Origin of the sequence: Paenisporosarcina macmurdoensis (assembly GCF_042658845.1) — a bacterium.
Lineage (GTDB): Bacteria > Bacillota > Bacilli > Bacillales_A > Planococcaceae > Paenisporosarcina > Paenisporosarcina macmurdoensis.
Window position 1 is genome coordinate 519,045 of the sequence record NZ_JBHSRI010000002.1, and the last position, 230,686, is coordinate 749,730.

The 230,686-nt window shown below is 37.9% G+C and carries 248 protein-coding genes, 1 pseudogene and 1 riboswitch (2 of these 250 only partly in view); of the genes and pseudogenes, 229 read left to right on the forward strand and 20 right to left on the reverse strand.

Annotated elements, in window-relative coordinates; all coding sequences use genetic code 11:
• The 75 genes from rnc to ACFPYN_RS02780 all read left to right on the forward strand — a co-directional run.
• Positions 1 to 361, forward strand: partial view of a ribonuclease III gene (gene rnc / locus ACFPYN_RS02410; protein ID WP_377732314.1) — the end only. The gene continues 407 nt to the left of window position 1, outside the view; 361 of the gene's 768 nt are visible here — the last part of the coding sequence; the start codon falls outside the window, past its left edge; it ends in the stop codon at positions 359 to 361.
• Between the two features lie 2 nt (positions 362 to 363).
• Positions 364 to 3,948, forward strand: a complete 3,585-nt coding sequence (smc, locus tag ACFPYN_RS02415) for a chromosome segregation protein SMC (RefSeq protein ID WP_377732315.1) — start codon at positions 364 to 366, stop codon at positions 3,946 to 3,948.
• Entirely contained in the window at positions 3,945 to 4,952 is a 1,008-nt protein-coding gene (gene ftsY / locus ACFPYN_RS02420) for a signal recognition particle-docking protein FtsY (protein ID WP_377732316.1), read from the forward strand. The genes smc and ftsY overlap by 4 nt, the downstream gene beginning before the upstream one ends.
• A gap of 76 nt (positions 4,953 to 5,028) precedes the next feature.
• Positions 5,029 to 5,364 (forward strand): putative DNA-binding protein, encoded by a 336-nt coding sequence (locus ACFPYN_RS02425; RefSeq protein WP_377732631.1) that lies wholly within the window; start codon positions 5,029 to 5,031, stop codon positions 5,362 to 5,364.
• Positions 5,365 to 5,376: 12 nt separating this feature from the next.
• Positions 5,377 to 6,732, forward strand: a complete 1,356-nt coding sequence (ffh, locus tag ACFPYN_RS02430) for a signal recognition particle protein (protein ID WP_377732317.1) — start codon at positions 5,377 to 5,379, stop codon at positions 6,730 to 6,732.
• 104 nt (positions 6,733 to 6,836) lie between these two features.
• Positions 6,837 to 7,109, forward strand: a complete 273-nt coding sequence (gene rpsP, locus ACFPYN_RS02435) for a 30S ribosomal protein S16 (RefSeq protein WP_377732318.1) — start codon at positions 6,837 to 6,839, stop codon at positions 7,107 to 7,109.
• Between the two features lie 14 nt (positions 7,110 to 7,123).
• Complete coding sequence (locus ACFPYN_RS02440; RefSeq protein WP_024535022.1) at positions 7,124 to 7,357, forward strand: KH domain-containing protein; 234 nt, start codon at positions 7,124 to 7,126, stop codon at positions 7,355 to 7,357.
• Positions 7,358 to 7,991: 634 nt separating this feature from the next.
• The gene (gene rimM / locus ACFPYN_RS02445; RefSeq protein WP_377732319.1) at positions 7,992 to 8,507 is read left to right on the forward strand and encodes a ribosome maturation factor RimM; all 516 of its coding nucleotides are present in this window, start codon (positions 7,992 to 7,994) and stop codon (positions 8,505 to 8,507) included.
• Positions 8,504 to 9,244: a tRNA (guanosine(37)-N1)-methyltransferase TrmD gene (trmD, locus tag ACFPYN_RS02450; protein WP_377732320.1), complete on the forward strand. Its 741-nt coding sequence runs from the start codon at positions 8,504 to 8,506 to the stop codon at positions 9,242 to 9,244. The genes rimM and trmD overlap by 4 nt, the downstream gene beginning before the upstream one ends.
• Positions 9,245 to 9,370: 126 nt before the next feature.
• Positions 9,371 to 9,718, forward strand: coding sequence for a 50S ribosomal protein L19 (gene rplS / locus ACFPYN_RS02455; protein ID WP_024535019.1), 348 nt, complete (start codon positions 9,371 to 9,373; stop codon positions 9,716 to 9,718).
• A 105-nt stretch (positions 9,719 to 9,823) separates the two neighbouring features.
• A complete protein-coding gene (gene lepB, locus ACFPYN_RS02460) occupies positions 9,824 to 10,384 on the forward strand; it encodes a signal peptidase I (RefSeq protein WP_377732321.1) in 561 nt (186 codons plus the stop codon).
• A 19-nt stretch (positions 10,385 to 10,403) separates the two neighbouring features.
• Positions 10,404 to 11,273, forward strand: a complete 870-nt coding sequence (gene ylqF, locus ACFPYN_RS02465) for a ribosome biogenesis GTPase YlqF (protein ID WP_377732322.1) — start codon at positions 10,404 to 10,406, stop codon at positions 11,271 to 11,273.
• A 57-nt stretch (positions 11,274 to 11,330) separates the two neighbouring features.
• Positions 11,331 to 12,095 (forward strand): ribonuclease HII, encoded by a 765-nt coding sequence (locus ACFPYN_RS02470; protein WP_377732323.1) that lies wholly within the window; start codon positions 11,331 to 11,333, stop codon positions 12,093 to 12,095.
• A gap of 121 nt (positions 12,096 to 12,216) precedes the next feature.
• Complete coding sequence (gene sucC, locus ACFPYN_RS02475) at positions 12,217 to 13,377, forward strand: ADP-forming succinate--CoA ligase subunit beta (protein WP_377732324.1); 1,161 nt, start codon at positions 12,217 to 12,219, stop codon at positions 13,375 to 13,377.
• 18 nt (positions 13,378 to 13,395) lie between these two features.
• A complete protein-coding gene (gene sucD / locus ACFPYN_RS02480) occupies positions 13,396 to 14,298 on the forward strand; it encodes a succinate--CoA ligase subunit alpha (RefSeq protein WP_377732325.1) in 903 nt (300 codons plus the stop codon).
• A gap of 126 nt (positions 14,299 to 14,424) precedes the next feature.
• The gene (gene dprA, locus ACFPYN_RS02485) at positions 14,425 to 15,321 is read left to right on the forward strand and encodes a DNA-processing protein DprA (RefSeq protein ID WP_377732326.1); all 897 of its coding nucleotides are present in this window, start codon (positions 14,425 to 14,427) and stop codon (positions 15,319 to 15,321) included.
• Between the two features lie 104 nt (positions 15,322 to 15,425).
• Positions 15,426 to 17,501: a type I DNA topoisomerase gene (topA, locus tag ACFPYN_RS02490; protein ID WP_377732327.1), complete on the forward strand. Its 2,076-nt coding sequence runs from the start codon at positions 15,426 to 15,428 to the stop codon at positions 17,499 to 17,501.
• 111 nt (positions 17,502 to 17,612) lie between these two features.
• Positions 17,613 to 18,920 (forward strand): FADH(2)-oxidizing methylenetetrahydrofolate--tRNA-(uracil(54)-C(5))-methyltransferase TrmFO, encoded by a 1,308-nt coding sequence (gene trmFO / locus ACFPYN_RS02495; protein WP_377732632.1) that lies wholly within the window; start codon positions 17,613 to 17,615, stop codon positions 18,918 to 18,920.
• Between the two features lie 173 nt (positions 18,921 to 19,093).
• Complete coding sequence (xerC, locus tag ACFPYN_RS02500; protein ID WP_377732328.1) at positions 19,094 to 19,987, forward strand: tyrosine recombinase XerC; 894 nt, start codon at positions 19,094 to 19,096, stop codon at positions 19,985 to 19,987.
• Positions 19,988 to 20,019: 32 nt separating this feature from the next.
• On the forward strand, positions 20,020 to 20,568 hold the full coding sequence (gene hslV, locus ACFPYN_RS02505; RefSeq protein ID WP_377732329.1) for an ATP-dependent protease subunit HslV: 549 nt from the start codon (positions 20,020 to 20,022) through the stop codon (positions 20,566 to 20,568).
• The gene (gene hslU, locus ACFPYN_RS02510; protein WP_377732330.1) at positions 20,565 to 21,959 is read left to right on the forward strand and encodes an HslU--HslV peptidase ATPase subunit; all 1,395 of its coding nucleotides are present in this window, start codon (positions 20,565 to 20,567) and stop codon (positions 21,957 to 21,959) included. Before hslV ends, hslU begins: the two co-directional genes overlap by 4 nt.
• An 84-nt stretch (positions 21,960 to 22,043) precedes the next feature.
• On the forward strand, positions 22,044 to 22,823 hold the full coding sequence (gene codY / locus ACFPYN_RS02515) for a GTP-sensing pleiotropic transcriptional regulator CodY (RefSeq protein ID WP_377732331.1): 780 nt from the start codon (positions 22,044 to 22,046) through the stop codon (positions 22,821 to 22,823).
• Positions 22,824 to 24,810: 1,987 nt separating this feature from the next.
• Positions 24,811 to 25,521 carry a 30S ribosomal protein S2 gene (gene rpsB / locus ACFPYN_RS02520; RefSeq protein WP_377732332.1) on the forward strand — a complete coding sequence of 237 codons (711 nt, stop codon included), beginning with the start codon at positions 24,811 to 24,813 and terminating at the stop codon, positions 25,519 to 25,521.
• 96 nt (positions 25,522 to 25,617) lie between these two features.
• On the forward strand, positions 25,618 to 26,502 hold the full coding sequence (gene tsf, locus ACFPYN_RS02525; protein ID WP_377732333.1) for a translation elongation factor Ts: 885 nt from the start codon (positions 25,618 to 25,620) through the stop codon (positions 26,500 to 26,502).
• 115 nt (positions 26,503 to 26,617) lie between these two features.
• A complete protein-coding gene (pyrH, locus tag ACFPYN_RS02530; protein WP_377732334.1) occupies positions 26,618 to 27,343 on the forward strand; it encodes a UMP kinase in 726 nt (241 codons plus the stop codon).
• Entirely contained in the window at positions 27,343 to 27,900 is a 558-nt protein-coding gene (frr, locus tag ACFPYN_RS02535; RefSeq protein WP_377732335.1) for a ribosome recycling factor, read from the forward strand. Before pyrH ends, frr begins: the two co-directional genes overlap by 1 nt.
• Positions 27,901 to 28,039: 139 nt before the next feature.
• Positions 28,040 to 28,834 (forward strand): isoprenyl transferase, encoded by a 795-nt coding sequence (locus ACFPYN_RS02540; protein ID WP_377732336.1) that lies wholly within the window; start codon positions 28,040 to 28,042, stop codon positions 28,832 to 28,834.
• The gene (locus tag ACFPYN_RS02545) at positions 28,831 to 29,625 is read left to right on the forward strand and encodes a phosphatidate cytidylyltransferase (protein ID WP_377732337.1); all 795 of its coding nucleotides are present in this window, start codon (positions 28,831 to 28,833) and stop codon (positions 29,623 to 29,625) included. The genes ACFPYN_RS02540 and ACFPYN_RS02545 overlap by 4 nt, the downstream gene beginning before the upstream one ends.
• Before the next feature lie 15 nt (positions 29,626 to 29,640).
• Positions 29,641 to 30,789 carry a 1-deoxy-D-xylulose-5-phosphate reductoisomerase gene (dxr, locus tag ACFPYN_RS02550; protein ID WP_377732338.1) on the forward strand — a complete coding sequence of 383 codons (1,149 nt, stop codon included), beginning with the start codon at positions 29,641 to 29,643 and terminating at the stop codon, positions 30,787 to 30,789.
• Between the two features lie 44 nt (positions 30,790 to 30,833).
• Positions 30,834 to 32,093: an RIP metalloprotease RseP gene (gene rseP / locus ACFPYN_RS02555; protein ID WP_377732339.1), complete on the forward strand. Its 1,260-nt coding sequence runs from the start codon at positions 30,834 to 30,836 to the stop codon at positions 32,091 to 32,093.
• A gap of 38 nt (positions 32,094 to 32,131) precedes the next feature.
• Positions 32,132 to 33,844 (forward strand): proline--tRNA ligase, encoded by a 1,713-nt coding sequence (locus ACFPYN_RS02560; RefSeq protein ID WP_377732340.1) that lies wholly within the window; start codon positions 32,132 to 32,134, stop codon positions 33,842 to 33,844.
• 66 nt (positions 33,845 to 33,910) lie between these two features.
• Positions 33,911 to 38,239 (forward strand): PolC-type DNA polymerase III, encoded by a 4,329-nt coding sequence (locus ACFPYN_RS02565; RefSeq protein ID WP_377732341.1) that lies wholly within the window; start codon positions 33,911 to 33,913, stop codon positions 38,237 to 38,239.
• A gap of 134 nt (positions 38,240 to 38,373) precedes the next feature.
• Complete coding sequence (rimP, locus tag ACFPYN_RS02570; protein ID WP_377732342.1) at positions 38,374 to 38,850, forward strand: ribosome maturation factor RimP; 477 nt, start codon at positions 38,374 to 38,376, stop codon at positions 38,848 to 38,850.
• A 23-nt stretch (positions 38,851 to 38,873) separates the two neighbouring features.
• On the forward strand, positions 38,874 to 40,055 hold the full coding sequence (gene nusA / locus ACFPYN_RS02575) for a transcription termination factor NusA (protein WP_377732343.1): 1,182 nt from the start codon (positions 38,874 to 38,876) through the stop codon (positions 40,053 to 40,055).
• 19 nt (positions 40,056 to 40,074) lie between these two features.
• The gene (rnpM, locus tag ACFPYN_RS02580) at positions 40,075 to 40,353 is read left to right on the forward strand and encodes an RNase P modulator RnpM (protein WP_377732344.1); all 279 of its coding nucleotides are present in this window, start codon (positions 40,075 to 40,077) and stop codon (positions 40,351 to 40,353) included.
• Positions 40,350 to 40,670 (forward strand): YlxQ family RNA-binding protein, encoded by a 321-nt coding sequence (locus ACFPYN_RS02585; protein ID WP_377732345.1) that lies wholly within the window; start codon positions 40,350 to 40,352, stop codon positions 40,668 to 40,670. The genes rnpM and ACFPYN_RS02585 overlap by 4 nt, the downstream gene beginning before the upstream one ends.
• 4 nt (positions 40,671 to 40,674) lie before the next feature.
• Positions 40,675 to 43,266: a translation initiation factor IF-2 gene (gene infB, locus ACFPYN_RS02590; protein ID WP_377732346.1), complete on the forward strand. Its 2,592-nt coding sequence runs from the start codon at positions 40,675 to 40,677 to the stop codon at positions 43,264 to 43,266.
• The gene (locus ACFPYN_RS02595) at positions 43,263 to 43,541 is read left to right on the forward strand and encodes a DUF503 domain-containing protein (RefSeq protein ID WP_377732347.1); all 279 of its coding nucleotides are present in this window, start codon (positions 43,263 to 43,265) and stop codon (positions 43,539 to 43,541) included. The genes infB and ACFPYN_RS02595 overlap by 4 nt, the downstream gene beginning before the upstream one ends.
• Before the next feature lie 22 nt (positions 43,542 to 43,563).
• Complete coding sequence (gene rbfA / locus ACFPYN_RS02600) at positions 43,564 to 44,004, forward strand: 30S ribosome-binding factor RbfA (RefSeq protein ID WP_377732349.1); 441 nt, start codon at positions 43,564 to 43,566, stop codon at positions 44,002 to 44,004.
• Positions 44,005 to 44,088: 84 nt separating this feature from the next.
• Positions 44,089 to 45,021, forward strand: coding sequence for a tRNA pseudouridine(55) synthase TruB (truB, locus tag ACFPYN_RS02605; RefSeq protein WP_377732351.1), 933 nt, complete (start codon positions 44,089 to 44,091; stop codon positions 45,019 to 45,021).
• The gene (gene ribF / locus ACFPYN_RS02610; RefSeq protein WP_377732353.1) at positions 45,018 to 45,968 is read left to right on the forward strand and encodes a riboflavin biosynthesis protein RibF; all 951 of its coding nucleotides are present in this window, start codon (positions 45,018 to 45,020) and stop codon (positions 45,966 to 45,968) included. Before truB ends, ribF begins: the two co-directional genes overlap by 4 nt.
• A 134-nt stretch (positions 45,969 to 46,102) precedes the next feature.
• Positions 46,103 to 46,372: a 30S ribosomal protein S15 gene (gene rpsO / locus ACFPYN_RS02615; RefSeq protein ID WP_377732354.1), complete on the forward strand. Its 270-nt coding sequence runs from the start codon at positions 46,103 to 46,105 to the stop codon at positions 46,370 to 46,372.
• A 184-nt stretch (positions 46,373 to 46,556) separates the two neighbouring features.
• The gene (gene pnp, locus ACFPYN_RS02620) at positions 46,557 to 48,686 is read left to right on the forward strand and encodes a polyribonucleotide nucleotidyltransferase (protein ID WP_377732356.1); all 2,130 of its coding nucleotides are present in this window, start codon (positions 46,557 to 46,559) and stop codon (positions 48,684 to 48,686) included.
• A 73-nt stretch (positions 48,687 to 48,759) separates the two neighbouring features.
• The gene (locus tag ACFPYN_RS02625; protein WP_377732357.1) at positions 48,760 to 49,998 is read left to right on the forward strand and encodes a M16 family metallopeptidase; all 1,239 of its coding nucleotides are present in this window, start codon (positions 48,760 to 48,762) and stop codon (positions 49,996 to 49,998) included.
• A gap of 1,355 nt (positions 49,999 to 51,353) precedes the next feature.
• Positions 51,354 to 51,623: a YlmC/YmxH family sporulation protein gene (locus ACFPYN_RS02630; protein WP_377732359.1), complete on the forward strand. Its 270-nt coding sequence runs from the start codon at positions 51,354 to 51,356 to the stop codon at positions 51,621 to 51,623.
• Entirely contained in the window at positions 51,620 to 52,453 is an 834-nt protein-coding gene (locus ACFPYN_RS02635) for a hypothetical protein (RefSeq protein ID WP_377732360.1), read from the forward strand. Before ACFPYN_RS02630 ends, ACFPYN_RS02635 begins: the two co-directional genes overlap by 4 nt.
• Positions 52,432 to 53,016, forward strand: coding sequence for a dipicolinate synthase subunit B (locus ACFPYN_RS02640; RefSeq protein ID WP_377732361.1), 585 nt, complete (start codon positions 52,432 to 52,434; stop codon positions 53,014 to 53,016). Before ACFPYN_RS02635 ends, ACFPYN_RS02640 begins: the two co-directional genes overlap by 22 nt.
• 87 nt (positions 53,017 to 53,103) lie before the next feature.
• On the forward strand, positions 53,104 to 54,144 hold the full coding sequence (locus ACFPYN_RS02645) for an aspartate-semialdehyde dehydrogenase (protein ID WP_377732362.1): 1,041 nt from the start codon (positions 53,104 to 53,106) through the stop codon (positions 54,142 to 54,144).
• Positions 54,145 to 54,158: 14 nt separating this feature from the next.
• Complete coding sequence (gene dapA, locus ACFPYN_RS02650; RefSeq protein WP_377732363.1) at positions 54,159 to 55,052, forward strand: 4-hydroxy-tetrahydrodipicolinate synthase; 894 nt, start codon at positions 54,159 to 54,161, stop codon at positions 55,050 to 55,052.
• Between the two features lie 517 nt (positions 55,053 to 55,569).
• Complete coding sequence (locus ACFPYN_RS02655; protein WP_377732364.1) at positions 55,570 to 57,237, forward strand: ribonuclease J; 1,668 nt, start codon at positions 55,570 to 55,572, stop codon at positions 57,235 to 57,237.
• Positions 57,238 to 57,319: 82 nt separating this feature from the next.
• Entirely contained in the window at positions 57,320 to 59,638 is a 2,319-nt protein-coding gene (locus ACFPYN_RS02660; RefSeq protein WP_377732365.1) for an FtsK/SpoIIIE family DNA translocase, read from the forward strand.
• Between the two features lie 168 nt (positions 59,639 to 59,806).
• The gene (locus tag ACFPYN_RS02665) at positions 59,807 to 60,535 is read left to right on the forward strand and encodes a GntR family transcriptional regulator (protein ID WP_377732366.1); all 729 of its coding nucleotides are present in this window, start codon (positions 59,807 to 59,809) and stop codon (positions 60,533 to 60,535) included.
• A 50-nt stretch (positions 60,536 to 60,585) separates the two neighbouring features.
• Complete coding sequence (locus ACFPYN_RS02670; protein ID WP_377732367.1) at positions 60,586 to 61,650, forward strand: BMP family lipoprotein; 1,065 nt, start codon at positions 60,586 to 60,588, stop codon at positions 61,648 to 61,650.
• Between the two features lie 150 nt (positions 61,651 to 61,800).
• Entirely contained in the window at positions 61,801 to 63,357 is a 1,557-nt protein-coding gene (locus ACFPYN_RS02675; protein WP_377732368.1) for an ABC transporter ATP-binding protein, read from the forward strand.
• Positions 63,350 to 64,399, forward strand: a complete 1,050-nt coding sequence (locus ACFPYN_RS02680) for an ABC transporter permease (RefSeq protein ID WP_377732370.1) — start codon at positions 63,350 to 63,352, stop codon at positions 64,397 to 64,399. The genes ACFPYN_RS02675 and ACFPYN_RS02680 overlap by 8 nt, the downstream gene beginning before the upstream one ends.
• Before the next feature lies 1 nt (position 64,400).
• Complete coding sequence (locus ACFPYN_RS02685) at positions 64,401 to 65,360, forward strand: ABC transporter permease (RefSeq protein ID WP_377732371.1); 960 nt, start codon at positions 64,401 to 64,403, stop codon at positions 65,358 to 65,360.
• An 820-nt stretch (positions 65,361 to 66,180) separates the two neighbouring features.
• Positions 66,181 to 67,473, forward strand: coding sequence for an EF-P 5-aminopentanol modification-associated protein YfmF (yfmF, locus tag ACFPYN_RS02690; protein WP_377732372.1), 1,293 nt, complete (start codon positions 66,181 to 66,183; stop codon positions 67,471 to 67,473).
• Entirely contained in the window at positions 67,454 to 68,758 is a 1,305-nt protein-coding gene (gene yfmH / locus ACFPYN_RS02695) for an EF-P 5-aminopentanol modification-associated protein YfmH (protein WP_377732373.1), read from the forward strand. Before yfmF ends, yfmH begins: the two co-directional genes overlap by 20 nt.
• Positions 68,755 to 69,483, forward strand: a complete 729-nt coding sequence (gene ymfI / locus ACFPYN_RS02700; RefSeq protein ID WP_377732374.1) for an elongation factor P 5-aminopentanone reductase — start codon at positions 68,755 to 68,757, stop codon at positions 69,481 to 69,483. The genes yfmH and ymfI overlap by 4 nt, the downstream gene beginning before the upstream one ends.
• Positions 69,484 to 69,527: 44 nt before the next feature.
• Positions 69,528 to 69,785, forward strand: coding sequence for a DUF3243 domain-containing protein (locus tag ACFPYN_RS02705; RefSeq protein ID WP_377732375.1), 258 nt, complete (start codon positions 69,528 to 69,530; stop codon positions 69,783 to 69,785).
• A gap of 174 nt (positions 69,786 to 69,959) precedes the next feature.
• Positions 69,960 to 70,757 carry a DUF3388 domain-containing protein gene (locus tag ACFPYN_RS02710; protein WP_377732376.1) on the forward strand — a complete coding sequence of 266 codons (798 nt, stop codon included), beginning with the start codon at positions 69,960 to 69,962 and terminating at the stop codon, positions 70,755 to 70,757.
• 16 nt (positions 70,758 to 70,773) lie between these two features.
• Positions 70,774 to 71,652, forward strand: coding sequence for a helix-turn-helix domain-containing protein (locus tag ACFPYN_RS02715; RefSeq protein WP_377732377.1), 879 nt, complete (start codon positions 70,774 to 70,776; stop codon positions 71,650 to 71,652).
• A 50-nt stretch (positions 71,653 to 71,702) separates the two neighbouring features.
• Positions 71,703 to 72,281 (forward strand): CDP-diacylglycerol--glycerol-3-phosphate 3-phosphatidyltransferase, encoded by a 579-nt coding sequence (pgsA, locus tag ACFPYN_RS02720; protein ID WP_377732378.1) that lies wholly within the window; start codon positions 71,703 to 71,705, stop codon positions 72,279 to 72,281.
• A 14-nt stretch (positions 72,282 to 72,295) separates the two neighbouring features.
• On the forward strand, positions 72,296 to 73,546 hold the full coding sequence (locus tag ACFPYN_RS02725; protein WP_377732379.1) for a competence/damage-inducible protein A: 1,251 nt from the start codon (positions 72,296 to 72,298) through the stop codon (positions 73,544 to 73,546).
• 229 nt (positions 73,547 to 73,775) lie between these two features.
• A complete protein-coding gene (gene recA / locus ACFPYN_RS02730; protein ID WP_377732380.1) occupies positions 73,776 to 74,834 on the forward strand; it encodes a recombinase RecA in 1,059 nt (352 codons plus the stop codon).
• Between the two features lie 207 nt (positions 74,835 to 75,041).
• Positions 75,042 to 76,595, forward strand: a complete 1,554-nt coding sequence (gene rny, locus ACFPYN_RS02735) for a ribonuclease Y (protein WP_377732381.1) — start codon at positions 75,042 to 75,044, stop codon at positions 76,593 to 76,595.
• A 60-nt stretch (positions 76,596 to 76,655) separates the two neighbouring features.
• The gene (locus tag ACFPYN_RS02740; protein ID WP_377732382.1) at positions 76,656 to 77,453 is read left to right on the forward strand and encodes a TIGR00282 family metallophosphoesterase; all 798 of its coding nucleotides are present in this window, start codon (positions 76,656 to 76,658) and stop codon (positions 77,451 to 77,453) included.
• Between the two features lie 87 nt (positions 77,454 to 77,540).
• A complete protein-coding gene (locus ACFPYN_RS02745) occupies positions 77,541 to 77,810 on the forward strand; it encodes a stage V sporulation protein S (RefSeq protein ID WP_377732383.1) in 270 nt (89 codons plus the stop codon).
• A 254-nt stretch (positions 77,811 to 78,064) separates the two neighbouring features.
• Positions 78,065 to 79,606 carry a tRNA (N6-isopentenyl adenosine(37)-C2)-methylthiotransferase MiaB gene (miaB, locus tag ACFPYN_RS02750; protein ID WP_377732384.1) on the forward strand — a complete coding sequence of 514 codons (1,542 nt, stop codon included), beginning with the start codon at positions 78,065 to 78,067 and terminating at the stop codon, positions 79,604 to 79,606.
• The gene (locus ACFPYN_RS02755) at positions 79,603 to 80,037 is read left to right on the forward strand and encodes a RicAFT regulatory complex protein RicA family protein (protein ID WP_377732385.1); all 435 of its coding nucleotides are present in this window, start codon (positions 79,603 to 79,605) and stop codon (positions 80,035 to 80,037) included. The genes miaB and ACFPYN_RS02755 overlap by 4 nt, the downstream gene beginning before the upstream one ends.
• A gap of 626 nt (positions 80,038 to 80,663) precedes the next feature.
• Entirely contained in the window at positions 80,664 to 81,203 is a 540-nt protein-coding gene (gene cotE, locus ACFPYN_RS02760) for an outer spore coat protein CotE (RefSeq protein WP_377732386.1), read from the forward strand.
• A gap of 80 nt (positions 81,204 to 81,283) precedes the next feature.
• Positions 81,284 to 83,860 (forward strand): DNA mismatch repair protein MutS, encoded by a 2,577-nt coding sequence (gene mutS / locus ACFPYN_RS02765; protein WP_377732387.1) that lies wholly within the window; start codon positions 81,284 to 81,286, stop codon positions 83,858 to 83,860.
• A 24-nt stretch (positions 83,861 to 83,884) separates the two neighbouring features.
• On the forward strand, positions 83,885 to 85,675 hold the full coding sequence (mutL, locus tag ACFPYN_RS02770) for a DNA mismatch repair endonuclease MutL (protein WP_377732388.1): 1,791 nt from the start codon (positions 83,885 to 83,887) through the stop codon (positions 85,673 to 85,675).
• Positions 85,676 to 86,219: 544 nt separating this feature from the next.
• On the forward strand, positions 86,220 to 86,933 hold the full coding sequence (locus tag ACFPYN_RS02775; protein WP_377732389.1) for a hypothetical protein: 714 nt from the start codon (positions 86,220 to 86,222) through the stop codon (positions 86,931 to 86,933).
• 183 nt (positions 86,934 to 87,116) lie between these two features.
• Entirely contained in the window at positions 87,117 to 87,698 is a 582-nt protein-coding gene (locus ACFPYN_RS02780) for a hypothetical protein (protein ID WP_377732390.1), read from the forward strand.
• Between the two features lie 98 nt (positions 87,699 to 87,796).
• On the opposite strand, the gene ACFPYN_RS02785 is transcribed toward ACFPYN_RS02780, so the two are convergent.
• Positions 87,797 to 88,105 (reverse strand): hypothetical protein, encoded by a 309-nt coding sequence (locus ACFPYN_RS02785; protein WP_377732391.1) that lies wholly within the window; start codon positions 88,103 to 88,105, stop codon positions 87,797 to 87,799.
• A 714-nt stretch (positions 88,106 to 88,819) separates the two neighbouring features.
• Between ACFPYN_RS02785 and ACFPYN_RS02790 the strand changes: the two genes are divergently transcribed.
• The gene (locus tag ACFPYN_RS02790; RefSeq protein WP_377732392.1) at positions 88,820 to 89,092 is read left to right on the forward strand and encodes a hypothetical protein; all 273 of its coding nucleotides are present in this window, start codon (positions 88,820 to 88,822) and stop codon (positions 89,090 to 89,092) included.
• A 33-nt stretch (positions 89,093 to 89,125) separates the two neighbouring features.
• Here ACFPYN_RS02790 and ACFPYN_RS02795 read toward each other — a convergent pair whose 3' ends face one another.
• The 4 genes from ACFPYN_RS02795 to ACFPYN_RS02810 all read right to left on the reverse strand — a co-directional run bounded on the left by ACFPYN_RS02795 (position 89,126) and on the right by ACFPYN_RS02810 (position 92,255).
• Positions 89,126 to 89,524, reverse strand: coding sequence for an SET domain-containing protein (locus ACFPYN_RS02795; RefSeq protein ID WP_377732393.1), 399 nt, complete (start codon positions 89,522 to 89,524; stop codon positions 89,126 to 89,128).
• A 161-nt stretch (positions 89,525 to 89,685) separates the two neighbouring features.
• On the reverse strand, positions 89,686 to 90,630 hold the full coding sequence (locus ACFPYN_RS02800) for a metal ABC transporter solute-binding protein, Zn/Mn family (RefSeq protein WP_377732394.1): 945 nt from the start codon (positions 90,628 to 90,630) through the stop codon (positions 89,686 to 89,688).
• Between the two features lie 18 nt (positions 90,631 to 90,648).
• Positions 90,649 to 91,512 carry a metal ABC transporter permease gene (locus ACFPYN_RS02805; RefSeq protein WP_377732633.1) on the reverse strand — a complete coding sequence of 288 codons (864 nt, stop codon included), beginning with the start codon at positions 91,510 to 91,512 and terminating at the stop codon, positions 90,649 to 90,651.
• Positions 91,512 to 92,255 carry a metal ABC transporter ATP-binding protein gene (locus tag ACFPYN_RS02810; RefSeq protein WP_377732395.1) on the reverse strand — a complete coding sequence of 248 codons (744 nt, stop codon included), beginning with the start codon at positions 92,253 to 92,255 and terminating at the stop codon, positions 91,512 to 91,514. Before ACFPYN_RS02810 ends, ACFPYN_RS02805 begins: the two co-directional genes overlap by 1 nt.
• A 352-nt stretch (positions 92,256 to 92,607) precedes the next feature.
• Between ACFPYN_RS02810 and glpK the strand changes: the two genes are divergently transcribed.
• The 6 genes from glpK to ACFPYN_RS02840 all read left to right on the forward strand — a co-directional run bounded on the left by glpK (position 92,608) and on the right by ACFPYN_RS02840 (position 98,272).
• Positions 92,608 to 94,098 carry a glycerol kinase GlpK gene (gene glpK / locus ACFPYN_RS02815; RefSeq protein ID WP_377732396.1) on the forward strand — a complete coding sequence of 497 codons (1,491 nt, stop codon included), beginning with the start codon at positions 92,608 to 92,610 and terminating at the stop codon, positions 94,096 to 94,098.
• A 13-nt stretch (positions 94,099 to 94,111) separates the two neighbouring features.
• Positions 94,112 to 95,758 (forward strand): glycerol-3-phosphate dehydrogenase/oxidase, encoded by a 1,647-nt coding sequence (locus ACFPYN_RS02820; RefSeq protein WP_377732397.1) that lies wholly within the window; start codon positions 94,112 to 94,114, stop codon positions 95,756 to 95,758.
• Positions 95,758 to 96,678, forward strand: a complete 921-nt coding sequence (locus ACFPYN_RS02825) for an alpha/beta fold hydrolase (RefSeq protein ID WP_377732398.1) — start codon at positions 95,758 to 95,760, stop codon at positions 96,676 to 96,678. Before ACFPYN_RS02820 ends, ACFPYN_RS02825 begins: the two co-directional genes overlap by 1 nt.
• Positions 96,660 to 97,604 (forward strand): tRNA (adenosine(37)-N6)-dimethylallyltransferase MiaA, encoded by a 945-nt coding sequence (gene miaA / locus ACFPYN_RS02830; protein ID WP_377732399.1) that lies wholly within the window; start codon positions 96,660 to 96,662, stop codon positions 97,602 to 97,604. The genes ACFPYN_RS02825 and miaA overlap by 19 nt, the downstream gene beginning before the upstream one ends.
• Positions 97,605 to 97,672: 68 nt before the next feature.
• Positions 97,673 to 97,900 (forward strand): RNA chaperone Hfq, encoded by a 228-nt coding sequence (hfq, locus tag ACFPYN_RS02835; protein WP_377732400.1) that lies wholly within the window; start codon positions 97,673 to 97,675, stop codon positions 97,898 to 97,900.
• 72 nt (positions 97,901 to 97,972) lie between these two features.
• Complete coding sequence (locus tag ACFPYN_RS02840; protein ID WP_377732401.1) at positions 97,973 to 98,272, forward strand: rhodanese-like domain-containing protein; 300 nt, start codon at positions 97,973 to 97,975, stop codon at positions 98,270 to 98,272.
• Positions 98,273 to 98,313: 41 nt separating this feature from the next.
• Here ACFPYN_RS02840 and ACFPYN_RS02845 read toward each other — a convergent pair whose 3' ends face one another.
• A complete protein-coding gene (locus ACFPYN_RS02845) occupies positions 98,314 to 98,931 on the reverse strand; it encodes a trimeric intracellular cation channel family protein (protein ID WP_377732402.1) in 618 nt (205 codons plus the stop codon).
• 168 nt (positions 98,932 to 99,099) lie between these two features.
• On the opposite strand from ACFPYN_RS02845, the gene ACFPYN_RS02850 reads away from it, so the two are divergent.
• The 3 genes from ACFPYN_RS02850 to glnA all read left to right on the forward strand — a co-directional run bounded on the left by ACFPYN_RS02850 (position 99,100) and on the right by glnA (position 102,221).
• On the forward strand, positions 99,100 to 100,359 hold the full coding sequence (locus ACFPYN_RS02850) for a methionine gamma-lyase family protein (protein WP_377732403.1): 1,260 nt from the start codon (positions 99,100 to 99,102) through the stop codon (positions 100,357 to 100,359).
• Positions 100,360 to 100,464: 105 nt separating this feature from the next.
• Positions 100,465 to 100,845, forward strand: coding sequence for a MerR family transcriptional regulator (locus ACFPYN_RS02855; RefSeq protein ID WP_377732404.1), 381 nt, complete (start codon positions 100,465 to 100,467; stop codon positions 100,843 to 100,845).
• A gap of 41 nt (positions 100,846 to 100,886) precedes the next feature.
• Entirely contained in the window at positions 100,887 to 102,221 is a 1,335-nt protein-coding gene (gene glnA / locus ACFPYN_RS02860) for a type I glutamate--ammonia ligase (protein ID WP_377732405.1), read from the forward strand.
• 100 nt (positions 102,222 to 102,321) lie between these two features.
• On the opposite strand, the gene ACFPYN_RS02865 is transcribed toward glnA, so the two are convergent.
• A complete protein-coding gene (locus tag ACFPYN_RS02865; protein WP_377732406.1) occupies positions 102,322 to 103,449 on the reverse strand; it encodes a tyrosine-type recombinase/integrase in 1,128 nt (375 codons plus the stop codon).
• Positions 103,450 to 103,477: 28 nt separating this feature from the next.
• Positions 103,478 to 103,963 (reverse strand): ImmA/IrrE family metallo-endopeptidase, encoded by a 486-nt coding sequence (locus ACFPYN_RS02870; RefSeq protein WP_377732407.1) that lies wholly within the window; start codon positions 103,961 to 103,963, stop codon positions 103,478 to 103,480.
• 139 nt (positions 103,964 to 104,102) lie between these two features.
• On the opposite strand from ACFPYN_RS02870, the gene ACFPYN_RS02875 reads away from it, so the two are divergent.
• Complete coding sequence (locus ACFPYN_RS02875) at positions 104,103 to 104,825, forward strand: hypothetical protein (protein ID WP_377732408.1); 723 nt, start codon at positions 104,103 to 104,105, stop codon at positions 104,823 to 104,825.
• Positions 104,826 to 104,936: 111 nt separating this feature from the next.
• Here the strand turns inward: ACFPYN_RS02875 and ACFPYN_RS02880 are convergent, their stop codons facing one another.
• Both ACFPYN_RS02880 and ACFPYN_RS02885 read right to left on the reverse strand, forming a co-directional pair.
• Complete coding sequence (locus ACFPYN_RS02880) at positions 104,937 to 105,500, reverse strand: hypothetical protein (RefSeq protein ID WP_377732409.1); 564 nt, start codon at positions 105,498 to 105,500, stop codon at positions 104,937 to 104,939.
• Positions 105,501 to 105,766: 266 nt separating this feature from the next.
• A complete protein-coding gene (locus ACFPYN_RS02885; protein ID WP_377732410.1) occupies positions 105,767 to 106,180 on the reverse strand; it encodes a helix-turn-helix domain-containing protein in 414 nt (137 codons plus the stop codon).
• 204 nt (positions 106,181 to 106,384) lie between these two features.
• Here ACFPYN_RS02885 and ACFPYN_RS02890 point away from each other — a divergent pair.
• The 47 genes and pseudogenes from ACFPYN_RS02890 to ACFPYN_RS03120 all read left to right on the forward strand — a co-directional run.
• Positions 106,385 to 106,540: pseudogene (locus ACFPYN_RS02890) on the forward strand (helix-turn-helix transcriptional regulator); the annotation flags it as partial.
• 81 nt (positions 106,541 to 106,621) lie between these two features.
• Positions 106,622 to 106,885, forward strand: a complete 264-nt coding sequence (locus ACFPYN_RS02895) for a group-specific protein (protein WP_377732411.1) — start codon at positions 106,622 to 106,624, stop codon at positions 106,883 to 106,885.
• Between the two features lie 4 nt (positions 106,886 to 106,889).
• A complete protein-coding gene (locus ACFPYN_RS02900) occupies positions 106,890 to 107,045 on the forward strand; it encodes a hypothetical protein (protein WP_377732412.1) in 156 nt (51 codons plus the stop codon).
• Between the two features lie 138 nt (positions 107,046 to 107,183).
• The gene (locus tag ACFPYN_RS02905; RefSeq protein ID WP_377732413.1) at positions 107,184 to 107,486 is read left to right on the forward strand and encodes a hypothetical protein; all 303 of its coding nucleotides are present in this window, start codon (positions 107,184 to 107,186) and stop codon (positions 107,484 to 107,486) included.
• Positions 107,487 to 107,504: 18 nt separating this feature from the next.
• Positions 107,505 to 108,014 carry a helix-turn-helix domain-containing protein gene (locus ACFPYN_RS02910; protein ID WP_377732414.1) on the forward strand — a complete coding sequence of 170 codons (510 nt, stop codon included), beginning with the start codon at positions 107,505 to 107,507 and terminating at the stop codon, positions 108,012 to 108,014.
• Positions 108,011 to 108,409 (forward strand): hypothetical protein, encoded by a 399-nt coding sequence (locus tag ACFPYN_RS02915; RefSeq protein WP_377732415.1) that lies wholly within the window; start codon positions 108,011 to 108,013, stop codon positions 108,407 to 108,409. The genes ACFPYN_RS02910 and ACFPYN_RS02915 overlap by 4 nt, the downstream gene beginning before the upstream one ends.
• Positions 108,381 to 108,560 carry a hypothetical protein gene (locus ACFPYN_RS02920; RefSeq protein ID WP_377732416.1) on the forward strand — a complete coding sequence of 60 codons (180 nt, stop codon included), beginning with the start codon at positions 108,381 to 108,383 and terminating at the stop codon, positions 108,558 to 108,560. Before ACFPYN_RS02915 ends, ACFPYN_RS02920 begins: the two co-directional genes overlap by 29 nt.
• Entirely contained in the window at positions 108,557 to 109,474 is a 918-nt protein-coding gene (locus tag ACFPYN_RS02925; protein ID WP_377732417.1) for a DnaD domain-containing protein, read from the forward strand. The genes ACFPYN_RS02920 and ACFPYN_RS02925 overlap by 4 nt, the downstream gene beginning before the upstream one ends.
• Positions 109,475 to 109,704: 230 nt before the next feature.
• The gene (locus ACFPYN_RS02930; protein WP_377732418.1) at positions 109,705 to 109,878 is read left to right on the forward strand and encodes a hypothetical protein; all 174 of its coding nucleotides are present in this window, start codon (positions 109,705 to 109,707) and stop codon (positions 109,876 to 109,878) included.
• 23 nt (positions 109,879 to 109,901) lie between these two features.
• Complete coding sequence (locus ACFPYN_RS02935) at positions 109,902 to 110,039, forward strand: hypothetical protein (RefSeq protein WP_377732419.1); 138 nt, start codon at positions 109,902 to 109,904, stop codon at positions 110,037 to 110,039.
• Positions 110,040 to 110,145: 106 nt separating this feature from the next.
• The gene (locus tag ACFPYN_RS02940; RefSeq protein ID WP_377732420.1) at positions 110,146 to 110,751 is read left to right on the forward strand and encodes a hypothetical protein; all 606 of its coding nucleotides are present in this window, start codon (positions 110,146 to 110,148) and stop codon (positions 110,749 to 110,751) included.
• A gap of 26 nt (positions 110,752 to 110,777) precedes the next feature.
• Positions 110,778 to 110,981, forward strand: coding sequence for an XtrA/YqaO family protein (locus ACFPYN_RS02945; protein WP_377732421.1), 204 nt, complete (start codon positions 110,778 to 110,780; stop codon positions 110,979 to 110,981).
• 63 nt (positions 110,982 to 111,044) lie between these two features.
• Positions 111,045 to 111,818 carry a phage antirepressor gene (locus ACFPYN_RS02950; protein ID WP_377732422.1) on the forward strand — a complete coding sequence of 258 codons (774 nt, stop codon included), beginning with the start codon at positions 111,045 to 111,047 and terminating at the stop codon, positions 111,816 to 111,818.
• Between the two features lie 137 nt (positions 111,819 to 111,955).
• A complete protein-coding gene (locus ACFPYN_RS02955) occupies positions 111,956 to 112,135 on the forward strand; it encodes a hypothetical protein (protein WP_377732424.1) in 180 nt (59 codons plus the stop codon).
• Positions 112,136 to 112,147: 12 nt separating this feature from the next.
• Entirely contained in the window at positions 112,148 to 112,600 is a 453-nt protein-coding gene (locus ACFPYN_RS02960) for an ArpU family phage packaging/lysis transcriptional regulator (protein ID WP_377732426.1), read from the forward strand.
• Positions 112,597 to 113,139, forward strand: a complete 543-nt coding sequence (locus tag ACFPYN_RS02965; protein WP_377732427.1) for a site-specific integrase — start codon at positions 112,597 to 112,599, stop codon at positions 113,137 to 113,139. Before ACFPYN_RS02960 ends, ACFPYN_RS02965 begins: the two co-directional genes overlap by 4 nt.
• 445 nt (positions 113,140 to 113,584) lie before the next feature.
• Positions 113,585 to 113,935, forward strand: a complete 351-nt coding sequence (locus ACFPYN_RS02970) for a hypothetical protein (protein ID WP_377732428.1) — start codon at positions 113,585 to 113,587, stop codon at positions 113,933 to 113,935.
• A gap of 132 nt (positions 113,936 to 114,067) precedes the next feature.
• The gene (locus ACFPYN_RS02975) at positions 114,068 to 114,502 is read left to right on the forward strand and encodes a hypothetical protein (protein ID WP_377732429.1); all 435 of its coding nucleotides are present in this window, start codon (positions 114,068 to 114,070) and stop codon (positions 114,500 to 114,502) included.
• A gap of 141 nt (positions 114,503 to 114,643) precedes the next feature.
• Complete coding sequence (locus ACFPYN_RS02980; RefSeq protein WP_377732430.1) at positions 114,644 to 115,039, forward strand: hypothetical protein; 396 nt, start codon at positions 114,644 to 114,646, stop codon at positions 115,037 to 115,039.
• Between the two features lie 141 nt (positions 115,040 to 115,180).
• Complete coding sequence (locus ACFPYN_RS02985; protein ID WP_377732431.1) at positions 115,181 to 115,768, forward strand: hypothetical protein; 588 nt, start codon at positions 115,181 to 115,183, stop codon at positions 115,766 to 115,768.
• A 117-nt stretch (positions 115,769 to 115,885) separates the two neighbouring features.
• Positions 115,886 to 116,344, forward strand: coding sequence for a hypothetical protein (locus tag ACFPYN_RS02990; protein WP_377732432.1), 459 nt, complete (start codon positions 115,886 to 115,888; stop codon positions 116,342 to 116,344).
• Between the two features lie 153 nt (positions 116,345 to 116,497).
• Positions 116,498 to 116,983: an Imm26 family immunity protein gene (locus ACFPYN_RS02995; protein WP_377732433.1), complete on the forward strand. Its 486-nt coding sequence runs from the start codon at positions 116,498 to 116,500 to the stop codon at positions 116,981 to 116,983.
• Between the two features lie 415 nt (positions 116,984 to 117,398).
• Positions 117,399 to 117,596: an HNH endonuclease gene (locus ACFPYN_RS03000; protein ID WP_377732634.1), complete on the forward strand. Its 198-nt coding sequence runs from the start codon at positions 117,399 to 117,401 to the stop codon at positions 117,594 to 117,596.
• Positions 117,597 to 117,908, forward strand: coding sequence for a hypothetical protein (locus ACFPYN_RS03005; protein ID WP_377732434.1), 312 nt, complete (start codon positions 117,597 to 117,599; stop codon positions 117,906 to 117,908). It begins immediately after the preceding gene.
• A 134-nt stretch (positions 117,909 to 118,042) separates the two neighbouring features.
• Positions 118,043 to 118,345, forward strand: coding sequence for a P27 family phage terminase small subunit (locus ACFPYN_RS03010; protein WP_377732436.1), 303 nt, complete (start codon positions 118,043 to 118,045; stop codon positions 118,343 to 118,345).
• On the forward strand, positions 118,329 to 119,972 hold the full coding sequence (locus tag ACFPYN_RS03015; protein WP_377732437.1) for a terminase TerL endonuclease subunit: 1,644 nt from the start codon (positions 118,329 to 118,331) through the stop codon (positions 119,970 to 119,972). Before ACFPYN_RS03010 ends, ACFPYN_RS03015 begins: the two co-directional genes overlap by 17 nt.
• A gap of 25 nt (positions 119,973 to 119,997) precedes the next feature.
• On the forward strand, positions 119,998 to 121,173 hold the full coding sequence (locus ACFPYN_RS03020) for a phage portal protein (protein ID WP_377732438.1): 1,176 nt from the start codon (positions 119,998 to 120,000) through the stop codon (positions 121,171 to 121,173).
• Positions 121,173 to 121,913, forward strand: a complete 741-nt coding sequence (locus ACFPYN_RS03025) for a head maturation protease, ClpP-related (protein ID WP_377732439.1) — start codon at positions 121,173 to 121,175, stop codon at positions 121,911 to 121,913. The genes ACFPYN_RS03020 and ACFPYN_RS03025 overlap by 1 nt, the downstream gene beginning before the upstream one ends.
• A gap of 36 nt (positions 121,914 to 121,949) precedes the next feature.
• Positions 121,950 to 123,113 (forward strand): phage major capsid protein, encoded by a 1,164-nt coding sequence (locus ACFPYN_RS03030; RefSeq protein ID WP_377732440.1) that lies wholly within the window; start codon positions 121,950 to 121,952, stop codon positions 123,111 to 123,113.
• A gap of 34 nt (positions 123,114 to 123,147) precedes the next feature.
• The gene (locus tag ACFPYN_RS03035; protein ID WP_377732441.1) at positions 123,148 to 123,411 is read left to right on the forward strand and encodes a hypothetical protein; all 264 of its coding nucleotides are present in this window, start codon (positions 123,148 to 123,150) and stop codon (positions 123,409 to 123,411) included.
• A gap of 8 nt (positions 123,412 to 123,419) precedes the next feature.
• On the forward strand, positions 123,420 to 123,710 hold the full coding sequence (locus ACFPYN_RS03040) for a hypothetical protein (RefSeq protein ID WP_377732442.1): 291 nt from the start codon (positions 123,420 to 123,422) through the stop codon (positions 123,708 to 123,710).
• Positions 123,694 to 124,059, forward strand: a complete 366-nt coding sequence (locus tag ACFPYN_RS03045; protein ID WP_377732443.1) for a phage head-tail adapter protein — start codon at positions 123,694 to 123,696, stop codon at positions 124,057 to 124,059. The genes ACFPYN_RS03040 and ACFPYN_RS03045 overlap by 17 nt, the downstream gene beginning before the upstream one ends.
• A complete protein-coding gene (locus tag ACFPYN_RS03050; protein ID WP_377732444.1) occupies positions 124,052 to 124,468 on the forward strand; it encodes a hypothetical protein in 417 nt (138 codons plus the stop codon). Before ACFPYN_RS03045 ends, ACFPYN_RS03050 begins: the two co-directional genes overlap by 8 nt.
• The gene (locus ACFPYN_RS03055; protein ID WP_377732445.1) at positions 124,446 to 124,877 is read left to right on the forward strand and encodes a hypothetical protein; all 432 of its coding nucleotides are present in this window, start codon (positions 124,446 to 124,448) and stop codon (positions 124,875 to 124,877) included. The genes ACFPYN_RS03050 and ACFPYN_RS03055 overlap by 23 nt, the downstream gene beginning before the upstream one ends.
• Entirely contained in the window at positions 124,878 to 125,465 is a 588-nt protein-coding gene (locus ACFPYN_RS03060) for a phage tail protein (protein WP_377732446.1), read from the forward strand.
• Positions 125,466 to 125,526: 61 nt separating this feature from the next.
• Positions 125,527 to 125,997, forward strand: a complete 471-nt coding sequence (locus ACFPYN_RS03065) for a hypothetical protein (protein WP_377732447.1) — start codon at positions 125,527 to 125,529, stop codon at positions 125,995 to 125,997.
• A 187-nt stretch (positions 125,998 to 126,184) separates the two neighbouring features.
• Positions 126,185 to 130,384 (forward strand): phage tail protein, encoded by a 4,200-nt coding sequence (locus ACFPYN_RS03070; RefSeq protein WP_377732448.1) that lies wholly within the window; start codon positions 126,185 to 126,187, stop codon positions 130,382 to 130,384.
• 1 nt (position 130,385) lies between these two features.
• Complete coding sequence (locus tag ACFPYN_RS03075) at positions 130,386 to 130,955, forward strand: phage tail domain-containing protein (protein WP_377732449.1); 570 nt, start codon at positions 130,386 to 130,388, stop codon at positions 130,953 to 130,955.
• Complete coding sequence (locus ACFPYN_RS03080) at positions 130,956 to 131,261, forward strand: phage distal tail protein (RefSeq protein ID WP_377732450.1); 306 nt, start codon at positions 130,956 to 130,958, stop codon at positions 131,259 to 131,261.
• Between the two features lie 17 nt (positions 131,262 to 131,278).
• Positions 131,279 to 131,923, forward strand: coding sequence for a hypothetical protein (locus tag ACFPYN_RS03085; protein ID WP_377732451.1), 645 nt, complete (start codon positions 131,279 to 131,281; stop codon positions 131,921 to 131,923).
• 33 nt (positions 131,924 to 131,956) lie between these two features.
• Positions 131,957 to 133,411 carry a siphovirus ReqiPepy6 Gp37-like family protein gene (locus ACFPYN_RS03090; protein WP_377732452.1) on the forward strand — a complete coding sequence of 485 codons (1,455 nt, stop codon included), beginning with the start codon at positions 131,957 to 131,959 and terminating at the stop codon, positions 133,409 to 133,411.
• A gap of 16 nt (positions 133,412 to 133,427) precedes the next feature.
• Positions 133,428 to 134,831: a hypothetical protein gene (locus ACFPYN_RS03095; protein ID WP_377732453.1), complete on the forward strand. Its 1,404-nt coding sequence runs from the start codon at positions 133,428 to 133,430 to the stop codon at positions 134,829 to 134,831.
• Positions 134,832 to 134,842: 11 nt separating this feature from the next.
• The gene (locus ACFPYN_RS03100; RefSeq protein ID WP_377732454.1) at positions 134,843 to 135,013 is read left to right on the forward strand and encodes a hypothetical protein; all 171 of its coding nucleotides are present in this window, start codon (positions 134,843 to 134,845) and stop codon (positions 135,011 to 135,013) included.
• 14 nt (positions 135,014 to 135,027) lie between these two features.
• Complete coding sequence (locus ACFPYN_RS03105; protein WP_377732455.1) at positions 135,028 to 135,564, forward strand: hypothetical protein; 537 nt, start codon at positions 135,028 to 135,030, stop codon at positions 135,562 to 135,564.
• A 15-nt stretch (positions 135,565 to 135,579) separates the two neighbouring features.
• The gene (locus ACFPYN_RS03110) at positions 135,580 to 136,020 is read left to right on the forward strand and encodes a hypothetical protein (protein WP_377732456.1); all 441 of its coding nucleotides are present in this window, start codon (positions 135,580 to 135,582) and stop codon (positions 136,018 to 136,020) included.
• A 1-nt stretch (position 136,021) separates the two neighbouring features.
• Positions 136,022 to 136,162 carry an XkdX family protein gene (locus ACFPYN_RS03115; RefSeq protein ID WP_377732457.1) on the forward strand — a complete coding sequence of 47 codons (141 nt, stop codon included), beginning with the start codon at positions 136,022 to 136,024 and terminating at the stop codon, positions 136,160 to 136,162.
• A gap of 449 nt (positions 136,163 to 136,611) precedes the next feature.
• Positions 136,612 to 136,782: a hypothetical protein gene (locus ACFPYN_RS03120; RefSeq protein ID WP_377732458.1), complete on the forward strand. Its 171-nt coding sequence runs from the start codon at positions 136,612 to 136,614 to the stop codon at positions 136,780 to 136,782.
• 104 nt (positions 136,783 to 136,886) lie between these two features.
• Here ACFPYN_RS03120 and ACFPYN_RS03125 read toward each other — a convergent pair whose 3' ends face one another.
• Positions 136,887 to 137,426: a hypothetical protein gene (locus ACFPYN_RS03125; protein WP_377732459.1), complete on the reverse strand. Its 540-nt coding sequence runs from the start codon at positions 137,424 to 137,426 to the stop codon at positions 136,887 to 136,889.
• A gap of 123 nt (positions 137,427 to 137,549) precedes the next feature.
• On the opposite strand from ACFPYN_RS03125, the gene ACFPYN_RS03130 reads away from it, so the two are divergent.
• From ACFPYN_RS03130 to ACFPYN_RS03185, 12 genes are all read left to right on the forward strand, one after another.
• Positions 137,550 to 137,735 carry a hypothetical protein gene (locus ACFPYN_RS03130; RefSeq protein WP_377732461.1) on the forward strand — a complete coding sequence of 62 codons (186 nt, stop codon included), beginning with the start codon at positions 137,550 to 137,552 and terminating at the stop codon, positions 137,733 to 137,735.
• A gap of 72 nt (positions 137,736 to 137,807) precedes the next feature.
• Entirely contained in the window at positions 137,808 to 138,278 is a 471-nt protein-coding gene (locus tag ACFPYN_RS03135; RefSeq protein ID WP_377732462.1) for a phage holin family protein, read from the forward strand.
• Position 138,279: 1 nt separating this feature from the next.
• A complete protein-coding gene (locus ACFPYN_RS03140; RefSeq protein ID WP_377732463.1) occupies positions 138,280 to 139,347 on the forward strand; it encodes a peptidoglycan recognition protein family protein in 1,068 nt (355 codons plus the stop codon).
• 352 nt (positions 139,348 to 139,699) lie between these two features.
• On the forward strand, positions 139,700 to 140,179 hold the full coding sequence (locus ACFPYN_RS03145) for a Panacea domain-containing protein (RefSeq protein WP_377732464.1): 480 nt from the start codon (positions 139,700 to 139,702) through the stop codon (positions 140,177 to 140,179).
• A complete protein-coding gene (locus ACFPYN_RS03150) occupies positions 140,163 to 140,822 on the forward strand; it encodes a hypothetical protein (RefSeq protein WP_377732465.1) in 660 nt (219 codons plus the stop codon). Before ACFPYN_RS03145 ends, ACFPYN_RS03150 begins: the two co-directional genes overlap by 17 nt.
• 235 nt (positions 140,823 to 141,057) lie before the next feature.
• The gene (locus tag ACFPYN_RS03155) at positions 141,058 to 141,201 is read left to right on the forward strand and encodes a hypothetical protein (protein WP_377732466.1); all 144 of its coding nucleotides are present in this window, start codon (positions 141,058 to 141,060) and stop codon (positions 141,199 to 141,201) included.
• Positions 141,202 to 141,318: 117 nt separating this feature from the next.
• On the forward strand, positions 141,319 to 142,290 hold the full coding sequence (locus ACFPYN_RS03160) for a hypothetical protein (protein ID WP_377732467.1): 972 nt from the start codon (positions 141,319 to 141,321) through the stop codon (positions 142,288 to 142,290).
• A 104-nt stretch (positions 142,291 to 142,394) separates the two neighbouring features.
• Positions 142,395 to 142,616 carry a transcriptional regulator gene (locus tag ACFPYN_RS03165; protein ID WP_377732468.1) on the forward strand — a complete coding sequence of 74 codons (222 nt, stop codon included), beginning with the start codon at positions 142,395 to 142,397 and terminating at the stop codon, positions 142,614 to 142,616.
• Positions 142,617 to 142,973 carry a hypothetical protein gene (locus ACFPYN_RS03170; RefSeq protein ID WP_377732469.1) on the forward strand — a complete coding sequence of 119 codons (357 nt, stop codon included), beginning with the start codon at positions 142,617 to 142,619 and terminating at the stop codon, positions 142,971 to 142,973. It abuts the gene before it with no gap.
• 611 nt (positions 142,974 to 143,584) lie between these two features.
• Entirely contained in the window at positions 143,585 to 143,776 is a 192-nt protein-coding gene (locus tag ACFPYN_RS03175) for a hypothetical protein (RefSeq protein WP_377732470.1), read from the forward strand.
• 251 nt (positions 143,777 to 144,027) lie between these two features.
• Positions 144,028 to 145,098: a 23S rRNA (adenine(2503)-C(2))-methyltransferase RlmN gene (rlmN, locus tag ACFPYN_RS03180; RefSeq protein WP_377732471.1), complete on the forward strand. Its 1,071-nt coding sequence runs from the start codon at positions 144,028 to 144,030 to the stop codon at positions 145,096 to 145,098.
• Positions 145,099 to 145,509: 411 nt separating this feature from the next.
• Complete coding sequence (locus ACFPYN_RS03185; protein WP_377732472.1) at positions 145,510 to 145,767, forward strand: phage holin; 258 nt, start codon at positions 145,510 to 145,512, stop codon at positions 145,765 to 145,767.
• A 188-nt stretch (positions 145,768 to 145,955) separates the two neighbouring features.
• Here the strand turns inward: ACFPYN_RS03185 and lexA are convergent, their stop codons facing one another.
• Positions 145,956 to 146,576: a transcriptional repressor LexA gene (lexA, locus tag ACFPYN_RS03190; RefSeq protein WP_377732473.1), complete on the reverse strand. Its 621-nt coding sequence runs from the start codon at positions 146,574 to 146,576 to the stop codon at positions 145,956 to 145,958.
• Positions 146,577 to 146,748: 172 nt separating this feature from the next.
• Between lexA and yneA the strand changes: the two genes are divergently transcribed.
• From yneA to ACFPYN_RS03220, 6 genes are all read left to right on the forward strand, one after another.
• Positions 146,749 to 147,066 carry a cell division suppressor protein YneA gene (yneA, locus tag ACFPYN_RS03195; protein WP_377732474.1) on the forward strand — a complete coding sequence of 106 codons (318 nt, stop codon included), beginning with the start codon at positions 146,749 to 146,751 and terminating at the stop codon, positions 147,064 to 147,066.
• The gene (locus ACFPYN_RS03200) at positions 147,066 to 147,725 is read left to right on the forward strand and encodes a YneB family resolvase-like protein (RefSeq protein ID WP_377732475.1); all 660 of its coding nucleotides are present in this window, start codon (positions 147,066 to 147,068) and stop codon (positions 147,723 to 147,725) included. Before yneA ends, ACFPYN_RS03200 begins: the two co-directional genes overlap by 1 nt.
• A 67-nt stretch (positions 147,726 to 147,792) precedes the next feature.
• Positions 147,793 to 148,026 (forward strand): DUF896 domain-containing protein, encoded by a 234-nt coding sequence (locus ACFPYN_RS03205; RefSeq protein ID WP_377732476.1) that lies wholly within the window; start codon positions 147,793 to 147,795, stop codon positions 148,024 to 148,026.
• A 90-nt stretch (positions 148,027 to 148,116) separates the two neighbouring features.
• On the forward strand, positions 148,117 to 150,123 hold the full coding sequence (gene tkt / locus ACFPYN_RS03210) for a transketolase (RefSeq protein ID WP_377732477.1): 2,007 nt from the start codon (positions 148,117 to 148,119) through the stop codon (positions 150,121 to 150,123).
• Positions 150,124 to 150,258: 135 nt separating this feature from the next.
• Positions 150,259 to 150,714, forward strand: a complete 456-nt coding sequence (gene sirA, locus ACFPYN_RS03215; RefSeq protein ID WP_377732478.1) for a sporulation inhibitor of replication protein SirA — start codon at positions 150,259 to 150,261, stop codon at positions 150,712 to 150,714.
• Between the two features lie 77 nt (positions 150,715 to 150,791).
• Positions 150,792 to 151,010: a YneF family protein gene (locus tag ACFPYN_RS03220; protein WP_377732479.1), complete on the forward strand. Its 219-nt coding sequence runs from the start codon at positions 150,792 to 150,794 to the stop codon at positions 151,008 to 151,010.
• A 31-nt stretch (positions 151,011 to 151,041) separates the two neighbouring features.
• Here ACFPYN_RS03220 and ACFPYN_RS03225 read toward each other — a convergent pair whose 3' ends face one another.
• Both ACFPYN_RS03225 and ACFPYN_RS03230 read right to left on the reverse strand, forming a co-directional pair.
• The gene (locus tag ACFPYN_RS03225; protein WP_377732481.1) at positions 151,042 to 151,971 is read right to left on the reverse strand and encodes an alpha/beta hydrolase; all 930 of its coding nucleotides are present in this window, start codon (positions 151,969 to 151,971) and stop codon (positions 151,042 to 151,044) included.
• 11 nt (positions 151,972 to 151,982) lie between these two features.
• Positions 151,983 to 152,888, reverse strand: a complete 906-nt coding sequence (locus ACFPYN_RS03230) for a hydroxymethylglutaryl-CoA lyase (RefSeq protein ID WP_377732482.1) — start codon at positions 152,886 to 152,888, stop codon at positions 151,983 to 151,985.
• Between the two features lie 82 nt (positions 152,889 to 152,970).
• On the opposite strand from ACFPYN_RS03230, the gene ACFPYN_RS03235 reads away from it, so the two are divergent.
• Together ACFPYN_RS03235 and ACFPYN_RS03240 are read left to right on the forward strand one after the other, a co-directional pair.
• On the forward strand, positions 152,971 to 154,158 hold the full coding sequence (locus ACFPYN_RS03235; protein WP_377732483.1) for an acetyl-CoA C-acetyltransferase: 1,188 nt from the start codon (positions 152,971 to 152,973) through the stop codon (positions 154,156 to 154,158).
• Positions 154,159 to 154,176: 18 nt separating this feature from the next.
• Positions 154,177 to 154,437 carry a DUF3886 domain-containing protein gene (locus ACFPYN_RS03240; protein ID WP_377732484.1) on the forward strand — a complete coding sequence of 87 codons (261 nt, stop codon included), beginning with the start codon at positions 154,177 to 154,179 and terminating at the stop codon, positions 154,435 to 154,437.
• 210 nt (positions 154,438 to 154,647) lie between these two features.
• Here the strand turns inward: ACFPYN_RS03240 and ACFPYN_RS03245 are convergent, their stop codons facing one another.
• On the reverse strand, positions 154,648 to 155,550 hold the full coding sequence (locus ACFPYN_RS03245) for an aldo/keto reductase (protein ID WP_377732485.1): 903 nt from the start codon (positions 155,548 to 155,550) through the stop codon (positions 154,648 to 154,650).
• Between the two features lie 70 nt (positions 155,551 to 155,620).
• Between ACFPYN_RS03245 and ACFPYN_RS03250 the strand changes: the two genes are divergently transcribed.
• From ACFPYN_RS03250 to ACFPYN_RS03275, 6 genes are all read left to right on the forward strand, one after another.
• A complete protein-coding gene (locus ACFPYN_RS03250; RefSeq protein WP_377732486.1) occupies positions 155,621 to 156,169 on the forward strand; it encodes an NUDIX hydrolase in 549 nt (182 codons plus the stop codon).
• Positions 156,170 to 156,220: 51 nt separating this feature from the next.
• A complete protein-coding gene (locus tag ACFPYN_RS03255) occupies positions 156,221 to 156,739 on the forward strand; it encodes a hypothetical protein (RefSeq protein WP_377732487.1) in 519 nt (172 codons plus the stop codon).
• A 99-nt stretch (positions 156,740 to 156,838) separates the two neighbouring features.
• Complete coding sequence (fur, locus tag ACFPYN_RS03260; RefSeq protein ID WP_377732488.1) at positions 156,839 to 157,303, forward strand: ferric iron uptake transcriptional regulator; 465 nt, start codon at positions 156,839 to 156,841, stop codon at positions 157,301 to 157,303.
• A gap of 127 nt (positions 157,304 to 157,430) precedes the next feature.
• Entirely contained in the window at positions 157,431 to 158,333 is a 903-nt protein-coding gene (gene xerD, locus ACFPYN_RS03265; RefSeq protein ID WP_377732489.1) for a site-specific tyrosine recombinase XerD, read from the forward strand.
• 83 nt (positions 158,334 to 158,416) lie between these two features.
• Positions 158,417 to 159,601 carry a phosphopentomutase gene (gene deoB / locus ACFPYN_RS03270; RefSeq protein ID WP_377732490.1) on the forward strand — a complete coding sequence of 395 codons (1,185 nt, stop codon included), beginning with the start codon at positions 158,417 to 158,419 and terminating at the stop codon, positions 159,599 to 159,601.
• Between the two features lie 17 nt (positions 159,602 to 159,618).
• Positions 159,619 to 160,923: a pyrimidine-nucleoside phosphorylase gene (locus tag ACFPYN_RS03275; protein WP_377732491.1), complete on the forward strand. Its 1,305-nt coding sequence runs from the start codon at positions 159,619 to 159,621 to the stop codon at positions 160,921 to 160,923.
• Between the two features lie 255 nt (positions 160,924 to 161,178).
• Here ACFPYN_RS03275 and hpaB read toward each other — a convergent pair whose 3' ends face one another.
• On the reverse strand, positions 161,179 to 162,630 hold the full coding sequence (gene hpaB, locus ACFPYN_RS03280; protein ID WP_377732492.1) for a 4-hydroxyphenylacetate 3-monooxygenase, oxygenase component: 1,452 nt from the start codon (positions 162,628 to 162,630) through the stop codon (positions 161,179 to 161,181).
• Positions 162,631 to 163,678: 1,048 nt separating this feature from the next.
• On the opposite strand from hpaB, the gene ACFPYN_RS03285 reads away from it, so the two are divergent.
• From ACFPYN_RS03285 to ACFPYN_RS03310, 6 genes are all read left to right on the forward strand, one after another.
• A complete protein-coding gene (locus tag ACFPYN_RS03285) occupies positions 163,679 to 164,035 on the forward strand; it encodes an STAS domain-containing protein (RefSeq protein ID WP_377732493.1) in 357 nt (118 codons plus the stop codon).
• Positions 164,025 to 164,477, forward strand: coding sequence for an anti-sigma F factor (gene spoIIAB, locus ACFPYN_RS03290; RefSeq protein WP_377732494.1), 453 nt, complete (start codon positions 164,025 to 164,027; stop codon positions 164,475 to 164,477). Before ACFPYN_RS03285 ends, spoIIAB begins: the two co-directional genes overlap by 11 nt.
• Positions 164,474 to 165,256, forward strand: coding sequence for a SigF/SigG family RNA polymerase sporulation sigma factor (locus tag ACFPYN_RS03295; RefSeq protein WP_377732495.1), 783 nt, complete (start codon positions 164,474 to 164,476; stop codon positions 165,254 to 165,256). The genes spoIIAB and ACFPYN_RS03295 overlap by 4 nt, the downstream gene beginning before the upstream one ends.
• A complete protein-coding gene (locus ACFPYN_RS03300; RefSeq protein ID WP_377732635.1) occupies positions 165,253 to 166,707 on the forward strand; it encodes a spore germination protein in 1,455 nt (484 codons plus the stop codon). Before ACFPYN_RS03295 ends, ACFPYN_RS03300 begins: the two co-directional genes overlap by 4 nt.
• A 71-nt stretch (positions 166,708 to 166,778) precedes the next feature.
• Positions 166,779 to 168,104, forward strand: coding sequence for a diaminopimelate decarboxylase (gene lysA / locus ACFPYN_RS03305; RefSeq protein WP_377732496.1), 1,326 nt, complete (start codon positions 166,779 to 166,781; stop codon positions 168,102 to 168,104).
• Between the two features lie 187 nt (positions 168,105 to 168,291).
• Positions 168,292 to 168,657 carry a GNAT family N-acetyltransferase gene (locus ACFPYN_RS03310; RefSeq protein WP_377732497.1) on the forward strand — a complete coding sequence of 122 codons (366 nt, stop codon included), beginning with the start codon at positions 168,292 to 168,294 and terminating at the stop codon, positions 168,655 to 168,657.
• Here the strand turns inward: ACFPYN_RS03310 and ACFPYN_RS03315 are convergent.
• Positions 168,654 to 169,151 (reverse strand): DUF309 domain-containing protein, encoded by a 498-nt coding sequence (locus ACFPYN_RS03315; protein WP_377732498.1) that lies wholly within the window; start codon positions 169,149 to 169,151, stop codon positions 168,654 to 168,656. The two genes, ACFPYN_RS03310 and ACFPYN_RS03315, sit on opposite strands and share 4 nt — an antisense overlap.
• A 57-nt stretch (positions 169,152 to 169,208) precedes the next feature.
• On the opposite strand from ACFPYN_RS03315, the gene ACFPYN_RS03320 reads away from it, so the two are divergent.
• From ACFPYN_RS03320 to ACFPYN_RS03385, 14 genes are all read left to right on the forward strand, one after another.
• A complete protein-coding gene (locus ACFPYN_RS03320; protein WP_377732499.1) occupies positions 169,209 to 169,988 on the forward strand; it encodes a segregation/condensation protein A in 780 nt (259 codons plus the stop codon).
• A complete protein-coding gene (gene scpB, locus ACFPYN_RS03325) occupies positions 169,969 to 170,556 on the forward strand; it encodes an SMC-Scp complex subunit ScpB (RefSeq protein ID WP_377732500.1) in 588 nt (195 codons plus the stop codon). The genes ACFPYN_RS03320 and scpB overlap by 20 nt, the downstream gene beginning before the upstream one ends.
• Positions 170,557 to 170,576: 20 nt before the next feature.
• The gene (locus tag ACFPYN_RS03330) at positions 170,577 to 171,566 is read left to right on the forward strand and encodes a D-alanyl-D-alanine carboxypeptidase family protein (protein ID WP_377732501.1); all 990 of its coding nucleotides are present in this window, start codon (positions 170,577 to 170,579) and stop codon (positions 171,564 to 171,566) included.
• 97 nt (positions 171,567 to 171,663) lie between these two features.
• Positions 171,664 to 172,401, forward strand: coding sequence for a pseudouridine synthase (locus ACFPYN_RS03335; RefSeq protein WP_377732502.1), 738 nt, complete (start codon positions 171,664 to 171,666; stop codon positions 172,399 to 172,401).
• A gap of 256 nt (positions 172,402 to 172,657) precedes the next feature.
• A complete protein-coding gene (resA, locus tag ACFPYN_RS03340) occupies positions 172,658 to 173,194 on the forward strand; it encodes a thiol-disulfide oxidoreductase ResA (protein WP_377732503.1) in 537 nt (178 codons plus the stop codon).
• A gap of 12 nt (positions 173,195 to 173,206) precedes the next feature.
• Complete coding sequence (gene resB, locus ACFPYN_RS03345; RefSeq protein WP_377732505.1) at positions 173,207 to 174,865, forward strand: cytochrome c biogenesis protein ResB; 1,659 nt, start codon at positions 173,207 to 173,209, stop codon at positions 174,863 to 174,865.
• Positions 174,862 to 176,046 (forward strand): c-type cytochrome biogenesis protein CcsB, encoded by a 1,185-nt coding sequence (gene ccsB, locus ACFPYN_RS03350; protein WP_377732506.1) that lies wholly within the window; start codon positions 174,862 to 174,864, stop codon positions 176,044 to 176,046. The genes resB and ccsB overlap by 4 nt, the downstream gene beginning before the upstream one ends.
• 94 nt (positions 176,047 to 176,140) lie before the next feature.
• Positions 176,141 to 176,857, forward strand: coding sequence for a response regulator transcription factor (locus ACFPYN_RS03355; protein WP_377732507.1), 717 nt, complete (start codon positions 176,141 to 176,143; stop codon positions 176,855 to 176,857).
• Positions 176,850 to 178,631 (forward strand): ATP-binding protein, encoded by a 1,782-nt coding sequence (locus ACFPYN_RS03360; RefSeq protein ID WP_377732508.1) that lies wholly within the window; start codon positions 176,850 to 176,852, stop codon positions 178,629 to 178,631. The genes ACFPYN_RS03355 and ACFPYN_RS03360 overlap by 8 nt, the downstream gene beginning before the upstream one ends.
• A gap of 46 nt (positions 178,632 to 178,677) precedes the next feature.
• On the forward strand, positions 178,678 to 179,220 hold the full coding sequence (gene sigX, locus ACFPYN_RS03365; protein WP_377732509.1) for an RNA polymerase sigma factor SigX: 543 nt from the start codon (positions 178,678 to 178,680) through the stop codon (positions 179,218 to 179,220).
• Positions 179,207 to 180,460 (forward strand): hypothetical protein, encoded by a 1,254-nt coding sequence (locus ACFPYN_RS03370; RefSeq protein ID WP_377732510.1) that lies wholly within the window; start codon positions 179,207 to 179,209, stop codon positions 180,458 to 180,460. The genes sigX and ACFPYN_RS03370 overlap by 14 nt, the downstream gene beginning before the upstream one ends.
• Positions 180,461 to 180,536: 76 nt before the next feature.
• A riboswitch (FMN riboswitch) is annotated at positions 180,537 to 180,668 on the forward strand.
• A gap of 154 nt (positions 180,669 to 180,822) precedes the next feature.
• Positions 180,823 to 181,401 (forward strand): ECF transporter S component, encoded by a 579-nt coding sequence (locus tag ACFPYN_RS03375; protein ID WP_377732511.1) that lies wholly within the window; start codon positions 180,823 to 180,825, stop codon positions 181,399 to 181,401.
• A gap of 223 nt (positions 181,402 to 181,624) precedes the next feature.
• The gene (locus ACFPYN_RS03380; protein ID WP_377732512.1) at positions 181,625 to 182,146 is read left to right on the forward strand and encodes a GNAT family N-acetyltransferase; all 522 of its coding nucleotides are present in this window, start codon (positions 181,625 to 181,627) and stop codon (positions 182,144 to 182,146) included.
• Positions 182,147 to 182,349: 203 nt separating this feature from the next.
• Positions 182,350 to 183,093, forward strand: a complete 744-nt coding sequence (locus ACFPYN_RS03385; RefSeq protein ID WP_377732513.1) for a DUF5694 domain-containing protein — start codon at positions 182,350 to 182,352, stop codon at positions 183,091 to 183,093.
• A 74-nt stretch (positions 183,094 to 183,167) separates the two neighbouring features.
• Here the strand turns inward: ACFPYN_RS03385 and ACFPYN_RS03390 are convergent, their stop codons facing one another.
• Complete coding sequence (locus tag ACFPYN_RS03390; protein ID WP_377732514.1) at positions 183,168 to 183,416, reverse strand: ferredoxin; 249 nt, start codon at positions 183,414 to 183,416, stop codon at positions 183,168 to 183,170.
• Between the two features lie 107 nt (positions 183,417 to 183,523).
• Between ACFPYN_RS03390 and ACFPYN_RS03395 the strand changes: the two genes are divergently transcribed.
• From ACFPYN_RS03395 to ACFPYN_RS03425, 7 genes are all read left to right on the forward strand, one after another.
• Positions 183,524 to 184,579 carry a helix-turn-helix domain-containing protein gene (locus tag ACFPYN_RS03395; RefSeq protein WP_377732515.1) on the forward strand — a complete coding sequence of 352 codons (1,056 nt, stop codon included), beginning with the start codon at positions 183,524 to 183,526 and terminating at the stop codon, positions 184,577 to 184,579.
• A complete protein-coding gene (locus tag ACFPYN_RS03400) occupies positions 184,560 to 186,011 on the forward strand; it encodes a RecQ family ATP-dependent DNA helicase (protein WP_377732636.1) in 1,452 nt (483 codons plus the stop codon). Before ACFPYN_RS03395 ends, ACFPYN_RS03400 begins: the two co-directional genes overlap by 20 nt.
• Before the next feature lie 73 nt (positions 186,012 to 186,084).
• Complete coding sequence (locus ACFPYN_RS03405; protein WP_377732516.1) at positions 186,085 to 186,729, forward strand: LysM peptidoglycan-binding domain-containing protein; 645 nt, start codon at positions 186,085 to 186,087, stop codon at positions 186,727 to 186,729.
• A gap of 75 nt (positions 186,730 to 186,804) precedes the next feature.
• Positions 186,805 to 187,434, forward strand: coding sequence for a CBS domain-containing protein (locus ACFPYN_RS03410; protein WP_377732517.1), 630 nt, complete (start codon positions 186,805 to 186,807; stop codon positions 187,432 to 187,434).
• A 71-nt stretch (positions 187,435 to 187,505) separates the two neighbouring features.
• Positions 187,506 to 188,282, forward strand: a complete 777-nt coding sequence (locus tag ACFPYN_RS03415) for a metallophosphoesterase (RefSeq protein ID WP_377732518.1) — start codon at positions 187,506 to 187,508, stop codon at positions 188,280 to 188,282.
• An 81-nt stretch (positions 188,283 to 188,363) separates the two neighbouring features.
• Positions 188,364 to 189,284: a MerR family transcriptional regulator gene (locus ACFPYN_RS03420; protein WP_377732519.1), complete on the forward strand. Its 921-nt coding sequence runs from the start codon at positions 188,364 to 188,366 to the stop codon at positions 189,282 to 189,284.
• Between the two features lie 67 nt (positions 189,285 to 189,351).
• Positions 189,352 to 190,332 (forward strand): YpdA family putative bacillithiol disulfide reductase, encoded by a 981-nt coding sequence (locus ACFPYN_RS03425; protein ID WP_377732637.1) that lies wholly within the window; start codon positions 189,352 to 189,354, stop codon positions 190,330 to 190,332.
• 431 nt (positions 190,333 to 190,763) lie between these two features.
• Here ACFPYN_RS03425 and ACFPYN_RS03430 read toward each other — a convergent pair whose 3' ends face one another.
• Entirely contained in the window at positions 190,764 to 191,735 is a 972-nt protein-coding gene (locus tag ACFPYN_RS03430; RefSeq protein ID WP_377732520.1) for an asparaginase, read from the reverse strand.
• A 79-nt stretch (positions 191,736 to 191,814) separates the two neighbouring features.
• Between ACFPYN_RS03430 and prsW the strand changes: the two genes are divergently transcribed.
• From prsW to ACFPYN_RS03600, 34 genes are all read left to right on the forward strand, one after another.
• Positions 191,815 to 192,498 (forward strand): glutamic-type intramembrane protease PrsW, encoded by a 684-nt coding sequence (gene prsW / locus ACFPYN_RS03435; protein WP_377732521.1) that lies wholly within the window; start codon positions 191,815 to 191,817, stop codon positions 192,496 to 192,498.
• An 85-nt stretch (positions 192,499 to 192,583) separates the two neighbouring features.
• On the forward strand, positions 192,584 to 193,381 hold the full coding sequence (gene sleB / locus ACFPYN_RS03440; protein WP_377732523.1) for a spore cortex-lytic enzyme: 798 nt from the start codon (positions 192,584 to 192,586) through the stop codon (positions 193,379 to 193,381).
• An 11-nt stretch (positions 193,382 to 193,392) separates the two neighbouring features.
• A complete protein-coding gene (locus ACFPYN_RS03445; RefSeq protein WP_377732525.1) occupies positions 193,393 to 194,682 on the forward strand; it encodes a PepSY1/2 domain-containing protein in 1,290 nt (429 codons plus the stop codon).
• Between the two features lie 149 nt (positions 194,683 to 194,831).
• Positions 194,832 to 195,506 carry a (d)CMP kinase gene (gene cmk / locus ACFPYN_RS03450; RefSeq protein ID WP_377732527.1) on the forward strand — a complete coding sequence of 225 codons (675 nt, stop codon included), beginning with the start codon at positions 194,832 to 194,834 and terminating at the stop codon, positions 195,504 to 195,506.
• Entirely contained in the window at positions 195,507 to 196,091 is a 585-nt protein-coding gene (locus tag ACFPYN_RS03455) for a lysophospholipid acyltransferase family protein (RefSeq protein ID WP_377732528.1), read from the forward strand. It abuts the gene before it with no gap.
• 96 nt (positions 196,092 to 196,187) lie between these two features.
• Positions 196,188 to 197,327, forward strand: coding sequence for a 30S ribosomal protein S1 (gene rpsA, locus ACFPYN_RS03460; RefSeq protein ID WP_377732530.1), 1,140 nt, complete (start codon positions 196,188 to 196,190; stop codon positions 197,325 to 197,327).
• A 12-nt stretch (positions 197,328 to 197,339) separates the two neighbouring features.
• Positions 197,340 to 198,392 carry a type 2 isopentenyl-diphosphate Delta-isomerase gene (fni, locus tag ACFPYN_RS03465; RefSeq protein WP_377732531.1) on the forward strand — a complete coding sequence of 351 codons (1,053 nt, stop codon included), beginning with the start codon at positions 197,340 to 197,342 and terminating at the stop codon, positions 198,390 to 198,392.
• 237 nt (positions 198,393 to 198,629) lie between these two features.
• Complete coding sequence (der, locus tag ACFPYN_RS03470; RefSeq protein WP_377732532.1) at positions 198,630 to 199,940, forward strand: ribosome biogenesis GTPase Der; 1,311 nt, start codon at positions 198,630 to 198,632, stop codon at positions 199,938 to 199,940.
• A 26-nt stretch (positions 199,941 to 199,966) separates the two neighbouring features.
• Positions 199,967 to 200,989: an NAD(P)H-dependent glycerol-3-phosphate dehydrogenase gene (locus tag ACFPYN_RS03475; protein ID WP_377732533.1), complete on the forward strand. Its 1,023-nt coding sequence runs from the start codon at positions 199,967 to 199,969 to the stop codon at positions 200,987 to 200,989.
• A 91-nt stretch (positions 200,990 to 201,080) separates the two neighbouring features.
• The gene (locus tag ACFPYN_RS03480) at positions 201,081 to 201,284 is read left to right on the forward strand and encodes a DUF2768 domain-containing protein (protein WP_377732534.1); all 204 of its coding nucleotides are present in this window, start codon (positions 201,081 to 201,083) and stop codon (positions 201,282 to 201,284) included.
• Between the two features lie 9 nt (positions 201,285 to 201,293).
• On the forward strand, positions 201,294 to 202,010 hold the full coding sequence (locus ACFPYN_RS03485) for a hypothetical protein (RefSeq protein WP_377732535.1): 717 nt from the start codon (positions 201,294 to 201,296) through the stop codon (positions 202,008 to 202,010).
• A 295-nt stretch (positions 202,011 to 202,305) separates the two neighbouring features.
• Positions 202,306 to 203,784: a stage IV sporulation protein A gene (gene spoIVA, locus ACFPYN_RS03490; RefSeq protein ID WP_377732536.1), complete on the forward strand. Its 1,479-nt coding sequence runs from the start codon at positions 202,306 to 202,308 to the stop codon at positions 203,782 to 203,784.
• Positions 203,785 to 203,958: 174 nt separating this feature from the next.
• A complete protein-coding gene (locus ACFPYN_RS03495; RefSeq protein ID WP_377732537.1) occupies positions 203,959 to 204,231 on the forward strand; it encodes an HU family DNA-binding protein in 273 nt (90 codons plus the stop codon).
• A gap of 736 nt (positions 204,232 to 204,967) precedes the next feature.
• Positions 204,968 to 205,537: a GTP cyclohydrolase I FolE gene (gene folE, locus ACFPYN_RS03500; RefSeq protein ID WP_377732538.1), complete on the forward strand. Its 570-nt coding sequence runs from the start codon at positions 204,968 to 204,970 to the stop codon at positions 205,535 to 205,537.
• 71 nt (positions 205,538 to 205,608) lie between these two features.
• On the forward strand, positions 205,609 to 205,830 hold the full coding sequence (gene mtrB, locus ACFPYN_RS03505) for a trp RNA-binding attenuation protein MtrB (protein WP_377732539.1): 222 nt from the start codon (positions 205,609 to 205,611) through the stop codon (positions 205,828 to 205,830).
• Between the two features lie 84 nt (positions 205,831 to 205,914).
• On the forward strand, positions 205,915 to 206,703 hold the full coding sequence (locus tag ACFPYN_RS03510; protein ID WP_377732540.1) for a heptaprenyl diphosphate synthase component 1: 789 nt from the start codon (positions 205,915 to 205,917) through the stop codon (positions 206,701 to 206,703).
• A gap of 7 nt (positions 206,704 to 206,710) precedes the next feature.
• Positions 206,711 to 207,412 carry a demethylmenaquinone methyltransferase gene (locus tag ACFPYN_RS03515; RefSeq protein WP_377732542.1) on the forward strand — a complete coding sequence of 234 codons (702 nt, stop codon included), beginning with the start codon at positions 206,711 to 206,713 and terminating at the stop codon, positions 207,410 to 207,412.
• Between the two features lie 23 nt (positions 207,413 to 207,435).
• Positions 207,436 to 208,410, forward strand: a complete 975-nt coding sequence (gene hepT / locus ACFPYN_RS03520) for a heptaprenyl diphosphate synthase component II (protein ID WP_377732543.1) — start codon at positions 207,436 to 207,438, stop codon at positions 208,408 to 208,410.
• Between the two features lie 105 nt (positions 208,411 to 208,515).
• Positions 208,516 to 208,962: a nucleoside-diphosphate kinase gene (ndk, locus tag ACFPYN_RS03525; protein ID WP_377732544.1), complete on the forward strand. Its 447-nt coding sequence runs from the start codon at positions 208,516 to 208,518 to the stop codon at positions 208,960 to 208,962.
• 111 nt (positions 208,963 to 209,073) lie between these two features.
• Positions 209,074 to 209,844, forward strand: a complete 771-nt coding sequence (locus ACFPYN_RS03530) for a CheR family methyltransferase (protein ID WP_377732545.1) — start codon at positions 209,074 to 209,076, stop codon at positions 209,842 to 209,844.
• A gap of 121 nt (positions 209,845 to 209,965) precedes the next feature.
• Positions 209,966 to 211,147 (forward strand): chorismate synthase, encoded by a 1,182-nt coding sequence (aroC, locus tag ACFPYN_RS03535; protein WP_377732546.1) that lies wholly within the window; start codon positions 209,966 to 209,968, stop codon positions 211,145 to 211,147.
• Between the two features lie 3 nt (positions 211,148 to 211,150).
• Positions 211,151 to 212,254, forward strand: a complete 1,104-nt coding sequence (aroB, locus tag ACFPYN_RS03540; RefSeq protein ID WP_377732547.1) for a 3-dehydroquinate synthase — start codon at positions 211,151 to 211,153, stop codon at positions 212,252 to 212,254.
• Positions 212,254 to 212,619, forward strand: a complete 366-nt coding sequence (gene aroH / locus ACFPYN_RS03545) for a chorismate mutase (protein ID WP_377732548.1) — start codon at positions 212,254 to 212,256, stop codon at positions 212,617 to 212,619. Before aroB ends, aroH begins: the two co-directional genes overlap by 1 nt.
• A 25-nt stretch (positions 212,620 to 212,644) precedes the next feature.
• Positions 212,645 to 213,745: a histidinol-phosphate transaminase gene (gene hisC, locus ACFPYN_RS03550; protein WP_377732549.1), complete on the forward strand. Its 1,101-nt coding sequence runs from the start codon at positions 212,645 to 212,647 to the stop codon at positions 213,743 to 213,745.
• Positions 213,742 to 214,842: a prephenate dehydrogenase gene (locus tag ACFPYN_RS03555; protein WP_377732550.1), complete on the forward strand. Its 1,101-nt coding sequence runs from the start codon at positions 213,742 to 213,744 to the stop codon at positions 214,840 to 214,842. The genes hisC and ACFPYN_RS03555 overlap by 4 nt, the downstream gene beginning before the upstream one ends.
• Before the next feature lie 34 nt (positions 214,843 to 214,876).
• Positions 214,877 to 216,184 carry a 3-phosphoshikimate 1-carboxyvinyltransferase gene (aroA, locus tag ACFPYN_RS03560; RefSeq protein ID WP_377732551.1) on the forward strand — a complete coding sequence of 436 codons (1,308 nt, stop codon included), beginning with the start codon at positions 214,877 to 214,879 and terminating at the stop codon, positions 216,182 to 216,184.
• 76 nt (positions 216,185 to 216,260) lie between these two features.
• The gene (locus tag ACFPYN_RS03565; protein WP_377732552.1) at positions 216,261 to 217,514 is read left to right on the forward strand and encodes a tetratricopeptide repeat protein; all 1,254 of its coding nucleotides are present in this window, start codon (positions 216,261 to 216,263) and stop codon (positions 217,512 to 217,514) included.
• A gap of 13 nt (positions 217,515 to 217,527) precedes the next feature.
• On the forward strand, positions 217,528 to 218,082 hold the full coding sequence (locus tag ACFPYN_RS03570) for a ReoY family proteolytic degradation factor (RefSeq protein ID WP_377732553.1): 555 nt from the start codon (positions 217,528 to 217,530) through the stop codon (positions 218,080 to 218,082).
• A gap of 46 nt (positions 218,083 to 218,128) precedes the next feature.
• Entirely contained in the window at positions 218,129 to 218,581 is a 453-nt protein-coding gene (locus tag ACFPYN_RS03575; protein ID WP_377732554.1) for a DUF2487 family protein, read from the forward strand.
• Between the two features lie 156 nt (positions 218,582 to 218,737).
• Positions 218,738 to 219,241 (forward strand): QcrA and Rieske domain-containing protein, encoded by a 504-nt coding sequence (locus ACFPYN_RS03580; protein WP_377732555.1) that lies wholly within the window; start codon positions 218,738 to 218,740, stop codon positions 219,239 to 219,241.
• A 20-nt stretch (positions 219,242 to 219,261) separates the two neighbouring features.
• Positions 219,262 to 219,936 (forward strand): menaquinol-cytochrome c reductase cytochrome b subunit, encoded by a 675-nt coding sequence (gene qcrB / locus ACFPYN_RS03585; RefSeq protein WP_024534847.1) that lies wholly within the window; start codon positions 219,262 to 219,264, stop codon positions 219,934 to 219,936.
• Positions 219,937 to 219,975: 39 nt separating this feature from the next.
• The gene (locus ACFPYN_RS03590) at positions 219,976 to 220,737 is read left to right on the forward strand and encodes a menaquinol-cytochrome c reductase cytochrome b/c subunit (protein ID WP_377732556.1); all 762 of its coding nucleotides are present in this window, start codon (positions 219,976 to 219,978) and stop codon (positions 220,735 to 220,737) included.
• A 103-nt stretch (positions 220,738 to 220,840) separates the two neighbouring features.
• Positions 220,841 to 221,440 (forward strand): DUF1405 domain-containing protein, encoded by a 600-nt coding sequence (locus tag ACFPYN_RS03595; protein ID WP_377732557.1) that lies wholly within the window; start codon positions 220,841 to 220,843, stop codon positions 221,438 to 221,440.
• A gap of 52 nt (positions 221,441 to 221,492) precedes the next feature.
• Entirely contained in the window at positions 221,493 to 222,179 is a 687-nt protein-coding gene (locus ACFPYN_RS03600) for a zinc metallopeptidase (RefSeq protein WP_377732558.1), read from the forward strand.
• A gap of 576 nt (positions 222,180 to 222,755) precedes the next feature.
• Here ACFPYN_RS03600 and ACFPYN_RS03605 read toward each other — a convergent pair.
• On the reverse strand, positions 222,756 to 223,625 hold the full coding sequence (locus tag ACFPYN_RS03605) for a YitT family protein (protein WP_377732559.1): 870 nt from the start codon (positions 223,623 to 223,625) through the stop codon (positions 222,756 to 222,758).
• A 108-nt stretch (positions 223,626 to 223,733) separates the two neighbouring features.
• On the opposite strand from ACFPYN_RS03605, the gene ACFPYN_RS03610 reads away from it, so the two are divergent.
• The 9 genes from ACFPYN_RS03610 to panD all read left to right on the forward strand — a co-directional run.
• Positions 223,734 to 224,072 (forward strand): nucleotide pyrophosphohydrolase, encoded by a 339-nt coding sequence (locus ACFPYN_RS03610; RefSeq protein WP_377732560.1) that lies wholly within the window; start codon positions 223,734 to 223,736, stop codon positions 224,070 to 224,072.
• Positions 224,069 to 224,863: a 4-hydroxy-tetrahydrodipicolinate reductase gene (dapB, locus tag ACFPYN_RS03615; RefSeq protein ID WP_377732561.1), complete on the forward strand. Its 795-nt coding sequence runs from the start codon at positions 224,069 to 224,071 to the stop codon at positions 224,861 to 224,863. The genes ACFPYN_RS03610 and dapB overlap by 4 nt, the downstream gene beginning before the upstream one ends.
• Positions 224,864 to 224,882: 19 nt before the next feature.
• On the forward strand, positions 224,883 to 225,287 hold the full coding sequence (gene mgsA / locus ACFPYN_RS03620; RefSeq protein ID WP_377732562.1) for a methylglyoxal synthase: 405 nt from the start codon (positions 224,883 to 224,885) through the stop codon (positions 225,285 to 225,287).
• 16 nt (positions 225,288 to 225,303) lie between these two features.
• On the forward strand, positions 225,304 to 226,446 hold the full coding sequence (bshA, locus tag ACFPYN_RS03625; protein ID WP_377732563.1) for an N-acetyl-alpha-D-glucosaminyl L-malate synthase BshA: 1,143 nt from the start codon (positions 225,304 to 225,306) through the stop codon (positions 226,444 to 226,446).
• Positions 226,433 to 227,629: a CCA tRNA nucleotidyltransferase gene (locus ACFPYN_RS03630; protein WP_377732564.1), complete on the forward strand. Its 1,197-nt coding sequence runs from the start codon at positions 226,433 to 226,435 to the stop codon at positions 227,627 to 227,629. The genes bshA and ACFPYN_RS03630 overlap by 14 nt, the downstream gene beginning before the upstream one ends.
• Positions 227,607 to 228,590, forward strand: a complete 984-nt coding sequence (locus ACFPYN_RS03635; RefSeq protein WP_377732565.1) for a biotin--[acetyl-CoA-carboxylase] ligase — start codon at positions 227,607 to 227,609, stop codon at positions 228,588 to 228,590. The genes ACFPYN_RS03630 and ACFPYN_RS03635 overlap by 23 nt, the downstream gene beginning before the upstream one ends.
• A 239-nt stretch (positions 228,591 to 228,829) precedes the next feature.
• Entirely contained in the window at positions 228,830 to 229,666 is an 837-nt protein-coding gene (gene panB / locus ACFPYN_RS03640; protein WP_377732566.1) for a 3-methyl-2-oxobutanoate hydroxymethyltransferase, read from the forward strand.
• Entirely contained in the window at positions 229,663 to 230,514 is an 852-nt protein-coding gene (gene panC, locus ACFPYN_RS03645; RefSeq protein ID WP_377732567.1) for a pantoate--beta-alanine ligase, read from the forward strand. The genes panB and panC overlap by 4 nt, the downstream gene beginning before the upstream one ends.
• Before the next feature lie 3 nt (positions 230,515 to 230,517).
• Positions 230,518 to 230,686 carry the start of an aspartate 1-decarboxylase gene (panD, locus tag ACFPYN_RS03650; RefSeq protein WP_024534833.1) on the forward strand. 215 nt of this gene lie beyond the right edge of the window, so only the first 169 of its 384 coding nucleotides appear in the window; it begins with the start codon at positions 230,518 to 230,520; its stop codon lies beyond the right edge, outside the window.

Here is a 230,686-nt window from a genome sequence, read left to right on the forward strand (position 1 = left end):
TGCAGATGTCTTTGAGTCTTATGTGGGTGCCCTTTATTTAGATCAAGGCTTACAACCTGTTGTGACGTTTTTAGAGAAAGTGGTCTTTCCGAAAGTCGAAACCGGTGCTTTTTCGCATGTGATGGATTATAAGAGCCAATTGCAAGAGATGATTCAACAAATGAACAATGGTTCCTTAACCTATGAAATTGTAGAAGAAAAAGGACCAGCTCATAATCGTACATTTGTTTCAAGTGTTCGATTAGGCAACAACGAACTAGGTATAGGAAACGGCAAGTCTAAAAAAGAAGCTGAACAACAAGCAGCACAAGTAGCGATTGTTCACTTACAAGAAGATGCTACAAGCAGACAGGAGGGCTAATTTTGTTCCTTAAACGACTTGAAGTCATTGGATTTAAATCGTTTGCGGATCGAGTTGGTATCGATTTTGTACCTGGAGTAACCGCAGTTGTTGGTCCTAATGGTAGTGGGAAAAGTAATGTGACGGATGCTATTCGATGGGTTCTCGGTGAACAATCAGCGAAATCTCTTCGTGGAGCCAAAATGGAAGATGTGATTTTTGCGGGTAGTGAGTCTAGAAAACCGCTGAATTTTGCAGAAGTCACACTTATACTCGACAACTCTGATCAGCGCTTGCCATTAGATTACAATGAAATAAGTGTCACTAGACGCGTGTTTCGTTCAGGAGATAGCGAATATTTATTAAATAAACAATCTTGTAGACTGAAAGATATTACCGATTTATTTATGGATTCAGGGTTAGGTAAAGAAGCCTTTTCAATTATTTCGCAAGGTCGAGTAGATGAGATTTTAAATAGTCGCCCAGAAGATCGACGTTCTATTTTTGAAGAGGCAGCTGGCGTTCTTAAATACAAATTACGTAAAAAGAAGGCCGAAAATAAACTGTTTGAAACTGATGACAATCTTCATCGCGTATTGGATATACTACATGAGCTAGATGATCGAATGGAGCCGCTTCACATGCAAGCTTCAGCTGCCACCGATTATTTGAGTATGTCTGAAGAACTAAAAGACGTGGACCTCAAGTTAATTGCTTTTGATTTGACTCGTGTTAATAACCGCTTATCTGAAGTAAAGCAAGAAGTGGAGATTTTCGAGCAACAAGAAAAAGAACTTGAAAATATCATTGGCAGTATGGAACTTGAATTGCAATCAGTGCGAAGTCAATTGGCACAACAGGACTGTTTAATTGATGAATCCCAAGAATCCTTAGTTGAAGCAAGTTCTGAACTTGAACGCTGGGACGGTCGTAAGCAATTGATGGCTGAAAAACGTCAAAATAAGGATCAACAAATTGATAAATTAAAATTAACGATTGTTGATCTTGAAGAAGACAAAGTTCAATTAACCAGCCAGTTGGAACAAAGACAATTAACGACGACGAAAAGTAAAGCTGAATTGCGAACTGTCCAAAATGAAGTAAAACAATTAGATCATTTACTAAAACAAACGAGCGCTGAAATTGAAGTAGAAATAGAAGATTATAAATCAACGTATATTGAATTGTTGAATGAAGAAGCGACGGTTAAAAACGAGTTGAAACATTTAGATCAACAGCTTCTGCAACAAGATGAATTTAAAGGTAAAATGACCAACGAATATAAATTGATTAAATCTGACTTAGCAAAAGTTGAAAAACAACAAAAACAAGTTGAACAACAACTAGCGCAAATTCGTCGTTCTTTACATGACAAGTTGATCGATTATAAAGATCTTCAACAAACGTTTACGAAAGAAAAAGATGAACTTGAATCTAAGCAGTCGATGTTGTATCAAGCCTATCAACTTCAACAACAATTAAAGGCAAGAAAAGAGTCACTGGAAGCGCTTGAAGCAGATTTCTCTGGTTTCTTCCAAGGTGTAAAAGAAGTATTAGTTGCCCGTGAAAAGGGCCAACTTACGGGCATTACAGGAGCTGTAGCTGAACTCATTCAAGTGAAAGCTGCTTATGCAAAAGCACTTGAAACGGCTCTTGGTGGAGCGATGCAACACATAGTCACTGATACAGATCAAGATGCTCGGAAAGCGATTGCCTTCTTAAAGACAAAACGCTCTGGTCGTGCCACCTTCTTACCTAAAACCGTGATGAAATCAAGAAAAATTCAGCCAGAAGCTTTGCGAAGCATTACGAGCCATCCATCATTTATTCAAACGGCAGATGAACTAGTAACGTTTGACCAATCTTCAACAACCATAGTAGAAAATTTACTAGGAAATGTTATTGTGGTAAAGGATTTAGAAGGTGCTTCTCAAATTGCGAAGTCACTTCAATTCCGCTTCCGAGTAGTTACATTAGATGGCGATATCATCAATGCAGGTGGTTCATTAACTGGTGGATTTACAAAACAGCAAACTTCTGTGTTCTCTAGAAAAGCGGAATTAGACGAACTATCACTTAAATTAACTGGAATGGACCAAACCATTCAAAAAGCTGAAAACCAAGTTGCCACTTTAAAAATAACCATTGATAAACAAGCTGAAATACTTGAAAGTATGCGTGCTGAAGGGGAAGAAAGTAGAGCGCAAGAATTAGAACTTAGTTCAAATTCGCGCGAACTCGAAGCCGCTTTTAAACGTCTCAAAGAACGCGCAGTTATTTCTAATTCAGAAACAATGGACGTGGCAAGTCGTCATGAACAAGCAGTAGAGAAAAAGAATCTTGCGCACAAACGACTTTGTGAATTAAAAGAAGAATTGAATAAAATAAATGATACGATTAATCGTCTAACGAGTCTTAAGTCGAAAAACTTAAGTGAACGAGACCAATTAACTGAACAAATGGCAGAGCTTCGCTCAAGACAGGCCGTATTAACAGAGCAACTGAAAGCTGCAGAGCAGACAGTAGCAGAAATCCAAGAGACCATTCAAAAAGTGACGAACAAGCTTGATCATGCCACAAAAGAAATGCAGTGGTACGAAACTGGTGATAATCAAATGGGTCCAACACCTGTTGAAATTGACCAGAACTTGAACGACTGGAGGAAAAAGAAAAAATCTCTTGTAACGCTAATTGCAAAGAGCAAAGAGCAGCGCGCACAAATCCACATTCACCTACAACAAGTGGAGCTACAATTGAAGAAAAATCAACATTTACACAAGCAACAATTGGATGCCCTTCGAGCTGCAGAAGTGAAGATGAACCGCTTTGATGTGGAACAATCTACTCTTCATATGCAACTAGAAGAAAACTATCATGTGACGATTGAAGAAGTAGAAATTCCGGATATGCAAACATTTGAAGAAGAGTGGTCTCGTAAAAAAGTTAAATTACTCAAACAGTCTATTGAAGAATTAGGTCCTGTTAATGTAGCTTCAATTGAAGAATTTGAACGCGTTTCAGAACGTCATTCATTCTTAACTGAACAGCGTCAAGACTTATTGGATGCGAAAGAGACATTGCATGAAGCTATCAAGGAAATGGATGAGGAAATGACTTTGCGATTCAGTGATACTTTCCATGCGATTCGTGCGCAATTTGGTCGTGTATTCCGAGAGTTATTCGGTGGAGGTCAAGCTGATCTAGTATTGACTGATCCATCGGACATGCTTGAAACTGGCATCGAAATCCTTGCACAGCCGCCAGGTAAGAAACAACAAAACTTAAGTTTACTGTCAGGTGGAGAACGTGCGTTGACAGCGATTGCTTTATTATTTGCCATTTTGAACATTCGTCCAGTACCGTTTTGTATATTAGACGAAGTAGAAGCGGCACTTGATGAGTCAAACGTCGTCCGTTATAGTCAATACTTGAAAAAGTTTAGCCATGACACGCAGTTTATCGTCATCACCCATCGTAAAGGAACAATGGAAGGTGCCGATGTGTTGTATGGTATAACCATGCAAGAATCAGGGATTTCCAAATTAGTATCCGTGAAAATGCAAGAAGATAAACCGACACTTGTCGCACAAGGGAGCGAAAGAGCTTGAGTTTCTTTAAAAAAATGAAAGAAAAAATCACAGGAACAAGTGAATCGGTTTCTGTTTCCGAAAAATTTAAAGATGGATTATCAAAAACACGCAGTCAATTTACTTCAAAAGTGAATGATTTAGTTGCTAAATACCGCAAAGTGGATGAAGATTTCTTTGAGGAGTTAGAAGATTTATTGCTTCAAGCCGATGTGGGTGTTGAAACAGTGATGGACCTAATGGATGCATTGCGCTTTGAGGTACAACGTAAAAATATAAAAGACACAGCGGGTATTCAATCCGTTATTTCTGAGAAATTAGTTGAGATTTATGAATCAGGAGAAGACGAATTTATTGGTCTTCTTATTCAAGAAACTGGTTTAACGGTTATATTGTTTGTAGGCGTTAATGGTGTAGGTAAAACAACGACCATTGGGAAATTAGCACATCGCTTAAAAGAACAAGGGAAAACAGTAATGTTAGCAGCTGGTGATACATTCCGCGCTGGTGCGATTGAGCAATTGCAAGTGTGGGGAGACCGTGTAGGTGTCGACGTGATCAAGCAAAATGAAGGTTCAGATCCTGCGGCAGTAATGTATGACGCGGTTCGTGCTGCAAAAAGCCGAGGAGTCGATATATTGATTTGTGATACGGCAGGCCGCTTGCAAAATAAAGTGAATCTAATGAACGAATTGCAAAAAGTTCACCGTGTTATAGAACGTGAAGTGCCAGGTGCTCCACACGAAGTGTTGCTCGCATTAGACGCTACTACAGGACAAAATGCGTTGATACAAGCACAAGCATTTAAAGAAGCGACAAACGTCACAGGCATTGTCTTAACTAAGCTCGACGGTACGGCTAAAGGTGGAATTGTGTTAGCAATTCGTAACAAATTACACATTCCGGTGAAGTTTGTTGGTTTAGGTGAGAAAATGGATGATTTGCAACCTTTCGATACCGAGAAGTATGTATATGGATTGTTTGCAGAAGGTTTAGAACAAGAAGAAGCGAATGAATTGAGCTAGACAAGTAAAAATACTTGACGCATCATGGATTGCTCGATATGATACAAGTAGAAAGCTGTAGGTGGGAGAGATCATGATGCTACTTGAAAAAACGACACGCATGAACTTCCTTTATGATTTTTATCAGTCTTTACTGACAGACAAACAAAGAAGTTATATGCATCTCTATTATCTAGATGATCACTCACTTGGAGAAATAGCACACGAATATGAAATTTCTAGACAAGCAGTCTATGACAATATTCGTCGTACTGAAGCCATGTTAGAAGAGTATGAAGATAAACTACGCTTATTTGAAAAGTTTCAGCAACGCCAAGTTGTAATGGAACAATTACAACAATTAATAGAGGCGGAACCTGTCAATAAAGAGCTAGCATTTGATTTGATTGTAATGCTAAAAGAATCGGATTAGGAGGCGGCATGCATGGCATTTGAAGGACTAGCCGAGCGGCTGCAAGGAACCATCCAACGTATTAAAGGTAAGGGTAAAGTTTCCGAAGCAGACGTAAAAGAAATGATGAGAGAAGTTCGTTTTGCTTTAATCGAAGCGGACGTTAACTTAAAAGTTGTCAAAGAATTCGTTAAAAAAGTAAGTGAGCGTGCAATTGGTGTTGATGTCATGAAGAGTTTGACACCAGGCCAACAAGTAATCAAAATCGTAAAAGATGAGTTAACTGAATTAATGGGTGGCGAACAAAGTCCTATTAAATTTGCTCAAAAACCACCTACAGTTATTATGATGGTAGGGTTACAAGGTGCTGGTAAAACAACCACAACAGGTAAACTTGCGCTCCTTTTACGAAAAAAGTACAATCGCAATCCACTATTAGTGGCTGCGGATATTTATCGTCCTGCTGCCGTTCAACAGTTGCAAACGATTGGTAAGCAGTTATCACTTCCTGTTTTTTCAATGGGGACTGATGTTTCACCAGTGGAGATTGTGCGTCAAGCACTTGAGAAATCAAAAGAAGACCACAATGATGTCATCATCATTGATACCGCAGGCCGTTTGCATATAGACGAAGTATTAATGCAAGAATTGAAAGACATTCGTGCATTAAAAGAACCCGATGAAGTGTTCTTAGTTGTTGACTCTATGACGGGTCAAGATGCTGTAAACGTTGCACAAAGTTTCAATGAAGCCATTGGCATAACTGGTGTAGTCTTGACTAAGCTGGATGGGGACACACGTGGTGGAGCTGCATTATCCATCCGTTCGGTAGCTCAAAAACCGATTAAATTTGTCGGGATGGGTGAAAAAATGGATGCGCTTGAACCTTTCCATCCAGAACGCATGGCTTCTCGTATACTTGGGATGGGTGACATGTTGTCACTGATTGAAAAAGCCCAAGAAAATGTCGATGAAGAAAAGGCAAAAGAGCTTGAAGAGAAATTTAGAACGCAAAGCTTTACATTTGATGATTTTATTGAGCAACTGAACCAAGTGAAAAAAATGGGTCCTCTTGAGGACATCATTAAAATGCTACCAGGTGCAGGTAAAATCAAAGGATTAGAAAATGCTAAAGTTGATGAAAAACAAATGGGTCGTGTTGAGGCTATTATTTATGCCATGACTCCTCAAGAAAAAACGACACCTGACATCATCAGTTCAAGTCGTAAAAAGCGAATTGCTAAGGGATCTGGAACTACGATTCAAGATGTCAACAGATTACTGAAACAATTTGAAGACATGAAGAAAATGATGAAGCAAATGTCAGGCATGCAACAAAAGGGCAAGAAGAAGATGAAAATGCCTGGTCTAGACTCTCTTTTCAAATAAATTTCTAGTGAAATTTAGAGGTGTTAAGAAAAAACACTTTACAAACAAATAAATCCTTGATAATATACTATCTTGTGTGAAACTATTCGGAGGTGCTATTAAACATGGCAGTTAAAATTAGATTAAAACGTATGGGAGCTAACAAGTCTCCTTTCTATCGTATTGTTGTTGCTGACGCTCGTGCTCCACGTGACGGCCGTCAAATCGAAACAGTTGGTACTTACAACCCATTAACAAAACCAGCTGAAGTTAAAATCAATGAAGAATTAGCTTTAAAATGGTTATCAAACGGTGCTAAACCATCTGATACAGTTCGTAACTTGTTCTCAGATCAAGGTATCATGGAAAAACACCATATCGCAAAAAACGCTAAGTAATCGGGGGCAGCATAATGAAGCAGCTGATTGAAACAATTGTTAAACCATTAGTTGATTATCCGGATGATGTTCGTGTCGAACTTGACGAAAATACAAACCGTATTGTCTACAAACTTTCTGTCCATGCTGAAGATATGGGGAAAGTTATTGGTAAACAAGGTCGTGTGGCGAAAGCGATTCGTACCATTGTTTATTCAGCAGCAAGCAGCCACCATAACAAAAAGACGTATGTCGATATTTTAGATTGATTAAAAAAGGAGGGAGCTCATAGTTCCTTCCTTTTTTGTACCGTAAAAACAGAGTGCACTTGCGACTAGCACAAATGCACAATAATCAAAAATATAATATAAAAAGCCTTTTATAGAAATCAGGGAATTGGCTCCCTTTCCGCGGACGAACAGGCAAGCCTCCTCACTCATACCTCGCTGCGGGGTCTTGCCAGCCAAGATTATGTCAAAGGAACTTTGACCATAATCTTGGCGACGAAGCTAGCGAAGCGATGCAGGAGCACGGGTTTTTAGGGTTTCCGCGGGGAGTCGCATATTCCCTTAGTATTCTAAGTACATTTTAATTGAGCTATATGAAAAGCTATATTAAAGAATGCTGGTCATATTGAAGATCAATTGAAAGAGTACATTTGCGACGAGTAACCGCAGGAGCAGGGCTTTTGAAGAATGAGGCACAGTGTATGGTTTTCATAGTTGTTGGCTTATGCGGAACGAGCGGCCTGCGCAAATGCTTAGGTGTATAAATTAACAGAGCCAATAGACAAGCTATGTTAAAGAATGCTGTTGATATTGTTGACTCTAGCAGAACGCTTGGCTCGCAGTATGACAAACAACGGTATCGTTTAACAAAGCCTTTTAATAAGGAGTGATTTCAATGGAATGGTACAACGTAGGTAAGATTGTCAACACCCACGGGATTCGTGGAGAGGTTCGTGTTATTTCAAGTACGGACTTCCCGGAAGAGCGTTATGCAATTGGTAACAAACTTTCTTTATTTCAAGAAGGAAAGAAAACGCCACTAGTGTTAACAGTGGCTACTCATCGCCAACACAAAAACTTTGACCTTTTGACTTTTGAAGGGTATTTGACAATTGAAATGGTAGAAGTTTTTCGAGGTGGCATTTTAAAGATTTCTGAAAATCAATTAACGGATTTAGAAGGCAATGAATTCTATTTTCATGAAATCATGGGCTGCACTGTGTATGATCTTGAAGGACAAGAAATTGGTGTCGTGACTGACATTTTACAAACTGGAGCAAATGATGTTTGGACTGTAACTCCTGCAAAAGGTAAAGAGCATTACATTCCTTATATTGAAGAAGTAGTAAAAGAAATTGATATTGATGAAAAGAAAATCATTATTGATCCATTGGACGGCCTATTGTCATGATGCATATTCATGTGTTGTCGTTGTTTCCCGCTATGTTTGAAGGCGTCTTTGGATCATCGATTTTAAAAAAAGCACAGGAAAAGCAGGCAGTTTCATTGGAAGTAACCGATTTTCGTGCGTATTCAGGCAATAAACATAGCCAGGTGGATGATTATCCTTATGGTGGTGGTGCAGGTATGGTTTTAAAGCCGGAGCCCTTATTCCAAGCTGTAGAGGCCATAACAACATCTTCTATAAAACCAAGAATCATTTTAATGTGTCCGCAAGGTGAGCGCTTTACGCAAGCCAAAGCAGAAGAGTTAGCACAGGAAGAAGAGTTAATCTTTTTGTGTGGACATTACGAAGGATACGATGAACGGGTACGAGAACATATAGTAACCGACGAAATTTCGATTGGCGATTTTGTGTTAACTGGAGGAGAACTTGGAGCGATGACAGTAATCGATAGTGTTGTTCGATTACTACCAGGAGTACTTGGTAACGGGGAGTCCCCTGTTCAGGATTCGTTTTCAACTGGTTTACTAGAGCATCCTCACTATACAAGACCTTCAGAATTTAGAGGTTTTAAGGTACCTGCAGTGCTACTGTCTGGTAATCATGCACATATTGACCAATGGCGTCGTGAACAATCTTTGTACCGTACATGGAGCAGACGACCCGATTTGATGAAAAATACTGAATTAACCACGAGTGAACAACAGAAAATCGCTCAGTGGGAGAAAGAGAAAAACTACTAATTGTCTTGCTTGATTGCATGAGTTGTGGTATCATCTATTCTGTACTTCCTTTGTGGAGTGCCGAATTACGGTGTTCCGCTGCAGCCGCAGTCGCTGGCAAGAGCATCTGTCTAAGGAGAGAAAACTATGCAAAACATTATTACAGAAATTACTAAAGATCAACTTCGTACGGATCTTCCTGAATTCCGTCCTGGGGACACTGTTCGTGTTCACGTTAAGGTCGTAGAGGGAACTCGCGAACGTATCCAAATGTATGAAGGTGTTGTTATTAAACGTCGCGGTGGCGGTGTTAGTTCAACATTCACAGTGCGTAAGATTTCTTACGGAGTAGGTGTAGAGCGTACATTCCCTGTACACACACCAAAAATTGCTCAATTAGAAGTTCTTCGTCGTGGTAAAGTACGTCGTGCGAAATTGTATTACCTACGTGATCTACGTGGTAAAGCAGCTCGTATTAAAGAGATGCGCTACTAATAATCTAAATCAGAAAGAGAGCTTGGCAATCAAGCTCTCTTTCTTTTTGCTTGTCATTAATAATACTTGTACAATTAAAAGTAATTGAAGCAAGGAGGCAACCACATGGAACAAACTAAAAAAGAGAAGAACGAGTTTTGGGAATGGTCGAAAGCTTTACTCATCGCTTTTGGACTAGCCTGGATCATTCGTTTTTTCCTATTTACCCCTATAGTTGTCGATGGAGAATCGATGATGCCAACACTTGAAGATGGCGATCGTATGATCGTCAACAAAATTGGCTACGAAGTAGGAGAACCTGATAGGTATGATATTGTCGTGTTTCATGCGCCTGAAGAAAAAGATTACATAAAACGGGTAATCGGATTGCCAGGAGATCATGTTGCTTATAAAAATGATCAGTTATTTATAAACGGGGAGCCGCAAGATGAACCGTATTTAGATCCTTATAAAAAAGATATAAATGAAGGTACCTTAACGGAAGATTTCACACTTGAAGAAAGTGCACAAATAAGCGTAATCCCTGAAGGGTATGTGTTTGTCATGGGTGATAATCGTAGATATAGTAAAGACAGTCGACATATTGGCATTGTGGCGTTGGAGGAAATAATTGGTAGTACAAATGTTGTTTTCTGGCCACCAAATGAAATAGGACTTGTCGAGTAACACTGGAGGAGATTAAAACATGACTATACAATGGTTTCCGGGTCATATGGCGAAAGCTCGCCGACAAGTTACGGAAAAATTAAAATTAGTTGATATTATTTTTGAATTAATTGATGCGAGATTACCTTTATCGTCAAGGAATCCAATGATTGACGAAGTAATTGGACAAAAGACAAGATTATTAATATTAAATAAAGCTGATATGGCAGATGATCATCAAACGAAGAAGTGGATTCGCTACTTTGAAGAGCGTGGACATCGTGCAGTTGCTATCAACTCATTTGAAGGCAAAGGTTTGCAACAAGTAACCACTGCAGCTACTGAATTATTAGCTGAAAAATGGGAGCGGATGGCCTCTCGTGGGATTAAACCTCGTGCCATTCGAGCGATGATTGTTGGAATTCCAAACGTTGGGAAATCAACATTAATCAATCGTTTAGCAAAGAAAAATCTTGCAAAAACTGGCAATATGCCTGGGGTAACTAAAGCTCAACAATGGATCAAAGTAGGTAAAGAACTTGAGTTACTAGATACACCTGGTATCCTATGGCCTAAATTCGAAGATCAAGCAGTGGGCTATAAATTAGCATTAACTGGAGCCATCAAAGACACCATCACGAATACAGAAGACTTGGCTGTATATGGATTACATTTTCTAGCTGATCACTATCCAAAACGCATGGATGAACGCTATAAACTGACTGAAGTGGACGAAGATTTAGTGAAAACTTTTGACCACATTGGAAAACTTAGACGCGCTATTGGTAATGGTGGAGAAGTCGATTACGAAAAAGTTTCAGAACTCATCGTACGCGATATTCGTGGTCAACTTCTTGGAAAATTAACTTTTGATATAGTTGACGAGATGTCTACAACTACAGAAAAATAACCTTTTTCGCCTTCGGGTGAGAAAGGTTTTTTCAGATACAAAATAGAGGTGAAGATTGTGGAGACGATCAAAACGATTGCCGAAAAACTAAAACAAACGTCACAGCCAAATGAATGGACAGACAAATTGAAAAATGATCATCGGGCGGGTGTTTTAAAGTTAGTGACTTCATGGCAAAGGAAATTGGAACTCGAAAAGAATTTACAAATGTCACATGCAGAGAAAATTCTTTTTGATGAAAGCTTTAAACTACATAAAACGGACTTAGTTGCAGGTATAGATGAAGCAGGGCGAGGTCCTTTAGCTGGTCCAGTAGTAACTGCCGCCGTCATTTTCGATGGATACCCAAAAGAACTTTTAGGCATTAATGATTCCAAAATACTGCCACGATTAAAACGAGAAAATTACGCAGAGATTATCAAAAAACATGCTCTCGCTTACTATGTTCATATTCAATCAATTGAACAAATTGATACTTTTAATATTTATCAAGCGACCAAATCTTCGATGACGTTGGCCGTTGAAAATCTACCAATTCAACCACAGGTATTATTAGTAGATGCGATGACTTTACCGACCGACATTGCACAACATTCCATTATTAAAGGGGATGCGAAAAGTTTAGCTATTGCCGCAGCATCGATTTTAGCAAAAACAACACGCGATAACTTGATGAATGAATTCGACAAAATCTATCCTGAATATCACTTTGCAAAAAATGCAGGGTATGGAACTGCCGATCATTTAGCAGCATTAAAGCAGTTCGGGGTAACGAAAATTCATCGAAAAACCTTCGAACCAATAAAGTCTATGATTCGATAAGATTTCCGAATATTTGATGTATAACACAAAATAATAGACTTATGTGGACATTGTATGACAGGTTTTATACAATGGTTAAGGTAGTTAAATACTTGTTTAAAGTTTGATTGGAGGATGTAATATGAATATCCATGAATATCAAGGTAAACAACTCCTCAGACAATACGGTGTAGCGGTTTCGACAGGCTTAGTTGCTTTTTCTCCAGAAGAAGCTGTTAAGGCTGCCAAAGAACTTGGCACTGATATTGTTGTGGTTAAAGCTCAAATCCACGCAGGTGGTCGTGGTAAAGCCGGCGGTGTTAAAATCGCTAAGAACTTAGATGAGGTTCGTGCATACGCAAAAGAACTTCTTGGTAAAACGCTTGTTACTCATCAAACAGGTCCAGAAGGTAAAGAAATTAAGCGTCTTCTTGTTGAAGAAGGATGCGACATTAAAAAAGAATACTACTTAGGTTTAGTACTTGACTCTTCAACTGCTCGTGTAACTCTTATGGGTTCTGAAGAAGGCGGAGTAGATATTGAAGAAGTAGCGGAAGCAACTCCTGAAAAAATCTTCAAAGAAGTTATTGATCCAGTTGTTGGATTAACAGGATTCCAAGCACGTCGTATGGCTTTCAACATGAATATTCCAGCTAAATTAGTAAACAAAGCTGCTAAATTCATGCTTGGTTTATACCAAGTATTTATTGAAAAAGATGCAGCAATCGTAGAAATTAACCCACTTGTAGTAACTGGTGGAGGGGATGTAATGGCTCTTGACGCGAAGTTTAACTTCGATGCAAATGCATTATATCGTCATAAAGATATCTTAGAATTACGCGATTATGATGAAGAAGATGCAAAAGAAATTGAAGCATCTAAATATGACCTAAGCTATATCTCTTTAGATGGCAACATCGGATGTATGGTAAACGGTGCTGGACTAGCTATGGCAACAATGGACACAATTAGCTATTACGGCGGATCACCCGCTAACTTCCTTGACGTTGGGGGCGGTGCAACAGCTGAGAAAGTAACTGAAGCATTTAAAATCATCCTTTCAGACAAAAATGTTAAAGGTATCTTCGTTAACATCTTTGGTGGAATTATGAAGTGTGACGTTATCGCTGAAGGCGTAATCACAGCTGCAAAAGAAGTTGGATTACAAGTACCACTTGTTGTTCGTTTAGAAGGAACAAACGTGGACCTTGGTAAGAAATTATTGAATGAATCTGGCTTAAACATTGTTGCGGCTGGCTCTATGGCTGATGGCGCGCAAAAAATTGTTGAACTTGTAGGCTAAGAAAGGCAGGGACAAAAGATGAGCGTATATATTAATAAAGATACGAAAGTACTCGTACAAGGTATTACGGGTTCAACTGCTCTTTTCCATACAAAACAAATGCTTGAGTATGGCACGAAAATTGTTGCTGGTGTTACACCAGGAAAAGGCGGTACTGAAGCTGAAGGCGTACCTGTTTTTAATACTGTAGAAGAAGCTGTGAAAGCAACTGGCGCTAACGTTTCTGTTATTTATGTTCCAGCACCATTCGCTGCAGATGCTATTTTAGAAGCTGTAGATGCTGATTTAGATATGGCGATCTGTATTACTGAACATATTCCTGTTCTTGATATGGTAAAAGTAAAACGCTATATGGAAGGCAAGAAAACTCGTTTAGTCGGACCTAACTGCCCTGGTGTTATTACACCTGACGAATGTAAAATTGGTATTATGCCAGGATACATTCACAAAAAAGGTCATGTAGGAGTCGTTTCACGTTCAGGAACACTTACTTATGAAGCAGTACACCAACTTTCTCAAGAAGGTATTGGACAAAGTACAGCTGTAGGTATCGGTGGAGATCCAGTAAACGGAACTAACTTTATCGATGCATTAATGGCATTCAATGAAGATCCAGATACGTATGCAGTAGTTATGATTGGTGAAATCGGCGGATCTGCAGAAGAAGAAGCAGCAGAGTGGATTAAAGCTAACATGACGAAGCCAGTAGTAGGATTTATTGGTGGACAAACTGCTCCAGAAGGTAAGCGTATGGGCCATGCCGGTGCGATTATTTCTGGCGGTAAAGGTACAGCAGCTGATAAAATCAAAGCGATGAACGCAGCTGGTATGGAAGTTGCAGAAACACCATCAGTTATTGGTGAAACTTTAATTAAAGTAATTAAAGAAAAAGGCTTATACGATCAATGTAAAACACATTAATCAAAAAAAGCGACACATCGTTCGGTGTGTCGCTTCTTTTTAAAGATAAAAGAATTCTTACTATTTAGTAAACTTATAGTTCTGTAGAGTTACATGTTTTGCACCTATCTAATAAGGAGGAAAGGTATGATCAACCAATCATTTGAACAACGCTTATTGGCACTACATTATGTCTTACCCATTCCGTTAAATCGCTTGCAGCCCCTACTACAAGTAGATCCGGAGTTAGAAGAATGTGAACGAATGCACATTCACCAACTCTCCCGTTTGTTAAACCTTACTCATGAGAAAGCTAGAAAGTTTAAAGAATCCTATATAAAAGCGCTTGGAACCCCCCTTATTCAAGCGTATATCACGAATAACATTACACCTCTCCCATTTAATCATCCCAATTATCCAAAGCAGTTAAGCACTCTGTATGACCCGCCAACTATGCTCTATGCAAAAGGACGACTGGATTACTTAGTAATGGATCACCATGTAGCAGTCATCGGCGCAAGATACGCATCGGACTATTCTAAAGATGCAATGGCTTTTATACTTCCGCCACTTGTAAAGCATGACGTCGTTATTGTTAGTGGCCTTGCGAAAGGAGCAGATGCAATGGCTCACCAATTCACTCATGAACTAGGAGGGAAAACGATTGGTGTATTAGGTCATGGTCACTTTATCCGTTATCCAAAAGAGAATCATGCTCTTTACGATATTATGGAAAAACACCATTTAACGTTGTCAGAATATCCGCCATATGTGACGCCTCAGAAGTGGTATTTCCTTATGCGTAACCGTTTGATTAGCGGACTATCACGAGCAGTCGTTGTAACAGAAGCTAAAGAAAAGAGTGGCACAGTTAATACAATTCAACATGCATTAGATAATGGCAAAGATGTCTATTGTGTGCCTGGTCCAATTACGTCATTATTATCTCTTGGACCTAACCAATCACTCCTAGAAGGTGCGAAACCTGTATGGAATGGCTATCAAATCATAGAAGAATTGCAAGGAATTACAGCTCGAAAATGACTTAGAAATGAAAAATGGTTGCAATATACTAGAAACTGTTATACATTTTGCAACAGGTATTTCTTTTATTGATTTATAAGGAACCTCTATAGGGAGGCACATACATGTCGGATTATTTAGTGATTGTGGAATCGCCAGCCAAAGCGAAAACGATTGAACGATACCTTGGCAAAAAATATAAAGTGAAAGCATCACTTGGTCATGTTCGTGATTTACCACGTAGTCAAATGGGTGTAGATGTAGACAATGAATATACACCAAAATACATTACGATTCGTGGAAAAGGTCCAGTTTTGCAGGAACTAAAAACAGCAGCTAAAAAAGCGAAGAAAATCTTTCTCGCGGCTGACCCGGATCGCGAAGGTGAAGCAATTGCTTGGCATCTCGCGAACTCATTGAATATTGATATCGAATCAGATTGTCGTGTTGTTTTTAATGAAATAACAAAAGAAGCGATTAAAGAATCGTTTAAGAACCCTCGCCCAATAGATATGGACTTAGTGGATGCACAACAAGCCCGAAGAATATTAGACAGACTTGTTGGGTATAACATCAGCCCAATACTATGGAAGAAAGTCAAAAAAGGTCTTTCTGCTGGCCGAGTTCAGTCAGTAGCATTACGTTTAGTAATTGACCGTGAAAATGAAATCAAAAGTTTCCAACCTGAAGAATACTGGACAATTGAAGGAAACTTTGAAAAAGGTAAAAAACCTTTCGACGCGCTTTATTTTGGCAATGGTGCCGAAAAAATAAAGCTAACCAATGAAACACAAGTTAAAGAGATACTTAGCAAATTAAAAGGTGACAAATTTGAAGTTACAAGTGTGGTTAAAAAAGAACGTAAACGAAATCCCGCACCATCTTTTACAACATCTTCTCTACAACAAGAAGCAGCACGTAAATTAAACTTCCGTGCAAGAAAGACCATGATGCTTGCTCAGCAACTGTATGAAGGTTTAAGTATCGGTAAAGAAGGCATTGTCGGTTTAATTACGTATATGCGTACAGATTCAACTCGTATATCTGATACCGCGAAAAAAGATGCGCACTCTTATATAGAAAGCGAATACGGAAAAGAATTTGTCACAACATCAACAGCACCTGTGAAGCAATCGAAAAAATCACAAGATGCACATGAAGCAATTCGACCTTCTAGCGTATTACGTTCACCTGATCAGTTAAAATCAATTCTTTCTAAAGATTTATTCCGTTTATATAAATTGATATGGGAACGTTTTTTAGCAAGTCAAATGTCATCTGCTGTATTAGACACAGTGACAGTTGATTTAACAAATGAACAAGTAGTTTTCCGTGCAAACGGTTCTCAAGTTAAATTCCCTGGTTTTATGAAGTTATATGTTGAAGGAAACGATGATCAAGTCGAAGAAAAGGATCGCATTTTACCCGAGATGGAAAAAGGCGATTTCGTTAAGAAGCTTGAGATTGAACCGAAACAACATTTTACCCAACCGCCTCCACGTTATTCGGAAGCACGTCTCGTCAAGACATTAGAAGAGTTAGGGATAGGTCGACCTTCTACTTATGCACCAACTCTTGATACCATTCAAAAGCGTGGCTATGTAACTCTTGATGCAAAACGTTTTATTCCAACCGAATTAGGTGGCATCGTCCATCAGCTTGTATTGGAGTTTTTCCCTGATATTATTAACATTGAATTTACAGCTCAGATGGAAAAAGACTTAGACAGTGTTGAAGAAGGACAAGAAAAATGGGTTCATATTATCGATAAATTCTACGTAGACTTTGAAAAACATGTCACACATGCAGACAAAGAAATGGAGAAAGTCGTAATTAAAGACGAACCAGCAGGAGAAGATTGTGAAAAATGTGGTTCTGCAATGGTCTATAAATTAGGCCGTTATGGAAAATTCATGGCGTGTAGCAACTTCCCGGAATGTCGCAATACAAAAGCAATTGTTAAAAATATCGGCGTTAAGTGTCCAACTTGTAAAGAAGGCGAAGTCGTTGAACGTAAGAGTAAAACGAAACGAATTTTTTATGGTTGTGACCAATACCCAACATGTGAATTTGTATCTTGGGACAAACCACTTAGTCGTCCATGTCCAAAATGTAGTGAATTATTAGTTGAGAAAAAGCTGAAAAAAGGTATTCAAATTCAATGTACTGCATGTGATTATAAAGAAGATACACAAGCGTAAAAGAAAAGCGCAAAGCTTAGGTGCAGACTGACGCTTGTAGCTAGACCAGATAGAGAATATCTATAAAAGTTTACGCTTTCTTAGATAAAAAGGAGAAAGTTGGTGTGGAAATTGACTATTGTCAATGTAATTGGAGCAGGCCTTGCTGGAAGTGAAGCCGCGTGGCAAATCGCAAAAAGAGGTGTTCGTGTTCGACTTTTCGAAATGAGACCAGTCAAACAAACACCTGCGCACCACACGGACAAGTTCGCTGAGCTTGTTTGCTCAAATTCTTTACGTGCCAACACATTAACGAATGCAGTCGGCGTTATTAAAGAAGAAATGAGAATGTTGGATTCCGTAATTATGAAAGCAGCAGATCAATGTGCTGTTCCAGCGGGAGGGGCGCTTGCTGTTGATCGTCATGAGTTTGCGGGTTATGTAACAGAGTGCGTAAAAAACCACCCACTAGTGGAAGTCATTAATGAAGAAGTGACTGAAATTCCTGAAGGGATAACCATTATTGCGACAGGACCTTTAACTTCTCAAGCTTTAGCAGAGAAAATTCAAGAACTTACAGGTCAAGATTACTTGTACTTTTATGATGCTGCAGCACCTATTGTTGAAAAAGACAGTATCGATATGGACAAAGTGTATGTGAAATCTCGCTATGATAAAGGGGAAGCGGCTTACATTAATTGTCCGATGACAGAAGAAGAGTTTGATCGTTTTTATGATGCCTTGATATCTGCTGAAGTAGTACCATTAAAAGAGTTTGAAAAAGAAATTTATTTTGAAGGCTGTATGCCATTTGAAGTAATGGCTGAGCGAGGTAAAAAGACCTTACTATTCGGACCAATGAAGCCAGTAGGTCTAGAGGATCCGAAAACCGGAAAAATCCCTTTTGCCGTTGTTCAGTTAAGACAAGACGATGCAGCAGGGACTTTATATAACATTGTTGGTTTTCAGACACATTTAAAATGGGGACCTCAAAAAGAAGTCTTGAAATTAATCCCAGGCCTTGAAAACGTGGAAATTGTGCGCTACGGCGTGATGCATCGCAACACTTTTATCAATTCACCACGTGTTTTAAGACCTACATATCAAGTGAAAACGAATGATCAGTTGTTCTTTGCAGGACAAATGACAGGTGTTGAAGGATACGTAGAATCAGCCGGAAGTGGCTTATTAGCAGGCATAAACGCTGCTAAGTTAGCACTTGGAGAAGAGTTATTAGTATTTCCTGAGGAAACGGCACTAGGTAGTATGGCTAGATACATTACTGAAGCAGATCCTAGGAATTTTCAACCGATGAACGTCAACTTTGGATTATTCCCTGATTTACCAAGACGTTACAAATTGAAGGAAAAACGTGGGGAAAAACAAGCTGAACGAGCACTAGGCACAATTCGAAATTTTATGAATTCACAATCGATATAATTGCTGTAAGCCTCTAGTTATTGTTATAATCTAGAGGCTTTTTACTTTGTCATAATAAAAATTCGTAAACGATGCATTGTTCCACGTGTTTCGCTGTCCAGCCGATTTAGCTACTTCAAGAGTTTACGGTTCTTGGCGCTTTGCGCTTTTACTATTTGGAGGTGAACACATCCATGTCTCCGTCAGAAGCATTATCTCAATTTAAAAGCTACATCCAACTTGAAAAAAATTATTCAGAACACACTGTTCGTGAATATGAATCAGATCTACTCTACTTTTTCGAATTTTTACAATCCGAAGGAATAAAAAGTCTACATGACGTTGAATATATACACGCGAGGCTATATGTCACAAAACTGTACGATGAATCTCTTTCTCGTACCTCAATTTCAAGAAAGATTTCGGCGATTCGCTCTTTCTATAAGTTTGGTAACCGAGAATTCGGTTTAAAAGAAGATGCCTTTCGCTCGTTATACCATCCTAAAAAAGAGGAACGACTTCCTCATTTTTTTTATGAAGAAGAATTACAACAAATATTTCAGGCAACCGAAGGCGACGATCATATGGCACTTCGCAACCGTGCGATACTTGAACTGTTGTATGCTACAGGAATTCGTGTGAGTGAGTTAACGTCATTAGAAGAGCGCGATATTGATAAGCGTCTTGGCATATTGCGTGTAATGGGCAAGGGTCGTAAAGAGAGATATGTACCGTTTGGTCAATTTGCTCAAGATGCAATGGAACACTATATGGACTTGGCACGTCCTAAGTTAATGAAACAATCTAAACACAGCTTCGTATTTACGAATATGCGCGGCCAGCCATTGACGCCACGGGGTGTAAGATATATACTGAGCGACTTGGTTAAGAAAGCATCATTGCATACAAAAATCTATCCGCATATGTTGCGGCATACATTTGCAACACATTTGCTAAATAACGGAGCAGACTTGCGAACAGTGCAAGAATTGCTTGGACACAGTCATTTGTCTTCGACGCAAGTTTATACGCATGTAACGAAAGAACATTTACGAAAAACTTATATGAATGCACATCCTAGAGCATAATAAAGGGATGAGCTAAACGAGAGGTGAACATCTTGGGAGAAATCCATGCAACCACGATCTTTGCAATTCAGCATAAAGGAAAATCTGCGATGGCTGGAGATGGCCAAGTTACGCTAGGCAATCAAGTCGTTATGAAACATACAGCTAAAAAAGTAAGACGTTTATACAATGGTCAAGTACTTGCAGGTTTTGCAGGTTCAGTTGCGGACGCTTTTACTTTATTTGAAATGTTTGAAGCGAAGTTGATGGAGTATGACGGGAACTTACAGAGAGCCGCAGTCGAACTTGCGCAACAATGGCGAGGCGACAAAATGTTACGAAGACTTGAAGCGATGCTGCTTGTGATGAATGAAGAGACACTTTTATTAGTTTCTGGAACAGGTGAAGTAATTGAACCGGATGATGGCATTTTAGCCATTGGTTCAGGTGGGAATTTTGCTTTAGCAGCCGGACGTGCGTTAAAACAATATGCTGGTGAGTCAATGAATGCAAAAGAAATTGCAAAAGCGGCGTTGACTACTGCTGCAGATATTTGTGTATTTACGAATCATCAAATTATTGTGGAGGCGTTGAACGAATGACGAAACAACAATTAACACCCAAGCAAATTACTGAGCACTTAGATCGATTCATCGTCGGTCAAAAAGAGGCTAAAAAATCTGTAGCAGTTGCTTTACGTAATCGTTATCGTAGAAGTTTATTGTCTGCAGACATGAAAAATGAAGTGATACCTAAAAATATTCTGATGATTGGTCCTACTGGTGTTGGTAAAACGGAAATTGCGAGAAGGATTGCTAAGTTAAATAACGCACCGTTTATCAAAGTAGAAGCAACCAAGTTTACAGAAGTTGGGTATGTTGGACGTGACGTTGAGTCCATGGTTCGTGATTTAACTGAAGCGGCCGTGCGAATTGTCAAAGAAGAAATGACTGAAGGCGTAAAAGATCAAGCGGAACGGTTAGCAAATGACGCGATTGTTCGTCTGCTTGTCCCTTCTTTGAAAAAGAAACATAATGCTCCAAATCCATTTGAAATGATATTTGGACAAAAAGAAGAAACAGAAGAACCGGCAACAGATGATACCGACATTCGTTTGAAAAGATCCCAAATCGCAGAAGACTTGAGAGATGGGAAGCTTGAAGACGAATGGGTAAACGTAGAAGTTACCGAACAAGCTCCTTCCATGTTTGATGCATTCCAAGGCTCTGGAATGGAAAACATGGGGCAAAATATGCAGGATGCTTTAGCTAACTTAATGCCAAAGAAAAAGAAAAAGAGACGTTTACAAGTTAAAGATGCTCGTCGTATTTTGACGATTGAAGAAGCTAGTAAACTGATTGATTCTGAGGAAATGGCTCAAAAGTCAGTTGAACGTGCAGAGCAAACTGGGATTATATTTATTGATGAAATTGATAAAATTGCAAGTAAGGGTGGCAGCGGTTCATCTGCTGATGTTTCTCGTGAAGGTGTGCAACGTGATATTTTACCAATCGTTGAAGGATCAACAGTGCAAACCAAATATGGTGCTGTGAAAACAGATTATATGTTGTTCATTGCAGCAGGAGCTTTCCATACAGCAAAACCATCTGATTTGATTCCTGAACTACAAGGCCGTTTTCCAGTTCGTGTAGAACTTGAGAAATTGACTAAGCAGGATTTTGTTCGTATTTTAAAAGAGCCTGATCACTCATTAATTCGTCAATATAAAGCGTTACTTGATACTGAAGGAGTTACTTTAGACTTTTCAGATGGTGCAATTGAGAGAATTGCTGAAATTGCAACCGAAGTAAATCAAGAAACAGACAATATCGGGGCACGTCGTTTGCATACGATTTTAGAGAAGTTACTTGAAGAGCTTTCATTCGAAGCATCTGAAATTTCACCCGCGCATATCGACATTACGGCGTCATATGTCGACCAAAAACTTGGAAATATCGTAAAAAACAAAGATTTGTCACAATTTATTTTGTGATTTGAATTTTATCTATATCCAAAACAATTAAAAACCTTTAGAATATTGAATAAATAGCAACACCCATATTAGGAGGAAACATTCATGAACTTATTAGCGAAAACTAGACAAATCAACTCAATGCTTCAAGCATCAGCAGGTAAACAAGTTAACTTTAAAGAAATGGCAACAACACTTAGCGGTGTTATCGAATGTAACGTCTTCATTCTTAGCCGTAAAGGTAAATTATTAGGATTTGAAATTAATCAACAAATTGAAAACGAACGTATGATTCAAATGATGGAAAACCGTCAATTCCCAGAAGAGTACACAAAAAACCTTTTCAACGTAAACGAAACATCTTCAAACTTAGATGTCTACAGTGAACACACAGTGTTCCCAGTAGAAAATCGTGAATTGTTTAAAGAAGGTTTGACAACGATTGTTCCAATCATCGGTGGTGGAGAACGTTTAGGAACATTAATCCTTGGTCGTTTGACAAATGAATTCCATGATGATGATTTAATTCTTGGTGAATATGGTGGTACAGTTGTTGGGATGGAAATCCTACGTGAAAAATCAGAACAAATTGAAGTTGAAGCACGTACGAAAGCTGTTGTTCAAATGGCGATCAACTCATTATCATACAGTGAGTTAGAAGCAATTGAACATATCTTCGAAGAGCTTGATGGCAACGAAGGCTTGCTTGTAGCTTCAAAAATTGCTGACCGCGTTGGAATTACACGTTCAGTAATCGTTAACGCTCTACGTAAATTAGAGAGTGCTGGTGTTATTGAATCTCGTTCTTTAGGAATGAAGGGAACATACATCAAAGTATTAAACAACAAATTCTTAAACGAATTAGCTCAACTTAAACTTAAATAAGTACAAGCCAGCAACCACAAAGACCTAAGTCTTTGTGGTTGTTTTTTTATTATTTAGGACACGGTGTACGTTGATTTAGCACGAATTCATGACATTTAAGATTATTATGATATATGTTCTTTTATCAAAAAGTCAGCTTGGTTAATTTTAAGAAACCATATCAATTGCAGGAATTTTATCATTCAATCTGAAGATTTGTCGCTTCTATCCAAGATCTTTGAATGGTTTTGATTTTGCTGCGCTACTGTTGAACCCTTTAGTGAACAGAAAAAATGAATTCCGAAAGCATATTAACTCAGGTTTCCAGTGATGTATAACAGGTTGAAATGGAGCGAAGGACGCACAACGGCAGCAAGATGGGCAAGTGACGAAGTCACAAGCCCATCCTCTTTATTCTCTAGATTATGGTGCAGCAGGTGAAGCGTCCAGTGCGACCTGTAACCTATTTTTATCAACTTATAGCCCTGAATTATGTGGTTTTAGTGTTTTTCAGACGTCAATGCCTAATTTTCAGACGTGGAGGATGTTTTTTCAGACGTCAACGCCATTTTTTCAGACGTCAACCTCGAAAAGTCAGACTGAGAATTTCAGGAAGGATGAAATACGGATGTTATACATCGTCCGTCATTACTTTTCTATATAGTAAGTGTCCCTACTGACTTTAAAAAGTAGATTTGTATATAAATTAAGCAGACAGAGGCCGAAATATCATCTTCGGCCGAATATCTTTGTAAAGGAACCAACGATTCTCTAGTAAACCAAACGCTCCTAACTTTGAGCTTGCAGGTTGTAAGGAAGCGAAGGACGCACAAGGGCAGCAAGATGATCTGAAAAAAGAAAGCATGGGCAAGTGACGAAGTCACAAGCCCATCCTCTTTGTTCTCTAGATCAAGGTGCAGCAGGTGAAGCGTCTAGAGCGACCTGTAACCTATTTTTATCAACTTATAGCCCTGAATTATGTGGTTTTAGTGTTTTTCAGACGTGGAGGATGTTTTTTCAGACGTCAATGCCTATTTTTCAGACGTCAACCTCGAAAAATCAGACTGAGAATTTCAGGAAGGATGAAAATCGGATGTTATTTTCCCATATAGTAAGTGTCCCTAATATAACTCTAAAGAGTAGTCTTGAAAATAAAATAAGCAGAAAGAGACCGAAATAGCATTTTCGGTCGAACATCTACTTATAGAGACCAACGATTCTCTAGTAAACCAAACGCTCCTAACTATGTGCGTCCAGGTTGCAAGGGAGCGAAGGACGCACAACGGCAGCAAGATGATCTGAAAAAAGAAAGGATGGGCAAGTGACGAAGTCACAAGCCCATCCTCTTTATTCTCTAGATCAAGGTGCAACAAATGGTGCGTCCAAAGCGGACTGAAAACCATATTGCATTATTGGATGTATCCAAGGTTTAATCCAACTTTAAAGCTAAGTATAAAAGTAATCTTGTAAATAAATTAAGCAGACAGAGGCCGAAATATCATCTTCGGCCGAATATCTTCGTAAAGGAACCAACGATTCTCTAGTAAACCAAACGCTCCTAACTTTGAGCTTGCAGGTTGTAAGGAAGCGAAGGACGCACAACGGTAGCAAGATGATCTGAAAAAAGAGAGGATGGGCAAGTGACGAAGTCACAAGCCCATCCTCTTTATTCCCTAGACCAACGTGCAGCAAATGGTGCGTCTGAAGCGGACTGAAAACCTTATTGCATAAGTGGATGTATTCAAGGTTTAATATAAATGTTTCAGTAATAAGCAAAAAACCTAACAAGAAGAATAAATCACTCTCCTATTAACGCTAAAAGTTTACACAATACATTAAAATTTTTAACTAAACACTTGCGAGGAAATTCTAGATATGGTATATTTGCAAACGGTGTTATCACACACGCATTTGGATAGTGACAAGTGGTCCTTAATCATATTGAGGTCTTGAGCGCTAGTCGAAGAATGCGGAGGGAAAAAAAACCAATATCAGGAGGAAACAAAAAATGTCAGTAATCTCAATGAAACAATTACTTGAAGCAGGTGTACACTTCGGTCACCAAACACGCCGTTGGAACCCAAAAATGAAAAAATATATTTTTGTGGAACGTAACGGTATCTACATCATCGATCTTCAAAAAACGGTTAAGAAATTAGAAGAAGCATACGAATTCATGCGTCAAGTTGGTGCTGATGGTGGTAAAGTTCTTTTCGTAGGTACGAAAAAACAAGCACAAGAAGCAATCAAAGAAGAAGCAGAACGTTCAGGTATGTACTATGTTAACCAACGTTGGTTGGGTGGAACATTAACTAACTTCGGTACGATTCAAAAACGTGTTAATCGTTTAAAAGCAATCGAAAAAATGGAAGAAGACGGTACTTTCGAAGTTCTTCCTAAAAAAGAAGTAGTTCAACTTAAAAAACAACACGAACGTCTTGTTAAATTCTTAGGCGGTATTCGCGATATGAAAGGTGTACCGGATGTAATGTTCGTAGTAGACCCACGTAAAGAGCGTATTGCTGTTGCAGAAGCTATTAAATTGAACATTCCTCTTGTAGGAATTGTTGATACAAACTGTGACCCAGACGAAATTGACTACATTATTCCTGCAAACGACGATGCTATCCGTGCCGTTAAATTATTAACTGGTAAAATGGCAGACGCGTTACTTGAGTCAAAACAAGGTGAAGATCAATCAGCTGAAGCTGCTGAGTAATCCCACGTATTTTCCAGGTGATAAGCGGCTTAAACCCCTTATCACCTTTTTTTGAGAAATAACACAAAGTTGATACTTGAATAGGAGGAAACAACAATGGCAGTAACAGCACAAATGGTAAAAGAATTGCGCGCAAAAACAGGCGCAGGTATGATGGATTGTAAAAAAGCATTAGTAGAAACAGACGGTAATATCGATGCAGCAGTAGACTTTTTACGTGAAAAAGGTCTTTCAAGCGCAGCTAAAAAAGCTGATCGTATTGCAGCAGAAGGTACAACTTACATCTTAACAGAAGGTAATGAAGCTATTCTTCTTGAAGTAAATGCTGAAACTGATTTCGTTGCTAAAAACGAAGGTTTCCAAACTTTAGTAAGAGAATTAGCTGAGCACTTATTAGCTACTAAACCAGAAACAGTTGAAGAAGCTAATGCTTCGACTATGTCTAACGGCTTAAATGTTGCAGACCATATTTCAAACGCAATTGCTAAAATCGGTGAAAAAATCACATTACGTCGTTTTGTAATTCGTACAAAAACTGACAATGATTCTTTCGGTCCATACTTACACATGGGTGGTCGTATTGGAGTTCTTGTAATGCTTGAAGGTTCAACTGATGCACAAGCAGCTAAAGACGTTGCTATGCACGTTGCAGCTTTAAACCCACAATTTATTTCTCGTGATGAAGTTTCTGAAGAAGAAGTAGACCGCGAGCGTAAAGTATTAACTGAGCAAGCTTTAAATGAAGGTAAACCAGAAAACATTGTTGCTAAAATGGTAGAAGGCCGCCTTGGTAAATATTTTGAAGAAGTTTGTTTACTTGACCAATCATTCGTTAAAAACTCGGATCAAAAAGTTAAAGATTTCGTGAAAACAACGGGTGGTACTATCACTGAATTCGTACGTTATGGTGTTGGTGAAGGAATCGAAAAACGCCAAGATAACTTTGCTGAAGAAGTAATGAGCCAAGTTAACAAAAAGTAATAAGTAAAATCTCCATCTTAGCTCGAAGCTGAGCTAAATAAATAACTGATTCACTCTAGGGAGCACGATTCTGTGTTCCCTATTTTTCGAGAAAAAAGTGTAATGGAGGCTACTTATGAGCGCACCACAATACAAACGAGTTGTTTTAAAATTAAGCGGAGAAGCTTTAGCTGGAGAACAAGGTTTTGGTTTATCCCCGGAAATTATTATGTCTGTTGCTGAGCAAGTGAAAGAAGTAGTCGAACTGGGTGTGGAAGTTGCTGTAGTTGTTGGTGGCGGAAATATCTGGCGTGGTAAAGTTGGTAGCGAAATGGGTATGGACCGTGCTACTGCGGACTATATGGGTATGTTAGCTACTGTTATGAACTCTTTAGCATTGCAAGATTCACTTGAAAAGTCAGGCGTTGAAACACGCGTTCAATCATCTATTGAAATGCGACAAGTTGCTGAACCATATATTCGCAGAAAAGCGATTCGACATTTAGAGAAGAAACGCGTAGTTATTTTTGCGGCGGGTACAGGAAATCCTTACTTCTCCACAGATACAACAGCAGCTCTTCGTGCAGCAGAAATCGAAGCTGATGTTATTTTAATGGGTAAAAACAATGTTGATGGTGTTTATTCAGCTGATCCAAAAACAGATAGTAACGCTGTAAAATACGATAAATTAACTTTCTTAGAAGTTATTCAACAAGGTTTACAAGTAATGGATTCAACTGCATCTACTTTATGTATGGACAACGACATCCCACTCATAGTATTCTCAATTATGGAGAATGGAAATATTAAACGTGCCGTATTAGGTGAAAAAATTGGAACAATCGTTAGGAGGAATTCGTAATGTCAAAACAAGTGATTGATCAAACAAAAGAAAGAATGTTAAAGGCGATTCAAGCTTTAAGTCGTGAGCTTTCGACGATTCGTGCAGGTCGTGCAAGTTCATCTTTATTGGACAAAATCTCAGTTGATTATTATGGCTCACCTACGCCAATTAATCAGATTGCAGGAATTGCTACACCTGAAGCTAGATTGATAACAATTCAACCTTATGATAAAACAGCGCTAGGCGACATTGAAAAAGCAATTCAAAAATCAGACCTTGGGATTTCCCCAACGAATGATGGAACGATTATTCGTATCGCTATCCCTGCTTTAACAGAAGAACGCCGTAAAGATTTGGTGAAACTCGTTAAAAAAGAAGCAGAAGAAGCAAAAGTCGGTATTCGTAACATTCGTCGTGATGCGAATGATGAATTGAAAAAATTAGAGAAGAAAAGTGAAATCACTGAAGATGATTTACGTGGATTCTCAGACAGTGTGCAAAAATTAACTGATGAACATATTGTTCAAGTTGATCAAGTTGCCAAAGAAAAAGAAAAAGAAATCTTAGAGGTTTAATATTTTGAACTTTTCAGCTGTTAAGACGTTCCTATAAATTAGGACGTCTTTTTTTGTGGGAATTGAAGAAAATTCCACCGTTTTTTGATATGATAAGAAAGACAACATTCCGATAAGTGCGTAAAGTGGAGGACTCAACATGTTACATAAACTCATTCGGAGAAAACCCGAACGACAAAATCAAACGCTGGCGGAGCGAATCTCGCATTCTAAAAAAGAACATATTCCTGCTCACATAGCCATCATCATGGATGGTAATGGGAGATGGGCAAAAAAACGCGCTCTTCCACGTGTAGCTGGTCATCACGAAGGTATGAAAACTGTGCGGAAAATTACACGACTAGCAAATGATTTAGGAGTACGTGCACTTACTGTGTATGCATTTTCAACCGAGAACTGGAAGCGTCCAAAACTTGAAGTTGATTTCATCATGCGCTTGCCTGAAGAGTTTTTAGGGAAGTATCTTCCTGAGCTTATTGAGCAAAATGTGAAGGTTGTCATGATGGGTGAAAATGAAACCTTACCTCGACATACGCAAGCGGCAGTTGAAAAGGCAATTGAACAAACAAAAGACAACACAGGCTTAGTATTAAATTTCGCTTTGAATTATGGAAGTCGTGCAGAAATAGCACAAGCAATGCAAAAGATTGGACAACAGATCCAAGCCGGTACACTTGATTACACCGATGTAAATGAAGATTTAGTTTCAAAGCATTTAATGACTTGTGATTTGCCTGAACCAGACTTACTTATTCGTACGAGTGGAGAAGTCCGACTTAGTAATTTCATGTTGTGGCAACTTGCATATACAGAGTTTTGGTTCACGGACACATTGTGGCCAGATTTTGATGAATCTTGCTTACTTGATGCTGTTGAAAGCTATCAAAACCGAAATCGCCGTTACGGGGGATTGAAGGGAGAAGAAAAAAATTGAAACAACGCATCATTACAGCAGTAATCGCCGCAGCTCTGTTCATTCCAATAGTAGTGCTTGGTGGACTGCCATTTACAATTCTCGTTTATGCAATGGCGGCAGTAGGATTATTTGAAATATTACGCATGAAGGGTCTTTCCATATTTTCGATTCATGGATTCATCACGTTATTCGCCTTATTCGCATTTTTATTACCAAGCAAGTGGTCGATTCCATTAATGGAAACCACGGGGTATACCAAAATTGATTTCGCACTTATTGCCGTTCTTTTATTATTAACGTATACCGTGGTTGTAAAAAATCGTTATACTTTTGAGGATGCTGCATTTTCAATTTTAGGGGCATTGTATGTGGGTATAGGTTTTTTCTATTTTATAGAAACTCGAGCAGTTGGAACTGAATTCGTCATTTTCGCATTATTGATTATTTGGACGACTGATTCAGGTGCCTATTTTACAGGGAAAAAATTTGGGAAAAAGAAACTGTGGCCTGAAATTTCTCCTAATAAAACCATTGAAGGTTTTTTAGGAGGAGTTGCTGCGGCTATTATTTTTGCGCTCATTTTTCACTGGATCACACCAATTAGTTCATCATATATGATTCTTATCATTGTCACGATTTTAGCTTCCGTCTTTGGACAAGTAGGAGATTTAGTTGAGTCAGCGCTTAAACGTCAATTCAACGTAAAAGACTCAGGAAATATATTGCCAGGACATGGTGGGATTTTAGACCGATTTGATAGCTTATTATTTGTATTACCGCTTTTACATTTCTTGCATTTTGTTGTTTAAGGAGATTTACAGTTTATGACAAAGCATATTACTTTATTAGGGGCAACTGGTTCGATAGGTATTCAAACAATCGACATCATAAAAGAGCACCCACAAGAATTTAAATTAGTAGCATTTTCTGCAGGTCGAAATTTAGATAAAACGAGAGAAATTATTCGTGAATTTAGCCCATCACTTGTATCAGTTCAAGATGAAAATGACGCAATTCTTCTAAAAAAGGAATTTCCGAGTATTGAACTAGCATATGGTAGCAAAGGGTTGATTGATGTAGCAACACATCCCGACGCGTCAGTCTTAGTAAACGCAGTTTTAGGTAGTGTAGGGCTTGAATCAACTTTAGAGGCAATTAAACAGCAAAAAACAATTGCTCTCGCAAATAAAGAAACGCTCGTTACAGCTGGACATCTTGTCATGGCCGCAGCCGCTAAATATCAGTCTCCAATTTTACCAGTTGATAGTGAGCATTCAGCACTTTTTCAATCGATGAATGGCGAAAAGCGAAGCCAAGTCAGCAAATTAATATTAACGGCTTCTGGTGGTAGCTTTCGTGATCGAACAAGAAAAGAGTTAGAAAGTGTAACGATTCAAGATGCTCTAAATCATCCAAACTGGTCGATGGGTGCTAAAATCACCATTGATTCGGCAACAATGATGAATAAGGGATTAGAAGTGATTGAGGCTCAAGTATTATTTGATATGTCTTACGACGATATTGACGTTGTGTTACACAGAGAAAGTATCATTCACTCAATGGTGGAATTTCATGATACGAGTGTTATGGCTCAACTCGGTACACCTGACATGCGCGTGCCTATTCAATATGCACTTTCTTATCCAGATCGTTTGCCAAGAAAACAGGCAAAGCGTTTAAATCTTGTTGAAATAGGTAAACTGCATTTTGAGGAAATGGATTTACAACGTTTTCGTGCTTTACAACTAGCATACGATGCCGGACGAGCTGGTGGTTCAATGACAACTGTGTTAAATGCTGCGAATGAAGCAGCAGTTGCATTGTTTTTAAATGGAGACATTCGATTCTTACAAATCGAAGAATTTATTGAACGTGTAATGGACAAACATGTGGTCATTACAACACCTGATTTAGAGACGATTTTACACGTAGATGCTATGACGAGAAAAGCTGTTCAAAACATGGTAAAATGATGACAGAATGATAACAGCAAAACGCTGTAAAAAGGTGGGACTTTATGGAGACAACCATTGCTTTTATCTTAATATTTGGATCGCTTGTATTTTTTCATGAACTGGGTCACTTTATTTTTGCTAAACGAGCAGGAATCATGGTTCGTGAATTTGCAATAGGTTTTGGACCTAAAATAGTTGCTATCACAAAAGGCGAAACTCTTTATACACTTCGTTTACTTCCACTTGGTGGATATGTCCGTATGGCAGGAGAAGATATGGATTCGGTTGAATTACAACCAGGATTCCGAGTTGGTTTAGTATTAAATGCTAAAGAAGAAGTTGTGAAAATTGTTTTAAATCAAAATAAGCAACAGCAAGATATGTTGTTTTTAGAAACAGAACGTGCTGATTTAGAAAAAGGTCTTTGGATTGAAGGCTATGATGAAGAAGAGCGATTAGTAAGATACAACGTTTCTCGAAAAGCTGTCGTTACAGAAAATGGAAAAGATACGTTAATTGCGCCTCATGACCGTCAGTTCGGCTCGAAATCAATTGGTAACCGTTTTATTACGATTTTTGCGGGGCCATTGTTTAACTTTATTTTAGCTTTCTTCATTTTCTTAATGATTGGCTTATTACAGGGTGTTCCCACATACGAACCAATCATATCGGATGTACAAGAAGGTGGCCCAGCCCTCGAAGCTGGTATGCAAGATGGAGACTTAGTGACGAAAATTGATGGACAATCAATTAATTCATGGCAAGATTTGGCTTCAAAAGTTCAGGAAAGTGCTGGTGAAGCTTTAAGTTTTGAATATGTTCGAGATGGGGAAGTAATTAATTCAACCATTACACCAAAAACCGTCGAACAAGAGGGAAAAACTTTTGGTCAAATAGGTGTTTTATATGAAAGCCCTGTTGAAAAAAATCCATTAAAAGCTGTTGCCTTTGGTGCGGAACAAACCGTAACTTGGATCGTGAAAATATTTGAACTGCTTGGCATGTTGGTAACTGGTCAATTTACGATTGATGCATTATCTGGTCCGGTAGGAATTTACAAAGCGACTGAACAAGTGGCACAATATGGCGTATTTAATTTAATGAATTGGGCAGCCATTCTAAGCATTAACTTAGGGATTATGAACTTACTTCCATTACCAGCACTTGATGGCGGACGATTATTATTCTTCTTAATTGAGGCGGTACGAGGGAAACCTGTTGATCGTCAAAAAGAAGGTATGGTCCATTTTGTAGGCATCATGTTGCTAATGGTACTAATGGTAGTTGTAACCTGGAATGATATTCAGAGATTTTTCTTTTAACTAATAAATATGCGAATGCTATGAGGAGCTTTTAAATTATGAAACAAAGTCTTACATTTATCCCTACACTTCGTGAAACTCCAGCTGATGCCGACGTTAAGTCGCACCAGCTGCTCCTTCGCGCAGGATTTATTCGCCAAAATACAAGTGGTATCTATTCATTCTTACCTCTAGGTAAACGCGTTCTTTCAAAGGTTGAAAACATTGTTCGTGAAGAAATGGATGCTATAAACGGTGTTGAAGTCTTAATGCCTGCTATGCAACAAGCGGAACTATGGCAAGAAACTGGACGTTGGTACTCATATGGTCCTGAATTAATGCGTCTTAAAGATCGCCACAATCGTGAATTTGCATTAGGTGCTACTCATGAAGAAGTGATTACTTCTTTACTACGTGATGAAATCAAGTCATATAAAAAGTTGCCATTAACTTTGTACCAAATCCAAACTAAATTCAGAGACGAAAAGCGTCCTCGTTTTGGATTGCTTCGTGGTCGTGAATTCCTTATGAAGGATGCTTATTCATTCCACGCAACTCGTGAAAGTTTAGATCAGACATATGATGATATGGTACAAGCATATACAAATATTTTCTCTCGTTTAGGATTGAATTTCCGAGCAGTTATTGCAGATTCAGGAGCTATCGGAGGGAAAGATACGCATGAATTTATGGTACTTTCTGAAATAGGCGAAGATACGATTGCTTATTCAGATGCATCAGACTTTGCGGCCAATATTGAAATGGCTGAAGTAAAAGCTTCTTATGAACTGTCAACTGAAGAAATGGTAGCAGTAGAGAAAGTAGCGACACCAGACCAAAAAACAATTGAACAAGTTTCTGTATTCTTAAACAAAGACGCTAATCAAGTTATCAAAACGTTAGTGTTTAAAGTAGATGAAGAATTAGTCATTGTTTTGGCACGTGGAGATCATGAAATCAATGATATTAAAGTGAAAAATGCACTGCAAGCAAAAGTAGTAGAGTTTGCTACTGAAGAAGAGGTTCAACAATTGTTAAACTGTGAAGTCGGTTCTCTCGGTCCAGTCAATATTCCAACTGGAATTAAAGTAATCGCAGATCATGCGGTTGCGGCAATTCGCAACGGGATTTGTGGAGCGAACGAAGCTGGTTTCCATTTAGTGAATGTGAATGCAGAACGCGATTTTACTGTCGATCAATTTGAAGACTTACGTTTTATTATGGAGGGTGATTCTTCTCCAGATGGAAACGGGACAATCGTTTTTGCTAAGGGGATTGAAGTGGGGCACGTCTTTAAACTTGGGACAACTTACTCTGAACCAATGAACGGGACTTTCTTAGATGATAATGGTCGTTCGAAGCCTTATATCATGGGTTGTTATGGAATTGGTGTTTCTCGAGTAATGGCTGCAGTTGCTGAACAGTTCCAAGACGAAAAAGGTTTTATTTGGCCAAGTGCTGTATCGCCATATGATGTACATTTAGTGCCAATCAATACAAAAGATGAAGCGCAAGTTACACTTGCAGATGATTTATATAAAGTAATAAAAGAAAATCGCTTTGATGTTTTATACGACGATCGTGCAGAACGAGCAGGAGTTAAATTTGCAGATTCTGATTTAATTGGTTTACCAATCCGCATTACAGTCGGTAAAAAAGCAATAGAAGGTTTAGTTGAAGTGAAAATACGAAAAACTGGCGAAGTATTTGAATGGAAAAAAGAAGAGGTGCTAGACCATCTTCAATCTTTCTTTTCGTCAATAAACGATTAATCAAAAGGAAGACCTTGAAATCGGGTCTTCCTTTCTTTTTCTTATGATAGAGGGGAGGCACAGCGTATGACAATCGAACAAGATGCGAAAAGACGATTACAATTATTATTACAGCAGTTAGAACTGACTGCAGATGAATACATGATTCATTTTGAATCTGCATCTTTGAATCGTATGACGGTACATAAGAAAGAACGTGTATGGCGCTTTACAATTCAAGTTGAGCAACTCCTTCCTTTTAATATGTTTCAGTTGTTTCATATGCGCTTACGTGAAAAGTTTGCAGGGATTGCAGATATTAAATTATCGATTACATGCATGGAGCCACAAGTGGAAGCAGAAACAATCTCTGCGTATTGGCCGTTTATTTTGCAAGAAATTGACGATATGTCACCACCACTTAGAGATCGATTACAGTCACAGGTTCCAACGTACAATGGGCAAACGGTCCATTTTACTTGTACTCAGGAAATTGAGTTTCGTACATTTAAGAATAAATATGCCTCTAAAATTTCAGATATTTATGCCTCGTACGGTTTTCCGATATTGCCGGTTGATTTTAAATTAACCGAGGAAAAAGAAGAATTGGCAGAAGCACAACTAGCTTTCATGAAGCAACGAAAGTTAGAAGAAGACGAACTTGGCAAAAAAGCATTAGCAGATATGCAAAAACGCGATACTGATCGTCAAAATAATCCAGGCGCAACACTAAATGGTCCTTTCCAATTGGGTACTCCGATTAAAGCGAATGAGCCTATTCTTGAGATTAAACAAATCCAAGATGAAGAACGTCGTATCACAATAGAAGGTTTTGTCTTTGATGTTGAAGTGAAAGAATTACGAAGTGGTCGTTCTCTATTAACAGTCAAAGTAACGGACTATACGGACTCAATTCTTGTTAAGATGTTTTCCCGTGATAAAGAAGATGCTGAAATCATGGGCTTACTGAAAAAAGGGACTTGGTTAAAAGTCAGAGGTTCAGTACAAAATGATACCTTTGTCCGTGATTTAATTGTGATGGCACAAGATATCATGGAGATCAAAGTAGATTCAAGAAAAGATACTGCTCCTGAGGATGAAAAACGCATTGAACTACATTTACACACACCAATGAGTCAAATGGATGCAGTGTCGTCAGTAGATGCGTTAGTATCGCAAGCAGCAAAATGGGGTCATCCTGCGGTCGCTATTACTGATCATGCCGTTGTTCAATCGTTTCCAGATGCTTATGCAGCAGGGAAAAAATATGGCATAAAAATCATTTATGGCTTAGAAATTTATATGGTGAATGATGGCGTACCTATTGTGTATGAAGAAGAACATCGGGCATTAGCTGATGCCACATATGTGGTATTTGACGTTGAAACCACAGGCCTGTCAGCTGTCTATAACAGCATTATCGAGCTAGCAGCTGTGAAAATAAAAAATGGGCAAGTCATAGACAAATTCGAGAGTTTTTCAAATCCTCATCATGCGTTATCTGCCACAACTATTAATTTAACTGGCATTACAGATGATATGGTCAAAAATGCACCAGAAATTGAAGACGTGATTAAACGTTTCCATGACTGGATTGGTGACAGTATATTAGTGGCTCACAATGCATCATTCGATATGGGCTTTTTATATGTAGGATATAAAAAATGTGGGCTTGAAAAAACCATTCATCCAGTTATTGATACATTAGAGTTGTCTCGTTTTTTACACCCTGAAATGAAGAACCATCGTTTAAACACCATGGCTAAGAAATTCAATATTGACCTGACACAACATCACCGTGCTATATATGACGCTGAAGCAACAGGCGATTTACTATTAAACTTGTTAAAAGAAGCCGAAGAAAAAGGCATACACTATCACGATGAATTTAATCATCAAACAGGGAACGGAGATTCATACAAAAGAGCACGTCCATCTCATTGTACGCTCCTTGCTACGGATGAAACGGGTCTGAAAAACTTATTTAAGTTAGTATCTTCTTCCCATATGAATACATTTTTCCGCGTACCACGTATACCAAAATCCGTCTTAGTGAAGCATCGTAAAGGGCTGTTAATTGGATCGGGATGTGATAAAGGGGAAGTATTTGAAGGGTTGATGCAAAAGTCTCCTGAAGAAGTTGAAGATATTGCGAAGTTTTATGATTACTTAGAAATTCACCCAAAAGAAGTGTATGCACATTTAATTGAAATGGAACTTGTTAGAGATGAATGGAATCTTGAAGATATTATTCGTAAGATGATAAAACTTGGTAAAAAAGTTGACCTTCCTGTTGTTGCCACTGGAAATGTTCATTATGTGAATGAGAATGATGCGATTTTTAGACAAATCCTCATTGGTGGTCAAGGTGGAGCCAATCCATTAAACCGTCACAAATTACCGAAAGTTCATTTCCGCACAACAAATGAAATGTTAGATGCTTTTGCCTTTTTAGGTGAAGAAACAGCGAAACAAATCGTAGTGGAGAATAGCCATAAAATATCAGCTAGAATAGAAGAAATTAAACCAATAAAAGATGATTTATATACACCGAAGATTGAAGGGTCAGACGAAGAAGTTCGCTTGTTGAGCTATAATATGGCAAAACAAATTTATGGAGAAACAATTCCTGAAATAGTAGAAGCTCGTATGGAGAAAGAATTGAAGTCGATTATTGGCCATGGTTTTGCCGTAATCTATTTGATATCTCACAAATTGGTGAAGAAATCGTTAGACGATGGTTATTTAGTAGGATCGCGTGGTTCGGTAGGTTCCTCACTCATCGCAACACTAATGGAGATTACAGAAGTAAATCCTTTGCCTCCACATTATATATGTCCGCTATGTCAACACGCAGAATTCTTTGATGATGGATCGGTTAGTTCAGGATTTGATTTGCCAAACAAAGTCTGTGTTAAATGTGAAACACCTTACAAAAAAGATGGTCAAGATATTCCTTTCGAAACGTTCCTAGGCTTCAAAGGAGATAAGGTACCGGATATTGACTTAAACTTTAGTGGTGAATATCAATCAAAAGCACATAATCATACGAAAATTTTATTTGGCGAAGACAATGTATATCGAGCAGGTACGATTGGTACAGTTGCTGATAAAACGGCGTATGGCTATGTGCGTGGGTATGCGAATGATCATAACTTAACGATCCGAGGTGCGGAAATTGATCGACTAGTTCAAGGGTGTACCGGTGTTAAACGGTCTACTGGACAACATCCAGGTGGAATTATCGTTGTGCCTGACTATATGGATATTTTCGATTTCTCGCCTATACAGTTCCCAGCTGACGCACAAGACTCTGAATGGAAAACCACTCACTTCGATTTCCATTCCATTCACGATAATTTATTGAAATTGGATATTCTGGGACACGATGATCCAACAGTAATCCGGATGTTACAAGATTTATCAGGAATTGATCCAAAAACGATTCCAATTGATGATCCTGAGGTCATGAAAATTTATTCTGGAACAGAATCGCTTGGAGTATCACAAGAACAAATCGGTTGTAAAACTGGAACTTTAGGAATTCCCGAGTTTGGTACGCGTTTCGTAAGACAAATGCTAGAAGAAACGAAACCTTCGACATTTTCGGAGCTTGTTCAAATCTCTGGTCTATCTCATGGGACTGACGTTTGGTTAGGAAATGCACAAGAACTGATCCAAAATGGCACATGTCAGTTATCAGATGTAATTGGTTGTCGAGATGATATTATGGTTTATTTAATTTATCAAGGCCTTGAACCGTCACTTGCATTTAAAATTATGGAATCTGTTCGTAAAGGGAAGGGATTAACACCTGAATTTGAAGCGGATATGCGTACAAACGGAGTTCCTGTCTGGTATATCGATTCATGTAAGAAGATTAAATACATGTTCCCGAAAGCCCATGCAGCTGCTTACGTGTTAATGGCTGTTCGTATCGCGTATTTCAAAGTGCATTTCCCGATATTGTACTATGCAGCTTATTTTACTGTTCGAGCGTCAGACTTTGATTTACACGCGATGACAAAAGGCTCAGCTTCCATCCGTGCGAAAACAGATGAAATCAATGCTAAAGGCCTTGATGCCGCTCCTAAAGAAAAAAGCTTACTAACCGTACTTGAAATTGCACTAGAAATGTGTGAACGTGGTTATCACATTAAAAAAGTGGATCTATATGAATCAAAAGCAGATGAATTTGTTATTGATGGCATGGGATTGATTCCACCTTTCAATGCAATTCCAGGTTTAGGAACTAACGTTGCGAAAGCAATTGTCGAAGCACGTAAAAATGGTGAGTTCTTGTCTAAAGAAGATTTAGGTCAACGTGGACGTGTTTCAAAAACATTACTTGAATACATGACTACACTCGGTTGTTTGGAAGGAATGCCGGATGCCAACCAATTGTCTCTGTTCTAGGCAAGATTTGCACTGAAAGCTATCGTATGGTATCATTTGTATAACAAGTTGTTGATAGATTTACGGCAAAAGAGTGGGATTTCCCGCTCTTTTCTGTTTGTTATGTCGAAAATAAGTCGCTTCGGGAGGCATGTATGAGCAATATATTAATCGAAGTAGAAAAGCTTGTAACGCCCATAGTTCAAGAATTAAAGTTAGAACTCTTCGATTTAGAATTCGTAAGAGAAGGTAGAAATTGGTTTTTACGTATTTATGTAGATACACCTCAAGGTGGTATTGACATTGAACAGTGTGCACTTGTAAGTGAGCGCGTAAGTGAAGTGTTAGATGCTAAAGATCCAATTGAACAAAACTACTTTTTAGAAGTTTCTTCACCTGGGGCTGAACGTCCATTGAAAAAAGAACGTGATTACCTTCGAGCAATCGGTCAATTGATATTCGTAAAAACATATGAGCCTATAGATGGTTCGAAAGAGTTCCAAGGAATTTTAACGGCTTATAGTGAGCAAGGTCTAGAAATGGAATATCGAATAAAAACCAGAAAAATTAAAGTTCAACTTGCACATGAGAAAATTGCTTTGGCACGTTTAGCAATCAATTTCTCTGCATAATGTGAATGTAGGAGTGAAGAAAAATGGCAAAGGCTAAGGCTAAGTCAAAGTCAAAAGCAAAGGCAAATGCAAATGAATTGCTAGATGCTTTATTGGCTCTTGAAAAGCAAAAAGGAATTCCGCGCGAAGTTTTGATTGAAGCGATTGAGGCAGCGCTTGTAACTGCATATAAACGCAATTTTAATCAAGCACAAAATGTCCGTGTTGATTTAAATCTTGATAACGGTACGATGTTAGTATTTTCACGTAAAGATGTAATGGAAGAAGTACTTGACAGTCGTCTACATATTTCATTGGAAGATGCTAAACAAGTAAATCCAGCGTTCGAACTTGGAGACATTGTGGAGCAAGAAGTGACGCCTAGAGACTTTGGACGTATCGCTGCTCAAACAGCTAAACAAGTTGTTACACAACGTGTTCGTGAAGCAGAACGTGGCATGATATATGAAGAGTACGTTGACCGTGAAGAAGACATTGTCAATGGAATCGTTGAACGTTTAGACGCTCGTAATATTTATGTAGGACTTGGAAAAGTAGAAGCGGTATTGCCTGTGAATGAACAAATTCTAACGGAAACATACCGTCCTCACGAACGTATAAAAGTCTATATTACGAAAGTAGAACGTTCAACTCGTGGACCACAAGTATTTGTGTCTCGCACACATCCAGGATTACTTCGTCGCTTGTTTGAAATGGAAGTACCTGAAATTTATGATGGCATCGTAGAAATTAAATCTATCGCACGTGAAGCGGGCGATCGTTCAAAAATTTCTGTTGTTGCACATAACCAAGACGTTGATCCAGTCGGTTCTTGCGTTGGAGCAAAAGGGTCACGTGTGCAAACCATCGTTAATGAATTAAATGGCGAAAAAATTGATATAGTCGAGTGGTCTGAAGATCCAGTAATCTTTGTTGCCAATGCACTTAGCCCTTCTAAAGTGTTAGATGTGCAAATTCATGAAGATGAAAAATCAACGACGGTAGTAGTTCCAGATTATCAATTATCATTAGCCATTGGTAAACGTGGTCAAAATGCCCGTTTAGCTGCTAAGTTAACAGGGTGGAAAATTGATATTAAGAGCGAAACAGATGCTCGCGAACTTGGTATTTATCCATCTCAAGCTTCTGAAAGCTTTAACCATGTAGATGAAGAATACGAAGAAAATAACGATGAAAATTACGATTTATACAAAGAAGAAGAATAAACGAAGAGGGTGAATTTTGATGTCTAGTCAAAAGAAAATACCTTTACGAAAATGCGTTGCGACGGGCGAAATGTTTCCGAAAAAAGAAATGATTCGTATTGTTCGCTCAAAAGAAGGCGAAGTTTCGGTTGACTTAACTGGTAAAAAGTCAGGTCGAGGAGCATATGTTTCTAAAACCAAACAAGCAGTTGAAATTGCAAAAAAACGCAAAAGCCTAGATAACCAATTAGAAGCAAAAATACCAGAGAGCATTTTTGATGAATTGTTAACTGTGATTGAAAGAGAGCAACTCAAATGAAACAAAAGCAACAAATTTTACAACTTCTCGGTTTAGCTGTAAGTGCAAGAATGTTAACTTCTGGTGAAGAATTAGTCGTAAAAGTTATTCGTAATAGCCAAGCGAAGATAGTAATTATCTCATCAGATGCTTCTGCTAACACGATGAAAAAAATTCAAGATAAATGTAAGTCTTACAACGTTGAGTTACATGTTTTCGGTGATCGTACAGATCTCGGACATGCTACAGGAAAAGATGCCCGCGTGGTACTCGCAGTAACCGATCAAGGTTTTGCGAAAAAACTTTCCGAACTACTTAACGAATTTAATCGGGGGTGAGCTAATGACCAAATTACGAGTTCATGAATACGCAAAACAAATTAATAAAACTAGTAAAGAAGTTATAGAGCAATTAGGTAAGTTAGATGTGCAAGTGACGAATCATATGTCTACTTTAGAAGGAGACGCTGTTACTAAATTAGACTCTGTCTATAAAAAAACGTCTACTTCAGCTCCAAAACCTGCATCAACAACAAATGTCAATCGTCCACAAGGCGATCGTCCACAAGGTTCGGGTTATCAAGGCAATCGTCCGCAAAGCGATCGTCCACAAACTAATCGTCCACAAGGATCAGGTTCTCAAGGTACTCGCCCACAGGGGTCAAGTACACAAGGTAGTCGTCCACAAGGATCTGGTTACCAAGGAAACCGTCCACAAGGTAGCGGTTCTCAAGGTAGCAGTTCACAAGGTACTCGCCCACAAGGTTCTGGATACCAAGGAAATCGTCCACAAGGTAGTGGAACTGGTACTCAAGGAAATCGTCCACAAGGTAGTGGTTATCAAGGAAACCGCCCACAAGCCGATCGTACTCAATCAACTGGACCAAAAGCGCCAGTTGGGCAAAGCCGTGGCGTAGCTAGTACTACGACACCATCAAGAGATAAACAAAAACCAGTTACAGCACCAACTGCTGGTGAAGGTCGTAAGCAAGAACAAGGTGACCAGGCTAAAACGAAGAATTTCGGTCCAAACCGTGCACCGGGTTCAAGCTTTAACCCTCGTGCTGGAGGCGGAAATCACCGTCCTGGAACTGGTAATCGCGCTGGAGGCAGAAACAAAGGAAAACAAAATCGTCAACCAGTAGCGCCACCAGTACCAAGAAAAGAAAAAGAATTGCCAGAAAAAATCACATTCTATGAATCATTGACAGTTGCAGAACTGGCGAAAAAATTAGGTAGAGAGCCATCTGAAATCATTAAAAAATTATTTTTACTTGGTGTAATGTCAACAATTAACCAAGAGTTAGATAAAGATGCGATCGAATTGATTTGTACAGACTACGGCGTTGAAGTAGAAGAAGAAATTCGTGTTGATATTTCTGATTTAGAAGGATATTTCGAAGATGAAGAAGAAAAACCTGGAGTTCAACTAGAACGTCCACCAGTTGTTACGATTATGGGTCACGTTGACCATGGTAAAACAACGCTTCTTGATTCAATTCGTAAAACTAAAGTAACTGCTGGCGAAGCTGGCGGAATTACTCAACATATTGGTGCTTACCAAGTTGTAGAAAACGGCAAAAAAATCACATTCTTAGACACACCTGGTCACGCAGCCTTTACAACAATGCGTGCTCGTGGAGCTAAAGTGACAGATATTACGATTTTGGTTGTTGCTGCTGATGATGGTGTTATGCCTCAAACAATTGAAGCAATTAACCATGCAAAAGCTGCAGATGTGCCAATCATCGTAGCTGTGAACAAAATGGATAAACCATCTGCTAATCCTGAACGTGTTATGCAAGAATTAACTGAACACGGATTAGTATCTGAAGAATGGGGCGGAGAAACAATCTTTGCACCTATATCTGCCTTAAAAGGTGAGGGTATCGATAACTTATTAGAAATGATTCTTCTGGTTTCAGAAGTAGCAGAGCTAAAAGCAGATACTAGACGTCGTGCTATTGGTACAGTAATTGAAGCACAACTTGACAAAGGTCGTGGTTCTGTTGCAACACTTCTAGTACAAGATGGAACACTTAAAGTTGGAGATCCAATCGTAGTCGGTCATACGTATGGTCGTGTCCGTGCGATGGTCAACGATTTAGGTCGTCGAGTGAAAGAAGCAGGTCCAAGTATGCCTGTTGAAATTACTGGATTAAATGATGTGCCACAAGCTGGAGATCGTTTCGTAGTCTTTGAAGACGAGAAAACAGCTCGTCAAGTTGGAGAGTCTCGTGCATCTACAGCTCTACAAGCACAACGTTCAGAAAAAACTCGTGTAACTCTTGATAACTTATTTGACCAAATGAAACAAGGTGAAATGAAAGAGTTAAACCTTATTGTTAAAGCTGACGTTCAAGGTGCTGTAGAAGCTATGGCAGCTTCTCTAATGAAGCTTGAAGTTGAAGGCGTAAATGTGCGTATTATTCATACGGGTGCTGGTGCAATTACAGAATCTGATATTTCACTTGCTGCAGCTTCAAATGCAATTGTTATTGGGTTCAATGTACGACCAGATACTAACGCAAAACGTGCAGCAGAAGCTGAAGGCGTAGACATTCGTTTACACCGCATTATCTATAAAGTAATTGAAGAAATAGAAGCTGCAATGACTGGGTTACTTGATCCTGAGTTCCAAGAAAAAATCATTGGTCAAGCTGAAGTACGTGAAACATTTAAAGTTACGAAAATCGGAACAATTGCTGGAAGTTATGTAACTGAAGGTAAAATTGCCCGAGATAGTGGCGTACGTGTCATACGTGACAGCATTGTCGTATTTGAAGGCGTATTAGATTCACTTAAACGTTTCAAAGACGATGCAAAAGAAGTTGCAAAAGGGTATGAATGTGGGATAACTGTGAAAAACTATCATGATGTCAAAGAAGGCGACATTATTGAATCATTCGTAATGGAAGAGATCAAACGCAAATGATTTCGTATGCGGAGTGTGAATTCATCATTCCGACGTCCCATTCGTTAAAAGAGAAGCGCGCTGTTCTGCAGCGCATGCTTACTCGAACGAAGCAAAAGTTTAATATATCGATTTCTGAAATAGACCATCAAGATAAATGGCAAAGGACGCGTATTGCGATTGTTTGTGTCGCTTCTTCAAGCGATGCAAGTGACCGTGAACTCACCCACGCAATTAATTACTTGGAGTCTAATCCAGAGTGGGAAAGAACGGAAATGATCCGTGAACATTTATAGATAGAACAGAGGTGAAGCCATCATGGCGAATCGCTCAAATCGAGTAGCAGAACAAATGAAAAAAGAATTAGGCGAAATTATCGCTCGTAAACTAAAAGACCCGCGTATTGGGTTTGTCACAGTAACAGATGTAGAAGTTACTGGTGATTTACAACAAGCAACTGTCTTTATTACCGTTCTCGGTGACGATAAAAAACGTCGCGAAACGTTAAAAGGTTTAGTGCAAGCTAAAGGATTTATCCGTACCGAAATTGGTCAAAGAATTCGATTACGTAAGACACCAGAACTTATGTTTGAACTTGACAAGTCTTTCGATTACGGGAATAAAATCGATAACTTACTTAGACAAATCAAGACTGAAGAAGTTGAGATTGAAGAAGTCGATACTGATTTAGTTGAGGTTGAAGAAATCGAAACTGAAGAAGTTGAGATTAAAAAAATCAAAACTGAAGAAGTTGAATAACCAAAAGAAGTCTGCGAAACTTAGTTTTAGCAGGCTTCTTTACTATTTACAAATTACATAATACGTATAAAGGAGTGGGACCGAATGCAAAACGGCATTCTTCCGCTATGGAAAGAAAAAGGGATGACGTCCCACGATTGCGTCTTTAAACTACGTAAAATTTTAAAAATGAAACGCATCGGCCATACAGGAACTCTGGATCCGAGTGTTGAAGGAGTCCTCCCTATTTGTTTAGGGGAATCGACTAAAGTAGCGGAGTACCTAACAAACGCAGGAAAAATTTATGAAGCTGAAGTGACGATAGGAGCATCCACTACGACAGAAGATGCAGATGGAGAAGTTGTAGATTACAACGATGCTCAAAAACAATTCAGTCGTCAGGATATTCTCTTAGCATTAGCACAATTAACGGGGACTATCGAACAAACTCCACCTATGTACTCAGCCGTAAAAGTTAATGGGAAAAAACTTTACGAATATGCAAGAGCTGGAATCACTGTTGATAGACCATCGAGACAAGTAAACATTTACGAATTATCTCTACTAAGTGAAGAATCTATGTTTTCGGGTGAACGTGTATCGTTTAGAATTCGGGTATCGTGTAGCAAAGGAACCTATATTCGTACACTTGCTGTTCAGATTGGCGAGAAGCTTGGATTTCCTGCGCATATGTCGCAATTAGTTCGCACAGCTTCCGGTACATTTAAAGCAAACAGTTGCTTCACGCTAAAACAAGTACAAGATTTAGTGGACCAAAATGTATTAGAAGAAAATTTATTTGATTTAGATTACGCACTCGAAGACATGCCGAAATTTGAAGTACCTAGTGATTTTGAAAAAGCGATTCAAAATGGACAAGTACTAGATACCATTGAAGCGCTGCATTCACATGAACGAATTGTCTTTACAAGAAACGGGCAAGCAGTTGCCGTCTATGTGAAGCATCCATCAAAAGAAGGTAAGATGAAACCTGAAAAAATGTTTAATCGACTACCTAAAGAGGGGGATGCGGAATGAACACCATACACTTATCCTATCCACATCACTTAAGTGATTCTACAATTACTGGGCCATTTTCTTTAGCGATTGGATTTTTTGATGGTGTTCATATGGGCCATCGAGAAGTCATTGGACATGCGAAAAGAGTAGCAGAAAATCAAGGATTAAAATTAGCTGTCATGACTTTTGATCCTCATCCTTCAATCGTCCTTGGAAAAAGAAATGAAAAAGTATTTTATATTACACCACTAGACCAAAAACTAGAATTGCTTCAATCCATGGGTGTAGACACGACGTTCGTTGTTCGATTTACATCTGACTTTGCGCAGTTATCACCAGCAAATTTTGTTGATACATTTATTCGCCAACTGAATGTTAAGCATGTAACTGCTGGTTTCGATTTCACTTTTGGTGCATTTGGAAAAGGAAATATGGACATCATGGAAAGTTTAGCCCAAGATGATTTTAATGTTTCAGTTGTTGAAAAAAAATCGGCTGACAGTGAAAAAATTAGTTCAACTCGTATCCGACAAGCATTAACGGTTGGTGACATGGAAAAAGTTCTTGAATTGCTCGGTAGACCTTTTCAAATTCCAGGAATCGTTGTCCATGGAGACAAGAGGGGTCGCACAATCGGTTTCCCAACCGCTAATATTCAAGCAAAAGAAGGATCGTATATCCCCGCTACTGGTGTCTATGCTGTCAGAATGTTAGTACAAGACGAATGGGTGGATGGCGTTTGCAATGTGGGGTATAAACCCACGTTTAAAAACCCTGAAGAAAAAAAACTGACAATTGAAGTTCATTTGTTTCAATTTGATAAGAACATTTATGGAGAAGAAGTCTTTGTTGATTGGTATCATCATATTAGAGATGAACGTAAATTTGATGGCATTGAATCGTTAAAAATTCAAATCGAGAAAGACAAACAAACAGCAATGACGTTTCTTCAAAAGTCTAATTAAGAGTTGCAAAGAACAATTGAATGTGCTAATATTTCTATGTGCATAGAGATATGCCTAACCGTTGCTCGGCAGTGCGAATCACCAACGCTTGCTCGGTAATTGGGGATATTATGAGAGTATTGGAGGTGAACCGGATGGCAATTACACAAGAACGTAAAAATGAACTTATCGCTGAGTATCGTACTCATGAAAGCGACACTGGTTCTGCAGACATTCAAATCGCTGTGTTAACAGAAGATATTAACAACTTGAACGATCATTTACGTACACACAAGAAAGATCATCACTCACGTCGTGGTCTATTCAAAATGGTAGGTCGTCGTCGTAACTTGTTAAAATACTTACGTGAAAACGAAGTATCACGTTACCGTGACTTGATCGCTAAACTTGGTTTACGTCGATAAGATGCATTTTAGTGAAAGCGGGATTCGTCCCGCTTTTTCTTTATGTTCAAAAAGATTTTCTGTAAAAAACCACTCTCAATGACAAATTTATAATTTATCGCATGATATACGCTTTTTTGATACACTACTAATGATACATACAACTAAATTTCACAGTATTTTCAGTACGAGAGGAGTTCAATAAATGACAGAAAAACAAATTTTTCATTTCGAATGGGCAGGTCGTCCATTATCAGTAGAAGTAGGCAAATATGCAAAACAAGCAAACGGTGCTGTTATGGTCCGTTACGGAGATTCTACAGTCCTTTCAACAGCAACAGCTTCAAAACATCCGAAGCCACTAGATTTCTTCCCACTTACATGTAATTATGAAGAGCGTCTTTACGCTGCAGGGAAAATTCCAGGTGGGTTCATTAAACGTGAAGGACGTCCATCAGAAAACGCAGTTCTAACTAGTCGTTTAATTGACCGTCCAATCCGTCCGTTGTTCCCAGATGGTTTCCGCAATGAAGTACAAGTAATTTCTATCGTTATGTCTGTAGACCAAGATTGTACTTCTGAAATGGCTGCAATGTTAGGTTCTTCATTAGCATTATCAGTTTCGGATATTCCTTTCGATGGCCCAATTGCAGGCGTACAAGTAGGATTAATTGATGATCAATTCATCATTAACCCAACACAAGCTCAAATGGCAGTAAGCACGATTGATCTAATTGTTGCTGGAACAAAAGATGCGATTAACATGGTAGAAGCAGGTGCTCTTGAAGTAACTGAAGAAGTGATGTTAGAAGCAATTATGTTCGGTCACGATAATATCAAAGAATTAATCGCTTTCCAAGAAAAAGTTGTCGCGGCAATGGGCAAACCAAAAACAGACATCAAACTGTATGAACTTGATGCTGACATTTCTGCTGACATTAAAGCGATGTGCGAAACTAAATTAAACAGCGCGATTCAAGTGTATGAAAAACATGCACGCGAAGTAGCGATAAATGAAGTTAAAGATGAAGTAATTGCGACTTACGTTGAACGTGAAGCAGATGATGCAACACTTAAACAAGTTCGTCAAATTTTAGATAAAATGGTGAAAGAAGAAGTTCGCCGTTTAATTACTGAAGATAAAGTCCGTCCAGATGGTCGTAAATTAGACGAAATCCGTCCATTATCATCTGAAACTGGTGTCTTACCTCGAACTCACGGTTCAGGATTGTTTACTCGTGGACAAACTCAAGCACTAAGTATTGCTACTTTAGGTGCATTAGGCGATGTTCAAATCATTGATGGTATAGGACTTGAAGAATCTAAACGTTTCATGCATCACTATAATTTCCCACAATTCAGTGTAGGGGAAACAGGTCCACTTCGTGGTCCAGGTCGTCGTGAAATCGGTCATGGTGCTTTAGGAGAGCGTGCATTAAAAGCAGTACTACCTGACGAAAAAGAATTCCCATATACAATTCGCGTAGTTTCTGAAGTACTTGAATCGAACGGTTCAACTTCTCAAGCAAGTATTTGTGCAGCGACACTTGCCATGATGGATGCAGGTGTTCCAATAAAAGCACCGGTTGCGGGTATTGCGATGGGTCTTATCAAACGCGGTGATAACTATTCAGTTCTTTCGGACATTCAAGGAATGGAAGATCACTTAGGCGATATGGACTTTAAAGTTGCAGGTACTGCTAAAGGTGTTACTGCACTTCAAATGGATATTAAAATCGATGGCTTATCACGTAGCATTTTAGAAGAAGCATTGACACAAGCAAAAATTGGTCGTATGCATATTTTAGAAAGCATGATGGCTACAATTTCTGAACCACGCACGAAATTGTCTAAGTTTGCTCCGAAAATTGTTATGGTGAAAATTAACCCTGATAAGATTCGCGACGTAATTGGACCGGGTGGTAAACAAATTAATAAAATCATTGATGAAACAGGAGTTAAAATTGATACTGAGCAAGATGGATCAATTTATATCTCTTCTATTGATGAAGACATGATTGCACGTGCAAAAGAAATTATTGAAAACATTGTACGGGTTGCTGTTGTTGGCGAATACTTCATGGGTAAAGTGAAACGTATCGAAAAATTCGGTGCTTTTGTAGAAATCTTTACAGGCAAAGATGGACTTCTGCATATATCTGAAATTCAAGAAGAACGCACAAAAGCAGTAGAAGACGTACTGAAACTTGATGACGAATTAAAAGTTAAAGTTATTGAAATCGATAACCAAGGCCGTGTCAACTTATCACGAAAAATCGTCGTAAAAGAAGAAAAAGAAGCAAAAGAAGCAGCTGAAAACACACAAGCTGAATAATACACAATGAAAAAAGGTTGCCAACTGCTCTTAGATGGCAACCTTTTTTTTGAAGTATGGGGGTTAATTTACTATGTTACAAAAAAGAACAAGTCAAAACGGTGTGCGAATCGTCTATGAACATATCCCACACGTGCGCTCAGTCGCTGTTGGAGTATGGGTTGATGTTGGATCGAGACATGAAACACCTGAAGAAAATGGCTTAACTCATTTCATTGAACATATGCTTTTTAAAGGAACAGCAACTAGAACAGCACGTCAAATTGCTGAAGAATTTGATCGCATTGGTGGTTATGTCAATGCATTTACATCAAAAGAACAAACATGCTACTACGCGAAAGTATTAGATCATCATGCGAAGCATGCAATTTCAGTTTTGGCAGATATGTTTTTCCATTCTCAATTCGATGAACAAGAATTAGATAAAGAGCGTCAAGTAGTATTAGAAGAAATCTTAATGGTCGAAGATACGCCAGACGATGATGTCCACGAACAACTATGGAACGTGATGTATCCGAATCAACCACTAGGTGCTTCTATTTTAGGAACAAAAGCATCGCTGGAAACGTTCAATAAAGATTCCATCCATCAATTTATGGAGCATCACTACAGACCTGAACATATAGTTATTTCAGTAGCTGGAAATATTCCTGATGGCTTAATTGACTACATCGACTCGTTATTTGGCCAATTTGGATCTAGTACAAAACTTCCGGACCGTCACTCTATGGATCTTCCGGTATTTAATTCAGGCGAATCACTGAAGTCTCGCGAAACAGAACAAGGTCATATCTGTTTAGGGTATCCAGGACTAAGTGTTAAAGACAAACATATTTATGATTTAGTCGTTATGAATAACATCTTAGGTGGCAATATGTCATCTCGACTATTCCAAGAAGTACGTGAAGAAAAGGCATTAGCCTACTCGATTTACTCTTACCACTCTTCTAACGTAGATTCTGGATCTGTCGCCATTTATGGAGGAACTTCGAGTAACCAATTGCAAGAACTCAAAGAAACCATCCATGAAACGATTCAAAAAGTGGTAGATGAAGGTGTCACAGAAACAGAAGTAGATAATGCAAAAGAACAATTAAAAGGCAACTTAATGCTCGGTTTAGAAAGCACCAATGCCCGAATGAATCGGAATGGTAAAAATGAACTTATTTTTAAAGAACACAAAACGTATGATGAAGTGTTACAGTCAATAGATGAAGTACACATTCATCAAGTGCAAAAACTAATAACTAATATTTTTGCACATCAACCAGCCATTTCAATCATCACTCCCAAAAAAGACAATCCACTGTGATTGTCTTTTTTTCGTGGTAATTTCAGATGTACCACTCATGTATCGCGGAGCTTTGAATATATCGTGAGTGGTCAGTGCTATATCGTGACTGGTCGTTATTATATCGTGACTAGATGAAATATATCGTGAATAGTCGTTGATATATCGTGACTAGATGAAGTACATCGTGAGTGGTCGTTGTTATATCGTGACTAGATGAAGTACATCGTGAGTGGTCGTTGATATATCGTGACTAGGCGATAATATAACGTGACTAGTCACAGTTATATCAAGACTAGTTGAAGGCAACTCGACTTGATAGCAACAGAGCAACTTTTGTATGCGACGTTTTAAGAGTGTTGCTTTCAATTCCTCAAACACGTCCCATTTCCAAGGTAACTTAATCAATCAGATCCTTTGCGAAGCCATATCCAAAGTATTGAGCTATGCAACTTAGCGGAAAGGTATCTATTTAAGTACTTTTAAATGGTTTTGTTTTCGCTTCGCTACTGTTTGAAAGAAGAAGTAATTCCCTGACTAGTTAAATTGGCATAATACGCTCTCTAAGTGTTCCATTAGAATGAATACATTCTAATGGAAGTAAAGGAAGGTAATCGAAGTAAAAAACAGCAGGAAAAGGCCGAAATATCATCTTCGGCCGAACATCTCCATAAAAGAAACCAACAATTCCTTCGTAAACCAAACGATAAAAACTGTGCACTTTCAGGTTGCAAGGGAGCGAAGGACGCACACCAGCCGTAAAATGAACTGAGAAAAGAGGGTTGGGTGAAGTGACGAAGTCACAAGCCCAACTCTTTACTCCCTAGATCATGGTACAGCAAGTAAAGCGCCCGAAGCTCCCTAAAAACCTGTCTTCCTAACTGAATGCAACAAGGTTTTATTTTGTAGATAAAGCTCTCACTTCTTGTAAGTATTTCTCAAGATGCTAAGTTGTCTTGAAAATTAAAACAGCAGAATGAGGACGAAATATCATCTTCGGCCGAACATCTCCATAAAAGAAACCAACAATTCCTTAGTAAACCAAACGATCAAACTAAGCATGTTCAGATTGCAAGGGAGCGAAGGACGCACACCAGCCGTAAGATGAACTGAAAAAAGAGGGTTGGTCGAGTGACGCAGTCACAAGCCCAACTCTTTACTCCCTAGATCATGGTACAGCAGGTAAAGCGCCTGAAGCTCCCTGAAAATCTGTCTTCCAAACTGAATGCACTTAACATTACCTCATTTAGCAGTTTCTCAACATGTGCAAGTTTGTTTTTCAAGTTTCTAGCTAAAGTAGCACTTTCCGTTTTTCAGTGAACATGTGATTCTTTCTTTGCATATATTTAAGGAGATGAACATGGAGGAGGAGTCATATGTTGCTATCAGAAATGGCAGTGAAAGAATTAATTCAAATTGAAGATGGCAAACGTTTTGGATTACTTGCAGATACTGAATTGCTTTTTGAACCAACCAGTGGGAAAATCATTGGATTTCTAGTATTAAAAGAACAAGGAAATCGACCATTTAAAACCAAATCAACACAAAAAAACGTCTATATCGCTTGGGAAGATATCATCCTCATCGGTGAAGATCGCATTCTCTTCACAAAAACATCACATCTACATTCGGACCAAACAATATGACGAATCTAAAATGGTGCGTCATTGGTACAGATCCACGAATGGAAAAACTCGCAATTTTATTAAAAAATTTAAATGTTCAAGTATTATTTCTACAAACAAAAGCATGGAGCTACCAAGTGGAAAGAGATTTAATGTCATTCGAACCAGATATCCTAGTGTTGCCAATTCAACCACTAGAAATAGTAACAGACACAATTGGATTGGATTACTTTGAAAACGTCCAAAAATGTTTTGTTGGAAAGTTATCTCCAGAATGGACACGCTTTTTTGAAGCAAGTGAAATCGACATTGAACGATATCTTGAAAACGAACAATTTATTTGGTTAAACGCAAAATTAACTGCCGAAGGATTTATTGCGGCATATTATTTAGAAGAGCACGAAACAGTAGCAGGCAAACATTTCATGATTTCTGGGTTTGGGCGCGTGGCGAAATTATTAGCCACGCAGCTCAAGCGTATGGATGCACACCCACAAATCGTTGTGAGATCTCCAGTCCAATTAGCCGAAGCACAAGCAATGGGATATGAGGTAAAGAAACTAGAACATGGCATTTCATGTGAGAAGTCCATATTTATTAACACCATACCTGCAAAATGGCTAACAGCAGACTATCACTCGCTATTAACGACATGCCAAAGGTTTTATGATGTTGCATCTTCTCCAGGGTGTTTAGCGCTGGAAGGAGACTTTTCACATACCTATAGACTCTATACGTCTCTACCTGGTCAGTTTTTAAAAGAGGACGCGGCTAAGCTGCTGTTTAAGTGTGTAACAGAGTCAGTACAACATCTAAAAGGAGGAACGTTGTGTTACAAGGAAAGCGAATAGGGTTTGGCATCACTGCATCACATTGTACGTATGAGGAAGTGGTGCCTAAAATCACAGTGTTAAGAGAACAGGGTGCCATTGTTGTGCCTGTTGTGTCGCATTCCGTTTTAGTAGCTGCTACGCGCTTCGGTACGGGGGACGAATGGGTAAGGAAAATCGAAGAAGCGGCTGGGGCAAAAGTAATTTCTACAATTGCTGATGCAGAGCCCCTAGGTCCTAAAACCCCACTCGATTGCATGGTTATTGCACCGATGACGGGCAATTCAATCAGTCGCTTTGCGAATGCGGCTACGGATTCACCTGTACTGATGGCTGCCAAAGCAACGATGAGAACAGGTAAACCTGTAGTCCTTGGCATTTCCACCAATGATGCTCTTGGGTTAAATGGCGTAAATGTCATGAGATTGTTAAATGCTAAACATATTTATTTTATTCCTTTTGGTCAAGATGATCCGTTTAAAAAACCAAACTCCCTTATCTCCGATTTTAACCTGATAGTACCAACGATTGTTCAAGCACTTGCGCATCAACAACTTCAACCTTTGTTAATCCAACACAAGTAGTCGGATTAATTTTCATGCACAATTACGCAATTTTATGATACAATACCGACATTATGACCAATTAGTTGGCTAGAGGGAGTGAGTGTCATGTCAAAGTTTTACACAGTTGCTGTTGTCGGTGCGACCGGTGCAGTAGGCGAGAAAATGATGGAACAACTTGAGAAACGAAATTTTCCAATCCAGCATATAAAATTTTTAGCATCTAAACGTTCAGCTGGAAAAACAATTGAATTTAAAGGTCAAACCTATACAATTGAAGAAGCAACTCCTGAAGCATTCGATGGTGTTGAAATTGCCCTATTTAGTGCGGGGGGTTCAGTTTCCAAAATTCTAGCTCCAGAAGCTGCAAAGCGAGGATCAATCGTAATTGATAATACGAGTGCTTTTCGTATGGTAGACGATATTCCGCTTGTAGTACCAGAAGTAAATCCACAAGATCTTAAATTACACTCGGGAATTATTGCAAATCCAAATTGCTCTACGATTCAAATGGTGTGTGCTCTTCAACCAATAAAAGAAGCATTCGGTTTAAATAAAGTCATCGTTTCTACGTACCAAGCTGTATCTGGTGCTGGAGCGGATGCAATTAATGAGCTAAAAGATCAAAGTCGTACATTTGGTGATACGAAGAATGCAGAAGCACAAGTATTGCCAGTTAAAAGTGCAAATACCCATTATCCAATAGCGTTCAATGTCATTCCTCAAATCGATATTTTTGATGACAATGGCTATACGTTAGAAGAAATGAAAATGATTAATGAAACAAAGAAAATACTACACATGCCTAATCTTTCAGTTGCAGCAACATGCGTGCGATTACCAGTCGTTTCTGGTCACTCTGAATCTGTTTTTATTGAAGTGGATAAAGATGGTATCAGCGTGTCTGATATGCGTGCTGTTTTAGAATCGGCTAAAGGAATTAAAGTGCTGGATAATCCTGCAAAGCAAGAGTACCCAATGCCTTTGTTTGCAGAAGGAGAAGACGAAGTATTTGTAGGACGTATTCGCAAAGATTTATCAAATGATAGAGGTTTCCATATGTGGATTGTGTCAGACAATTTATTAAAAGGCGCAGCACTAAATTCAATTCAAATTGCAGAAGCTATGATTGAAGAAGGTATCATTTAAAAGGGGAGATTCTTATGCATATCGGTCGTGTATCTACAGCGATGGTCACGCCATTTTTACCAGATGGCTCTATTCATTTTGAAATGGTCGCAAAACTCATTGAACATTTAATCGCCACAGGAACTGATTCAGTTGTAGTGTGTGGAACGACTGGTGAATCACCGACATTAACGGAACAAGAAAAAGCAGACTTAATTCGTTTTACAGTAGAGTCGGTTAATAATAGAATTCCAGTTTTCGCAGGAACGGGTAGTAATAGTACGAGAGCTTCAGTTGAACTTACAAAAGTGGCTGAAGAAGCTGGAGTAAATGGTATCATGCTGGTTACTCCTTATTACAATAAACCAGATCAACGTGGGATGTATGAACATTTTAAAACGATTGCAGGTTCAACAAACCTACCAGTATTACTTTATAATATACCTGGTCGCTCTGTCGTTAATATGCTTCCAGAAACCGTTTTAGCCTTAAGTAAGATTTCAAACATTCAAGCCATTAAAGAGGCTGGAGGCAACTTAGAGCAAATGTCAGATATCATAGCCGGTTGCCAAGATGACTTTGCCGTATATAGCGGTGATGATGGGTTAACATTGCCTCTACTTTCTATAGGGGGGGCTGGCGTTGTATCTGTCGCTTCACATGTAGTAGGTGCAGACATGCAGAAGTTAATTCGCGCATTTGAAGAAGGAAGACATGCAGATGCAGCGACGATTCATCATGCGATGTTACCCCTCATTCGAGCACTGTTTGAAAAACCAAATCCTGTACCTGTAAAATATGCTTTATTAAAGTCAGGGCTTGATGTTGGTTCTGTCAGATTGCCACTTGTTGATATGACAAATGAAGAAAAGCAACATTTTGACCAAGCTTGGGCGAAATACGAAGAAAAACGTAAATATTTCAAATGAAATGTTAAGGTCAGTTCATAACTGGCCTTTTTTTGTTGTTAGTTTCGAACGCAAGCTCGCACTTAAGCGTTGGACAAATTGACTTGGGTCAAGAAGGCATTCCATGTTACCGTGATTAACCGTAGAAGCATTACGATGTCGCGTCTTAGTCTTCCTGCCTAATTATTTCAGTTCTTCCGGCGCAGACTTCGGTTTAGCGTGTTAACAGTAAAATGAAATCTAAATTAGTCAGCCCACCGCTACCGCGATAGGCTGCATTTTCATTGAGAAGACGACTGGGAATTAGGAGGAAATTGGATAGTTGCGACAATAACGGAAGAAGTTGCGACAATAAGATTAAGAGTTGCGACAATATCACTAGAAGTTGCGACAATATCGATGAAAGTTGCGACAATACCATCAATAGTAATTTGAATCTAAGTGCGGCTTTCGACTTTTATTATTGTACTGTTGTCAGCTGTTCGATATAATGTATTGAAGTGGATAATGATCGGGTTAATTTTTAGGAGGAAAGCACGTGACAAAAACAATAAACGAAACCATTCGAATCATCCCCCTCGGTGGAGTTGGGGAAATCGGAAAAGCAATGTATGTAGTAGAAATTGATGAAGAAATTTTTATAGTAGACAGCGGACTTATGTTTCCTGAAAATGAAATGCTTGGAATTGATATAGTTATTCCAGATGTAACGTACTTAGAGGAAAACAAAGCTCGTATAAAAGGAATATTTTTAACACATGGTCACGAAGATGCAATTGGTTCTATTTCGTATTTGCTTAACAAGATTCAAGCACCAGTTTACGGCTCTCGTTTAACGATTGCTTTAGCTAAAGAGCATCTTAAAGAATTACCAGCTGCACAACCTGTGAAATTCTTTGAAGTAACAAATAAAAGCCGTATGAATTTCAAATCAACACACGTTACATTTTTCCACACAACGCATAGTATTCCGGATTCTTTAGGAATTGTCTTCCATACTTCAGAAGGCGCAATCGTGCATACTGGTGAATTTAAATTCGATCAAGCAGCTAAAGGTAGCTATCGTCCTGATATTGCTAAAATGGCGGGTCTTGGTGAAGAAGGCGTATTTATTTTAATGTCAGATTCAACTGAAGCAGAACGCCCAGGGTACACAACTTCTGAATCAGTCGTTGAAGAACATTTATCTAAAACATTCCACGGAGCTGAAGGTCGTATTCTTGTGTCGTTATATTCTTCAAACTTTATTCGCATTCAACAAGTATTTGACACGGCAATCGAGTCACGTCGTAAAGTGGCTGTCGTTGGTAAAACGTTGGAAACCGTGTTTGAAGTTGGTAAGCGATTAGACTATTTACAAATAGACGAAGAAACGTTAATTTCAATCAAAGATATCGGAAACTATGCAGACAATGAAGTAGTAATCATAGTATCTGGTACTCAAGGAGAGCCTTTAGAAGCTCTTGAGAAAATGGTAAGAAAACATCATAAAGATGTGAAAATCAAAGATTCAGATACAGTGTTATTTACATTTACTCCTTCTCCAGGTATGGAAGTTGCGATGTTCAAAACGATGAATCATTTAGCAAAAGTAGGAGCAAAAGTATTAACTGCTAGTAAAAAAGTGCATGTATCTGGTCATGGTAGTCAAGAAGATTTGAAAATGATGTTGAATCTAATGAAACCTAAATTCTTTATCCCAATTCAAGGGGAATTCCGCATGCTTATGGCTCACTCGAAACTTGCGCAAGCTACTGGTTTAGAGAAAGCGCAAATCTTTATTGCTGATAAAGGCGATATCGTTGAGTATAAAGGCGGGAAAATGCGAATGAGTGGACGCGTTCAAGCGGGTAACGTCTTAATAGACGGTATTGGCGTAGGTGACGTAGGAAACATCGTATTGCGAGATCGTAAACTTCTATCACAAGATGGTATTTTCATTGTGACGATTACATTGAATCGTGCGCAAAAGAAAATTGCTTCAGGACCAGAAATCTTATCTCGTGGGTTCGTTTATGTTCGAGAATCAGAACATTTAATGGATGAATCAGCTGAGATTGTGAGAAAAATTGTTGAAAAATATGTAGCCAAAGAAACATTTGAATGGACAAATATTAAACAAGAAATTCGCGACACTTTAAATTCGTATTTATACCAAAAAACGAAAAGACGTCCAATGATCATCCCGATTATTATGGAATATTAAGGTGATAAAAGCGGAAGGATTTCCTCGCCATTTGTACCGGCAGGAAATCCTTTTTCTTTGATAATGAAAGAAGGTGACAAGTATGACAATTAAAAAGAAAAAAGCGAGCACAACGAGAAAAAAACCACCCGAAACTGTTCATCCACTTATGTTTGAAATTTCTGGCCTTTTATTGATTGGACTCGGTATTATCACTTTTTTTGAACTAGGTTCTGTAGGATTCGGTTTGTCGTCTGTCGCCAGATTTTTCTTCGGGAATTGGCATTTAGCAGTTGCGTTACTATGTATTGTTATTGCACTTATTATGATGATTAAACGCTCGGTACCTGGTTTTAGCAATCGAATTATTGCAGGTTGCTTAAGTATATTAGCCAGTATGACTCTCTTCAGTCATTTGCTTTTATTCGAGCAGTTGTTTCAAGGCGGTGGGCTCGTTAGTGATTCGGTTCTTCAAGAAACGTGGAGAATCCTAATTGAGGGCAATGGGATTGTAAACCGCGATAGCTCATTAGGCGGAGGAATGATGGGTGCCTTTTTATTCGCCACATTCCATGTGTTGTTTGATTCAGGTGGCGCAACGATCGCAGCTTGGATATTATTAATGATTGGCTTTATCCTTCTGTCAGGTAAAGCACTTGTGCCATTTTTGGCAAGTCAGATTCCGCAATGGAAAAATAAATGGATGGCACTGAGAGCACAAAAGAAAAAAAATAAAGCGTCTGCTAAACCTAAAGTACAGACAAGAAGCGATAAACGTAAAAAAACAGCAAGTGTCGATTCATCTGCACAAGATATGGAAGTTGCGACGACTATGCAGGAGCCTGAAATTGAACATGTTTCACCTATTATTTCAGCCTTTACAGAACGTGTTGAAAAAAGAGTAGAAACAAAACCTGAACCACAACCAGAACTTGAGCAAACTGAAGAATTAAGTGAAAAAGCGTTTGATTCTGTATCAGAAGTAGTGTTGGAAAATAAAGATTATCAACTGCCATCTGCTTCTTTATTAAACGCACCACCTCATAGCGATCAAAGCGGTGAGTATTCCTTAATTCAAGCAAATGCAAAAAAACTAGAAAAAACGTTCCAAAGTTTTGGTGTTAAAGCGCGAGTTACACAAGTCCATTTAGGACCTGCCGTAACGAAGTACGAAGTATTGCCAGATACCGGAGTAAAAGTCAGTAAGATAGTCAGTCTTAGTGATGACTTAGCTTTAGCACTTGCAGCTCGCGATATACGGATTGAAGCTCCGATACCAGGGAAATCTGCAATTGGTATTGAAGTACCAAATCAAGAAGTAGCAATTGTAAGTTTACGTGAAGTGTTAGAAGCAAAAGAAAACAATAAACCTGATTCTAAATTAATGATTGGACTGGGCCGTGATATTACGGGGCAAGCGGTTCTGGCTGAATTAAACAAAATGCCACATTTACTTGTTGCTGGGTCAACGGGTAGTGGTAAGAGTGTATGTATTAATGGCATAATCGTCAGTATTATCATGAGAGCGAAACCACACGAAGTCAAAATGATGATGATCGATCCAAAAATGGTCGAACTAAATGTTTACAACGGTATTCCGCATTTGTTAGCGCCAGTCGTAACAGATCCTAGAAAAGCTTCACAAGCACTCAAAAAAGTCGTATCAGAAATGGAACGTCGTTATGATCTGTTTTCACATACTGGTATGCGAAACATCGAAGGCTACAATGAACACATCAGAAAATGGAATGAAGAGAACGAAGAGAAACATCCAAAACTTCCATATATAGTTGTCATTGTAGATGAACTAGCTGACTTAATGATGGTTGCTTCAAACGATGTGGAAGATTCCATTACACGATTAGCTCAGATGGCACGTGCAGCAGGGATTCATTTAATCATTGCTACGCAACGACCAAGTGTGGATGTCATTACTGGAGTAATCAAAGCGAACATTCCATCGAGGATTGCATTTGCGGTGTCTTCTTCAATTGACTCTAGGACCATACTGGATATGGGTGGAGCAGAGAAGTTATTAGGACGAGGGGATATGTTATTTTTAGCAGCAGGTGCATCTAAGCCAGTCCGTGTGCAAGGAGCTTTCTTATCAGACCAAGAAGTAGAAAAAGTAGTTGATTTTGCAATTGCACAACAAAAAGCTCAATACCAAGAAGAAATGATTCCAACAGAAGTTGAAGAAGTATCGAGGGATGAACAAACAGATGATTTATATGATGAAGCTGTTCAACTAGTCACAGATATGCAAACTGCTTCCGTGTCACTTTTACAAAGAAGATTTCGAATTGGATACTCTCGTGCGGCACGTATAATCGATCAAATGGAATTGCGTGGAGTAGTTGGTGGGTATGAAGGAAGTAAACCAAGACAAGTGCTTCAAGCTAAACAAGATGATATAAACTAATGTGGGCAATTATGACAAAAAGATTACAAGAAAATTAAAATTTTTACGTTTCTTTACCTAATTACCCAAAAATCTATTTATTTACACAAATAAAAGTGGTATAGTATGTCTGATTAGTAGGAAAGTTTTACATCAGATGTCTGATCTCTACTGTTGGTGGTGGTTCGTATGACAATAAAAACAGATCATCGTCATTTGTATCTCCAAGTGATCGATCGTCTTAAAGACGATATTGCAAAAGGTGTGTTCAAAGAGAAGGAAAAACTTCCTTCAGAATTTGAACTCGCCAAATCACTTGGAATCAGTCGTGCAACACTTCGTGAAGCACTAAGACTGTTGGAAGAAGAAAATGTTATCGTTAGACGTCATGGTGTAGGGACATTTGTTAATTCAAAACCGGTTTTTACTTCTGGTATTGAACACTTAACAAGTATCTCTTCTATGATACGTAAAGCGGGAATGGAACCGGGGACTATTTATTTAAGTTCTTTGGAAGCGCTTCCGTCTGAAGATGATATGAAACGCTTTCAATGCGAAAAAGACGAATCCGTCATTAAAATTGAACGTGTAAGAACAGCAAATGGTGAACCAGTTGTTTATTGTGTGGACAAAGTTCCCGCAAAGTACTTGCCTTCTGATTTTTTAAATAGGCAAGAAGGTTCGATATTTACAGCAATCGAAGAATCCGGCCAAATCCGTGTGACTCATGCTGTTGCTTTTATCGACCCAACAGGGTATCACGAAGTGGCATCACCGATTTTAGAGTGTGAACCTGAAACGGCGTTACTAGTTCTGAAACAATTACATTATAATGACAACGATCAAGTGGTATTATATTCAAAAAACTATTTTAGAGCTGATAAATTCAGTTTCCATGTAGTACGCAAAAGGGTGTAAAACATCAAACTACATGCTAATATGAAAAAACATTTTTGGGGGGTCTCAACTTGACAAAGCGTAAATTCGGTTTAGCTTTATCGATGGTATTAGCTGCTAGTACAATTTTAGCTGCATGTGGTACTGACAAAGAAGAAACAAAGACAGGTAACGGCGGAGAAACAGAAAAAAATGATTTCTCTGTAGCAATGGTTACTGATATTGGTGGAGTAGACGACAAATCATTCAACCAATCGGCTTGGAAAGGTCTTCAAGATTTTGGCGCTGACAACGGTCTGGAAAAAGGCGACGACGGAATAGACTACTTACAATCAAAATCTGACGCTGACTACAACACAAACTTAAACAAATTAGTCCGTCGTGAATTTGACTTAGTATTTGGTATTGGTTTCTTAATGGAAGCTGCTATTACTGAAATTGCTACTCAACAAAAAGATGCACAACTTGCGATTATTGATGCTGTTGTAGATCAACCAAATGTTGCTTCAGTATTATTTAAAGAGCAAGAAGGCGCTTATCTTGCAGGTGTATCTGCTGCACTAATGACTAAATCGAAAAAAATCGGTTTCGTTGGTGGTATGGAAATCCCTGTAATCGAACGTTTTGAAGCTGGTTTCTTAGAAGGCGTTAAAGCTGTAGATCCTAGCATTAAAGTTGATGTTCAGTACACTGGAGCATTTGACAAAGCTGAGCTTGGTAAAACAACTGCTAACCGTATGTATTCTTCAGGCGTAGATATTATTTTCCACGCTGCTGGTGGTACTGGTAACGGTGTATTCGCTGAAGCAAAAGAATTAAAAACTAAAGATCCTGACGCATATGTTTGGGTAATCGGTGTTGACTCTGACCAATATGAAGAAGGCGCAGTTGGCGATACAAACGTAACTTTAACTTCAATGTTAAAACGCGTTGACGTAGCTGTACAAAACCTTTCTAAATTGGCTATGGACGGCAAATTCCCAGGTGGGGAAACAACTGTATATGGTTTAGCTGAAGAAGGCGTTGCATTAGCGGATTCTCGTGGAGCAATTCCTGAAGATGTATTAGCTCAAATTGATGAATACGCTAAAAAAATCGCTGATGGCGATGTTGTTGTTCCTGAAACTGTCGAGTAATAAATAACTTAAATAAGTCATCATAGAGACTGGGTATCTGGTCTCTATGATGTTTTTCTTGCCCTTTCAAATTAATAGACGAAAGGTTTTATGTATGAAACCTTTCCTGTATTAATTTTTTTCTTTTAAAAACCTAAGGGAGTGAAATATATGGAACACGTTATTGAAATGCTTAATATCCGAAAAGAGTTCGGAAATTTCGTAGCTAATGACAACATTACCCTTCAACTAAAAAAAGGTGAAATTCATGCCCTTCTTGGTGAGAATGGTGCAGGAAAATCAACGTTAATGAACGTTCTATTTGGTCTTTACCAACCAGAAGGTGGAGAAATCCGTGTTCGTGGCCAGGAAGTTAAGATTACGGATCCTAATGTAGCGAATAATCTCGGTATTGGGATGGTTCACCAACATTTTATGTTAGTTGAAGATTTTACTGTTACAGAAAATATTATTCTAGGTAGTGAGCCAACTAAAGGCGGTATGATTTCGGTCAAGAGGGCTGCTAAAAAAGTGCAAGAGCTTTCTGAACTATATAATTTAAATGTAGACCCTTATGCAAAAATTGAAGACATCTCTGTAGGTATGCAACAACGTGTAGAAATATTAAAAACGTTGTATCGTGGCGCGGAAATTTTAATCTTTGATGAGCCTACTGCTTCATTAACTCCTCAAGAAATTACGGAATTAATGCAAATTATGCGCCGTTTAATTGAAGAAGGAAAATCTATCATTCTCATTACACATAAATTAAAAGAAATCATGGACGTATCTGACCGTGTTACTGTCATTCGCAAGGGTGTAGGTATTGGTACGGTTAATACAGCCGAGACAAACCCGAATGACCTAGCAGATCTCATGGTTGGGCGTCATGTTGAGTTCAAAACGATAAAAGGATTGGCACATCCAACGACTGATGTATTGGAAGTAAAAGACTTAGTAGTAGCCGATTATCGTGGAATCGAAAAAGTAAAAGGACTTAACTTACATGTACGTAAAGGTGAAATCGTAGGTATTGCCGGAATTGACGGTAATGGTCAGACAGAATTAATTGAAGCAATCACAGGTTTACGAAAAGCGAAGAGTGGTCAAGTCTTCATGAATGGTCAAGAAATCACAGGAAACACACCACGTAAGGTTACTGAATCCGGTGTTGGACATATTCCTCAAGATCGTCATAAACACGGGCTTATACTAGATTTTCCGCTAGGACATAACATTGCATTGCAAACATATTACACAAGCCCAAATTCAAAAAATGGATTTATGGACTATTCAGCCATTTCAAAAAAAGCCAATGAAATTATTAAGAAATATGATGTTCGAACACAAGGAGATCACGAGCTTGCTAGAGCGTTGTCAGGTGGTAATCAGCAAAAAGCAATTATCGGACGTGAAATCGATCGAGATCCAGATTTACTTATTGCGGCACTTCCTACTCGCGGATTAGACGTAGGGGCAATTGAATTTATTCACCAACGTTTAATTGAACAGCGTGATAAAGGGAAAGCCGTGTTATTAATTTCTTTTGAATTAGACGAAGTAATGAACGTTTCTGACCGTATTGCGGTAATATATGATGGTCAAATCGTGGAAACTTTAGATCCTCTTCAGACGAATGAACAAGAACTTGGTTTGTTAATGGCGGGTCAAACAAAAAATGACACGCAGTCGAATCAAGTGAAAGAGGAGGACAGTTCACATGTCTAAGCGTTTTAGTAATATTCTTATTCCGGGTATCTCCGTTATTTTAGGATTACTGGTAGGAGCCATTGTTATGATTGTCAGTGGCTATGATCCAGTTGAAGGATATATTGCTTTGTGGAACGGAATTTTTGGTGATGCCTATACGATTGGTGAAACAATACGTCAAATTACACCATACATATTAGCGGGATTAGCGGTAGCATTTGCTTTCCGCTCTGGACTTTTTAACATTGGTGTTGAAGGGCAGTTAATAGTAGGTTGGTTTGCAGCAGCTTATGTGGGAATTACGTTTGATGACTTACCTAAAATGATTCACTTACCACTGGCAATCATTGCAGCAGCATTAGCAGGTGCTTTATGGGGCTTCATTCCTGGACTTCTAAAAGCTAAGTTCAAAGTCCATGAAGTAATTGTAACGATTATGATGAACTACATTGCGCTTCACACTTCAAATGCATTAATCAGAGCAGTTTCTGATGGTGGGGATAATACAGGTGCTATTCAGCCAACTGCTTCACTTCGCTCGGCTTTTTTAGAGAATATGACAGATTATTCTCGTTTACACTACGGAATCTTAATCGCACTTGCGATGGTTCTCGTGATGTGGTTGATCTTAGAAAAAACAACTCGTGGATTTGAACTGAAAGCAGTAGGATTAAACCAACATGCTTCAGAATACTCGGGGATGAATGTAAATAAAAATATTATTCTAGCGATGGTTATTTCAGGTGCATTTGCTGGTTTAGCTGGAGCAATGGAAGCTCTTGGTACGTTTGGATTTGCTTCAGTTAAAGGTGGATTTACAGGAATTGGATTCGATGGTATTGCTGTAGCCCTCCTTGGTGCAAACACACCACTTGGCGTCATATTTGGAGCAACATTATTTGGCTCACTAAAATATGGGGCGACAAATATGCCGAACGAAGCAGGCATTCCAGAGGAAATAGTATCTATTATCATAGCAATTATTATTTTCTTTGTAGCATCTGGTTATGTTATACGGTTATTGCTAGAGCGCTTCAGCAAGAAAAAGGAGGCGAAGTAACATGACTTTCATAGAGGTTCTATATTTCATTGTTCCTGTTGCAATTGCCTATGCAGCTCCGTTAATTTTAACTGCTATTGGTGGTGTATTTTCTGAGCGTTCTGGTGTAGTAAATATCGGATTGGAAGGGCTCATGGTAATCGGAGCTTTCATTGGAGTTATTTTCAATTTAACTTTCGTGGATACTTTTGGAAGTAGCACACCTTACGTCGCTCTTCTTGCAGCGATGGTCGTAGCTTCACTATTTTCATTATTCCATGCAGTAGCTTCCGTGTCATTTCGAGCAGATCAAGTCGTTTCAGGTGTAGCTATCAACTTATTAGCCGTAGCTATTTGTTTATTTTTGGTTAAAAAGATTTATGGAAAAGGACAAACTGATTTCGTTCAAGAGACATTTTTACGTAACGATATTTGGCTTTTAGAAAAAATTCCATTCTTAGGACCCATGTTTTTCCAAGATGTGTATTGGACTTCTGTTATAGCAATAGGTGTTGCTATTCTTGCTTGGGTAGTGTTGTATTACACGCCATTTGGACTTCGTTTACGAGCAGTGGGTGAACATCCAATGGCTGCAGATACGATGGGGATAAATGTAACACGTATGCGCTATATTGCCGTAATGATTTCAGGTGGTTTAGCTGGTATTGGTGGAGCAATTTATGCGCAATCAATTTCACAGGATTTTGGTCATGCAACCATTAATGGTCAAGGATTTATGGCTCTAGCTGCAATGATTTTTGGTAAATGGCATCCGCTTGGCGCATTGGGAGCAGCCGTATTCTTTGGCTTCGCTCAAGCATTAAGTATTGTCGGTGGTTCATTGCCGGTAATTAGTGAAATTCCAAGTGTCTTCTTGTTAATTTTACCTTATGTCTTAACCATTCTGGCTTTAGCTGGTTTCATTGGTAAGGCAAGTGCACCAAAAGCTTTAGGAACCCCTTATATTAAAGGAAATCGATAAGAATGAACGTAAAGGACTAAGCATTTTGCTTAGTCCTTTTTTTGAAAATAAGAAAGTATATAAATTTAGTTCCATAAATCCAGTGTTTCAGGTACAAAAAGATTGATTTATTAATATTGTTGATTTTCGTTTCAAGCGGGCGCTTTCCGCGGGGCGGGAGGTGAGCCTCCTCGGTCGCTTTGCGATCTGCGGGGTCTCACCTGTCCCGCTGATCCCACTGGAAAGATATTGGACGAACTGTAATTCGTCCAATATCTTTGCAACGAGTAACCGCAGGAGCAGATGTTTTCAACGCCGTCTTCCACTACAATCCATGAAGTGAGTTGGAACCAACAAGAAAATCTATCAATTGCTTATTGAGAAGAAACGAATAAATGATTTTAAGTTCTCTAGAGATAGAACCAACCTATAATCGTAGTTGCCTATCTATATTTATTGATTGAAGCGCAGGTGGCGACTTCTGCGGGAATAGCAGATGTCTTTTGCACCGAAAGCGAAGCGGCAGGTGCATGAGCTGAAGACCCCGCAGGAAAGATGCTGGCCAAGAGCCAGTATCTTTGCGACGAGTAACCGCAGGAGCAATCTTCTTTGCGACGAGTAACCGCAGGAGCACATGTTTTCGAAGTGACGAGGAGACTGAAGCCATGCCCGCGAAAAGCGTCCACCGTAGCGGAAATCAACAGGCTACTATGGTTACTCTTCTTAAAAGGACCGGGCGCACTTTGCCCGGTTTTTTTTGCACACTATTTGCAATCATTTAACAGCTCCATGTATAGTGAAAGAAATGGTATGGCATATTATAGAGATAGGGGGAATTTTAATGTTTCAATCCATCGAGTTACAACAAGGAATTCATCTACATATTCGACCAACGGATCAATTTAAAACTGTCAATTTCTCATTCAAATTCAAACATGAATTAACAAATCAATCTGCTTCGGAACGCTCGGTCCTTGCTAATGTGTTAGTACATAGTAATGAGCTTTTCCCATCTAATCCTGCCTTTCGCAGTCATTTAGATGAACTGTATGGCACAATCCTATATTTGGATTCAAGCAAAAAGGGTAGTTATCATAACATTACGTTACTAGCTGAGACAGTTAATGATCAGTATTTATCAACAGATGGGGTGCTCGACCAAGTGTTGAATTTATTACAAACTGTGTTGTTCCGCCCAAATTTAGAACAAGGAGCATTTAAAGAATCGATTGTAAATCGTGAAAAAGAATCGGTAATTCAACGTATCGAGTCACTTTATGATGACAAAACACGCTATGCTCAACAGCGCTTAATGGAGCTACTACGTCCAAATCACCCTGCATCTATTGGGGCAAACGGAACTATTGAGAATGTCACTGCCATTACAAACGAGTCATTATTTGATGCATATAAGACAATGCTTGAACAAGATGAGTTAGATATATATGTCGTTGGCGATGTCGATGTTGAAGAGATGACATCTAAACTAAAAGCAGCATTTCCATTTACTGCACGTCAAGTAAAACCAAAAGATCTTCATAAAGATGTGGAACATCCGGTAATCACTAAAAATGTGGTCAATGAATACCAAGAAATGAAACAAGGGAAACTTCATATTGGATATGAAACAAACGTGACATTTACCCATCCTGATTTCCCGAAAATGCAAATAACGAATGGTATATTCGGCGGTTATCCGCATGCGAAGTTATTTTTAAATGTTCGTGAAAAAGAAAGTATGGCTTATTATGTGTCAAGTTCATTCTCTTCAGCCTATGGACTATTATTTGTTTTAGCTGGAATTGATGCCAGTAAACAAGATAAAGCGATAGGATTGATTGATGCGCAATTAGACGCTATGAAAAATGGTGATATTTCACAAAATGAAATTGATCAAACCGTGGCCATGCTGAAAAATCAGTTGAAAGAAGCGCTTGATTCGGCAAGAGGACAAATCGAGATTTTTGATCAATACAAAGATTTGGACGAAAAATTCACAGTGGATACTTGGGTAGCCAAGTGGGCGACCGTTACAAAAGAAGATGTTCAAGAAATGGCGAAGTCAATCAACAAACAACTCGTTTATTTCTTGTCTGGTAAGGAGGAGATGACTCATGAAGGAGCTTCACTTTAAACAATTGGACGAAAAATTGTTTCATGAAAAAATGGACAATGGTTTAGATGTTTACATTCTACCGAAAAAAGGATTTTCTAAAACATTTGTTACGTTTACAACCAAATATGGTTCAATTGACAACACTTTTGTTCCTCTTGGAGGGTCTGAAGAAGTTACAGTACCAGACGGAATTGCTCACTTTTTAGAACATAAAATGTTTGAAAAGGAAGATGGAGACGTTTTTCAAAAGTTTAGCGGTTACGGTGCATCAGCTAATGCCTTCACTTCGTTTACACGAACAGCTTATTTATTTTCTGCGACGGACCATCTGTATGAGAATACAGAAACATTATTAAATTTTGTGCAAGAACCATATTTCACGCAAGCGACGGTCGAAAAAGAAAAAGGCATCATTGGTCAAGAAATCACAATGTATGATGATCAACCTGACTGGCGTTTATATTTTGGAACCATTGAAAATATGTATAAAGACCATCCTGTAAAGATTGATATTGCAGGTACAATCGAATCGATCGATGCCATTACAGCAGAACATTTGTATACATGTTATGAAACATTCTACCATCCATCTAATATGCTTCTGTTTGTGGTTGGTGCGGTTAATCCGGAAGAGATGATGACTTATATACGAGACAATCAAAACAAGAAAGAATTTAAAGAACCACAACCCATTAAACGTTCATTCCCAAATGAACCGTTGGAAGTCGCAAAACAACAAAACAAATTGTACATGGATGTTCAAAAACCAAAAGTATACGTTGGTTTGAAAGCAAAAGAAACATCTATTCAAGGCGATGCTATGATGAAGCATGAAATGGGAATTCAATTAGCATTAGAATTAATCTTTGGACGATCTTCAGATTTCTATGTGCAAGCCTATGAAAAGGGCTGGATAGATGAATCATACGCTTTTGATTTTACACTCGAAAAAGGGTATGGATTTGCCATCATTGGTTCAGATACATCTAAACCAAAAGAATTAATAGAAGCAATTAAAAAAGAATTGAAAAAAGTGGAAGAAAAATGGCCATTTGGACAATCAGATTTAGATCGTGTGCGTAAGAAAAAAATAGGCTATTTCCTTCGCGCCTTGAATTCAGTTGAATTTATTGCAAATCAATTTACACGCTATGCCTTTAATGAAATGGACCTATTTGAAGCGGTGCCTGTTTTAGAGCAAATGACTGTTGCAGATTTGCAAGAAGCTTTTGTTTCTATACAAGGTGAAGAACAGCAGACGGTCTTTTCTGTTCTACCTAAGAAAGAGCAAGAAACATCATGAAGAAATTCGCCTGCATTTTTGGGGCATCTGGTGAAATAGGGCAAGCGATAGCTCTTGAAATGTCTAAACAAGGTTGGAATTTGTACTTACATTTCCATGAAAATGAACAAGCGATGGAAAACTTAAGGACACAACTTCAAGAACTTGATCCAAGCCAAGAACATCATATAATTCAAGCAGACCTTGGAAATTTAGATTCAGTAAATAATATTTTTGCGCAGCTTTTTGAAGTTCAAGCGATTGTATTTGCATCCGGGCAAGCTCTTTATGAATTGCTTGAAGATACTTCCTCACAAGACATGGAACAAATATGGAGAACTCATGTCCAATCACCCATGTCAATAATAGGTCAATTAGCACCCAAATTAAGAAGGTTTAATACATCCTATATCGTCTTTATTGGATCGATATGGGGTGAAACGGGTGCGGCGGGGGAAACAGTCTATTCGGCTGTAAAAGGTGCCCAACATGCCTTTGTAAAAGCATATGCAAAAGAATCCGGTCCTTCAGGAGTTCGAGTGAATGCAATTGCTCCAGGTTTTATTGACACTAAAATGAATAGAGCCTTAAATGAAGAAGAAAGACAATTCATTGAAAATGATATCCCTCTTAACTACATTGGAAAACCGCAAGACGTGGCAAACCTTGTGTCGTTTTTGATCAATGGAAATGGAGATTATATTACAGGTCAAGTATTACGTGTTAATGGTGGATGGTACATATAAATTCTCGTTTTTGCACATACTGATTGTGAAAAGGAGGAATAAACATGGCCTTACTTGAAAATTGGCAAAAATGGACGAACTTTTTAGGTACCAATGTAATGAACGCCGAAGCAACTGGAATGTCGAAAAAAGCTATCCAGTCAACAGCTTATGAAATCGGTGATTATTTGGCTAAAAATGTGGATCCAAAAAATGAACAAGAGCGTGTTTTGTCTGATTTATGGTCAGTTGCGTCAGAAGATGAACAACATGCGCTTGCGAACATGGTCGTAAAATTAGTTCAACAGAAAAAAGTGCACTAAAAGAAAAGAAGGACATTGTTCCTTCTTTTCTTTTTTCCTTTTCTTACGTACATAAATCAGATATGATAGAACCTAGAGCATTTGAAAACGTCACCTATTAGGAATGTCGATTTGAAAGTCTTTTCAAATTAAAGGGATGCTCTGTAAAAAGATAGGCAGAAAGGTCGTTACAATATGCGCGAATGGTATTTTGAATACGAAATACAAAAAAACCGACCAGGATTACTCGGAGATATTGCCTCATTACTCGGAATGCTTCGTGTGAACATCGTTACGATAAACGGTGTGGACCAAGGAAGACGGGGGATGTTACTTCGTGCAGAAAATGATGAGCAAATTGAACGTTTTGAACTAATTGTTTCTACGATGGATACTATTCGTGTAACTAAATTCCGCGAACCCAAGTTACGTGATATTTTAGCAGTTAGACACGGACGATACATACAAAGAGATGTCGATGATCGCAAAACATTCCGTTTTGTTCGGGATGAACTAGGTTTACTCGTTGACTTTATGGCAGAATTGTTTAAACAAGAAGGGCACAAGTTAATAGGGATTCGTGGGATGCCTCGTGTAGGAAAAACAGAATCAGTTGTTGCAGCTAGTGTCAGTGCGAATAAAAAATGGGTATTTTTATCTTCGACTATGATTAAACAAACCGTCAGAAGCCGTTTAGCAGGTGATGAGTTTAGCGATAATAATATTTTTATTTTAGATGGAATTGTGACAAAACAATCAGCAGATGAACGACATTTACAATTAGTACGTGAAATGATGCGTCTTCCTTCAATTAAAGTAGTAGAACATCCTGACATGTTTATTCAACAGTCGGATTACACAATTGAAGATTTTGACTACATTATTGAATTGAGACATGATCCAGATGAAGTTATAACGTATGAAATGATGGAAAAAAACCTGATGATGTCTGAAAGAGGTAATTCAGAAGGCTTCGGTGGTTTTAATTTTTAACAGGCAGGTGTTTTAATTGACTGAATTAGGAACTCGCCTTAAAGAGGCGAGGACGGTAAAAGGATATAGTTTAGACGACTTACAAGAAATGACGAAAATTCAAAAACGTTATTTGGCTGGTATCGAAGAGGGTAATTACAGTATGATGCCCGGACCTTTTTATGTTCGTGCATTTATTAAGCAATACGCAGATGCAGTTGGTTTAAATTCAGATGAATTGCTAGAGTCATATAAACAAGAAGTGCCTTCTTCCACGACTGAAGAAGTTCGTCAAACGATGACTTCTGCACCTTCTAGACGCAAACCCATATCCAAATCTTCAAACAACATAAGTGATATTTTTCCGATGATTGTTGTGGCGTTATTCATCATTATTGGTATCGTGATTTTTTGGTACTTTTATCAAAATTTAGCGGCCAAAGATGATCCTGCTGCAACAGAAACCGAACAACCACTGTCACTTGAAGAACCAGAAACAAAAGATGAGACTTCTGCTGTGGATTCTGAAACTCAAGAACCAGTAGAAGAAGAACCTGTTGAGGAAGAACCCGTTGAAGAAGTAGAACCAAAGCAAACGATTGCAATGGGTACAATTGAGGGTGAAACAACGAATTATACACTTTCAGGATCGGATACTTTTTCAATTAAAATTGTCGCACGTGGCAGAGCTTGGGTTGGTGTTCAAAATCAATCTGGAGTAGAAATGCTGGGCCGTGAATTAGCTGAAGGTGAAACGGTAACACTAGATCTGAGTGACAATGAAACTGCTCGTGTTCGGGTAGGTGCGTCACCTCAAATTGATGTGTTTGTGAATGATGAAAAAGTAGAGTATGGAACTCCAACTACTGACAGAGTTACTCAAAATATGAAGTTTCAATTTTCTAAACCGCAATAGTCATCTCTAACAAGATGGCTATTTTCTTTGAATCGAAAGGAGCAAAAGCAATGAATATACCTAATCAAATTACAGTATCACGAATAATTATGATTCCAATTTTTGTCGTCTTTATGCTAGTTGATTTTGGCTGGGGAGATGTTACGTTTTTAGGAGCTACTATACCAGTTGGACATTTGTTGGGTGCGATTATCTTCATTCTCGCAGCAGTGACTGACTTTATTGATGGCTATTACGCACGTAAACATAACCTTGTTACTAATATGGGTAAATTTTTAGATCCACTTGCTGATAAATTATTAGTTTCAGCTGCACTTATTATTTTAGTTGAGCTAGGTTTTGCGCCTGCTTGGATAGTTATTTTAATTATTAGTCGTGAATTTGCGGTGACTGGACTTCGATTGATATTAGCAGACGAAGGAGAAGTTGTTGCAGCGAAGCAATTAGGGAAAATTAAAATGTGGACGCAAATTGTCGCAGTTTCTGCTTTGCTCCTACACAATGTCTTTTTCGAAATGTTCTCTATTCCTTTCGCATCAATCATGTTGTATGTATCACTGTTCTTTACCATCTGGTCTGGTTGGGATTATTTTTATGCGAACCGACGTATTTTACTTGATTCAAAATAGGGGTGTGATTGTACATGAATGCTGAAATTATTGCTGTAGGATCCGAACTATTACTTGGCCAAATAACCAATACGAATGCTCGTTACATTTCAAGTCAATTAGCTGAACTTGGTGTCAATGTGTATTACCACACTGTAGTAGGCGATAATGCTGAGCGCTTAAAGCAAGCGATTGAGCTTGCTGAGTCGCGTGCAGACTTAATCATTTTCTCGGGTGGACTTGGACCAACAAAAGATGATTTGACTAAAGAAACCATTGCAAAGCATCTAGGAACCGAGCTCATTATGGATCAAACCGCCATGCTATCCATTGAAGCATTTTTTCAACGGATCAACCGTCCGATGACTGAGAACAATAAAAAACAAGCACTCGTTTTAGATGGTTGTAAAGTATTAGCGAATCATAACGGGATGGCACCAGGAATGTACTATTCACATGATCAACATATTTATATACTGCTACCCGGTCCACCGAAAGAAATGGAACCGATGTTTCAATTCGAAGCAAAACCATTATTAGCTAGTACGTTAAATCATGGAGAGGTTATCATATCTCAAGTATTGCGTTTCTATGGAATTGGTGAAGCAGAACTAGAGACACAAATCATGGATTTATTAGAAACTCAAACAAATCCTACGATTGCACCTCTTGCTTCTGATGGCGAAGTCACTTTACGTGTGACAGCTAAAACGTCAAGCGAAGAAGAAGCTTGGCGATTAATTCATGAAACCGAACAACTTTTGCTTTCTCGTGTAGGTGACTACTTATATGGCTACAATGATGATTCTCTAGCATCAAGTACAGCGAAACTATTAATAGAGCAAGGGTTGACTATATCTGTCGCAGAAAGTTTAACTGCTGGATTGTTTCAATCTGAATTAGCTGCCATTCCAGGAGTTAGTCAGACATTAGTAGGTGGTGTTGTTACATATACTGCTGATTCAAAAATGAACCAACTCGGTGTTTCAAAAGAAATTATCGAGCAATATGGTGTTGTTAGTGAAGAATGTGCAACAGCCATGGCAACTAGAGTGAAAACAATGTTCAAAACGGATATTGGGGTAGCCTTAACCGGTGTAGCAGGTCCAGATGAACATGATCATAAACCAGCTGGAACTGTCTGGATTGCGATTATTCTTCCGAACGATGAAGTTGTGACACATGAATTGCATTTAAGCGATATGCGAAATACCAATCGGTTACGTGCCGTAAAACGCACCCTGCATTATTTAATTCAACTTCTTTCACGCCAAAAGAGTCTGTAAAGTCGATAAAAAAGATGATTTCAACAATTAATTTACTAAGCAAAATTAAATTTTGAAGGCTAAAAAGGGCTGAAAATTGAAATTTGGACCATTTATGTGGTCCAAATTTTTATTTTGCCCCAAAAATAAAGCGAATGAACGTTCGCTTTTTTCTTGTATATTTCTCATAGACCAAGTATAGTAGAGACAGAAGTTAAATTTGTGTTTGAAATTAGAGGAGGAACCATTCTTGAGCGATCGTAAAGCAGCGTTAGACATGGCGTTAAAACAAATTGAAAAACAATTTGGTAAAGGTTCAATTATGAAACTAGGCGAAAAAACTGACCGTGAAATCTTAACAACGTCTAGTGGTTCACTTGCACTTGATGTAGCACTTGGTGTAGGCGGATATCCACGAGGCCGTATTATTGAAATTTATGGACCAGAAAGTTCTGGTAAAACTACTGTTTCTCTTCATGCGATTGCAGAAGCACAAGCAGCAGGCGGTCAAGCAGCATTTATTGATGTTGAGCATGCACTTGATCCTGTTTACGCTCAAAATCTTGGCGTTAATATTGATGAGTTATTATTATCGCAACCAGATACAGGTGAGCAAGCATTAGAAATTGTAGAAGCACTTGTACGTAGTGGTGCAGTTGATATTATTGTTATTGACTCCGTAGCAGCTCTTGTACCAAAAGCGGAAATTGAAGGAGAAATGGGCGATTCCCATATCGGTCTTCAAGCTCGATTAATGTCTCAAGCATTGCGTAAATTATCAGGCGCAATTAGCAAATCGAAGACAACTGCTATTTTCATTAACCAAATTCGTGAAAAAGTGGGCGTTATGTTCGGTAACCCTGAAGTAACACCAGGTGGACGTGCTTTGAAATTCTATAGTTCAGTTCGTTTAGAAGTTCGTCGTGCAGAAACGATTAAATCTGGAAATGATTTCATGGGTAATAAAACGAAAATTAAAGTTGTGAAAAACAAAGTAGCTCCACCATTCCGTACAGCAGAAGTTGATATTATGTATGGATCAGGTATTTCACGTGAAGGTGAAATTGTTGATTTAGGTGTAGAAATGGATATTGTCAATAAAAGTGGTTCTTGGTATGCATATAACGATGAGCGTCTTGGTCAAGGCCGTGAAAATGCGAAACAATTCCTTAAAGATAACCATGCGACTCGCAACGAAATCGCTCAAAAGATTAGAGCTGCGTACGGTATGATGGCAACAGCTTATACTATTGCTGCTCATGAAGAAGAAGAAGAAGAAGAGTTTGAATTATTACTAGACAAAAAATAAGTTTTAAGTAATAGCCTGCCGAACCTTTCGGCAGGCTATTTTCCTTTAGTAACACTCGTGTTTCCTTGACAGAGTATTTTTACATCTATACAATTAAACTTGTATAATCTATTAAATGAAAACCATTTGGCAGTATATTGGATTTCTCAATATATGAGCCACCTGAAAATGAAAATGAAAATGAAATAAGCAAGAGGAGGTGTTCAAATGTTTGAATTTATCTCCGCTATGCTTGGTCTTATCGTCGGTGCAGTTGTTAGCTATTTTTTAATTAAAAATGTGAATGATTCAAAAGTGACTGGTGCGAAGCAGTCAGCTGTTCTCATCGTAGATGAGGCGAAGCGAGAAGCGGAAGCTCTTAAAAAAGAAGCATTACTAGAAGCAAAAGATGAAACTCACAAATTAAGATCTGAAGCAGAATCTGACATCCGTGAACGCCGAGCTGAACTGCAAAAACAGGAAAATCGGTACTTGCAAAGAGAAGAAAACCTTGATCGTAAGGACGAAGCTCTAAACAAAAGAGAAGCGGGTTTTGAGCGTAAAGAAGACGCTCTGAGTGAGAGACAACAGCATATCGAGCAGATGGAAAGCAAAGTGGCTGAATTAGTTGCCAAACAACAAACAGAGCTCGAACGCATTTCTGCATTAACACGTGAAGAAGCGAGAGGCGTTATTCTACATCAAGTAGAAAATGAATTAGCAACTGACATCGCAGTTATGACGAAAGAATCTGAAACGCGTGCGAAAGAAGAGTCTGATAAAAAGGCTCGAGAAATCCTTTCATTAGCTATACAACGTTTCGCTGCAGATCATGTAGCAGAAACAACAGTATCAGTTGTCAATTTGCCTAATGATGAAATGAAAGGTCGCATCATTGGACGTGAAGGACGTAATATCCGTACGCTCGAAACATTGACAGGAATTGATTTAATTATCGATGATACTCCTGAAGCGGTTATTCTTTCAGGCTTTGATCCAATCCGTCGTGAAGTTGCTCGTTTAGCACTAGAAAAATTAGTTCAAGACGGCCGTATTCACCCAGCACGTATTGAAGAAATGGTTGAAAAGTCTAGACGCGAAGTCGATGAACAAATTCGTGAAATCGGAGAACAAACAACATTTGATGTTGGCGTTCATAATTTACATCCAGACTTAATTAAGATCATGGGTCGTATGCGTTACCGCACGAGTTATGGACAAAACGTCTTGAAACACTCAAAAGAAGTAGCATTTTTAGCTGGCCTACTGGCAGCTGAACTTGGTGAAGATGTAACACTTGCTCGTCGTGCAGGATTACTACATGATATCGGGAAAGCCATCGACCACGAAGTGGAAGGTAGCCACGTTGAAATTGGTGTAGAACTGGCAACGAAATACAAGGAACATCCAGTAGTTATCAACAGTATTGCTTCCCATCATGGTGATACGGAAGCAACGTCTGTCATTGCGGTTCTAGTTGCTGCAGCAGATGCATTATCAGCAGCACGTCCGGGTGCACGTAGTGAAACTTTAGAAAATTACATTCGCCGTTTAGAGAAACTGGAAGAGATTTCAGAGTCGTATGATGGTGTTGAAAAATCATTTGCCATTCAAGCAGGTCGTGAAATTCGCATCATGGTTCGTCCAGAGCAAATCGATGATATTACAGCACATCGTTTAGCGCGGGACATCCGTAAACGAATTGAAGAGGAAATGGATTATCCGGGACATATTAAAGTAACGGTAATTCGTGAAACACGCGCAGTTGAATACGCTAAATAAGTAAAAAAGGGCTTCATTTTGAAGCCTTTTTTTATTTGAAACGAAAGAAGGAATGCAAAAATGAAAGTATTATTTATTGGAGATATCGTAGGTTCAATTGGACGCGATACATTAGAAGATTATTTACCAAGATTAAAGAGAAAATATCAACCCGACGTCGTCATTGCAAATGGAGAAAATGCAGCATCTGGACGTGGAATTACGAAAAAGATATTTCAAGACTTGCTATTTATGGGTGTTGACGTTGTTACGATGGGGAACCATACATGGGATCAAAAAGAAATCTTTGATTTTATTGACGATACCGATTATTTAATCCGACCAGCCAACTTTTCAGATGATGCACCAGGTAGAGGAATGACGAACGTGACCAAAAATGGGCACACGCTATCCGTAATTAATTTACATGGTCGAACATTCTTACCTCCGCATGATGATCCATTTAAAAAAGCGACGGAACTTGTAAAAGAAGCTAAGGAACTATCACCACTAATTTTTGTTGATTTTCATGCAGAAGCAACGAGTGAAAAAATTGCGATGGGTTGGCATTTAGATGGTGAAGTATCTGCTGTTGTAGGAACGCATACACATGTTCAAACAGCGGACGCACGTATTTTCCCAGGCGGTACGGCTTACATTACAGACGTTGGAATGACAGGTCCTTATGATGGTGTACTTGGCATGAAAAAAGAAGATGTATTGTATCGCTTCAAAACAAATATGCCTGTCCGTTTTGAAGTGCCAAAAACAGGGCGTTCTGTACTCAGCGGATTTTTTGTAGAGCTAGATAACCAAACAGGAAAAGCCGTTTCTTTTGAACGTGTTTATATTAATGAAGATTATCCATTCAAGGGATAACTTCTTCTATCCCTCTTTGAACTTGCATATAGTGATTTATGGACAGAATAACCGTCCAACGGTCAGCAAGGACAAGGAGGAATCGTAGTGGAAACATTAAAAGTATCTTCAAAATCAAATCCGAATTCAGTAGCAGGTGCATTAGTGGCAGTTATCCGTGAAAAAGGGTATGCAGAGATGCAAGCAGTTGGAGCAGGAGCATTGAACCAAGCGGTAAAAGCAGTTGCAATTGCACGTGGCTTTGTCGCACCGAGTGGGGCCGATTTAATTTGTTCACCGGCATTTACAGATATCGTAATCGCTGGTGAAGACCGAACAGCGATTAAACTTTTAGTTGAAAAGCGTACACGAGTCTAAAATAAAAAACCCAATCTCAAAAAGAGGTTGGGTTTTTTCTTGTTTTCAAAACAATTTCTAGTATATTCCATGTTATTGAATACTCACATTAAAAAGTAATGATTTAGTGATCAAATTATTATGAAAATCTGCAGTTTCTTTGTCGAAACATCGACAATTGAAGCGAGTACCTTGTAGGAATGACTAGCGTGTCAGTATAATAGAAGAATGAAGTTTTCGTCTGAAGTGATGACCATGATGAAAGGGGTTCTCTAATGAATGAAGAGCAACGCATACATACTTCACAAGTAAAAGAATCGAAAAGTAAAACAGAAAAAGATTATAGCCAATATTTTCAATCTGTTTATGTTCAACCTTCTTTAAAAGAAGCAAAAAAACGGGGTAAAGAAGACATCGCTTATCATAAAGATTTTGCCATTGATGCTGAATTTTCAGGTATGGGAAACGGTCGTAAGTTTTTCATTCGAACATTCGGTTGTCAAATGAATGAGCATGATACTGAAGTGATGGCAGGCATATTCATGCATTTAGGCTACACGCCAACCGAAAATGTACAAGAAGCAAATGTTATTTTGCTAAACACATGTGCCATTCGAGAGAATGCTGAGAATAAAGTGTTTGGGGAGCTTGGTCACTATAAAAAATTTAAACGTGACAATCCAGATGTACTAATTGGTGTTTGTGGTTGTATGTCTCAAGAGGAATCTGTTGTCAATAAAATATTAAAAACTTATAATCAAGTCGATATGATTTTTGGTACGCACAATATTCACCGATTGCCGAACATTTTAAATGAAGCGTATCTTTCAAAAGAGATGGTTATTGAAGTGTGGTCAAAAGAAGGTGATGTAATTGAAAGCTTACCAAAAGTTCGTCGTGGTAAAATAAAAGCGTGGGTTAATATTATGTATGGCTGCGATAAGTTTTGTACGTACTGTATCGTTCCGTATACACGTGGAAAAGAGCGTAGCCGAAGACCAGAAGATATCATTCAAGAAATAAGACAGTTAGCAGCACAAGGATACAAAGAGGTCACATTGCTAGGTCAAAATGTAAATGCCTATGGCAAAGACTTCGATGATCTCACATACCGTCTTGGGGATTTAATGAATGATCTTCGTCAAGTAGATTTACCTCGGATCCGTTTTACCACAAGTCATCCTCGAGATTTTGATGATTACTTGATCGAAGTCCTTGCAAAACGAGGCAATTTAGTAGAACATATTCATTTACCTGTTCAGTCAGGGTCATCAAGTATGCTAAAGCTCATGGCTCGAAAATATAATCGTGAACAATATTTAGAGTTAGTTCGTAAAATCAAGGTCGCTTTACCTGATGCGTCCTTAACAACTGATATCATTGTGGGGTTCCCAAATGAAACGGACGAGCAGTTTGAAGACACCATGTCTTTATATGAAGAAGTTGGATTCGAACATGCTTTTACGTACATTTATTCACCACGTGATGGAACACCCGCTGCTAAAATGGAAGACAATGTGCCGATGGAAGTGAAAAAACAACGGTTACAACGTTTGAATAACCTGGTTAATGATTTTTCTGCTAAAGCGATGAGCGCCTATGAGGGACGAATTGTTGAAGTGTTAGTAGAAGGGGAGAGCAAGAGGAATTCAGACGTCCTAGCGGGTTATACAAGAACGAGTAAGCTTGTAAATTTTGTTGGTGGAGATGAAATCATTGGCAAGCTTGCACGCGTAAAAATAACAAATACAAAAACATGGTCATTAGAAGGCGAATTAATTGAAGTCGTTTCTGGCCAAGAAGTGGGTGTCTCATGACAACGAAATACACAAAAGACGATATTATTGCAAAAGCAAAAGAAATCGCGGATATGATAGCGCAAACTGAAGAAGTTGATTTCTTTAAACGAGCAGAAGCACAAATTAATGAAAATCAAAAAATTCGCGAAAAAATTGCGAGTTTAAAAAGCCTTCAAAAACAAGCGGTTAACTTCCAACAATACGGTAAAGAAAAAGCATTATCGTTAATTGAAGGTAAAATCGAGAAAATTGAAGTAGAAATTGATGATCTTCCAATCGTTCAAGAGTTTAAACAATCACAAGGTGATGTGAATGACTTATTGCAACTGGTTGCTAACACAATTTCTAACAATGTCACAAACCAAATTATTGAATCAACTGAAGGCGATGTACTGCGTGGCGAAACGGGTTCAAGAGTAGAAAATAGCAAACCAGGTAGTTGTTCATAAAAACATAAAAAACTGTTTCCCTTCATTGAGGAAACAGTTTTTTTATTTGGATATTGGTGGGTTGAATCCTACACGAAGCATCGAAATAGCGCCTATGAATGGCAGAGCTTCATATGAATTAATTCGATGTAATCTATTATGCTTGTTCTCCCACTAGTCAACTTGGTTAATGAGACGATATTTTGGTGTAAATTTTGATTGTGAAAAATTTATCGCTCATTTCGAGTGGTTTATCGCTCAATCTGAAGATTTATCGCTCATTTCGGGAATTTGTCGCTCAATCTGGAGATTTATCGCTCAAACATGTCTCAAATACAAGTTAACTTATTGAATCAGACATGATCTCAAAGCTTCCCATAGAAAAGAGCCAGTTCCTTAGCTTAATGCTTTTATAATGGTTTTGTTTTCGCTGCGCTGCTGTTGGAAAGGAGGAGAGTATGAATAATTTATCTACCTTCTGTTCTAACTACCGACTGCTTCCATTAGATGTAACTAACCATCAATGCTCACAAAAGTCGAACTTCCAAAGTTTGTATCAAACTATAGTGGAGCTTTCGACTTTTCTGTTCACCTAATGGGCACCCCCTGCATATCATGAAAAGGAATCGAACGAAGGAGGATGGAATTTGAAATATGTCCGTCAAATCGTAACGAAAGCAGTCGTCGCGAAAGGCAAAAAGAAAGCCGAAGCTTGTGAAACACTACGTCCACCAAATAACCCTTCCAGCATTTTAGGGTGTTGGGTTATTAACCACAGTCACCAGGCGAAAAAGCAAGGGAAATTTGTTGAAGTGACAGGGAAGTATGATATTAACGTCTGGTATGCACATCATGATCATTCCAAAACATCTGTTTTTTCTGAAACAGTGCCTTACAAAGAGCGTATCAAACTGCATTACCGGGATGAAGATGTTCATGGTGTCGAGGACGTCCATGTAAGAGTCGTTCAACAACCTAATTGCACGGAAGCCATTATTACATCCGATGGTGAATTATTTAAAGTAACGGTAGAAAGAGAATTGCATGCTGAAATCGTTGGGGAAACTACAGTATGCATTCAAGTTCAACCGCAGGACGTCGAAGAAGAATGGTCTTATAAAGATGAAAGTTCATCGTCTACCTCATCATTTGACGAATCTAGTTCGTCGTCATCATCATCATCTTAAGCCGGATAGGAAATCCGGCTTTTTTTTTCTGTTATTTTGTTATAATAGAAGAATCGCTAGTAATCGAAAGAGGTTTTGACATGACCACCCATACACCTATGATTCAACAATACTTACAAGTAAAATCAGAGTATACAGATGCTTTTCTATTTTTCCGTCTAGGAGATTTTTATGAACTGTTTTTTGAAGACGCAGTTCAGGCATCACAAATTCTAGAAATCACGTTAACGAGTCGTGATGGTGGAAGTCGAGAAAGAATTCCAATGTGTGGTGTGCCTCATCATGCCGCTCAAAATTATATAGAAACCCTTATTCAAAAAGGCTATCGTGTGGCAATCTGTGAACAAACAGAAGACCCAAAACAAGCAAAAGGCGTGATTAAACGTGAAGTTGTTCGATTAATCACTCCTGGTACGATTATTGAAGGTAAGAATATGGATGGGAAAAGTAACCATTTCATCGCTGCAGCTGAAGAAATTGACGACAATCGCTATGCATATGCCTATTTGGATTTATCGACAGGTGAAGGTGCCAGCGCGATTGTAACAGGTACAGAAAAAAATCTGATCCAGGAATTACAAACGTTATCGATTAGAGAGCTCGTAGTTCCAGAACAATTATTTGTCCTATTGTCTGATTTAGCTGAAGCAAATTCGATTTTATTATCTATCGAAGAGACTGCGATGGAATCCCCTACAGATGAGTCATTTGTTGAGCATATTCCACAGGCAGTTCATGGCGTATGTTATCGACTTTTGAATTACTTGAATCGCACACAAAAGCGCTCACTTGATCATATTCAAGCTTTCCAATACCAAGAAAAAGAAGAACTGCTAACTATTGATTTTCATTCGAAACGAAATTTGGAATTAGTTCAGTCACTTCGTGGAGGCGATCAAAAAGGTTCATTATATTGGTTGTTAGATGAAACGATGACTTCCATGGGCGGGAGAAAGCTAAAACAATGGCTACACCAACCCTTAGCTAATCGTGTGAAAATTGAAGAGCGCCTTGAAATTGTTACCGAAATGCTCGAAGCCTATTTTGTTCGTGCAGATATCAGAGAAAGTTTAAAAGAAGTATATGACTTAGAACGATTAATTGGTCGCATCTCTTTTGGCACTGCGAGTGGCAGAGATCTAAGTCAATTGAGACAATCGCTTCTTCAAATACCACTGATAAAAGAGCAATTGAAAGAAAGTACCAAGCCAGCGTTAATGAAAGCAGCACAGCAATTAGACGAATGCGTAGAACTTTTAGCTTTGTTACAAGAGGCGATTGCGGACCATCCACCACTCTCTGTTAAAGAAGGGGATATCATTCGCGACGGATTCCATGAGCGCTTAGATGAACTTCGTTATGCTAAGAAAAACGGTAAAGATTGGATTGCCGCTCTTGAACTAAAAGAAAGAGAGCGAACAGGCATTAAAGGACTCAAAATCGGCTATAACCGCATATTTGGATACTTTATTGAGATTACCAAATCCAATATCCATTTAGCTGATTTGACGCGCTACGAGCGAAAGCAAACGTTAGCTAATGCGGAACGATATATAACAGATGAGTTAAAAGAGAAGGAATCACTGATTCTAACTGCAGAAGAAGAAAGCTTAGCTTTAGAGTATTCACTGTTTGTCGATATACGTGAGCAGGTCAAAAAATATATCCCACAAGTTCAGCAACTTGCAGCAAAAGTAAGTGAACTGGATGTCTATTCTAGTTTTGCTGAAGTGTCAGATCATTATCGTTTAACGAAACCAACATTCCATGACGGCTTGGAATTAACCATAGTTAACGGCCGTCATCCAGTGGTTGAAAAAATGATGAACAAACAACATTATGTACCAAATGACTGTGCGCTGACTTCAACAGAAAATATGCTATTAATTACAGGACCCAATATGTCTGGTAAGAGCACGTTTATGCGTCAAGTAGCCATTACTGTCATCATGGGTCAAATGGGCTGTTATGTGCCCGCAGATGAAGCTGTGTTGCCTGTTACGGATCAAATCTTCACTCGTATCGGTGCAGCCGATGATTTAGCAGCTGGACAAAGTACATTTATGGTCGAAATGCTCGAGTCGACTTACGCAATAACTCACGCAACTGAACGCAGTTTATTATTATTTGATGAAATTGGACGAGGTACCTCAACGTATGATGGAATGGCACTTGCACAAGCAATGATGGAATACATTCATACTGAAATTCGTGCCAATACCTTGTTCTCAACGCATTATCACGAATTGACTCAGTTGGAACAACAATTAGATAAGTTGAGAAATGTCCATGTAGCCGCTGTAGAACAGAATGGGAAAGTCGTTTTTTTACATAAAGTAAAAAGTGGACCTGCCGACAAGAGTTATGGTATCCATGTCGCAGAACTTGCCCAGTTACCTGAACCGATTCTCGCTCGAGCAAGAGATATTTTGAAAGAACTTGAGGCTGAAAAAGAACATGATCGTAAAGATAGCCAGAGTTCAGTCAATGAGCAATTAACTTTCTTCCAAGAATCTAAGCAACAACCAGAAAGATTAGCAAAAGAACCAGTCCAAGACGATTTAGTATCATCGATTCGAGATTTAGATATTTCAGGGACTACACCGATGAAAGCACTTCAATTTTTATATGAACTACAGCAAAAAATCGGTAAATAAACTTGTGTGAAAGGAGTAGATCCCATGGGACATATACGCTTAATGGATGAACCCTTATCGAACAAAATAGCAGCGGGTGAAGTTGTAGAACGGCCTGCTTCAGTAGTTAAAGAACTTGTGGAAAACGCGATTGACGCCGGTAGTACTTCAATTGATATATATCTAGAAGAGGCGGGGTTACAAACGATCCAAATAACAGACAATGGGAGCGGGATGGATGAAGAAGATGCCATTCTTTCTTTTTCACGACACGCAACGAGTAAAATAGCAAATGAATATGATCTTTTCCGTATACGAACACTTGGTTTCCGAGGAGAAGCACTGGCAAGTATTGCTTCTGTATCTAAAGTGGCATTATGGACTTCTGATGGTTCTACTACTGGGACAAGTATTGAAATAGAAGGTAGTCATGTGAAAAAACAGCAAGCAGGTGCACTTCGAAAAGGGACGGATATAAAAGTATCCCAACTGTTTTTCAATACACCAGCTCGATTAAAATATATGAAAACCATTCAAACAGAGCTAGGACATATCATCGATTTAATTAATCGACTGGCGCTTTGTTATCCATCTATTGCGTTTAAATTAAGTCACGGTGAACAAGTGTTGCTTCATACAAATGGTCGTGGTGATTTACAACAAGTAATCGCTGCAATATATGGAATGGCAATTGCCAAAAAAATGATTCCGTTTGAGGGCGAATCAGCTGATTACCGTATCCATGGTTACGCATCCTTACCAGAAATCACACGTGCATCAAAAAATTACCTTACTCTTTTTGTAAATGGTCGATGGGTAAAACATTATAGCGTGCAACAATCAATTGTTAATGCATACCACACGTTCTTACCAATAGAACGGTACCCCCTTGTCATATTGAATATTGTGGGTGATCCTTATTTGACGGATGTCAACGTGCATCCATCAAAACAACATATTCGATTAAGCAAAGAAAAAGAGTTGCAACAATTAGTCGAAGACACGATTAGAAACACGATTCGTTCAATAATGAGAGCACCGGAAATTGCCGAAAAACCCAAAAAAGCGATTGCATCAAGTGAACAAATGGATCTATGGAAGTCAAAACCAGCCCAACCCACTTATTCAGAAAATCGCTCGATGCACACGTTTAACAAAACATCAGACACATCAATGGTAAAAGAACAAATGGATCATCAAGAGCCATTTATTCCTCCAATGGAAAACATGCAAGCTGTTTCCTCTAAAGAGCCATTCCCAGAACTTGATATCGTTGGACAAATTCACGGCACGTATATTGTTGCTCAAAGTGTAGACGGGTTTTATTTAATTGATCAGCATGCGGCACAAGAACGAATTAAGTATGAATTTTTCCGTGATAAGGTAGGAGAGGTCGAAGCGGGAGAGAGGCAGTCTTTGCTCATTCCTTTGTCGATGCATTATTCTGCCGATGAAGCATTACGCTTAAAAGAATATGCTGATCAACTCGAAGAAGTTGGAGTTTCGATCGAAGAATTTGGTCCAACTACCTTTATAGTTCGCGATTACCCGGTATGGTTTCCAAAAGGATTTGAAGAAGAAATTGTCAAAGAATTAGTGGAACAAGTGCTAACTGGTCGAAAAGCGGATGTTAAGAAGTTACGAGAAGACGCAGCCATTATGATGAGCTGTAAACGTTCGATTAAAGCCAATCATTTTTTAACAAAAGATGATATGACGAAGCTACTATTTGACTTAAGACAAGCTGAACATCCATTTACATGTCCACACGGACGCCCTGTTATTGTTCATTTTTCCACATATGAAATTGAAAAAATGTTTAAACGGGTTATGTGATTTTTATTATGAAATTTTGAAGCACATTTGAGTCAATTTCATAATTCATTAAACTGGATGTAAACACGAGCATTCTAAAAACAGAGATACTGTCGATTTCCGTTACGGGCGGACGCTTTCCGCGGGTGGTCCGTGTGCCTCCTCGTTCGCTACGCTCTCTGTGGGGTCACACCTGGACACACTTTTCCGCTGGAGTCGCCACCCTTCACTCCAATCGAATTAGCGAAATTCTTAACAAACTCAAAGGAATACACTTCAAATATTCGTGTATCATTCATCAAGAGGCATTTATGAAATCGACTCATCTATTAAAATAATCAACCAAATATAACTCTAAAAAACACTGCAAATCGCAGTGTTTTTTCATTTCTTAGTATTATCCCAAATGATTGTTGTATTGGAAGGGTATATTCTCAATCGTACAGAAAAATATGATTCTAGAGCAAACATGGTGTGTTAGTTGAAGAACCGGTTGCCTTTAAAGATCAATGAATAATAATAAGATGCTTCTACCACACTAATTAAAAAAGTGGAGTGGAATAGTATGAAGAACTTTTTTATAAAATTGTCGCCGATATTAATCATAATATTAGTTTCAATGGCTATGGTGACCAAGGCTAATACAGCAGAAAGAGTTGTTGGACAATTACCCGAAGCATATCTTACTTTATACGCAACTGAAAAAAAAGAGGGGAGTTTAACAACAGATTTAACAAATTTCACACTCAAAGTGAAAGGGCATACTTACTTTTTTTCAAGATGGATGAATGTACCTAATCCAACATATTATCCAGAACTCTATTACAGTGATGTGAATAATGATGGGAAAAAAGAAATAATTATTGTTTTAACAACAGGTACCGGAAGTGGAGTAGTTTTACAAGAAGTTCATGTGTTCCATGAAAATAATGGGGATTTAGTAGAGGTACTTGTCGATAATCCTGTGGCTATTATTAACAAGAATGTAAAAACCAAATCAAGCAATACAGAAGCAGTCATTACTATTGATAACAATAAAACCAAAATTAATTTTGAGGAGTTAGGTATTGTTCCAGCACACATTTCTGAAAATGTTGGATTTGGAAATAAGCTCAAATTTAAAGTTATTGACGATAAATTAGTAGCTATAGTAGATGCATCAATAGCACCTACAGGTGGAGGTTTAGGTGAAATTCATATTGCTTATATGTTCAAAGATAATATGTATCAAGCTGAAGAGATTAAATTTATTCCCTTCTGGAAATTAGAATTCTACTGAGTAAGTTTTCACATTTATTTAATTGATCGAATTTGGTAAATGGTGCGTTAATCCAACAAGGATTAACGCTTTTTTTGCTGACCTCATTAAAATACAGATGCAGGTTAGTCGTAATATTTTGTTCAAGTTAATACAATTAATGGTAAAATAGGAATAATTACATTTTATAATAAGGGGGATTGTATGAAGTCTTTTATTTGTATGTTCATAGTTCTAATGATGTTGTCCGGTTGCGCAAGTAAACAATCTGTAGAACTCATAAGTTCATCTGTTGAAATAAGAGATGATAGATCAGGGGGAGTAAGTATTACTTCTGGAGATAAGAAAGGCGAAATTATAGAACCTATTTCACTTAGTTACGATTTCGTATTAAAGAATACTGGTAAGAAGGTTCTGGGTGGAATGGAGAAAATTAATAGCCAAACATTCGAATATAACGACGGGATAAAAGTTTATATTGAACCTAACGAAAAGTTACAAGAAGTTACTACAGAGGTAATGGGTTTTAACATGTATGACGAAGAAGATAGACAACAAGCAGGTTTAGGTATGGGGATAACTGGTACTCCAGTTCTTGAACAAAATCAAGAAGGAAAATATACACTTGATTTTGTTTTAGGTGCATTAGAAGAAAATCCTGAGATACGTATTGCACCTTCATCAGAACAATTAAATAAGTTAAAAAGAAATTCTCTGGATGCACTTGTAATTATTCATATTGCGGATGAGGAAATAGCACGATTTGACCTCAAGAATCCTAATTAAGAAGTCTAAAAACAATTCCCTTACCCTCCATGTAAAAAGCCATAAGGGAATTTATTCTCCTAAGGCTTTTTAGTTATTCTTTTTTATATTTTGTTTTATTACTTCTCACTTTCTATAAATTCTATTTCAAATATTAAATCATCAAAATCATCGTTTGGTTCAAAATCATTACAATAGTATCTTTTTTTATTTTCTTTAATATCTTCTATTCTCATAGCAAATCCCGAAAAACCTGAAACACATGAACCAGTTCCAGTATTATCACAAAAGTTATTTATTAAGAGAACTCCTTCTTCAATTTTAACATCAACTGTAAATTCTTTTGGAACCTTATCCTCGCAGAATTTATATCCACCTTTTGTTAGTGTATGTCCATCATAAGTTAATTTACCTTTCATACCTGTCATATTAAAAGATAATCCTTGCTTATATTCTGAGTTAGTAGAAATCATTGAGACTATTGCTTTAAACTCTTTAGGTCCATAAATAAAATCTGCTGAATATATTTTTTTCCTTTATATTCAATTGGTTGTCCAGGTTCAATAAACATATCTGCAAAAAATGGCATAGTATCCCTCCTTATTTTGAAATCCAGTTTCTATATTTATCTATAATAAGAATGCTCCCAAGGTGTTACTTTTTTAAAATTGATGCAAAAATTAGTCCCACAGTTTAAACCTTAAATATCTATTCTACCACTGAACTGGAATGTATCTCGTATACACCACAGGTTGGCATAACATCACGACTCGGAAGTTAGCCCCACCAAAATCCTAAGGACACGCTCAGTTCTTCTTCTTTTCGACCATTCCTTTCGCGTGGGAATCTAGAGGTCCCTCATTGCACTCTGACCAAGGTTATCCATCTTATGCATACCAGGATTGATAAAGTGCACACCAATCCATAATCGGTGGTCCAGATGCGCGGTAGGAAGTTGTTCAAGTCCTTTCGTTCTATCATTAATTCAATCTTTGCAGCATCTCTTAATCAACCTCTAACACAAAAAAACGTAATCTAAAGTGGACCTTATATAATAAAATGAGTTCTATTCCTAGTGTTAAAATTTGAAGCAGATGGAGAGGCTACTATAAATAACACTCCTTCATAAAGGAGATAGCCTAATGACTGAGTTTCCGATTATTCATACAAATGTTTGGGATGCTGTTTGGGCAATCCCAGTAATTATGATAGTAATAATCGTACTCAAGGTGTTGTTGTCTATTTCTTGTAAACACATTCCTGTAAGTGCAACAGTCATAGGAATGTTCATTTCTATATTTATTTGTCATCCTCAAAATTTATCAGCTGGAATTTTTATGGGATTTTTTTATAGCGCCGCTGCGATAGGGACGTTTGCTTCATTAAAAACAACATTCCAAGCATACCGAAGTTAATCAAAAAAAAGCCCAACGACGGACTAGCAATTGCTAGTCATTCGTTGGGTTTTCGTTTTCTTGGTTGAACCACAATGGATCATCATTTTCGACTTCTCCGTTATAGTTAATCAATACTTCTTCACCAGCTTTAATATCTTTGTAAGCAAAGAAATCAAACGTGTGATTATCAAAATTGATATCATACATGGCATTTGGTTTGTACGAGTGATTAAACAACATGCCATATCCTAATACCAATGCAGTATGGTTTATGCCATATTCAAAAGCATAATCCGCTAAAAGTGTTTTCTCAACATGTTCATGTTGTTCATTTGGATAGGGGAGAACTGGCGCTTCATGAATGAGTTCGCCTTTTTTGATATCCCGTTTTGCAAAAACGCCACGATTTAATTCTCCGTCACTTAATGTAGATGTTTTAATTTCAATCATTAGGTTCACCTTCTCAATTCGATTGTTAATGTTATAGATGACTTGCCGGAAGATATACTAGCAGTTAAATCGTCCAGCAAGTTACAAGTATAACATGTGGAATCTTAATCGTAATCTTACTAGGAAAATAGTAACTATTATTCATAAAGGTTCAGGCAAATCTATTTTTCAGTCAAGCCATTATAAATCGTATCAATATTCCATTCCATCATTTTAATATACGTGTCACCATCTTCACCGGGCTTACCGATGGAGTCAGTGAAGACTTTACCGTAGATTGGAACTCCAGTTTCATTAGACACGGTTTCCATACTACGAGGGTCTATGCTCGTTTCAACAAACAATACAGCATCTTTTTTCGTATTAATAAAATCAACTATTGATTTTACTTGTTCCGGTGATCCTTGATTTTCAGAATTGATTTCCCAAATATAAGCTGCTTCAAAATCATAAGCTTCAGAGAAATATTTAAAGGCACCTTCGCTTGTAATTAAAAGACGCTGTTCTTTCGGAATTTCATTATACCGTGTAACTGATTCCTGATGAAGAGTTTCAAGTTTTTCAATGTAGGCTTGAGCGTTCTTTTCATAGACATCTGCATGTTCTGGATCAACTTTAATCAATCCATCTCTTGCATTCTCAGCATATTTAATTCCATTACGAATATCCAACCATGCATGAGGGTCTGTTTCAGATTCTTTCCCTTTAGTAGTCAAATATTTTGGTTGAACATCTTCACTCATCAGGAACACAGGGGAGTCTTTTTCGCCTTTGTTGGCAGTAAGTAATAATTTTTCAAACCATGAGTTTCCTGCTTCTAAATTAAGTCCGTTGTAAAATACTGCATCTGCATCTGTTGTCAGTTGAACATCTTTTGGAAGCGGATCATATTCATGTGGATTAGAACCAACTGGAGCAAGGGTATGAATTTCTACTCGGTCTCCACCCACATTTTTAACAATATCGTAAACAATTGAATAAGTAGCAATGACTTGAATTTTTTCGTTAGGATCTTTTTCAGCATTTTCATCTTCTTTACCACATGCTGAAATAACTAGGAGCAATAGGATGCTCATGATGCCTGTAACATATTTTATAGTTTTCATCTTAATCCTCCAAATAATTTATGATTGTGAATGCATTTCTCTTTTTCGTGCACTTTTGATCGTGCGCCATACCAAACCTTGCTTCGGTGAAAATAAAAACGCAAGAATAAATAAAGCTGTGGCAGCAAGTACAATGGTTGCACCTGAAGCTAAGTTGTACGTATAACTAAAATACAATCCGAGTATGGATGACAACACACCGATGCCAGCTGATAGGTAAATCATGACCCACAGTCGGTCTGTTAATAAATACGCGGTTGAGGCTGGCGTAATAAGCATGGCTACTACAAGAATGATACCTACTGTTTGTAACGAAGCGACAGTTACTAAAGTAAGAAGGGCCATTAAGAAGTAATGAATGACTTTTGTAGGCAAGCCATATGCTGCTGCCATTGTCGGATCAAACGAACTAACGAGTAGTTCTTTATAAAAAACATAAATACAGACGAGCACGAAAATGCCGATGATCAGAGTTGACCACATTTCTGACGGACGAACGGCAAGCACATTACCGAATAAAATGTGATACAAATCTGTACTACTTTTCATAAATGTAATCAGAATTATGCCGGACGCAAATGCAGCGGTAAACATGATGCCAATTGAGACATCGTTTTTAATCCGACTATTTTGGCTAATGAACCCAATACCCAGGGCGGTTATTAAACCAGTAAATACAGCTCCAATAAAGAAGTTAATGCCAAGTAAGTAAGACAGGGCAACACCAGGTAGCACAGCATGGGAAATTGCATCACCCATTAATGCCATCCCACGTAGAATAATAAAACACCCGATGACTCCACAAATGATGCCAACCATTATTGATGTCAACAAAGCTTTTTGTAAAAACTCATATTGGATGAGCGCTTCAATAAAATTCATCATACTCTAACCTCTTCGCCTACCAATGAAGGAAATTGATTGGTGTAAGCTTTACTTAAAACTTGAGGTTGGAATACTTTTTCAACATCCCCATGTTCAATCAACTCTTTGTTTAACAGAATCAGTTCATTAAAGTAATCACTAGCTTTACTTAAATCATGATGGACAACGACTACTGTTTTTCCGTTATCTCGGAGTTCTTTTAATATCGAGATAATTTTCTCTTCGCTCGTAACGTCAACGCCTACGAACGGTTCATCAAGAAAATACATCTCAGGTTTTTGAGCCAATGCTCGAGCAAGGAAGACCCTTTGCTGTTGTCCACCTGAAAGTTCGCCTATTTGTCGATTAGAAAGCTGAGCAATGCCTACTTTTTCTAAACATTCCATAGCTAATAACTTATGTTCTTTTTTAGGGCGTTTGAAGATTCCTAAGTTTGGATAGGTCCCTAGTAAGACCGTATCCATTACTGTGATTGGAAAATCCCAATCGATATTGCTTCGTTGTGGAACATAAGCAACTTTAGTTTTCATTTCTTTAATGGATTTCCCAAGTATTTCAACTTTTCCATTATCCTTTTTGATCAAATTTAACAAAACTTTTAAAAGTGTCGATTTACCAGCACCATTCGGCCCAATAATGCCAACCAAATTGCCTTCTTCGACGGTGAAACTAATATTTTTTAAAGCTTCCGTACCGTTATACGAAACATATAAGTCGTTAACAGTAATTGCTGTTGTCATGATGTATCCCTCCAGTAGTAAGATATTTATCTTTTAATCTTTATTTAAAAATAATTATTTCCTTATCGAAAAAAAGTTTCCTTAGAACAACTATATGCGGTAACCATTCAGAAAGCAACTTACATTTAATAAAAAATTATATTTATTACAATGTTGCGAAATTAACCACAAGGTAAATACGAGTTACTATTCATTTCATGCGAGTGTAGTGTTTCGTGTACATTCATTTAGGAAAAACAGTATAATTAAAGGAAATAATTTCTTTTAAAACTAAGCTATCCGATGGAAGAATTAATGAGGGATGACAACCAGATAAAGTAGCCTTAAATAACGCTCTTGAGGAGGAATGAGTATGGGACAATACATGTTAGCCATTGACCAAGGAACAACCAGTTCGAGAGCTATCCTTTTCAATAAGGAAGGCGACCTTGTTCATACTGCACAAAAAGAATTTCAACAATATTTTCCGAAACCAGGATGGGTTGAACATAATGCCAACGAAATTTGGGGATCTGTTCTTTCCGTTATCGCAGCGGTATTGACCGAAAGCGGAATTCAACCGATTGAAATTCACGGAATTGGCATTACAAATCAACGTGAAACAACGGTGGTTTGGAACAAAAAAACGGGACGTCCGATTTACAATGCGATTGTGTGGCAATCTAGACAAACTCAAGAAATCGTGGATCAATTAAAAAAAGAAGACTTAGAAAAGTGGTTTCAAGAAAAAACGGGATTGCGACTAGATCCTTATTTTTCAGGAACAAAAGTAAAATGGATATTAGACCATGTAGAAGGGGCGAAAGAATTAGCAAAGCAAGGCGATTTATTATTCGGCACCATCGACTCATGGTTAATATGGAAGCTATCCGGTGAAAAAGAGCATACAACCGATTATTCTAATGCATCGCGAACCTTATTATTTAATATTCATGATTTAAAGTGGGACGAGGAAATTTGTGAGAAACTAGATATTCCACTTTCGATGTTACCTAAAGTGGCATCATCTTCTGAGGTATATACAAAAACAGACCCAACTGTTTTCTATGGTGCGGCGGTACCAATCGCAGGAGCTGCTGGGGATCAACAAGCAGCTTTGTTTGGACAATGTTGTTTTGAAAAAGGAATGGCGAAAAATACCTATGGCACTGGCTGCTTCATGTTATTGAATACAGGAGAAACAGCAGTCACCTCTGACAATGGTTTATTGACTACAATTGCATGGGGAATTGACGGTCAAGTGACCTATGCATTAGAAGGTAGTGTTTTTGTCGCTGGATCGGCGATTCAATGGCTTCGAGATGGTCTCCGAATGGTGAAAAATGCTTCGGATAGTGAATCTTATGCCAAAAAAGTGGATTCAACTGAAGGCGTATATGTGGTTCCTGCTTTTGTAGGGCTCGGAACGCCTTACTGGGATTCAGATGCAAGAGGTGCTATTTTTGGTTTAACTCGAGGTACGTCAAAAGAGCATTTCATTCGTGCCACACTGGAATCTCTCGCTTACCAAACGAAAGATGTATTAGATGCAATGGAGCAAGATGCAGAGATAAAAGTTGATATACTTCGCGTAGATGGTGGTGCAGTGAACAATGAATTTCTGATGCAATTCCAAAGTGATTTGCTTGACCTTGAAGTAGAATTAGCCAAATTAAACGAATCTACTGCACTTGGGGCTGCGTATTTAGCAGGTCTTGCAACAGGTTTTTGGTCTGATATAGAAGAAATTGAAAAAATGCGTAGCAGTAAAAAAACCTATTCACCGAGTATGGATAAAGATAAAAGAAATGAACTTTACAGTGGTTGGCAAAAAGCAGTAGCAGCAACAAGACTGTTTAAATAGAGGAGAGATACTTATGCTATCAGCAATCGGACGCCCTAATAAAATCCAAACTCTTAATACGTTCGAATTTGATTTACTGGTCATTGGTGGTGGAATTACTGGAGCGGGTATTGCTCTTGATGCGGTTACACGTGGATTGTCTGTTGCTTTAGTAGAGATGCAAGACTTTGCAGCAGGGACTTCAAGTCGATCAACAAAGCTCGTTCACGGTGGGCTTCGCTATTTAAAACAATTCGAAGTGAAGATGGTAGCAGAAGTAGGAAAAGAACGAGAAATCGTCTATGAGAATGCAGTTCATGTAACTGAGCCCGAATGGATGCTTTTACCATTCCATAAAGGTGGCACGTTTGGTCCAATTTCAACGTCTGTTGGACTTCGTGTATATGATTTTCTGGCAGGAGTCAAACGTGACGAACGTCGCCAAATGTTAACCACTGAAGAAACAAAGATAAAAGAGCCGTTATTAAAAACACAAGGCCTACGTGGTGCTGGATACTACGTGGAATATCGAACAGACGATGCTCGATTAACGATAGAAGTCATAAAAAAAGCGGCTGAAAAAGGTGCGATTTGCGTAAACTATGTAAAGGCGGAATCCTTTGTCTACCAACAAGGGAAAATAATTGGTGCTGAAGTAGTAGATCAACTTTCTGGACAACTCGCGACCATACATGCCAAAAACATTGTGAATGCTACAGGTCCATGGGTAGACGAAGTTCGGATTAAGGATTCAATTGAAAATGGCAAGCAACTGAGAATGACTAAAGGTGTGCATGTCGTTGTAGATCAATCGAATTTCCCTCTTAAACAAGCCGTTTACTTTGATACTTCAGATGGCCGAATGGTATTTGCAATCCCGCGAAATGGCAAGGCATACGTTGGAACGACAGACACTTTTTATGGAGAAAATCCTAAAAACCCAGTGGCTACTCGCGAAGATGTTGCTTACATATTAGAGGCGATTACTTATATGTTCCCTAGTATCCAGTTGTCACCCCAGCAAGTTGAATCGACATGGGCAGGTGTTAGACCGCTTATTTTCGAAGAGGGAAAAGATCCGTCTGAGATTTCTCGTAAAGATGAAATCTGGGAATCAGCAAGTGGGCTTGTGACAATTGCTGGTGGAAAGTTAACGGGTTACCGTAAAATGGCTGAAATGGTCGTAGATCGCGTATGTGAAAATACCAAATCATCATCTTTCGGACCATCCGTTACCAAACATCTACCATTGTCTGGTGGAGCGGTTGGGGGTTCTGAAGGGTTCAAGTCATTTGTTGAAATGAAAGCGATAGAAGGGCAAGAATATGGCTTAACTTATGATGAATCACGACATCTTGCAGCGTTTTATGGGGCAAATGTAAATCATTTATTTGCTTATGCAAATGTACTGCAAAATAATTCATATGGATTGCCTTTGCCTTTAGCTGCTAAACTTGCCTACGCAATCCAATTTGAAATGACTTGCACACCCGCAGACTTTTTTATTCGACGAACGGGTGACTTATATTTCAACATGGATGAAGTGCATGCTTATAAAGAGCAAGTATGTCAAATGATGAAAGTTCAGCTCGGCTATTCAGAAAATCAGGTTGATTTTTATCGATTTGATTTAGATAAACAAGTGCAAGAAGCTACATCATTCCGAGAGGAGAATGCCTGATGACTAAAAGTATCCATTATGTAAAAATGTCGGATGGCTATGAAATCTACACGGTTGTGTATAAACCACAGACTCCACCAATAGGACATGTTCATCTATTACATGGCATGGCAGAGCACATTGGTCGCTACGAAGAATTTGCACTTCATTTGGTCACACAAGGATATATCGTAACCGGACATGATCATCGAGGACACGGAAATTCTGGGCAAAAACAAAGTCAAATCGGATTTTTTGCAGACAAAGATGGTTTCGAAAGAGTGACTGAAGATGTACGAGAAGTTTTGCAAGATGTGCGAAAAGATATTATATGCGATAAACCCATTCTCTTTGCTCATAGTATGGGTTCCTTTATTGGCAGAAGATATATTCAAGTATACGGGCAGTCTGTTTCCAAAATTGTCCTGTCTGGAACGGGTGGACCTGTTGGTGTATCTGGATCGCTAGGAAAATGGATGGCTAAAGGATTTGGACACTTAAAAGGAAAACAAACCGAAAATCAGCTATTAAACAAACTGACTTTTGGTAAATATAATGCCGCTTTCAAAGATGCCAAATCTGAATTTGATTGGTTAAGTTCAGATCCCAAAGAAGTTAAGAAATATATCGATGATCCTTTCTGTGGCTTTGTAGCGAGTAATCAATTCTTTGTGGACTTAATTAGTGGATTGCAGATGATTCATCATACTAAAGAAATCGCCCATATCCCAAAAGATCTCCCGATACTCTTGATTTCCGGATCTATGGATCCTGTGAGTCAAAACGGGAAGCAAATTTGGGTGGTTGCTGAACAATATAAAAAAGCTGGCCTAAGTGATGTTACAGTAGTATTGATTGAAGGAAAAAGGCATGAGATATTAAAGGAAATTGGAAAAGAAGAAACATATGAGGTAATTACAAAATGGATGGAGAAAAAATGATAGATATCGATGTGCTTGCCATAGTAGGTCCTACTGCTTCAGGAAAGACCGCAATTTCCATTAAACTTGCGAAATTGTTAAATGGTGAAATAATCAATGGTGATTCGATGCAAGTTTATAAAGGTCTGGATATCGGCACAGCTAAAATTACACATAGTGAAATGGAAGGTATTCCTCACCACTTACTAGATATAAAAGAACCCACTGAGCCTTTTTCAGTTGCTGAATACCAACAGTTAGTTCGTGAAAAAATCGCTGAAATCCAAACTAGAGGAAAGTTACCTATACTCGTTGGGGGTACTGGACTTTACGTGCAATCGGTATTATATGATTTCCAGTTCACAGAGGACCGAGTGGATGAAACGATTCGCAATGCGTATTACGAACAACTGAAGCAACTCGGTCCTGAAGTGATGCATGCCAAGCTAGCACTAATCGACCCACAAAGTGCTGCAGTGATTCATCCAAACAATACGCGCCGAGTTGTGCGTGCGTTAGAAATCGCAGAACACTCGGATACGACGAAATCAGCTGAAACACAAAATCAAGGTCATGAAGCCATGTATCGTCACGTGATTTTAGGATTGCAAATGGATCGGGAAATACTGTATGAACGAATTAATTTACGAGTCAATCGCATGATTGAACAAGGACTAGTAGATGAAGCTAAGGATCTTTGGAATCAAGAAATTAAAAACGTACAAGCAGTTCAGGCAATTGGCTATAAGGAGATATACGCCTATTTAGCCAACCAGATTTCTTTGGAAGAGGCAATTGATCAAATCAAACAAAATTCACGAAGATATGCAAAGCGTCAGCTCACATACTTCCGAAATAAATTGCCAATTAAATGGATAGAGCCAGATCTTAGTATGGAAGAAATACTTCCAATAATTAATCAAGATATGCAGGAGTCTGCTCATTAACAGCGAATATTATCTAGTGTAACTAAATCATTTACAAACACTTGCGTTCATTTGGGAGGAAGTGCAACATGAAAACGATAAACATTCAAGATGTTTTTTTAAATCAATTACGAAAAAACAACGTATTTGTAACGGTGTTCTTATTGAATGGATTCCAGTTAAAAGGACATATTAAATCTTATGATAACTTTACCGTGTTGTTAGAGTCTGAAGGCAAACAACAACTCATTTATAAACATGCCATATCAACATTTGTTCCTGCCAAACCAGTATCACTTGCAACTGAAGAAGCATAAACAAGATGTTTGACATTATACCCACAGGGGTATATTATTAAAAATGTAAAACAACTTACTGGGGGTATAAATATGAAAACGATTCAACCTGAAGAACTACAAGCGAAATTAGATGCTGGTGAAACAGTTCATATGATTGATGTTCGAGAAGCAGATGAAGTAGCTGCAGGGAAAATTCCAGGAGCACAACATCTTCCATTAGGACTAGTGGAATTTAAACATCAAGATTTAGATAAGACAGAAGAATATGTGATCATTTGTCGCTCGGGTGGACGAAGCGGGAAAGCTTGTGCGTTTCTTGAGAGTCAAGGATTTGACGTAACGAACATGTCTGGTGGAATGCTAGAATGGCAAGGCGAAGTAGAACTGTAAAAACGAAAAGATAATAAAAAGCAGCTTATCTCGGTATCGAGTTAAGCTGCTTTTTCTAATGCAGTTAAAGTACGGAATGGCAATCGCCACTTATATAAATATGAAATAACGCGTAAAATAGTTGTTGAGACAAACAAGATATAGAGTGATAGGTCACTTACCGCTATGCCAAATCCAATGACGATTCCCGTTACGACTGCCCAAACAGCATAAATTTCGTTTTTTAGAACCAGAGGTTTTCGCTTCGCTAGAACATCACGAACAATGCCTCCTCCTGAACCAGTCAAAACAGCTGCGACCACAATTGCACTAATTGGTAACCCTAACTGAACAGCAAACAATGCACCTTGTATAGCGAACGCTGACAAACCGATTGCATCGAAGAAATTTCCCCATCGGTTCCAATGCTTTAATAAATCTTGAGGGAATAAAAAAACAGCTGTTATCGCAAATAGAGCAATATGAAACATCATTTCTTGTTCCCACAATGCTGACACCGGTACTCCTATTAATAAATTCCGAATCGCGCCTCCACCAAATGCAGTCACAATTCCGAGTAAATAAACACCAAATAAATCATATTCTTCTTCCATGGCCACAATTGCACCAGAAACGGCAAAGGCAATTGTTCCAATAATACTTAACATCTCCCAAGCCACTTCACATTCCTCCAGTATTCAATAGAACGAACTAAATTGTAGCAGATTAATGAACAATTACAATAGTGAAAGAACCTAGCCTGTATAAATAGTTGACGCTTAAAGTGGGACTGATAAGATGAAGAGTGAAATTAAAAGACTGAAAACCACAGAATTGAGGAATACATAATGACATTCCAATCCGTATTAAAACCAGACTTACTAATAGAAGCTAAGCACATAGAACAACAAATATCAGATCAACACGACACAGCTGATGCCATCGCTTTCCTAAATCAAGAAAAAGTGATCACGGCTTTTCGAAAACATCAAGTAAGTGACTTTCATTTACATCCTTCTAACGGCTACGGTTATGACGATGAAGGTAGAGATAATTTAGAGCGTGTGTATGCAGAAGTATTTGGAGCAGAGGCTGCACTTGTAAGAGCTCAAATTATATCAGGCACACATGCAATAACCATTAGCTTATTCGGTGTGCTGCGTCCTGGCGATGAATTGCTGTATATAACAGGTAAGCCATATGATACATTGCAATCCATTGTTGATGGCGGGGAGCAAGATACCGGTTCTTTAAAAGACTTTAACATTTCATATCAACATATTGATTTGCAAGAAGATGGGGCGATTGATTGGGAGAAAGTTGAGCAAGCCATCTCAGATAAGACGAAAGTCATTGCGATACAACGTTCAAAAGGTTACGCAAACCGACCTTCATTCACAATTGAACAAATTGAACAAATGACTAAGAAAATACGTTCCCTTAAACCTCAAGCAATTATTTTCGTTGATAATTGTTATGGGGAGTTTGTTGAAAATCTGGAACCTACTAATGTAGGAGTCGATTTGATGGCTGGATCACTTATTAAAAATCCGGGTGGGGGACTAGCGAAAATTGGTGGGTATATAGCAGGTCAGAAAAAATATGTGGATATGTGTGCTTATCGAATGACATCTCCGGGTATAGGTGGAGAGGCAGGTCCATCGTTAAATACGTTGGCGGATATGTATCAAGGATTTTTCTTAGCTCCACATGTGGTAGCGCAAGCGGTAAAAGGAGCAATTTTCACATCGGCATTACTTGAAAAAATGGGTATGACCACATCGCCTCATTATCTTGAAAAACGGACAGACTTAATACAATCAGTGTCTTTCAAAACGGCTGATCAAATGATTCGTTTTTGTCGCGCCATTCAAGCTAATTCACCAATCAATGCGCATTTTTCTCCAGAACCTGCTTATATGCCGGGCTATGAAGATGACGTGATTATGGCAGCTGGTACATTTGTTCAAGGATCAAGTATCGAATTAACTGCTGATGGTCCTATACGTCCTCCATATACTGCGTTTATCCAAGGTGGATTAACTTATGAGCATGTGAAGTTCGCGATTCTTTCGGCTGTTCAACAACTTCAAGAAGGTAGTAAATAACTCAATTTTTCTTAAATAATTTTCAATGTTAGTTAATCTGACATGAGTTTGACAGGAAACCTAACATATAGTATGATAAGTCTTGTGAAAGCGTAGGTGAGTCATGTGAGTCAACAATTAAGAAGATCAATGCCGTTGCTACCAATTAGCATAGTCATGCAGCTCACTGAATTGACTGCCAGACAAATTCGCTATTATGAAGATCATGATTTAATTCACCCAGCTCGTACAGATGGCAATCGACGCATGTTTTCGTTAATTGATGTCGATACCTTACTGGAGATAAAAGATTTTCTCGAACAAGGTATAAATATGGCGGGTATAAAAAGAATATTTGAGTTAAAGAACCAGCCGATCATCCCAGAAGTTAAAGCGCAGATGACGGATGCTGAACTACGAAGTATTTTGCGAATTGAAATGCAACAGGCAGGTAGATTCCATAAGGCTTCATTAAGACAAGGTGATTTATCTCGTTTTTATCATTAAGCGAGCATTTATACAATAAATTTTTAGGAGAGTGACAAGAAGTGAGCAAGTACACAAAAAACGACATTCATAAGTTAGTAAAAGAGCAAGAAGTTAATTTTATTCGTTTACAATTTTCGGATATTCTTGGAACGATAAAGAATGTTGAGATACCTGTAAGCCAGCTTGACAAAGCACTCGATAATAAAATGATGTTCGATGGTTCTTCAATCGAAGGTTTCGTACGAATTGAAGAGTCTGATATGTATTTAGTTCCAGATTTAAATACATGGGTTGTGTTCCCATGGATTACGGGTAAAGGTAAAGTAGCTCGTTTAATTTGTGACGTTAATAAAGCAGATGGATCACCATTCGCAGGAGATCCACGCAGTAACTTAAAACGTGTCTTAAAAGAAATGGAAGAACTAGGTTTCTCAAGTTTTAACTTAGGACCTGAACCAGAATTTTTCTTATTTAAATTAGATGAACGCGGTGAGCCAACACTTGAATTAAATGATACAGGTGGATATTTCGACTTAGCACCGATGGACTTAGGCGAAAACTGCCGACGTGATATTGTTCTAGAATTAGAAGAAATGGGCTTTGAAATCGAAGCTTCTCATCATGAAGTAGCACCAGGGCAACACGAAATTGACTTTAAATACGCAGACGCAGTAACTGCATGTGATAATATTCAAACATTTAAATTAGTAGTAAAAACGATTGCACGTAAACATGGTTTACATGCAACATTTATGCCAAAACCATTATTCGGTGTAAACGGTTCAGGTATGCATATGAACGTTTCATTATTTAATGGAAAAGACAATGCCTTCTATGACGAGTCTGGTGATCTGAAATTAAGTGAAACAGCTTATCAATTTATGGCTGGTATTTTGAAACATGTACAAGGATTTACAGCGATTACAAACCCTACTGTTAACTCGTACAAACGATTAGTGCCTGGTTATGAAGCACCTTGTTACGTTGCTTGGTCTGCTCAAAATCGTAGCCCACTTATCCGTATCCCGTCTTCCCGTGGCGTTAGTACACGCGTAGAAGTACGTTCAGTAGATCCTGCAGCTAACCCATATCTTGCGATGGCTGTTATCTTGAAAGCTGGACTTGATGGAATCAAAAACAAAATGTCACCACCACCAGCTGTTGACCGTAACATTTACGTAATGAATAAAGAAGAACGTCGTGCAAATGGCGTAGAAGATCTTCCAGCTTCATTATACGATGCATTAGAAGAACTTGGAAAAAATAGCACAATTCGTGACGCACTTGGTGAACATATTTATGCTAATTTCGTGGATTCAAAAGAAATCGAATGGGATATGTTCCGTACATCTGTACACCCATGGGAACGCGAACAATATTTAAAAATGTATTAAGAGGGAAGCGTTGGGGCTGTAAAGCTCCAACGTTTTTTTATTTTGGTTAAAATAATCCCGTGGTAGATGGTAAAGATTGTTACCACATATCTACCACGAATTATTCAATTTCTTTCATGTATTCATCGAATTTTTCAAGTGATCTCGTGGCAATTTTTTTGGAAACGTGTGCATATATATCAGAGGTTATTTGCATTGAACCGTGACCAAGACGTTCTTGCACATACTTCATATCAGCACCTGACTCTAGCAACATGACTGCGTGAGTGTGACGTGTTGAATGAATAGGTAGGAGTGAATGTCCGTTTGTTTCTAATGCTGCTTTAAACACGTTGTAAAGTGTCGATTTCGGCAATGGGCTTCCATCATCACGACATAACACCAAATTCAAATTATGTTGATATAAATCACCAAGGTATAATTTTCGTTGATTTTGATATTTCAAATGTTCTTGAAGATCTTTTATTAGCGATGTTCGAATATTGATTGTTCGTTCCGAATTGAAATTTTTTGTATCGCCTAATATTTCTTCATTTTCTTCAGGTTGAAAGTTTAATGAATTATCAATGGTAATTGTTTCATTCTTCCAATCAATGTCTGTCCACTGTAGTGCTGCTGCTTCCCCTTTTCGCATTCCTGTTTCAAACAAGACTTTGAAGAATAAGCCATATATATGTCCGCGTTTATATAAAAATCGCAAAACTTCTGGAATGAGTGTTGGTTCAATAAACTTAATCTTCTTAACTTCACGTTTCTTAATACTTACACCCTCGCACGGATTTTTTTCAATATCCCCGTTTATTACTGCTCTTTTAAGCGCTTGATAAGCCACATTATGAATTCTTCTTCCAGTTTCTGTTGCTAATCCTTCTTCGAGTTTTCCATCAATAAACTTTTGGTACATCATAGGCTTTATATCAACGAGGTCCATATTCCCGAAGTGGGGGATTAGATGATTATTAATAACTGTTCGATAGGTTTTGTAGGTATTAGGCTGTAACTTACCTTTCACATAGGTGGTGAGCCAATCTTGTAAATAGAAACTTACTTTCATTTTACCTTGTTCGGTAGCATTCATTAATTCTTGTTCTTTTTTATGGGCAGCAAGTTGAGCTTCTTTCTTAGTTTTAAAACCACTCTTAGATACTTCTTTCCAATCGTCAGAATTAGGTTTTTTATACCGTATCCGATATTGCCACACGTTACCACTCTTTCTAAAGGAAGCCATAACAATTTCTCCTTTCATTTAATATATTTTAAGTTCTGCCACTGCCACAATCGATAGCTTCTTGGTACACATTCATCTGATATCGTCGGAACCGTTGTAAGGCAAATTCATGTGTGACATTAAAGTTCTTTACAATCATCTCGATAGGATGAATATCACTTTGTTCTTTTATGCATTTTTCTAATAAGAACCTAGGTACGCAAAATTCCAACATAAAGCTATTTGCACGCCATTCTTGCCATGTGGAAAACGAAACTGGCAATACGAGTTGATTTCCAATATGGTAACGAATATGTGCAACTTCATGGGCAAAGGACTGCCATTGTTCTTGAGGTGTTAATCTCTCATCAATAAAAATCATTTGATTCATGCGCATGGAATCATAAGGAATAAAGTCACAAGAAAAACCCATCCGGCTGGAGATTGTTTCAATGTCTAGTTGTCTTGCTTGTGTAATATCAATAGAATTGTATAAGTCGTGCACTCGATCCTCTAAATGAGTTGATGATTTCATAAATTCACCTCTTTACGAACGTGTGTTCTTTTTAATATAACAAAAAAACATTCGAAAAAAAAGCCTAATTCGAACGTTTGTTCTTTTGTGGTATCGCAAATTGTGGTAAACTTGAAACATAATCAGGAGGTGAGTTAAATTGGCAACAATAATATTTTGGTTATTTGTGGGGTTAATTCTAATTAGTTTTAGCGTTTTTACAGAACCAAACGATTTTCTTGCTAATGGAACTACTTATTTAGGTTGGGTCCTCTTCATTATTCAACTCTCGTATAATAAATCAGACAAGTTCAATATAATGATTAATAAACTTAATCATTATATATTTAATATCGGATCATATACCTCAGTTGAAATAAAATACAAAGTAAATACTAATATTGAAATATTTCATGATTCAGCAGAGAGGTTCTATAATAAGTTTGAAGATCAAGTGGAAATATTTAAAAAAGTTAGTAACTGTCGATATAGTATAGAATTAGATAAATTAAAAATGGATTTATTTTTTGACGAGGATACTAATGAAATTTTCTTGGAGTTTAGAGAAACAGGCATAGGATATCGTGACACTCTCCATTACTTGGAGCATGATGTTCAAGAAGTGGTTGAATCATTTACCGAAATTATTAATCCAATCTTTAAAGATTATTATTTGAACATTCGTTTTGGTAAATCCAATCCTTTTTACGGCTTTTATTTGAAAAAGCTATCAAAAGAAGAAGTTGTTAATTATCATGTTTCGATAAAAAACTCTAAAAGTTTTATTGAAATTGACGAAAAACATCTTAATTTACGCTCAAGTACACAACAAGATTTTATATTGTCTGCAAAAAAATATTTAGCAATCACTACTATTAATTAGTAGTGATTGCTTTTTTTAATATTTCATTATATACATCCATGATTAAATTTAATTCTTCGATTTCATCTCCAACGTTTTCTTTAATATGTATTGACCCTCTAGAGGATAATGTTAATGAAATTTCGTCTTGAGAATATGTAGGTTTGTATCGAAAAGTAATAGCTGAAATATTACCATGAATAGCAGCTTCTTTATATTCCGTGCTTCTTTAACATTCTTTCCGAAGTAACCTGCTGAAGAAAGATGGTTTTTCTTTAAATCAGCAAACCACGCTCCAGAGATATTTTCAATTTGTGAGATGAATTTTTGGAAGTTTATCTTAATAGGAAATGCTATTAAAGCTTTTTGGGAATTTAATTTTCCAACAAAATCTGTCGCAACATCGGTCTTCACTCGAATTAGCAACAAATTTGTATCTTGATTCAAATAGAAATTGAACTTATACGGTTGGTAGTAAAAATTAAAAACATGATTTTTAGTACGTCCTTTACTATTAACTCTTAAGTCATTATGAGCAGAATATTTGTTTAATCCTAGATAGAACTGCTCTACTACTTGTTGATATGTTAATTCAGACGGACCTTCATCATCTAAAAGAGTTTTTTGTTGAGATTGAAAAAAGTCCTCTTCCGAAATTATTTCTTCTAAGTAACATATCAAAAAAGAATTGCCCATATACATCCTCCTCGCTAATCCCTAATCTTCCTTAATTTCTTGATATTTGAAGTAGATATTTAATAAAAAGAGTATGCAAAGCATACTCTTGACTTCATTATAAAAATTTATAATTGATTATTCTTATTTATCATTCATTTTTTCGCACAGTACCTCAACCATTTCTAGCATTTTTAAGCAACTTTCTTATAAAAAATGACCATGTTTGCATATTCTTAATCACTTATAAGCATTCCAAATGATTTTAAATAGATTAAAAGAGTAAGCTAATCCTCATCTTTACGCTGTTTCTGCCGTTCATATACGACTTCTAACGCCTCTAACATTTCCAAGACATCTTCCTTCTTTTTGCCAAAGTGTGCATGTTCTCTACTAAAAGCCCATTCTAAAACAGCTTGTTGATATTCTGTTAGTCCTGAGGTATCGATTGCTCCAAGTCCAGTCGGTTTGTTCTCATTCATATTATAATTTATTAATTTAGGGTTATCGGTCCGACCCAATAAGTAATCTGTAGTAACTTCAAAATAGTTTGCAATATCTTGGAGAGTGTCATTGTCAGGAGAACGATTACCACTTTCATAACCAGAAACAGAAACCTTTGTTACATTTATTATTTTTCCTAATTGTTCTTGCGTAAGCTTTTTTTCTTTTCTTAACTTACGAAGTATATCGCCTCTCATTTAAAGCACCTCCACTGATTTCATTATAATGTTAACTATGAGTAAACAATATAAAATTAACTAATTGGGAATTATTTTGTTAAAACGCTTGAAAGTTAACTAAAAGTTAATTATAATAAAATTAACACAAAGTTAACTGAAAGGGATGATGAGTTGAAACTTGCTGAATTAAAAAAGTTGCGTGAATAATATAATTTAACTTATCAAGAAGTGGCAGATAAAGTAGGAATTTCTAAAGAACACTATTGGTTTTTAGAAAATGGCAAACGTAAATTATCTTATGAAATGGCTGTGAAAATTTCAAGTGTATTTAATAGAACGCCTGATGAAATTTTTTTGGAAATTAAGTTAACTAAATAGGAACTTTAAGTGAATAATAGTCCATAGGCTAGTCACAATTCTAAGTCTATTGGTACAAATCTTAGAAGGGAGGCGAAAGAAATGCTCTCAATACAAATTGATCAAAATCAACTGGATTCAATCATTCGAGAAGAATTGCAAAGTCGTTTGAAACGATTAGAACATCGTCACACATTTTGGGACATGAACGAGCTTGTCAAACAGACAAACATGAGTGAGCCATTCATTAAGGAACAATTCTTTTTTGATGAACGATTTCCAAAATTTAAAGTAGGCCGAAAGTGGTTATTCCCAGCAAAAGAAGCTGAAGATTTTTTACTCTTATGGATTAAAGAAAGGGGATAACAAAATGATTAACAAACTTATCAACTACTTTTTTGGTCTTGATGACATCCGTGAACTCCATTCGGAAGATCTATGCTGGATATTCGCATTTCTTGGTTTCTCTTCATTTGCTCTCATCATGTGCATGGTAATGACATTCGAAAAAGTAGTCATGAATTGACAGGCTGAATCTCTGTCAAGAAATTCGGGATAATCGATAAGCCAATCCTCCAATTTTGACACTCGATATTTTTACCACAACCCTTTCCCAGGTTTCTTGATGGGATTCACCCATACAAAAATAGAAGGAGGATTAAATATGGAAAGAACAAAATTAATTCAAGAAATTATCTTCTTGGCAATGTTAGTTCAAGAAAATACTGGCCATTGCGTGTTTGTCAATTTCTCAGGTCATGTCGAGAGCATGGATATTAGTATTCGTAAATCAAAGATGGATTATTGCGAACATATCTGTGATTCCTCCATTTCATTAAAAAGAGGAAACGTAATGAAAAGGCTGCAGGAAGTAAAAGACACTCTCAGCACATTCTTGGAAGCTAGAGAGGTTGATACTACATTATTGCGATACGAAATCGAAGAAGTGCGTCACTACAAATTTTAAATCGAATGGAGACAAACCATGAATAGCTTAATCGGTCAAAACATTGCATTGGCTAGAAAACGCAAAGGGCTTACGCAAGAACAGTTATCTATGCACGTATGTGTTACTCGTGAAGCGATTGCTAAATATGAAACAGGCGAGCGTACGATTCCAGAAGACATCTTAATTGGCATCATTAATCAACTGGATGATGTTGAACTATACATCGCAAGTTGGAGAGCTGTCACTGGCTCAGTATCGATTCCTTTGATGGATGGTATCAATATCAATACCCATTCAACAAGTATGGTTTGTTTGGTCAAAAAGGAAACCTCTGAAGCGTTAAAGCAAGTGGAAGATATGACATGGTATTTACCATCAGAAATGCGTGATAAAAAGGAAGTCGAACGCATGATTGCTGAATTGCTAGACGCAGCTAGTTCCATGATGAACTTGGTCGTTAGTTTATGTAGGGAACACGGCATATCTATGAGAGTTGTTTTTCAGAAGTGGCAAGAGTCATTACGTATGAGGGGGTTTAAACAATGAATATGTGCAAGGGGAAATCTGATGAGAGAATAGCTAAAGAAAAAATCAGACTTACGATTTCGGAAGCGCTGGACACGCATTGCAATAACTGCCCGAAGGTTCATAAGTCTGATAAAAGTAACTATAAATATTGTGACACACAATGTGCACTTGGTCAAAAGTTGAAATCGTCAAGAGAGTCATTGTGGTTCTATAACGATGTTAGTGATGGATGGACAGACGAATTAGATTTTTATATTGCTTATCATTTCGGTAAATCAAACATTCAAAACATTGCTAAACAAGTAGATCATACACCACTGGAGATTAGACATCGTTTTAAATATCTGCAAACAATTACTGAGTTTTCAATGGGGAGGAAACATCATGCTATACGAAGTGGACTTTGTCGTTAAGACTGGGGACATTCACTCAACAATCCGAACTGCATTTGTAGAAGCTAAATCGATATCAGAGTGTCGTGAGGTTGTTGATCAAATGGTAAAAGAATCATCACTATCTTTAGATGAAAAAATTCACACTTATATATCGGAGGTTGAGCAATGAGTAAATTACTTTTAAATGAATCACCGCTAATTGTACTTCCTTCACTGGCCGTGAAAATAGGGCTGCAAGAGTCAATCTTTTTACAACAACTTCATTACTGGCTTAATAGTAGCTCTAATGTAAAGGGCGGTCATAAGTGGGTGTATAACACTGCAAGTGACTGGCAGAAGCAATTCCCGTTTTGGTCCGTTAAAACGATTCGCAGAATTGTTTTTAAACTTGAAGAATCAGGACTCGTATTAACAGGGAATTTTAATAATTTGCCGATTGATAACACGAAATGGTACCGAATCGATTACGAAAAATTGAGTGCAGTAGAGTCTGAAAACTACGAGTGCCCAAACGGGAAGTCGAGTGGACAAGTTGACCACATGGAGTCCCTAAATGGGATAGTCGGAGTGGACAAGTTGACCACACCATTACCAGAGATTACTACAAAGATTACTACAGATATTAAAACACTTGATGATGACAACGAGCCTGTGGGCATAGAAACTGCATATTCATTTTTCGAACAAAATGGATTTGGTACTTTGTCCTCTCACATTGGACAGCAAATCGGTTCTTGGATAGATGACTTGTCAGAAGAACTTGTCATTCATGCTTTGAAGCTATCTGATGAGCAAGGCATCCGAAGATGGAAATACGCAGAATCTATTTTAAAGAATTGGAGCAATAAAAAGGTTACGAGTCTTACAGACGTTGAGGCACTTGAACAGCAACGTAAGAAGAGTCAAATACCTTTCGGTCGAAAATTACCAAAGCAAGAAGTCGTTCCTGAGTGGGTTACTAGACAAAAAGAACAACGGCTTCTAAGCACCAAAGTTAAAGACGAAGTAACGGTTGATTTCGAAGATAAGCGTCAAGAGCTGTTGAGGAAGTTAGGTGTCAGCAGTGTTGAAAAAGGTGATTGAAGTGAAGCAAGTATCCATTCCCATAAGAAATAAGGATTTCGAATTAATAGGATCGCGAAAAGTAATTGCCAAATGGGTTTGTCCATATTGCGGAGTGAAACTCTCACGACCAATTGCCAAAAATATTGGAAGACATGGCCAAGTACACACGATCCATGTTTGGAATAGCAATTGTGAGCACCCTGCTAGTTATCAAAACATCAACTTGATAGAGAGGAACGTGTGAATCAATGTATACAACTCAATTGATTTCGAAAATGGCAAAAGATCGATTTCGTATTGAAATGATTCTTGAATTGCGAAAAGCTGGCATTATTACTGATCGATTAGGACGGTCTGTATCAAGCATGTCTTACGAAGATGTCCGTTACTTACTAGTGCTTAAAAGAGCAAGAGACCAATGAATGGCAATTAGGAGGAAAGTAACATGCATATAGATATTGACCGCGACCAGTTGGTATGCACGATTACCATGTTAACGAATTACTCTGACGAATATCTAAAAAAAATAAGTGATATTGAGTTACTTGAAATTTATTCTCGTGTAATGGACGGTCGAAATTAATGGAATGGATTATCCTTGTCCCAATGTTCCTAATTGTTTTGGGGCTATTGATAAAACAGGATATGGATCGGTTACATATAAAGCGAAATAGAAGGAGGAAGAAAAGTTGATTAGAACACTTGAACAGCAAGAACAGGATATTAAAAAGAATTGGTTTCCGGAACATGTAGCAAAAGTGACGGAGCATGACGGAATTATTATTCTTGATTGGAGAAAACCAGGAACTAATATGTATGCAGTAAGGTACGTGTTTACGGGAAGTTCATTATTAATAACTGGTGATATTGGTGACGCGGTTTTCGGATTAACGTGGCGTGGAACTATTGAAAGTTTTGAAGATGTTGATTTGGGTTATCTAATGGGGAAATTAACTTGTTGCAGCCGTGAACGTTGGGATTTTAGCGAAATGAAAGCATCGAAAGAATTAAAAGAATGGCGTGAAGAACGCATTGAAGACATGGATCAAGATGATGCTTATACGAAAGAAATAAATAAAATAAATGAAGAAGTGGAAAGCGCAATTTCTGAAAGTAGTAGTACAGATTATTTTAGTCACGCAGTATTCCGTGTTTATCACGAAGTATCAACTCAATATGTTGATAGTGAAGACTTTTCAATGATTTCAGATTTCGGGAAAGAACTACCTAACGTGTTTTCTGCTTATTTATTAGGTATTAAAATGGCGAATAAGCAACTTAAAGTTACTGCGTAGTACATCAAGAAGAAGGAGGAACAAATTTGACCAGTGAACGAATTACCGACATCTCAGAACGAGCAACTGAATTCAATGATTTAGAAACAGGAAAAGTGAAAATCATTGTATTAGATGGTATGAAAGGCAAAGCGACTGTCATCGAAATGCCTAATCATGGAAATACATTAATTGAAACCCGGAGAGGTTTAGGACACAAAGTACGTTTTGAGGATGAGTTCCTCTTATAATCAGCATACCTTTTCTGGTTGTCACAAATCACATTCACTTGGTACAAAGGAGGAAGATATTAAATGAATCATATCCCTCAAGTCTTTAAATACATTGGAAATGAAGTTAGAACTGTTCTGAAGGATAATGAAATTTGGTTTTGTGCAAAAGACGTATGTGATGTTTTAGAAATAAGCAATAGTAGACACGCTATGTCTCGTATAGATGATGATGAAAAGGGTGTCATTTTAAACGAAACATCTGGAGGAATGCAAAAACTTCAACATGTTAACGAACCAGGTCTATACAGCTTAATTCTCGGAAGCCGTAAACATGAAGCTAAAATATTTAAAAGATGGGTAACTCACGAGGTAATCCCAGCTATAAGGAAACACAGTGGCTATATAACAGCAGAAAAAATCGAAGAAGCATTAACAGATCCTGATGTATTAATTCAGTTGGCCACTAATTTAAAAGCGGAACGAATAAAACGTCAACAACTCGAACAACAAGCATTGACGGACAAACCCAAGTTACTATTTGCTGAGGCTTTAGAGGTTTCGGGTCATTCAATTTTAATTGGTGAACTAGCTAAATTAATAAGTCAAAATGGAATTGATATTGGGCAAAACAGATTATTTCAATGGTTGCGTGAAAATGGTTTTCTAATTCGTAAACATGGAGAAGAGTATAACAACCCTTCGCAACGCTCGATGACTATGGATTTATTCGAGATTAAGAAACGAACCATTAATAACAATGACGGTTCTGTTCGAGTTACTAGGACTACTAAGGTAACGCCTAAAGGTCAAAGATATTTTATCAACAAGTTTATTCATAATATCGAAGAAGCATAAATTTATTAAATCAGAAAACATGGTATAATATTCCTCAAATAGCATAAGTCCAAGATAGGAAGACCTGAGGACGTCAAACAAGCGCAATTCGCGTTTGTTTGACGTCCTTTTTCAATTCGGAAAAAGGGGATAGGTATATGAGGACATTAGCAAATGAACTTGTTCAAAAAGGTTTGGCGGTAAAAGAGAAGTTACCCAAACGAACCCCTAAAAAGAAAAACAATGAACAATTATCCAATAAAGAATGGCATGAAATTATGGGTTGTAACAGAGATACCTATTCAAGAGGTAAAGGCGGAGCCATAAGAAGACGTTAGGGAGGGAATAACATGCAAATTGCATTTAAATTACCTGAAATTGACCGCGAGACAACTAAAAATGCAGTAGAAGATGCCTTAGAAAAGTACCGTCTCTATTTAATGCAAATAGAATTAGATAAAATGCCTGCCATAACTGCAAAGTATACATTCATGCCGGCATCCAAGGGGCTTCCCAGTTCATCAACAGAAGCAGCAGCTATTGCAAATGTTGATTATGAGAGAGAGCGTATACGCTTTATGGAAAACTTCAACCGTGCTGTCAATCGCTTACCACTTAAGGAACGAATCGTAATTATTACTGGATATATGGGAACAGAAGCTAGGTTTGATTATGAAGTCTATAATGAACTATTCATGTCAGAACGCTCATTTTATCGATTAAAGTCTCGTGCTTTTTATAACTTAGCATTCGCATTAAAAGTAGAAGTCTATCAAGAGATTGAGGGGGTATCCATCGTATGAATTTTGTTCAACCGATAAGGGATCCTGAGCTTATTCGAGCAATCAAAGAATATTTGAGAATAAATAGCTATCGTAATTACATGCTATTTGTTACAGGGATTAATAGTGGATTGAGAATATCAGATATTCTATTATTACGGGTTAAAGATGCTAAAAGACCATATTTTAATTTGGTAGAAATGAAAACAGATAAGAAGAAGCGTATTGAAATGACTCCTGGGCTAAGAAGGGGATTAAAGGACTATGTAGATGGTAAAGAAGATCATGAGTACTTGTTTGTGAGCAGAGAGGGTGTCAACAAACCAATCGGTAGGAGTATGGCCTATAAAATTCTCAGAGAAGCAGCAGAGTATGTCAATTTAGACGATATAGGTACTCATACATTAAGAAAGACCTTTGGGTATCACTTTTATAAGAAATACGGGAATGTTGCTATGTTACAACAGATATTTAATCATTCAGATCAAACCACTACTTTAAGATACATTGGAATCAACCAGGACGAAATGGACAAAGCGATGAAAGGCTTTAAAATATAAACTCAGACCTTTAAAAGGACTTGTTTATATTTTTTTGTCTTATACAGTTCCTCAAAAATAAGTGATGTGTAATTCATTTTCAGGAATATACAAGTAAGTAGTTATATCAATCGATTCAAGCGTTTAGTGAATTCCACAGTATTTAAGATATGTGTAATTCATGAGAAGAAACATTCAGGTTTTACATTTTGGCTATGTTAAAGGGAAAGGTTAATTTATCGTAAAAGGGTATGGTGACACATACCCTAAATCTGATTAAATTATTCCCACTGCAATTGGATATATATGTTAAAATAAGGGTGAGTTTGTGAAGGTTTACACTTAAACTAACGCAGCAGGTTAGTGAAGAAGACATTAGCGTTAATGGTGAGTAAATGTGGTTTATTATGAATAAGTTCTAAATTAGGTACTTATATATTTGGGAGCAGAGGCGGGAGTAAAATAAATGTTTAAGACAATCGATTGGCGTATTTTTATTAATACAACAACAAAGGAAAAAGCACAACGAATAATAACAAGACTGTCTGAAGAAGTTGGAGAAATTGAAACTTTATCATTGGAGCCCTATTGGAAGGATAAAACGAAGTATGAGCTTGTATGTAAAACGAAATTACAAATTGCTGAACCTGAAAATGCAGTATTTTTTGTACTTCAATTAGCGAGTCACTTGGGTAACGAAATCAAAGTGATGGGTCCTTTTATTTACGAAGAAAACCATATAACATTCGAAGGTTTATGCTCGTCACCTAAAATAGTGGGGCTAAGCTGGTTCCACTTTAATATTGATAATTATTAATAACCTTATTAAACTAACGAGGTGCTTTACTTCAAGAAGGAGTAAAGCCTTTTTTTTATTAAACTAACGCGGCAGGTTTCTTTAATAAGAACTTTGCTTTAATAAAGAAATCACTATTAGTAGGAGGTAATCATGAAAGGAAAATTTTACATCAGTTTATCAATTGTTGTTATTCTATTCATAGCAATACTGGGGTGGCAACAATATGAACAAAATAAAGAATTTATGGATAGTTTGCTTCTCCACCAACCTATTGTAATAAATCAAGTTGATGCCATTCATTTATGGGAAAAGGGCGCAGATATCAGAGAGGTTACAATAGATGATTATATAAAAGTAGTTGAATGGTTTAATGAGTATAAACCTAACAGAGTTTCAGGAGAAAAGGTTCCACAACCAAATGCACAAGTGGTTGTAGATACGAAAGAAGGGGCAACAATAATTATCAATTATGTAGATGGGAAAATATATGTAAATAGAACTGATGGTGGTCCTGATGGTATAGAGTATGTATTCCTTGATGATGCACCGAAATTAGAAGAATTTTTCAAAGAACTAATAAATTAAAGATTTGTTCAACTAACAGGTTCTTGAGTTGAAGATCAGGAAGCTTATTGAACTAACGTAAGCAGTTTAGTTGAAGAAGGATTTTCTGTTCATATTGAAGAAATAAGTTGTATTAGAACAAATGAAATGTGGGTTTTGATGATGATAAAGAAAATGGATATTCGATGCCAATTTTATGGTAAGAAATTTTCGCCCAAAGTGGTTGAAAAACAAAGTGGGATTACATTAGAAAATAAAATTGAAGTTGGGGATATAACAAATAGGGGGAAAAACATAGGTAAACCAACAGATTACGGCAATGGTGAACTATGTCCTCCAAAGGATTTCAAAGATAACGAAGATTTTGGTCTTTATTGGATTGCTTTAACCTTATCAAAACATATTGATATTTTTCGTAAATGCGGTGCAGAAGATATCGATTTGGTTATTGGAGTTTGGTATGAAAAACAATGCAATCTTGTATTTGAACCTAAATCAATTAAGTTAATTGGTGAACTAGGTATTGCTTTACAGGTAAGTTGTTATGAAGATTACTAAGTCTTATTCAATTAACGGGTGAGTTGAACCAAGAAGGATTAACGCATTTTTTGTTGAACTTATTGTACTAACGCAGCAGTTTAGTTCAACAAGAAAGTGTTTTTGTTGAATGAACAGAGTTTTAATGAAAGGGGGATTTGTATGGATTTCAAAAAGTTGAGAGAAGACCTTTCTTCAATTACTGATATTATTTATTTTGATTCAAATCAGTATCTTCGCGAGAAATCATCAAATCTTTCGAAGTTAAAACAATTTATTATTAAAACTGAAGTATTTCTAGAACAAATAAAAGAAGATGCTTTAATTAATAAAGAGGAAAAGTATTTTCTATATGGAACACTAGGAAATCTTTATAGAATATATGGGGAGCCCAAAATTTCAATTAACTATTTAGAATTAAACCTTAAGTATGCCATCGAGGAAAAGCTCTACAAAAAAGAAATCATCTCTTTAATTCGTCTTGGCGAGGCTTTGAAATATGATAATAAACTTGAAGAAGCATTGGAGAAATTTAATTTGGCATTAGTTAGATGTGAGGAAACGGATGAAAATTCACATTTAGATTTCGCATTTCAGCACAAAGGTAAGTGCCTCTTAGAATTAAATAGGTTAGAAGATGCAATGAATTGCTTTCAGTCAGCATTAGAACTTAGAAAATCAAAAGGTAATTCATCTCTAATTTATTCCACTGAACAAGCCATAGAGTTTGCACAAAATATACAGAATTAGATGAATACCTTCTTTGACAAACGGGTGCTTTACTCATTTTTTATTGAGCTAACGCAGCTGTTTAGTTGAACAAGAAAGCTGGAATTTATATATACACTTGAGGGTGGGGGGAAAAGTATGTTCGATTCGTTTAAAAAATTGTTTAAACATCAGGAAGTCAAAACATCTGATGACAGCTATATCACAATTCCCCAAAGTGAGATTAACGAAGAACTTAAAAGTAATATCATTGTATTGGAGAAGTTAGGGGAACAATGGAGTACAATTCTTCAAAGAAAATATGTCAACGAATTTGAAAGCCATGGTAAACAAAGTTTAAGGGTTTGGATTTGCAGAGACATTGACGGTGATGAATTAGAAGGATTAACTTCTGAAAACTGTATGGAAAAAGAGTACCATTCTCAAATAGCAATTAATTACGAGGGTCCAAAACATGATGAAGATTTTTATGCAGACACTATTTACTTATGGCATTACTATGGTGGATATTTTAAAAGTTCTGGAACGTTATATGATCAATCGAAAAATGATTTAAAATCAGACATTGAAGAAGCATTAAAAGCGTTACTAAACTAAATAACTTAGGATAGTGTCTTCTTCAACTAACGAGGTGCTATTCTTAAGAAGGCGTAAAGCCTTTTTCTTATTGAACTAAAGGGGCAAAAGTTAGTTAAATAAGGATTCCGTTTTATATAAAAAAATTTAAATCTAGGTGAAGGAGATTAGACTGTGGATATTAAATACCCTTTTAAACCTAAGAGTAATAAAACATTAATTCCTGGACAGTATTGGGCTATCCCCTTAAAAGATGGGAAGTTTGCTTGTGGTAGAGTTGTGCAGGTAACAAGGAACTATATGGCAAGCCCTACTAAAACATTTTTGGCAGGATTAGTTGATTGGGTAGGAAATATTCCTCCTACATATGAAGCAATTGCTGGGAAAAAAATTTTAGAACAAGGTGTAGTACATGTTAGGTGTATACATGAAACAGCTTTAGATGAAATGCTTACTGGTTACCGTCCACTGGATTTGGACTTTATAGAACCAGATTACTTTAGTTCACAAATTGGTTATCAGCCTGGTCATTGTATGTTAATGAAAGGGCTAGAAGAATTAAGACCGATCAATCTTGAGGAATGGCAGAAGTATTCAACATTAGGAATATGGGGAACAGATTATATTAGGCAACTTGCAGAAGAAAAGTTCTTCAACTAACGAGTGCTTCAGAAATATGTGTTACTGTTTTTGTTTAATAAACAATACAACCATATAAAAAGAGGCAGACTTTTGGCAGGATTATGGCAGGAGATTTGGAATATAACATGAGATACTAATTAAGTGAGATAGTTTGGACGATAATCCATCTACTTCTTAATTAGTTGCATCCGAGTCATGTAGTTTTAACGATTATTATTTTTAATACAAAAGCGTCTAGGCTTTATGCTTAGATGCTTTTGTTATGTCTAACAAGCGATTAGCATAACGGAGGTGCGTGGATGGAGTGGACCAACAGAGATTTCAACGACTGATTGCACACATTCAAGCGGATGAACTAATGAAGTTTTATAAGTCCAGAGAATGGTTGGCTATACGAAAGCTCGCTCTTTCTAGAGATAACTACGAGTGTCAGATGTGTAAGAAAAATGGTAAGTACCATAGGGCGGAATGCGTTCACCACATCAAAGAAGTTAAGCCACATCCGTTCCTGTCGCTTACCATAAATAATCTTATGTGTCTTTGCAAGCAGTGTCATAACAAAGTACATGATCGTATGGCAGAACATATGAAGAAGAAAGAAAACCATTTCATGAATGAGGAGCGTTGGTGAATGATTATCTTTGATAACTCTCGCGAATATGAAACAACATACATTGAGGAGTTGATTCGTAAAGAAGGACAACGAACCAGTGTCGAACGTGACATCCTTAATGCGTTCATGAGGCACGCCTATTATCTGTTCCATCGTATACGAGATTGCGTGAACACAAGGAAGTGCAGGAAGATGAAGCCATATCAAGTAAGAGAACGATTAGAAGATGCCAATCGCTTATCTTTCACGATGAGTAAGATGAATATGAATGCGAGTCAACTGGATTATATAATCACATTCAACCAAAAATATAACAAGGCGGTTCAATAACACCCCCCGGTCAAAACTTTTCACAAAATACATGGAGGACCGGCAACGAGGGGAGGAAGTGACAAGAGAGATTTTTTGAAATCCTCGCGTAAGGCAAATACTAGAATTTAACAATTATGAAGGGAGGAGATGAGGTGAATGCTCGTGGAGATATCCGACAGGATTTAATCGATCAGTTAGAAGCTAACGGGATTTATGGTCATCATTATGTAGACATGATTGAAAAGTATATGCAGTTTTGGGACTTAGACACTAAATTAGTTTTAGTTATTGAAGAAGAAGGTACTATGCTGCCGGCAAGAGATGGATTTAAAATGAATCCTGCAATAAAGTCGAGAAATGAAAACAACACACAAATGTTGAAAATCTTAACGACATTAGGGTTAAAAGCTCCAGCCACGCAAAGTCAAGGTGATGTAGATGGAGAAGACATGTGAATTCCACCCTTTCATTGATGACTATTTACATACCATCGAGCGAGGAGAAATAGAATCATCGAAAGAAATTAAGTTGATGGTGAATTTAGTTCGAAGGAAATTAAGAGAACCTGGTGTTCGAATTGCTAACGTTCAAATTGATGAGGCATTGCGTGTCATTCACAAGTATTTTGATTATGAGCTTTTCGGTTGGGAAAAATTCGTATTAGCAATTACACATTGCTTTTATGAAGATGACACATTAGTTTTTGATGAGTTCTTTATATTAATGGCAAGGGGTAATGGGAAGAACGGTATTATCAGCCCGTTAACCTTTTATTTCTCTACTCATTATCATGGAATCACTGGATATGATATTGAAATCATAGCTAATAGTGAAGAACAAGCAATCACTTCATTCAATGACATCTATAATGTGTTGGAAGATCACGAGGTAAAACTCAAGAAATTCTTTTACAAGACAAAAGAAAAAATCGTTAATAGAAAGACTAAATCCAGAATTAAATACTATACGTCCAATGCAAAGACGAAAGATTCTCTACGTTCAGGCTGCTTAATATTCGACGAGGTTCACGCTTACGAAAATTATGATTTAATTAAAGTATTTACCTCAGGTCTTGGGAAGCGAAAGCATTCCAGGACTTTTTATATTACAACAAACGGAAATGTTCGAGGCGGAGTATTAGATGATTATCTAGATTTATCTGACCGGATATTAAAAGGAGAAATTACGGATAGTCGAATGTTGCCCATGCTTTTCAAACTGGACCATAAAGACGAGGTTCATGACAAAAGAAAATGGGAAAAAGCAAACCCTTCAATTCGTTTTATGTCGAATTTAAAAAGTGAGATAGAAAAACAATATATTAAAATGCCTCATCAGCCTCAATTAGCGATGGAGTTTATGACGAAACGTATGAACCTACCCGCACAAGATGCTTATACCGCCGTTGCTGAATGGGGAAAAATCGAAGCAACAAATCAACTATTCGATTTAGAAAGTTTTAAAGGAATGAGTTGTATCGGTGGAGTTGATTATGCAAGCGTAAAAGACTTTTGTTCAGTTGGTCTGCAGTTTAAAAAGAACGGTAAAAGATATTGGTATGAGCATACATTTATTTGTCACAAAGCACTGAAGTTAGAAAACCGAAGAATCAATTTCCCTGTAGATGTCGCGGTTAATAAAGGGTTAATTACCATCGTAAATGATGAATCAATTAAGCCTGAATATCTATCTGCATGGTTTTTAGAACAAGCCAAACATTTTCAAATCGTCAACATTGCAGCTGATAGCCACAGAGCAAGTGTCTTGCAAAATGAGTTTGAATTAAAAGGATTGCCATTACGAATAGTCCGAAGTGGTCCTGAAACGCATAGTAAACTTGGTCCACTTGTAGAAACAATGTTTGCTAACGAAGAAATCGTGTATGGAGACAACATGACCATGAGGTGGTACACCAATAACGTGTTTGTTGAGATGAATAATAAAGGGAATATAACGTACAAAAAAATTGAACCTAAGACACGTAAAACGGATGGATTCTTTGCTCTGTTGCACGCGCTATCAATAGATAGTGAAATCAAAGAAGAGCAACCCATGGTGTTTTACAAGGCCATTACATTCTAATGAAATTAGAAGGAGGTGAAAATTAATGGGAGTTACCGATTTCTTTCGCTCATTTCTGATGCCCAAAGGTAGTTTTACACTAAAAGAATGCGAATTTTACGAGCTGTCAATCGAGTCATATTATAAAAAATTGGCAATCGAGACATCCATCAATTTGATTGCAAACGCCATTGTCAGATCTAAGTTTAATACTTATGAAAAAGGTAAAAAGATTCGAGCGAATAACTACTACTTGTTTAACGTCCAGCCCAATAAGAATCAAAATGCTTCGGAATACATGCATCGTTTTGTTTCAAATTTAATATACAACAACGAAGCATTGGTAGTAATGATTGGAGAAGAACTACACATAGCTGACAGTTGGAACGTGAAAGAATTTGCGTTGAGAGAAAACTTATATTCAGATGTGATGTTAGGGGATTTAAAATTAGAAAAGACATTTAATGAGTCTGAAGTTCTAAGTTATAAATTGAATAACAATCGAATCATCGGTCTAATTGATGGACTATATGAAAGTTTCGGAAAAATATTAGCTGCCTCTATGCATTCTTACAAAAGTGGGAATTCAATGAGGGCGTTGGTGGAAATCGAAAGTACACAGGCCCTGACAGATGAAGCGCAAGCCGCACGGGATGATTTATTCAACAATCAATTTAAATCATTTTTCAAATCCGAAGGTGGTGCGGTACTTCCTTTTACCAAAGGTATGAAATACACGGAAATCAAAGGACATCATCCTAACAGTCGAGACTTACGTGCGTTGATAGATGATGTGTTCGATATCGTCTCGATGGCTTTACACATTCCGAAAGGTTTGCTTAAAGGCGACTTAGCTGATGTAGATGGTCAAGTGGATTCTTTTCTCATGCTTGGTGTGAATCCAATTGTTGAAATCATTAATGATGAAAATAATAGAAAGATGTATACCAAAAAGGAATATTTAGAACGTACTTACATGCAGGTGGATACATCTTTAATCAAGTATGTAGATATCGCAAAAATGGCAACAGCCTTGGATAAAATGTTATCTAGCGGTTTGACCAATGTAAATGAAAATCGCGAACGCATGGGATACGAACCGATTGAAGAAGAGTGGGCAGATAAACATTTCATTACCAAAAACTATCAAGAGGTTGAAGACTATTTAACAAATGGACAGAATGGTGAAGCACTTACTACATCGAAGGGGGGTGAGAACTGATGACAAAGAAACGATTTAAGAATGAGAAGTTCAATAATTTAGCAGTAATCGAACACCAATTCAAAGCAGAAGTAAATGAGGATGCGAACGTATCCAACTTAACTATTTATGGGGACATTGGAGAGTCGTGGTGGGGAGAATCAACCTCTGCTAGTGACGTTGAGAAGGCTTTGAAGAGTATCACGTCTGACACAATCAATGTCTTCATCAATAGTGGTGGTGGGGATGCGTTTGATGGCATCGCTATTTATAATCAATTAAAGAATCATCCAGCAAAAGTAATCGTCCATGTTGATGGATTAGCAGCAAGTGCAGCTTCATTAATTGCAATGGCCGCAGATGATTTAGTTATGAATATAGGATCTATGTTGATGATTCATGAAGCTTCTACAATTGCTTGGGGAACTAAATCCGATATCCAAAAAACATTGAATGCATTAGAAGGCATCGATAAATCAATCGCAGATATTTATATGACTCGTTATACAGGAGAGCGCGAAGAAATTGTAAGCCTGATTGAAGCGGAAAGTTGGCTTACGGCAGGAGAGGCTGTAGAACTTGGACTAGCAGACCGTGTGAATGAAAAGTCTAAGGTCGTAGATCCCGAAGAAGTGAAGAATGTTATTCTTTCAAAATTCCGAAATAAAAACACTCCTCAACATGGCGTTATTGCTGCAAGTGTCACTCAGAGTTCGACTAAAAATATATTGGACCAATTCAAACGCAACTCAAACGAGTAGGCGTTTTTATTATGGTTAAAAATGGAGGAACGAGAAATGGTGAAAAATTTAGATCGAAATAAAGACGGAATCAAGAATCGCGATGAACAGATTAAGGCGATGAAAGAAGCTTTTGAAAGTGGAGACTCTTCAATAGTTGCTCAACGAATCGTTGAAAACTACGAAAACAACATTGATCATTATCAACAATTGATGGATAACGTCATTAAAGAAGCAAGTCAGGCTCGTGCAGAAAACTGGGATGAGCAAGTACTTGCTTCTCGTGGAGTGCGTGTACTAACAAGCGAAGAGAAGAAATTCTATAATGCTGCAGTTGAAGCCCAATCGTTTAGTGAAACAAGCATTTTGATGCCACCAACAGTATTCGAGCGAGTATTCGAAGATCTTCAAAAAGAACATCCATTACTTTCACGAATCAATTTTCAACAGGTTGGAGCAACTACAAACTGGGTCGTACGTAAACCAGGTGCAGCTACAGCTTTCTGGGGTGATGTCTGTGAAGATATCAAGGAAATGATTGATGAAGGATTTGAAACAATTGAACAAGGTATGTTTAAACTAAGCGGATTTTTAGTTGTATGTAAAGCGATGTTTGAACTTGGGCCAGAATGGTTAGATCGATATGTTCGATTGTTCATGCAAGAAGTCGTTTCAGATGAACTTGAAAATGTAGTCGTTGCAGGTACAGGAAACAAGCAACCAATTGGGATGACTAAAGATTTAGACGCAGCAGTTGTTGCTGGTGTATATACAGACAAGACTTCTGTCGTATTAGAAGATTTCACCCCTAGAACAATCGGTAAAGAAATTCTTGCACCTACGACCAAAGGCGGCACTCAACGTTATACAGGGGTTACCTTAATTGTTAATCCTTTTGATTATGCTTCAAAGTTCTTTGCTCTTGGTGCAAAACAAAAAGATGATGGTTCATGGACGTTTGATAACTTCGCAGTTCCTGGCTTGGATATCATTCAGTCTCCAGCGGTACCACTTAACCGAATGGTATCTGGTAAGCCTAGTGATTATTTTATGGGTGTAGTTGGGCAACAAAAACTAGAATCCACAGATGTGTTACGAATGATTGAAGACCAACGTTTGTATCTCATCCGTCAACTAGCAAACGGTCGTCCGTTAGATAATGATGCATTCCAAGTGTTTGATATCACAGCTGTTGGTGAACCGGTACCAGAAACACCTTGATCATAAAATTATTAAATTTAGGGAGGTCCTATAAATGGCCAAAGTAATTGCTATTCGTCAATTCAAAGAAGTTCATCATGACGGACATGTTTATAAACCAGGCGACCCATACCCGGCATATGGTTTTAAAGCTGTTGCTAAACGTGTCTCTTTCCTTTCAGAGGTACATCCGAAACTTGGACATGTCTACTTGAAAGAAGAAGAGGAACAAGGTACTGAAAAAGAAGAAGTCACAACCAAAGCAGAAAAAAAAACCGAGACTAAGACGAAATCTAAAAATCCTGCTGACGAAGAGTAGGTGAAGACATGGATTTTTTAACTGATTTAAAAGGGCGACTAAATGTCACTTGGAGTGACGATGACCAAGATTTAATTAAAATCATCGAACGAAGCAAAGCTTATTTTAACGACATTGTTGGAAGTGAATTGGAGTTTGTAGATGACTTAGTGGTTCAAGAATTGTTGTTAGAAAGATGCCGTTATGTATTTAATAATGCTGCAGATGATTTTCTAATCAATTTTTCAGATGACCTGATGAGGTTACGCATGCGAGTCGCCATCAAACTAAGGGGTGAAGCGAATGTTGAAATCATCTAAAAATCCTTATCGCGAAACCTTAAACGATGGTTACTTGATTTATGGAAAGAAAATTACTGAACGGACAGCAAGCTTAAAAAAGATAGGTGAGACTTTTCTTGAAGAAGGAAAGCTCGCCTTTCGTATTTTGTCTGCTCGCGAAAGTGACTACCAAATGATTGGTGCGATGAACAGCTCGTTAGATTTAAAGGTGAAAACCTTGAACCCTCCTAAGTTTTTACGTATATCAAAAAATGATTTAACGGTATACATCAAGAATGAGGAATACGATGTCATTAAGGCAGATCGTGATGATGATCGAACATATCTCTATTTTTATTTGCAAAAGGTAGGTGTGCGTATTGAATGAGAAAGCAAAAGCACATATCCAGCGTGTGAATACAAGTATCATCACTAATCTGAAAGCCAATTTCCCGTCCATTCTTTTGTTTCGTGATGAAATCACATCTGAAGAAGCAAGCGCTTTTGAACAAGGGACACGCTTTTGGGCGATGGTTTTCGTGCTTGGTGCATTAAATCCTACTGATAACCGCACCAAATTAACACAAACTCTACAAATTGATTACTACTCCGAGGATAGAGATGATGTCGATGAAACTGTGTTAGATATCATATCAACTCTTTTAAACGTTAAAACAGTGGAGTTTGTAAATACCATCCCGTTAAGAGCAAAAGTCAAAGATACCGATCGTTTTGTTGATGTTATCAGCATCAACTTTAGGAGGTCGATTCCGATTGAGTGTACGAATCGAATTTGATTATAGTGAAATTGAAAAACTCTCTACACGGTTAACGAACCTAGGCAAATCTGCAGAAGCTTCAATGAATGAATCCCTAAAGAAATACGGGCTTGAACAAGTTAAATCTAAAATAACTCCTCTCATCCCCATTTCTACAAGAAAAGGAAGAGAGAGAAATAAAACGCACGCAGCTACAAGTGATTGGGCAAAAGCTGAGTATAGAAATTTAGAACTGGTTGTAAAACCTAAGGGTGGAGCAGCGAATAAAAGAGGCTCTTCGGGTTATCTTGTGTTTCCAGACAAAGGGATAGGTTCGCATAATCGAACACCACTTGAGTTCATGGACCAAGGCCGAGATGTAGCTATACCAGCGATCATTAGATTACTTGAAATAGATTTGCTACAGACAATAGAGGAGGAATTATAAATGCCACCAGTAACTTTTTTTGATGCGGTTAGCATCAACAATGTAGGTATTCAATTTAAAGAAGGAGACACGTACGAAGCCGGAACTACATTTGGGTGTGTTGGTTCACTTGAAGGGGAATCAGATGTATCGGAAAAACAATTAAAATGTGGAAACCAAGTGTTAGGTAGCATTACGAAAGTGAATTTCATGACATTCACTGTAACGGCTGCAAATGCCCCATTAGCGGTTGTGCGAAAGCTATTCGGACTAGAAAATACAGGTTTAAAAACAGGTGTATATGCTCTTGGAGAGAAATCAAAAGGCAAAGACTTTATCTTGACTGCTGATATTGAAGACGAATTTCAAGATGTCACAAAAATGATTGCCTTCCCTAATGCATCAAACATCACAGGATTAAAAATTCAAGCGATTGAAAACGGTGCAGATGAAGTGGCGAATCTGGAGTTTGAATTTCGGGCATTGAAAGATGCCAACGGTAAATTTTACTATGAGGCGATGTCTGATGAGGTTGTAGACTCAATCGTAAAAGAGCAATGGCATACAGGCTTTACACCCGCATTAGTTGCAGAAATTGAAACCCCATAAATCGGAAGAGCCTTCACTTGAAGGTTCTTTTTTATTTGAATTATACGAGGAGGACGAAAAGATGAGTAAGAAAATTCACAAAGTCGAGCTATATGAATCACGTATTGTAGAGGCAGAAAACGGTGAGTTTGTTGAAGTGAAAGAAAGCAAGAAAGTATATCCCTTGTTTTTGACAAACTACGCGATGCAAAAAGGGCGTGACCTTGGCTACATAGAGAGCTCTCTTTTAGAAGATTTCTTGAAGATTCAAAGTGAAACGGCCCATCTCGATAAAGATGAACAAGCCGCTAAAGCTATAAGCATTTTGAAAGAAGAGAAAGCAACGAAGATCATTTACTTGGGTTATATCGGAGCTGTTCGCGACAATGCAATGGCCTATGAAGAATTTCTTGAACGCTACCATTTAAGTTATCCAGAAACGCTTGAACTTTATGCGAACCTGATTTCAGCATCAGTTGGCGGAGAGAACAATGGCTTTTCAATGGGCTTAAATAAGTCGACACAAAATGCTTCTGCTAAAGAAAAAAAGTGAAACCTCCAATACTCAAAATTGAGTGTGTGGAGGATAAATATGCCTTATATGTATTGAGCTCTGGCATGTCAGAAGAATTATTTTGGCATGCGCCACTTTCAAATGTACAACGAGTGTATGAAAGTTTATCTGCCTTTAAAAGTTGGATGAACAATCCAAAAACATCCTAGAAAGAGGGGTGAAATGAATGGCAGGAAATCAAGAAGCAGTAGTTAGTATCAAACTATTTAATCAAGACTTTAACCAGTCGATTAAAGAAATGAAAGACGAGTCAGGTCAGTTACGTAAAGAATTTGTCTTACAAGAGCAACAAATGCGATTGACAGCAAGTGAGGCAGATAAATTCGCAGCTAAGGTGGAGTATCTGGCTCAACAACAAGCCTTGGCTGTTCGGAAAGTTGCCGATACTGAAGCACAATATGAGCGTGTGAAAGCTCAATATGGTGAGACCTCTGTTGAAGCTCAACGAATGGCCAATGCGGTTCTTGATGCGCAGATTGCTGAACAACGACTTGCAAATGAACTTACTCAAACAACAAGAGCCTTGGATAATGCACAAAGTGCAGAATCACAATTGGGTGATGAAATAGATGCCACCACCGGTGATATTAATGAGCAGAATAATAGTTTAAAAGAAATGGGAGATAACCTCAAAGGTACTGGCGACAAAATAAAGGATGTTGGGGGAAGTCTTTCAACGAATTTAACCGCACCAATTATTGCATTTGGCGTTGCGGGGGTTGCGGCCTTTAACTCTGTGGACGAGGCTGTTGATACGATCATTACTAAAACAGGAGCTACTGGTGATGCGGCAGCGGATTTACAAGCAAGTTTCGAGGAAGTGGCTGGACGAGTACCAGATGACTTATTGTCAGTCGGTGAAGCCATAGGTGAGGTAAATACTCAATTTGGTTTTTTAGGTACAGAGTTAGAAGATAACTCTCAACTAATGCTCCAATTCGCATCTATTAACGGAACAGATGTCACATCTGCATCAATCGCTGCTAAGAAAGCAATTGAAGCTTACGGGCTAGCTAACGGTGATTTGAATAACGTATTAGATGCAGTAACTAAAACAGCTCAAGACACAGGTCAAGCAGTAGACTTTTTATTCGATAAAGCTATTGCTGGAGCTCCTCAGATTAAGGCGCTGGGTTTATCTTTTGAAGAAGGAACTGCACTGATTGGTGGGTTTGAAAAAGCAGGCGTTGACTCATCTGCATCTTTAGCAAGTTTAAGTAAAGCTCAAGTGGTCTTTGCAAAAGACGGAAAGACTTTGGAGCAGGGTTTAAATGATACAATCAAAGCTATTTTAGGAGCTAAAAGTGAGACAGAAGCATTGACATTAGCTTCTGAAATATTTGGAACTAAAGGCGCAACTCGAATGGTTGATGCTATTGGAAGAGGCACATTTAATCTAGATGAATTTTCAAACGCTGGTGCGAATGCAGCAGGAGCAGTGAAAACGACATTTGAAGAAACTGTAGATCCAATTGACCAAGCGGCGATTGCAATGAACAATGCAAAACTTGCTATGGGGAGAGTAGGAGATGCAATTCAAGTGGCGTTATTACCATTCTTTTTACAAGCAACAGGTGCGTTACAGAAATTAACGGTTTGGTTCGATGAATTAAGCCCTGCAATGATTAACTTGATCTTAATTATTGGAGGAATCGTGGCAGCTATTGGACCTCTTTTAGTTGGTTTTGGAATGTTCATATCTTCTATCGGTTCGATCATGGGATTTATCGGACCGTTAGTTGGAGGTATAACACAGACTGGTGGCGTATTAGCGGCACTGACAGGCCCTATTGGAATTGCTATCGCGGCCATAGCAGGATTAATTGCTATAGGTATACTAGTTTATCAAAATTGGGATACGGTCAAAAAGAAAGCATTAGAGGTCTGGAATGGGTTAGTGCCTATTGTTCAGCCCGCGATAGCAGGCGTCGTCTCGTTTGTAACATCTAAAATGAACGAGCTGAAAACTTTTTGGAACGCGAATGGTCAACAACTTCTTAAAGCCTTCACAAACATATGGAATGGTATTAAAGCAGTTATTGATTTCGTAATGCCTGCCATATTATTTGTTATTAAGATGGTATGGGAAAATATTAAAGGCGTAATCAATGGGGCTATGAATATTATCAAAGGACTCATCCAAGTTTTTGCTGGATTGTTCACAGGTGATTTTTCGAAAATGTGGGAAGGAATCAAAAACATCTTTAAAGGTGCAATTGAGTTTGTTTGGAACTTGTTCAATCTTTTATTATATGGTCGACTTCTCAAAGCAGGAATGGCTTTATTTACTGGACTAAAATCCATCTTTACAGGTGGATGGTCGTTTATTAAATCAAGCACATCCAGCTTTTTTAATTGGATTCAAAGTTTTGCATCTAGTTCATTCTCAGGGATGCGTACCATTATTTCAAACACGATGACTACTATACGAACTACTATTTCAACTAAGTGGACAGAAGCAGTGAATTTTCTTAAGGCAATCGATTTAAAGCAGATTGGTAAGAACATTATTGAAGGTTTGGTGAATGGAATAAAATCCACTATTAGCTCAGTGCTTGGTGTGATTACCGAATTAGCTTCCAACATTCCAGAATGGGCTAAGAAAATCCTTAAAATTGCCTCACCTTCTCGAGTGATGTTTGCCATAGGAAGATGGATTGGCATCGGAAATGCAGATGGTATTGCATCGACTAAGGCGCGAAATGAATCTGTTATGAAAGAACTTTCGAATGTAATTACGAATGTTGCAAAATCTACTGCATCCCAAATAGCTACTATTGGAAAAACGGCAGCTGCTGAACAATCAGCTATTTCTAAAAAAGCAGCTACTGATATTGCAGCAATTAGCAAACAAGATTCTGCGCAACAAATAGAAATTAATAGAAAAGCTACATCAGACATTGCCAAGATTCATGAAAAAGCTCACGATGCTAAACGAAAATTAACGACAGCTGAGGTTCGGAAAATTGCTGAAATAAAAGAAAAAGCTCATGAATCAAATCGCAAGTTAACGTCTTCAGAAGTTCTTAAAATCGAAAAGATTGAGAACGATGCAGACGCAAAGATTCTCTCGAGTAAAAAGAAAGCAAAAGCAGACATCGCTAAAGTTGAAGAACAATCAGCAAGTGACCGATTGAGCGCTATTCAAAAATTCATCGATAATAAGCAAAAAATCGAAGGGTTATCCCTAATCGAAGAGGCAAATATTTGGCGCAAGGCAGCTGATTCATTCAAAAATGGGACACAAGAAAAGATTGATGCACATTCTAAGTATCGCGATACGTTGCGTAAAATTGATGCCGACATAACGTCAACTAACGAAAAATATGCCAAACGAATGACCGATATCAACCAAAATCTCACATCAGACATAGCGAAGGTTAATGACGAGTTAGTTTCTCAATCAAAAGCTGCCAAAGACAAGTTAATTGCAGATGAAGAGCGGTTGAATGATGCGTACGCCAAAACATTAGAAGACCGATACAAATCCTTGAAAAATTTTGCGGGGTTATTCGAGAAATTTGATATTGCTCCGAAAGAATCAGGAAATGAGTTACTTTCAAATTTACATTCTCAAGTTGATGGTTTTAAATCATGGGAATCCGAAATCACCAAATTATCATCAAAGGCAATTGACCAGGGACTCATTGATGAACTTCGTGATATGGGACCCAAAGCTCTGCCTCAATTGATTGCGTTAAACTCCCTCACTGATGAGCAATTAACTCAGTACTCTGCTCTATACCTCGAGAAATCTGCGTTAGCGAGGGCTGAATCAGAAGAACAGTTAATAGGAATGAAAGCCGATACGCAATATCAAATCAGTGAATTACGAGTTGCTACAAACTTAGAACTAGACCGACTGAATACAGAAGCGCAACAACGAATCGCTGGATTGCGACTTGTTGCGAATAACGAATTAGCTTCATTAAAAACGGAATGGGTAGCAGAGATTGCGAGCATAACGAAAGCAACAGATGAAGAATTTAAGACGTTGACGCAAATCGGGATAGATGCTGGACAACGATTACTTGATGGTATGAAATCCATGCAACCTGCGCTAGTTTCACAAGCGACAGCAATTGCTAAGGCGGTAAACGCAGCCTTACAAGGGACAACGGGAGGGTCAGTTAGTGTTCCAAAAAGCTCTAAATCACAGAGCTCCAATAAAGATTTAGCTACTCAATTGGCGCAAGGAGCGAGTATTTCTTTATCTGGAAAGACCAATGGAACTAGCGGATCTAACTCGAAAAATTACAATGCTTCAGTAGTGAATAATTATCACGTTCCGGTGGTATCCCCGGCGGAGCAAGCGAGAAAACAAAAACAAACACAACGACAGTTGGCAATGGAATGGGGTGGATGAATTGAAAGAGCAATTAAAGTTTACAAACTCTAAAGGCGTTTCCCTCCATTTCGATTGCTCTACCTATCTATTTACAGCTTTAAATGGATTAGGCGATCTTGACGCGGATATTCAATTTCAAAAATCCCCTTATCAAGACGGTTCTACTTATATAGGCACAACATTTTCTGAACGTGAAATTTCTTTAGAAGTAACAATTTTAGGTGATGATTTAAAAGATGTTGCCAAAAAGAGAGCTTATTTTGCTGGAGTATTCAATCCCAAATTAGGGCTAGGAGAACTGGAATATACAATTGACGACATATCACGAGTTATCTTAGCGGTGGTCGAACATATTCCCATTTATCCTGCCTCAGATGATAGTAGACAAGACTTCTTCCAAACAGCTTTAGTCGATTTAAGATGCCCAGATCCTTATTGGCGTTCAGAAAGAGAACATGTTGAACAGTTAGCAACCTTCAGTGGTGGTTTGACCTTTCCTTTAGTCTTGCCAACTATATTTGGTAATCAAGAATCGGCAGCAAAATCAAGAATTGTCGTCAATGAAGGCGATTCAGCTACTCCCATCTAGGTGACATTTGAGGGACCTGCTACTTCACCGATCCGAATTGAAAACGAAACAACAGGAGAGTTTATTGAAGTGTCGCAAAGCTTGTTAGCAGGAGAAAAGTTATGGATTAGTACCGAGTTTGGAAAAAAACGTGTTGATAGAATTGCGGTTGATGGAACGAGAACTAATGCTTTTAATTATATCAATCTCGCAAGTACATTCTTTCAACTTGAATCAGGTAACAATTTATTAACTTACTCAACAGGAGAAGATTTCGAAAAAGCACCTGTGACAATTAAGTTTTATCCAAGGTATTTAGCAGTATAAAAAAAGAGGTGAGATGAATGGCAGAAGAATTTTTTATGTTTGATTCTGTGGATGCTGACCGTGAAGTAACTGCTGCTGATTTTGCGAAATATTATCATGAGTTACTTACAAACGGTGTCTTTTATCGAAATGATCTTCCGTCTTTGAAAGTGACAAAAGGAGTAGGGCTAATTTCAAGTGTGGAAATTGGTGCTGCGTTCATTGAAGGTTACTTATACCGTAATACCACACAGATTGATTTAAACCACACGACTGGTAACCCATCTTTTCCTCGTATTGATCGCGTAGTTGTTCGGTTAAATCGGAACATTACAAATCGAGATATTCGAGTTGTCATAAAAGAGGGTGTACCAGCAACGTCACCAATTGCACCTAATCTTGAACGAAATGATTTGGTGTATGAATTAAGTCTCGCTCAAGTAAGAGTAAACGCAGGTACTACTGTGATTGCAACAGTTACAGATGAACGATTAGATCAATCATTGTGTGGTGTTGTCTCAAGCATCGTTCAAGTGCCAACAGATGTTTATCAAGCTGAATGGGATGAATTTGTCGCTTCAATACAAACTGAAGCACCTGCTCTCGGTGGAATGGTGATTTCTGTACAATCCACAGCTCCAGTTAGCCCTTCCTCAAAAGATATCTGGATTGATACGGCTTAATAACAGAATTACGAGTGAAGGAAGGTGAAGTAAATGATTCGTATTTTTTCAGATACGTTCGATTTTATAACAGAAATTGATGCAGTTGGCAGTGTTATGTGGACGAAACGTTGGCATAAGCAGGGCGAGTTTCAGATTGTTGTTAATCAACATATGGAACATGTGGATGAATTACTAGAAGGTCGTATTGTCAGCGTTGGAAGCAACAAGACTGGAATTATTGCACATATCGAAGAAATGACATCTGAAAATGGCAAAGGTGACGATCAGTTAATCGTTAGAGGGTACGACTTGAAAGGAATCCTTGCAAAACGATTTACGATTCCTCCAGATGGACAAGCGTATGACGGACAAACGGCAGACGCAGAAACTCTGATGAAACAATTTGTAAATAACAATGCGGTTTTAACTACGTCAGAACGAATCATCTCAGATCTAACTGTGGCTCCCAACTTAAATCGTGGGAGCTCTTTCTTTTATCAAACCCGTTTTAAGAATCTAAAAGATGAATTGGAAAAATTAAGTATTACCTCAGGACTAGGATGGGAGGTTCAATTTGATGGTTCTTCTTATTTATTCGATGTATCGGAGGGCCGAAATTTAACGAGTACTCAAAACATCCATCCACCAGTTATTTTTAGTGTCGAGTTTGATAACGTGAGATCTCAAAAGGTAATTGAATCCTCTCTCGATTATAAGAATGTTGCGATTGTGGCAGGTCAAGGTGAAGGTGCAGCACGTGAAATTGCTTTTATAGGAACCGCAAGTGGTCTCGCGCGGAATGAAATTTTCATTGATGCACGAGATATTGCGGAAGATGGAAATCTACAGGATCGTGGTCAACAAAAATTAGACGAATATGCAAAAGTCGAATCGTTTGAAACATCAGTCTTACCATACGGGCCATTTGAATATGGGCGGGATTGGCAACTAGGCGATATCGTCACGGTACAGAATGCGAAGAAGACAAAGACAGCTCAATTACGGGTAACTGAAATTGTGGAAATCATTGAAAAGGATGGTTATCAATTAGATGCTACATTCGGACAGCCTCTACCAACCATAATCGAGAAAATCAAACGAGAAACTGATAACCCTATAGCAGAAGGTGGGGGCGAAGGCGTTGCAGGTGTAGACGGAACTGATGGTGCAGGCCTCGATTTCATATGGCAAGGGACATCTCTCGGGATTAAGAGAGACGAAGAAACGGCCTACCAGTATACAGACCTTAAGGGCGACCAAGGAGTGCAAGGTATTCAAGGGGAAACTGGACCTCAGGGTCTTTCTGGAGAAGTGCAGACATATAACCATAACCAAATTTCTGCAAGTACTGTATGGGTAATCAACCACAACCTCAATAAATTTCCGCATGTAGCTGTCATAGATAGCGCGGGCAGTGTGGTGCATGGAGATGTGGACCATATCGACACGAATACACTGGAAGTCAGATTCACATCAGCGTTCTCAGGTAAGGCAAACATAATCTAAAAGGGGTGTTTCATCAGTGCAATTTTTAACTAATATTGATTTAGGAAGAAACGAACTACAGAATGCTAGAATTCAAAACCTTGGGGCATTCCCAACAAGCCCAGTAACAGGTATGATTTTCTACCACACAACTAACAGCGCATTTTATGGATATGATGGTACGGCATGGCAGAATATGAGTTTGATATTTAATAACAAGGCTATCCTTGACGCGATTTCGGCCGCATTCACTACCGCCATGGAAACTAAGTTAATCGGTATCGCAACGAATGCCAACAACTACGTTCATCCGTCTAGTCATCCACCATCGATGATTGTACAAGATGCAAGTAATCGATTTATGACAGATGCTGAACGGTCGAAATTAGCTGGCGTTGCGACAGGTGCAACTAACTATACGCACCCTGCATCACACCCCGCAACAATGATTACTGGACTAGCAACTGTGGCGACATCTGGTACATATGCATCATTGAGTGGGCTACCAATTCTAGGAACAGCGGCTAGTAAAAACACGGGTACGGCTAGCGGAACAATTCCTATACTTGATTCTGGCGGTAAGTTGGACGTGTCAGTACTACCATCTACGGCAATCTCAGATACTTTCATAGTTACTACTGAGGTGAACATGTTGGCGTTAACGGTTCAAGTCGGTGATATAGCAGTACGAACTGATATCAGCAAATCGTTTATTCTAAGAGCATTACCATCGACAACACTAACGAACTGGCAGGAACTATTAACACCAGTAAGCGCGGTACAATCAGTAGCAGGCAAAACAGGAGTAGTTACATTAACCAAATCAGATGTAGGTCTGTCATCAGTTGATAATGTACAGCAAGCTACAAAAGTAGAATTTAATGCCCATACTGTTGATGTGGGTAACCCCCACCAAGTAAACAAGGGGCAAATAGGGTTGGGCTTCGTTGAAAACTATGGTATGGCAACACTTGAAGAAGGAAACCTAGGGTCCACTGAATTGAAATACATGAACCCATACACAACTAAACAGGCGGTATTGGCGAACGCACCAGTCAGAACAGTAGCAGGTAAGGTTGGTTTAGTCGTATTAGATAAAGCAGATGTAGGCTTAAATTTAGTGGACAACGTTAAACAGGCAACTAAGACTGAGTTTGATGCCCACAACAACGATGCCGCTAGACACGTCACTACTACTGAAAGAAACACATGGAACAGCAAGCCAGATAAAACTATGGTGAACATAGGAAATGGGACAAATACTAGTTTCGTTATCAATCATAGCTTAAATTCACAAGATGTTATTGTTATGATTCGTGAGATGGTGGCGCCTTTTAATGTGGTATACGCTGATGTAGCAATTACTAGTGCATCATCTATTACAGTATCGTTTGCTAGTGCGCCAACTGCCAACCAGTATCGCGCCACTATTATAGGATAGGAGGTTAACAGATGAAATTCTTAGGAGTTGATCTTAAGTTTGGAAGCTTTGATGTTTGGCATAAAGGTAATCTAATTAACTTAAGTCAGTTAAATAATGATTTGCCTCCGGTAACACCCGAGATTCACAAAGGAACAACAGCTCCCATTGATACAAATAAAATATGGATTGATACAAACTAAGGAGGTTGAAAGTTATGGCTAAGCAAAAGTATTGGAACGGAACAAGCTGGGAAGTAGTAGGTACAGATGCTGCTAAGGTAGCATTATTAGATAGTGCAGGTAAATTTGCTGCTAATAACCTAGAGGCGGCAATGCTTGAGCTTTTTACGTTTGCCAATAACGGAAAGACATCTATCGCCAACGCAGTAAATGCTAAAGGCGTCCCGGCTACATCAGCCGATACATTCCCGACATTGGCGACTAAAATAGGGCAAATCACTACTGGGGATAAGAAATTCGCAACTGGGACTGTTACCATTCCCTTGTATTCGGGGGTATTCACAGTTTCGGGACTTACGTTTAAACCGAAAATTGTAATAATCTTCCCAACCGGAACATCAGACCCATTGGTTCATACGCTATACATCGAACCCCAAACTTCTACCGAGGTTTTTTATGCAGGGTCTAATATTAAAAAATCGCTTGGCTCAACGTATTATGTTAATACTGGTGGCTTTAAGCTAGAGTGTAGCTTTTATGCTTCAAATTTCACATGGTTAGCATTTGAATAAAAGGAGGGAAGCATGATGAAAATAGGTAAAAAGATTTATTATGATAAACTGACTGGAAACGTCATTGTCAGTACTAGTGAGATGAATGGTAATGTTGTACCCACGTCAATGGAATATGACATGATGCTATATAAAGAATTATCTGAACGCAACCCTCAAACAGTCGGGCTGACTGAATTGTCCTATGGGGCATATTCTGAGGATTTTGAAGCAAGTATTGGTTATAGTATCGATGTTGTAACAGGTTTGATTCAGTTCACATACCCAGACCCAGACCCAGACCCTAACGCTTCTGAAGACAATAAGCCTAAGCCTAGGAAACCCCTAACAGAAAAGGTTGATGAACTTGAAGCAACCTTCATGTACGATTCAATGATGAAAGATATGGTCATTGATGATATGAATAATGGTCAGGCGGAAATGATGTATCAACTAATGATGAAAGGAGTGATTTAATATGGATTGGTATACATGTATTAAACGATTCTATCCGAAATATTGGACTAAAGAAATGGTAGGAGATGCCGTAGTTGCAGGAAAGATTAGTGATGTGCAGTATGAAGAAATTACAGGCGATGTTTACATTGCTGTTGCATAATCGACTAGCACCCATTGAGGTGTATTTTTTATATCAAAAATTAAACGTTCATAACTGCACAAGAGGATTAAAAAGGATGAGTTTGCTGAAGAAACTTCTGAGATGTAAATAAATTGAAACCATTCACTAGAATTAGCGTAATACAATAAAAGAGGGTGAATGAATATGTTAAATTTGATGGGAATAACACTTAGTTTCTTGGGCACCATTCTCACACTTAGTAGCGTTGTTTTTAGCAGACCAAACAAACAAGGTACAACTTATGATGAATTAGAGAAAATAAGTCCGAATTAATATCAAAATAAAATATTATCAATTTGCGGACTTGTAATTCTTACTGTTGGATATCTACTCCAGTTGTATGTTGCTACTGCAAATCTTTGATATTTGTTGAAGGATTTATTCCTCTTTTGTTGAATAATGGATGAAAGGGGAAGGGGGTTCTACTTGTGGGAATGAGCTGGCAAGATTCTTTAGACACGCCAATAGAAAATCTAACAGAAGTTGAAGCTAAAACTTTATTACATGAAATTGCAGTGACTTTAGCTGGTTACAACGACGACAAAGCAAAACATCACGATAAGATTGCTGAGATTTTCAGTAATTTAGCGAACACATAGTTTTATCTCGGGAAGGTTCAGCAAGGCGATCTTTTTGTTTTCATCCAAGCCAAAGGTTGCACCTTTTAGTATTACGGAACAAGCCTAAGTATAGATATTAATACTTAGACTAAATTAATTAGTGTTTTTATTGATTGAGTAAACGATTCATGAATTTCACGTGAGATGTCCAACAAGACTTTTTCATCATAAGACCTTCCATCTTTTTTGAATGGGGATACCAATAAAAGCTTCATTGGTTGAAATGGTGTAATGAAAGTCCACTGCTCTGAAATTTTTATTAAGTTTCTGTGTTTTGTCGTATTACAGTAATCGATTAAGTATATGGCGTTTGCATTCAAGTTGTTGAGTGATTCTTTCATGTCAGGAATCTTCTCAACATTTATCATTACAGTTGAAAAATATAAAGAACTACTAGATAATTTCAAATGCCTGTGTCTATTAATAAACTGAGCTAACAAATCGAGTGTAGACTGATAAACCAACATCATTGCTGTAAACTCAGACGAAGTAGCAATAATTTGTTGATCAGTATCTTCAAATAAATTAGGATTTGTCTCAGCGTCAATACACTGTTTATAATGGTAATCTGCCGATTTTAATTTAAAGGATAGAAAGTCATTATATTCTTTAGGACTGAACAAATGAATACACCTCCTGAACAAGTTTGCTACTAGTATCGTATTAGAGAATAGATTTAAATTCAACTACATTTGAAGGATTCCTCCCTCTTCTGTCGAATATTGGATGAAAGAGGAGGGAGTTTCATGAATAATTACATTATTGGATATAACGATGAAAATTTTCTAGTATCTGCAAAGAGCAGTTTGGAAGCAGTAACACTTTGGATAACAACCGAGCAAAAACAAAAAAAAGATGAAGGACGAATGATTCCATTTGATCCTGATATCTCTATAAAAAAACTAAGTGGCACCGTATTAAAAACAGAATAAGACAAATCAAGGAACGTCCAACCGGGCGTTCTTTTTGTTTTCCAAAAATAATGATTTTAAGGAGAGATGAAAATGACAGAAGGATTTAGTTTGGAACATTTAGACGTAGTGAGGTTTTATTTATTTGGGGATGTTAAATTCTTGCATCTGTTGCTCGTATTAATGGTCTTAGATGTGATCACGGGGATATTCAAGGCAATTAAAAACCACAACTTATGGAGCCGAAAGAGTCTGTTTGGATATGCACGAAAAATGTTGGTACTGGTAGTGATTATATTGGCCAATGTGATTGATCAAATACTTAATATGGGCGGAGCGATTACATATGCTACCGTTATTTTTTATATTGCGAATGAAGGACTTTCCATTTTGGAAAATTGTGCAGAGTTAGGTGTATTGGTTCCTGCAGGGTTAGCTGAGAAATTAAAAGTGGTGGAATCGCAAAAAGTGGAATCGGATTCATTCAAGAAAATAATCGGAGAAGAATTAGCGGGAAGTAAAGTGGATAAACAATTAGAAACTGCAAAGGAAGGTGAAAAATAATATGCCATTTCTTATGAAGTATCCTATAACAAGAAAATACTTACCTAATAAATCACGTAGACGTCCAGGTCTAAAAAACCTGGGAGTTTTATTTATTGTCGATCATGATACGGGCAATCCCGGTTCATCTGCACGTGGAAATGTGGGCTGGATGGATAGCACTGCAAATTTGGTTCCTTTGTTACAAGTATCATCCGCTCACACGTTCATTGATGACATTGAAATTATTGAATGTGTTCCTCTAGATGAAATGGCTTATCACGTTTTATTCGGTGTGAAAACAGACAATGCGCTTTATGGACATGATGCAAACCGTGCAGCTATCGGTGTTGAACTTTGTTATGGAGGAAAGATAAATAACCAAAAATCTTATGAAAAGTATGTTTGGTACAATGCGTATTTATGTCATATATTTAAGTTAGATCCAAAGAAACACATAACGGCTCACTATACTTTAGATCCAGGTAGAAAAACAGACCCTAAATTAGGCTTAGCGTCAGTTGGGAGAAATCTGCAGTCGTTTATTAAAGATGTAGAGAATGAATTAGAAGCATGTATGCAAGAAGTTAAAGGAGCTACCAAACCAGAAGTAAAGGAGAGTGTTAGTGTGTCCAATTATTTAAAACGTGGAGATACAGGTACAGCAGTTAAACAGTTACAAGAGAATTTAATTAAAGCTGGGTTGGAATTGTCTATAGATTCTAGTTACGGCCCAGCAACTGAAAATGCAGTCAAAGCATTTCAAACAGCTAACGGATTAACTGCAGATGGCTCTTACGGTCCTGTAACTAAAGTAAAATTAGATGCTTCAATAAAACCTAAGCCAGCTGTTACTTCAACACCTATAGAAAAAGGTGATGAAATCACATTATCAAATCTACTCAAGTTCTCTACAAACGAAGGCAAAAACGCTATTCTACGAGTCCTTAAGCGTTTTGAAATGAAGGACCACGCACTTGGCAAAGTATGGCGTGAGAAAGTGGAAAATGGTACGTTCACACAAGATGATTCTCACGAGGTAATGTGGGTAGCTGTTGATCGTGGCTATATTACTGGGAAGATGGAATAAGCTAATCGCCCCACTCTTAAAAGAGTGGGGCTTTTTGTCAATTAACTTGAATATGATATTCGATTGAAAACATAAAAAATATAAAAATATTATTATCTGAATATTTAGAGGATTAATGGTTTTGTATGTAGAATATAAAGGTAAGAAGATAATAGATTGTTAATCTTCATCCAACAGTGTTATATTTTATAATGCTATTAAATGCCAATTTGATTGATAGTTCTATAAGTTCATTAATTAATCATATGTTTAAAAAAGCTATAAAATGGCAAGCATCATTTTGTGCAGCTTTTACATTGAGAGGTGATGAACTGTGGGAGAATTATTTCATTTCGAAAGCAGGGAAAAAAATATGATACACACCTTACCTAAAAAAGCTGTTACTACCGTAAATGTTGTTGCAGATACATTTTTATCGATTGAATCCATGACGCATAAAAAACTTCAGAAGCTATGCTATTACGCTTATTCCTGGTATTACACTTACTATGAAGAGAAATTATTTAATAATAAATTTGAAGCATGGGTTCATGGACCGGTTGTGCCAGAACTTTACCGTGAATTTAAAGACTACGGCTGGCGAGATATTGAAATGAGAAATGTACCGGTAGAAGTTATGCAACATCCATTAATGCATGAATTTATTCATAATGTTTATAATTCTTATGGTCATCTTAATGGTAATGAATTAGAATACCTTACACATATTGAAGAACCTTGGAAAGAAGCGCGTGGACATCTAGGAAATCTAGATGCATGTTCAAATGAGATTAATGATTCTACAATCATGAGTTACTACCGTAAGGTCCTTGAAGATGAACAACAGGATTGACAAGAAAGATATTAAAAAACCCATCATACCTGTTGCACATGTTCCAAAAGGTAAGTCTAATGTTCCAACGATGTTTCCAAAGAAAATTCAAGAAGAAGTTGAAAAATTGAATAAAGAGAAGATTCACTTTTCTTTCAATCTTTTAGATACAACCCATCCTGCATTTAATTGTGGCAAAGTTGATAGTAGTTGGTTTATGAACTGCTTTGATAATTTTCACGCAGTATCAAATTTAACTTTTAATGAACTGCAAAGTCAAAGACGACATTATGACTTACATCGTCACAATTTTGAAAAAACTGCTTATCACTATAATGATAGTATCGCAGAACACGTCCTTGATCAGATTTCTCCAGAGAACATGATACAATTTAGGCTGTCAACTTCAGGTGGGAGAGTACATGGGATTAGATACCATAACATTTTTTATGTTGTTTGGTTAGATCCTTATCATAATATGAATCTAGACGACCGTTTTGGACCTGCTAAATTACATGATACACCTCTCAGACCTTATGACTTACTTGAAATTGAAATACAAGAATTAAAACTTGAAATAATTAGAAATCAAGAAGAAATTGCTGTTAAAGAACAAGATTACGAAGATGCTTTAATATTGCTTTATGAATGTGAAGCAAAATAAGTACACTTTTCAATTAAATTAAAGAGTTATAGCTAGTTTAAAAGCATCAAACAACTTGGTCAATATGGTTAATACGGTCCTTCTAAGTCGCACTCCAGGGTGTGGCTTTTTTATTTGCCCAAATGACGAAACTCGACGTACGAATTCATCTCACTTCTTTATATCTATCGAATATAGTGAGAAGGTAGGAGTCGCTCGAAGTATTCTCCAAAACGTCGAATGGATGGTGTACAAGTTGAACGTAAAACCAATTATTGTTGCTGCTTTACCAGTAGTGAAAAAAATAGGGAAAGTTGTAATAGTTGCTGCTGCTGAAAAAACTTTTGAAGACATTAAAGATAGGCTTGACGAAAAAAGAATGAAAAAGAATAAAAAGTGAATGCATAAACAAGATACTTGAAAAGACCACTCTTAATCGGGTGGTCTTTTTTGACTTATAGAGGGAAAATGGGTACTAGTATAGAATATTAAAGAATGAAATTAAGGAGGGTTACTATTGAAGTATTTATTTTTAACAGTTCTACATAATTTGAAATTAGAAGATTCACATAATAAAGGTAAAGAAATAAGTCCTGGAACAAGAATATCTAATAATAATGCATTAGTGAAGGAAGTATTAAAATCAGAATTATTAAAAGAAGCTGCAGGATTCCATTCGTTGAACGAATTTGAAGATACGGTATATTTATATGGTACAGGTGATTTTGATAAATTAAAGACATTGAGTGAAAAAGAAAGAGATGACAGCGAATATACATTTTACTTCTTGAGAGAAGCGCAATTTTTTGTGAATGAATTATGGGCAATAAAAGATAACAGCGTCTATGTAAGAGATGGTTTTCTTGTTGTGTATCAAGATTTCATCGAGGATGGTCTAACTTATAAAGGTGCACTATCTGCTGTTAATTCAAACGCGGAAGGCGACATTAAAGAATCAATATTTACTAATGAACAAATAAACAAAGCTATAATCTCATTTGGAAAAGATGTTATGCCGAACATTGATGAATTCATAAAAGGTGGAAAAATCCCTAATAATGAATTATTTTTTAAAGGTTCAATAAGAGCAGAAAGAGCTTCATATTTTATCTTAGAAGCAAGGAGTGCTACTCATTTGCCAATAAAAATTGTTTCTTACTGTACGGCATTAGAATGCTTTTTTACCACTGATAGTACTGAAGTAAATTATAAGATTGCTGAGAGAGTTGCCCTATTTTTAGGAACTACTCCTGAAGAAAAAAAAGAATTGTTTAATACGACCAAAAAGGCATATGGAATCAGATCGAGAATAATCCATGGATCAAGCCTAAAAGAGAAAGAAGCAAAGCTGATGATGGAGTTGTCTGTGAAATTAGATGACATACTCAGAAAAATAATTAATAGTGATATTAAAAAATTTGTACTCGATGATAATAAATTGAGCGAATACTTCATAGATAGATTGTTCAGTGATTCGACGCCTCAATAGGCGTCTTTTTTTACATCATTAAAATTCCATGTTGAAATTTACCATTGTTAAAAAACATACGTTCGCATATAATGGGAACAAGTGTTCTTTTTGGAGGGGTTAATGTGAAGGGAAGTCTATTGAGGTCCATGCGATATGGTCAGATTGTAGATGTTATGTATACCTCGAAACCTGGAGAAGTTACAAAGCGACGTATTAAAGTTTTGAAGCTAAATGGTGATTCATTCCAAGCTTATTGTTTCTTGAGAAATACCAAACGTACATTTTTGATTGATAGCGTCATGGCGTTGATCCCTGTTGAACGTAAAGAGAATATGGTGATATAGATGGCACTCATTCCAACTGAAAGTTTACCTTACTTTGAAAGCATGATTTACTTACCCATGATCATTATTTTATTGGAGCGAGATCGTGTAGTTTTTGAAAGCGAGAATTTCAAGTTAAGTCGACCATATATAAACATCATCGAACAGTCCATCAAAGCAGTGCAAAAGGATTTAAAAGAAACAAAATTATATCTAAGAAAGAACAACATGAAGATCATTAAAGGTACACGAGATGAAACATGTACAGAATACGCTTTCTTCTATGGTGGATATGAACAGCATCGAAGGTATCTAAATGTGAGGCTGCGTAATCGAGTAGAGGACCTGCTTGATGTGTATTTAAATATGACAAAATAAAAGCCCTACCACGTATTGTGAGAGGGCAATAAAACACTACGCTACACATTCACTACACAAAAATTCCAACAAACCAACCTATATCAAGGTTTTTCTTCCTGAAAAACAAGTCCTCCTGGGAAGTAATGAAGCCCAACCATGATAATTTGTAATGTCTAAATTTTTATTGCGAAAGTTACCACAAGCATTGAAAGGAAGTTACCACAAACTTACCACGAATTGATTGTTTTCTATTGTATCCTACTGTATTTCAATGTCATTTTGCCATGTAAAACAAGGTAAGCAATACATTATTACCTTCTATTATATATAGATATAGTTTCCGTACATCTGTACACCCATGGGAACGCGAACAATACTTGAAAATGTATTAATAATAAGCGTGTGAGCCAATTGGTTCACACGTTTTTTTATGAAATTCGTTGAACTATTGCCCGTCAACACAAGAAATTATTTAAATTATTTCCTTCTAAAGAAATAATTTTTATAAAAAATAGCTATTCAAAGGATTAAATGTTTGGAATGCGGGTATATATTACTAGGATTCATTATTTAATAACTAGCACTAAGCTTTCTTTGATCTACAAGGAGAATTTAGTGGAGGTGATTAAATGAGAAAAGTCCAAGGGGTAAAAAGATTAATAGCTTATTTTGATTCAGTTAACTACCCAATGACTGAAGAAAATTTAATTATTCTTATGACTCAAAGAGAAATTCCTCATACCAGTCCATTAAGCAACATCCTTATTTTTGATCTAAATCATATTGACTGGTGGATAAAAGAACAAAATAATGTAAAGTAAAGCCAAAACCCTACTTTTTAGTAGGGTTTTGAGCTTTTTAAAAATGTGATTTTAAAGTTCCGACGAATAATCGCTTTGATTGAGTTCATAATGAAGGAGAAAGATTTTATATTGCTTATAACTCGTGTTAAAAACATATTTAAAGAACTGGTTAACTGTAAAGTGTGACTTTGAAAATTCAATCAGTTGTTATATGAGCTTGTTTCTAGTAGAATGAGTACTGATTTTGTTTTATGAAAAGAGGGTATCAAATGAAAACATCTATTTTTGGATTGACAATAGAACAGCTAACTACTTGGCTTCTAGATAACGGACAAAAAAAATACCGTGCAGAACAAATTTGGGATTGGTTATATATAAAGCGTATTACTGATTTTTCACAAATGGTAAACGTTAGTAAAGAATGTATTCAATTACTTGAAGAAAACTTTGTTCTATACACACTTGAGGAAAGTGTTAAACAAGAATCAGCAGATGGAACGATTAAATTCTTGTTTAAAATGCAAGATGGAAATTTAATTGAAACGGTATTAATGCGTTTTAAATATGGGTCATCAGTTTGTGTTACTACTCAAGTCGGCTGCAATATTGGCTGTAGTTTTTGTGCGAGTGGATTATTGAAAAAGAGTCGTGATTTGTCTTCAGGAGAAATCGTGGAACAAATTATGAAAGTTCAACAACATCTTGACGAAGTGAAGAAAGAGGAACGTGTGAGCCATATTGTTGTAATGGGTATTGGTGAACCATTTGATAACTACACGAACTTAATGAGCTTCCTTAACGTTGTAAACTCTCAAAAAGGCCTTGCAATTGGAGCACGTCACATTACCGTGTCGACAAGTGGGATTGTGCCTAAAATTTACGATTACGCTGATGAAGGGCTTCAAGTGAATTTAGCTATTTCGATTCATGCCCCAACAAACGAATTACGCACACGCATCATGAAAATCAATAAAGCTTATCCAATTGAAAAACTGATGGATGCAATTGATTATTACCTAGAAAAAACGAACCGTCGAATTACGTTTGAATATATCCTTTTACGCGATGTTAATGATCACGTAGAAGAAGCGGTAAAGCTTGCTAAACTGCTCGAAGACAAACGTCATTTATCGTACGTCAACTTAATTCCTTATAACCCAGTTGATGAACATGGTCAATACCAACAAAGTACTCCTGAAGCCATTAGTGCGTTTTACGATGCACTTAAGAAAAAGGGAATCAACTGTGGTGTACGCCATGAACAAGGAGCGGACATCGACGCTGCTTGTGGTCAATTAAGAAGTAAGCAAATTAAAAAAGCTGATAAAGCAACCGTATAATTAGATTACCCCATAGACAACGTAAAACGCTTCTCACCTTGAGAAGCGTTTTTTTCTTTATCTATAGGCTAGCTTTCCCATAAAAATATTATTACCTTATTGTTAACAACTGCTTTATTAATGATTGACGAGCTGTTTAGATGGCTCTTTTTGCGTCTTGAAAAGAAGAAACAGTATTGTTCAAGGAGGAAACAAGATGAACTGGAAAAAGAGATGGGCGAGTGACGCAGTCACAAGTCCATCTCTTTATTCTTTAGATCAAGGTGCAGCAGAAGATTCGTCCGACCGAAGCGGGCTGACTTTTCACAGCAATGAAGCAATAATATTTATAAATAAATCATTGACTAGATACTAGTTCAAATAAGATATACATAAGATAATGTAACACCAGATTAAAAAGGAGGTAGGTAAGTGAGCGAATCGAAGAATCTTGCACCTTTTGACAAGATGATGATTGTTCGTACTATCGTTCTATTTTTAGCTTGGATAAATCAATATTTGGTCATGAAGGGAACGAGTCCATTACCATTTAATGATACAGATTACGAAGTTGCAGCAACAGCTCTCATCACGTTTGCGGCATCGATGTGGGGTTGGTGGAAAAACAACGATGTGCGCTTTAAAGCTCGACGCAATACACAATATTTAAAAGATAAGGGATTAAAATAATCCGAATTTAAGTGTGGGGGACAATCCAATCTCATAAAAAAGAACACAAAAAGGCCGACTGAAGATGAAAATGTCAGTCGGCGTGATATCGGCTCAAAATCAGTATAGCACACATCTACTTAAAGTGTAAAGTACTGATTAACTATTGAAAAAACCCTTACACAAATGTGTAAGGGCTTTGTTGTTGATTAATGAAGATGACGATAAACACCTACAACTTTTCCTAGTATCGAAACTTTCTCAACGATAATTGGCTCCATAGATGAATTTTCAGGTTGAAGACGGAAATAGGATTCTTCTTTAAAGAATCGTTTAACAGTGGCTTCATCGTCTTCAGTCATAGCGACGACAATTTCACCGTTATTTGCAGTCTGCTGCTGTTTCACAACAACATAGTCACCGTTTAATATCCCGGCTTCTATCATACTATCTCCCATTATTTCAAGCATAAAGAGATTGTCTTCGGTAGTTCCAAACGTTTCAGGTAGTGGGAAAAACTCTTCTATATTTTCAATGGCTGTGATTGGTAACCCAGCGGTGACTTTCCCGATTAATGGGACATTTACTACGTTTGGTCGAAATTCTGCCAAGTTATCAAACTCTAAAATTTCAATTGCGCGTGGTTTTGTAGGATCGCGTCGAATTAATCCCTTACTTTCTAGTCTAGCTAAATGACCATGAACTGTGGAACTAGAAGCAAGTCCTACCGCTTCTCCAATTTCTCTCACGGATGGTGGATATCCTTTTTTTCGAACTTCATCTTTTATAAAAGCCATAATATCTTCTTGTCGTTTCGATACTTTTTTCAACTAGTTCACCTCTTCGCCAAATGGTTTCTCTCTAATTAACTACTTTTAGTATATCAATTCGAATAATAAAATGCAAACATAGGTTCTAATTATTGTTGACAAGAAACGTGTGTTCGGTTTATAGTAATAAATATAAATTACGAACAAACATTCTATTCGAGGAGGAATTCAAATGAATTGGGTCAAAAACAATCCATTTATTTCGTTATTAGTAGGTGTAATCTTTAGTTGTACATTGTTTTTTGTGCTTTTTGCTGTTGAGCAAGAGGAGTCTTACAATGAAATCTTTATACATGATGGGGATACACTTTGGACTTTATCTGATAAATATAGAGGCAATACACCTAAACAAGATTGGATTTCAGAAGTCATGATAGCAAACAACTTAAATACTCAAATGATTCATGCAGGAGATTCACTTGTCCTACCAAATTCTCTTGATCAGTATGCCCCTGACCAAGGAATAGAATATGCGGGAGAATCAGATTAATGGCCAATTCTAATTCTGCGGTTCTTTACTGCCGTGTAAGTACTGATAAAGAAGCGCAAGAAACTTCTTTAATTCGGCAAGAAGAAGAATTGCGTAAATTTGCTCAGGAGCAAAAGTACTTCGTAAGAGATGTATTTCTTGATCAACATAGTGGGTATTCTGTTGAACGAGAAGGGTTACTTGATATGCTTGATTTTATAAAAATGAATTCAATAACAACCGTCTTTATACAAGACGAGACACGACTGGGTAGAGGGAATTCACGTATGGCTATATTACATATGTTGAAAAAATTAGATATTGAAGTTATTTCTTTAAATGATGGTGGGTCTATTCGTTTAAACGAAATGGACACGATGATGTTAGAAATTTTAGCCCTAGTAGAAGAATACCAACGTAAATTGCATAATGCCAAAATACGTAGAGGGATGAGAAGGGCAGTGGAACACGGTTTTAAACCAGAAAAAAATCTGAAGGATCAAGGCAATCCTGAAGGACGAGAACGAAAAGAGATTCCAATGGATGAAATCGTGAAATTACGTAACAACGGCTTAACATATGCAGAGATTGCCTCAACATTAAGAGGCTTTGGTTTTCCTGTTAGTAAAGCAACAGTTCACCGTAGATATATGGAGTACAAAGAAAGACTTGGAGGCTAAATACTTGCGCTCCGAGTCTTTTTTGCATACCTTTTAATAAGGTTATTAGAAGAAAGGTGTGGAATTAATGTTATCTCCAGGAAAAATAACTCGAATTAACGAGTTGTCAAAAAAATCTAAATCAATTGGATTAACAATAGAAGAAGCAAAAGAGCAGACATCTTTGCGTAAAGAGTATTTGGAAACGTTTCGTTCATCCATGAAAAATACGATTGAAAATGTGACAGTTATAGACCCAGAAGGCAATGATGTTACGCCGGATAAAGTGAAAGCGATAAAAGAAAAGAAATTTCTGAATTAAATCAACATTTTGCTAACCATTGTCAGTTCGTCAAAAGTTGACTACACTAAATGGAGAAGAAAACTTTTGTTTCAGAGAGGAAGTCATAATATGTCTCAACACGTAGATCAGTTAGCTATTAGTACAATCCGCACATTATCAATCGATGCAATTGAAAAAGCAAATTCAGGTCATCCAGGTTTACCAATGGGAGCAGCTCCAATGGCTTATACACTTTGGACGAAACATTTAAGTCATAACCCAGTAAATCCTACTTGGTTCAATCGTGACCGTTTTGTTCTTTCTGCAGGTCACGGTTCGATGTTACTTTACAGCTTATTGCACTTAGGTGGGTATGATTTGCCAATGGGAGAGATTAAAAACTTCCGTCAATGGAATTCTAAAACACCAGGTCATCCTGAATTTGGTCATACTTCAGGTGTAGAAGCTACAACTGGTCCACTTGGACAAGGAATCGGCATGTCAGTCGGTATGGCTATGGCGGAGCGTCACTTAGCTGCAGTCTATAATAAACCAAACCATGAAGTTGTTGATCATTTCACATATGCTCTATGTGGTGATGGAGACTTAATGGAAGGTGTTGCGGCAGAAGCTATTTCTCTTGCAGGACACTTACAATTGGATAAATTAATTGTTCTTTACGATAGCAATGACATTTCTCTTGATGGTGATTTAAATAAATCATTCTCGGAAAAAATCCAAAAACGTTTTGAATCTTACGGATGGAACTATTTACATGTTGCAGACGGAAACTCACTTGAAGATTTAACAAATGCGATTGAATCAGCTAAAAACCATAAAGGCCAGCCTACTTTAATAGAAGTTAAAACGGTTATTGGTTTTGGATCTCCAAATCGTTCTGGTAAATCTGATGCACACGGAATGCCATTAGGTAAAGATGAAGCGTTATTAACAAAAGAAAGCTACAAGTGGACATTTGAAGAAGATTTCCATGTGCCTGAAGAAGTATATGCTACTTTCAAAGAAGCTGCAGAGCAACTTGGAGGTGCTAATGAAGCATCGTGGAATGAACTGTTTAGCTCATACAAATCAGCGTATCCTGAACTTGCAGAACAATTTGCACTAGCAATTAAAGGTGAACTACCTGAAAACTATGATGTTGAAATTCCTGTATACGAAGCTGGAAAATCGCTGGCAACACGTGCATCTTCAGGTGATGTGTTAAATGCCATCGCTAAAACCGTCCCTTCATTCTTTGGCGGAAGCGCGGATCTTGCTGGCTCAAATAAAACAAATATCAAAGGTGCTGGTGATTTCTCTAGCGACTCTTATGAAGGTCGGAACATTTGGTTTGGTGTTCGTGAATTTGCAATGGGTGCTGCTTTAAACGGTATGGCCTTACACGGTGGTTTACATGTGTTTGGTGGAACATTCTTCGTATTCAGCGATTATGTACGACCAGCTGTACGTCTATCAGCTTTAATGGGACTTCCTGTTACGTATGTATTTACACATGACAGTATTGCTGTTGGTGAAGATGGTCCTACACATGAACCTGTTGAACAATTAGCTTCATTACGTGCGATGCCAAACTTATCAGTTATCCGTCCTGCTGACGCTAACGAATCGGCAGAAGCTTGGAAGCTAGCTGTGACATCTAAATCTATTCCAACTGCATTAATTTTATCTAGACAAAACTTACCTGTACTTGAGCACACTGCAGAGCTTGCAGCTGAAGGTGTTGCTAGAGGAGCATATGTAGTATCTCCTGCGAACAAAGAACGAGCAGACGTACTATTATTAGCGACAGGTTCTGAAGTTTCTCTTGCAGTCGATGCACAACATGTATTAGCTGAAGAAGGAATTGATGTAGCTGTCATCTCAATGCCTTCATGGGATCGTTTTGAAAAACAAGATGCTGAATATAAAAATAGCGTCTTGCCAAAAACTGTGAAAAAACGTTTAGCAATTGAAATGGGCGTTTCATTCGGTTGGGAACGATACTCAGGCGACGAAGGTAGCATTTTAGCTATTGATCGCTTTGGCGCAAGTGCACCAGGGGAGATTGTAATGAAAGAATTTGGTTTCTCTACAGAAAACGTAGTAGCTCGTGTGAAATCTTTACTAAATAAATAAAATTAAAAACAAGTAGTGCGCATTCGCCACTACTTGTTTTTTTTCGTCAATAATAGTGATAGAGAAAAATCGCAGTTCGACAACCTTAGCAACAATACTTCTTTATACTTAAAATAAAAAGTGGGGGTATATCAAATGCGTACATATAAAATTTTTCATATAAAAAAAGAATACCAACCTTTCGTTTTGGGTCGAGAAAAAATGTTGCAAGAAATACTAGGAAGAGATCAAGTACAAAGTGACATAGATAATAATGAAATGACGTATGTATGTGAGAAAATTGATGAAGATTTCGTCAAGCAGAGTTTGGAAAGAAAACTAAGCCGCTTGTTTGAACATAAAGAAAAAGAACCAAAGAAACTAGTACTGGAGCATCCATTAAAAGGGTCTATTCGAATTAAATTTGATCCTTATTGTGTCCATGTGTGGTGTAAAGGGTCACATATGTTGGACTTGGACCTCTTCGCTGGATTATCTGATTCTAGTGACTGTTATATGGCTTTTCAACAGGAAGAGGCTTCATTTGGTTGGTTGAAGCCCATTAAGATAGGATCGATTCATTCATTTACAGAAATTCTAGACTTCGTCTAGCAAGGACAAAGGTTTTGTTGTATAATCCTTCTTGGAGATAAAAACTCAAGTTAACACCACGAAGGAGGAAAACTACTATGTCAACTGGTATTTGGATTTTATTTATTGTTTTAGCATTACTAGCTGGAGCTGCAATTGGTTTCTTTGCTGCTCGTAAATATATGATGAAGTATTTAAAAGAGAATCCACCAATTAATGAACAAATGCTTCGCATGATGATGGCTCAAATGGGACGTAAACCGTCTGAAAAACAAGTAAAACAAATGATGAACCAAATGAATAAATCACAAAAATAAAAATAGCACTCGCTTAGAGTGCTATTTTTATTTATTTAGGCAATAGATGATAGGTATATAAAAATTCCGCGACCGTTCTTTCATACTCTTCTGCATTTAAATTAAAGGATTGTGCATGTGCACCTATTTCAAAGAGTTTCATTTGTTTGGGACCTTTCTTCAACGCATAAAGTTCTTGAGTCATTTCCGGCAATATAAAGTCGTCAAGTAAGCTATGAATAAACAAAACCGGTTTTTCAATATGTGTTACAGCCTCTCTTGGTGACACGAGCTTCATGGAGTAACCGTCTCGCACACGCAAAAACACATCAGCTAATTTAATGGCAAGAATGGTGCGAAGAGGTGTTTCTTTTTTCATTAAATACATCAGTTGATCGGTGAAATCGGAAAAAGCGCAATCAGCAATGTAAAAGTGAGCATGATCTTCTAGTGTACCAGCATACAAAATCGTAGTTGCTGCCCCCATAGACTCCCCATGGATACCGATAATCCCATCATCGCCTGCGTACTCTTTTACCGCCTTTACGACTGCTTGCAAATCTTTTTTTTCGTAATGGCCAAAACTAGTCGTTTTTCCACCAGAATCACCGTGACGTCTATGATCATAAACAACCGAATTAAAACCTAACCGTTCAAATAATCGTGCATACTTAACCGAGTTAATTTTGCTTTCGGTAACTCCGTGACAAATGACCACAATATTCTTTGTGTTCAGTGGTTCTAAAAATATCGCTTTCACAGGATAACCATTTGGACTATCAATCCATTTTTCGGTTTTTTCAACACCGTTAAACCAAGCCTCATCAAATCTCTTCGCAGTAATTTCTCGATTCAATATAAAAGCGTCGTCTTTTTTCTTCAAATACATCAAGCGGTTTGTAAATATAACACCCAAAATCGCCACTCCTGCGGTCATAATACTCGAAAGAATACTGGTGATCCAAAGAATGCGACGCTTCATGGGGTTTCCTCCTATGTTTGTTGTTGTATTTGATATAACCTAAACATGCCCGTATCAATAGGCCTTGAAACGCAAGGGGCGATAATGGATACCGCTTTACATAGTAAATTCAAATCAATCCCAGTTTGAACTCCCATTGTATGTAGCATATTCACCACATCTTCAGTTGCTACATTTCCTGTAGCTCCAGGGGCAAAAGGACATCCGCCAAGGCCACCAGCTGATGTATCAAAGCGCGAAACACCCGTCAGAAGAGCGGCATATATATTTGCTAATCCCATTTTTCTTGTGTCATGAAAATGAGCTGTCATTAAAATGTCTGGAATTTCACGAAGTAACAGTGAAAATAAGGCGTAACTTTCTTGTGGATTCGCCATGCCAATTGTATCGGCCACACTCAGTTCGTCAACACCCCACCTTGCAAACTCTTTACATAATGATAATGTGTCTTCAACTGCAATTTGTCCTTCATATGGACAATGAAAGGCGGTAGAGATACAAGCACGTACAAAGTAACCTTGTTGTTTTAGGTTTGTAATTAGCGGTTTTAATTCTTCCATGCTTTGAGCTGTCGTTTTGTTAATGTTTTTCATATTAAACGAATTACTAACCCCTACAAAAACGGCGACACTTTTTGCACCTACTTGTAGTGCTCGTTCAATGCCTTTTGAATTGGGTGTCAAGACAAACTGTCTGCCTTGCTTATGAACTCGTTCAACAATTTCAGCTGCATCGGACATTTGTGGTACCCATTTAGGTGACACAAAAGAAGTGATTTCCATCTCTTGAATACCAGATGCTTGTAGGGCATGTATAAACTCGAGTTTATTTTCGGTCGAAACCTCATTTTTCTCGTTTTGTAAGCCATCTCGTGGACCTACCTCGATAATTGTCACATTGTTTGGTAAACTGAACATATCATCCCTCCTTCATTCTATTGTAATGATGATATAGGGGTGCTAGCAAATATATTTTCATATTGGATTAGGGGGAGTTACATTGTCAACAAGAGAAGTAGTTGTCGTGAGTGCTGTTCGTACAGCAATAGGTTCATTCCAAGGGTCATTAAAAGACGTACCTGCAACTAAATTAGGTGCGCTTGTCATAAAAGAAGCATTAATAAAAGCGGGTATTGAACCAAATCAAGTAAGTGAAGTTATCATGGGGAATGTATTGCAAGCTGGACTAGGTCAAAATCCTGCACGTCAAGCAGCAATTTTTGCAGGTCTTCCTGAAACAATTCCATCGATGACGATTAACAAAGTATGTGGATCTGGTTTGAAAGCGGTTCATTTAGCTACACAAGCGATCCTTTCCGGAGATGCTGATATCGTTGTAGCGGGTGGATTTGAAAATATGAGTCAAGCACCATACTTATTAAAGAATGCTCGTGAAGGATATCGAATGGGTGATCAAAAAGTAGTGGATAGTATGGTTTCTGACGGTTTATGGTGTGCGTTTAATGATTATCATATGGGTCAAACGGCAGAAAATTTATGTGATCGTTACGGAATTTCTCGTGAGCAACAAGATGAATTCTCTGCTCGTTCACAGGAACGTGCAGTTCAAGCGATTGATTCAGGTAAATTTAAAGAAGAAATTGTTGCAGTTGAAATTCCACAACGAAAAGGGGATCCGATTGTTTTTGATACGGACGAATACCCGAAACGTGGAACGACAGCAGAAAAACTAGGCAAGTTGCGTCCTGCATTCAAAAAAGAAGGTAGCGTTACAGCAGGAAATGCTTCTGGGATTAACGATGGTGCAGCAGCAGTTGTCGTAATGTCTAGAGAAAAAGCTGACGAGTTAGGCTTAACGCCAATGGCTACGATTGTTGCAAATGCTTCTGCAGGGGTTGATCCATCAGTAATGGGAATTGGTCCTGTACAAGCTGTTAAAAATGTTTTTGCAAAATCAGGACTTTCAATGGCTGATATAGACTTAGTAGAAGCGAATGAAGCCTTTGCAGCACAATCGATTGCAGTAGATCGTGAACTAGCTTTCGATCATGATAAACTAAACGTTAACGGTGGAGCTATTGCTTTAGGACATCCAATCGGTGCAAGTGGAGCACGTATCTTCGTTTCTCTACTTCATGAAATGGCCAAGCAAGATGCGAAAACAGGTTTAGCAACATTATGTATAGGTGGCGGACAAGGTGTCGCTACAATCGTTAAAAGAGCTTAAGTAAGAAGGTGAATAGAAATGGCAAAAAAGAAACAGAAACAGCATGGGCACAAACAACCTGAACGCTCTGAGAGAGAGCCCGGGAACACATTAGCCGATCAACTTCAAAATGATGTAGTAGAAAAATTGAAGTTAGCCAAGAAACAGATGCAAGATGCTGAGCGTGAGCAAGAAGAAGAACGCCAAGCACAAGCAGCATTCGATCGAAAACAAAAAGAAAAGAATAAATCATTTGCTGAACTGCTAGATGATTATGACATGAAGGGCAATAAATTTTAATCAAAAGCGCCAAAGAGTTTTTAACCTCTTTGGCGCTTTTTTAAATGTGAGATAATCCGAGGGACAACAACTTATATGATGATTGTCGCAACTTCTCTCGGTATTGTCGCAACTATCCAATTTCCGCCTAATTTCCGTTGGAGATTTTAAAACAAACTTCAAAAAAGACCTGATTCGCTTCTTAGGCGATTCAGATCTTTTTGAAACTCCTTATATGCGATGTCCTGTGTATCGGTCATCTCGAATTAAATCCTTAACCTGTTCTAAACTATTAGCAGAAATCGATTGATGATATGCATGCATGGTGCTAGCTATCTGTTCTTGTGAGCTAGCACCTGCTAAGATGGCTGACACTTGTTTATGTTGTAAAACGAATGCTAGTGCCATACTAATCAAATCTTCAGCGTAATGATCGAGTTTTGATATCGTATCAATTAACGCTTCTTTGCTATATTCTCCGTATCCTTTAGACTGTTCTACACGTTTCATTGCTTCAGCTGTAAGCAAACCCTTAGCGAGTGTTCCACGTGTTACGACACTGGCGCCGTGCCCTTCGATGAGCTTGAACCACTCTTCAGGTCTACGGTCTAGCATACTATACTGCATCATGACCGAGGCTGCTTCGCTCGTTGATAAGAAGCGATCAATCACGTTAGGACGAATGGAGGAAATTCCATAGGCACGAATAAGTCCCTCTTTTTTTAGGGATTCAAAAGCATCGACGGCTTCTTCCAAATCATCTTCCATCGTGCCGCCGTGGAGTTGATATAAATCTAGATATTCAGTTTGAAGTCGGACTAAACTTTCTTTTACTTGTGTCGTAATATAGGATTTTGACGAATCCCAAACCCATCCGGAGCCATCCTCGTTCCATTTGTTACCTACCTTGGTGGCAAGGAAGATATCTTGTCGTTTGTCTTTCAGTGCATGTCCGACAACCACTTCATTTGCGCCTTTATCATATAAATCGGCAGTATCGAAGTAGCTAATGCCATGGTCGATCGCTGCATCAACAATTTTTTTAGCTTCTTCTTTGTTTGGGGGAAGAGACATACACCCTAGCCCGATTTCTGAAACATATAAACCGCTTTGTCCAAGTTCGCGTTTTTTCATCTGTCAGCCTCCTCATTTCATTCATGGTACAATTGTGTGTGCAAATAGACAAATGGAAAGGGTGGAACACATGAAAAAATACGAAGAAAAATCCATTTCTTCTACACCAATTTATGAAGGGAAAGTTATTTCACTTAGAGTAGACGAGGTAAGCTTGCCAAACGGTAAAACTTCGAAAAGAGAATTAATCAAACACCCTGGAGCAGTGGCGATTATACCCATTACTTCAGAAGGGAAAATCGTCTTTGTCGAACAATACCGAAAAGCGCTCGAACGCTCTCTTATCGAAACCCCTGCAGGTAAACTAGAGCCAGGTGAAGAGCCGGCAACCACAGCAAGAAGAGAACTGGAAGAAGAAACCGGCTACTCTTGCGAAAAATTAACCCATATTCAATCGTTTGCTACTTCACCAGGATTTGCAGATGAAATCATCCATGTCTACGTGGCAGAAGGACTCTCTAAAATTAAAAATCCTGCTGCACTCGATGAAGACGAATTTGTTGAAATTATCGAAGCAACCATTGAGGAAGCTGAAGAAATGATGAAAAACGGACAGATTTTTGATGCCAAAACGGCTTACAGTGTTTTATGGGCAAAAGAATATTTACTAAAAAGATGAATGGATGATACTGGGACACGCATAAGCTAATCTATGAAAGGTAGGTGGCGAATGTTGACTCGGTCATTCCCATTATTATTTTTACTAGGTTTGCTTGTCATCGGATACTTAGGTGGATTGTGGTTGTATTCAAAAATGCCTTATGATCAAGTTGAAAAAGTCATCAATTGGCTCGATCCTAGACTATTAAACGATTATGTTCCTAATGGCTTTGATTCCATTCTTCCTCAACTTGTTACTATATTGCTGTTTCTCCTTTTTGCAACTCACCTTATCCTGAAATATATGATTCTATTAATCGGGACTATGAGAGCTGTCTTTTGGGGGATATCTTCTGGCTATTTAATAGCACAGGAAACGGAATTTTGGGCATACGCCCTGTGGTGGTTCCCTTTCCAATTAATTTATTGTTCCTTATTATTACTCATTGGATTTTTGCTCGTCCCACCACCATCCTCACAAAATCCTGCTAAAAACCGTAGTTTTAAAGCAATTGGTGTACTAAGTCTTGTTTATATTGTATTAACTGGACTTGAATTATTTGTCCTCCCATACATTCATGGTTTATAATCGATACTAGATTATAATAATTATTAAGTGATGAGTTTCTCTATCTTGTAAAGGGAAAGTCCCTTTTGGTATAATGAAGGAAGTTTGGGGGGGCGTCACATGGAGAGCCGTATTGACCGGATAAAAAAGCAGCTTCATGGTGCGAGCTATAAACTGACGCCACAACGTGAAGCGACAGTTAGAGTGCTACTTGAAAACGAAGAAGATCATTTGAGCGCAGAAGATGTGTACCTTCTAGTTAAAAATAAAGCACCTGATATTGGACTTGCAACAGTGTATCGAACACTTGAACTGCTGACAGAACTAAAAGTAGTCGATAAAATTAACTTTGGAGACGGTGTTTCACGCTACGATTTGCGACAAGAAGGAGCAGCACACTTCCATCATCATCTCGTATGTATTGAATGTGGAGCCGTAGATGAAATCCAAGAAGACTTGCTTGAGGATGTAGAAGAAATCGTTGAAAAAAGGTGGAATTTCCAAATTAAAGACCACCGCTTAACATTTCATGGAATCTGTTGGAGATGTCATGATAAACATGACGAAAATGAATCGTCTGATTGAACATAGACAACCCACAAAAGGATAGCAGATTGCTATCCTTTTTTAGTTGCATTTGAAACAAAAAAATATGCACTAGAAATTAGAATCACCAATATCGAAGATGTGTTTTTCTGAGGAGGGTTTACCTATGATAGAAATGCAAGACGCAGTTGCAGATTATCTCCATTTCTTAAGGGTCGAGCGACAATTGTCCACTAACACGCTGACTTCTTATGAAAGGGATCTTCAAGTATACATAAAAGATCTTTCAAAGGTTCAGCAATTAACATCATTAAATGATGTAGAGCGCATTCATATACTTTCACACTTACAATTATTGAAAACAAAAGGGAATTCATCTCGTTCATTAGCCCGCCATATTTCATCGATTCGCTCGTTCCATCAATTTTTATTACGAGAAAAAGTATCCAACTCAGACCCAACTGTGCATTTAGAGATGCCACAAATGGATCGAACACTACCAAAAATTTTATCGATTGAAGAAGTAGAAGAATTGATTGCTGCGCCAAATTTAGGGAAACCTCAAGGATTAAGAGACCGTGCATTGTTAGAAATACTTTACGCAACCGGCATGCGAATCAGTGAGTGTATTTCATTGAATTTGGAGGATTTACATTTAACCATGGGATTTGTCAGGTGTTTCGGTAAAGGTGGTAAAGAAAGAATTATTCCATTAGGACGAACAGCTTTGGCTGCTTGTAACGAATATTTAACAGAAGGACGTCCAAAATTGATCAAGCCAACACATCGAACAGATGTCATATTTGTCAATCAACGCGGAAAAGGGTTAACGAGACAAGGTGTTTGGAAATTAATGAAAGAGCATGCCATGAAAGCGGGAATTCAAAACGAAATAACGCCACATACTTTGCGCCATTCATTTGCCACACACTTAATAGAAAATGGAGCGGATTTGCGAGCAGTTCAAGAAATGCTTGGACATGCAGATATTTCTACAACTCAAATCTATACGCATGTAAGTAAGACACGATTAAAAGATGTCTATAAACAATTTCACCCACGCGCATAATTTTTTCTTACATGTCAGAAGTCTGACGTGTAATTTTACCAAAAATTTGATAAGATACAGGTAGAAGTTGAAGGAGGATATGTATGTCAAACAAATCATTTAAACGTATTCACTTAGTTGTTATGGATTCAGTAGGTATTGGCGAAGCTCCAGATGCCAAAGCTTTCGGAGACGAAGGTTCAGATACATTAGGTCATATTGCAGAAAAAATGAATGGTCTTAAGATGCCAAACCTTGAGAAAATGGGTCTTTCTAATATTCGCCCGTTCCAAGGCATACAACCGGTAGACATTCCTTCATCCTACTTTGGAAAAATGCAAGAAGCATCTGTAGGAAAAGATACAATGACTGGCCACTGGGAAATCATGGGCCTTAATATCACTCAGCCATTTAAAGTCTATCCAAATGGCTTCCCTGATGAATTAATTAAAACGCTAGAAGAAAAAACTGGACGCAAAGTCATTGGCAATAAACCAGCAAGTGGTACTGAAATATTAGATGAGCTAGGACAAGAACATATGGAAACCGGTGCAATCATCGTTTACACATCTGCTGATCCTGTCTTGCAAATTGCTGCTCACGAAGAAATTATTCCTCTAGAAGAGTTATATTCTATTTGTGAAATTGCACGTGAACTTACATTAGAACCAGAATTTTTAGTGGGCCGTGTGATTGCTCGTCCCTTTAAAGGTCAACCTGGAGCATTCAAGCGCACAACAAATCGACATGACTATGCGTTGAAACCGTTTGAACGAACTGTCATGAACGAATTAAAAGATGCCAATTACGATGTTATTGCAATCGGCAAAATCTCGGATATTTTTAACGATGAAGGTGTAACTGAATCCTTAAGAACAGTAGATAATATGGACGGCATGGATAAGTTAGCCCAAGTCGTTACTAAAGATTTCCATGGGATTAGTTTCTTGAACTTGGTTGATTTTGACGCGTTATATGGACATCGACGGGATCCAATTGGATATGGCGAAGCTTTAGAAGCATTCGATGCTCGCATGCCAGAAGTGTTAAACGCATTAACGAATGATGATTTGTTAATCATTACAGCGGATCACGGAAACGACCCAACTTTCCCAGGGTCAGATCATACGCGTGAATATGTACCTTTATTAGCTTATTCCCCTCGTTTTGCAGAAGGCAAAGAACTTCCGCTAAGTGAAACATTTGCTGATATAGGGGCAACAATTGCCGAAAACTTTAATGTACCAATGCCGAAATTTGGCCGCAGTTTTCTTTCACATTTAAACTAAAGGATAGGTGAACATTCATGAGAATGGTCGATTTAATAGAAAAAAAGCGTGATGGTGAAGAACTAACAACTGAAGAAATCGGTTTTTTCATTGAGCAATACACGAATGGAAATGTTCCCGATTATCAAGCAAGTGCTTTATTAATGGCTATTTATTTCCAAGACATGACAGATCGTGAACGTGCAGATTTAACATTAGCGATGGTTGAATCAGGCGATCAAATTGATTTGTCTGGAATTGAAGGAATCAAGGTCGACAAACATTCAACTGGTGGAGTTGGGGACACAACAACACTTGTCCTCGGACCTTTAGTTGCAGCTTGTGGAGTTCCCGTTGCAAAAATGAGTGGACGTGGGTTAGGTCATACAGGTGGGACGATCGATAAATTAGAAGCGATCGAAGGTTTCCATGTTGAGTTAACAACGGAACAATTCACAAAACAAGTGAATGAATTAAAGTTAGCGGTAATTGGTCAAAGTGGAAATTTAACACCTGCTGATAAAAAACTATATGCACTTCGTGATGTTACCGGAACGGTTAATAGCATCCCGTTAATCGCAAGTTCAATTATGAGTAAAAAAATCGCTGCAGGTGCAGATGCCATTGTATTAGATGTAAAAACGGGCGAAGGCGCGTTTATGAAAACAGTTGAAGACGCACGTTCACTTGCTAGAGCGATGGTTCAAATCGGCAACAACGTAGGACGCCAAACTATGGCTATTATTTCTGATATGAGCCAACCTTTAGGCTTTGCAATTGGAAACTCGTTAGAAGTCAAAGAAGCAATTGATACACTTCGCGGAAAAGGTCCAGCAGACTTAACAGAACTTTGTTTAGTACTAGGTAGCCAAATGGTTGTTGTTGGCGGGAAAGCGAAGGATCTAGATGAAGCTCGCGCAATGCTTCTTGAAGTAATTGAAAATGGTTCTGCAATTGAAATCTTAAAAGGTTTCATTGAAGGACAAGGTGGTAATCCAGCAGTTGTCGATTCACCAGAATTATTACCACAAGCTCAATTCACATTCGAAGTTCCAGCAAAAGAAAGCGGATACGTATCATTTATCGAAGCTGATGAAGTAGGTACTGCTGCAATGTTGCTTGGCGCAGGACGTGCAACAAAAGAATCGGTAATCGATTTAGCAGTAGGAATTGTTCTCCATAAAAAAGTAGGAGACGCAGTTAAAGAAGGCGAATCTCTTGCAACAATCCATTCCAACACTGAGAATGTTGAAAACGTCTTAGCCATTCTCTACAAATATATTGAATTCTCAAAAGAACCAACAACAGCACCTAATTTGATTGAAGAAATCATCACACAATAAAATAACAAAAAAAGCGGTCTCTCCGGAGATCGCTTTTTTTCATGCGCAAATTGGCTAGTGAGACAGATTATGAGAATCAAAGGCGTTTTTAAACTATTTATAAAATAAACTGTGGCATGGAGGCATTTGGTTGGGATGAACATTAGACGGATGTTTAAGAGTCATTTTGTTACTTACCAAAGATGAACTATTATTATTTGCCAAGCGAAACAACCAAAATGGTAATGTCAGAGCCTCTCAAGAACAATACTTTATTTATCCCTCATATTTTATATCAAGAAATTCACAGACTGTTTTTACGTATTGCTCCTTTGGATACGTATTATAAAGTGCACTGGACAAACGAATCGGATCTCCAAAAAAGTACCGTTCGTATTGAATTTGTCTTGTGCCAAATGAACTCATCGTTAAATCCCATGCTAAACGAAATACCTTTATTCGCTCCTCCGCCGTTTTGGTTGAGCCTTGAAGATATTGGTGAATATCTGAGCCAATTGAAGAATTTATTGCTTTTTCAGTTGGCAACGTCACCATACCGCTTGCACCGATTAATTGGATGATTTCACAATATCGTGGATATATTTTGGGAAAGATATTACTGGCAATTTGAAGAGGAGTCAGATGAGGACGCATCGTCCCAAATTCATCTAATTGGCTATATTGCTCAGATTTCTCAAGAAGTGCCTTCATCGTTTCAAGTCCAATGATAAATTCTGATAGCTTTTCATGAATATGCTGATACTCGCTTACATTGATGGTCTCCACAAGTAGTTGAGCAAGACCTAACATGAATTCGGACTTAACAATTTGTCTAGTTACGGTTTGATGTAAGGCAAAACAATGAAAGGAACTTTTTAACAGGAAGTTCGCTGATGCTTCAATGTTTCCATAATAGAATACGCGGTTCCAAGGGACTAGAACATGATCAAAGACAACAAGAGAATCCATTTCTTTAAATCTTGAGCTAAGTGGATGATTAAAAGCGGAATCTCCACCAACAAAAGATTCCCTGCAGATAAATTTTAATCCTGGTGTATTGGAAGGAATCGAGAAAGCATAGGATTCATCTTCTTGCAAGAAGAGACTGGGGGTACTATAAACTAGGACTTCATCAGTTAAGCCTCCTTGAGTAGCCAGGAGACGTGCACCTTTTATGACTAATCCTTGCTCGTTTTGTTCAATCACTTTCGCTGAAATTGGTTCCTTAGAGGAGAAATAATTAAATAATGAACGGTTTACTTGGGGGGTTACAAATGTATGAGTGAAAGTTAAGTCTTTACTCATGGCTTCTTTATATATGGACTGGATGTTCTCGGGAAAACACTTATCCTTTCCCTTTAAAAATGGAGCAAAAGATGCAAAACCCATTATTACTGAGTTTAGATAATCTGGACTTCTCCCCATCATCCCTTTGGTCTGTCTTGCCCAATGCTTCATCATTGTTCTTCTCTTTACTAAATCTTCTTTTGTTTTAGGCTGTAAATATGAAATCCCTGTTGGTTCATTGGTATCAGGCGAAATAAATGTCAATTCATTTAAAAGACGGGGCTCGAGTTGCAGATCATACAAAGACGCTTTTGTCTTGAGAATACCCTTAAAAGCAGGATGCTCTGAAATCTTTCCAGTGACTCTTTCTCCATCAAACCATATTTCGGCTTTCAGTTGGTCTAAACGGTCAATTAATGCCTTCCCATTTATTGCACCCATTATTTCACTCCCATTGGTCAGTCTAAAATAAGATTATTTTTATTATATTCAGCATTTTGCAAAGGAGCTTTTTCATGTAATTATTTTTCATTGTTGTAAAGGAAATAATCAATTCGTTTTCTTTAATCTAAAGCGGAACAATACTACTGCAAACTTCATTGCATCAAAGTGGAAATTCTCTAACGCTAAAGAATGGTCTGAAATAAAGAACGCTGAAAGAGACCGAAATATCATCTTCGGTCGAATATCTACATAAAAGAACCAACAATTCTCGAGTAAACCAAATGAACTGAACTGTGAACGTCCAAGTTGCAAGGGAGCGAAGGACGCATACCCGCCGCAGGATGATCTAAAAAAAGAAAGGAGGGCGAGTGACGCAGTCACAAGCCCTCCTCTTTATTCTCTAGACCAAAGTGCAGCAAGTATGCGTGCGAAGCGGACGGGAAACTTCTTCGCATCAAAGTGGAAATGGTCTAACTCAGTTTTTCCTATAAAGAGTGGTCTGAAATAAAGAACGCAGAAAGAGACCGAAATATCATCTTCGGTCGAATATCTACTTAAAAGGACCAACGATTCCCTTGTAAACCAAACCATGAAAAATGTGAGCCTCCAAGTTGCAAGGGAGCGAAGGACACATACCAGCCGCAGGATGATCTAAAAAAAGAAAGGAGGGCGAGTGACGCAGTCACAAGCCCTCCTCTTTATTCCCTAGACCATTGTGCAGCAGGTAAAGCGTGCGAAGCGGACTGGAAACTTCTTCGTATCACTACCCAAGTAACCTAAAAACCACTCTACACCAGAGAAGACAACCTAAGGTTTAAAGCAAGGAAATCACGAAGTAATAAAGAGAAAATTTTAAGTGACAATCTCCCGAGAAAAGCAAAACCTTTTTTCATTTGATGTTTAAATAGATGAAAGATTTTCCATACTACTAATGAATAGTATGATGCGTTTTTTGTCGATAAATAAGAAGTTTTCCCTTTATTTGTCAACGACAAGGAATAACAGTAATACACCTCGAATAGTCACGGAAAGGAGGAGTTACTTTATGAAGCATCAACTACTATTTGTCGAAGACGGCATAGCAATTATTCGCTTAAAAGGCGAACTTGACCATCACGCTACACAAATAATCCGTGACGAAATTTCACAATCTCTATACAGAGGAACTCTTCGGGCCATCATCTGGAACTTAAAAGACTTACAGTTTATGGACAGTGCAGGTATTGGACTGATCTTAGGAAGAATGAGAGATTTTGTTCCGACAAATGGACAAACAGTCATTTTACATCCATCGGAAACGATGAAAAAAATCTTTCAATATTCCGGACTAGGTTCATATGTCTGGCCAACAACAGAAGAAGAAACAATCGCAGAGTTAGGGGGTATTTTAAATGGACAATGAAATGACACTATCGTTTATCGCCATTAGTGAAAATGAAGGTTTAGCACGTATGGTGATGACGAGTTTTATTGCATCTCTTGACCCAACCATTGATGAATTAGCAGAGTTCAAAACAATCGTTTCAGAAGCGGTTACGAATGCCATCATTCATGGTTATGAAGAAGATGGAGAAGGTATTATCACGATTCGAGCAAAGCGCAATGGACAATCCATTACAATGACCATTACTGATGAAGGGAGAGGTATACCAAACGTTGAACAAGCGATGGAACCTCTATATACATCAAAGCCAGAAAGAGAACGTTCTGGGATGGGCTTTACCATTATGGAAAGTTTTTCAGATCATTTATCAGTATGGTCAGAGCCTCAGAAAGGAACTGCGATTACCTTTACGAAAGAGTTTTTACCCGTTCAATCTAACTTCGTTCTAGGTGAACGATGACGACGCCTATTGGACAACAGCCCGTGTTGTTGACACAAGAAAAAATGCGAGAATTAATCTTTTTGTCTCAAGAAGGAGACAAAATAGCCCGACAAACGATGGTGGAAGGGAACACGCGTCTAGTCTGGTCAATTGTCCAACGATTCGCTTCACGGGGAGCGGATTTAGAAGACTTATTTCAAATCGGCTGTATCGGATTAATGAAATCTGTAGACAAATTTGATTTGTCCTATGAAGTCAAGTTCTCAACATATGCGGTACCGATGATTATCGGGGAAATTCAACGATTCTTACGAGACGATGGAATGGTAAAAGTAAGTCGATCAATTAGAGAACTTAGTTTTAAAATTCGTCATGCCACCGATGAATTTATCCGTGTTCATGAGCGACAACCAACACTAACAGAGCTTGCGAAAACGCTTGAAGTCACAATGGACGAACTGGTATTAGCATCTGATGCCTTGCGAGATCCAGCTTCACTGCATGAACAGCTCTTTGAGAGTGAAGGAGATGCCTTAACATTAATGGATCAGTTGCGAGATGAGCGTTCTGAGCGGTCATTTGATCATATTCCATTACGTGATATTTTATCAAAACTCGGAAAACGAGAACAAACGATTATTTATTTACGCTACTACTTAGATTGTACGCAAAGTGATATTGCCGAAAGACTTGGCATTTCCCAAGTACAAGTATCGAGGTTAGAGAAAAAAATACTGAAGCAACTGAAAAGTTGGATGTTGCCTAAGCAAGCAACATTAAAGGATGGATCTCAATAAATCAGTCACTTTTCAACAATATACTAGATGCTGAATCCTTTGTTTATTCGAAGTTTGGAAAAGGAGAAAGCTTTGATGTGGGCGTCAAGAATGCCCATATCTGGTCGATTCCAACTTTATTTGTTTATATGAATGGTCTAATTGATTCTACAACACTTACTCAAATTTTAACGTTAACTCAAAGCACTCAGTCTCAAACGAAACGCAAAACCGAGATTGATGAAATTGAAGCGATGAATAGTTATTTTCCCTATCACTCAGTTACCGTATATGATTCAAAAGATGCCTGGCTGTCAGCAATTTTAAGCGGTCAGCTAGGCATTGTTACTTCTGGAGGATTTGTTTTCACAATCGATGTTCGTTCCTATCCTGGGAGACAACCCGAAGAGCCCGACAATGAAAAGGTAATTCGTGGATCTCGTGACGGATTTACTGAAAACATCCTACAGAACACGGCATTAGTTCGAAGAAGAATTCGCGATGTCTCGCTTCGCTTTGAATTAACTCAACTTTCCACCCGCGGAAAAACAGATACAGTTGTCGCTTATATCAAAGGACTAGCAAATGAGGAACATATCGAATATATTCGCACGCGAATGAAAAAAATCCATCATGATGGGTTAACGATGACAGATAAGTCACTTGAAGAGTGGTTATTCAAACAAAAATTCCATCCTGTTCCTTTTGTTCGTTATACCGAACGAGCAGACACATGTGCGGCTCATTTGTTAGAAGGACATATTGCAATTATTGTGGATACATCGCCTTCGGTTATTTTAGTACCCACAACACTCTTTCATCATTTACAACACGCCGAAGAGTATCGTCAAGCACCATTAATCGGAACGTCTGTTAGGTTCTTGCGATTAACGGGGTTTTTCTTTAGTTTAGTACTCTTGCCTTTCTGGTATTTACTTGTCAAAGAGACAGGGCATGTACCAGATTTTATGTCTTTTATAGGACCAGAAAAAACTGGAGACGTACCTATTTTCCTTCAAATCGTCATAGCAGATCTCGGTCTTGAATTTTTAAGGCTTGCCGCCATTCATACCCCCACACCTCTTTCTACTGCAATGGGGCTCGTCGCAGCTATTATAATTGGACAAATTGCAATCGATGTCGGGTTATTTATACCAGAAGTCGTGTTGTACACAGCCGTTTCTGCGATACTTACATTTGCCTTACCGTCTTATGAATTAAGTGTTGCGGCTAAAATTTTTCGCAATTTGTTATTGTTTGCCACCGTGTCATTTGGAACCAATGGCTTTTTCATCGGATTGTTAGTGTTATTTATGTATTTAGCATCCATCAAACCTATGGGCGTGCCGTATTTATGGCCGCTTGTGCCATTTTTTCCAAAAGCATTGGCTCGAATACTTATTCGCTTTCCATCATCCAATGGGGCACTTAGACCATTCATTGTTCATTCACCTCAGCGTAAACGTTCGTAAGCCATCCATTGCATCGGAGTCTTTTCCTATGGTAAAGTTCATATATTGAAAAACCATTGGGAGAGATGACGATGCATTTATATGGAACACAGTCGATTGACGAACAAGGTCAATTAACGATTGGTGGAACGTCTGCAATGACTTTAGCAAATACCTATGGGACGCCTTTATTTGTTTACGATACTGCTCTAATAAAAGAGCGTGCAAGAGCTTTCATTCAAACATTTGATCGTGCGGGTGTTCAAGCTCAAGTAGCGTATGCAAGTAAAGCTTTCTCAAGTATTGCCATGTACCAACTTGCTGCAAAAGAAGGTTTATCTTTAGACGTTGTGTCTGGCGGTGAATTATATACAGCTATACATGCAGGTTTTCCTGTTGAACGCATACACTTTCATGGTAACAATAAAAGTGATGAGGAATTAAACTTTGCACTAGATTCAGGGATTGGTTGTATTGTTGTCGATAATTTTTACGAAATAGACCAATTAAAGAGATTGACAACGTATAAAAAAATGAATATAAATATATTATTACGTGTTACTCCTGGTATTGAAGCTCACACACATGACTATATTACGACGGGACAAGCCGATTCCAAATTTGGCTTTGACTTAAATAATGGACAAGCAGATCAAGCATTCCAGTTAGTAAAAGACGATATATATATTCAACTTCTAGGTATGCATTGTCATATCGGCTCACAAATATTTGATTCGGTAGCATTTTCCTTAGCCGCAAAAAAATTAATTGCTAAAATGATTGCTTGGAGAACACAGTTCGATTTTGTATGTCCCGTGTTAAATTTAGGTGGTGGTTTTGGTATTCGTTACACGGAAGAAGATAAACCTCTTCAACCTGAAGTATATGTGGAAGATATGATAAAATCCATTCAATCTGAAATTGGTCTTCTCGAATACCCAATGCCAGAAATTTGGATTGAACCTGGACGTTCTCTAGTAGGGGATGCAGGGACAACCTTGTATACGATTGGCTCTCAAAAAGAAGTTCCTGGTGTTCGCAATTATTTAGCCGTTGATGGAGGAATGTCTGATAATATCCGTCCAGCCCTATACCAAGCAAAATATGATGCAGCAGTTGCTAATAAAATGACTAAAGAATCCACTACACGTTATACAGTAGCCGGTAAATGCTGTGAATCTGGTGATAAATTGATTGAAAATATTACTTTACCCAAAGTTGAAGCAGGAGATACGTTAGCTGTATTTTGCACTGGGGCTTATGGTTATTCGATGGCGAGTAATTACAATCGGCTACCAAGACCTGCTGTTGTTTTCGTTGAACAAGGTCAACATCGTATAGTCATCAAACGAGAATCATACGAAGATCTGATACGACTGGACTGTTCGTTAGAAGAAGAGTTAGGTGAAAACTCATGAAAAATAGTAACAGCAAGCTATTTTTATTCATATTAATCATGGGTGTGTTTTGGGGTTTTATGTATTGGAAATTTTTCGCACCAAACCTATAAAATGTTAAAAAATGGGTTTTGGGTTGAAGTTTTTTAGCATATGAGGTAGGATAGTCAATGGTGCTGAAGCGGAATCAAAAATGAGGGATTTTATTATGTTAGTTCGATTTAAAAAAAATGGCGAAAAAATTGCGATGGGTTTACTGTCGTTTATGCCACAAGAAAAAAACTTAAAAAAATTACAAGAAACAATTCATACTTATGAAAACAATTCTAACTGGCACTTATTTATGTGGAAAAAAGATGAGGATTTCGTTGGTTTAATTGGCATCGAAACTTCAGATGACGTGTGTTTGATCCAACATATTTCCGTTACTCCGTCTTATAGAGGCGAAGGTATTGGAAAAGAAATGGTCTCTAAAGTACAACAATTTCTTCCGTGTACCCAAATTCAAGCAGCGGAATCAACAAAGCCATTTATAGATAAGTGCCTAACAATGAAAGATGGAACAGACGCTTAATGTCTGTTCCTTCTTTTTTCTTCACGTGCTTTAAGTATTTCTGAGCGATCGCGAAGCATATGCTTGTGTATGAGTTGATCACCCGACAGCGGAATTAATGCCGGTTGTTTGTCGATTGCGTCCTGTAACTCTGGAGAAGTAATTTGAATCTTAAATGCTTCAAATGATTTTTCTTGATGAACGAATTCAATAGCGTGTTGAATATGTTTTATGACATGTTGAAGCTGAATTCCTTCGAAAAAAGCACGATCTCCATCCAATTGGATTCTGTCAAATGATTTCGTAAGTGATCTTTTTGCACCACTGAAATTACCTCTTCTCCAGTGATACATTCCAGTTGCAAGCAATATCCATGCAGTAAGTGGATGTGTTTTATCTTTTGGAGCGATTTCTTTCCAGTATTCTTCTAACACTTCATGACATTCAAAATAATCTTCATGCTCATTAAAATACGTGATAAACTGCGTGAAAAGTGGGTGAAACAACGGATGCATTCTTCGCTCACTTCCTCTATACTAAAATTTGAATCTATTTGATCGGGTGATCTTAACATGTCTTATGAAGTGAAACTGGACGCTTTTGAAGGTCCTCTTGATTTATTATTGCACTTAATTCATCGTTTGGAAATTGATATATACGATATTCCAATGGCTGACTTAACTTTACAGTACATGGAACATATTCGTGCTATGAAAGTTCTAGAGCTAAATGAAGCAAGTGAATATTTAGTAATGGCTGCATCTTTACTTGCAATTAAGAGTAAAATGCTTCTCCCAATTCACGAAGGGGAGTTTGATGAAGATCATTTATCAGTCGATATGAATGACCCGCGAGACGAATTAGTTAATCGACTCATTGAATATCGAAAGTATAAAGAAGCAGCTGAAGTGTTACAACAACTAGAAGAACAGCGGGCTCAAGTGTTCACTAGAGCGCCAAGTGATTTAACAGACTATCAGACAACCAAACAATTATCGGCATTTGATGAAACGTTAAATGTCTATGATATGTTAGGTGCTTTTCAAAAAATGATGAGAAGAAAACAATTAAAAGCTCCTTTGGCCACTAAAATTGCTAGACAAGAACTTTCGATTCGAGACCAAATGAAAAGTGTTTTTCACACACTAAAATCTCGAGGAGGAAGCTGTTCATTTTCGGAATTGTTTCCTTCAGAAGATAAACCTACATTAGTAGTAACGTTTTTATCTTTACTTGAGCTGATGAAAAGACAAATGGTATTTGTCGAACAAAACCATAATTTTGATGATTTAACAGTCAAACTATTAAATGATCGATGGGAGGAAGAGTTATTTGAGCCTATTGATGAGTAAAATCGAAAGTCTACTCTTTGTCACAGGAGACGAAGGGCTATCGAGTAAGCAAATTGAAAGTTTAACAGATTCTACAGCTAGCGAAGTGAAAGAAGCATTAACCAGTTTACAAGCAGACTATGCAAAATCTAAGGTTCGCGGAATTGAGTTAAAAGAATTAGCGGGGACATACCAGCTAATTTCGAAAAAGCAAAATGCTGGAACGATTCAACGTTTAGTTGAGAATCCCACCAACCAACCACTTTCTCAAGCTTCATTAGAAGTATTGGCGATTGTCGCTTACAAACAGCCCATTACACGAATTGAAGTTGAAGATATTCGAGGAGTAAAAAGTGAGAGACCTTTACATACGCTAGGATTGAAAGGCTTAATTCAAGAAGTGGGACGTGCAGAAGGAACTGGACGTGCGATTCTTTATGGTACTACGAAAGAGTTTTTGAATGTTTTTGGTCTAAACGATATGAGTGAGTTGCCTTCTTTACCAGAACAGCAAGGCAATGATGAAGAAGAGCAAACAGATTTGTTTATGACGAAGTTTCAAGAAGCCTTTGGGGAACAAAAAGAATAACAGACGAAAGGTGCTAATAGTTGAGAAAACAGATCGCGTTACTGTTAGTGTTGCTCTTAGTAGGTGCGCTTTACCCTCACTTTACACAAGCCCAAGGATCTTCTTATGCAGTTATTGATGCAAAGACCGGGCGTTTATTAGAAGGTAGTGCAGAACATGTACAATTACCGATTGCGAGTCTAACAAAAATGTGGACAGCAGTTGTCGTAGCTCAAGAAGTCGATTTAAAAGAACGCGCGAAAATTTCATCAAATGCAACGTCACAAGAAGGATCATCCATTTACTTGAAAAATGGAGAAGATACACCTGTAGATTTTCTATTATATGGATTAATGTTGAGATCAGGTAATGATGCAGCTGTAGCTCTTGCAGAGCATGCTGGAGGATCAGTTGTAGGATTTGTGAAATTGATGAATGATCAGGCAAAACTAATGGGCTTGAACAATACTTATTTTCAAAACCCATCCGGTCTTCATCATGAAGAACATTTGTCTACTGCCTATGACACAGCGCTCATGTTGAAAATTGCAATGGACAACAAAGCGTTGAAGCCGATATTAACTGCTCCCTATTACAAAGGAAACGGCAAACATTGGGAAAATAAGCACAAACTAGTTCGCCTAGACTCTACAGCCATTGCTGGAAAAACAGGATTCACTAAAGCAGCGGGGAGAACTCTAGCTACTTATTTCAAAGACGGTGATGAAGAAGTCATTGTGGTTACATTAAATCAATCAAACGATTGGCAAATGCATCAGCAACTTGCACAGAATGTCTTTACACAATATGATAGAGTTGAAGTCATTGAAAAGGGTTCGTATGATTTGCCTGGGGGCTTAGTTATCAAAACTGATAAGCCTGTATATGTCTTGAAAAATAAAAAAGACCAAGTTTCTCACCTTGTCATATTAAACCGAAAGAAATCATTACAAAAAGTTGCCAGGTGGGAAGTACAAATAAACGGTAAAACCATACTCACACAAAAAGTACATATTGAGCGGATGGAATGATGGAGACTGCTTATTAAATAAGCGGTCTTCTTTTGTTTTGAGTGAAAGTGTGACATAATTTTCTACAGAGTATAGGACTAAACGAAGAGGTGATAGTATGGAAAGATTACAAAAAATGTTAGCACATGCTGGGGTGGCATCACGAAGAAAATCCGAGCAACTAATTTTAGATGGTAAAGTAAAAGTAAATGGCAAAGTGGTAACGGAACTTGGAACGAAAGTGTCTTCAACAGATACTGTTGAAGTAGATGGAGTGAAACTTGAAAAAGAACAAAAAGTGTATCACTTATTATACAAACCAAGAGGTATTATTTCAGCAGTAACTGATGATAAAGGCCGTCAAACGGTTGCGGAATTATTTCCACATATTCCAGAACGATTATTCCCGGTTGGACGATTAGATTATGACACTTCAGGTCTTTTAATCATGACGAATGATGGAGATTTATCATTTACATTAACTCATCCTAAATTCAAGATTGAAAAAACCTATGTTGCACGAGTTAAAGGAATACCTGGTAAAGAACAACTGCGTATACTTGAGCGCGGTGTTGAATTAGAGGATGGCAAAACTGCTCCTGCAAAAGTGAAATTATTATCGGCAGAGTCCAAACAAGGCGGCAAAGCAATTATTGAAATCACAATTCACGAAGGTAAAAACCGCCAAGTTCGTCGTATGTTTGATGCTATCGGTTTCCCGGTTCAAAAGTTGAAACGTGAACGATTTGCATTCTTAACACTTCACGGACTAAACGCAGGTGATTCACGTGAATTAAGTTCTCATGAAGTGAAATTATTACGTGTAATGGCTGAAACAGGAAAAATTGGTTCATAATTTATATAAACCAGTTCAAATAAAAGCATAAAAAGAGCATAGCAAATCAATGCGACGTAGCCTCCGAGCGCAAGAACGTATTAATTGGACACGAGGCGTGGACAAGCAAGCCTAAGAAGAGCAAAGATGCCTATTTTTAGAGGACTATTTGATCACATTATTCAAACGTTCACAAACCCTTCAAAAGTGCGGTCTAACCAACCGCATTTCTTTGTTATAATAAAAAGTATTATTTCGTCATGTAGGAGGTCGGAAAATGGCTCAGACGAAACAGAAAAGATTTATCATGCGAACAGTTATTTTAGCTGTTCTTGTACTTGCAATTGTATATACCATTTTCAACAATGCTACTAAAGAGAAAGTAGCAGTTCTCAGCATTGGTGATGAAGCACCTGATTTCACATTGGTGGATTTAAACGGGGAAGAGCATCGCTTGTCAGATTATAAAGGGCAAGGGGTATTTTTAAATTTTTGGGGTACTTGGTGCAAACCTTGTGTAAAAGAAATGCCTGCTATGGATCGTCAATATGAAATTTATAAAGAACAAGGTGTTCAAATTTTGGCTGTAAATATTGCACAGTCTGATTTCGAAGTAGAACGATTTGCAAGTCAGTATGGACTAGATTTCCCTATTGTCATTGATAAAACGAAAAGTGTATTGGAAGCATACAACATTGACCCGCTTCCATCTACATTGTTAATCAATCCTGATGGTAAAATTGAGCAAATCATACGCGGAGAAATGACAGAACAGGACATTGCAGGTTTTATGGAGCAAATACGTCCTGAATAAGGAGTCAATCATATGAACAACATCATTTGTGCTTGTGGGCATGAAAATCCAGAAGGAACAGTGCTATGTGGGAACTGTGGTCGGCCCCTCACGAAAGAAGCTAAGAATCAAAAATTAGCGGACATGCGTTATGAAGGTACTGCTCGTCGTTCTCAAACGTATAACAAATCAATTATTGATAAAATTTGGAATTTCTTCTCTAGTGTAAAAATAGGGATTACGATTATTATTACGATTTTAGTGGCCGCTGCAGTCGGAACCATTTTGCCTCAAGTATTATATGTCCCAGCTACGACAGAAGCAGATATTGCTGCGTATTATGAGCGAGTATATGGTACATTTGGCAAGCTTTATTATGAACTAGGTTTGTCCGATTTATATGGTTCGTGGTGGTTCCAAACATTGATTGGTATGCTTGGAATTTCACTGATTGTTGCCAGTTTAGATCGATTCGTTCCACTGTATAAATCCTTAAAAAAACAACGTACGAAAAGACATGAAAGCTTTATGAAACGCCAACGCCTTTATGGTGAAGGTGAAAACATTTTGGGTGAAAGTTCTCTTGCGAAGAGTGAAGAAAAGCTACAAGCACTGCGCTATAAAGTGAAGCGTGAAGATGGAGCTTTACTAGCTGAAAAAGGACGTTTTGCAAGATGGGGACCTTATGTCAATCATATCGGTCTTATTATCTTCTTATTCGGTGTCATGTTACGTGCTTTGCCTGGCTTTTATGTGGATGAAACCATGTGGATCAGAGAAGGAGAAACACGTGCCATTCCAGAAGCCCCTGGTTTCTACTTGGAAAGCAAAGAATTTATTTTAGAAACCTATGACAAAGCTAAATCTGACGAAGTGTTTGGAGAGGCAATCGACCGAGTAGGAACGATTGCATCCAACTACCAAACAGATGTGGTGCTTTATAAAAAACCAGAAGATGCGTTGCCAGGTCAAACTGACGATTTGGAAGAAGTAAAAAAAGAATCCATCCAAGTTAATCAGCCATTGAAGTTTGAAGGTTTTGCTGTGTACCAAATGGATTTCCGTTTAGATGAGTTAAAAACCATGCACTTTGTTTTATCCAATAAGGCATCTGGTGAATCATTGGGAGATTTAGCAATAGATCTTGTTAATCCAGAAACTTCTTATAATGTTGGAGAAGATTCGAAAGTAGAATTATTAGGCTATTATCCTGATTTTTCTGGCTTTGAAAATGGAGAGCCACAAACAAAATCTCCAGTTCCAAACAATCCAGCCTTTCTCGTGAAAATGTTCACTCCTGAAACTCCTGAAGGTGAAACTAGTTTTGTAGCAATCAAGCAAACAGTAGAGCCACTTGGAGACAATGAATTTAAACTTGAGTTCCAAAATGTTGATACGCGTGATGTTTCAGGACTAACGATTCGTAAAGATAAAACATTGTGGATTTTAGCATTAGGTGGCTTGCTCTTTATGATTGGAGTTGCCCAAGGTTCTTACTTTAATCATCGTCGAATTTGGATTCAGGAATCAACAGATGGCCGTATAGTAGTTGCAGCCCATACAAACAAAAACTGGTTTGGGGTTAAAAAAGAGTTAGATCAAGTGATTGAAGCGGCACAACTGCCTCCATACATTGATCAACAAGATTTAGAAGGCCAAGAGCTTAAAAAGGATGGTGAGAAATCGTCATGACATTAGTATCAATTAGTAGCAATTTATTGTTTGTTGCATTTGTATGTTACTTAGTCGCAACCTTGTTTTTCGGCGGTGCAGTAAAGGTTTCAGGTTCTGAAACTTCAGCATCTGAGAAACGATGGGGGAAAATCGGAATCATTGTTACGATTATCGGTTTTATTGCAAACTTAGCATATTTCATCACTAGATGGATAGCTGCAGGACATGCTCCTGTTAGTAATTTATTTGAATTTACAACAGCCTTTGGGATGATGGTTGTTGGGGCATTTATCTTGATTTACTTCATCTATAAAACGCCATTACTTGGGTTGTTTGCATTACCAATTGCCATTATCATTATTGGTTTTGCCAGTATGTTCCCGCGTGAAATAAATCCATTAATTCCAGCACTTAAAAGTTATTGGTTAACGGTGCATGTTTCGACAGCTGCATTAGGTGAAGCAATTTTAGCCATTAGTGCTGTTGCTGGATTGATTTATTTATTGAAGAATGTAGATATTACGAAAAAATCAAAACAACGTTTTTGGTTAGAAGCTGTTATGTTTACACTCGTATTAACATTAGGATTTGTTGCATCAACCACAACATTTAGCGTAATGGACTACGAAGCAAAGTTTAATTATGTAGACAAAGAGCAAAAAGAAGCAGAAATTACCTACAACACACCACCGATTTTCGGAATGAACGAATTTGAAGCGTTGACGCCAGGAACCATGACGCCTCTTGCAGAAATGCCTCCAATAGTTAATGCTAAAAAATTAACAACAGTTACATGGTCTTTACTGTTTGGAATTGTGCTCTATGGGTTAATTCGTTTAATTTCTCGAAGATCTATTTCAGCTCTACTAAAACCATTTGCTGCAAAAGCAAATTCACAGTTAATGGATGAAATAGGCTATCGTGCAGTTTCAATCGGCTTCCCGGTGTTTACACTCGGAGCACTTATATTTGCCATGATTTGGGCACAAGAAGCTTGGTCGCGTTTCTGGGGATGGGATCCAAAAGAAGTTTGGGCGCTCATTACGTGGTTATTCTATGCAGCATTCTTACATCTTCGTCTGTCTAGAGGATGGCATGGTGAAAAATCTGCATGGTTGGCAGTAATTGGCTTTATTATTATTATGTTCAATTTAATTGCCGTGAACTTAATTATTGCTGGTTTACATTCATACGCTTAATAAAACAAGCCTTTTCCTTCCCAGGGAAGGGCTTTTCTTTCAATTTTAGACTTGTAATTGTACAATAATTGGTAAGACGGAAGGGGTAACCATAATGTCAGAACATATATCTGTTTTAGTAGTAGATGACGAAGATCGTATACGTCGGTTATTAAAAATGTATTTAGAGCGTGAAGGTTATGAAGTAGATGAGGCTGAAAATGGTGAAATCGCCTTAGAAATGGCACTTGAAAAAGATTATCACGTAATCTTACTAGATGTCATGATGCCCGAAAAAGATGGCTTAGAAGTCATTAAAGAACTTCGTGAACATAAAGCAACGCCAATTATGTTATTAACAGCCAAAGGCGAAGAAGCAAACCGTGTTGAAGGATTTGAATTAGGAGCGGATGACTACGTTGTAAAACCATTTAGCCCACGAGAAGTGGTACTTAGAGTGAAAGCTGTTTTACGACGCTCAGTAACCATTTCACCGATTACGACATCATCGGTATCTAAAGACTTGGTTGTATTCCCTCATCTAACAATTGACCACGACGCACATCGTGTGACTGCTGATGGAACAGAAGTAAATTTAACACCTAAAGAATATGAACTCCTTTACTTTTTAGCAAAAGCTCCTGATAAAGTGTTTGATCGTGAGCAATTGCTAAAAGAAGTATGGCATTACGATTTCTTTGGAGATTTACGTACTGTTGATACACATGTCAAACGATTGCGTGAAAAACTAAATCGTGTATCCGAAAAAGCCGCTAAAATGATTGTGACTGTATGGGGCGTAGGATATAAATTCGAGATAGGCAATGAATAGAATATGGAACAGCGTCGTCGGGAAGCTATGGGTAACCATACTGCTTCTCGTTTCGTTTGTGCTGTTTATCATTACAATTTTGATGCTTGAGTTTTTAGGGAATTATCATAGCCAACAAGCTGAAGCCTCGTTACGCAAAGAAGCGAGTACAATTGCGCGAATAGTGAATGAACATGAAGAAGTGGATTCTGCAATGTACATTATTTCTGATATTTTAGGTCCTGAGACCAATGCACTTATTGCGAAAGAGCCTCGTGAGGTTTCTTTAACATTGCATGAAGGTGAAAATGAAGAAAAAATAAAAGAACGCATCATGAATGATGCAACTCTTGGTAAAGTCTTTGAATCCTCTCAACCTATTTTAAAAGAAATGATTTTACCTTCTCTCGGAAGTGAAAATCAAATGGAGTCTTATATTGTCCTAGCATCTCCATTGAATATTGAAAATGATTTGCATGGTGCAGTATTCATTTATCAAAGTTTGGATGTCATTCACGAAACAACAAAGGAAACGACAAACATCGTCTTTTTATCAGCATTCATTGCATTCATGTTAACGACGTTTTTTGCCTTTTTCTTATCAACTCGAATTACATCTCCGCTACGAAAAATGCGTGAAGCTGCATTTGAATTATCTAAGGGGAACTTTGATACAAAATTACCTACCCTTCAAAATGATGAGATTGGTCAATTAGCTACAGCATTTAACCAAATGGGTCGTCAACTAAAACATCATTTAGAAGTAATAAATCAAGAAAAAGAGCAGTTATCAAGCATATTAACGTCAATGACAGATGCTGTTATTACATTTAACCGAGACCATACGATTTTACTCAGCAACCCGCAAGCCGAAAAATTGTTGCAAAAATGGTTTTTCCGAATTGGCACGAACAAAGGACAACCCATTCCGATTGAAATGGATCATATGCTCGACCATGTACTTCATTTAGAAGAAGAAATTAATGAAGAGCTGGAAATGGAAGGCAGTTATTACGCTATTACATTTAGTCCTTTATACAGTGGAGATTCAATTCGAGGAGCAGTTGCCGTACTCCGAGATATGACTGAACAGCATCGTCTGGATCGATTGCGCTCTGATTTTATCGCAAATGTATCTCATGAACTGAGAACCCCTATAGTCATGTTACAAGGCTACAGCGAAGCTATAATTGATGATGTCGTGTCAACCGATGAAGAACGAGATGAAATGATTAAAATTATTTATGAAGAATCGAAACGTATGGGACGTTTAGTTACTGATTTACTTGATTTAGCACGAATGGAATCAGGTCGAATGCGGTTGTATAAAGAAAATGTAGCAATTGCTCAAGTACTAGAACGAATCACTCAAAAATTTGCTCAAGTTGCGAGAGAATCGCATGTGGAATTGAAATTTATAACGTCCGTTTCTCCAGAGTTAACTGCTGAGATAGACGAAGATCGAATTGAGCAAGTGTTAACCAATTTAATTGATAACGCAATTCGCCATACTTCAAATGAAGGAAATGTTTCGGTTCGTGTCGAACAACACAATGCATTCGTCAAAATAAGTGTTGAAGATACGGGGTCAGGAATTCCTACTGAAGATTTACCTTTTGTATTTGAACGTTTTTATAAAGCGGATAAATCTAGAACAAGAGGTAAAGGTGGAACAGGCTTAGGATTAGCAATTGCCAAAAATATGGTGGAAGCCCATGATGGCGGGATTACTGTTAAAAGTGAAGAAAATGTCGGAACCAAATTTACCTTTACGTTACCCATTAAAAAGTTGTAACTTTATTGAAGACTGAAACGACTACTTTAAAGAACGGGGGGAGTTTATGAATGACTCCGTTTTTCACAGGCTTTATGACCAGTACCATCAAGATGTGTTTCAATTCTTGTTGTACATGGTGAAGAATAAACAAACAGCCGAAGATTTAATGCATGAAGTATATGTAAGAGTGTTAAAAGCGTTCAGCCGTTTTGAAGGCAAAAGCTCTGAAAAGACATGGTTATTTTCAATTGCTAAAAATGTAGCAATTGATCACTTTAGGAAATCTTCGGTACGTAAACGACATGCATTCGACTTTTTTGATTGGGAGAAGCAAGAATTAAGATCCACAGAAGCTCTTCCAGAAGAATTAGCTGAAATGAATGATGAAATGAAACAATTATTAAACGCGTTAGATGAATGTACAGGCGATCAAAAAATGGTTGTTATTATGCGATACTTCCAAGATTTATCCATTTCTGAGACTGCGCAAATTCTTGGATGGACGGAAGGTAAAGTCAAGACCACTCAACACCGAGCAATTCATAAACTTCGGGATCGCTTAACTGGGCATTCGGATAGGAGGCAAGTTCACGATGAGCAACAATAAATGGAGTGAACAAGAAATCGATCAGTTACTTAGCCAAGTGCCCAAACTTCAAGATACTCGTTCTAAAGACGAAGTGTTAAAACGATTACAACAAGATCCGAGACTTGCAGAAGATACCCAAAAGAAACGAAAAATTTGGATTCCACCAGCTGTAGCAGTTGCTGCCTTAATTACGTTGACCCTATTAGGTGCAACACTAATCAATCAGCCTAACAGCCAACTTCAAAACGCATTTGACAGTAGTTCAGAGAGTAAAAGTTCAGCTGAAATGGATAGTGTGACAAGTGAAGAAGCCATTACTGAAGAAGCTACTGATGAATCATCGGATGGCTCCGTTACTTTCAATAGTGAGTCAGAAGAACAAACTACTGAGTCTGAGATGGCTAAATCTACAGAAGCGCCAGTTGAATCAGTATTAACTTCTGCCTATTTAAGTGATGTAGAAAATCATACCGTTTTTAAAATAGGTTTAGTTTCTCAAGATGCACTCGTTGTTCCCGTTACTTTCTTAATTCCAAATGATCAAATTCAACAAGATTTTGGGAATCAAACGCCAAATACGCTGCAATTATATGAGCAATATGCGGCTGATATCAATGAGGAAGAACTTGGTTTTACGGATTATCACCCATATAAGGGAACGTTTGAAATGGACCAAGAGCAACTTGTTCACCGATTACCACAAGAACATGATTATGACCTTGCAAGTGCAGCTCTTTATGTTTATGATTTATCACTTCAGTTCACTTTTGAAGGTTTTACACAAATCAATCATCAAAATGAAGATGGCAGTCAAGCCGAATTTGATCAAGTCGGTCAGAAAACACCGACGGTTCTTACGAATGGATTGTACAAAACGGCGGTCTATCCTTACACAGATCCAACGGGTCAGGTTTACATGGTGCCAAGTTTAAATGAACCATTCAACACTGTTTCGGAAGCATTAGCGGCATTAAAAACGTCTCCAAATGATTTCTTTACAAACGTGGTTCCAAGGTCAGTTAGTTATACAGTTGAAGAAATTCAAGGTGTATCTCATATTAAGTTCAGTGAACCTCTTGAGTTAGATTCGTTATCACAAGAACAGACAGCTCAAATGATTGAAAGTTTCGTTTTAACTGGAGCTACCTTCGATGTCCAAATTCAATTAGATAATATTGTTGAAGAACAGTGGAACGGTATTAATCTTACTCAACCAATTGAACAACCAGTAGGACTAAATAAATATAGTTGGCAATAAAAAGATTCATTTGTAGGCTCAAGTAGTTTACAAATGTTTCTTTTTTTCTTATAGTATAGAATGTAACTTAATAATGATTCATCTTCGGGGCAGGGTGAAATTCCCGATCGGCGGTAATTGAAGAAATTCTTCATAGCCCGCGAGCCGCAAGGCAGGATTTGGTGTGATTCCAAAGCCGACAGTATAGTCTGGATGGGAGAAGGTGAAGGTGCGGTCGTTTTTCGTTCTGTCATTTAACGAGACGCCTATTTTAGTGCGCCTTTCTACTCCTCTAAGCGATAACGGCTTATGGGTTTTTTGATGGGGCTTGAACGAACAAACTTTTCTTCTTGTGGAGTGAATCGACAAAGGGAGAGAGTCATATGAAGAACAACAAATTGCGTATTATGATCGCAGTTGCGATGTTGAGTAGTATTTCATTTGTTTTAATGCTATTTAATTTTCCATTACCAGCGTTACCAGCCTTTTTGAAAGTCGACTTTAGCGATGTGCCTGCACTTATTGCTGCTATCACAATGGGTCCTATCGCTGGGATTTTAGTTGCGCTTTTTAAAAATGTTTTGTACTGGATGTTTAGTGGAAGTCCAACAGGAGTACCGGTAGGGGAAATGGCGAATTTCGCTACAAGCGTATTATTTATGCTACCTGTTTATATGGTATATCGTAAAATATCAACGACAAAAGGCTTAACGTTTGGCTTAATTGCAGGAGTTTTCACAATGGCTATCGGAATGAGCGTCCTAAATTATGCCGTATTTTTACCGATGTACACATATTTCTTAAATATGCCTGCAATGACTGGAACTGCTTTAAGTAATACAATCTTACTAGGTATATTGCCATTTAATTTAATTAAAGGTCTATTGCTATCTGCTGTGGTCATTTTATTGTTCAAAACAATGAAATCGTGGTTAGATAAACAGCGAGCGATATTCTCTTAAATAGAATCATAGTTTAATAATAAAGACCTGGTTCGCCGTAAATGCGAATCAGGTCTTTTTGTGTTTTTAAGTAGTAAGATCTAAAATGATAATAGGCTTTACATTATATTTCGGAAATTAAAACTAGATGAGAAGTTTGGCAGTTGACCTGCCTAAATTAATCAAGACATTTTAAAAACAAAACGACTGCTAAAATGAAATGTATTGGATAGGAGAGAATATAATGACGACTCAATTTGTTAAATTAACTAACCCTACTTCAAGTCATGTAGAGGCATTTAATAAGTGGGATAACGATCCATACTTAATTCCTTTAACTCGTCCTAATAAAAACAAAGCGGAATTGGAACGAAGAGATAATATGACCCTAACTGATTTAACTAACCGACTGGAACACCATCACATCTATCTTATCTATCTCAATGACCAATTAATTGGTGAAATGAACTATATGGTCGATCCGGGCCACCTCTACAAAAAAGAGAGTGGGACTGCCTGGATAGGAGTTACAATAGGTGAGAATGAAGGACGGGGAAAAGGGATTGGGTTTATGGCAATCCAATATTTAGAAAATCAGATTATGGCGCATGGGCATAATCGCATTGAATTAGGCGTCTTTGAATTTAACACTCAGGCCCAAAAGCTCTATCATAAACTCGGTTACAAAGTAATCGGTAATATTGACAATTTCACATTTTGGCAAGATAAAATGTGGACTGATATTCGAATGGAGAAGTATCTTTAACATCAGGAATTCACTTCTCTATGCTAATCGCAGATGTTTTGGACGATTTTATGAAGAAAGTCTCGAAATTTTGAAAACCCAATTAGAAATGTCAGCTACTTAAGCATCAAAAATTAATGAAATTATGAAAACGACTGTTGATCAGCTAACTGATTAACAGTCGTGGAAGATCGTTCACCATAGAAGAAAGAGGGGATTACTTGATGGATAAGTTAAATAAGAAACCAATGGTAATGGTGCTTGGAACATTTCATATGCGATATACATCAGACTTACATCGTGTTGAGTTTGATAACCTTCTATCACCCAAAAGGCAAGAGGAAATAAGAAAAATTGTTAATGTCTTAAAGAACTATAACCCAACGAAAATTGCTTTTGAAGTTGTAAAAGAAAAAGATAACTTGTTAAATGAAGAATATCAACAATACATAAATGGGCAACTAGAATTAAAAATAGATGAAATACATCAGTTTGGTTTTCGAACGGCTGCTGAATTAAAACACAAAAACATTTACGCTGTTGACTGGATGGAAAGCGTAGGGAATAGAGCGATCAGCCAAGTTCTTGATTGGGCAAAAATTGAACAACCCGACCTATCCCGTTTTATTGATGAAGAGTATCGCTCTAAACTTCAGTTGAGTCTAGAGGATAAAAGTGTTTTTGAATTGATATGTAATTATAATGAAGAGAATTTTATAAAGAAGCAGCATGAAATGTATATGCAAATCGCCCGCATTGGAAAGGGTGTTGAATACGTCGGTATAGATTGGGTTCGATGGTGGTATCAACGGAATCTGATTCTCTATTCTAATCTTGCTGAAATCACAAATTCTTCATCTGATAAAACTCTTTTAATAATAGGTTCAGCCCACGTGTATTTAATATCTCAGTTTTTAAAAGAGAGTGGACTATTTGATGTAGTAACTTTAGAAGAATACTTAGAGTAATTGTCTTTTCAACTACAAATCCAAACTTCAAAAATTTGTACAAAAAAACTGCGAATTAAATTCGCAGTTTTTTTTTATTCGTATTTTAATGCATCTCCGTCAAATGATTCTTCAGAAACTTTGATTGAATCCGTTGGACATCCCTCGAATGCATCTTGCATGTCTTCTTCGAGTTCATCTGGAACTTCAGTTGTTCCCATGTTATTATCTAAAATAACAAAGGCAATACCTTCATCATCATAATCATAAATATCTGGTGCTGCAGCGCCACAAGCGCCACAAGCGATACATGTATCTTTATCTACAATGGTATACTTCGCCATGTTAAACCTCTCCCTTATCTCCGTTCGCTTGAAAAAGCTTTCGTATTTATTCTAATCATGTTTTCCTCATTTTTCAACCTAAATACTCAATAATTGGAGGAACTCCAGTGCTATTTCAACAAATCATCTTACATATGGTCGATAGATTGAAGGAAGAACGGACCATTTCAGCACCTTTTCATCTTATTAGAGGGAAACGATCCGGTCAAACAATTCAAGATGTAAAGAGTTATCATCTTACGAAATTTTTTGCACTGTTTCCCAGACTTACTAAACAAAGCTACGACCAAATCATTCAACAGATGATTCATTCAGGTTGGCTTCGAGTAAATGAAAACTCCGTTCCTCAAATTACGGAAATAGGTAAAAACATAGTAAAGAAAATGCCAGACTTGCACTTAAATGGCTGGTTATACAGAGGGAACGAGCGAATCTTTTTTCAACGTCTTTCTTTAGTTACCCAAACCCTATCACATGTAAAAGCGAAAGATTTATCATTTGCCCCTTTACAAAAGGACGAAAAAATTCAAAAATGGGTGCGTCAATTTTTACATGATGTGTCTTACAAAAAAGAAGGATTTATTGAAAGGTACTACCAGGAGTTAGTATTTGCTTTCCAATCATCTAAATTAACTGATCTTCATGTAACGATACTAAGTCATCGTTTATCTGGTTATCAAGTAAGTGGTGTAACATGGCAACAGTTGTCACATGTCTTGGAAATAGATCAAATGGAGCTCGAAATTATTTTTCAAGAAAGTTTACATATTATACTAGATGAAATTTCGATAAATAATAAATTAGTTTTGTTACCTGTAATGAGTGAAGGAATCAAAACGACAACTCCATTGACTGATTCCGCTAAAAAGACCGCTGACTTTTATAAAAAAGGCTATTCATTTGAACAAATCACGTCAATGCGTCAACTGAAAACCAGTACAATTGAAGATCATTTTGTAGAAATGGCCATGAATGACCCATTATTTTCAATTCACATGTTTTTTCCCGATGAAGATATTGAACTAACCATTCAACAAATAAAAAATCATCAAACCAAGAAATTAAGAACATTAAAAGAAGTGTTTCCAACCTATTCCTATTTTCAGTTACGGCTTTTATTGGCCGTTGGAGGTGACTTAGTTGATCAACAACAATCTACATAATGTATTGTTAGAGAAATTTGGTTATTCTTCATTTAGACCAGGACAACTTGAAATCATAGAAAGCATTTTAAACGAAGAAGACGTTGTGGCAATTTTACCAACTGGTATGGGGAAATCACTTTGCTATCAACTTCCCGGTTATGTATTACCGCATAGTGTAGTAATTATTTCTCCATTACTAGCACTCATGCAAGATCAAGTAGAACAATTGAAGAAAATGGGTGAAAAACGAGTGGTTGCCTTTAACTCATTTTTGACACATTCTGAAAAACAAACGCTTTTGAATAAATTACAAACATATAAGTTCATTTTTTTATCGCCTGAAATGGTGATGCAAGAAAAAGTGAAGGAGAAATTGCAGTCCATTCCAATTTCACTTATTGTCGCGGATGAAGCGCATTGTATATCGCAGTGGGGCTACGATTTTAGACCCGATTATTTACGCTTAGGCGAATGGCTGAACAATAGTGACCGACCGCCTATTCTAGCTCTAACAGCCACAGCGACTCAACAAGTGATGGATGATATAGGTACTCACTTAAATATGCAGAATCCGACACATCATATTCAGTCTCTTGATCGACCTAATATTCGCTATGCAGCACTTGAAGTAAATTCACGGGAAGAAAAATTCGAACAGATAGCGAAGCAAATACATGACTTTACTGGTCCAGGCATTCTTTATACACAATCACGGAAAAAAGCAGATGACTATGCTCAGAGATTAATTAGCAAGGGAGTTCGAATCGCTTCTTATCATGCAGGAATGGAACAAGTGGATCGGATTTTTGTCCAACAACAATTTTTGAATAAGGAAATTGATTGGGTATGTGCAACAAATGCATTCGGAATGGGTGTCCATAAAAATGATGTGCGTCAAGTTATTCATGATCATTTTCCATCTTCGGTCGCCAATTATGCACAGGAAATTGGAAGGGCAGGAAGAGACGGGGCTGATTCACTTGCAACTCTTTTTTATACAAAGGATGATGAAGAACTTTCGATTTTCGTTGCCACGAATGATTTTCCTGACGAAGCACACGTAAAAGTATTTGATCAGGCAATAAGAAGCGGCTTACATCCTAATCAAATCGTAACTCAAAGCTTATTGACGGAAACTCATGTTCGAATCTTATCCTATTGGTTATCTAAAAGAACGCAAGAAGAGACAATCATGATCTTGCAAAAACTGAGACAGCAAAAAATAGAACAAATTTATCAAATCAAAGATATCTTAAAAAATTCGTTATGTATCCGTATGCAAATTGTTCAGTTTTTTGGTCAGGAAATTAATTCGAAACCCCATAATTGTTGTTCGAAATGTGGTTTACATATAGACGAAATAGTTGAATCTTCGAAAGAAAACTCAACGAATTTAAAATTGCAGACATGGGAAAAACGATTATTGTCTCTATTTCAGATAATAGATTAGATGTTTGTTTTACTTTTTCGCTAATTTTCGTCATAATAAACAGAGACGAAACGTAGAATAGGAGTTTACTACAATGAATAACGATGATTATCAAAATAAAATTGAAGAGTATCGAAAACCAATTAAAATAAATGATGAAGAGCCAAAGCCAAATACCCGAACTTCAAGACGTTCCACAGCGGCTGCTCCTAAGAAAACGAAACAGAAACGTAATTTATTATTACCAATATTGTTCTTTTTCTTTATTCTGATTCCGGTATCATTCTTAATTTACGTATTTGCTTTTTATCAGCCCAACGCAAATGAAACCACAGTTTATGACAACAGTGAAGTTCAATACGAACAAAATGATGAAGATACAACGACTGAAACAGATGGTGAAAATACTGCTCCTGATTCTGAAGAAAATACAGATACCGAAACGCCTGTTGAATCTACTGAACCTGAAGAACAGCCAGTAGAAGAAAAGCCTGTTGAAGAACCTGTAGAAGAAGCACCAGTTGAAGCACCAGTTGAAGAAAAACCAGTAGAACAACCGATAGAAGAGCCTGTTGAAGAACCATCAAGCGGGAAAACACATATTGTACAGCCTGGTGAGACACTCTATCGTATTGCCATGAACTACTATAATTCTCCTGACGCAGTGGAAAAAATTAAATCAGCAAATGGCTTATCTTCAAATTCAATATCAACTGGCCAAACATTAATTCTGCCGTAAAAATTGATTGAGAAAGAGGATAAGAGGGAATTATATAGAATAGGTTACTATTAAAAGAAAGAATGAGGTGACAGTATGTTTGCAAAAAGTGTAATGATTCCTAAAGAAAAGTGTATTTCGATTCAATCAACTGAGTCAGTGCAAACGGCGCTGGAAGTTTTAGAGAAAAATTCAATCGATGCACTACCAGTTTTAGACAAAGGCGTATATAAAGGCATATTGAACCGCTACATAGCGTACCGAGCTTTTTATTTTAGTGGATTGAGTAAAGAAGAATTCCTAACGACTACGTCTTTACTAGATGTTGTGTCACGGGAAGATATTTACTTATCAATCGATGACGTTTTTGAAAATTCATTAATTCAACTTAATAACTTTCCAATAATTGCAGTTGTTGAAGAAGGTAAGTTTTTAGGTTTAGTCACTCGCTATGACACGATGGAACAATTCAGAGGCGCATTTGGAATGGATAAACCGGGGATTCGTATATCGTTTACATCTGTCGAAACAGAGGGGCGAATTGCTCGAGTGGGAGATATCATCCAAAAGTTTCATGAATCTGTTATTTCACTCGTTACTTTCGATGAGACAGATAAATTATTACGCCGTATCGTTTTGAAAATCGAAAAACGTGACAATGTTCAAAAATTCTTAAAGGAGCTAGATAAATCTGGCTTCCGAGTTCTTGATATACAAGAAGATTAATTCTTGGACACAATAAAAAGAAAGGGGCGGGGCAACCCTCCTCTTTTTATTTTTGATAAAGAGGTGAAGAAATGCGCTATTTGGCAAGTATTATAGGTGTAGTTCTAATCGTACCTCTCCTCATGTTGAAGAAAGCATTTGAGATTAATGTGCGTCACCACGACTTAGAGTTAGTAAATTATGCAGGTGAAACACCTTTTAATGTATTTTTTATTTCTGATATTCATCGCCGAAAAATAACAAAACGCTTACTTGATAAAATTGATACTACTATTCAAGCGGTCATTATTGGCGGAGATCTAGCTGAAAGAGGCGTTCCGTTAAATAGAGTAGAAGAAAATATTAAAGCCCTCGCTAAAATCGGACCGATCTATTATGTATGGGGAAACAATGATCGTGAAGTTGGAGCTCAACATATTCGAACATATATTCAAAAATTTGGTGGTATCATCCTCGAGAACCAATCAATTTGCATCGAACACTCTAAGCAGAAGGTTTGGATAATTGGACTTGAAGATGTCTCTTCAGGTCGTGCAGACATACAAAAAAGTTTTGCAAATGTCCCAGAAAATGAACCCATCGTATTCATTTCACACACACCGTTTGTCTTTGACAAAGTTAAGAAGCGCTTCAATTCAGATGTCTTATTGGCAGGTCACACACATGGTGGTCAAATCCGCTTTGGAAAATGGGGGTATTATCAAAAAGGTGCACTAATAAAAGGACAGAATGAAGTTACATTAATAAGTAATGGATACGGGACAACATTTATCCCTTTAAGATTAGGTGCTCCGGCCGAGTGTCATATCTTGTCGATTAAACACAAAAGTTCTACAAATGTTCGATAAAACATACACAACGTTTACAATGCACACTAATTTTCCTATACTGAGACCACAGAACATGTGACGCTATTGGAGGAAGATGGCATGCAAAACGATCTAAACAACCAAGGTAAATACAATATGAAAGCAGTTTCAACAATGGTTGGCATATTGCCAGGCACGATTCGGGCTTGGGAAAGACGGTACCAAATGATTGCCCCCATTCGAAATGAAGCGGGTCACCGGTTATATTCAGATAACCATGTCCGCAAACTAAAATGGCTTGTCCAAAAAGTAAGTGATGGCTTTACAATTAGCCAAGCGGTATCGCTTTTAGAACAAGAATCTCAAGATGTAATCCAGCCACTAGCTCCTCAATTAGAAAATCGTGTAACACAACTTCAACAAAGTATCTTAGAAGCATTCCTTCGTTTTGATGAACGTTCGGCACAGACATATATGGATGAAGCTTTTACTATTTACACGATGGATAAAGTGTTTATAGATATTTTAGCTCCATTGTTGGTTCAAGTGGGGAGACTCTGGGAAGAAGGAAAGATTACAACCGCTCATGAGCATTTTGCTACGGCTATTTTACGTTCTCGAATCGGTGCAGTTATGCACGCGTATCCACACAATGGCATTTTGCCAAAAGTCATTGCGGTATGTGGACCTGGAGAATGGCATGAATTAGGTTTGTTAATCTTCACTTTATACATGAGACGAAAAGGGTACGAGGTCATTTATTTAGGTAGTAGTATAAAAGAAAATGATATTGATGTGGTCATCCAAACTGTGAATCCTCGTTTTTTGTTTATGTCATGTACAATGGTAAGCAATTTACATCCCACACTCGATTTAACCAAGTCTCTAGAAAAAACGTTTAGCAATTTAATAGTTGGCCTTGGTGGATTTGGTATTGATTCAATGTCCACTGAAGAAAAAGAAAATTATCAACAAAACATGATTGGAACTAGTATGGATGAATGGGATAAGTGGGTAGAAGAAAAAACATATGCCAATTAGTTGTATAGTTCTTTCGGTTCTCCTATCATAAGATAGGAGATTTTTTATATAGAGGAAGTGTAGTATGTTGAAAAATGTAGATGCAATTATTGTTGGTGGAGGTCCTTGTGGTCTAGCTGCAGCGATATCTTTACAGACTATTGGTCTGTCACCCATTATTATCGAAAAAGGTAACGTCGTAGAAGCAATTTATAAATACCCGACGCATCAAACTTTTTTCAGTACGAGTGAAAAATTAGCAATCGGGGACGTCCCCTTTATTATTGAAGGACGCAAACCGAAACGTAATCAAGCCTTAGTTTATTATCGTGAAGTAGTGAAATTGAAAAAGTTACACGTGCACAAATTTGAAACGGTAGAACGAGTGGAGAAAAAACAAGATGTGTTTAACGTATTTACATCAAAAGCTACGTATAATACGCCAATTGTTGTGATCGCAACCGGTTATTATGATCATCCAAACCTATTAGGTATTCCAGGTGAAGATTTACCAAAAGTCAGCCACTATTTCAAAGAAGGTCACTCATATTTCGATACGGATGTCGTGGTGATAGGTGGCAAAAACTCGAGTATTGATGCCGCCCTTGAATTGCATAAGGCAGGAGCAAGAGTAACGGTCGTTTATAGAGGCAGTACTTACTCTAGTAGCATTAAGCCATGGATTTTACCAGAGTTTGAAGGATTAGCTCGTAACGGTGAAATTACGATGCTTTTTGAATCGCAAGTAGAAGAAATATCACAAGAAGAAGTGCAGATTCGTCAGCATGATCAAGTGATAGCCTTAAAGAATGATTTTGTCTTTGCAATGATTGGTTATCACCCGGACCATGAGTTCTTACGAGATATGGGTGTTGAAATCGATGAAGCATCTGGGAGACCCATGTTAAACGAAGTAACAATGGAATCAAACCTAGAAAACTTATATATTGCGGGAGTTTTAGCAGCTGGCAATAATGCCAATGAAATTTTCATTGAAAATGGCCGCTTTCATGGTGAGTTAATTGCAGATGCAATTGTAAAAAAGAATGGGCTAACTAATAAGTCCTAACATAAAACAGGTGGAGAAAAACGACTCGTTTTTCTCCACCTGTTTTCTTATTTCTCTTATTTCTCACGAAAGTAACATGTAAGAACGCTGTATTGGAAATCAATAGAGTTGTTTATCAAAACCTTTTTTTAAAAAAGATTAGAGTCAATTTTATAAATGCCTTTTGATGAATGATACACGAATATTTGAATTATATTACTTTGAGTTAGTTAAGAATTCGCTAATTTGATTGGAGTGAAGGGCGGCGACTCCGGCGGGAAAAGCATGAGCGGAAGACCCCGCAGACAACAAGTTGTGCAAAAAAAATTGCCCAACTTGTTTGCGACGAGTAACCGCAGGAGCAGATGGTTCTTGCTCGTCGAGGAGGCTGAGGCAATGCCCGCGGAAAGCTTCCGCCCGTAACGGAAATCGACAATATCTCTGTTTTTAGATTAGTACCCAAACCAGCTTGAAAGGGGACGAACAAGGTGGACATCAGAAAGTCCAATTAACAACTTAATTCTTGCCTTTTGACCACTTAATCCATGAGCAAATAAAACACCCATATCTTCGAGCATTTTCCCTCCGCCTTCATAGCCATAAACGGGTTGAGCAATGCCGTTATAACATCTAGATACTAAAACGACTGGAATATGTTGCTTAATTAATTGTTGAATGCCAGGCACGATTGAAGGTGGCACATTTCCTTGACCTAATCCTTCCAAGACAACTCCGTCATATCCGGCATTTGCAACATGCATTAGCAAGTCTTCTTCCATGCCCGCATAGACTTTTAACAAAGCGACTCTTTTACTGATTGTTTTCAATTCAAACGTATCACGTCTGATTGGTGTATGGTGGAAATGAACGCCGGGTTTTGTTATCAATCCAATCGGCCCATATTGAGGACTTTGGAATGTAGAGACATTACTAGTGGAAGTTTTCGTGACATTTTGTGCGGTGTGTATTTCATCGTTCATCACCACGAGAACGCCTTTCCCGAAAGCATCTGGAGCGCTAGCCACTCTTACTGCTGATAACAAGTTATAAACGCCGTCAGAGCCAATTTCATTTGACGAGCGCATGGCGCCAGTTAAAATAATCGGGATATCGCTTTTTATAGTTAAATCCAGAAAATAAGCCGTTTCTTCTAAGGTATCTGTACCATGAGTAATGACAAAACCTTCAACTTCTTTACCAGCTATTTGCTGTTCAATGATTTCTTTGATCGCTAGCATTTCTTTAGGCGTTATGTGAGGAGAAGGGAAATTGAATGCTTCAATTTCATGGATATCCGCATATTCCATTAATTTATCAATTTCGGCAGTTAAGGGATTTGAATCTCCTGTGACGACTGCACCTGATTCACTATGAACATGCATAGAAATCGTTCCACCTGTATGTATGACGACTATTTTTTTCATTTTAATATTCCTCCATCCATTCATTCATCAATCGTTATAAAATGATATAATTAATCTACTAAAAGGAGGCGAGCGCAACTTGATAATTTTACTATCTGTCGCAATCGCTCCAGGGCTTGCTTTATTTAGTTATTTTTATTTGCGTAATCAAATATCTTCAGAGCCTTCACGGTCATTGTTCCATACATTTATATATGGTGCTATTTTAACCTTCCCTATCCTCTTCATTCAACATGTGTTTGAATTCGAAAACATTTTTCAGTCATCATTTATATCAAATGTCTTATTTACAAGTGCACTAGAAGAGTTTTTCAAATGGCTCGTTTTAATATTGGTGATTTACCAACATGTTGATTTTGAAGATCCTTATGATGGTATTCTTTATGGCGCAAGTGTTTCTTTAGGATTTGCAACGGTAGAAAACATTTTATACTTATTTACATACGGCTTAGATACGGCATTCTTACGTGCTTTATTGCCTGTTTCAAGCCATGCTATATTTGGAGTAGTTATGGGCTATTATCTAGGACGTGCAAAGTTTGCCGTAAGTACCTCTTCAAAACCGTTACTATTCATTGCATTGCTCGCTCCATTAAGTTTACACATGATATATAACGGAATTTTAGCTATAGAAGGAATTTGGTTGTATTTTATGATTCCTTTTATGCTTTTCTTATGGTGGTTATGTTTAACGAAAGTAAAACAAGCCCATTTATTAACCATTCAACATTTTCATACACGGGATGAGATACGTGAATTGTAATAAAACCAATTAAATTACATTGGTTTTATTTTTTTTTGTATAAATTTCTTTAAATTCCTCATTCTAAAAAAAAGGAGAAATGTTTATGCGAAAAAATAAATGGTTAATTTGGTTTGTTACTTTATGTTTGTTAACACTATCTTTGAGTACTCCACAACAATCTGAAGCATTTTCTGGACAAGTGATTGAACGTGGTGCTTATGGAGATGATGTAATTGAACTACAGTCACGATTACAATATATCGGTCTTTACAAAAATAAGATAGACGGTAAATTTGGATACGGTACTTACTGGGCTTTGCGTAATTTCCAAGATCAATTCGGTTTACCTATCGACGGAGTGGCTGGACAGAAAACAAAAACAAAACTTGCCAATGTTTCAACCTATCATAAAGAGTTTGTTCAAAATCAATTGAAAAAAGGGAACCAATTTACACACTATGGTGGTATTCCTTTAGAACAACAAGTAAAGAAAGGGACAAACCAAGGGGCCAAACAACCCGAGCAAGTCCAACTTCCAGCTAAATATTCTGAACAGGATTTGCAACTGATGGCAAATGCAGTCTACGGAGAAGCGCGCGGAGAACCATATGAGGGACAAGTTGCAGTTGCAGCAGTCATTATAAATCGTATTGAAGATTCTGAGTTCCCTAACACAATAAGTGGAGTTATCTTCCAACCTTTAGCTTTTACAGCAGTTGCTGACGGACAAATTTGGCTAACACCAAACGCTCGCGCTAAAGAAGCTGTTCTAGATGCCATAAATGGTTGGGACCCTACTGAAAATGCGATTTACTATTTCAACCCTGAGACAGCTACCAGCAAATGGATTTGGACACGAGCACAAATCAAAACAATTGGGAAACACATATTCGCCGAATGAGGAGGAATAACATGAAGGTTATAACAAGTTTATTAGCGGTTGGTTTAATCATTATGGGTGTCTTTTTGTTTACATCAAAACAAAATGAACGAGCGTTAGAAAATGACTTGAGAGCTCAATATACGAATCGAATGACGGAAGCTTCAGAAAAACTAAGTGAATTACAAAAATCTGTTCAAAGTGCAACTGTTTTTAAGGATCCTGTAGCTCAAGCAGAACCTCTTGAAGATATTTGGAGACTGTCTTCAGAAATCAAAAGTGATATTTCTTCACTTCCATTGCAACAAGATTTTTCGAATGAATGGATGAATTACTTAGGACGACTTGGAGATTACGCAAAATTAAAGAGTCAAGGTAAAGTGCCAGAGGAAAAATGGTTAACCGTGACAACAAATGTTGCAGCAAATTTAGATGAATTTTCATATGAATGGCAGAATGCCTCAACAGAATTACTAGCGAAACAACAGTCTTTCTCAGAATGGCAAAAAGAAATTAAAGCAGCTCAACCATCTGAACAGTGGACAAAAATGTCAACTACGGTTAAAGGATATTCAGAAAGCGATTTCCCTCTAACCGCAAGTGAATCGGATAATCAAAAGAAAAAGGATTTAAAATCGATTAAAGATAAACCAGTAACGGAACAACAAGTTGTGAAAAAAATGAAAGAAATGTTTCCAAAGTTTAAAAATGCTAAAATCGTAACGTCTTCTAGTAAACCAGGAGCATCTTATCCGTTTTACCACATCTCATTCAACGAGGGCATTCGAACTGGTTACACGGATTACACCGAAAAAGGTGGACATCTGTTATCCATGTTAATCGAACGTCCAATTGGGAAGGACCGGATAACTCAGGAACAAATGAAAGAAAAGGCGGAAAAAGCAGTTAAGTCATTTGGATTTGAAGATGTGGTACTCGTGGAAACACGCGAAAATCATTTAGTTTGGCATGTTGTATTCGTGCGAGTAGATCCAGTGAATGAGGCTCGAATTTATGCTGACGCAATTCAATTAAAACTGGCTAAAGATGATGGAGAAATTCTAGGTGTAAACACAATGGAATATATCCAAAAAGAGACGTTGCCTAAACAAAAATTAGTACCTGTAGATTGGAAAGAATATTTTACGGATCAAGTAACCATTGAAAGTGAAGTATTAGCGTATACAGAAAATGACCTTCTACAACAACGTCTTTGTTACGAAATTATGGTCTTAAAAGAAAGTAAAGATGAAAGTCACACGTTTAGAATTTTAGTTGATACCGAAACGCATGAAGTGTTGAAGTCTGAAATGTTGAATTAAATTTAGCTGAATTTTCGATAGCTGCATCCAAATCACCAAAGTTTCATCGAAACCAAAAATATCTCAACCTTCACGAAAGCTCACGCCAGTGGGCTTTTTTTTTATCTCCTGTGTTACAATATGTGTGAGAAAGTTTAGGAGTTGATGATGTGAAAAACAGTATACAAATAGCGATTGATGGACCAGCTGCTGCAGGAAAAAGCACAATTGCGAAATTAGCGGCTGAAGAACTTGGTTTTACATATATTGATACTGGAGCTATGTATCGAGGAATTACGTATAAAGCACTTGAACGTCACATAGATTTAGAAAATGAAGAGGCTTTAACACAGTTACTTCTAGAAACCCTAATTGAGCTAAAACCGTCAAATGAAGGACAACTTGTTTTGCTAGATGGAGATGATGTGTCAGATGCTATTCGTTCTACCCTTGTGACATCTTCTGTATCTGCTGTTGCATCACACGCAAGTTTGCGAGAAGAAATGGTGAAAAGACAATTAAAAATGGCTGAAAGTGGTGGTGTGGTGATGGATGGTCGCGACATCGGCACGCATGTATTAGTCAATGCCCAATTAAAAGTCTTTATGTCTGCAACAGTTGATGAACGAGCAAAACGCCGTCAGTTGGATAATGAACGCCGTGGAATTGATTCTGATGTAAATCAACTGAAAAAAGAAATTGCAGAACGTGATAAAATGGATAGCGAACGACAAGCATCTCCTCTTATTCAGGCACAAGATGCAATTTACTTAGATACCACGAATTTATCAATAAGCGAAGCAGCTAATCACATTATTCAATTAGCGAAAGAAAGGATGAGCTAAATGAACATGTACCAATTTACGAAATCCCTTGTTTGGACTACATTAAAACCAATTTATCGTTTCGACATAAGAGGATTAGAACATTTTCCGAAAACAGGCGGAGTATTAATCTGCTCGAATCATATCGATGCCCTTGATCCTCCAGTTGTTGGAATAACTGCTCCAAGACCGGTTCATTTTATGGCCAAAGAAGAGCTTTTTAATATGCCGATTTTAAAACCACTTTTGCCGAAATTAAATGCATTTCCGGTTAAAAGAGGATTAAGTGACCGTGAAGCGTTAAGAAAAGCATTAGCCTTATTAAAAAACGGGGATGTCATGGGTCTTTTCCCGGAAGGTACTCGTAGTAAGGATGGTAAACTTGGGAAAGGCTTCTCTGGAGCTGGTTTTTTTGCATTGAAAGGTGAAGCTGATGTTGTTCCGTGTGCCATCATCGGACCTTATAAGCCATTCAAACCGTTGAAAGTGGTTTATGGCGAACCAATTTTAATGCAACCATATCGTGATCGAAAAGCGTCTGCTGATGAAGTTACGTTAATCATTATGAATCATATTCAAAAATTATTAGATGCCAATAAATCTTAAAATTTAGTTTTTTTCTATATTTAAAGGGTAAATTTTTGTTTTTATTAGAGAATTCGCATAAAATAAAGATTGGAACGTTGTGAAGGAGGATGCTATATGTCTGAGGAAATGAACTTGCAGGAAAACCAGGACTTCCGTGAAGGAAATCTTGTAAAAGGTACGGTTGCCCAAGTTGAGGATAAGGCAGTTACTGTCACAATTGAAGGTGCACCGTTTGATGGAATAATCCCGATTAGTGAACTGTCAAGCTTGCACATTGAAAAAGCTTCTGACGTCGTTTCCATCGGTGACGAATTAAACTTAATTATTACAAAAGTAGAAGACGACAAATTTGTGTTGTCAAAACGTAAAGTTGATGCCGCTGAAGCTTGGGATTCGTTAGAACAAAAGTTTCATAGCGGAGAAATTATTGAAGCAGAAGTAAAAGACGTAGTAAAGGGTGGACTTGTAGTTGACCTTGGCTTACGCGGCTTTGTTCCGGCTTCATTAGTTGAAGATCACTTTGTTGAATCTTTCGAAGATTACAAAGGAAAAGTATTAACATTTATTATAGTTGAAATGGAAAAAGATAAAAACCGACTCATCTTATCTCATCGTGCAGTAGTAGAAGCTGAAAAAGAGTTGAACAAGAAAGATACGCTTGATCATATTCATGCGGGCGATGAATTAACAGGTACTGTGCAACGTATAGCAGCTTTTGGTGCTTTTGTAGACTTAGGTGGGGTAGATGGACTTGTTCATATCTCTCAACTATCACATGAGCATGTAGAGCAGGTTTCAGACGTACTTCATGAAGGACAAGAAGTAAAAGTGAAAGTATTGTCTGTTGATCGAGATAGCGAACGTATTTCATTATCCATTAAAGATACACTTCCTGGACCATGGGAAGGAATTGAAGATAAAGCACCACGAGGTTCTGTTCAAACGGGTACCATAAAACGCCTTGTTTCATACGGCGCATTTGTAGAAGTATTCCCTGGTATTGAAGGACTTGTTCATATTTCACAAATTGCCCATTCTCATATAGGTACACCTCATGAAGTGTTAAAAGAAGGGCAAGAGGTACAAGTAAAAGTGTTAGATGTTAACAGAAAAGATAAACGATTATCTTTAAGCATCAAAGACTTACTTGAAAAAGAAGAAGGATATTCAGGATCTGATTACGAAATGCCAGAAGAATCTAAAGGTTTTTCAATCAGTGATGTTATTGGAGATAAATTAAAACACTTTAAATAATGGAGCAAATCAATGACTAGAGCTGAACGAAAATTAGACCACATAAAACACGCGTTGTCGACAGGACAATCTAGAGCAACATGGTTAGATGATATTCGTTTTGTACATCAAGCTCTACCTGATAGTAGTTGGGATAAAGTGTCCTTGCAAACTCAAATTGGCGAACTCGTTTTTGGTTCGCCTTTTTTTATTAATGCAATGACAGGTGGAGGAGGGGCTAAAACGACTGAGTTGAACAGTCAATTAGCTCGTATTTCTCGTGAAATGAATATTCCAATGGCAGTTGGATCTCAAATGGCCGCCATTAAAAACCCAGAAGAAATTGCCACATATGCTGTGGTGCGTAAAGAAAATCCGAACGGACTGATATTTGCCAATTTAGGTAGTGAGGCAACAGTAGACCAAGCAAAAAGAGCCGTTGATATGTTGGAAGCAAATGCTCTTCAAATCCATCTAAATGTCATTCAAGAGTTGACGATGCCTGAAGGGGATCGTGATTTTAGAGGGGCACTTACTAGAATTGAACAGCTTGTAAACGAATTGAATGTACCGGTTATAGTTAAAGAAACAGGGTTTGGGGTCTCCCGTGAAGCGGCATTGAAACTTCAATCGATTAACGTAGCGGCTATCGATGTGGGTGGCTTCGGCGGAACCAATTTCGCCGCGATTGAAAATGAACGCCGACATCGCAAACTTACCTTTTTTAATGACTGGGGTGTTCCAACCGCTGCAGCGCTCATTGAAACAACTACCTTGAATTCTAAAATTCCTGTGCTAGCTTCTGGAGGAATTCAACATGCACTGGATATGGTGAAATGTCTATCCCTCGGTGCCTCTGCTGTAGGAATAGCGGGCGTAGTGTTAAAAACATTAGTTGAAGAAGGGGAACAGGCAACGATTGATTTAATTCACGAAATGAATGAAGATTTGACGATGTTAATGGTCTCTCTTGGTGCAAACACGATTCAAGAATTGCAACAAGTTCCATTAATTATTTCAGGTGAATTACATCATTATCTGACTCTCCGTGGACTTGATACATATACATACGCAAATCGTAAATAATAAAGAGATGTAGACATATACAAAGTCTACATCTCTTTATTTTGGTTAGTGAAGTTTGTCTAATTGCAAGTACTTTCGTTTGAAAATTGACACTCATTCATCTCCAGCCCTCACCTAGGTACTGAAAAACAGGGGTTTCTCTTCGTTTATCCCAGCACCAATGTCGAGCTAACATGGCGTTTTACGTGTTTCTTATGTATAATACTTTAGAGAAGAATTTGGAAGGATGAAATAAATATGCCTAAACCGGTAGTAGCAATCGTTGGTCGCCCGAATGTAGGAAAATCAACAATCTTTAATAGAATTGTTGGAGAACGCGTTTCCATTGTGGAGGATATTCCAGGAATAACACGTGATCGTATATATAGCGCGGCTGATTGGTTAACTCATGAATTTAATATAATTGATACAGGTGGAATTGACATTGGGGACGAGCCTTTCTTAGAACAGATTCGTGCTCAAGCTGAAATCGCCATCCAAGAAGCAGACGTTATTATTTTCTTGACGAATGGTCGAGAAGGTGTCACATCTGCTGATGAACAAGTAGCAAAAATCTTGTATAAAACTAAAAAACCTGTCGTGTTAGCAATTAATAAAATTGATAACCCTGATATGCGTCCAATGATTTATGATTTCTATACATTAGGATTTGGCGAACCATTCCCAATCTCAGGTTCTCACGGACTTGGTCTTGGAGATTTATTAGATGAGGTAGCGAAGAATTTCCCTGATGAAGATGAAGAGATTTATCCTGATAATGTCATTAAGTTCTCATTAATTGGTCGTCCTAATGTTGGGAAGTCTTCTTTAGTGAACTCGTTCCTTGGTGATGAACGTGTCATTGTTAGTGAAATTGCAGGAACGACTCGTGATGCGATTGATACACAATATGAATACGAAGATCAACCTTATGTCATCATCGATACAGCGGGGATGCGTAAAAAAGGTAAAGTTTACGAAACCACTGAAAAATATAGTGTACTACGTGCATTAAAAGCAATTGAACGTTCTGATGTTGTTTTAGTTATTATAAACGCAGAAGAAGGCATTCAAGAGCAAGATAAAAAAATTGCTGGGTACGCGCATGAAGCGGGTAAAGCAATCATTATCGTGGTTAACAAATGGGATGCAGTTGAAAAAGATGAAAAAACAATGAATAAAACAACTAAATTAATTCGAGCGCATTTCTTATTCTTAGATTATGCTCCAATTATTTTCGTTTCTGCTGTCACTAAACAACGTGTACATGCAATTTTACCAATCATAAATCGTGTAAGTGAAAACCACGCGATGCGCGTTACATCAAGTGTCTTAAACGAAGTAATTGAAGACTCAGTTGCACGTAACCCTGCCCCTGCAGACAAAGGTCGTCGTCTGCGTATTTACTACGCTACACAAGTCGCGATCAAGCCACCAACATTTGTGGTGTTCGTAAATGAACCAGAAATTATGCATTTCTCATATGAACGATTCCTTGAAAACCGAATTCGTGAATCCTTCGATTTCGAAGGGACACCAATTCGCCTTATTACACGTGCTAGAACATAAGTCGTATCAGTAAGGGAGTTACAAACATGGAAAAAGTGGTTGTATTAGGTGCCGGTAGTTGGGGGACAGCTCTTAGTATTGTCCTTGCAGAAAATGGACACAATTGTTTGCTATGGTCGCATCGTGAGGACCAAGCGAATGAAATTAATCATCAACATTCAAATGAAAAATACCTTCCAGGTACAGTCTTACCAACTTCACTAAAAGCCACGTCATCTTTAAAAGAAGCAGCCACTCACGGGAAAACCATCGTGATGGCTGTTCCTACAAAAGGTATTCGTGAAGTTTGTCGTAATGTAAAAGAGTGGATTCAAGAACCGATTCTTTTCGTTCATGTATCTAAAGGAATTGAACCCGATTCTTTAAAACGAATTTCTGAAGTTATGCGAGAAGAACTACCTGTTCATTTGATCGAGGGAATAGTGGTTCTTTCTGGACCGAGTCATGCAGAAGAAGTGGTCTTAAAACACCCGACTACTGTCACAGCTGCCTGTGAAGATATTCAATACGCTGAAAAAGTACAAGATTTATTTATGAATGGCAATTTCCGTGTCTATACCAACTCAGACGTCATTGGAGTCGAAATTGGTGGAGCATTAAAAAATATTATTGCCTTAGGTGCAGGTATTTCAGATGGTTTAGGGTACGGAGACAATGCAAAGGCTGCGTTAATTACAAGAGGTCTTGCAGAAATCGCCCGTCTCGGAACTAAAATGGGTGCAAAATCCTCAACGTTTTCCGGCTTAACTGGAATAGGTGACTTAATTGTGACTTGTACGAGCGTCCATTCAAGAAACTGGCGTGCTGGAAACTTATTAGGGAAAGGCATGAAGTTAGATGATGTTTTGAATCAAATGGGTATGGTTGTCGAAGGTGTTCGCACCACGAAAGCTGCCCATCAATTATCTAAATTCCATGAAGTACCAATGCCTATAACTAGCGCTCTATATGCTGTGTTATTTGAACAAGTCGATCCAAAGATAGCGGTCGATCAATTAATGGACCGCGTCAAGAAGCATGAGATGGAAGACTTATTTGAGTATCTTTAAATCGTCACAAAACAAGAGGTAGCGAGTCTGCACCTCTTGTTTTTTCGTGATATAATAATTTGCTGAGAGACAGTGAAGGGTGGTTAAATTTATGTCATCACTAGACAAAATGTGGATTTCATTTGCTTCCATGGGCTTTATGATGATTTCTATGGGGTTAATTTATGTCAGTAGAAACAAAATAAATAATCGTGTACTTAAATTTATTCTTGCTACTTTAGCGTACATACTTTTAATAGGCGGATTTTTAAGTATGATTTATATTGTATTTAGTGGTCCCGCTGGAAGTTCGTGAGGTGACACAATGAAAAAACGTTCAATTATCAGTCTATTACTCATTACGACATTACTGTTATCAGGTTGCATGTTTCCGGACTCTGAGCGTGCAGAAAGCCAGAGACCCTATGAAGATCAACTAAATTCGGTTCAAGTGGCTGTGGAGCAGTTTCAAGAAGCTTCAGGTGGCTTACTACCAATAAAAACTAGGGATCAAAGTGTTGACCAATACATTAAGTATCCTATTGATTTTAAACAAATCGTCCCTGCCTATTTAAGCGAAATTCCACCCAACGCATATGAAAACGGTGGATTGTTTCAATATGTCATTATGGATGTCGAAGAAAACCCAACAGTCAAATTAGTTGATTTACGTTCTGCTGAAAAAATTAGAGATTTAAATGTAAAACTTGGAGTTAACGGATATGGTCCGATAGCTGAGCAAATAGATGAAAACATTTACAAACTAGATTATAAACTGATGGGTTATGACGATGAACAAACAGTTCCTAGTCCGTATTCAGAAGTAAATCTACCGCTAGTTGCTACAGGGGATGGGTCTATTTATATTGATTACTCGATTGATTTGAATCGTATTCTTCAAGAAGATAAACCAAATGTAAAACCAGGTGAAGATATTCGTTATCTTCTGGTTGATAAATACCCAGTCGTACCAGCTTATTCCCTACCGTATACTGTAAATGAAAATAATGAACCAGAATTCTTAAACAAAGCAGCAAAATAAATTTTCTGAAATATTTATTTTAAAGGCTCTGTTAAAAAAATTGTTGTTTCCGTTACAAGGTACTTCATTTTTCAAAGCTATCATAGCGATGAAGAAACAGGAAAAGGCGGACGTTTTCTTCGGGCAGCCCGTATGGATCCTCGCTCGACTGAGGATAGCGGAGCTTGTTTACAGAATATCAGCAACAATAATTAAAATAGCTAATTTAAAAGAAATAAAGACAAACGTTTCGTGCATATGCATGAAACGTTTTTTTGGTGCATAAAATAAAGTGCGTAGGAAAGGGGGCCATGATATGGCTGAAGAGCTTTATCAACAAATAGCCGAACGGACAAATGGTGATGTATATATTGGCGTGGTAGGACCAGTGCGAATTGGTAAATCTACTTTTGTAAAACGAGTAATGGAGAGTTTAGTAATCCCTAATATGACGGATGAAGTGGACAGACTTCGTGCACAAGATGAACTGCCTCAAAGTTCTCCTGGAGCAGTAATAATGACAGCCGAACCGAAATTCGTACCAGCTCATGGTACTAGCATTCAGGTAGGCGAAGACGCATTCCGTTTCAATATTCGCTTGGCGGACTGTGTAGGATATATTGTAGAAGGTGCTAAAGGTTATGAAGACGAGAATGGACCTAAAATGGTTCATACGCCTTGGCATCATGATCCCATCCCATTCGAAGAAGCTGCACGAATCGGTACAGACAAGGTAATTAGAGATCATTCAACTATCGGAATTGTGATGACAACGGATGGCTCGGTGAACGATATTGCAAGATCTGCAGTAGTATCAGTAGAAGAAGAGATCGTTGGCCAGTTAAAAGAAATTGGTAAACCATTTGTAATCTTGCTAAATAGTCGATTTCCAGATCAAGCGCAAACAGTTAATTTACGTCAAGAATTATTCGAAAAATACAATGTGCCAGTAATTTGCGCTGCAGTTGATCGAATGACGGTGCACGAAATTCAGTTTGTATTAAAAGAAGCACTTTATGAATTTCCTGTGACAACTTTTGAATTGCTAAAACCCGAATGGATGGACGTTCTAGAAAATGATCATCCTTTAAAAGTTTCACTTCAAAATTCATTAGACTCTTGGTCTTCACAAGTTTCAAAAATCCGAGATGTAAAAGATTTAGCAACATTCATTGCGGATGAACCTTTCGTTCAACACGCTGAAGTGATTGAAGTGGATGCAGGAAAAGGGAAAGCCTCCATTCAAATTGATATTACGGATGAAGCCTTCCAATCAGCCTATTCGGACTTCTTGGATGAGCCTATTATTACGAAAAAAGACTGGTTATTATATGTTAAAGAATCTTCATATGCAAAAAAATCGTATTTACGGTTCCACGAAGCCATTGAAATGGCACAAGAAACTGGCTATGGTGTGACAATGCCATCAGTACAAGATTTCCAACCGTCTGCTCCAGAATTAATTAAACAAAATGATTTCTTCGGAGTACGAATGAAAGCTAAAGCACCTTCACTACACATTATACGTGTGGACATGGATGCAGAATTCTCTCCTCTGATTGGTTCTGAATTCCACAGTCAACAATTGTTAAAAGATCTAAAAGAAGCGTATTATCACAATCGTGAAGCTTTGTGGGCAACCTCATTATTTGGAACGCCTTTACACGAGATGTTGAGAGAGAGTATGCGCTATAAATCTGACGCTGTTCCGTCACATGCTAAGAAACGCATGAGAGAAACCATCGAACGCATGGTGAATGAAGGCGATCGTGGTATGGTAACGTTTATCCTATAATTGAGAGCAGGACTCCGCATTTTACTATGCGAATAGTCCTGTTCTTTTTATTTTGGATGGATTTTCTGCATTAAGTTGGAAATTGTAGCAGGAATATTGTTGCGTAGCCTTTTTGGTTATGATACTCTTTTTACAAGATTGAGTTTCCATCCCCTTTGAGAGGAGGTGAATGGTGTGAATAAAACAGAATTAGTAAACTCAGTAGCTGAAGCTACAGAACTTTCTAAAAAAGATGCTTCTAAAGCAGTTGATTCAGTATTTGATACAATTCAAGATGCTCTTGCTAAAGGTGAAAAAATCCAACTTATTGGTTTTGGTAACTTTGAAGTTCGTGAACGTGCTGCTCGTAAGGGTCGTAACCCACAAACAGGTGCAGAGATCGACATTGCTGCAAGTAAAGTACCTGCTTTCAAACCAGGTAAAGCTCTTAAAGACGCGGTAAAATAAGACGCGTGTAATTACATAAGAACGGCTTTTGTGAGAAATCGCAAAAGCCGTTCTTTTTTGTTTAGTTCGTTTTGATAAGCCTAGTGAAGTGTTTGTCTCTTTATATCCGAAATGATAGAGTGGATGATCGCTTTGGTGCGATTTTTTGATTTGATTTTGAAGATTTCGACGTGATTGTCGCAACTTCTTGGATAATCGTCGTAACTTTCCATGAAATTGTCGCAACTAACCAATTTCCTCCTAATTCATTGCTTCCTCGACTGATTGTGCTGAATTTACCTACTTGAAATGATAAGTATCCATCGCTTCGACAAATGGAGCTACGGTTGAGCGTTCAAAGTAACCTGGGAGACTTTGTCCGGCGATAAACGTCACGACCTGAGTAATCGGAACTAAGAATGCGGAGCGACGTGTGAAGAGACAGCTGACTGGAATTACAAAAAAGGTTGAATTTCAGCGTGTTTGCAAAAATAAAACGCAAAAGTTGAGTAAAATACGATAACTCACTGACTATTTCTCAAAAGAATGTAGACTAATTGAGGGATTTTGCGTAACATTTGATGGTATGCTACGATTTACATAGAATTATTACTGAATCCATTGTCTTCATAACACCGAGTTCCATACTCAGGGAATGAAAACCTCGATTTTTAAAGTCCAAAACTACACGTTAATTTACATATAGCCGAATAATCGGCCATGTTAGTTGTGTTTTATTATTTAGGAGGCGTCAAGCATGTCAACGGTCGATTTACAAAAAATAGAAGAAGCAGTAAAAATGATATTAGAAGCGGTTGGAGAAGATCCGGATCGTGAAGGATTACTCGATACACCAAAACGTGTTGCAAAAATGTATGCTGAAATGTTTTCAGGATTGAACGAAGATCCAAAAGAATATTTTAAAACCGTCTTTCATGAAGACCATGAAGAATTAGTTTTAGTAAAGGATATTCCGTTCCATTCAATGTGTGAACATCATTTAGTGCCATTTTACGGTAAAGCGCATATCGCATATATTCCACGAGACGGTGTAGTTACAGGCTTAAGTAAATTAGCTAGAGCTGTTGAAACAACGGCTAGACGTCCACAACTACAAGAAAGAATTACATCGACAATCGCAGATTCAATTATGGAGATGTTAAATCCATATGGTGTCTATGTGATTATCGAAGCTGAACATATGTGTATGACGATGCGAGGAATTAAAAAACCTGGAGCAAAAACGGTTACTGCCGTTGCCCGTGGGGTTTATGAAACAGATGACATCAAACGCAGTGAGATTTTATCATTCATACAAATGACATAAGCAAATCAACTTGGAACAAAAGGGTATGCTATGATAAATAGACAATTTGGTTCACTTAGGAGGAACATACAATGGCACAAACAGAATACATTGTCATTCGTGCAGAAGAAGATGGAGTAAATGTTATCGGTCTAACAAGAGGCACTGATACGAAATTTCATCACTCCGAAAAATTAGATCGTGGGGAAGTAATGATTGCCCAATTTACGGAACATACTTCAGCGATTAAAATCCGTGGAAAAGCAGAAATTCAAACAACACATGGCCAAGTTTTTAGTGAATCTAAAAAATAGAATCAGTCTACGTGAATGACTAGCCATGCTGTGATATAATGACAAAATACGACACCGGCAACATAGCGAAATGGAGCACGTACCATGAATGGAAAATTCATTCCACAAACAATTGAATCCTTTAAATCAAAAATATTGATTTATGTCCGTCATCGGACTCTTCGAAAGCATGCGGGAGAACCGGATCTTCGTGAAGACCGTTTATTTTTTTTGCTTCTTCCTTTGTTAAACGGGAACCAGTGGGACGATGAACATGAAGAATCTGCTATTTCGGTTGCAGTCATTTATAGTGCTTTAGCGGCACATGATCAAATTAAAGAGTTAAATGCATCTTCTAAAAGCCAACAATTAACTGTATTAGCAGGGGATTATTATAGTGGGCTTTATTATCAAATTTTAGCTAACCTTTCTAATATTGACTTGATTCGTTCGTTATCAAACGGAATTATTGATATTAGTGAAAAAAAAGCATCGGTTTATGACGATGTAAAGCAATCATTTGAAATGTGGATGGAGACCGTTCAAACAATTGAAAGTTTATCGATTGAACAGTTTTACGAACATTTTAATTTTGCCTCTTATAAACCATTTGCTCGACGTGGATTGTTAATTCACCGAATTGCATATGAGTTAGACCTTGTTAAACAAGGCAAGGTATCTCGTTTCCAAGAATCATTAGCCGATAGTGAACATCATGTAGGTTTTTCTCACACATGGCTCGTATTACTGAACCGAGAGCTTGCCATTCAAAAAAATAAAATGATGGAAGAAATTTCACAATCTCACCTACTCAGCCATTCTGTTCAACAATTCTTAGTTGAGCTGTATGAACTCCGATTGAATGAGCAAGTGTCTGTCATGAGAGAAAGGTGACATCAGTATGACCAAAACAAAAGAACAACGCGTCCATGAAGTATTTGAAAAAATTTCAGTTAATTACGATAAAATGAATTCAGTCATTAGCTTTCAACAACATAAAAAATGGCGTGAGGACACGATGTCTCGTATGAATGTTCAAAAAGGTAGCACAACACTAGATGTTTGTTGTGGAACAGCTGATTGGACTATTTCAATGGGACAAGCGGTGGGACCTGAAGGAAAAGCGATTGGGTTAGACTTCAGCCAAAATATGCTGAATGTGGGTTATGACAAAGTGAAAGCTTTCCCTCAAATTGAGTTGATTCATGGCAATGCTATGGAATTACCATATCCTGATTCTACATTTGATTATATTACGATTGGTTTTGGCTTACGAAATGTTCCTGATTATATGCAAGTTTTAAAAGAAATCAACCGTGTTCTTAAACCAGGCGGCATGTTTGTCTGTTTAGAAACATCCCAGTCTGAATTACCAGGTTATAAGCAATTGTTTCGTTTTTATTTTAAATACGTCATGCCAGTGTTTGGAAAGCTTTTTGCGAAAAGTTATAAAGAGTATTCTTGGTTACAAGAATCTGCGGAAGATTTCCCTGGAATGAAGGAACTTGCAAAAATGATTGAACAAGCTGGATTTGTTGAAGTTGAATATAAACCATATAGCGGCGGAGCAGCCGCGAGACATATTGGCATGAAAAAAGTTTAATTATTGGGAGAAGGTTACTTGTTGTGGAAAAGATGAAGTTGAAGATGCTCTATTCTGATATGCGTTCAGATTTAGATCTCATCGAAAAAGAATTAGAAATAGCGGTGAATTCGTCTTCAGACTTACTCAATGAAGCTTCTCTTCATTTACTACAAGCGGGCGGAAAGCGAATTCGACCCGTTTTTGTTTTGTTAGCAGCTAAATTTGGGCGTTATCAAATTGACCAAATCATGAATGTTGCCGTCCCGTTAGAGCTTATACATATGGCATCCCTTGTGCACGATGATGTAATTGACGATTCTGAAATGAGACGTGGTCAGTTAACGGTGAAAGCACAGTGGAATAATCGAGTCGCCATGTATACCGGCGATTTTATTTTTGCCCGTGCGCTTGAATATATTACCAATATTAAAAGTCCACAAGCGCATCGCATTCTTTCGTACACTATGGTCGAAATTTGCGTGGGAGAAATTATTCAGATAGAAGATAAATCTAAATTAGATCAACGTCTTCAAGATTATTTTAGACGCATAAAAAGAAAAACAGCTTTATTAATATCCTCTAGCTGTCAACTGGGTGCAGTAGTTTCCGGTGCCGATGAGAAAACGGTTACTCACTTAAAACGATTTGGTTATTATGTAGGAATGTCGTTCCAAATCATAGACGATATTCTAGACTTTACATCCACTGATAAAGAATTAGGTAAACCAGCTGGATCAGACTTAATTCAAGGCAACATAACTTTACCGATTTTGTTCTTAAAAGATTCACCGGATTTTAGACCTGCACTCGAACATGCGATTTCTGGCAATATGACGGAAATTGAGCGGGTTGCATTGGTTAAAAGAATTCGTGAATCAGATGCAATTGCTAAATCAAAAGCTATAAGCAATCGCTATTTACAAAAAGCCTTAATAGAACTTGATGCACTACCTTCATCGCCTGCCAAAAAGTCGTTGCGTGAAATTGCGCTTTATATGGGGAAACGTAAATTTTAATAGGTTGAACAAACGAAGATACAATGGTAGTATTTTTTACGGTGGATAAATTACCCTAAACAGTAGGGAATCATTCTCTAAGATTCAATTGAAGGAGTGTTAATTATGGAAAGAACATTTTTAATGGTAAAACCTGATGGCGTACAACGTAACTTGATCGGCGAAATCGTAGGTCGTTTCGAAAAGAAAGGCTTCCAATTAGTTGGTTCAAAATTAATGCAAATCACACCTGAACTTGCTGCAGAACATTACGGCGAACACAAAGAACGCCCATTCTTCGGTGAATTAGTAGAATTCATTACATCTGGACCAGTTTTCGCAATGGTTTGGGAAGGTGAAAATGTAATTTCTGTTGGTCGTTTAATGACAGGAGCTACAAACCCTAAAGAATCTGCACCAGGAACAATTCGTGGAGATTTCGCAGTTACAGTTGGAAAGAACATTATTCACGGTTCTGACTCTTCTGATAGCGCTGTTCGTGAAATTGGTTTATTCTTTAAAGAAGAAGAGCTTGTTTCATACTCGAAAGATGCTAACAACTGGATCAACTAATAAAAGTAAGAAGCAGTCAAATGATTTTTCATTTGATTGCTTTTTTATTTTCCGTCAAATTATCTATACGCTATAATTGTCCTATGTAATAAAAAGAAGGAAGAGCGCCCTATGCCAGATTATCAAGAATTCGGCAAACAGATCAAACGTAAAACAGGCATCGATTTGAGTTTATATAAAGAAGCTCAAATGAGAAGGCGCTTAACTTCACTTTATGGCAAACGAGGTTATAGTTCATTTTTAACTTATTTAGCCGAACTTCATGTCAATTCAACCTTATTTGAAGAATTTCTAGAATGCTTAACCATTAATGTGACCGAGTTTTACAGAAACAAAAAATATTGGATAGAATTTGAACAAAGTATTCTGCCCCAGGTAAAAGGAGTCAATGGAAACCTGACTATTTGGAGTGCTGGCTGTTCTACAGGAGAAGAGGCCTTTACATTCGCCTATATCAGTAAGTCTTATCTTTCCTCTTATCAAGTGTCTATTATGGCAACTGACTTAGACGAAACGATTTTACATAAAGCAAAGCAAGCCTATTATTCGGAGGGTTCTGTTGTCGATGTGTCTGAAGTGATCAAAAACGAATTGTTTGAACGACATGGCCATTTATATCAGGTAAAGGAACTTTACCGAAAAATGGTGACGTTTAAACAACATAACCTCTTAAATGATCCTTTCATTAAAGATTGTGATGTCATTATTTGCAGAAACGTTTTGATATACTTTACAGACATTGCTAAGGATTCGATTTATCAGCAATTTTCATCTTCCCTACGTCAAGGTGGAATTTTGTTTTTAGGAAGTACGGAGCAAATATTTTACCCGGAAATGTATGGTCTTGAGAGAATCGGTTCGTTCTTTTATCGTAGGAAGTAATTAAATTTTTTTTAGAAAAAAGAGTAGACGCAGTCATTCATAAAATGAACGATGAAAATGAAAAAGTTTTGTGGTATAGTGTTACTTAAAATACTTTAGCGAGTTGAAGGGGGAAAGTGTTATGCGTTATTTAACTGCAGGAGAATCTCACGGTCCACAATTGACCGCCATTATAGAAGGCTTACCAGCACAATTAACCATTACAGCAGAAATGATAAATAAGGATTTAAAAAGAAGACAAGGTGGACATGGTCGAGGGCGACGTATGCAAATAGAGACCGACACAGTTGATATTACTTCAGGTGTTCGACATGGTAAAACACTAGGTTCACCAGTAGCTTTAGTTGTAACAAATGACGACTGGAAACACTGGACACATGTGATGGGTATTGAACCTTTAGAAGAAGGATTAAACCCGGAAGATGTTAAACGTCAAATTACACGTCCACGTCCTGGTCATGCAGATTTAGTGGGTGGCATGAAATATGGTCATACCGACTTACGTAACGTCTTAGAACGCTCGTCTGCTCGAGAAACTACCGTTCGTGTGGCAGTTGGGGCAGTTGCAAAACAATTGCTATCAGAACTGGGCATCAGCATTGTCTCTCACGTAACAGAAATTGGCGGCATCAAAGCAGACACCACAAAAAGTGCAGGATTAAGTGTTGCTCAAATTCGCGGAATTATTGAAGGAGACCCTGTATATTGTGTGGATCAAGAGGCTTCAAAATTAATGGTTCAAGCTATTGATGAAGCAAAAGAAAATGGAGATTCTATTGGCGGAGTCGTTGAAGTTATCGTGGAAGGTATGCCAGCAGGAATTGGCAGTTACGTTCATTATGACCGAAAGCTTGATGCCAAATTAGCGATGGCTGTGATGAGTATTAATGCCTTTAAAGGTGTTGAAGTTGGCATGGGGTTTGAAATGGCACGTAAACCAGGCAGCCAAGTTCACGATGAAATAGAATGGAACCAAGAACAAGGCTATATAAGAACAACCAATCGTTTAGGTGGCTTAGAAGGTGGTATGTCTACTGGAATGCCTATCGTCATTCGTGGTGTGATGAAGCCTATTCCGACTTTATACAAACCACTACAAAGTGTAGATATTTCTACGAAAGAACCATTTAAAGCTAGTATTGAACGGTCAGACAGTTGTGCAGTTCCTGCAGCTTCTGTTGTTGCTGAGCATGTCGTTGCTTGGGAAATTGCAAATGCGATTTTAGATAAATTCCATAGCGATCAAATGCCTCAACTTTTGGAATCAATTAATCAGCACCGTGCATACACAAAGGAGTTCTAATTCATGCAAACCATTTCAATCGATACGAAACATAAGCATTATGAAGTTTATGTGGGTTCCCACATTTACGAGAGTGCATTGTCTCTTTATACACATCAATTACAAAAAGCAGACCATGTGGTTATTTTTGTCGACGAAGTGGTAGCGAATCTGCATGGAGAAAAATTACAGAAGCCTCTTGAAACAATAAGTGGCAAGGCTGTACACGTTTTCAAATTACCAGCAGGTGAATCTAGTAAGGCTGTTGAGACGTTTATGGCGTGTCATTCCTTTTTACTTGAAATAGGTTGTACACGAAAATCAATCATCTTTGCGCTAGGTGGAGGCGCTTGTGGTGACGTAGTTGGCTTCGTTGCATCAACATTTATGAGGGGTATTCCTTTTTTTCAATGTCCAACGACCATTTTAGCTCATGATAGTGCAGTAGGTGGAAAAACGGCAATCAATCATCCACAAGGTAAAAATATGATTGGCTCATTTTATCAACCTGAAGCGGTGTTATTCGATGTCTCAACGTTAAGTACATTGCCTCAACAAGAAATTTTGTCTGGAATGGCAGAAGTAATTAAGCATGCGCTTATTTCTGATCAACAATGGTTACAAGAACTGTTGGAGTTCCCTTCATTTGCTGACATTTCATCAACTCAGTATTTGGCTTTTTTAGTAAAAGGAATTCAAGTCAAAGCAGCTATTGTTGAAGAGGATGAGTATGAGCAATCAGTTAGGAAATACCTCAACTTAGGTCATACTTATGGCCATGCCATTGAGGCTTCAACTGGATTTGGCAAGATCACGCACGGAGAATCAGTGGCAATCGGCTTAGTGATAGCACTTTTATTAAGCGAGGAAAAACAGTTACTTGACCAAGGAAACGCACGAAAACTATTTGAAGCACTAACTAAATTTGGATATTCATTCGACAGTGTTTTAGAACATGGCATCGACGAGCTCCTTTCTTATATGAAACGAGACAAAAAAGCGTCATTCGGAGAACTTCATTTTGTTTTACTTGAACAGATTGGCAAACCTTGTATGAATATTGTGTCTGTGGAAGACGTTACTTTGGCACATGAACAATTACGAAAATGGATAAAGGAGGTGCACTAATGATAAGAGGCATTCGAGGAGCAACAACCATTATTGAAGATTCAGCATCGCATATATTACTTGAAACTGAAAAGCTTGTTTTAGCTATGGCTAAAGAGAATGATATTAAGCCTGAAGATGTCGCATCAGTTATCGTTTCGACAACTACTGATATTGCAGGTGCATTTCCAGCAAAAGCTGTGAGAAGTATTCCTGAATGGACATACGTACCCGTTATGTGTACGCATGAAATGGATGTACCAGGTGCCATCACGATGTGTATACGTGTGTTAATGCATGTCAACACTGAAAAATCACAACGCGATGTTCATCATGTCTATTTGAATGAAGCTAAAAAACTTCGACCAGATTTAATTACTACCTAACGTAAGAAAGTAGAGGCGAAAGACGATGAAGTGGAAAAATCAATTAACAGGTATGAAACCTTATCAACCAGGAAAATCAACGGATGAAGTGAAAGAAATGTTTGGGCTAGATACGATCGTTAAACTTGCTTCCAACGAGAATCCTTTTGGCTTTTCATCTAAAGTAAGTGAGTTTTTGGAGAATCAAACAATTAATCATGCAACTTATCCAGATGGCTACGCAAGTGGTTTGCGTAAAGAACTAGCCAAATCTGTTGGAGTAGAAGAAAACCAACTGCTATTTGGTAATGGTTCTGATGAAATCATTATGATGATTTCTCGCGCTTTGCTTCAACCTGGAGTTAATACAGTAATGGCCACTCCTACTTTCCCTCAATATCGTCATAACGCTGTGATTGACGGTGCTGAAGTTCGTGAAGTCCTGCTGACGAACGGTGCACATGATTTACAAGAGATGGCTCGTCAAATCGACGAAAATACAGCAGTCGTTTGGTTGTGTTCACCTAATAATCCAACAGGTATGTTGATTGGACAAGATGCATTAGAAGAATTCATTCAAAAAGTATCGAAAGAAGTCCTTGTTGTGTTGGATGAAGCGTATTTCGAATACATAACTGATGCCTCGTACAAGAATGCCATTGATTTAATAAAAGAATACGATAATGTCATTGTTTTACGGACGTTTTCAAAAGCCTATGGACTTGCTGGTTTCCGCGTGGGCTATGCAGTGGCACAACAAGAGCTGATTGCGCAATTAGATCCAGTTCGTGAACCATTTAACAACACAGTGACGAGTCAAGGTGCAGCACTCGTTGCCTTACAAGATTCATCATTTATAGACGATTGTCGCCTTCAAAATGAGTCAGGGAAAAAGCAGTTTGAAGACTATGCAACCTCTCATAACTTGCATATGTATCCTTCACAAGGAAACTTCGTGCTTCTAGAAGTTAAAGCGGACTCAGATTTAGTATTTGATGGACTAATGAAAAAAGGCTTTATTATTCGAAGCGGGAATGCCTTAGGTACCCCTGGCTATATTCGTGTGACGATAGGGACAACTCAGCAAAATGAAGAGTTTCTCCAAAAGCTTACAGAAGTGTTAACAGATGCTGAGGTCTTAGCATGACCACGCATATATTAATTGTAGGATTAGGGTTAATTGGTGGCTCACTTGCTTTGGCCATCCAAAAAAATCCTGAGGTGAAAGTGATTGGTTTTGACACCGATTCACATACCGTTCGCAAAGCGAAAAAATTAGGTGTCATACACGATATGGCATTTAACTTAAAAGAATCCGCGAAGATGGCAGATTTCATCATTTTTGCAACTCCAGTAAATGCAACTGTTCAATTGATGAATGAAGCACAAAGCTGGCAACTAAAAAAAAATGTCATTTTAACAGATACAGGAAGCACGAAGAAAATCATCATGGAGAAAGCAAAGTCCCTAAAAGCACGTGGAATTACGTTTATTGGTGGACATCCTATGGCTGGTTCCCATAAAAGTGGGGTGGAGGCAGCGAAAGCGCATTTGTTTGAAAATGCTTACTATATGCTGACTCCATTAGAACATGAAGATGAACATCATATTCAATCACTTGAAATGATTTTACAACCGGCAAAAGGGAAGATTTTACGAGTGCTTGCGCATGAGCATGACCATATGACAGCAGTCGTTAGTCACTTTCCACATCTAATTGCAGCATCTCTTGTTCATCAATTATCGAGTGAAAATGAAGAATATCCATTTACTCGACAACTTGCGGCAGGTGGATTTCGAGACACCACTCGAATTGCTTCGTCGAACCCGGTAATGTGGAGAGATATTACGATTCAAAATCGCATGGAATTAGTCAAACAGTTAGACAAATGGCAAAGTGAAATGGATACCGTGAAATCGTTACTTATGCAAGCTGAACCTGCCAATATTGAGCACTACTTTTCAAGGGCTAAATATGTAAGAGACGAATTGCCGATCACTTCTCAAGGTGCCATGTATTCTGTCTACGATTTGCATGTCGATGTTCCAGACTACCCAGGTGTTATTTCAGAAGTCACAGGGCTTTTAGCGAAACATTTAATCAGCATTACTAATTTACGTATTGTTGAAACGCGTGAAGACGTTTTCGGGATATTGGTCATTAGTTTTCAATCAATTGATGATCGTCAACGTGCATCTAGTAGTATTGAACAAGAAACCGACTATGAGACGTATATTTCATAACAACAGCAAAATGCCAAAGAAGGGTGTGAGTGAATTGAACGATTCCATTACATTGCAAGCTCATCAATCACCACTCAATGGTACACTTCGAGTGCCAGGGGACAAATCAATTTCACATCGTTCGATTATGTTTGGAGCGATGGCAAAAGGTCATACAACTGTAAACGGCTTTTTGCTAGGTGACGATTGTTTAAGTACCATTTCATGTTTTCAAAAGCTTGGAGTTGATATTCAAGTGAACGGCACGACTGTCGCCATTAACAGTAATGGAATTAAAAATTGGAAAGAGCCGATTGACATTTTAGATACTGGTAACTCTGGGACAACAACCCGTTTAATGCTTGGGATTTTAGCTGGTTCACATATACATAGTGTATTAGTTGGTGATGAATCCATTGCGAAGAGGCCCATGAAACGCGTAATTGAACCATTGAGACTAATGGGTGCACAAATTTCAGGGAGAAGCGGTGGTCAGTTTACACCACTTGCCGTACAAGGATCGCAATTATCAGCAATCGATTACACGATGCCTGTCGCTAGTGCTCAAGTAAAGTCCGCTATTTTGCTTGCAGGTGTTCAAGCTAATGGTGTAACGACTGTACGCGAGTCCGAAGTGTCACGAGATCACACTGAGCGCATGTTGCGTCAGTTTGGCGTGGGCATTAAAGCAGAAAACGGTGTGATTCAAGTGCAAGGGGGCCAAACGCTGAGAGGAACTCACGTAGAAGTGCCTGGCGATATTTCTTCTGCTGCTTTCTTTTTAGTTGCAGGGGCAATTGCCAAAGAAAGTTCGATTCGTTTAGAGCATGTTGGCTTGAATCCAACACGGACAGGAATAATCGACGTTCTTCAGCAAATGGGTGCTCAGATGGAAATTGAAGTAAACGACACTAAACACGAAGAACCTATTGGTTCAGTGACCATAAAATCATCCCACTTAAAGGGCATCGAAATTGGGGGAGATTTAATTCCTCGATTAATAGATGAGATTCCAGTTATCGCTTTGCTTGCTACTCAAGCTCATGGGACTACCGTGATTAAAAATGCAGAGGAATTAAAAGTAAAAGAAACCGATCGCATAACAGCTGTCGTAGAGGAATTAAAAAAGTTAGGCGCCGATATTGAAGCAACTGATGACGGCATGATTATTAAAGGTCCAGTTACATTATCAGGTGGGAAATTACAATCGTATGGTGATCACCGAATCGGCATGATGGGGGCAATTGCTTCTGTTGTTTCGACACATTCAATTGAAATTGAACATGCTTCGTGTATTTCCGTTTCCTACCCTAACTTCTTTGAACATTTACGAATTGTGTCTTCTTTTGAAACTCTCCGCTAGTGGGGAGTTTTTTCTTGTTAATGGGAAAGCTGTGATGTAGCATATGGTATGAATAGAAAGAGAACGGGTGATAAATATGGGAATTAGTCAACAATTTATTGAAGCTATCGAAACGGGCGACATTGAAACAGTCCAATCGTTAATAGAAACACTACTTCTTTCAAGTGAACCAGATGCTCAATATGAGATAGCAAATATGCTAATACAAGCTGGATATTTAAAAGAAGCTGAACAAGTCCTCGAACACCTCCAGTTTATATTTCCAGAAGAGGCTCAATTGAAAATTGATCGTGCGCAAGTACTAATGGAAATTGACGAAGAAGATGAAGCTTTGTTATTGCTAACAAGCATAGAAGAACATGCAGATGAATATCCCCAAGCACTTTTGAGTTTAGCTGATTATTATCAAATGCAAGGTTTTTATGAAACAGCTGAACAAAAAATCAATCTAGCGCTATCTTTATTACCTAGCGAACCTGTATTGATTTTTGCTAAAGCGGAATTGTTGCTTGAAACAGGAAAATTTTTAGAAGCTGTTCGATTATATGAAAATTTAAAAGAACAAACGGATGAAATTGCCGGAGTTCGTTTATCAGAACGTTTAGCTGAAGTGTATAGTTCAGGTGCAGCATATGAGGATGCAATTCCTTATTATGATGAATCTTTATTACATCATGTGACTCCGGATTTACTGTTTGGTCTCGCTTATTCAGCTTTTCAAGCGGGTGAGTATGATTTAGCCGTACGTAAACTGAATGAAGTAAAAACACTGGATCCAGATTATTTCTCTGCTCACTTATTACTGTCACAAGCGTATAGCATGCTCGAAGACAATGATCAAGCATACTCAGCAATTATAGAAGGCTTAAGTCGTGACGAATATGATAAAGAACTTTATTTATTCGCTGGGAAAATGGCTTTGAAATTAGGAAGAACGAAGGATGCAGAAGAACATTTGCGACAAGCCATCGTTTTAGACCCTGAATACATGGAAGCCACGTTAACTTTAGTATCATTTTTACACGCTCAAGAAAGAAATGAAGAAGTCATCGAATTAGTCGAATTAATTTCATTAAATCAAGATGATTGGTCCGCTCTATACCCTTTTGCAGCTGATGCTTTTATGCAAGAAGAAAATTTTGAACGTGCATACGAATTTTACTCTTTGGCATATACTGACCATAAGGAAGATCCGATTTTCATGGAAAAATACCTTTATTTTCTGTTAGAAGAAGGAAAACGAGAGGAAGCCCTAGAAATAGGTAAGCAATTAGTACATTTGCAACCAAATGAGGAAAGATGGCAAGACCTGATTGAATCCTTGTTGTGAAAGGAGGAGTAGTATGACCGCATCTGTTTCTGTGATGGAAAAGAAAGAATTTGTGCGATGGTTTTTGAAAAGATATCAAATGAAACGTCGTGAATGCGTATGGATCCTCAATTATTTACTAAGCCATGATGACTTGTTACAAAAAGTACATTTTGTTGAAGAAGCCCACTATTGCCCGCGAGCGATGGTTATGTCTGTTACAGAATCGACTGGAGTGCCGTTTCGTTTCTACAAAGGGAACCTAATGACTGCAGATGCTGAAAAATCATTTCACGACCTGCGTTTACATCCAAATGAAGACATGTTTATACAATTGAATTTTCCACTTGTCCCACCAAGTTCTGAGTACTTGGCGGTATTAGAAGAAAATCCATTTATGCCGAAATATTTGCATATAAACGATAAGGATCGACTCATAGCAGAAGAAGTGCTTAAAAACAGCATGAACTCTTTTAGAGAAGAAAATATATTAAGACAAATTGATGAAGCGTTAGATACCAATGATAAAGAGAAATTTATTGAGTTGTCTAAAATGCTACAAGGGATGAAAGAATCATCTAATTCTTAACTTCATCGTTTTTCGATGAAGTTTTTTGTTGAGGGGAAATGAAATTATGTACTGGAATTCAAAAGATATGAGTGTTTTTATAGAACAAAAAGAATTTGTTGATACAGCAGTGATTCCATTATTATTAATTGATGGACAAGCCACTAAACTGAAACAAAATGCATCGAGTGCAGAATTTTTAATGGCACTTACTGCATTTATTGAAAATCAATTTAAAGGAAGAGTTATCTTAATGCCGCCCGTTTCGTATACAACTCGGTCAAATCGGCAACAGTTAGGACAAGAGTGGGATGAGATGCTGAAAGAAGCGGGTTTTAAGCATCTATTTTTCGTATCTAGTGATATGACTTGGTTAACTGAAGAAAGTGCATTAAATGTCATTTATACGCCATCTATTCCATTGGAAAATATGGATCAAAAATTACGTCAATCTGTTTTAGATGATCAATTGAGACAAATTATTCCCGTATTTGCAAAACGTTGGGCGTCAATTACCTAATAAGCTTCAAGAAATGTTCACAAAGTACACGTTAGCAACTAATGGAATATTGACCTTCGTTTTTTATTGAGCTATCATAGAACTGTCCTAGTTTTACTATTTTTTTGTATAAGTATGTCCGTTGGACTGACCTTTAAAGTTAGAGGGGGGAAAAGGATGAGTAACAATCGTGTATCAAGACGTCAATTCCTTAACTACACATTAACAGGTGTTGGTGGGTTTATGGCTGCAGGTATGTTAATGCCAATGGTTCGTTTTGCAATCGATCCTGTATTGCAAAAAGCTGGAGGCGGAGATTTTATACCGACGGATAAAAAAGTGGCAGATATCACAGAAGTGCCAGAACGCGTAGACTTTGCATTTGAACAAGTGGATGCATGGTATACATCTGAAGTAACAAGTACTGCATGGGTTTACAAAGAGGGCGACAAAATTATCGCACTATCTCCAGTATGTAAACATTTAGGTTGTACGGTTAACTGGGCAGGTAGTCCAGATCACCCGGACCAATTTTTCTGTCCATGTCACGCTGGTCGTTATGAAAAGAGTGGCAAGAACATACCAAAAACACCACCTCTTGGACCCTTGGATGAGTTTGAAGTGCGTGAAAAAGATGGTTTGTTAGAAATTGGTAAAATACGACCAAATACATTAGTTTAAAGTAAGGGGGTACGACGTCAGTGCTAAATAAAATTTATGATTGGGTGGATGAACGTCTGGATATTACTCCTATTTGGCGTGATATTGCAGATCATGAAGTACCAGAGCACGTAAACCCTGCACACCATTTCTCAGCATTCGTATATTGTTTCGGAGGATTAACATTCTTCATTACGGTGATTCAAATTCTTTCGGGTATGTTTTTAACAATGTACTATACGCCAGATATTGAAAATGCATGGAAGTCTGTTTACTACTTGCAAAATGAAGTAGCATTCGGTGAAATTGTGCGTGGTATGCATCACTGGGGAGCTTCACTAGTAATCGTTATGATATTCCTTCATACATTACGTGTATTCTTTACAGGATCTTATAAAAAACCTCGTGAACTTAACTGGGTAGTAGGCGTACTAATTTTAGGCGTTATGTTAGGTTTAGGTTTCACAGGTTATCTACTTCCTTGGGACATGAAGGCGTTGTTTGCAACGAAAGTAGGTATTGAAATTGCTGCATCCGTTCCGTTTATTGGAGGCGCAATTAAAACCTTGTTAGCCGGTGACGAGACGATTCTCGGTGCACAAACGTTAACGCGATTCTTTGCGATTCATGTATTCTTCTTACCAGCTGCTTTGCTTGGGTTGCTTGCAGCACACTTTATCATGATTCGTAAACAAGGTATTTCAGGACCGTTGTAAGGTACAGCGTCTTTATGATTTCAAAAAGGAGGGGACAATATGCATCGCGGAAAAGGGATGAAATTTGTCGGGGATTCTCGAATACCTGCTACTCGTGCATCGAATATTCCAAAAGACTATTCCGAATATCCGGGTAAAACAGAAGCTTTCTGGCCTAACTTCTTACTAAAAGAATGGTTGGTTGGTTCAGTTTTCTTAGTGGGTTATTTAATCTTAACTGTTGCACATCCATCACCACTTGAGCGTCAAGCGGATCCAACAGACACAGGTTATATTCCATTACCGGACTGGTATTTCTTGTTCTTGTATCAATTATTAAAATATGAATTTGCTTCCGGTCCATTTAATGTTATCGGGGCAATCGTTATTCCAGGACTAGCATTTGGTGCACTTATGCTCGCTCCGTTTATGGACAAAGGTCCAGAGCGTCGTCCATTTAAACGTCCGTTACCAACAGGATTTATGTTACTTGCACTTGCAGCTATGATTTTCTTAACTTGGGAATCAGTTGCAAACCATGACTGGGAAGCTGCAAAAGCTCAAGGTGAAATTCGTGAAGAAGCACAATTCGACACAGAAGCTGATGGGTATAAAATTTACTCTGAAGCATCTTGTATAGGTTGTCACGGTAATGCATTTGAAGGTGGTATTGGACCATCGCTTGCAACTACTGATAAAACAGCTGAAGAAATTATGGACATCGCGAAGAATGGTGTAGGGACAATGCCTGCAGGTACGTTTGAAGGCACAGATGAAGAATTACAAGAGTTAGCAACATTTATTGATGAGTTAACTCCATAACAAATCATGAAAAGAGTCAGGAAACTGACTCTTTTTTTTTACCTATATCTAAATGGTTTTCTTATACATAGTGTGCATGTCAAATTAAAGGAGTCGTGTGGTAGTGAATCCATTGCTCACTCAATTAAAATTCTTGTTATTTCATAAAAGTTTTATGTGGCTGTTATTGGTTATAAATGTTTTAGGTACGGTTTATGGCTACATTTGGTATATGTGGCAACTCAAAATTACAGATCCCATATTTTTAATATTTGTACCAGACAGCCCTACAGCAAGCTTGTTTTTCTCAATTGCCTTATTCGGATGGCTAATTAACCGGAATTTTAAACTAATTGAAGCTCTTGCATTAATTACTTTAGTAAAATATGGTTTGTGGGCAGTAGTGATGAATATTTGGACACAGTTTGAAGCAGGACCTATTGGTTTTGTTGGATGGATGCTTGTTGTGAGCCATTTTGCCATGGCCGTTCAAGCTCTACTTTATATCCCTAAATATAAATTTAATTGGATTCATGTGTTGATTGCAGCCATTTGGACCTTGCATAATGATGTGATTGATTATGTCTTTGGCCAAATGCCGATTTATCGGAGTTTAAGCGAACATACACAGACAATCGGTTATTTTACATTTTGGTTATCGATTGCCTGTATATTCGTTGCGATTAAAGTCATCAAATCGTCACTAAATATGCAGTCGAAATAGTTGCTCAATTACGATGCAGCATATAAAATAATAAGTAGATAGAAATAGGAGGATGGTCGATTTGGGATTTTTGGTCTACTTTGCCGTACTACTATTGTTACCACTTTACGCGCAATTTAAAGTCAAACGCACGTATAAAAAGTACTCTAAAGTACGCTCAACTTCTGGAATGACAGGTGCTCAAGTAGCACGTTTAATTTTAGATCAAAACGATTTGAAAGATGTGAAAGTTGTCGAAAGTCAAGGGTTTTTAAGCGATCACTATAACCCAATGACCAGAATTGTTGCATTGTCTTCTCATAATTATCACGAAGCATCAGTAGCAGGGACAGCAATTGCTGCTCACGAAGTCGGGCATGCGATTCAACATAAAGAAGCATATACTTTCTTACAATGGCGTCATAAGTTAGTTCCTGTAGCTAACATTTCTTCAAATGCATCATGGATCTTCGTAATGATTGGTATATTTGCAGGAATGTCGAACATGTTGCTATTAGGTATCGTTTTATTAGCAGTAGGGGTAGTCTTCCAAATTGTTACGTTGCCGGTAGAGTTCAATGCTTCTAGTCGCGCGATGACTGAAATTGTATCTCATGGGGTTATTCGTAACGAAGAAGAAAAACATGCTAAAAAAGTATTAAATGCTGCTGCAATGACATATGTAGCTGCTGCGGCAGTTGCCGTTCTTGAACTAGTACGTTTAGTGCTAATGTACACAGGTATGAGTCGAGATGAATAGAAAAAAACTCACGAGCATGAATTTCATGCTTCGTGAGTTTTTTTATGGAAAGATAAGAAAGTATATAATTTTAGTTCCATAAATCCAGTGTTTTAGGTGTTTTGGACAAAAAGATTAGTTCATTAATATTGATGATTTCCGTTTCAGGCGGACGCTTTCCGCGGGGCGGGCGGTGAGCCTCCTCGGTCGCTTCGCGATCTGCGGGGTCTCACCTGTCCCGCTGATCCAGCTGGAGTCGCCGCCTTCCACTACAATCCATGAAATGAGTAACAAGAACTTTCAATAATTGCTTATTGACAAGACACGAATGATTCTAAGATAAGCTAGAGATAGAACCAACCTATAATCGTAGTTGCCATCTATATTTGTTGATTGAAGCGCAGGTGGCGACTTCTGCGGGAATAGCATGAGCTGAAGACCCCGCAGGAACGCAGTGACGAGGAGACTGAAGCCATGCCCGCGAAAAGCGTCCACCGTAGCGGAAATCAACAGGCTACTATGGTTACTCTTCTTAAAAGGACCGGGCGCACTTTGCCCGGTTTTTCTTATATTTTCTGATTAGGATTAACACATATTTTAGTCAATTGGACGTTTCTGTTCATCAAGTGTGAACCCTTCACCCATGACGTCATGTACATCAGTTACTGACACAAATGCATGAGGATCAATGGATGTAATAATATTTTTCAATCGAACAATTTCATTACGACCAACAACACAATAAAGTACTTCACGATCAACTTTTGTAAAATGACCAAAACCTCTTAACACGGTTACGCCGCGATCCATATCGCTCGAAATACGATCTGCAATCTCATTTTGGAATTCAGAAATGATAAACGCACCACGACCAGAGTATGCACCTTCTTGTACAAAATCAATTACACGAGAACCAATAAACACGGCAACTAATGTATACATCATCGAACGAGAATCTAGGAATGTTAGCCATGATAGTAAAATCACCGCTGCATCAAACATAAACATGGTTTTGCCCATGCTCCACCCAAGATATTTAAGAGCGAGTCGGGCAATAATATCTACCCCACCAGTAGTGCCTCCATATCTGAATATGATGCCAAGTCCTACCCCAACAAAAACTCCTGCGAATAAAGAGGCTAAAAATAAATCGTCTTGTATATGTATATTAATTTCATAGATTTGGAAGATCTTTAGAAAAATTGATACCGAAACAGTTCCGATAATCGTATAAACAAATACTTTCTGACCTAGAAGTCGCCAACCTAGAAAAAACATTGGTATATTTAATAGTAAATTCATTAATGCTGGATCAAGTTTGAAGACAAAGTACAAGATTAATGTTATCCCGCTAAATCCGCCTTCGCCTAGTTCGTTTTGAATGTTAAAATGAACAAAACCAAAACTAAATATAGCCGAACCAAGCATGATGAAGAAAATATTTTTAAACTTAATGCCTTTCATCATAGATACACCCCATTTTCTGAAAAAGAACACTCAGCTATTATCATTCATTTCAAGTATTTTGACAACAACATTTCTTATTATTACGATAGGGGTAGGAGAGTGAAATGCATGACATCTGAAAAAACAATTCGAACACTACAAAAAGAAGTGGATGACTATATTGGACAATATAAAGAAGGCTATTTTCCGCCTTTTGAAATGCTAGCAAGAATGACTGAAGAGCTAGGAGAATTAGCAAGAGAAGTTCAACATGTTCATGGCATGAAAAAGAAAAAATCAAGTGAAGCACAAAAAAGTATGGAAGAAGAATTAGGAGATTTATTATTTGTGCTCATATGTTTTGCGAATGCAGAAAAAATCGATATGCAAAGTGCTCATGATCGTGTGATGGCAAAGTTTAGCTCAAGAGATCAAAATCGTTGGACGTTGAAGGAGGAACACTCATGATTCGAGTTGCAATTGGTGGACCCCGAGGGAAAATGGGGCAAGAAGCTGTACATACTATAATGAATAATGAGAATATGGAACTAGTGGCAGTTCTAGACCATAGAGAAATAGGTGAACTATTAAGTGAGTCACCAGAATTCCCAGCTAGTTACGACGTTCCTGTATTTTTAGATTTAGACACGTTGATTACAATGATCAGTCCAGATGTTTTCCTTGATTTAACGACACCTCATCAAGTCTTCGAGCATACGAAGTTATGCTTGCAAAGAAATGTTAGACCTGTCATTGGAACAACAGGCTTTACTGATGAACAACTTCAACATTGCACAACACTTGCTAAGAATAACAAACTAGGCTGTATTGTCGCTCCGAATTTTGCGATTGGTGCAGTATTGATGATGAAATTTGCTGCAATGGCTGCTGTTTATTTCCCAGATGTGGAAATTATTGAAATGCATCATGATCAAAAACTCGATGCCCCTTCAGGTACTGCGTATAAAACAGCACAAATGATTGCGGAAGTTCGACCATCCCATAAACAAGGACATCCTAATGAAGAAGAAACAATAGCGGGTGCAAGGGGAGCTTCTTTCGATGGAATACCCATACATAGTGTGCGTTTACCTGGGTTAATTGCTCATCAACAAGTATTATTTGGTGGAGAAGGCCAACTCTTTACACTACGACATGATTCATTTAATCGACAATCCTTTATGTCAGGTGTAACATTTTCAATTAACCAGGTAATGGATTTAACTGAGCTCGTATACGGGCTAGAAAATATTCTATAAATGATAGGATGAGAATTCCATGAAAATAGCATTAATTGCACATGACCGAAAAAAAGATGACTTGATTCAATTTGTCACGGCTTATAGAGCTATTTTGGCTGAACATGAATTATGTGCTACAGGCACAACAGGACAACGAATTATAGACGAAACGGGTTTAGCAGTATTTCGTTTTCAGTCGGGCCCTCTTGGTGGAGACCAACAGATAGGAGCGATGATTGCCAATAACGAAATGGACATGATTATTTTCTTCCGTGATCCTTTAACTGCTCAACCTCATGAACCTGATGTGACTGCACTGATTCGCTTATGTGATGTATATCAAATTCCGTTAGCAACTAATATGGGAACGGCAGAAGTATTATTAAAGGGTCTACAAGAAGGATTTATAGACTGGAGATTACTACAAGATAGACGTTCTTAAGAAAGGAAGTGACTTCGTGAAAAAATTAAAAATCGGTATCACTTGTTATCCAACGGTTGGAGGCTCAGGTGTTATTGCGACTGAATTAGGGAAGTTACTGGCTGAAAAAGGTCATGAAATTCACTTCATAACGTCAAGTATGCCATTCCGCTTAAATCGCATGGTTCCAAACATTTTCTTTCATCAAGTAGAAGTAAATAGCTACTCGGTGTTTCAATATGCACCTTACGATATAGCACTTGCCAGTAAAATGGCTGAAGTCATCCAAAAAGAAAATTTAGATATTCTGCATGTTCATTATGCCATCCCACATGCCGTCTGCGCGGTTTTAGCTCGTGACATGGCAGGACAAAACGTAGGCATAGTAACGACGCTCCACGGCACGGATATAAGTGTTTTAGGGTATGACTCCTCGCTGTCAGGTGCTATTCGCTATGGCATCGAAAAGTCAGATATGGTCACCACAGTTTCAGAGTCGCTAAAACACGAAACAATTCGCTTGATTCAACCTGCGCAAGACATTGAAACCATCTATAATTTTGTTGATGAAAGAGAATATTTTCCTAATAAATCGTCTGAATTAAAGGCTTATTTCAATATCCAGGAAGATGAAAAGGTAGTCATTCACGTGTCTAACTTCCGCAAAGTTAAACATGTTGAAGATGTCGTATCGAGTTTTGCTTATATTCGCAATAAAATGCCTGCTAAATTACTGCTTGTCGGTGATGGACCAGAAATGAATAATATCGTTAAACAAGTCGCTTCGCTTGGATTGGATGAAGATGTTTTGTTTTTAGGAAAGCAGAACAATGTCTCTGAACTATATTCAATTAGCGATTTGAAACTTTTATTATCTGAGAAAGAATCGTTTGGTTTAGTGTTATTAGAAGCTATGGCATGTGGTGTACCATGTATTGGTACGGATATCGGTGGGATACCTGAAGTCATTGAACACGGTTTAAATGGCTATATTGCGCCTTTACATGATGTTGAATCAGTAGCCTGTTATGCATTGAAACTTTTGACCAACCCGGACATACATAATCGAATGAGAGAAGCTGCGCTTGAATCGGTTTCGCGAAAATTCCATTCTTCTTTAATTGTGTCTCAGTATGAAGAGCTTTACGACAAGGTAATAAATCAACATGTTCACAACTGAACAATGGCAAGCTGGGAAAAAAATCATTGAAGCACTCATCCAACATGGCTATGAGGCCGTATTTGTAGGTGGTGCAGTGCGAGATTTTGTTCGTCACAAAGTAGCTAATGACATAGATATAGCAACAAGCGCATTACCTTCTGAAGTAAAAACCATATTTAACAGAACGGTTGATTTAGGACTTGCTCATGGTACGGTGTTAGTCATTGAAAATCATGTTCCGATTGAAGTGACTACTTTTCGTACAGAAGGCGAATATACAGATCATCGAAGACCAAGCGATGTGAAATTTGTCCATTCGTTGGAAGAAGATCTAAAGCGCAGAGATTTCACGATGAATGCTCTTGCCATGACAGCGGATTTTCAAGTGGTCGATTTATTCGACGGGCAGCGTGATTTGCACAATGGAATCATACGAACAGTCGGTGAGCCAATTGAACGTTTCAAAGAAGACGCGTTGAGAATGCTTCGAGCGATCCGCTTTACTGGGCAGTTAGGTTTTTCTATTGATAACGCCACACTAGAAGCTATTAAGTTGTGCGCAAATGACCTAGCCTATGTATCAGTTGAACGAGTGAGCGCTGAGCTTGAAAAGATGTGGTTGAGTTCTAATCTAGACAAAGGGATGACGTATCTAGGGCAAAGTCACTTGGCGATGCATCTTCCTGGGGATTTTCCATTCGAAGATGCTAGGTGGAACCAACTAGGTAATCCTCAAAACGTTTTAGTTTGTTGGGCTTTTCTATGTTTACTGCAAGAAAAACCAAATAGCTCAGAACTGGCCAGCGTTTTTAAATTATCCAATGAATTAAAACTGCAAATTACCCATTTAGTACAGGCCACTCAAATACGCGATGAACGTTTATTTACGATTGATGACCTTTACCGTTTTGAGGAGAATATACTGGTCCAGGCTGAACGGCTTTCTAGAGTTCTTTGTAATGATATTGAACAAATGCCAATAGAAGTGATTGTTCAGCAAAAACAAGCGCTTCCGATCCAATCTATCCGTGAACTGGTCATTTCAGGACAAGACGTCATGGAATGGTTTAATAAACCAGGTGGACCTTGGCTAAAGGAAACACTTTGCCGAATGGAACATGCGGTGCTACATCAAAAAGTAGTGAACAATGCTACTAAGCTAAAGGAATGGATAATGAATGAATCCAACAGTGAAATATGAAATTACAAAACGTTTATTAGCTGCAGAAGGGCAACCTATTTCTGGTCAACAGTTGGCTGACGACTTCGGATTGTCAAGAACAGCTATATGGAAGCATATAAAAGAACTTGAAGAAGAAGGATTTGGAATCGACACGGTAAAGAAAAAAGGCTATGTCTTACGATCATCTCCAGATTCATTACAAGCAGCTAAAATAGATCAACATTTAACAACGAAGCGATTCGGTCGGAACATTCATTATTTACAAACATGTCCAACAACTCAGCCGATTGCTCATCAGCTGGCACAAGCCGGAGAACCTGATGGATCGATTGTCATTTGTGAAGAGCAGACGGCAGGAAAAGGACGTCTAGCACGTGCTTGGACTTCTACACAAGGCAAAGGGATTTGGATGAGCGTAATTATTCGACCTGAAATCCCCCCAACTAAAGCACCACAATTGACCTTAGTGGCTGCAGTTGCAGTTACAAGAGCCATTGAAGATATTGCAGACGTTCGTGCTGAGATTAAATGGCCAAACGATTTGCTGATAAACGGGAAAAAATGCACAGGAATTTTAACAGAGCTGCAAGCAGATATAGACCGTGTTCATGCCATCATTTTAGGAATTGGTGTTAATGTCAATCAGCAATTAAGTGATTTTCCTGAAGACATACAATCTATCGCTACGTCTATTCAAATGGTTACAGGGAAGCCGGTAGATCGTGCCGAGCTAGTCGCCCGTATTTTATATCATTTAGAGATCTATACAGATTTGTATGTGCAGCATGGTTTTGAGCCATTAAAAATTCTTTGGGAAAGTTACTCTTGTACACTGGGCAAACGAATTAAAGCGATTATGATCCATCAAACAATTGAAGGCGTAGCGCTTGGCATAACTAATGAAGGCATTTTACAAGTGAAAACGGACGATGGAGAAATTCATGGCATATATTCTGCCGATATTGAAATTCAAAATTAACATGAAGTTATCAATATGGAATGTGTGAATTATTTCTGTTATAGTAAAGCCGTAGGGCAGTATCTGAGTAGAACTGCACCTGACGAACAAACAGCTAAACATGTGAAATTAAATAATTCTGCCTTGATCTTAATCGACAGGGACGGAGGAAACCAATTCTTTTACAAACCACCCTTCTGTCCATTTTTGGCTTGAAGGGTTTTTCTTTTGGTTTTCTCTCAAAAGAGAGGAGAAAAGAAATGAAAACGACAACTGATTTTATGAAGATGAAAAAAGATAACAATAAAATTATTATGTTAACTGCCTACGACTATCCAACTGCAAAACTTGCAGAACATGCAGGGGTTGAAATATTACTTGTTGGGGATTCTCTTGGCATGGTGGTTCTTGGCTATGATTCAACAGTTCCCGTTACTATGGAAGATATGATCCATCATGGTAAAGCAACGAGACGTGGTGCACCAGAGACGTTTATAGCTGTCGATATGCCGTTCGGTTCATACCACGGTTCTGTTGATACGACACTTGCTAATGCTATTCGTTTATTCCAAGAAACTAATGCACAAGCTTTAAAAATTGAGGGAGCAGACGAAATCATTGATGTCATTCGATTATTGACTCGCACTGGCATTCCGGTTATTGCACATCTTGGTCTGTTGCCTCAATCAGCTAGCGTTTTAGGTGGCTATAAAGTACAAGGGAAAACGGCACTTGCCGCTCAAAAATTAATTGAGGATGCAAAGGCTTGCGAAGCAGCTGGCGCATGTATGGTTGTTCTAGAGTGTATTCCTTATCAATTGGCGAAAACCATAACAGAATCAATATCTATTCCTGTAATAGGCATTGGTGCAGGGGCTGATACAGACGGTCAAGTCCTTGTTTTTCATGACACCGTAACATACGGAAGTCATCATATGCCGAAATTCGTAAAAGCCTTCTCACAAGCAGGTAAAGAGATTTCAGCTGGATTAACACAATACGTAGAAGAAGTTAAATCCGGTGCATTTCCTGCAGAGGAACATCGTTTTACCATGAAAGACGATGAGTACCAACAGTTATACGGAGGAAAAAAATGATTCAAGTGCAAGTAATTGAAGCCTTGAAAAAAGGCATATATGAGGCGAAAACTACTGGCAAGAGCATTGGTTTTGTGCCAACGATGGGCTATTTACATGAAGGACATATGTCACTTGCTAAGCAAGCGAGAGAAGACAATGACTATGTTGTCATGAGTATCTTTGTTAATCCTGCACAATTTGGTCCAAATGAAGATTTGGATAAATATCCGCGTGATTTAGAACGAGATATTAAAATGGCAAAAGATGCAGCGGTAGATTTATTATTTTTCCCACAAGCACATGAAATGTACCCACAAGATGGCGGCATTACAATACATGCAGGAGCTCAAGCGAACGTCCTTTGTGGTGCTTCTAGACCTGGTCACTTTGATGGCGTATTAAAAGTAGTTACAAAGCTTTTTCATTTGGTAGAGCCAACACGAGTTTATTTTGGTCAAAAAGATGCTCAACAATTAGCGATCATCGAGACATTGGTCCGAGATTATAATTTCCCATTAGAAGTACGTCGAGTTCCAACTGTACGAGAATCTGATGGTTTAGCTAAAAGTTCACGAAACGTTTTCTTGAGTGAAGAAGAGCGACTTCAAGCACCGGCTATCTATCAAGCTATACAGCTAGGAATCGAGCATTTTAAAGAGCACCAAAATGTAGAAGAAGCTAAAAAAATAACGACGCAACACATAGAAAAAGGCACTTCAGGAAATATTGATTATGTCGAATTATTAAGCTATCCAGACCTCACGAAAGACATTTCGACTAACACGTCAGTGATTTTGGCGGTAGCTGTCTTTTTCGAAAAAGCGAGACTAATCGATAATATGATGTTGAACAATAAAGGAGAGTAACCAATGTTACGTATGATGTTAAATTCTAAAATTCACCGTGCTGTAGTTACAGAAGCGGATTTAAATTATGTAGGAAGTATTACAATCGATCAAAACCTTTTAGATGCTGTAGGTATGTTGCCAAATGAGAAAGTTCATATTGTAAATAACAATAACGGAGCTCGTTTTGAAA

Excerpts from the sequence above, each read along its gene's own strand:
- ACFPYN_RS02425 (WP_377732631.1), top strand. The coding sequence starts at position 5,029 with ATGCTACTTGAAAAAACGACACGCATGAACTTCCTTTATGATTTTTAT.
- ffh (WP_377732317.1), top strand. The coding sequence starts at position 5,377 with ATGGCATTTGAAGGACTAGCCGAGCGGCTGCAAGGAACCATCCAACGT.
- rpsP (WP_377732318.1), top strand. The coding sequence starts at position 6,837 with ATGGCAGTTAAAATTAGATTAAAACGTATGGGAGCTAACAAGTCTCCT.
- ACFPYN_RS02440 (WP_024535022.1), top strand. The coding sequence starts at position 7,124 with ATGAAGCAGCTGATTGAAACAATTGTTAAACCATTAGTTGATTATCCG.
- rimM (WP_377732319.1), top strand. The coding sequence starts at position 7,992 with ATGGAATGGTACAACGTAGGTAAGATTGTCAACACCCACGGGATTCGT.
- trmD (WP_377732320.1), top strand. The coding sequence starts at position 8,504 with ATGATGCATATTCATGTGTTGTCGTTGTTTCCCGCTATGTTTGAAGGC.
- rplS (WP_024535019.1), top strand. The coding sequence starts at position 9,371 with ATGCAAAACATTATTACAGAAATTACTAAAGATCAACTTCGTACGGAT.
- lepB (WP_377732321.1), top strand. The coding sequence starts at position 9,824 with ATGGAACAAACTAAAAAAGAGAAGAACGAGTTTTGGGAATGGTCGAAA.
- ylqF (WP_377732322.1), top strand. The coding sequence starts at position 10,404 with ATGACTATACAATGGTTTCCGGGTCATATGGCGAAAGCTCGCCGACAA.
- sucC (WP_377732324.1), top strand. The coding sequence starts at position 12,217 with ATGAATATCCATGAATATCAAGGTAAACAACTCCTCAGACAATACGGT.
- sucD (WP_377732325.1), top strand. The coding sequence starts at position 13,396 with ATGAGCGTATATATTAATAAAGATACGAAAGTACTCGTACAAGGTATT.
- dprA (WP_377732326.1), top strand. The coding sequence starts at position 14,425 with ATGATCAACCAATCATTTGAACAACGCTTATTGGCACTACATTATGTC.
- topA (WP_377732327.1), top strand. The coding sequence starts at position 15,426 with ATGTCGGATTATTTAGTGATTGTGGAATCGCCAGCCAAAGCGAAAACG.
- xerC (WP_377732328.1), top strand. The coding sequence starts at position 19,094 with ATGTCTCCGTCAGAAGCATTATCTCAATTTAAAAGCTACATCCAACTT.
- hslU (WP_377732330.1), top strand. The coding sequence starts at position 20,565 with ATGACGAAACAACAATTAACACCCAAGCAAATTACTGAGCACTTAGAT.
- codY (WP_377732331.1), top strand. The coding sequence starts at position 22,044 with ATGAACTTATTAGCGAAAACTAGACAAATCAACTCAATGCTTCAAGCA.
- rpsB (WP_377732332.1), top strand. The coding sequence starts at position 24,811 with ATGTCAGTAATCTCAATGAAACAATTACTTGAAGCAGGTGTACACTTC.
- tsf (WP_377732333.1), top strand. The coding sequence starts at position 25,618 with ATGGCAGTAACAGCACAAATGGTAAAAGAATTGCGCGCAAAAACAGGC.
- pyrH (WP_377732334.1), top strand. The coding sequence starts at position 26,618 with ATGAGCGCACCACAATACAAACGAGTTGTTTTAAAATTAAGCGGAGAA.
- frr (WP_377732335.1), top strand. The coding sequence starts at position 27,343 with ATGTCAAAACAAGTGATTGATCAAACAAAAGAAAGAATGTTAAAGGCG.
- ACFPYN_RS02540 (WP_377732336.1), top strand. The coding sequence starts at position 28,040 with ATGTTACATAAACTCATTCGGAGAAAACCCGAACGACAAAATCAAACG.
- dxr (WP_377732338.1), top strand. The coding sequence starts at position 29,641 with ATGACAAAGCATATTACTTTATTAGGGGCAACTGGTTCGATAGGTATT.
- rseP (WP_377732339.1), top strand. The coding sequence starts at position 30,834 with ATGGAGACAACCATTGCTTTTATCTTAATATTTGGATCGCTTGTATTT.
- ACFPYN_RS02560 (WP_377732340.1), top strand. The coding sequence starts at position 32,132 with ATGAAACAAAGTCTTACATTTATCCCTACACTTCGTGAAACTCCAGCT.
- ACFPYN_RS02565 (WP_377732341.1), top strand. The coding sequence starts at position 33,911 with ATGACAATCGAACAAGATGCGAAAAGACGATTACAATTATTATTACAG.
- rimP (WP_377732342.1), top strand. The coding sequence starts at position 38,374 with ATGAGCAATATATTAATCGAAGTAGAAAAGCTTGTAACGCCCATAGTT.
- nusA (WP_377732343.1), top strand. The coding sequence starts at position 38,874 with ATGGCAAAGGCTAAGGCTAAGTCAAAGTCAAAAGCAAAGGCAAATGCA.
- rnpM (WP_377732344.1), top strand. The coding sequence starts at position 40,075 with ATGTCTAGTCAAAAGAAAATACCTTTACGAAAATGCGTTGCGACGGGC.
- ACFPYN_RS02585 (WP_377732345.1), top strand. The coding sequence starts at position 40,350 with ATGAAACAAAAGCAACAAATTTTACAACTTCTCGGTTTAGCTGTAAGT.
- infB (WP_377732346.1), top strand. The coding sequence starts at position 40,675 with ATGACCAAATTACGAGTTCATGAATACGCAAAACAAATTAATAAAACT.
- ACFPYN_RS02595 (WP_377732347.1), top strand. The coding sequence starts at position 43,263 with ATGATTTCGTATGCGGAGTGTGAATTCATCATTCCGACGTCCCATTCG.
- rbfA (WP_377732349.1), top strand. The coding sequence starts at position 43,564 with ATGGCGAATCGCTCAAATCGAGTAGCAGAACAAATGAAAAAAGAATTA.
- truB (WP_377732351.1), top strand. The coding sequence starts at position 44,089 with ATGCAAAACGGCATTCTTCCGCTATGGAAAGAAAAAGGGATGACGTCC.
- ribF (WP_377732353.1), top strand. The coding sequence starts at position 45,018 with ATGAACACCATACACTTATCCTATCCACATCACTTAAGTGATTCTACA.
- rpsO (WP_377732354.1), top strand. The coding sequence starts at position 46,103 with ATGGCAATTACACAAGAACGTAAAAATGAACTTATCGCTGAGTATCGT.
- pnp (WP_377732356.1), top strand. The coding sequence starts at position 46,557 with ATGACAGAAAAACAAATTTTTCATTTCGAATGGGCAGGTCGTCCATTA.
- ACFPYN_RS02625 (WP_377732357.1), top strand. The coding sequence starts at position 48,760 with ATGTTACAAAAAAGAACAAGTCAAAACGGTGTGCGAATCGTCTATGAA.
- ACFPYN_RS02630 (WP_377732359.1), top strand. The coding sequence starts at position 51,354 with ATGTTGCTATCAGAAATGGCAGTGAAAGAATTAATTCAAATTGAAGAT.
- ACFPYN_RS02635 (WP_377732360.1), top strand. The coding sequence starts at position 51,620 with ATGACGAATCTAAAATGGTGCGTCATTGGTACAGATCCACGAATGGAA.
- ACFPYN_RS02645 (WP_377732362.1), top strand. The coding sequence starts at position 53,104 with ATGTCAAAGTTTTACACAGTTGCTGTTGTCGGTGCGACCGGTGCAGTA.
- dapA (WP_377732363.1), top strand. The coding sequence starts at position 54,159 with ATGCATATCGGTCGTGTATCTACAGCGATGGTCACGCCATTTTTACCA.
- ACFPYN_RS02660 (WP_377732365.1), top strand. The coding sequence starts at position 57,320 with ATGACAATTAAAAAGAAAAAAGCGAGCACAACGAGAAAAAAACCACCC.
- ACFPYN_RS02665 (WP_377732366.1), top strand. The coding sequence starts at position 59,807 with ATGACAATAAAAACAGATCATCGTCATTTGTATCTCCAAGTGATCGAT.
- ACFPYN_RS02675 (WP_377732368.1), top strand. The coding sequence starts at position 61,801 with ATGGAACACGTTATTGAAATGCTTAATATCCGAAAAGAGTTCGGAAAT.
- ACFPYN_RS02680 (WP_377732370.1), top strand. The coding sequence starts at position 63,350 with ATGTCTAAGCGTTTTAGTAATATTCTTATTCCGGGTATCTCCGTTATT.
- ACFPYN_RS02685 (WP_377732371.1), top strand. The coding sequence starts at position 64,401 with ATGACTTTCATAGAGGTTCTATATTTCATTGTTCCTGTTGCAATTGCC.
- yfmF (WP_377732372.1), top strand. The coding sequence starts at position 66,181 with ATGTTTCAATCCATCGAGTTACAACAAGGAATTCATCTACATATTCGA.
- yfmH (WP_377732373.1), top strand. The coding sequence starts at position 67,454 with ATGAAGGAGCTTCACTTTAAACAATTGGACGAAAAATTGTTTCATGAA.
- ymfI (WP_377732374.1), top strand. The coding sequence starts at position 68,755 with ATGAAGAAATTCGCCTGCATTTTTGGGGCATCTGGTGAAATAGGGCAA.
- ACFPYN_RS02705 (WP_377732375.1), top strand. The coding sequence starts at position 69,528 with ATGGCCTTACTTGAAAATTGGCAAAAATGGACGAACTTTTTAGGTACC.
- ACFPYN_RS02710 (WP_377732376.1), top strand. The coding sequence starts at position 69,960 with ATGCGCGAATGGTATTTTGAATACGAAATACAAAAAAACCGACCAGGA.
- pgsA (WP_377732378.1), top strand. The coding sequence starts at position 71,703 with ATGAATATACCTAATCAAATTACAGTATCACGAATAATTATGATTCCA.
- ACFPYN_RS02725 (WP_377732379.1), top strand. The coding sequence starts at position 72,296 with ATGAATGCTGAAATTATTGCTGTAGGATCCGAACTATTACTTGGCCAA.
- rny (WP_377732381.1), top strand. The coding sequence starts at position 75,042 with ATGTTTGAATTTATCTCCGCTATGCTTGGTCTTATCGTCGGTGCAGTT.
- ACFPYN_RS02740 (WP_377732382.1), top strand. The coding sequence starts at position 76,656 with ATGAAAGTATTATTTATTGGAGATATCGTAGGTTCAATTGGACGCGAT.
- miaB (WP_377732384.1), top strand. The coding sequence starts at position 78,065 with ATGAATGAAGAGCAACGCATACATACTTCACAAGTAAAAGAATCGAAA.
- ACFPYN_RS02755 (WP_377732385.1), top strand. The coding sequence starts at position 79,603 with ATGACAACGAAATACACAAAAGACGATATTATTGCAAAAGCAAAAGAA.
- mutS (WP_377732387.1), top strand. The coding sequence starts at position 81,284 with ATGACCACCCATACACCTATGATTCAACAATACTTACAAGTAAAATCA.
- mutL (WP_377732388.1), top strand. The coding sequence starts at position 83,885 with ATGGGACATATACGCTTAATGGATGAACCCTTATCGAACAAAATAGCA.
- ACFPYN_RS02775 (WP_377732389.1), top strand. The coding sequence starts at position 86,220 with ATGAAGAACTTTTTTATAAAATTGTCGCCGATATTAATCATAATATTA.
- ACFPYN_RS02780 (WP_377732390.1), top strand. The coding sequence starts at position 87,117 with ATGAAGTCTTTTATTTGTATGTTCATAGTTCTAATGATGTTGTCCGGT.
- ACFPYN_RS02785 (WP_377732391.1), bottom strand. The coding sequence starts at position 88,105 with ATGACAGGTATGAAAGGTAAATTAACTTATGATGGACATACACTAACA.
- ACFPYN_RS02790 (WP_377732392.1), top strand. The coding sequence starts at position 88,820 with ATGACTGAGTTTCCGATTATTCATACAAATGTTTGGGATGCTGTTTGG.
- ACFPYN_RS02795 (WP_377732393.1), bottom strand. The coding sequence starts at position 89,524 with ATGATTGAAATTAAAACATCTACATTAAGTGACGGAGAATTAAATCGT.
- ACFPYN_RS02800 (WP_377732394.1), bottom strand. The coding sequence starts at position 90,630 with ATGAAAACTATAAAATATGTTACAGGCATCATGAGCATCCTATTGCTC.
- ACFPYN_RS02805 (WP_377732633.1), bottom strand. The coding sequence starts at position 91,512 with ATGAATTTTATTGAAGCGCTCATCCAATATGAGTTTTTACAAAAAGCT.
- ACFPYN_RS02810 (WP_377732395.1), bottom strand. The coding sequence starts at position 92,255 with ATGACAACAGCAATTACTGTTAACGACTTATATGTTTCGTATAACGGT.
- glpK (WP_377732396.1), top strand. The coding sequence starts at position 92,608 with ATGGGACAATACATGTTAGCCATTGACCAAGGAACAACCAGTTCGAGA.
- ACFPYN_RS02820 (WP_377732397.1), top strand. The coding sequence starts at position 94,112 with ATGCTATCAGCAATCGGACGCCCTAATAAAATCCAAACTCTTAATACG.
- ACFPYN_RS02825 (WP_377732398.1), top strand. The coding sequence starts at position 95,758 with ATGACTAAAAGTATCCATTATGTAAAAATGTCGGATGGCTATGAAATC.
- miaA (WP_377732399.1), top strand. The coding sequence starts at position 96,660 with ATGGATGGAGAAAAAATGATAGATATCGATGTGCTTGCCATAGTAGGT.
- hfq (WP_377732400.1), top strand. The coding sequence starts at position 97,673 with ATGAAAACGATAAACATTCAAGATGTTTTTTTAAATCAATTACGAAAA.
- ACFPYN_RS02840 (WP_377732401.1), top strand. The coding sequence starts at position 97,973 with ATGAAAACGATTCAACCTGAAGAACTACAAGCGAAATTAGATGCTGGT.
- ACFPYN_RS02850 (WP_377732403.1), top strand. The coding sequence starts at position 99,100 with ATGACATTCCAATCCGTATTAAAACCAGACTTACTAATAGAAGCTAAG.
- ACFPYN_RS02865 (WP_377732406.1), bottom strand. The coding sequence starts at position 103,449 with ATGGCTTCCTTTAGAAAGAGTGGTAACGTGTGGCAATATCGGATACGG.
- ACFPYN_RS02870 (WP_377732407.1), bottom strand. The coding sequence starts at position 103,963 with ATGAAATCATCAACTCATTTAGAGGATCGAGTGCACGACTTATACAAT.
- ACFPYN_RS02880 (WP_377732409.1), bottom strand. The coding sequence starts at position 105,500 with ATGGGCAATTCTTTTTTGATATGTTACTTAGAAGAAATAATTTCGGAA.
- ACFPYN_RS02885 (WP_377732410.1), bottom strand. The coding sequence starts at position 106,180 with ATGAGAGGCGATATACTTCGTAAGTTAAGAAAAGAAAAAAAGCTTACG.
- ACFPYN_RS02895 (WP_377732411.1), top strand. The coding sequence starts at position 106,622 with ATGCTCTCAATACAAATTGATCAAAATCAACTGGATTCAATCATTCGA.
- ACFPYN_RS02900 (WP_377732412.1), top strand. The coding sequence starts at position 106,890 with ATGATTAACAAACTTATCAACTACTTTTTTGGTCTTGATGACATCCGT.
- ACFPYN_RS02905 (WP_377732413.1), top strand. The coding sequence starts at position 107,184 with ATGGAAAGAACAAAATTAATTCAAGAAATTATCTTCTTGGCAATGTTA.
- ACFPYN_RS02910 (WP_377732414.1), top strand. The coding sequence starts at position 107,505 with ATGAATAGCTTAATCGGTCAAAACATTGCATTGGCTAGAAAACGCAAA.
- ACFPYN_RS02915 (WP_377732415.1), top strand. The coding sequence starts at position 108,011 with ATGAATATGTGCAAGGGGAAATCTGATGAGAGAATAGCTAAAGAAAAA.
- ACFPYN_RS02920 (WP_377732416.1), top strand. The coding sequence starts at position 108,381 with ATGCTATACGAAGTGGACTTTGTCGTTAAGACTGGGGACATTCACTCA.
- ACFPYN_RS02925 (WP_377732417.1), top strand. The coding sequence starts at position 108,557 with ATGAGTAAATTACTTTTAAATGAATCACCGCTAATTGTACTTCCTTCA.
- ACFPYN_RS02930 (WP_377732418.1), top strand. The coding sequence starts at position 109,705 with ATGTATACAACTCAATTGATTTCGAAAATGGCAAAAGATCGATTTCGT.
- ACFPYN_RS02935 (WP_377732419.1), top strand. The coding sequence starts at position 109,902 with ATGCATATAGATATTGACCGCGACCAGTTGGTATGCACGATTACCATG.
- ACFPYN_RS02950 (WP_377732422.1), top strand. The coding sequence starts at position 111,045 with ATGAATCATATCCCTCAAGTCTTTAAATACATTGGAAATGAAGTTAGA.
- ACFPYN_RS02955 (WP_377732424.1), top strand. The coding sequence starts at position 111,956 with ATGAGGACATTAGCAAATGAACTTGTTCAAAAAGGTTTGGCGGTAAAA.
- ACFPYN_RS02960 (WP_377732426.1), top strand. The coding sequence starts at position 112,148 with ATGCAAATTGCATTTAAATTACCTGAAATTGACCGCGAGACAACTAAA.
- ACFPYN_RS02965 (WP_377732427.1), top strand. The coding sequence starts at position 112,597 with ATGAATTTTGTTCAACCGATAAGGGATCCTGAGCTTATTCGAGCAATC.
- ACFPYN_RS02970 (WP_377732428.1), top strand. The coding sequence starts at position 113,585 with ATGTTTAAGACAATCGATTGGCGTATTTTTATTAATACAACAACAAAG.
- ACFPYN_RS02975 (WP_377732429.1), top strand. The coding sequence starts at position 114,068 with ATGAAAGGAAAATTTTACATCAGTTTATCAATTGTTGTTATTCTATTC.
- ACFPYN_RS02980 (WP_377732430.1), top strand. The coding sequence starts at position 114,644 with ATGATAAAGAAAATGGATATTCGATGCCAATTTTATGGTAAGAAATTT.
- ACFPYN_RS02985 (WP_377732431.1), top strand. The coding sequence starts at position 115,181 with ATGGATTTCAAAAAGTTGAGAGAAGACCTTTCTTCAATTACTGATATT.
- ACFPYN_RS02990 (WP_377732432.1), top strand. The coding sequence starts at position 115,886 with ATGTTCGATTCGTTTAAAAAATTGTTTAAACATCAGGAAGTCAAAACA.
- ACFPYN_RS03000 (WP_377732634.1), top strand. The coding sequence starts at position 117,399 with ATGTGTAAGAAAAATGGTAAGTACCATAGGGCGGAATGCGTTCACCAC.
- ACFPYN_RS03005 (WP_377732434.1), top strand. The coding sequence starts at position 117,597 with ATGATTATCTTTGATAACTCTCGCGAATATGAAACAACATACATTGAG.
- ACFPYN_RS03015 (WP_377732437.1), top strand. The coding sequence starts at position 118,329 with ATGGAGAAGACATGTGAATTCCACCCTTTCATTGATGACTATTTACAT.
- ACFPYN_RS03020 (WP_377732438.1), top strand. The coding sequence starts at position 119,998 with ATGGGAGTTACCGATTTCTTTCGCTCATTTCTGATGCCCAAAGGTAGT.
- ACFPYN_RS03025 (WP_377732439.1), top strand. The coding sequence starts at position 121,173 with ATGACAAAGAAACGATTTAAGAATGAGAAGTTCAATAATTTAGCAGTA.
- ACFPYN_RS03030 (WP_377732440.1), top strand. The coding sequence starts at position 121,950 with ATGGTGAAAAATTTAGATCGAAATAAAGACGGAATCAAGAATCGCGAT.
- ACFPYN_RS03035 (WP_377732441.1), top strand. The coding sequence starts at position 123,148 with ATGGCCAAAGTAATTGCTATTCGTCAATTCAAAGAAGTTCATCATGAC.
- ACFPYN_RS03040 (WP_377732442.1), top strand. The coding sequence starts at position 123,420 with ATGGATTTTTTAACTGATTTAAAAGGGCGACTAAATGTCACTTGGAGT.
- ACFPYN_RS03045 (WP_377732443.1), top strand. The coding sequence starts at position 123,694 with ATGTTGAAATCATCTAAAAATCCTTATCGCGAAACCTTAAACGATGGT.
- ACFPYN_RS03060 (WP_377732446.1), top strand. The coding sequence starts at position 124,878 with ATGCCACCAGTAACTTTTTTTGATGCGGTTAGCATCAACAATGTAGGT.
- ACFPYN_RS03065 (WP_377732447.1), top strand. The coding sequence starts at position 125,527 with ATGAGTAAGAAAATTCACAAAGTCGAGCTATATGAATCACGTATTGTA.
- ACFPYN_RS03070 (WP_377732448.1), top strand. The coding sequence starts at position 126,185 with ATGGCAGGAAATCAAGAAGCAGTAGTTAGTATCAAACTATTTAATCAA.
- ACFPYN_RS03085 (WP_377732451.1), top strand. The coding sequence starts at position 131,279 with ATGGCAGAAGAATTTTTTATGTTTGATTCTGTGGATGCTGACCGTGAA.
- ACFPYN_RS03090 (WP_377732452.1), top strand. The coding sequence starts at position 131,957 with ATGATTCGTATTTTTTCAGATACGTTCGATTTTATAACAGAAATTGAT.
- ACFPYN_RS03100 (WP_377732454.1), top strand. The coding sequence starts at position 134,843 with ATGAAATTCTTAGGAGTTGATCTTAAGTTTGGAAGCTTTGATGTTTGG.
- ACFPYN_RS03105 (WP_377732455.1), top strand. The coding sequence starts at position 135,028 with ATGGCTAAGCAAAAGTATTGGAACGGAACAAGCTGGGAAGTAGTAGGT.
- ACFPYN_RS03110 (WP_377732456.1), top strand. The coding sequence starts at position 135,580 with ATGAAAATAGGTAAAAAGATTTATTATGATAAACTGACTGGAAACGTC.
- ACFPYN_RS03115 (WP_377732457.1), top strand. The coding sequence starts at position 136,022 with ATGGATTGGTATACATGTATTAAACGATTCTATCCGAAATATTGGACT.
- ACFPYN_RS03130 (WP_377732461.1), top strand. The coding sequence starts at position 137,550 with ATGAATAATTACATTATTGGATATAACGATGAAAATTTTCTAGTATCT.
- ACFPYN_RS03135 (WP_377732462.1), top strand. The coding sequence starts at position 137,808 with ATGACAGAAGGATTTAGTTTGGAACATTTAGACGTAGTGAGGTTTTAT.
- ACFPYN_RS03140 (WP_377732463.1), top strand. The coding sequence starts at position 138,280 with ATGCCATTTCTTATGAAGTATCCTATAACAAGAAAATACTTACCTAAT.
- ACFPYN_RS03145 (WP_377732464.1), top strand. The coding sequence starts at position 139,700 with ATGATACACACCTTACCTAAAAAAGCTGTTACTACCGTAAATGTTGTT.
- ACFPYN_RS03150 (WP_377732465.1), top strand. The coding sequence starts at position 140,163 with ATGAACAACAGGATTGACAAGAAAGATATTAAAAAACCCATCATACCT.
- ACFPYN_RS03170 (WP_377732469.1), top strand. The coding sequence starts at position 142,617 with ATGGCACTCATTCCAACTGAAAGTTTACCTTACTTTGAAAGCATGATT.
- ACFPYN_RS03175 (WP_377732470.1), top strand. The coding sequence starts at position 143,585 with ATGAGAAAAGTCCAAGGGGTAAAAAGATTAATAGCTTATTTTGATTCA.
- rlmN (WP_377732471.1), top strand. The coding sequence starts at position 144,028 with ATGAAAACATCTATTTTTGGATTGACAATAGAACAGCTAACTACTTGG.
- yneA (WP_377732474.1), top strand. The coding sequence starts at position 146,749 with ATGAATTGGGTCAAAAACAATCCATTTATTTCGTTATTAGTAGGTGTA.
- ACFPYN_RS03200 (WP_377732475.1), top strand. The coding sequence starts at position 147,066 with ATGGCCAATTCTAATTCTGCGGTTCTTTACTGCCGTGTAAGTACTGAT.
- ACFPYN_RS03205 (WP_377732476.1), top strand. The coding sequence starts at position 147,793 with ATGTTATCTCCAGGAAAAATAACTCGAATTAACGAGTTGTCAAAAAAA.
- tkt (WP_377732477.1), top strand. The coding sequence starts at position 148,117 with ATGTCTCAACACGTAGATCAGTTAGCTATTAGTACAATCCGCACATTA.
- sirA (WP_377732478.1), top strand. The coding sequence starts at position 150,259 with ATGCGTACATATAAAATTTTTCATATAAAAAAAGAATACCAACCTTTC.
- ACFPYN_RS03220 (WP_377732479.1), top strand. The coding sequence starts at position 150,792 with ATGTCAACTGGTATTTGGATTTTATTTATTGTTTTAGCATTACTAGCT.
- ACFPYN_RS03225 (WP_377732481.1), bottom strand. The coding sequence starts at position 151,971 with ATGAAGCGTCGCATTCTTTGGATCACCAGTATTCTTTCGAGTATTATG.
- ACFPYN_RS03230 (WP_377732482.1), bottom strand. The coding sequence starts at position 152,888 with ATGTTCAGTTTACCAAACAATGTGACAATTATCGAGGTAGGTCCACGA.
- ACFPYN_RS03240 (WP_377732484.1), top strand. The coding sequence starts at position 154,177 with ATGGCAAAAAAGAAACAGAAACAGCATGGGCACAAACAACCTGAACGC.
- ACFPYN_RS03245 (WP_377732485.1), bottom strand. The coding sequence starts at position 155,550 with ATGAAAAAACGCGAACTTGGACAAAGCGGTTTATATGTTTCAGAAATC.
- ACFPYN_RS03250 (WP_377732486.1), top strand. The coding sequence starts at position 155,621 with ATGAAAAAATACGAAGAAAAATCCATTTCTTCTACACCAATTTATGAA.
- ACFPYN_RS03255 (WP_377732487.1), top strand. The coding sequence starts at position 156,221 with ATGTTGACTCGGTCATTCCCATTATTATTTTTACTAGGTTTGCTTGTC.
- fur (WP_377732488.1), top strand. The coding sequence starts at position 156,839 with ATGGAGAGCCGTATTGACCGGATAAAAAAGCAGCTTCATGGTGCGAGC.
- xerD (WP_377732489.1), top strand. The coding sequence starts at position 157,431 with ATGATAGAAATGCAAGACGCAGTTGCAGATTATCTCCATTTCTTAAGG.
- deoB (WP_377732490.1), top strand. The coding sequence starts at position 158,417 with ATGTCAAACAAATCATTTAAACGTATTCACTTAGTTGTTATGGATTCA.
- ACFPYN_RS03275 (WP_377732491.1), top strand. The coding sequence starts at position 159,619 with ATGAGAATGGTCGATTTAATAGAAAAAAAGCGTGATGGTGAAGAACTA.
- hpaB (WP_377732492.1), bottom strand. The coding sequence starts at position 162,630 with ATGGGTGCAATAAATGGGAAGGCATTAATTGACCGTTTAGACCAACTG.
- ACFPYN_RS03285 (WP_377732493.1), top strand. The coding sequence starts at position 163,679 with ATGAAGCATCAACTACTATTTGTCGAAGACGGCATAGCAATTATTCGC.
- spoIIAB (WP_377732494.1), top strand. The coding sequence starts at position 164,025 with ATGGACAATGAAATGACACTATCGTTTATCGCCATTAGTGAAAATGAA.
- ACFPYN_RS03295 (WP_377732495.1), top strand. The coding sequence starts at position 164,474 with ATGACGACGCCTATTGGACAACAGCCCGTGTTGTTGACACAAGAAAAA.
- lysA (WP_377732496.1), top strand. The coding sequence starts at position 166,779 with ATGCATTTATATGGAACACAGTCGATTGACGAACAAGGTCAATTAACG.
- ACFPYN_RS03310 (WP_377732497.1), top strand. The coding sequence starts at position 168,292 with ATGTTAGTTCGATTTAAAAAAAATGGCGAAAAAATTGCGATGGGTTTA.
- ACFPYN_RS03315 (WP_377732498.1), bottom strand. The coding sequence starts at position 169,151 with ATGCATCCGTTGTTTCACCCACTTTTCACGCAGTTTATCACGTATTTT.
- ACFPYN_RS03320 (WP_377732499.1), top strand. The coding sequence starts at position 169,209 with ATGTCTTATGAAGTGAAACTGGACGCTTTTGAAGGTCCTCTTGATTTA.
- ACFPYN_RS03335 (WP_377732502.1), top strand. The coding sequence starts at position 171,664 with ATGGAAAGATTACAAAAAATGTTAGCACATGCTGGGGTGGCATCACGA.
- resA (WP_377732503.1), top strand. The coding sequence starts at position 172,658 with ATGGCTCAGACGAAACAGAAAAGATTTATCATGCGAACAGTTATTTTA.
- resB (WP_377732505.1), top strand. The coding sequence starts at position 173,207 with ATGAACAACATCATTTGTGCTTGTGGGCATGAAAATCCAGAAGGAACA.
- ccsB (WP_377732506.1), top strand. The coding sequence starts at position 174,862 with ATGACATTAGTATCAATTAGTAGCAATTTATTGTTTGTTGCATTTGTA.
- ACFPYN_RS03355 (WP_377732507.1), top strand. The coding sequence starts at position 176,141 with ATGTCAGAACATATATCTGTTTTAGTAGTAGATGACGAAGATCGTATA.
- ACFPYN_RS03360 (WP_377732508.1), top strand. The coding sequence starts at position 176,850 with ATGAATAGAATATGGAACAGCGTCGTCGGGAAGCTATGGGTAACCATA.
- sigX (WP_377732509.1), top strand. The coding sequence starts at position 178,678 with ATGAATGACTCCGTTTTTCACAGGCTTTATGACCAGTACCATCAAGAT.
- ACFPYN_RS03370 (WP_377732510.1), top strand. The coding sequence starts at position 179,207 with ATGAGCAACAATAAATGGAGTGAACAAGAAATCGATCAGTTACTTAGC.
- ACFPYN_RS03375 (WP_377732511.1), top strand. The coding sequence starts at position 180,823 with ATGAAGAACAACAAATTGCGTATTATGATCGCAGTTGCGATGTTGAGT.
- ACFPYN_RS03380 (WP_377732512.1), top strand. The coding sequence starts at position 181,625 with ATGACGACTCAATTTGTTAAATTAACTAACCCTACTTCAAGTCATGTA.
- ACFPYN_RS03385 (WP_377732513.1), top strand. The coding sequence starts at position 182,350 with ATGGATAAGTTAAATAAGAAACCAATGGTAATGGTGCTTGGAACATTT.
- ACFPYN_RS03390 (WP_377732514.1), bottom strand. The coding sequence starts at position 183,416 with ATGGCGAAGTATACCATTGTAGATAAAGATACATGTATCGCTTGTGGC.
- ACFPYN_RS03405 (WP_377732516.1), top strand. The coding sequence starts at position 186,085 with ATGAATAACGATGATTATCAAAATAAAATTGAAGAGTATCGAAAACCA.
- ACFPYN_RS03410 (WP_377732517.1), top strand. The coding sequence starts at position 186,805 with ATGTTTGCAAAAAGTGTAATGATTCCTAAAGAAAAGTGTATTTCGATT.
- ACFPYN_RS03415 (WP_377732518.1), top strand. The coding sequence starts at position 187,506 with ATGCGCTATTTGGCAAGTATTATAGGTGTAGTTCTAATCGTACCTCTC.
- ACFPYN_RS03420 (WP_377732519.1), top strand. The coding sequence starts at position 188,364 with ATGCAAAACGATCTAAACAACCAAGGTAAATACAATATGAAAGCAGTT.
- ACFPYN_RS03430 (WP_377732520.1), bottom strand. The coding sequence starts at position 191,735 with ATGAAAAAAATAGTCGTCATACATACAGGTGGAACGATTTCTATGCAT.
- sleB (WP_377732523.1), top strand. The coding sequence starts at position 192,584 with ATGCGAAAAAATAAATGGTTAATTTGGTTTGTTACTTTATGTTTGTTA.
- ACFPYN_RS03445 (WP_377732525.1), top strand. The coding sequence starts at position 193,393 with ATGAAGGTTATAACAAGTTTATTAGCGGTTGGTTTAATCATTATGGGT.
- ACFPYN_RS03455 (WP_377732528.1), top strand. The coding sequence starts at position 195,507 with ATGAACATGTACCAATTTACGAAATCCCTTGTTTGGACTACATTAAAA.
- rpsA (WP_377732530.1), top strand. The coding sequence starts at position 196,188 with ATGTCTGAGGAAATGAACTTGCAGGAAAACCAGGACTTCCGTGAAGGA.
- fni (WP_377732531.1), top strand. The coding sequence starts at position 197,340 with ATGACTAGAGCTGAACGAAAATTAGACCACATAAAACACGCGTTGTCG.
- der (WP_377732532.1), top strand. The coding sequence starts at position 198,630 with ATGCCTAAACCGGTAGTAGCAATCGTTGGTCGCCCGAATGTAGGAAAA.
- ACFPYN_RS03475 (WP_377732533.1), top strand. The coding sequence starts at position 199,967 with ATGGAAAAAGTGGTTGTATTAGGTGCCGGTAGTTGGGGGACAGCTCTT.
- ACFPYN_RS03480 (WP_377732534.1), top strand. The coding sequence starts at position 201,081 with ATGTCATCACTAGACAAAATGTGGATTTCATTTGCTTCCATGGGCTTT.
- ACFPYN_RS03485 (WP_377732535.1), top strand. The coding sequence starts at position 201,294 with ATGAAAAAACGTTCAATTATCAGTCTATTACTCATTACGACATTACTG.
- spoIVA (WP_377732536.1), top strand. The coding sequence starts at position 202,306 with ATGGCTGAAGAGCTTTATCAACAAATAGCCGAACGGACAAATGGTGAT.
- folE (WP_377732538.1), top strand. The coding sequence starts at position 204,968 with ATGTCAACGGTCGATTTACAAAAAATAGAAGAAGCAGTAAAAATGATA.
- mtrB (WP_377732539.1), top strand. The coding sequence starts at position 205,609 with ATGGCACAAACAGAATACATTGTCATTCGTGCAGAAGAAGATGGAGTA.
- ACFPYN_RS03510 (WP_377732540.1), top strand. The coding sequence starts at position 205,915 with ATGAATGGAAAATTCATTCCACAAACAATTGAATCCTTTAAATCAAAA.
- ACFPYN_RS03515 (WP_377732542.1), top strand. The coding sequence starts at position 206,711 with ATGACCAAAACAAAAGAACAACGCGTCCATGAAGTATTTGAAAAAATT.
- ndk (WP_377732544.1), top strand. The coding sequence starts at position 208,516 with ATGGAAAGAACATTTTTAATGGTAAAACCTGATGGCGTACAACGTAAC.
- ACFPYN_RS03530 (WP_377732545.1), top strand. The coding sequence starts at position 209,074 with ATGCCAGATTATCAAGAATTCGGCAAACAGATCAAACGTAAAACAGGC.
- aroC (WP_377732546.1), top strand. The coding sequence starts at position 209,966 with ATGCGTTATTTAACTGCAGGAGAATCTCACGGTCCACAATTGACCGCC.
- aroB (WP_377732547.1), top strand. The coding sequence starts at position 211,151 with ATGCAAACCATTTCAATCGATACGAAACATAAGCATTATGAAGTTTAT.
- aroH (WP_377732548.1), top strand. The coding sequence starts at position 212,254 with ATGATAAGAGGCATTCGAGGAGCAACAACCATTATTGAAGATTCAGCA.
- hisC (WP_377732549.1), top strand. The coding sequence starts at position 212,645 with ATGAAGTGGAAAAATCAATTAACAGGTATGAAACCTTATCAACCAGGA.
- ACFPYN_RS03555 (WP_377732550.1), top strand. The coding sequence starts at position 213,742 with ATGACCACGCATATATTAATTGTAGGATTAGGGTTAATTGGTGGCTCA.
- ACFPYN_RS03565 (WP_377732552.1), top strand. The coding sequence starts at position 216,261 with ATGGGAATTAGTCAACAATTTATTGAAGCTATCGAAACGGGCGACATT.
- ACFPYN_RS03570 (WP_377732553.1), top strand. The coding sequence starts at position 217,528 with ATGACCGCATCTGTTTCTGTGATGGAAAAGAAAGAATTTGTGCGATGG.
- ACFPYN_RS03575 (WP_377732554.1), top strand. The coding sequence starts at position 218,129 with ATGTACTGGAATTCAAAAGATATGAGTGTTTTTATAGAACAAAAAGAA.
- ACFPYN_RS03580 (WP_377732555.1), top strand. The coding sequence starts at position 218,738 with ATGAGTAACAATCGTGTATCAAGACGTCAATTCCTTAACTACACATTA.
- ACFPYN_RS03590 (WP_377732556.1), top strand. The coding sequence starts at position 219,976 with ATGCATCGCGGAAAAGGGATGAAATTTGTCGGGGATTCTCGAATACCT.
- ACFPYN_RS03600 (WP_377732558.1), top strand. The coding sequence starts at position 221,493 with ATGGTCGATTTGGGATTTTTGGTCTACTTTGCCGTACTACTATTGTTA.
- ACFPYN_RS03605 (WP_377732559.1), bottom strand. The coding sequence starts at position 223,625 with ATGATGAAAGGCATTAAGTTTAAAAATATTTTCTTCATCATGCTTGGT.
- ACFPYN_RS03610 (WP_377732560.1), top strand. The coding sequence starts at position 223,734 with ATGACATCTGAAAAAACAATTCGAACACTACAAAAAGAAGTGGATGAC.
- dapB (WP_377732561.1), top strand. The coding sequence starts at position 224,069 with ATGATTCGAGTTGCAATTGGTGGACCCCGAGGGAAAATGGGGCAAGAA.
- mgsA (WP_377732562.1), top strand. The coding sequence starts at position 224,883 with ATGAAAATAGCATTAATTGCACATGACCGAAAAAAAGATGACTTGATT.
- ACFPYN_RS03630 (WP_377732564.1), top strand. The coding sequence starts at position 226,433 with ATGTTCACAACTGAACAATGGCAAGCTGGGAAAAAAATCATTGAAGCA.
- ACFPYN_RS03635 (WP_377732565.1), top strand. The coding sequence starts at position 227,607 with ATGAATCCAACAGTGAAATATGAAATTACAAAACGTTTATTAGCTGCA.
- panB (WP_377732566.1), top strand. The coding sequence starts at position 228,830 with ATGAAAACGACAACTGATTTTATGAAGATGAAAAAAGATAACAATAAA.
- panC (WP_377732567.1), top strand. The coding sequence starts at position 229,663 with ATGATTCAAGTGCAAGTAATTGAAGCCTTGAAAAAAGGCATATATGAG.